The following is a 202,484-nucleotide window of genomic DNA, read 5'->3' on the forward strand; positions in this document are numbered from 1 at the left end:
CTTATGTAAAGTAATACTCTGCGTATCTCATCAGATGAATCAATTCGCCCTAATCCTCCGGATCCGTCGGGGCGGGCTCACTCGCCCCGGGATTGCGCGGATTTTTGCACCTCTGCAACCCTGGCGGGCAGCTTCCCGGACGATCCAGACGGCTGCGTGTGGTTTTCTGTGACGGCGTGAGACGCGCCTCTGACCTGCGGTTTTGTCGTGATGATGCGTTTGATGAATCATTGATTCAAATTATGAACATGATTCAGGCGTGATTTGGAGGCGAAAATGGCGGTCGATGGGTCCGGGCGCGTGCTGCAACTGAGTGCTGTTCGGCTGCTGCATCCCGAGGAACAGACGCTCGAGGACATGCTTACGGGCTGGCGCAACCAGCAGCTCTCCAGGAACCTTCAATTCGACACGATTGATAAGGGCATCGGATGTGTCCGAAGGTTCGTGAACCATGTGAACGAGTTCCCCTGGAACTGGTCACCGGCCCATGTCGAGGAGTATTTCGGTGACCTGCGCTCGATCCATCAACTGAAGCACTCCACGATCCGCGGTTACCAGTCCGCCCTCCGCCGGTTCACGTCCTACGTATCCAATCCCGACTATGGCTGGGACCAGGTCTGTGAGCAGCGCTTTGGCACGCACCCGTCCCAGGTCTTCTTTGACTGGAACACCGCTGCGCACACGCAAGAGTACGAAGGGCGTCCTTCGAAGCGGCCATTCACCAAGGCTGAACTGCAGATGCTGTTCGACCATGCGGATGACCAGGTCGAACTCATCGCGGCCTCTGGCAAGAAAGGCTGGAAAGCAGCCTACCGCGACGCGGTCATGCTGAAAGTCACCTACTCGTACGGGCTCAGGTTCAACGAACTCCGGCACCTGCAGACCATCGATTTCGCGACCAATCCGCAGGCGCGAAGGTTCGGAAAAACAGGCGTCTGCAAGGTCCGCTTCGGCAAGTCACGCAAGGGCTCCCCGCACAAACCCCGCAGCGTCCTGACGGTCTTCGACTGGACCGCCGGGGTCATCGAGGACTGGCTCGCCAACGGGCGGGGAACGCTTGAAACACTGGACCTGTTCCCCAGCGAACGCGGTGGGCTGATCTGCGAATCCACCCTGCTGCGCCGGCTCCGGCGTTACCTGGACGAGCTGGGACTGCCGCTGGATGGCCTGGATCTGCACTCACTGCGACGCTCCTACGCAACACACCTCCTGGAGGACGGGTGGGATCCTAGCTTCGTGCAATATCAAATGGGCCACGAACACGCCTCCACCACCGGGATCTATCAATTCGTCAGCGATGACTTCCGCAACTCCACCCTCCGTGCGGCCCTGGACCGCACCATGGACGAAGTTCTGGGCGTGCAGATACGGGGCCAATGGTGAGACGCGAAGTCGAATACAAATGGCGGCTTTCCGAGCTTATGGCAGCACGGGGACTACACAACACCACCGACCTCATCCCCCTGCTGGCCGAGCGCGGCATCTCCTTGTCCCGGCCACAGGTCTACCGGCTCGTCAACCAGAAGCCCGAACGCGTCGCGCTCCAACTCATCGCCGCGATCTGTGACATCTTCTCCTGCGGCCCCGAAGACCTCATCACGGTGACAGCCGCCGACGCCCGCACCCGCAAGACCGGCACCAGCGCTCCCAATGTCGTAGACCTGAACCGAACCGTCCGCCCGCGGCGGGCCCGCATCATCGACGATGGACACTGAGGCTCCAGAGGGGCTGACTCCCCGCAACACCAGCCGCGGCCGGCCGCGCACCACCGGGACCGCCACTTGCGTCCGATGCGGCCGAAACGCCGGCCGAACACGCGCCACCTGGCCCGAAGGCAAAATCTGCGGACCCTGCTTCACCACCGCCACCCGCACCCACGGGACCTGCCCTGACTGTGGCCAGCACCGGCTGCTCCCCGGCCCGCCCGAGACCATCGGCGGGCCGCGATGCGCACCCTGCGCAGGCATCCCCCACGACTTCCACTGCGGCCGCTGCGGTGTTGAGGGCGAGTTCTACCGGCTGGGTATCTGCGCCCGCTGCGCCCTCCGGGACGACCTCAACGATCTACTGCTCACAGACCCTGCCGATTCAGGAATAGCCGTCAGAATCGTCGAGGTCCTCTGCAAGGCAGACCGGCCCGAGAGCATCATCACCTGGAAGCGCTCCCCCAAAGTCCAAGCCCTCCTGTCCTCACTCTCAAACGGGACAACACCTTTGACCCACGAAGGACTCAACGCCCAGGCCAAGTCAGCGGAACGAGAAACCAACCACCTGCGGGCACTGTTCGTCCACCACGGACTCCTCCCCTACCAAGACCCGCACCTGGCCCGGTTCGAGTCCTGGATCGAAGACAAGCTCCGCCCCTTGCCCGAACAGGTCGCAAGACCTGTCGAGCACTTTGCCACATGGCACCACCTACGGCGCATCCGGTCCACGACAACACCGGAAACAAGCGCCCGCGGCCCGGTGCACTCGGCCAAACAAGAGATCACCGAAACCATCAAATTCCTGGACTGGCTCTGGCAGACCCACCAAAGAACCGCAGCCACCTGCACCCAGCAAGACATCGAAACCTGGCTCGCCACCGGACCCACGACCAGAAAAGCCATCCGCACCTTCATCGTCTTCATCAACAACACCGGAACAAACACCCGCGTGGAAATGGGCCATTACACCGCCAAAAAACGCCCGGCAATCACCCAGGACCAACGCCTGGCCTGGCTGCGCGAACTGCTCACCGGCACCAGCGAATCCCTGCCCTACAGAGTCGCCGGGATCCTGCTGCTTCTCTACGCCCAACCGCTCGTGCGGGTAGCCAAACTCCGCGTCGAGGCCGTCGAGCCCAACGAAGGCAGCGCGAACATGAAGATCGCCTTCGGTACGCATCCGGTCCCCGTGCCCCAGCCCGTCGCGGAACTACTTCAAGAACACCTGCGAAACCGGCCGAACCTCAGAACCGGATCAGACACACAAAGCCCCTGGCTCTTCCCCGGAACCCGAGCCGGACAGCCACTTCACCCAAACACCATCATGGACAGGCTCCGCAGCCTCGGCATCGACCTGCGCGGCGCACGAAACACCGCCCTCGACGAACACCTGACCCTTTCCCCGCCACCACTGGTCGCGGACGCACTCGGCTACAGCCACCAGGTTGCGTTCCTCCACGCCGACAATGCCGGGGACTCCTGGTCACGCTACGTAGACCGACGAACATAACCGCTGCTGCGGGCTCAGTCCGGGAATCGGGGTTCTTCTCCCCAAATTGCGCTCTGAACGCGGTTCGCGGCGGCCAAACCAACTCGATTGGCGCTGGTCGATGGCCCCTTGATCCTCGCACTGTGTGTGCTTCGATACACAACCCTGTCGCCGACTATTGTCCCCGCATAGCGGCCGCTCGGGTCGTAGACGCGATCGTCATACACCTTGCCAACGTAGATGCCGGAGCGGGAGTAGAGCCGATCTCCCTGCAATCGGAGAGGACGGCCGTTCTTGGTATAGAGATTACTCATGCTCCAATTCAGCCATGACAGTCTGACAATTCCGACTGGCTACCTGCCTCGGTGAACCCGAAGACGTCCATTAGTTACCGTGCAGGCAAGTCGTGACCGCGACGGCTGAGTTCCTCCCGCACCCGGACGAAAGCGTACTGCGGCTTAGCAGAAAGCAAAGGAACCAGGTCGACAAAAGAGGGCGTGCTATCCATAAAGTTCGCGACCGGGATAATAACAACTTCAGTGAGTTGCTCGACGAAGGCATCTTCCGGGAACCGGCCGCTCATTTCGGCGTCGAGCAGGATGGTTCCCGGAAGGTCGCGAGCTACCAAGCCGTCGTGTCGCACAAAGTCAATCGACGGGATCACATCCGTTTGTTCGGCTCGAAGACTCAGAAGGCAGAGGTTTTCTGACCGAAACTCCCCCCTAGGGACCGACGGGTCCCACGCCAGGTTGAGGTAGTAGTCTCCGCTTCCCCATGGGGACTTCTGAAGGTTCACCACCTGATATTCACCGGCCAATGTCGTGCGGAACCAGTTACGACCCCGCTTACGGAACCCGCGGGACTTGAGAACGCCGGCGAATGCTGACTCGACTAGTTTCGTTCTTTCCACACGGGCAATTCTCCAGCATGATCCGTCTGCGGCCGATGAATACGCCCACATTCGATCCGCAGGGATGCCAGTAAATTGCTTTAAGGTTCAACTATTGACCCTTCTTCCCCCAATGTCCTGTGTCCGGTCTCAACATAGTTGTCAGTTCTCTCATCCAATGTGTCAGCCTTCGGGATCCGGCCCGCTGTCTCATCTGACGTGTCAGTGTCGCTGAGGGCAGACTGTGGCCGCACCGGCGAACGCTGCCGGCTCAGTACGTGTCCGTGCGTAGGCTTGCAAAGTGATCGTGCACGAGAATCAACTCAGTCTGAGCCGATCTGACGTCGTGGGCCTCGTGCGGGGGCTCCTTCCTTCGATCGCGAAGAAAAGATCACTGCGGCCGAGAGCGCCGGGACGGTTAGTTACCTCTACCGGGTGGGAACGCGGTACGCCGCCAGTTCCCGATGTAAAGACAGGACGCTGCCAAGATTCGCGCATCGCTGGTTGCGGAACACGCTGCCACGCGAGTTCGCGACAGTCAGCACCGTGTCGTCTCCCGTGCCGGTCGCGATTGGGAAGCCTACGAACAGTACCCTTTGCTCTGGTTTGTCCAGACTTGGATCGAGGGCGAGATCGCGACCACGAAGTCCGTAGCGTCGTCGACGGCCTTCGCGGAGGACCTCGCAGCTCTCATCGCGAGCCTTCGAGCGGCAGGCGCACGCGGACGGGGTCGCCGTTGTCCGGGTATGTTGTGTCCTGTCAGAACGGTGACCACGGGTAGGTTCCGAGGATGTTCGTTGCGATGCTGTTCAGGGTCTCCGGATCCTTGGAGAACGCGGTGTGCGAGGAGGCATCGCTCTTCCCGCCAAGCCCACCTGCCCCAGCCGTGGGGGTGAAAATGACATCGTTGAAACTGCCGGTGACCATGGGGTCAGCCCGATCAAAGTCCACCTTGAGACCCAGGAGTTCGCGTTCGCGGGCCTTGCCGTATTCGAGGACGTCGCGGATGAAGTAGAGCAGCGACCCCCGGTACAGCCAGAAGACGGTGTCCTGCTCCTCGGCGTCCTGCTTCATGGTGAACATCCGGGTGTCGCGGATGTTCCAGCTGTTCGCCCGCATCTTCTTGACGAATTGGGAGTACTCTTCGATTCGGATCGCCGGCGCTAGGAACTGGAGGCTTTCGAGCCCGGTGATGCCGTTCTGGTACAGGAGCGGGATGAAGTCGGCGTGGAAGATGGCCCCGGCGCTGTGCCCCACGGCGTGGAGCTCGACATGCTGCCCCAGGACGCTCCAGCGGGCCGCGAGGCGCTGCGCGAAAAGGTAGGCGCCGCCCTGACACGTTCCCACGATCGGGGCATTGGAGTTCGATGCTGCTTCCTTCATCTCCGTCCAGATGTCGGGAACATTGACGAGCCGGGCCCCGGCACCGAGCACCAGGTTCCGCCATGGCGGCTTACGAGGGAGAGGCTCCAGGATCTGGCCTGCAGGACTGGGCGTAAACCACTCCTTGATAGCATCCCACACGGTCGCCCCAGGGGCGGTGTCCCACAGGAAGTAGATCGGGTAGATCCCATTGGCAAGCCACTTGGGGGTGTAGTCGACGACTTCGCGGATCGCGTTACGGCGCAGGACGTTCCCTCCGTGGGACCAGAACATCACCGGGACAGGACGCCCCCCTGTATTTATCTTCTGCTCGGCTATGAACAGGGGGAGTTCCTCGGAAAGAATGGCGTCGATCTGGGCGACCGGATCTCGGGAGATCTTGTTGCTGAGGACACTGTCGTCCAGGAAGACGGCGTGCCGACGGAGCAGATCCTTTACTTCATAGCGCGGGAACATGGCAGAACCCTCCTCAGGGTGCCGTGCCCCCAGCAGCGCCGCCATGGCGCTCACACACACACCAAGGTAAGCCCAACCGCCCGCAGGGGCCACAGGCAACGCCGACAGATCCGAGCCCCGACGCAGATCTCCCTGCCTCCGTACACGGGGAGGACTGGCCGTCTTGCGCGCAAGACATGTGGGGGAGGCTTTTTTAACCGGTCGATCAGGAACTGTCAGGCCGACCGTATTCATGTAGTCGGGGACTGGTGCCCGGCGTCAGCATAGACGGCTGTCGGGAAAAGCCAATCAACTGCTTCCTGCCACGAATCCACCTGATCGTCGGAAACGAGAGACCAGTCGTCATGTTCGCCCTGCAAGAGAGCTCCTCGAAGGTCAGTCTGGTCGAGTGGGAGGTCTTGGGCTTCAACAAAAAATCGGCCCGCGCCCAAGACGTACTTGAGCGCCTGATTAAGTGCTTCGAATCGAAATTCCCACATTCGAAAGACTCCGAGATCGATCGGCGTGACCTTGTCTGCGTCTGCGATACTCGCAGTGAGCCACGACCACTCGACGTGGTAGTCCGGTGGCTCGCCTAACTCGAATTCAAGAGAAGCGTGAGCGAAGGTGTTCCGGTATTCGAAACAGCGCCGCACCCCTTCGATAAGCGGTGCACGATGCTGCCACGTCGGCAGCAAGCTCGCAATCGCTTTGCGCTTCTCGACCGCGCGATTCATCTTGACCCAGCGGCCTCGCTGCGCATTTGCGTCCGCTGGATCAGAAAGCCATGATCCAAGCTGGATGAGTCGCCCGTCGATCAGGTTCGCTTGGCTAAGGATTAGCCCAACGTGATGGAAGATTGCCGCTCTGTCCTCGGGAATGCCCAAATCGGGGCGCGGATCTCTCATGCATTAAAGGATCCCCCACCGGCCAGACCAGGCAATGACCTACGCTGTCAGTTTCGAAGTCACCTTCGCGGGACAGATTCGCCACAGCGTGGGGTTGTCCCGCATGAGGATCCCCTAACGGAATACTCCCTAGCGGCCCCCGGGTCTCGGCCCGGCGGCGGATCCATACGGAACTGACACGTTTGATGAGACTGCTAAGGCCATTTGTTGTCTCATTCAACCTGTCAGTTGCCAGGTCGGAACTGGCAACTATGTTGAGATCGGACACCGGCGGAAACATCCAACACCGGCAGATATGTCGCATGGATCACATTTCGTCTATGGTTGTCCGGGGCGCCACAGCGTTGTGGCACCCAACTGAGAGCGGAGAAATTTTCGTGACGACAGACAAGCTTCGGGTGCTGGTCCGCGTGGACCTCGACTGCGCAAAGGCCCTGGTTGCCACCCAGGGCCGCGTGACGTCCAAAAGCATCCATGGCCTGTATGACGTGATGAAGCGTGCCAACTCGCTCACCGCGGGCATGACGCTGGAGCTCGACATGACACGGGCTTGGATCGAGCCCGACGCGCTGGAAGAACTCCGGACTTGCTCGCGGTCCCACCATCTGCCTGCCCACGTCGATCCGCTCCAGTCCGAATACCGGTTGAGCATCCTAGCCCCCGATTACGCTGCGCTCCTGGGACCATTAGCTACCCAGGCGGCCTGACCCGCGACAGCAATCCCCAACATCGGGGTGGAAATCCACCAACGAGTCTCCGTATGATTCGGCGAACCGGTCACCGCCGGGTTCCTCACTCCCGTATTTTCAGGGGATTCTGTCAATGCCGATAGTACCGATGTCTCCATTCAGCGTTGCTTGAGAGTATGGACTCCATGGATAAGTTTGCAGCCAGGAACATAGATGGATCGGACGCTGTCCTGGAGGTTCGTGTGGAGCTCGTCGGCAGCGTGCCTACAATTTGGCGTCAGTTTGAGATCCGGGGCTCCATGGCCCTGAAGCAGGTACACAAGGTCCTGCAGGCAGTCTTTGGCTGGGAGGACGTGCACCTGCACAGGTTCACAACAGATGATCCCTTCGCCCCGCTGCGGCCGGTAAACGGCGAGATTCCGGAAGTCCTGCAGTGGCTACCAAGGCAGGAATGCGAAGAACCGGGAGACAGGCCTGAAGAGGAGTGCTCCCTGGACCAGCTGCTCGACCTGAGTTCAGGCGCAGCCTTCTACGAGTACGACTTCGGCGACAGCTGGCTGCACCGGATCGAACTGACGTCCCGCTGGCCCGCAAACGACGACACTCCACCAGCTCTGCTGATTGACGGCGGCCGGCGCGGCCCGCTGGAATCCGGAGGATTTCCCGGCTACGAGGAGATCATGGACGCCCTCGCCGACCCGTCCCATCCTGGCCACGCCGAACATTCCGCCTGGGTGGCCGACATGACCGGCTCCGATAAGCCTTTCGACCCTGCATTCCTGGACATCGCGGCCGTGAACCTGGCGCTGGCCGAGGGGCTCTAACCCCCCGGATTTTGGGGTGAAAAAGGCCTAGTCCTTAACGCCAGGGACAGCGCCTTCCACGCACGCTCCCCCAACCGCTTCTCGCCGCGTAATAATAGGCTGTTGGCTATTCGAACGGGGCGGCCAGCACTGGACCACCGAGAACATAGATCTACAAAGTATCCGTTTTTAGCCAAAGATGCGGCTAGCTATTAGCCATACTTCCGGCTCACATTTCACTATGAAACGGCCCCGCTCAGCGAGGCGAAGGACAAGCTGTCCGCCCTCGTGGTCGGACCAGGTGCATCGAAGGTAGCGTAGGACACGTCGAGATCCTTCGGGCGGCCAGTCCAGTAGATTCCATCATCGGAAACTTCGACCTCCACCGGGCACCGACACACCCACCCCACCACGGTGAAATGCGAAGAGCCACTTTTAGGAGAAAGCGTTGCCGCTTCCCATTGACATATCAGTTCCAGGCGCGATCGTTCCGATTGAGTTTCGAGCAGGCCTATCTACAGTTATCGTTGGCGCCAACGGGTCCGGAAAAACAAAATTGGCGGTTGAGTGCGAACGGCAGCTCGGGGTCATCGCACATCGTATTTCGGCGCAGCGGATGCTAGCCATTGATCCCTCAATCGAGAAAATCAGTGAGGAGGCTGCCCGAGCTCAGCTCCGTTACGGAAATGCAAAACCCAACCAATGGGGTAGTGAACTTGCAGCGCGTGACATCGTACGCTGGGGCCAAGCTCAGCCTCGCTTCATACTTGACGACGCAGGCGCTCTACTTCAGGTGCTATTCGGCGAGCAAGCGAATACGGCCGTAAGCGCCTACAATGCCGCTGCGGACGGCGTTCCGATCGAACGCCGCGATACGCTCATGCAGAAGTTGAAAGCGATTTTTCATCGGGTGTTGCCTACCCGCGACCTAACCATCACGGCAGACGACATCAAAGTTTCTCCCGTTATAGACGAGACAGTCGGCGAACATTACAGCGTCACTGAAATGAGCGACGGCGAAAAAGCGGTTCTCTATATGATTGGCCAAACGCTGGTCGCCGACCACGGCTCAGTCTTTATCATGGACGAACCAGAGATTCACGTACACCGCTCGATCCTCAGCCGCCTTTGGGACGAATTGGAAGCCGCGCGTCCAGACTGCGCCTTTCTTCTGATCACGCACGATCTAGAGTTCGCAGCATCGCGCGCCGGCAATAAACACGTAGTGCGGAGCTACGCACCCACTACCGGATGGGTCATCGAAAACGTGCCCGAGGCCGCAGGCTTCAGCGAGGATCTCGTCACACTGATTCTTGGCAGCCGCAAGCCGATCCTTTTCGTCGAAGGCGAACAGGGCAGCCTCGACCTTGCCTTGTATCGCGCCTGTTATCCCGCCTGAACAGTCGTGCCTCGCGGCGGTTGCGAAGGCGTGATTCACTCGGTCGTCACGATGCGGCGCAATGCAGCGCTCACCCGGATCCAGTGTGCTGGATTGGTCGACGCGGACGGGCACGACGAACGAGACCGTGCGAATCTCGCTGCCAACGGCATCCAAATACTGCCGGTGTCGGAAATCGAGAACCTTCTCCTACTCCCTGCTGTCTCGCGCGCGATCCTCGAGATGAACGACCTCGAAGGGAATGAGCTAGAAACGAAACTCGCGGGGCTGAAGGCAGCAATCTTCGCCGATGCAATGAGCGAGAAAAACGTTAGTGAGGTTGTCCTGGGCTATTGCCGTCGACGTATCGACAGAATGCTCAAGCAGATTGACTTCTCGGCAGACAAGTCGATCGCAGACCTCACTACCAGTTACGCCGCCCGGACGGGCGAACTCGACGTCTCCGAGCTCGCCTCAGATATAGAAACGAAGATAGCTGCCGCTGTTGGCGCCGGCGATCTCGCCGCTCTGCTGGCGGTCTACGACCGCAAGAAGCCCCTCTTGGCGCTGGCATCGTCCCACCTCCGCAACTGGAAGGTCGAGGTGTTCAGTGCTTGGACTACGCGTGCCATTCAGAGCACGCGTGACGACCGACTTCGCCGAGCCATTAGTTGCGTGCTTCCGGAGGTCACTGCCTCTTGAAAGCGATCGCCCCGCATCCAGGTGCAGACGGACCAACACCGGCATGTCAGGTTCCATATAGCCATTGTCATGCGACAGAAAAGCGCCCTATCGCTCCACCGGGCCGTTGACGGCGTGGCCCAAGCCATCAAATGGCACTCTGGTGGCCTAGTATTCGAACCTGTGGCGGTCGTTGATTAGCCCTTGGGTTGACCGATAAAGCATAAGACTCAAATGTCTGTCACTACCGGAGGGACAAGCGGGCGCGCCGGAAGGGCCTAGGTGTTCGCGCGAGGGAAGGCCCCGTCCTGCGTCATGGACCAGACGGTTTCAGGGTGGGGCCTTGGCCTACCCGCAGCGCCTACGGATTGCACCAAGGGTCTCTTCGTATAGATCAGTCATTCGACGGAAATCCGCCCTTACAAAATTTCGACACCTCGCATTAGGGGTTTAAGACTGAGCGATCACGACGATCAACTTCTTCGATCACCTTTTCGATGGCGTGCCGATGATGGCATGTTGTCAATCCGTCGTGGCCAGTCCCTCAGGAGCTCGAAGGCTCCTGTCAATGCACCACCTGCCAAGAGCGCCGATAGATAGAGTGCACCGCTACCCCATCGTTGCGTGTCCGCAGTCGAGATTGAGTACGCGGGATTGATCTGAGGGAAAGATTGTCCGGGTTGACCAGAACGCGTTTCGTCGATCCAGCGGAGTCTATCTGGACCCGACGTACTCGTCGCAAATGGTTGGGCGGGACTTATTTGATCTCGGAAACTGACAGAATAACTCGGGTTCACCACCGCAGTGATGATCTGGTGTTTAGGCGACCGATACTCGCTAGCTTTGGTGCAAGCCGTAGCCGTTTCCCAAGCCCCGTTCAATACCGGTGGTTCCACCATGTTCTGGTCGCCGCTTGTCGATATCCAATTGAACGGGCCACTGACGTCGATCCATGCGGTCGCTGAGCCTCCCCCATCGGTTTCGACTGATGTCGTCGCCAGGTAACCGTCTCGGCGCTGATCCTCCGGCAAGACCATCCCGCAGACAGCGGAGTTTATGGAGTTGTCAAAAGGTCCGACGTTCCATCGTCCGCCATGATCTTTCGATGGTTCCATCTTTGGCTTGTCCTCGCCAAAGTATCCAACTGCGACTTGCACAGGCGTGCCAGGAGGAGCCTGCACGGTTAGCAGCAGTGACAGTCCTCCCGAGAGCGCAGCTGCCGACCGCGCACTCGCGGGATCACCGAGATACGCGTCGGCCCTAAGATCGACGGCGCCACTCGTAGCAATGCTTATGACCGCCCTGGACGTGGTTGCTGAACGAGAAATAGGCGCACCTACACCGAAGGCCACTGCACCTAGGAGCGTGCAAGAAATCACGAAAGCTAACGTCGTAGCTGATCGTCGTAGGTCCGCCCCTTCCCGACCGGCCAGTAGCCGGTTGAGGAGCACAACCGTTGCGAAGGAAGCAACCCCGCCGAAGATCGCACAGATTCCAGTCAGCCAAGGGTCGAAACTAAAATTAGCGGGATTCAAACCCCACAAAGCGGATCCGAACCTCAACTCCACAATGGCATTGGCGACCGTCAGAGCTGAAAGTTGGCCGATGGCAAGGACGACCATCTGCAGCCCCCTCGTCATTGACTTCGATGGCATCCTTGCGCGTCTAACTGGAAGCGTCCCGAGCAGGGCCGCCGCTATCGCGGATAGCCATAGCAACTGAACGTTATTCACAGACGCAAAGCTACCGTGTCGACACCGGTCAAGATGGAAATTGCGCGAACAGGAACGGCCTGGTGAACTTATCGTTCAATCCCAGAGCTTTTGGGTCGTCGCATTTACCTGCGCTCTGGTTAACCACATACGGCAGCGAGCCGATCCGGCAGTTCCCAGGCGTTCAGTGCCGTGACCGTCTTCAGTGGCCCCAAGCGACTCATCGTGCACAATGATGCCCATAAATCCAGCCGCCAGGCAAGTAACATCGCCCGTGAACTGTCGCACGGCTTACTCCAGCACTCCCCAAACCTGCCCTAGATCTCATGGGTTGCCGTGATTGGGATCAGGTCTTTGAGGATGAGGCCAAGTGGCTGGCGGGCGCCCTCCTGATAACCGAAGCAGTATGGTCTGTACGCAATGGCCTGGACCTCCCGCAAATAGCCCAACGATTTGGGGTGAGCGTAGACATGGCCAGGTGGCGTATCAACATGACCGGCGCTAGAAAGAGAGTCGGCCGAAGATCGGCTTGATCCGCCAAAGGCCGACTGTCGGCCAAGCCCGACGATCATTTGGGCTGGCGTTTGATGAAGGCTGCCATTCCCGGGACGGTGAATGCGATCACGCCGTGTTCGGGTGCGTAGACCAGACCTTTTGCGATCAGGTTCGCCCGGATCGGGCCGAAACTGGCCGGCCCCCGGCCCAGGCGGGCTGCGATTTCACCTGAGGAGCTTCCCGTATCGCCGTCTTCGGCCATTGCCCTGAGGTAGTTCTGTTCGGCCCTGGTTGCACGGTCCCAGCGGGCCCGGAAGAATCCGCTGTCCAGGGCTGCACGGCCGTTGGCTGCGCCGACACGGGCATCGTTGTAGGTGATTTTCGAACCCGTTGCTGCGTTCCAGGTGTCCTGCCCGAATTGCTGGAGGAAGTACGGGTAGCCGGCGCTCTCCTCGACGATCAGCGCTGCGGCCGGTTCTTCCCACTCGACTCCGTCGTCGGTAGCTGGTTTCGTCAGTGCTTCTGAAGCGGCCGTTCCGCGGAGTTCCTCGATCTTTTCGTAGTTGAACCGTTCAGCGTAGGACTTTGCTTCAGCCAGAACCCTGGGCAGGCTCGGCAGGCCGGCAAACGCGAAAAGCACACGCCAGTCATCCTGCGCGGCCGCATGCGCGATCGCGCAGAGCGCCACGAGTTCGGCCTGATCGAGATCCTGGGCTTCGTCAATCAGGATCGCCAAGCCGACGCTCTCCTCCTCGGCGGCCGATGCCAGGTCGTGGACGAGCTTGCGAAGATCGGTTTCGAGGACGCCGGTGTCCGCCCCCCCGCCGGAGGTGCCGGCCAGATCCAGGCCGAAGTTCCACGTCCCGTCTTGGTCATAGGACGCCTTGAAGCTCACGGCGGTCTTGAGTGCCTTAAGCAATCGCCGCCCGGCCGAAGGGCGCGCGAGATCAGCGAGGGGTGCATGAAGAGCTTCCCCCAAGGCCTCACGCAATGACTTACCGGCGCCTGCCTCGACCTGGGCAACAAGCCAGTCACGGTCCGTCGCGGACCGCCGGAAATCGGACAACAGGACGGTCTTCCCCACTCCCCTGAGCCCGTAGAGGACAAAGGGCTGAGCAGTCCGGCCGGCCTCGACCCGATCTATCGCAATCTGCCAGTCCGCACGTGGCCGGTCGCGGCCGACGAGGGCCGCAGGTTTCCGGCCAGCGCCGGGCGAATACGGATTCGATACCGGGTCCATGAAGCCTCATTCTCTACGAAGATCTACTGAAATATATGCAAGTCTAGCAAAAACTTAGATATTCATAGAAATGGGTAGAGATGATTCATCCGTGCAACCCGCGAACCCTGCGCCACAGTTTGTGGCGCAATTGAGAGCTTTGACTCGATTGTCGACCGACAGCTCCTGCGGATGGGACACGTCCCCGGGGTGGGGGCGATCTAGGACGCGTCGGTTCTTCTCATCGATGAACTGTTCCACGACGGTTTCGCCTTGTACGGCAAGCAAACCATCACGGACAACGATATCGGCCGAAGACTGGGACAACTGTGATGCCCAGCAACTGGCGTGCGCTTCCTCATGGGGAGGATCGAAGTCACTGCAGACACCTACGACCTGGTCCTGGACCCTCACCGGAAACCGGCGCGCCGTCATCGACGAAACCGCGGAGGTCCGCGATCCTAAATAACACTTCCAAGTGGTCCCATACTCGAGGTACACAGTTGTCCCATTTCGCTGGCAAGCGACAAGGGTCTTGACCCATTCGCGGCGGACTTTCGTCGCGGATTCCATGGCCTTATTGAACTGGAATTATTCGACAGGCTCATGAGGCCGAGTGACTGCTCGATCCCCGGGGCTCCAACCGCTGCATGCGGAGAGGCAGCAGACAGAGAACAGAGAAAAGAAGGACCCTCGAAAGGGCCCTTCGATTCGTTGCCTCAAGGAAAGGGGCGGGCTGCCACGCATGTCTTCTGGAAGTACTGGCAGCTGGGTTTCGCCGTGACGCAAGAATTGCCGCGGAACTGGATGGGTTCTTCGAGGACGAGACGAAGACAAACTACCGCACCCCGTGTTGCCGCCCGCGGAATTAGTCGTAATAGCCCGCCCGCACCTCTCCGACTTCTACGTTAAGGCGCCTGAGAAGATACTGGAACTGCTCGGCGAGGTCCCACTGTCTGCGCCCGCCGAATCTGGCGACCATGTCGACCAACCAAGCATTTCCATTTGCAATGATTTCATCTCTCCTCGCAGGATTCGCTTCGCAGGCCTCCAGAAGTTTCGTCATCAGTTCATCACCCAAGCTCCGAGCCTTCATAGGATCTTCAGTAATTTCGAACTGAAGCTCCTGGGCCCGTTCCAACTTGATCATCATGGTCATCTCATGAAGTTCCATTTGTTTCACCTCACAGTTGCAAGTGGCTATTCGTCAGTTCTGTCTGGGCGGATCGACCGGATTAGGCAGGTGAGGCTTGCATATCAAGACACAAACCGGTTTTATTCCCGGCCTGATCCCCCGCAAATGTTGCACTTTCCGCCACCCTTGCAGGTGAGGCAGCTAGAGAACTCCACATCACTACCGATTTTGTATTTACGCCCGCTGCCATCGCAGACATAACAGAGACCCGTTCCTGAACAATCTGAGCACTTCGCCATTTTCCCTCGCTTCACGACGCCCTTCGCCAGGGCCACTTTTTAAACAGAAAGTAGCCGCAGCCTAGCCGAAAATCCCTGGGTGAATCTACCCCTTCCAACAGGATTGCTGACGCCCGCTGCCCCCGAATCGTCTGTGGAAATGCGCCTGCCAGGATTTCTTAACAGTGCTGAGGTTCGACCGCAAGTGATGTCAGGAAACCTTGACAACAGATTGGAGTCTCTGTGTGGGATCTTCGCCGAACGGTTCATCAGTGCGTTCCGGGACCAGCCGTACTCGACGGGCGCGGAAGCGTACCACTCGTGCTCCTCGGTCGTTCCGGTCTTGTCCGAAATCGTCCTAATATGGCCCGCGGTAAAAGTACCGAAACCAGACTGTGGCGCAATTGAAAGTCGATTCTCGATTGCCGCTCGGTTGACCCCAATGCCGCCCATCACGTGCCAGGCACGCCAGGTTCAACAGTGCAGGCTTTACGGCATCTGTGTTCACCCCCATCGGCAGATCCACTCCCGTCCGGGCATCCTTCGAGCTGATGCTATGCATGTGGCAAGGTCGATTTGCCCCAAGGGCTTCGGTCTTTCGCGGGCGGTTTTCCAGAGCACCTGCATGGTGGCAGGCATCGAGACTCATGTCTTCTGCAGGAGCTTATTGCTGGTTTCTAGGCTGGCTGAGTGCGGACGTCAGGGAACCAGCCTTCCGGGGCTTTTTTCGGTTCGAGGTGTTCGGGGTCCCGGTGTTTTTGCATATCGCATTTGTAGAACGGGCCGCGGGGGTCCAGGAGGACGTTCATGTGGTGGTCTGCGTGGTCTTTGAACCAGACGCTGATGCCGGTGGCTCCGTCGAGTCTGAGGTGTTCCCAGGCCCGCCACAGTGCTTCCACTCGGGAGAGGGCTTCGGGGTGGAAGTACCATTCGATGCACCATTTGGCTGCGCGGCCGTCGACGTCGCGGACGTAGGTCGGCAGGAGCTGCTCGTGCAGGAACTCTTCGGCTGAGCCGTAGACCAATTCCGGTGGCTTCTGCTCTCCCGTCGGTCTCTCGGCAGATGCCTCCGTCTCGCCGGGAGTAGGAGCTGCGCTGAATCGTCCGATATTGCTGTCCATCACAGAGCCTCCTACGTCGTGACCGAGGGGTTAGCGACCGGCCCGGCAACTGCCGGTGCGGCCGGTTCCTCGGGTCGGGGGCTGTGGGTCTTGATGGACGCTTCGACGGCGTCCTTGTGGGTTCCGGTGTACCAGGGCATTGTGCGGATGAGGGTGGCGGGTGCGCCGGAGGCGAGGACCACGGCGCGGCCGCGGTCGAGTTCGGCGAGGTTGGAGACGTCGAAGATGCGTTCCTTGCTTTCCTGCCGGGAGCGGCTGGACCCTGTTTTGCCGGTGGAGATGGAGATGTTGGTGTAGCTGTAGTCCCCGATGAGGTCCGAGAGCGCCCGGAGGAAGCCTTCTTCGGCGACGCCGCCGCCGTAGACCTTGACGTTGGCGGCGGACCAGATTTTCCGCATGTTCGCCTCCCCCCACAGTTCAACGCCCTGGGACCAGGACTGCAGGATCGCCATGACGATCAGGCCCTTGGAACCGTAGTGGCTGAACTGGTCCGGCAGCCCGGCCCAGCGGACAACGTTGGCCAGCTCATCCAGGGCGAACAGCGCAGGTTTGGGCAGGCGCCCGCCACTGCGCTCGGCCCGTTCCTCCATGGCCTCGGCAATGGCCACAGTCAGGGCCGTGGTGAGCGGCGCGGCGGAGCCGGCACCTTCCTTCGAGAGGATGTAGATCGTCTCCCGTGAGGCGGCGAAGTCGTGCGGGTTGAACCGGCGGCGGGGATCCGTGGCCACGGAGGCGCAGCGTGCCGGGGCGACCCAGCGCAGCGTGTTCCTGCTCTTGAGGCACTGGATCATCTTTTCGGCGGTGCCGAAGATGCCGTCGCGCTGCTTGTCGGCCAGCTTCAGGGTGGACTCCAGGCCCTTGTACTGCAGCTCGTAGTCGTGCTCTTTGAGGATTTCGATGGGTTCCTGACTGACCTGTTCCGTCACCCACAGATACACCCGGGTGATGGGCAGCCCCCCCAGGGCGGCCGCGAGGAAGTATGAGGAGAGGATGTCTTCGGCCTTCGGGTCGAAGTAGGCATCCGGTTTGGACCCCGGGAGCCGCGAGCCGACGGCGAAGTGCTGGGTGAGTTTATAGGCCTTCTCTTCGTCCGTGACGTAGGAGAGCGGGTTCCACCACCAGTCCGGTTCTTCCTGGGCGATCTTCTGCGGATCGAACACCCACACCGGAGCGGTCAGGACCCGGACGCCGCGGGTGCCGTCGAGGACGTCGCGCTTGTTCGAGGTCGAGACCACGGCACCGGGTGCGTCCAGGATCGCGGGCATGACCCGTGAGGTCGACTTACCTGTCCGGGGCCCCCAGATGTCGATGCTGAGGTCTTCCCAGGACTGGACGAACTTCTGCCCGGTGGCGACCACCTTGCCCACGACGATGCCCGGGTTGCCTTTCACGCCCAGGCGCTCGGCCGTGGCTTGCGCGCCCTTCTCGGAGAACGCGGCCAGGGATTTCCCGCGCCCCAGGTACCGGGCGGCCTTATCGACCCGGGCACGCCTGGACGCGCCCTTCTTCCAAGCCAGCAGCACGACGATGGCCAGGACCAGGACCATGCCGGCCATGAGGGCGGCGGCGACGGTGGACTGGACGGGCCAGGGCACCCGGCCCTTGATGAGCCCGGCGATCAGATCAATGGGCTGCGCGGGGGGTGCGGGGATGCCGGCCATCCACGAGCCCAGGTGCACGGCGGCGTAGGTTCCGCCGCCGAAGACGACGATGAAGCCGATGGCCAACCAGACCAGCAGGGCATCTCCGAGGCCCATTCCTTTGCGGTTCGGTGCACTCACGGTGTCCCTCCTTCCAGGGGCAGCTGCGGAGCTGGCGGTTCCATGAGCGTTTCGGCGGGTTTGTTCCAGCGGGTATTCGTGTCGTTGAGGCCTTCGGAGCCTTGTTCGATGGAGGTGAGCCCGATCTGGACGGGGATTCCCGGGCGGCCGCCGACCTTGATGAGGAACTTTCCCCGCCCCGGGGGTTCGACGTCGACCCCGCGTGAGTCCCAGGCAGGCGGGTCCTGCCAGGAGATGAGTTTCTGCTGCTCCTGCCGGGACAACGGGATGGCCGAGGTCAGCAGCGGCATCTCCGAAGCGGGCAGGCCGCCGCAGATCACCATGCCGGAGCGTTCCACGAATCCGCGGGCCTTCATCCTGTCCTCTTCCGCCGGCAGTGCCAGCAGGTCGGACATGGTGTGGGAAATCATGATCTGCCCGACACCGACCGAGCGGTTCAGCCGAGTCAGGGCGTCCACCCGGTCCACCATGCCCTTGCCCGCGCGCAGCGCCCGCCACAGCTCATCCAGGACCACGAAGTAGTTCCGGCGCGGCTCCAGACCGGCGTCTGCCAAAGCGTTGGCGACATTCACGGTTCCGAAGCCGTAGGACCAGCACGCGAGTAGCACGGCGGCCTGCAGGTCCGTCTCGGTCTCGTCGATGCTGGAGACGTCGAAGACCACGGCGCGGTCACGTTTCATGGGGTTGGTGGTCTGGGCGGAGAAGATTTCTCCCAGCTTCCCTCCCCCGGTCAGGCCCAGCAGGGTGGCCTCCAGGGCCCGGGTTTCCTGCAGGTAGACGGCCATGTCGCCGCGGTCCAGTGCGACCTGGCGCAGCTCGTCCGGGGCGGACACGATCACGTCCAGGAGGTCCTTCAGGACCGGGATGCCGTCGAACGTGTCATCGAGGACCCGCAGGGCCCGGTCCAGGATTGTCTGTTCCTGGTCCGTGGGCGGGTTGTTCCGGCTGATCGTGATGAGGGAGACGACCATGTTCAGGCGGCGGCCGTGGGCGTCGGCCCGGACCCGGGTGGCGGCTTCGTGGTGGCCGTTGGCCTCAAGGAGCTGGGCGACTTCGACGGCCTGGCCGGGATCAAGGATGTTCAGGTACCCCACGCCGCGGCCCAGGGAAATGACCTGGCCGCCGAGAGCCTTGACCGCCTTGATGTGCTCGCCCTTCAGGTCTCCCAGGACCAGGGGGTGGACGCCCTGGGCGGAGAGCCCCAGGAACATGCGCCGGACCAGGGTGGACTTCCCCAGACCGGGCTTGCCCAGGATGAACGCGGAGGGGTTGGAAATCAGACGTGCCCGCTGGAACCAGCTGATCGGATCACAGCAGACCGTGGCCTGGGTTTCCTCGTGGCGTCCGAGCGGGACGCCGATCATCGGCGAGGACGCCCCCGAGGAGAACGGCCACAGCCCGCAGACCTGGACCGTCGTTCCCCGGTATTCCGTCACGGACGGGACGAGCGCGGCCATGCCCCCGCCGCGCCCTGCCCAGCCGCGGGAACCCGGCCCGGCTGCCCGTGGTTGCCGCCCAGAGTTTGCCGGTGCCACCGTTGCCGCTGCCGGCTCAGGTGCTTTCCTGGACGGGCGGGTGAAGAGTCTCATGCGGGCCATTAGAGGGCGTCCTTGATTTCGGAGGGCAGCATGCTGTGCCTGGGCAGGACCAGCCCCAGCGGCAGGGAGGCCGCGAACGCGGTGTCCTGCGCACCGTAGGCGCGGCGCAGCAGCACCCGGGCGGTCCCGGAGGTCTGTTCAATGGCCGCGACGGCATCGGGCAGGCGCTCCCTGTCGGTCACGGTGGCCGTGACGACCATCCCGAAGTTCACCAGCCCGGCGCCCTGGGCTTCCTCCTGGGCTGTCTGCACGGCGGAGCGGGCGTCTACCAGGGCACGGGCGGAGGGCCGGGTCCCGGAGGTGATGCGGACGTTGGCGTTGTTCTGGTCCCGCTCGACCACGGCTGCTGCACGGGCCGAATCCATCGGACGGTACAACAGCGATATCCGCTTCCGGTCAATATCGCCGTGAGGGGCCAGCAACCGGGACAGGACCGAGGAGTTCACCGACCCCCGCGGTGCGCCGGTCATGGTCCAGGAGGCCGAGAAGGCGCTGTCGTGCCGGTAGGTATCCCAGCTTGCCTGTGTCGCGGTCGGGCCGACCTCGCCCCAGGCCAGCGACACCGGCGACCCGGCGGCGTGGGCTTCATCGATGATCAGGGCTGCGGGCGGGTCATAGGCGATCCGGACGACTTCGCAGAGTTCCTGCGCCGACATGGGACGGGCGATGCCGGCGCCGGTGGACTGCAGCCGGCCCGAGAGGCCAGGGATCCGGGAGGCTAGGTCCCGGGCGACGTCTTCGGGTGTGCGCTTCTTCGACCCTGCCCGGAGGGAGGCGTTGAACGTCAGGGACACCCAGGCCCGGACCGTGGCCGATCCTTCCGGGTACGTGTCAACGACCTCGCGCAGAATCGCCTGGGCAAAGGCCGGCGCGTCCGGGTCGATGTTCATTTCCACTTCGTTCCGCAGCCGGTACCCGGAATCCGGTGCGGTCTCCACGGTCACGGCCGCGGCGTCCAGGCCGGCCTCGTCCGCCAGCCCGGCGAGCCAGCCGCCCCAGTTCGCCACCCACGCATCAACCTGCTCAGGGTCCACCAATGAGGCCCCGTCGGGTTCGGTGGAGAAAATCACCGTGAAATGGCTGGTGGCCGGCACATGCAGCAGCGCGAACGGGCGCTTGTAGGAGTCCGTGAACTCGTACAGGGTCGACGTCGCCGCAAGCCCAGGCAGCTGGTACATGCCCCAGTCCGTCACGCCAAGGGGGCCGGAACGGTAGAGATTCGTCCCGGAGGACCTGGAGATCCGGAAGCTCATCCGTGTGGCGAAGCGGTCCACAGCGGACTGGCCGTGCTTGTCCTTGACGGTCAGCAGGAGGGCGCTGGCCCCGGCCACGGCCAGGACGGCCAGGCCCGGGAACAGACCCCAGATGGCGAAGCTGATGATCCCGGCCAACAACCCGGCCATGACAATCCCGGTGCCGATAGCGCCGAGGTTGCCCAGCCCGGCGGAGCGCGGTACCCGCCAGTTGCCGTAGGACGGTTCCTTGTACTCGGTATTAATTGCTGCCACTGGGGCCCTCCCCGGTTGAATCCTGCGCGGTCTGCTGTGCGGCCTGCGAAACCTGACCAGCTAGCTGTGTTCCTGCAAGGACGGCGACTCCTACAGGGCCAGCAGCTGCACCCTTGCCCGCTCCCGTGGCCGCCCCTGCGGTGCCCGCGGTTGTGGTGGCTCCACCAGGGCCACCTGGACTTGTCGAGGCTGGCGTCGGCTGGCCGCCGTTTCCCTTCGGGCCAGGTGTTCCGTTACTGCCCTTCGGGGGCGTGCCTGGCTGGTTGGGTTGCGTGCTCGCCGGCGTCGGCGCGGCATTGCCCCTGCCGCTGCCGCCCCGGCCCAGGGAAACGGCACCCGTGGCCATGGCACCTACTGCTGCGCCTGCCCCGGCTCCCCCGCCGGAGGCGACGGCCCCGACCATTGGGGTCACGAACCGCATGAGTGCCGGCAACGCGAACAAGGCAACGATCATCAGCGTGAAGCCCGTGATGGATCCGGTCAAGGCGTCCTTCCCGGTGTTGTTTCCCATGAGGAGGAATGCGACCGAGTAGACAATGGCCGCAGCGGGTTTGTAGAGGAGGAAGGCAATGGTCCAGCCGACGGCTTTCTGGAACCACTGCTTGCCCATCTCCGTGTTCGTGAAAGCGGCCGTGGTGGGCAGGATGCCCGCAAGGATCACCAGCATGCCGCTGCGCACGACCATGAGGACGATCTGCACGAGGGAAGCAAGCAACCCGATCAGGCCCAGGACGATGAGGATGAACACACCGACCCCCGTCTGGCCGGTCAGAACCAGGAGCTTCATCGACTCAGCGAAACCCTTCCCGTCCGTGGAACGCTGGATGATGGCAGCCGAGAAAGCATCTGCCGCGATCACCAGAATCGAGATGACACCCAGACCCAAACCCGTGACCAGGGCGAGCGTGACCAGGGAACGAAGCAGGTCCTTCAGCGGTGCTCCGCGCTGTTCCCAGATCATCCGGATACCACCGAGAATGACGGCCAAGACCGCCAGCGTCAGAGTCCAGACCATCAACTCGCTGTTCACCATGGACACGACCGGGCCCGGCGTCGTTCCGTCCTCACTGGCCAGGTTCACCGCGGGCATCGACACCCAGAACGTGGACAGTGTCGTCACCATCTGGCTCATGCCCTCCATGATCGACTTCGCCAGATTCGCGATGGCGTCGTTAACCGCTCCCGCGGCGATGTTCCCCGCGACGCACGTTAGCTCCCCCCACTTGCACTCAGCCATCTCAGACGCCTGACCAGAGAATGAAACCGCTTAGATCACTGAGCTGGGAGACGCCGCTGAAAGTCACTCCGTCGTCAGCCGGCTTCACTTTCCAGTCGCCGTCCATCCAACGCATCGACAGGATCGTATGGACCAGGACTCCTTTGTCTGTCTCAAAAGCCAGGTCCACGTTGGCCTCCGAGGCAGTGTAAGACTTGAGGGAAAAGCCCTTTACCTGAATGGTGGTGGCGGATCCGCTGGAGGCAGTCGAGCTCGCGGCTTCGTTCATAGCAGTGTCGCGTCCTTTGCCCGGAACGAGGAGCTTGTCCGCCAGCTTCACCTCAAGCGGCGGCGAACCCGCCGAACCCAGTGCGCCAATGTTCATGGCGGAATAGAGCGCCCCGGTCGGTGAATGCGCAAAGCAAGACCGGAATCCGTCGGAGTCGGTCAGTCCAGGGCCCGAAGTCTTGGGATCGGTGGGAACAGCCATTTTTCCAACGAGTTCCCATTTGGACTTCGGTGCTGTTCCCAGGGCCGTCTCCGTGCTTGAGGGAAGACCGCAGATGCTCTTTGCAGCCGCGGCTGCTGACGTCGTAGGTGCTGCGGAGGTGGCGTCCGGCGATGGGGAGGGGGCGGCTTGGGTGTTGTCCTGTCCTTTGGGGAGCAGGAAGATGACGAGGGTGGCTGCGATCAGCGCGACCACCAGCGCGGCAGCAAGGATGAAACCGGGTTTGGTGAACGGATTGCTTTCGGTGGTGCTCTCTGTTGACTGGCTCATGGTGAACCTCCCGTTGCTGGTGCTGGTTTAGACGAAGGCGCGGACGATACCGGCGGAGCTGGTGATGATGATGCAGCCAAGGAGGACCCAGCCGAGCTTGGCGATGGCTTGGGCGCCCTCGCCGCGCTGGAGCTGGATGACCATGCCGATGCCGACGATGATGACGCCCAGGACGCCCAGGACCAGGCCGATGCCGGAGGCCCAGTTCAGGATGGTGAGGAGTCCGCCGGCCTCGGTCGGGACGACCGGGGTGGGGTTGGGGATGACGCTGCCGTCAAATGCGACGAAGGGGTTCATGGTGAGACCTTTCGGTTGGTGGTGGGTGGTGGGGTGTCGGTAGCCAGGGCGGCCAGGTCGGTGATGAATCGGTGGTACTCACGGGCCGGCGGTGATGTGGCGGAGTCTCCGTGCCGCCAGGCCTCTACCCAGGGCAGGGTCCAGAGCCGGGGCGCTCCCCCGCCGACGATGGCGGCGAAGTCCCGGAGGGATTTGGGAGTCTTTCCCGGCGCGTCTGCAAGGACGGCGAGGCCGAGCAGATCCAGTGTCGGTGCCGCCCCTGATGCCCATTGGGTCAGGGCGTTCCTGGCGGTTGTCAGGCCGCGCATGTCTGCCCGGCAGACCAGTAGCACCCGTGGCGTGCTTCCGTCCGGCAGGACGGGCCAGCAGTGATCGGTGACGCATGCCCCGTCGAGGAGCTCGGCGATCCGGCTTTCACCGGCTCCCCCGTGGGCGCCGGTGATCCACAGCGCTGCGGAACCGGGCATGGTGCGGCGGCCCAGGCGGTCTGCCGCCTCCGGTTCGACCATTCCCTTCAGGGGCGCAGTGATCACCGCCTCCGGCGGCAGGTGCGTGCCCGGCGCTTCCTGGTCCGCACTGCCGGCGGCGTCTCTGGTGATCCAGGGGTTCAGGGACTGTTGCATGGGTCCTCCTTCCACGGTCCGTTTGAGGGGTGTCTTAGAAGCCGGCGGCGACGGCGGCTGCTGCGGCCAGCCATGCCCGCCGGGTGGCGGGCTGGAGGGCTTCGTAGCGGATCGGGCCGTTGACCAGGGCCGGGTCGTAGGGAATCCGGACGACGGCCCGGACGAACGGCTCAAAGCCGTCCGCGATCCGCTGCGCCTCGTCCTTGGCCCGCTTGAGGGCTTCGCCGGTCATGCTGCGCTTGGCGTCGGTGGATTCGGAGACGATGACGACGGCGTTGCGGGCCAGTTCCGCGTCGCGGCCGCCACGGGATTCCAGGGTCTGCAGTGTCAGCCGGGCGGCTTCGGCGCGGTCTTCGATGGCCGTCACGGGGACGACGAGCTGGTTGGTGTGATCGATCATCCGGCGCCAGTTCGCTGCCCGGGCGGTGTTGCCCGAATCCATGACCACCAGCCGGTAGTAGCGGGTGAGGACCTGGTGGGCGATATCGACTTCCTCGGCGGTGACTTCGTGGTCGCCTTCTTCGTTCTCGTCCGAGCGCAGGACATCGAACTTGTCGGCGGTCTGGTGATGGACGAACTTGGCGATTTCCGCGGCGTTCGTTGCCGGTGAGAGAAGCCCGGTCGATGAATCGATCAGGTCCAGGACGCTCCGGTCATGGGAACCCTTTTCGGTGCGCCAGCCCAGGGTGCCTTGGGATTCGTTGTTGTCCCAGGCGACGGTGGCGGCCCCGCTGTAGCGGGCAAGGATCGCCGAGAGCATCACGACGGTGGGGGTCTTGTTCGCCCCGCCTTTGCGGTTGACCACGGCGATGGTGCGGGGACCGGGCCAGTGCTGGGAGACGGTGCGGATATCCTCGCGCTCGGAGAGTTCTTCCGCTGAGGGGTCCATCCGGAATCCCAGGCGTGTGAGTGTCCCCCGCCAGCCCCGGGTGGCCGGTTCCAGTACCGGGGCGCTGACCAGGAACGAGGTCTCCTTCAGGGTCCGCCGGGTCGGAGGCACTTCCCCGCCGAGAGCAGCCGCCTGCGGTTCCACAGGGTTGGTAGGTGCCGGCGTGGCACCGGATTCGACGGGGACGGGCCGCGTGGGCTGCCAGTCCGCCGTCGCCGCAGCAGCGGGGACTTCTGCGGGCTCGGTCGGGGTGGCTGCCGGCCGGGGCGCACGAGCCGGGGCGGTATCGGTCACGGCCGAGGCGAGCGTCCCGGGCGTGGTTCCGGGAGCTTCTGCCCGGCGGCGGGCGGGGCGGGGCTCATAGGAGACGGATTCGATTTTGTTGTCCGGGTGCACGATCAGTTCACCGTGCCCTTCGGGATCCTCGATCTGGACTCTGACGGGGCGCTGGAGTGTTTGCGCCTCGCCCACGACCAGGGCCAGGGCGTTGTTGCGCAGTTCCTGCAGGGACTCCCCGGCCGGAACGATCCGGGAGTTCCCGGCGACGATGACCTCGGCGGTCCGGTTTTCGCGGACGATGGCGCTGATCTTTGGAAAGGCCAGGACCTCGGTTGGTGCAGTACCCATGAACTTCTTCCTTTACGTGTGTGCGGTGGCAGAGGTGCGGCGTTAGGGCGTTGGCGGTGTGAGCCGGTTGACCTTCCACGGGGCGTCCTTGCCCGTGCGGAGCAGCTGGACGGTGTAGGTCCCGGCGTTGGTGGGTACGGCGGCTGTGACGCCGTAGCCGTTGGCGTCATCAACGGACAAGGTGGCGGCCCCGGTGACGCGGTCGGCCGGGATGTTGGCCGGGTCCACCGCCGAGTAGTCGGCGGTGGCCTGTGGTGTCATCCAGCGGGCCAGGTCGTTGGCCCATTGCTTTTCCTCCACGGCGGGGCGGGCGAAGTCGGCCATTGCGTTCCGGGCGGTTTCCACCGCTTTGTCTTTGCTTACCTGGTCCCAGGTGATGCCGGTGGCGGCCGGGGCTGTTCCTCCGGGCGCCTGGGGTCCGCTGCCGGCGCTCAGCGAGACGGGCGCGGACGCCGCGGTGGTGGTGCCGGCTGATTTTGCCGGTGCCGTGTCCGCTGCCGGTGCGCAGGAGACGCAGAGCAGGGCCACGGCAGGCAAGGCGGCGGTGAGCAGGGGCACTGTCAGCAGGGTCGGCGGCTTCTTCACTTGTTCTCCTCTTGGGCGGGCAGGTACAGGAAGGCTGAGGGGACAGTGTTGGTGACTGTCCGGGTGTAGTAGCTGTGGTCGTTCGGGGGCGGGTTGCCGTTGTATCCCTCTTCGACGTAGGTCCCGTTGCCCTTGACCTCTTTGACGACCGCGACGTGGCCGAATGTCGGGTCCGCTCCCCCGGTTCCGGGCGCGTACCAGACGACCGCACCGGCCCGGGGTGTGCTGCCGGTGGGCCAGCCCTTGGCGTCCCAGCCGGCCTTCCACGTCACCGCGGAACCCAGCCGTTGTCCGTCCGGGCGGAAGGTGGAGTTGAGGAACTTGAACGGTGCACTGGTGGAGCCCATCTGCTGGTTCACCCGCCACAGGGCGAAGTCCACGCACTCGCGGTAGTACATGTCCAGCGGCGAGGTGCTGGCCTTGTTCGCGCCGGCCTGCATCCAGGTCGGGGAGTTTTTCCAGGGGTAGTCATCCCCGGTACCGGACTGTCCCGAAATGGCGCAACCGCTGCCTCCCGGGGTGAACTTTTGGTCCGAAAGTGCCTGGACGAGTTTGACCGCCCCGGGCCAGTACTTCTGGTAGTGGTCCGGATCGGCGTTGCGCTGGACCTTGTTGGCGGCGATGGTCGGCTCAAGGAGTTCCCAGCCGGGAACGGCCTGCAGGGCCTTGATGAAGTTCCTCGCGCTGGTGGCGGGGTTCATTCGGTCCGCGTAGGAGCCCCACGCGCCGTTGTCGCGTTGCTGGAACAACCCCCGTGAGTCCGGGCCGAGTCCGTCGCCGTGGTCCAGCACCCGCAGGCCTGACTCCCCCAGGGCGACCATGACGCTGATCATCTGACCCTTGACGGACAGGTCAAGCGGCTTTCCCGCACCCATGATCGCCGCGGCGTTCTTCAGCTGTTCCGGGGTGTACCCCTCAACCTTGGTGTTGGCGTCGATGACGACGGAAACAGCTGGGCCACAGCTGGCCACCGCCGGCTTCGCAGGGGCCAGCAAGAGCAACATCGTGAAGATCAGACCAAGGAACAGCCCGGGGATGACAAGGAGTGCCACCAGGCCAAGCGACTTACGCTGCATCAGAACAGTCCCCGGCCTCGATCCGGACACAGGACTCCGTGAGCCGCGAGGGGTCGGCGGCTACGACGGTCAGGACAACACCACGACCTCGGACCCGCAGCACCACCCGCGGGCGGCCATCCTTGAAGGCCCCGGCCTCCCCGTGGGAGGTCACCAGGCCCGCGCCCTTTGGAGCAGGGAGGCCATTCCGGACGGCGTCCCCCAGACCTGTGCAGCGGGCGGGCCCAACCGGTGTTGCCGACCACCGCACCGCAGAATGCACCAAACCACCCATGTCCAACACCTCCCCCTTTGCTCCGCACGGTCCCATTTCCCACCAGCCCTCCCCGACAAAAATCCATCGATTGGAGCCTGGCAAATCCTCCCGCAAACCAGCGGTATGTTCTTGTCACATCCGCCGAAGAGACGGATCTCACCTCCTGGGTGACGGACATCCGTCACAAAACAGGTCAATCGGTATGATGTCTGCGATTAGAGCGTAGCGCATAGTTTAACTATGCGCTACGCTTCTGCGTATGACCAAGTTCAAAAGGTTGGGGCAAGATATAACTCATGCCCCGCTATGTCCGACCGAAAGCGCCAGCCTCCTTGGAGGCGGCAATTGACGCGTTCGGCGGCAATCACGCGAAGGTTGCCGTCCTTGGCTTCCTTACAGAAAAGGGCCCCGCAACGGCGGCCGAGGTCGCCGACGGCACAGGACTGGGTCGTCCGACAGTCAAAGCCCACCTGTATCAGCTCGCGGACGCCGGGGTGGTCGTTGCCGACCCGGCGCGAGTGCTTCCCGTGGAAGACCGCACCGGGCGGCGGGTCAAATATTCCGTGGTCGCGGATGAGCTCCGCCGCCATTACGAGGCCCTGGGCAGGTCCTTCGGGCTGGTCGATTAGCCGGGGTTCCCCGCATGATTTGAATCGCGTAGTTGAGCTCTCGGATTAGATGGGGTCCGAAATCAGATGGGCGGCACCGAGCTGTCCAGCCAACCTCAGCTGCCCCGACAGCCGGTACACACGACCACACCATCATCGGCCGTCGGCGCGGTCAGGCGGGGACGGAGTCGGAGTGACCGAACGAGGCTAGCTCGCCACCGGAGGAGACGTGAGGGACTTGGTACGGCTGATGTCGATTTCGGCAAGTGTTTCTGTTTCAACACGCCGAAAGCTGTTTCAGTTTCAATCCCGGGATAGATCACTCCCCGGTGATAGTTTCGGTTTCAGAGATGCCGAATTACCCAGCTCTTCGACTCTCAGGGCCACTAAGACATTCGGCCCGACCAATCTATTGAAGCAACGGCGGCTTTCAACTGCCGAGTTCAAAGGACAGGGATGATGGCACCTATAACCCGCACAGGCAGGCGCTCCAAAGGCGACCGCAAATTCGTCGGATTCCGCATCGCTACGCCGAAGGCAGACGCAATGGACCTCATTGCCAAAGCGGAGGGGTACCAGTACGTAAGCGACTGGCTGTCCGACTTGGTCGACCAACGCTTGGCCAACACTAACCTTCACGCAATAGTTCAGCAGGAGGAGTTGCCCCTTAGGCGCTTAGCCTCATAAAGAAGAAGGCCCGCATTAAGCGGGCCTTCGACGAAGATTGAGACTTACTTTCTGGATTGCTGGCCGGCGAGACAGTAAGTAAGTCGAGTGGTTGACCCTCACAGGCCCACCTTTTTGCTGCTATAAAACCAGTCTGGCAGGACTGGCCCTTTGTCATTCCGTTCGACAGGAACAAAGTTATCGTACCCCAGCACGCGCTCGTGCTGCCAGCTGCCCTCGGCGTTGGCGTGTCGCGCGATTCAAATAACCCCGCACACGTGTGGTCTGCACTTGCATCCATGCTTGCAGGCCAGCCGCGCATGCGGCTCTCCAAAGACGCCGGAAAGACCTACCCGCAAAAGCACGAACGGAACCTCACCGAAGCTCTGCCGACGTTTCCCGCAGCGGTCCGGATCTTCGGTAAAGACGGCACCTGCGCCGCGATCTTCCTTGACTTCGATTCCTCGGTCGCCGGCATTGACTGGGTGCTGGCTGACGTCCGCGCCGTCCAGACCTGGCTGCACAACTGCGGTGCCCGCTGGATTGAGGACTACTCCCCCAGCGGCGGCCGCCACGTTTACATCCCGCTGGCTGAACGGGTGACCTTCTCGGAAGCACGCGACCTGGTCGAGGCACTGGGCACGCGATACCGGACCCTGGACAAGACCCCGCACCAGAACATACTTCACGGTTGCATGCGTACCCCAGGGTCGCCGCACAAACGCGGCGGCCACCAAGAACTCGCCATGTCACTATCGATGGCGTACGACATTGCCCGCCGGCCTAACCCGACCTCCGTCTGGTCGGCCATGACCGACGACCTTGCCCGCGAGATTGCCGCAGTACGAGCCCTACGCCTTGAACAGACGTTCACCCCCGCGGCCGTCGATACACCCAGGGTCCATCACCCCGCCGGCCGGATGTCCCGCGCCATGCAGCAGATGGCCCTCACCGGGCTTTATGACGCGAACCGGTACGCCTCCGATTCGGAGGCCAGGCAGGCAATTCTCACCGGAGCCGCAGCGGCCGGTATGGAGCTGGTAGATGTCGAGCGCCGGATCCTTCAAGGGATCTGGCCCGGGCTCGCTTCGTTCTATTCCCGTTATGGCTCCCGGCATCGCCTCCCCTCGTTGCGTCGCGACTGGGTGAAGGCCGTCAACTATCTGAGCAAAAACAAAGACTCCGGACCCGGAAAGAACAATGCCCGTATATCCCCCACAAGCCAGCCAAATACACAGCCCCCTGGGATTCAAGGCATTTCGATTTCGTCCAGCCCCGATGCTGAGCATCGGTTCATCAGAACCTGGCGCAACGCCCTCAGTCTGAGAGAACCCCTCTACACGGATTCCAGGACCGGACTTGCTCGACGGATGGTTCTGCGCGCCTTGGGGGAGGCAGCCCATAAGACAGCCTCCAGATTTGTTGAATTCGGCGTTCGATCAATTGCGGTGGCCACGGGTCTGGATCACACAACTGTCGGATCACACCTAAGGGCATTGCGCAGCGAAAAGGATCCCCTGGTCACGTTGGTCGAAGAAGGCCGTGGAACCAAGGGGGACCTCTATATGTTGACGGTCCCCGAAGGAGTGAAGGCCGCGTCTGAAGACCTGAGCTGGAAGAAGGGGAAAATCCATGCCCTCCGTCCTGTCTTCAGGGAGTTAGGCATGCCGGCAGCCTTTGTCTACGAAACCCTTGAACACTCCCCCGGCCTGTCGACGGCGGAACTCGTCCGGATCACCCGCCTATCCCGTACCGCTATCAGCGAGGCGCTAGAGGTGATGGCTGCATGGAACATGATCGCCCGGGACGGACACAAAGCCTGGTCGGTGGTGTCGACTACATCGCTGAAAGACCTCGCCGAGCACTTTGGCGTGCTGGAGGCGGTCGCCGTCCAATTGCAGAAGTATCGGAACGAAAGGATCCTCTGGCGGGAATGGCTGTCCAAGAACGTCAACACCGTCGCCGAGCTGCTCTCCCCTGGCGAAGACTATCCCTGGGAGTCCTTTGAGGGCCCCCCGGATGATTTGACGCTGTCACATATGGCGTTCACGAGTGCCGCATGATGACCTCGGGATTGAACATGGCAGCGCCTCTCACTCACCTGCCCGGAGGTTTTAACACTGATGGGCCACAATCCGACACGCCGACACGCCGGTTCAAAAAATGATTTTCAGACCCCTCGACTACATCCTCTTTGGTGCCGACAGTCGACTCGTCCCTCGGCCGCCACGGTTCGCTGCGACGAAACGCGAAAATGGTTCCATTATCGGAAATGGAACCATTCCACTATTTGGACTTGAAATGCCATTTCCACGACCCAGAAGGGCCCGAGAACCAATGGTTCCATTTGCGCTAAGACCGATATTGGTACCAAGAAAAACAGTGTCCGATCAGTTGACCAGGCAGCCCTACTCCCCCGGCATTCCGGGGGTCCAGGCCGTATGGCTGCAAACTTTTTCAGCCTCCGGGAACTCGGCTTTACCCGGTGGTAAGTTCAGATGAACCGGAAAAAGTTACAGGCAATCGTCAAAGCGGCGGCTTGGAGCTTGGACCACCAGGTCCTCTCCGGTGACAAAGTTCCAGAACATCGCATTAGCATCTGGCCAGCCTGCTAAACCCGTCGTGGAAGCCCCAGGCACCAGGCACGAGATTCGAAGGACGTTGGATCACATGGCTACCTCAGGAAACCGTGGAGGCGGACAGCGAAGCAAAGGCGACCGCCGCTTCGTTGGAAGTCGCGTACCCGTGGACGTTTACGATCGGCTGGCCCAGACAGCTAAAGCAGAAAATCTGACGGTCAGCGAGTTCGTGGCTGCCCTCATCGGCGAGAAATTGGGCCCCGAAGGCCCCAATTCCCTACGACTGCAAGGAGAGCTGCCTATCGGCCGCATCGCCTAAGACAAGAAGGCCCGCACAAGGCGGGCCTTCCGATGAAATCAATACTCTGCACCTGACTGCTTCCCGGCTACCCAGGCGCTGAGCGCGGAATGGCTCTTTTTGAGGGCTATTCCATAACAGACACCCCCGAAAGGGTCCCTTTGTTATGCCTGTAAGTCTACACGGGCAGCTGGACTCTTCAATGCGTGGAATTCGGCGCGTCGCACCCTGCGCGACTGATGAGTCACGCCCTGAGGACCTCCGCCATGCCGTAAAACAAGCCATCATCCGACACCACCGCGTCCAGGCTTTCCGCGGCGGCCCGACCAAGCATTCCGCTTACCCGAACCGTGGCGAAGAGATGAGCTCTTTCGAGTTCATCCAGATCAACCCCGCGGACTACCTGAACTTCCTCGTCGTCGACGTCGACCAGGATGACGCCCTCATCCGACTTTTGCACCCTGCCGTGCCCGAGCCGCACTGGATCATCGAGAACCCCGCCAACGGGCACGCACAAGCCGGCTGGATGATCGAACCAGTCCTTCGCGGACCCGGGGCGCGTCCCCACCCGATCCGGTACGCCCAGGAAGTCCAGCGTGCCCTGGACCTGCTGACTGGCAACGACGCGGCCTTTACGCGCTTTCTTGTCCGAAACCCGGCAGCCCACTCCCCCGCCGGCGACGTCCGGTTCGGCCGGCGCCCCCATCCGTACTCCCTCGGCGAGCTCCGACGGCACATGCAGGACTATAGCGACCCGTTCGACAGTGAGTTCTCGGCCTGGCCCTCCTCAGCGGCCCTGGAGGCTCCTCAGAAGCCCGCAGCGCCGGACACGATAACCGGGAGGAACAATGCCATCTTCTACCGCACCAGAAGCGAATTGTGGCGCCGTTATCAGGACACCGGGCAGCTGCCGGCGCTGGCAGAGTCCCTGGACTACGCAATTTCCCTCAACAATGACCTTCCCACTCCCCTCCCCTGCCGTGAGATCCGGGATCTAGCTGCATCGGCGGTCCGCCAGGTCGCCAACGGCAAGGGCCGGCCGCTCCGTGGCACGTCCAATCCCTGGTTCGCCGAAAAAGGCAGGAAGGGCGGGAAGTCAACGACCCGTTCCAAGCGCGCAGCGGCCGTCCAGAACGCCCGCAAAGGCACCCAGACTCGCACGAGCCAAGCGAAGACCAGCGCGGACGTTGCAGGAGCTCTGAGAGCCTTGGGACGGACTCTTGCTGAGATCGCCCGGGAGCTCGGCAAGAGCATCAGAACAGTCCAGCGGTACCTCTCACAGGCCTTCGTAAGGGACGACATTACCCAAGCATCAGGTAGTAGTCCTGATGTCCCCTCTCAATCCTCCTCACCTGTTGCAAAGCTTCGCCGCCACTCCCCTGCCACTGGTAGCGGCCCCTCTGAGACTTCCCCCACTGCTCCGGTATCACTCGGCCCGGCCTATTCCCCCACCCAGGAGATGAGACGCGTCTGCGGCGAGCAGGGAAAGCTACCGGGTCCTGGTTCCACGTCCACCCTCATGTTGCTCCTCGAGACGCAAATGCCACCATTGAACCCTTACCGCAAATGCCACCATTTCCTCTTCATTGACTACAGCTCTTGTCCGCCCCTCCCCCACTGCGGGTCTGACTGCACGGTAGGGCCAGGGGCATCTGACGCAAAAGGTTCTATTTGCGCGGAAAGGAATGGTTCCATATGCGCCGATTGATCCAAGGTTCCATTCGCTTGAGCACGCCAGGATCCGATTGCTCAAATGGAACCATTTGACCTGAGCCGTGGGTAGCCATGACAACAAGGGAAAGGGTGTGGATTCGAAGTCACCTGCTAGCGGGTCGACCAGCTGAGCTGCTACCTAGCCAGACCAGGCGGGCGCCATAGGCACGTTTCGATGCAAACCGCTTCTGATCCACCAACCGGATCCACAACCCAATCAGGAGTTTCGCCAGGCTACCTTGCAGCCGCTGCGGTAGCCATCGCGATGGGTTGGCCGGCCGAAAAGGGGGCAAGTGAGGACCGGATCGAAACAGAATGGCACCATATGCGCAATGGGTGCCGTTTGCTCTCGAGGTGGGATGTACGCATATGCCACCTTTTGCGGAATCAGTACCTATCACTCAAATGGTGACATAAGAGAGATTCCCACCATATGCGCAAACAGAACGATCTGAACCATATGGGGGCACTTGCGCAAATAGAACCATTTGAGTTTGTGCCACCAATCCCACCTCAAGCGCAAATCCCACCTTTTGCGCCCACCTTGGCCAACCTATGATCTGGCTCTTATGCCACCATTTGCGTAACACCTAGCTAGTCGAACCAGGATGCGCACGGGGTTCCTTTAGCGCATATGCCACCATATGCGACGTCCCGTACCTTCGAGATCTAGCACGAGCGTGCCAAGAAACAATGGAACCTTTTGCGCACCCCAAGGATGACGTAGAGAGGCGTGGTACAGGCGCACAGCGGTAGCCAGGGGCAAGACTCAAAGTCGCAAAAGGAACCATTTTCGCAAGGTCGGCGGTAGCTGCCCACGACACCCGCAGGATCGGAGATTCTTCGCAAATGGAACCATATGCGCAGAGTTGTGGAGCGTCCACCCCCTTGGGGGCTGAGTGCGCAAATCCCACCAATGGAACCATTTGAGAAAATGACTCCTGAGCTCTCAGGGTGCGCAAAAGGTGCACTAAGCGCATATGGAACCTTAGGAACCTTAGGGTCAAATGGTGGCACGGGTACTCTTCGCGCAAATGTCGCAAATGGAGGCATATGCGCACAAGGGGGCATTGCCTCCAATGGAACCATTTGCGAATCGAGGCACTCCGGGCGTGGCGTGCAACCAACCGGCAGGGCGCCCGTTAGGGTTAACCCATCGGTGCCGGCCCGATGCTTCCCGCCACACGTGGGCCTTCCGCACCGTTCTCTGTCTTTGAGTAGTGCAACGGAAGGTACCCCAGTCATGTCGGCAAAGATCATCGCCGTTTGCAACCAAAAGGGTGGCGTCGGTAAGACGACCCTGGTCACCGGTCTGGCAGAGGTGTTTTCTCGGGTCCTCGGCTTGAAGGTCCTCGTCATTGATGCGGACCCTCAGTACAACGTGACGTCGGCCTTCGGAATCAACAGCCCGGAATTTACCCTCAACGACGTACTTTACGGTGACGAATCGAACAACCAGAAGATACTGCCTGGTGTGGCCGCGGACGCCATCATGGCGGCAGGGGAGGCCTGGCAAGCCAAGTCCGAGAAGAAGGAAAACTTCCCGCAGCTCGATTTGATTGCCGCCGAGCGCAACCTGGCCTCACGTGAACGCGATTCCATGATGGCCCGGGAGCATCGTCTTCGTATCTCGCTGAAGGGCGTAACGGACGATTACGACATCATCCTCATCGACTGCCCTCCGTCGCTGGGACTCCTGACGGTCAACGCGCTGACTGCGGCAACACATGCACTACTGGTGACCGAACCTCGGGTCGCCTCGGTTGAAGGACTTTCCGAGATTGTTACCACCATTTCGGAAGTCCAGGAGAACCTGAACGAAGACATCGAACTTCTCGGCGTCGTTATCAACAAGACCAAGAAGAACCGCCCGGACCAGTTGCATTGGATTGAGAAGGTAAACGCGAACTTCGGTGACCTCGTGCTTGAACCTATGATCCGTGACGCGGAGGTCTTTGCGAAGGCGCAAGCCGCTGCACTGCCCATGCGGGCGTATGGATCCGAAGGCTCTGATCACCGGGCTGACCTCATTCAGCTGGCCACGGTGGTCTGGAAGGGCGCGAACGCAGCATGAACCGCCCAGGACCGGCACCCGAACGGGGAGGCACCCCCGACGCACTTGCGAACATCCGCAGGGGCGGCCTGAAAAAGGCGCGTGCCACTAGCGTCATTGCCGAAATGACGTCTTCGGACACGAGCAGGGCAGAGGAGCAATTTCAAGAGCGCCTCTACTCAGTACCGGCGCCAGAACCGGAGGCACCAGCGTCGCACGTTCCGGCCCCCGCTGCACAGCATGAAGCGCCCGCCCAGACCGAGCCTCAGGCGCCCGCACCAGTTGAGCAACAGCCTGCTGCTTACACTCAGCCCGTTCAAGCTGCCGTGCAACAGCCGCAGTCTGCTCCCCAGCAGCAACAGCCTGCTGCTTACACTCAGCCCGCCCAGGCTCCCCAGCAGCCACAGGCCACGCCTCTGCAGCAGCACGTCGCCTACGCCCAGCCCGTGCAGTACGCCCCGCAAACCATGCAGACGCCAGCGCCTGCGCAGCCCGAACCCGAGCCTGCACCGGTGAAGAAGGCGTATCGGAAGACCAGCTTCTTCCAGTCGAAGGAGTCCGGTTCACGGATGCGCGCCGCTTATATGGCGACCAGGCATCTGACCGGTTCCCGAACGCTGTCGGAGTTCATCCTCTCGGCCGTTGAGCGGGAAGTTGAAGCGCTGGAACGGGCCCACAACAGTGGTAACGAATTCGCAGTCGACCCTGGCGGAGTGCCCCGCGGAAGGCCTCTGGAAAGCTAGCGGCGGGGCCCTGTGCGCAGGCATAGGGCTTCGTTCGCAGTGTTCCCGAAGCCGTTCATGCGGCACCGGCGGAACGGTTTGCACTCACTTCCTCAAGAACTCAAGTGCGTTTTTTCTCATCAAGAAAAGGTCGGTCTGCAGTACGCGCCGAATCATTCGGCGGCCACGGGGGAGAGGCGAAGCAGCTGCACCAGATATACCGCGTAGGCAGGCATTACGTTGGCACTCGGTGAACTTACGGGTTATCGACGCTTGGCTTCTTTCCGACCAGGACGGATGAGTAACCGCTGGAGAGGACAGCGGGGCGCTTGAGTCCATCATCTTCCACACCATGTTGGAAGCTCCGGCTGGTACAGGTGTCGTCGGTAGTCATTGTAGAAGGGTCTTGTGGAACGTCCATGAAGTTAGCGCCCTGCGAGTTAGCAGTACCACCGGAAGGGTTCCAAGGAGTAGCGCCGCCCGCGTTGTAATAAGGCTGCGGGGTACGCTAACTTTGCTACCTGCAGAGGGCAAGTGGAAAGGCTAGAGCACGCTCGCTACATACCTGACCATCGCTTCTGGTTCTAAGTTTTTGGCTCGGTTTCGAAGTAGCTAGGTTTCGTCTGCCCGCAGAAATAGGCTCCGGTCTCCAAATCGAGCAGGCCCCTATATTCGTAAGCTCCCTCGACGCGTTCTTCCAGGACCCATGAACCGTCGGGGGGCTGCACACTCCTTGGCCCGCCATTGGCGACGCTGCTGGTCGGTTATCAGTCTGGTGACTTTCTGAGGGACGTCCATTTCCACTTCAACTCCTTGTTGCTGATAGTCATGATGGTCCGCCACATGAGCCGGAACGGCTTACCGCGACACGCCCACGCCACGGGGAGCTGTCCCCGGCAGCGGGGGGTGTCGCTAGCGCAACGGCTACACACTGGGTGCCCGATTGGGGTATACCCCAACCGGACGTCAGGATGGGGTCAGCACTCATGTCAGGTGTGGACTTGTCCGATAGATGGCGGCGTTCTGTTTTCGCTCTGTGTCGCTAGTTCCCGATAACGAGGATGCTTGCTGCTGCTTCCACGACGTCGTCGGTGATGGTTTCGAGCTGGTTGATCTTGAGGACGCGGGTGATCTGGGGGAATAGCCGCTCGAGGAGACGGAAGTTGCCTCGGGTGATGCGTTCTACTGCGGCAATTGCCTGGGCATCGGTGAAGTCATCCGGGTCGAGGGTCCGGCCGAGCCGTTTCCAGTGTCGGTCCAGAACAAAGAGGAGCTCGTCTCTACCCAGGCAGCGGTACCGGTGGGAGAAACCGAGCCGGCTGTATAGCTGGGGGTAGTGCCGGAATCGTTGGTCGATGCCGGGCATGCCGATGAGGATCATCGGCAGGTGGGTGCGGTCGTGGTTGTCACGGAGGAGTTCAAGGGCTGTCGCATTAAGCCGTTCGGCTTCGTCGATGATGAGCAGCTCCACGAGTGTGGTGACTCTGTTCATTGAGCGTGGTGCGGCATCGAGTTTGTGCAGGTGTTCGTCAATGCACGAGCCGATTCTCACTTGGTAGCGGTGTATGTCCTCCATGAGTGTTTTGGGGCGGCAGAGAACGTCCGGGGTGTAGAAGACGGTCCGGGAGCGGTTGGCGAGTGTGTAGTGCTTTTCGTCCTGGTCGCCGCGTGGTCCCCATTCGTTGATGTAGGGCTCCAGGTCATCCCAGTTTGCGTAGCGGCGCGCGGAGAGTGTTTTACCCACCCCGGCATCTCCGTGGCAGATCCCTATTGTTCGTTCTTTTCGGACTGCGTTGGCGAACTCGTTGAAGCGTCGGTGTTCTTTGGTGACGATGAAGGTGGTGTTCATCATTCGTCCTCTTCGTAGGTGCGAAGTCGGCGCCGGCGCCGTACCGGTTCAGTGATGTGCGGTTCTTCACGGCTGGTGATTGTTGGAATGCGGTCGTTAATTGTGCGGCGCAGTTCTTTCCGGCGCGCTCTCCGTGCGGCCTCGATGTCCCGCAGACTCATACGAAGGTTGGGGTGGTCTTCATCGACCGCGACACAAACGAAGGTGTCGTGGTCATAGACGCGAATTTCGGAGATGTCCCGGGGGTCGTAGCGGATGGTGACGGTTTGCCCCACGAAGGGCGCCAGCGTGGGCGAGAGGTAGCGCTGGCCTTGAAAGTGGATGCCGTCGCGTTGCACGGTCCGGTTCTTTGGAACAGTCAGGAGGAGTCCGTCGAGGTCCTCCAGGGATTCGGGCATCCGGGGAAGCCAACCGTCCGCGACCCAAGCATCCCGTGGTGAGATACCAAGTTCGCTGTGGGGCCGGTCGTTGTAGGCGGAGACGAAGCTTCCGATAGCACGATCCAGTCCCGGGAGGTCGAGCGTGGGGCGTGGTTTCCTGTTCCCGGGCCCCAGGTGTCCGGGGAGGGTGGAGAGAACTTCGGTGTTGATGGTCCCGAAGAACCGTTCGATCTTTCCTCTGCCTTGGGGACGGCCGATGGTCGAGTGGATGATGCGGATGTGCAACTCGGTGGCGGTGCGTTCTAGGTGGTGGCTGGTGAAGTCGGAGCCGTGGTCCACGTGCAGGATGTCGGGCAGTCCGCACATTGCCCAGCTGGGGTCGCTCTTGCGCCAGATGGCCTGCCGAAGGGCAAGAGCCGTGTTGAGCGCTGAGGGCGCACCGGTGAAGACCATGTAACCGCAAAGCGCCCGGGAGTAATCGTCCATCACTGTCGTCAGCCAGGGCCGATCGGGTTTGCCGTTGGCGCCGTTGATGAGGAGGTCGAGTTGGGTGTGGTCGGCTTGCCAGATATGGTTTGGGCGGTCGGCGCGGCGGCGAAGGACAAGTTCATGCCGGTCCCGGTAGGATCCGGGACCGGCGAGTGCCAGGGTCACCAGGGCCGGGTCTAGTGCCTGGACGATCTTGCGGACGACGGAGTAACTCGGTGCCTGGGCGCCTCGTCTGCCCGCTTCGGCCGCCGTAAGTCGGTGCAACGTTGCGATACTCGGGCGCGGTCTGGTCAGCGCGAGTCCCTCGATAAACCTCACGATTCCTGGGTCTGTGCGACGTATGCCGGCGTCGGCGCGTGGATGCAGGTCAAGAGCGCTCCCGCCACCAGTTCGGTAGAGCCGGAGCCAGCGTTGAAGAGTGCGGGTGCTGATTCCGGTTTCGCGGGCGAGGGCGGCAAGCGGGATCTGGTCCTCGACGTAGAGTCGAAGGACTTTCCAGCGCTCATCGCCGTTCAGGATTGCCTACGTTCTGGTGCTCTCGCGGGCGGCGAGGGCTTGCTGGTGGCGGTAGAGAGTGGCACGGCTCCAGCCAACGAGACGGGCGGCGTCTTCCGCGGTGCGTCCCTTCGCCCGGGCGTCCTGCGCGATCGCCAGTTTGTCCGCAATGACAACTGGATCCGTCAGTGGGCGGCCAAAGCGCGTTCCGTTCTGTCTGGCGGCGGCGATGCCGGCATTGACCCGCTCGACGATCAGCTCGCGCTCATATTCGGCCAAGGTGGCGAGCATGTTCAGCATCAATCGACCCGTCGAGGTCGCCGGGTCGATACCGTCTGAGATGGATCGGACCTGGACGCCGCGTTCGCGCAACAGGTTCACGGTGTTCAGCACGTCGATCAATGACCGGCCCAACCGATCGACCCGCCACACAACGACGGTGTCGCCCTCCTCGGCGTACTCGAGGAGCCTCTTCATCCCGGGCCGTTCGATCGCCGTCTTGCTTCCCGAGGTCACGTCGGCGAAGACGTCGCGCTTTTGCACCCCGACGGAGAGCAGAGCGTCGAGCTGCAGCTGGGCATCCTGGTTCGAAGTACTCACCCGTGTGTAGCCCAATTGCCTCATCAGTCCATTCTGACTCAAAAAGTCCGTCACGAGGCTATGCTGAGACGATTCACGGTGAGACGTGTTTCCGGGACATCGGCTAGCCCGGTTTTCTCAGTCCACAGCTGGGCTCCTCCCGACGCCCCGAACAGTGTCTCGAAAAGCTTTGGCTTCTTGAGACACCTGACCGGACCGGCACTAAGTCTCATCCGTGTCTAAGCCTGTTTGTGCCGTGTTCATGGCTGGAACGTTGGTGGGGTGTCGGGGTGATCGCGAGGGTTTGGGGGGTCAATTGCTGTGAGTGGTGTGGGTTTGAAGCCTTTGACGATCAGATAGATGCCGAGGGACAGTTCGAACACGGCGACGGGTAGTGCGGCTAGAACGGCGAGGGGGGATACGGCGCCATAGGCGCCGAAGTAGATCGCGATGTCGGACGCCAGGAGCAGCGGGGCGCCGATGAAGGCGATGATCGGGAGGATCCGGGGCACCAAGGCTGAGCGGTAGAGCACGTAGCCAAGGAGCAGGTCGCAGGCCACGGGCATCAGGCTTTGGGAAAGCAGGAATGTCCAGTTGTAGGTGGCCATAAGGCTATGGCTCATCGTGACCAGCGAGGCGGAGTCGGTCCCGGGGGTACCGGCAACGTCGTTCCGCAGCGTCATGATCGTCAGCAAGCTGACGACGCTGACGAATATGAGGCAGGTCTCCACGAGTCGGGCGGCCATGAACCCGAGGGCTGCGGTTTGGCTGACCCGCTTGGCCAGCGGATAGAGCACCACGGCGGTGCTGATGCCGGCCAGGCCGACAATGATCTCGGAGAGGGCGCCCCACTGGACCCCGGTGGTGCTGCCGGCGCCGAGGACAAAAGCACCTGCGTCGTCCTTCACCGCCTTGTAGAGCGCGAGGGTGGGGATAGAGACAAAGGTAAGCACATAGAGGATGCCGGCGGTCAGCGAGATTCGCCTCATTGGCTGCATTCCGCGCTGCTGGGCGGGTCCTCGGACCGGCGGATTGATATTGATGTTGGTCGTCATGACGTACTCCTTTGAAGTTGGCTTGCTCCCCGGCGGTGGTGAAGCGGGCGGCCCGGCGTCGGGGTGTGACGGGAGAGAACGATGGGCGTGGGGCACCGTTCATTCAGGTTCGAGTGGCCGGGGACCGGATCGCTCCTGGGCGGTCGGTGGCCGCAGGGTCGACGATGGTTGGACGGTTTAGGTCGTCGGCAGCGGATTCGGCCCGATCATGATGGGGACGCCTGCGCTGGGTGGTGGTTCGCTGCCGCCCATATCGAGCCGGAGCGGCGGGTATTGGTCGGTCATCAGCGCTGCGTAGGCGGTGACGCGGAACACCCACCGGTTCATGCCCATGAGGAGGTCGAACACGCCGCGGGGGTAGCGGCCGGCAAAGAGCAGGACGAGACCGGCGATGAAGACCAGCAGGCCAATCAGGCCGCTACCGTAGGCCCACGCGTTGCCATCACGCACCTGGTTATAGCCAGCGAAGGCGGCTCCGGTGAACACGCCGATGATCAGGTAGTGCGGGATCGCGAGCAGCCACCATTTCACCAGCACCAGCCCGCGTGAAAGTGACTGCGGGTATTCAACGGACAGTCGCGCCGGATAGCCCGGATCGTCGGCCAGCGAGAACCGCGGATAGTCGTCGGTGCCCAGTGCACTGTAGGAGTAGAAGCTGACCCGCCAGGTCCAGCGCAGTACGCCGACATTGAACTCAAAAATTGCCCGTGGGTAGCGGCCGGTGAACAAGATCGCGAAGAACGCCACCACCGACAACACCAGGAAAACGATCCACAGGAAGAAGAGCACGATGATGTGGGGGATGATCAGCAACCATTTGACGAGCCACAGCCAACGGCTCAGGTGCGGGGAACGTTCGCCGTCAAGGACGAGCGGGTATGAAGCTAGTTGCGCCATGAGAAGTCCTTCCCTTGGGCTGTAAACCGCCCCCAACAGGGGCCGCGGCATCACAGCGGCGGGCGGGGTCTCTCAAGTTCGGCCAGGTCCGCGACTCTGTCGACGGTAAGGCAATCTTGCGCCGATACGGCAACGTTATGCCGACACATGAAACAGGTCAATAGGGACATGTCTTATATGACACTTATTATGGGGGTATGGCTGAATGGGGCTTTCTAACGAATCACATGCATGCGCTCTATTGTGTGGCGCGCCATCCTGGGATCCGAATCCGGGAGATCGCGGATAGTGTGGGGGTCCAGGAGCGGGCCGCGCACCGTCTGGTTGCGGATTTGGTCGAGGGCGGTTACTTGACCCGCAGTCGGGTCGGGAGTCGCAACGTCTATGAGCTCCATCCGAACCAGCCGATCCGCCGGGAAGGGCTGGACGAGGTCGCGGTTGGTGAGATTCTTGACGTCCTCCTGGGGGCGGAGGAAAAGCGTCGCATAAGCGCGGGCGCCGATGTGCGGCCGGCCGACTCACTTGTGCACGGAGCGCGCGGCCACGGGCGGCCCGCTCAGCTCGACGAAACATCGAGGTGATGTCACAGCTTCCGGCCCCTTGCGCACCTTAGGGCTCGTAATCGGGGGCTGCATTTCCCTCGACCAACACAGCCGGCGTCTATTTCGCCGGGGCGGTCAACGTATTGCGGCGGGTGTTTCCTGCTCGGTGGGGATCCACCGCGCGAGGGCGTCGAGGATAACGGTGAGCCCGATCTGGAATTCGTCTCCGAAGTCGTAGCCGGGTTTCAATACGTGTTCGCGGGCAATTTCAAGCAGGTGGGGGTATTGCCCCGCGGAGAACAGTTCGGTGAGGGGAACAGCGACATCCGAGGCTGTATCGCGCCCTTTGAAGGGCAGTGCTGCCTCTTGGAGGGCAAAGCCGTAAGTGTAGCTGTCAAGCAGTGCGTAGGCGTGTGCGGTCAATGCCACGGAAAAACCGGCATGCCGCAGCACCCCCAAGGTTGCGTCGTGGTGGCGAAGGGTTGCAGGGCCGGGGGAAGTCCTGGACTCCAGCAATCCGATCGCCCACGGGTGCCGGCGCAGTGCCCTGCGGAGGGAATCTGCGCGGCTGCGCATTTCCGACCGCCACTCGCCGGCTGTTGAGGGTAGCTCCACCTCAAGGAAGACCAGGTCAATGATGGCGTCCAGGATTTCTCCCTTGTTAGCCACGTAGTAATACAGCGACATCGGCTTTACGCCCAGCGTCTGGGCGAGCGATCTCATGGTCAGGGCGGCTATCCCCGACTCGTCGGCGATCGTTACAGCACTTTGCACCACCAACTCCCGGCTGAGTGGAGCGCGTTCAAGGGAACTTTGATCAATTTCCTCGGCTGTCATGCCCCCAGCCTATCGCATTACCTTACTTAGTAAGATACTCTAGCTTACTAAGTAAGGTACAGCTGGGTGATGACATCGATTCGACGAGGAGCGGTCATGGCAAACAGGGTTGAACGCGATGAAGAGCTCGTGGGCGCAGTGGATCCCGCGGACGATGGCATGATGCGGGCCGTCGTGCAGAAACGCTATGGAGATGCGGATGTCCTCCACCTCGCCCGCATCTCCCGCCCAGGGATCAAGGTGGATGAAGTTCTCGTGCGGGTCCACGCAGCAGGTTTGGACCGGGGAACTTGGCATCTGATGACCGGCCGGCCGTACGTGATGCGTTTGGTGCTTGGACTCCGTCGACCGAAGAATCCCGTGTCCGGTCTGGATCTTGCCGGGACGGTCGTGGCGGTCGGCTCGGGGGTGACCCGGTTCCAAGTGGGGGAGGAAGTCTTCGGCTTCGGGAAGGGCTCTTTCGCCGAGTACGCCGCCGCCAAGGAGAACAAACTGGCAAGGAAACCGGCCAACATCTCCTTTGAGCAGGCTGCCGTGGTCCCTGTTTCGGCAGTCACCGCATTGCAGGGGCTGCGCGACGCCGGACACATCCAGCCGGGCCAGAAGGTATTGATAACTGGGGCCTCGGGCGGCGTCGGCAGCTACGCCGTGCAACTGGCCAAGGCATTCGACGCCGAAGTCACGGGAGTGTGCAGCACCGCTAAAACGGACGTCGTCCGCTCCTTCGGGGCCGACCACGTCATTGACTACACCCGGGAAGACTTCGCCAAGGGAACCCAGCACTATGACCTGATTCTCGACTGCGCAGGGAATCCGACTCTGCCGAGGCTACGCCAGGCACTCACAACAACCGGCACCGCTGTCATCGCCGGAGGAGAGCATGGTGGAAATATCACAGGCATGAGCCGTCAGCTTCGGGCACTAGCACTCTCGCCGTTCGTGCACCAACGACTGACAATGTTCGCCTCCACCCAGCGCGGCACGGACCTCGAACAGCTCGCTGACCTTATTGAGTCAGGCAAGGTCATGCCCTACCTGGATAAGACCTTCCCGCTGGAGCGGGTGGCGGAGGCAATGCGCTACCTGGAAGCTGGAAAGGCGCGGGGAAAAGTCGGCATCACATTGTGAGTGCCGGAGCGTGTGAGCTGTGATTTCACGAAAAGTTTGGCCGCGCCAAGGAATGATCTGATGAAAATCAAAGAACTAGGTCCTAACATCGTCCCTGCCGGGATTTCGGGACCCCCTCTCGCAGTGAGGAGTTCCGTGGCTAGCCGCACGACCAGCCAGCTCACGGCGCATCGTCCTGCTATGTCTGGCAGGCTTTCTCATCTACGGGACTGGCTTCGCGCTGATCTCGTCCGTGATCAGTGCTCCAGACTTCCTCTCAACAATCTTCGTCAACCAGACGCCACTAATCCTTGGTGGCTAGCTCGAGGTGACGCCGGGACTCTGGCTCATCATCAAGGGCTTCTCACCTGCCGCCTACGGCCGAATCTCGTAAATCCGCCCAATCACCTCGACTGAATTACGTGGGGGCCATTTGACCGACCGGTCGGGCGGAGGGAAGCCAAAACTCGACCCCGCTATCAAACAGTACTGAGAACACCTGAGGGTCACGATATGAATGAGACAGGCAGCCGGCTGATGGCCGGAAAGACGGTCCTTATCACGGGCGGGGCCGGCGGAATCGGCAGGGCTACCGCCATCAGCCTGGCCAAAATGGGCGCCCACGTCGCCATCACGGGGCGGGATCCTGTCCGGCTCCAAAACGCAGCCCGTGAGATCCGGGCTGCAGGGGGAGGCCAAGTGGATTCATTCGTCGCGGATATGACTTCACAGGCAGAAATAAGGCACCTGGCCGGGGAAATCCGCCAAAACATTCCCCGGCTCGACGTGCTGGTCAACAACGTGGGAGGCTATTGGAACACCCGCCACCTGAGCGCTGACGGGCTGGAGCGCACGTTCGCACTGAACTATCTTGCTCCGTTCCTTCTCACCAACCTGCTTTTGGACCGGCTGAAGTCGAGCGCCCCTGCACGCGTCGTCACTGTGGCATCCAATGTCCAATCCGGGGGGCGAATCGACTTCGATGACCTTCAGGGCGAACGGCACTACTCCGGTGCACGCGCCTACAGCCAATCTAAAATTGCGGACGTCCTTTTCAGTTACGAACTGGCGAGAAAACTTCTTGGCAGCGGTGTCACCGCCAACGCGTTACATCCAGGAGTGGTGAGCACTTCCTTTGGGGCAGAAGACCCCGGTACGGTCCAACGACTGTTTCTACCCCTCATGCGTCCGTTCATGAAGACGCCGCAAAAGGGCGCAGCCACGTCGATCTATGTGGCCACGGCGCCGGAACTGGAGAAGGTGACCGGCTGCTACTTCTCGAACAGCAAAGCCAGGAAATCTTCCCAACAAAGCTACGACAACGCCGCCGCCAGACTGCTTTGGCAGCTGAGCGCGAAACTCGTCGGGTTGGAGTCACTTCAGTGAATGACTACCAGAACATGCACCGGGGCAAACGCGGCAGGCTGTCCCCCCGGCCTGCTCGCTGCTCTCCTGTCGGCGATGCGCTTTCGACCTCGTCCCGCCCCCGGGCAGACACTTCTGCTCGTCCCTCGACTGGTCTTCGGGCCGGACCCGTCATTGCCGCGTACACCCTCCTGGGATTTGTCGTGGGACGGCGGGAACTACCTCCGGCACCGCTCCTGGCTCACCTGCTCATCCGGAGCGTCGCCCGGACGCCTCGCCTGACCGCTGCAGGGCTCCCATCACAGCCGGCCGGATTCACCGCAATGAACGGAGCTCTGCTCAACCGGCTCGCGTACGCTGCGGCGGCCGATCACGTCACCGCGCGGCCCCCGCAACGGTCCGCTTCTCGGCTCCGCCATGAACTTCCCCTCCGACGGGACCTCACCGTGCGCCCCGCGGCGGCGCGCCCCTGGTCTGCTGAACAACCAACATAAGGAAATGACGTCATGTCACGAAGAAGGATCGCAGTCATCGTAGGCACTCTGTTTATCGTTCAAATGCTCACTGCCATTATCGGGAATGTGCTAATCCAAAGCGTCGTCAGTGCAGGCACCGCAACGGAAACGCCTATGACAGGCGTGCTGTTCACGCTGTGCTCGGCCCTCGCCGTCCTCGGCATCGGCCTGCTGATGTACCCCATCCTGAGAAAGGTCAACCAAGAACTGGCCATTTGGTACCCGATACTGCGGATTGTCGAATTCGCGATCTCTACCGGGTGCGGTGTCTATCTCCTGACCCAGCTTCACGTTGTCCCGAACTACATGCTGTGGGTCTACCTGCCCACAGGTCTCGGCGGCCTGGTCCTGACCTACCTGCTCTACGTCGCCCGGCTGGTCCCGCGACCGATCGCCGCAATTGGCCTGCTGGGGTACCTCCTCCTCACCTTCGGAGTTCCGCTTGACCTCCTCGGCGTTCTCGACATGAACAGCGGAGCCGGCCAGCTGTTGCTGATCCCGGGCGGACTATTCGAGGTCGCACTCTTGCCGATCTGGCTATTGACCAAGGGATTCAACTCACCCTTTGCTCAAAGGCAGATCACACCATTCGCCCCGGCGACATGACGCCACGAGCGAATGCGGATTCGGGATGCTCGGGATTATGAGCAGCGTTCCCGGCGTACCCGCCTAGGTACCACCGCTCAGTCAACAGGAGAATCTTCTTGTGCTGCTAACGCACCATTTCCGGTCGTCAAAGGGAGCCAGACTCATTGGCGCCAGCATTGAGGGCTTGAATCGACTGCTTCTGGCTACTGCTGATGTCAAGCGGTAACGATTACCCGAAACCTAAGCCGTCCACGCCACCCCCCTAATAGATGGAATCGAGCCCACCGTGGCCACCACTCCCAGAACGCCCCCACACAATGTGGGCCCCCTAGCCAGCGGCCCACAACATGTTCGCGGCCAGGGCCGCGGAGCGAAATGGCAGATCGGTTGGGTCGTGGCCGGCTCATTGGCTGCCGGGTTGATCGCTGCTGCGCTCCTCGTGGCTGCCCCCTTCATCAGGCCGGGGGAGAGTGAGATTATGGGCGCAATGCTCTGCGGTTTCGCGGTGGGCTGGGGGTTGATGGCCCTCCTATCAGTACGGTTCACCGAGCAGCCGCAGCCGTGGGCTGCAGCTCCTGCGCTCTTTATGGGAACCTCGGGCGTGCTGCTGGTGTTGTTTGGGACCCCGGTGGATGAGGTGCTGAGCTGGGTGTGGCCGCCCGCCCTGCTGGTATTAGTGATCTGGATATTTTTCCGCGCACGCAAGCAACTTCGAAGCCGGAGCAGAGGCTGGCTGGTCTACCCCCTGCTCGCGCTGCTGGCCCTCACCTCGATCGGCGGCGCCTACCAGACCCTGGGCGCAGCGGCTGATGCGAGAGCCTTCCCCATGCCCGGTCAGCTGGTCGACGTTGGCGGCTACCGGCTGCATCTCAACTGCACGGGCAAGGGAGACCCGACCGTGGTTCTGGAGCCAGGAGCTGGTGAAATGTCCTCGAACCATGCCTTGCTTTCCCAAGCGCTTTCCTCCGATACACGGACATGCGTCTATGACCGGGCCGGCAGGGGCTGGAGCGAGCCCGCCGACACCGCCCAGGATGCCAGGCAGATAGCCACCGATCTGCACACCTTGCTGCACAACGCAAACATCCCGGGACCATATGTGATGGCTGGTCATTCCTTCGGCGGTCTCTACGTTCAGGCCTTCGCCGCCAACTACCCTGATGAGGTAGCGGGCATGGTGCTGATTGATGCAACCAACCGGGCAGCGGCGCCAGTAACGCCAACAGGTTCTGCACGCGGTGGTTACAACGTTCTCAGCCGGATCGCGACCCTCATCTCGACGATCGGCCGCGCCGGTGCTGCTCGTTCGTACGCCTCTTTCGAGGATGTCGACAGTCTGCCGCCGCGGGCACGGGACGAAGTCCATGCCGCTATCGCCGACCCGGGCAACCTCCGCAGCACACTCGACGAGTACATACAAGCAAACACGTCAATGGAAGAAGCTACGGCGTTGCGGAATCTTTCAAACAAGCCACTTGTCGTCCTGACGGCGGGAATAGGCAACGACAGCAAACATGACGCGGCGCAGAACGAACTAGCGAACCTCTCCACCAACAGCGTCCACAAAACTATCGGCTCTGCCTCACATGAGGCACTCATCACTAACCATGACGCCGCAGCAATCACCACCCAAGCCATTCTCGACGTCGTCACCTCGGTGCGGACCGGAGCAACCTTGTCCCACTGAACAAATAAAGAAAACGCTGACCCCCTTCGATCCCACTAACGACTCCGGCGCTTGCGGTTCCTGACTGCACGACGGGCCAGAACTGGGAATCAATGGGCAGGCAACATGCGGGAGCGGAAGCGACAGCCGGCACTTGAAGACGGACTCTGCGCCCTGCTGCGACATATAGCCCCGCGAAAGTGCCGCCACGTATCTCCGCAATTCACACATGTCAGGCTAGGGTGGGTGGTACTATTTATTGACACTTGCAGTCGGGGGTCTTAGGGTTCAACCTGACACTCTTCGTTAGGAATGCATCATGGCCGGGCAGCGCATCGGATATATCAGGGTCAGCAGCCTGGACCAGAACACTCAGCGCCAGCTCGAGGGCATTCAGCTGGACAGGATCTTCACTGACAGGGCCTCGGGCAAGGACACGAAACGCCCCCAGCTCGATGAGCTCCTGTCGTTCATCCGTGACGGCGACACCTTGGTCGTGCACAGCATGGACCGTCTTGCCCGGAACCTGGACGACCTGCGTTCGCTGGTGCAAAAACTCACCAAGAAGGGTGTGCGGATCGAGTTCCTCAAGGAGCACCTGGTCTTCACCGGCGAAGAATCCCCCATGGCGAACCTGATGCTCTCCGTCATGGGTGCCTTCGCCGAATTCGAGCGGGCCCTGATCGGAGAACGCCAGCGCGAAGGGATCACTCTGGCCAAAGTACGCGGAGCATACCGCGGACGCAGGAAAGCACTCTCGCCCGAGCAGGCAAGCGAGCTTCGGAAGCGGGCCGGCAACGGTGAACAGAAGACCAGCCTCGCCCGCGACTTCGGCATCAGCCGCGAAACCCTCTACCAGTACCTAAGGACAGGGAGTTAAGTTCCCGTTACATCATCATCCGGCGTGCAGCCATCGTTGGACATTTCGTGCATTCGTCTTCGGAAAAACGGCTTGAATCAGACCTGCGGGGTGCCAGCGGGCTTTGGCGCCCGCGAAAGGCGAACGTGCTAATTGCGGCTGGTGACAGCACCGTTACCAACACCCCGACATGTGCCGGCAGATGGTGAGACTGCGAGCCGGCCAGGAGCTGGTCCAGCTGCGGGATCCTCGCCAACTTCAGCCTCTGCCATGTGCAGAGGCTGAAAGCCGCTATCGGCTCAGGGCCGCCCGCTCGGCGTTCCGCATACGCGACACCGAAGCCGCCATTCCCAACTGTGAATTAACCGCCATTCCCAACAAAAAGTCACACCGCAGAGCTCATACAGCTTAGGGTTTCGAGAACCTTGGTCTGCCTTCCTGGCGCTCTAATATCCTGCCTCTCGGCGAACACACCATGAGGGCCCGCGGCGACGTAGCATCAGGATAGGCGGCAGCCAGGAGTGTGGCGAAATGTTTGAGCGATATACGGACCGTGCCCGTCGAGTAGTTGTGCTTGCCCAGGAAGAGGCACGCATGCTGAACCACGGCTACATCGGTACTGAACACATCCTCTTGGGTCTGATCCATGAGGGTGAGGGCGTTGCCGCCAAAGCTCTTGAGTCCCTGGGCATTTCGCTCGACGGCGTGCGTGAGCAGGTGCAGGAGATTATCGGCCCGGGCCAGCAGGCCCCGTCCGGCCACATCCCCTTCACGCCGCGCGCGAAGAAGGTGCTGGAGCTCGCACTCCGGGAAGCCCTGCAACTGGGCCACCACTACATCGGCACCGAGCACATCCTGCTCGGCCTCGTCCATGAGGGCGAGGGCGTTGCCGCGCAGGTGCTCGTCAAGCTCGGGGCCGACCTCACCCGGGTCCGCCAGCAGGTCATCCAGCTCCTCGCCGGCTACCAGGGCAAGGAAACCACCGGCGTGGGTGAGGGCCCGGGCCAGGCGGAAGGCACCCCTGCCGGTTCCGTGGTCCTGGACCAGTTCGGCCGCAACCTGACCCAGGCTGCGCGAGAGAACAAGCTTGACCCGGTGATCGGCCGCGGGCTGGAGATCGAACGCGTCATGCAGGTCCTCTCCCGCCGCACCAAGAACAACCCTGTCCTGATCGGTGAGCCCGGCGTCGGCAAGACCGCCGTCGTCGAAGGCCTCGCCCAGGCGATTGTCCGCGGCGACGTCCCGGGGACCCTCAAGGACAAGCAGATCTACACCCTGGACCTGGGCTCCGTGGTGGCCGGCTCCCGGTACCGCGGTGACTTCGAAGAGCGCCTGAAGAAGGTCGTCAAGGAGATCCGCACCCGCGGGGACATCATCCTGTTCATTGACGAGATCCACACTCTCGTGGGTGCCGGCGCCGCCGAAGGTGCGATCGACGCGGCGTCGATCCTGAAGCCGATGCTAGCCCGCGGCGAGCTCCAGACCATCGGTGCCACCACGCTGGATGACTACCGCCAGCACATTGAAAAGGACGCCGCGCTGGAGCGCCGCTTCCAGCCGATCCAGGTCCAGGAACCCTCCGTGGCTCACACCATCGAGATTCTCAAGGGCCTGCGTGACCGCTACGAGGCGCACCACCGGGTTTCCATCACCGACGGGGCGCTGATCGCCGCCGCGAATCTCTCCGAGCGCTACATTTCGGACCGCTTCCTGCCGGACAAGGCAATCGACCTGATCGATGAGGCCGGCGCCCGCCTGCGTATCCGGCGCATGAGCGCCCCGCCGGAGCTCAAGGCGATGGACGAGCGCATCGCTGCGCTGAAAATGAAGAAGGAGTCCGCGTTGGATGCGGAGGACTACGAGGGTGCTGCAGCGCTGCGCGACCAGGAGCAGAAGCTCATCGTGCAGCGTAGAGAGAAGGAACGCCACTGGAGGACCGGCGGCATGGACGGCATTTCCGAAGTTGATGAGGAACTGATCGCGGAGGTGCTGGCGAACGCCACCGGCATTCCGGTCTTGAAGCTGACCGAGGAAGAATCCAGCCGTCTGCTGAAGATGGAAGAGGAGCTGCACCAGCGCGTCGTCGGCCAGGATGAGGCGATTAGCTCGGTGTCGCGGGCGATCCGCCGCACCCGTGCAGGCCTGAAGGACCCCAGACGTCCGGGTGGCTCGTTCATTTTCGCCGGCCCCACCGGCGTCGGCAAGACCGAGCTCGCCAAGGCCCTCGCCGAGTTCCTGTTCGGTGACGAAGACACACTGATCACCCTGGACATGTCCGAGTACTCCGAGAAGCACACGGTTTCGCGTCTCTTCGGTGCCCCTCCGGGCTACGTCGGTTACGACGAAGGCGGGCAGCTGACCGAGAAGGTCCGCCGCCGTCCGTTCTCCGTGGTCCTGTTCGACGAAGTGGAAAAAGCCCATGCGGACCTCTTCAACTCACTCCTGCAGATCCTGGAAGACGGCCGCCTGACCGATAGCCATGGCCGGGTGGTGGACTTCAAGAACACGGTGATCATCATGACCACCAACCTGGGCACCCGGGACATCTCCAAGAGCGTGGCCACCGGCTTCCAGTCCGGCACGGACACGCAGACCGGCTACAACCGGATGCGCGCCCGGGTCACCGAGGAGCTCAAGCAGCACTTCCGCCCCGAGTTCCTCAACCGCGTAGACGACGTCATCGTCTTCCCCCAGCTGAGCCAGGACGAGATCATCCAGATCGTGAACCTTATGATCGGCCGTCTGGAGCAGCGACTGGCGGACAAGGACATGGGCATCGAACTTACCACCGCGGCCAAGGTACTCCTGGCCACCCGCGGCTACGATCCCGCCATGGGTGCCCGGCCGCTGCGCCGCACCATCCAGCGCGAAATCGAGAACCAGCTGTCCGAGAAGATCCTCTTCGGCGAAATCCAGCCCGGCCAGATCATCGCGGTCGACGTTGCCGGCGAGGGCGATGACGCGCAGTTCACCTTCGCGGGAAACACGAAACCTCGGATCCCGGACGCACTGCCGACAGCGAGCCAACCGGGAAACCACGGCTGACCACCGTCGAGGCGGGCTGAAGTCCGGCGTGTCTCACCTCACTGGAGTCCATGACGCCTGGGGATCCAGCCGGGGTGCTGTCTCTTTTCCCTTGCCGGGAAGTTTCCCGGCAGCGTTATGGATCTTCTTACCCAAACCCATGGTGGGTCTCCTTAGTTGGACGCTCCGTCGACGTGAATGCCATAAGAGGCCGAACTGGACCCATCCGCCATCTGAGGTGCCGCTGTGCCACCGGCAATGGCGGGTTTGGATCCAGGCCGGGGTGCCGGGTGCGGTCCCGGTCGCAGCCCGGGAGATCGGTGGTCTTCGCCGCCTTTGTGAGTGACTTCTAGGGCGCCAGCCGGTGGTAGGCAGAAGCAAAATGTATGAGCGGGTCCGGTACTTCCGCCGCTGGAGCGTCACTACCCATCGCGAGTACCTCTCCGACGATGAGCAGATGCGTTGCCGCCGGATGGATGGCAACCGTTCGCAGCTCGAAGTACGCGATCGATCCGTCGAGGATCACCGATCCGGTGGCGGGGCCACGGCGGTAGGGAACCTGGGCCAGCAGGCCCTCAACGGGGGTCCCTGGACTGGCCAGCCAATCCGCCGAGCCTTGGTGTTTGCTGCGCAGCAGACTCAACTCCCACGTACCCGACGTGGCAATTGCTTCGCCAATGCCTGAGCCCGCGTAGAGACTGACAAGCATCGTCGGCGGATCATAGGAGACGGAGAGAAAAGCAGTCACTGTTGCTGCGTAGTCGCGCTTGTGCAGCGATGTGGAAACCACGGCGACGCCGGCTGAGATGTCCGCGCTGAGCACGCGGTACAGATCGATGTCCGCTTCGGAGGGCTGTTCGTCACCAAGGCGATGCGCGTCCAATGTCCCTGGAGTCTCCATAAGCACATCGTTTCACGCGGTGAACTCATCAGGGCCGATCGTGACGAGGCCTTGGTGGTCGTTGTGGCTGGAATGGACGGCCGACGCCTGATGCTGACGCGTAGCTTCGGCCGGGACGAAACCGGATGGCCCGTTCCGCCATTCTCAGTTAACCGTCACAAATTTTGAGTAGCGCTTGCGCCGCTGAACGACCGGCTTGTCCGACCCGCTAGGCTTCAAATCATGACGCCAGAAGTCCCCCTAGCATTCTGCACGGTCCTCGGTGTCCTTGCCGTATTCCAGTTGCTGCTCGTCATCGGGCTTCCCTTTGGCCGTTTCGCCTGGGGAGGCCAAAACCCGGTGCTTCCGGCGCGGCTCCGTGTCGGAAGTGCAGTCTCAGTCGTGGTCTACGCGATCTTTGCAATATTTGCTCTGGATCGCGCCGCCTTGATTTCGATCCTCCCGGTGCCCTTTGTTGCCGTGGTCGCGATGTGGGTGATCGCGACCTACCTGTTACTCAGCGTGCTGCCCAACCTTGCGTCAAAGAGCAAGTACGAAAGGCGCGTTATGGCCCCGGTGTCGCTTGTGCTGGCTGGCCTCGCGTTCCTTGTCGCACTGAGTTGAGCTGACGGCGAACTGCCTGCGGATTTCCGCGGCCAAGCCTTGGAGGCCCAATCCGTTCCCAGCTGGTGGCGTCGCGGTCAACGTTCCCCAAACGGGACACTTAGTCAACGCCGGACCGTATCGAAAATCGGGCCCGCACACGGGAATGAGACGCGACTTTTGGAATAGCTTTTGGGACGTCCAGGTTACGTGGGATCCAGACCGTTCAGCTGGCGGGGGAGGGCCAGCGGCAGACCGTCCCAGTTCCAAGGAAGTGAGACGGTTCGGAAGAGATATCCAAGTCGATGGGCGGGTTCGCTCGGACTGGTGTCGCTGCTAGCCACTAAGGTGGATTTCGAAACGTTGGGGCTCATATTGGAGGACACTTGTCATCAAACGAGGTTGCGCTCGTCAATACCGCATTCAGTGAGTGGATGGATGCAAACGGCGAGAACCTTCAGCGCTCCGAGTCTTTCGAGCTTTTTGCCGCAGAAAAGGTCTTGCACTCCTTGGAGCTTTCATCTGAAGAGATCGAGGCCGGCAGGATCGGCGGTGCCCTGGATGGTGGTATAGACGCCGTTTATACGGTGCTCGGTGAACAAGTAATTGATGAAGACGATGAGTTGCTTTCCGAAGACACCAAGCCGGGTGACTTTCCACGGGATCAATCCCTGACGTTGTACATCGTGCAGGCGAAGGAAGAATCATCGTTCGCGGAGACCGCTATCGACAAGCTTGCCTCATCGCTGGACCGGCTACTCAAACTCGATCCCGATTTGGCGTTGCTGGAGACTCTCTACGCCCCGGAATTGCTTGCTCGTTTCGATATATTCCGTCGGGCCTGGAAGAAGCTAGTTACGCGCCGGGTCAAACTGAAGGCCGTCGTCGTCTACGCGACGTTGGGTGACGTCACCCAGGTGAATCCGCGAGTTGACCGCAAGGGGATTGAACTTTGCGGTCTTATGACGCGGCATCTTGTAGGCGCGGCCGTGACCTTTGACTTTTTTGGCGCCAAGGAACTATGGGCTGCACACGAAACCGTTCCCTCGTATGCGCTCAGGCTTCGCTTTGAGAAGCACGAAAATGATGGTGACAGTCATCTGGCTTTGGTAAGAGTAGCCGACTACTTCAAATTCATCAGCGATGAATCCGATGGCAGCCTTCTCCGACACATTTTCGACTGGAACGTTCGTGACTATCAGAAGGGTGTGAAGGTGAACCGGGAAATCGCCCAATCGCTCGGGGACCGCGATGCCCCTGACTTCTGGTGGCTGAACAATGGCGTGACCATACTTTGCTCGGGTCAGGTCACAACCGCAGGTAATGAGTTCATCCTTGATGATGTCCAGATTGTCAATGGCCTTCAAACGTCTCACACCATCCATCATGAAATGCAAAAGACTGCAGTCTCAGAAATCTCGGCAGGAAGAAAGCTGCTTGTACGAATTCTGTCCACGGATGATCCGGAGGTCCGCGATCAAGTCATCAGGGCAACCAACAGCCAGACCCAGGTCTCCGACGCATCGCTTCGTGCTACAGATAAGATTCAACGGCAGCTTGAGAGTTATTTTCTGGCCCATGGCTGGTACTACGACCGGAGAAAGAACTTTTACAAGAACTCGGGCAAGAACGTTGAGCGGATTGTCAGCATTGCCTACCTTGCACAGTCAGTCATGGCAATCGGCTTTTCACAGCCACATAATTCCCGAGCTCGACCGTCTACTCTGATTCGCAAGAACGAGGACTACCAGACGATTTTCTCGGAGAACTTTGACCTCAGCACATACTTATGGTTGGCCCGAACACAGAAGTCCGTGGACGCCTACTTGAAGCAGCGTGATGACGTTTCAACGAGCGAACGCAGCAACGCGCGCTTTTATGTCTCGATGGTAGCGATCGCAAGGACGCACCGAAGTAGGATCTACAGTCCCTCGATGATTCAGTACCTAGCGCAAAAAGACTTCATGTTGGAGGGACCTACGCTGAACGATGCCCTGTCATATGTACGCGAATGCGTCAATCGGGTTCGTGAGCAGCAGGGCATTTCTGAGGACAGAGCTGCCAAGAGCGTCGAATTGACGGAAGCCGTGGTTTCCATGCTTATTCCAGTTGCAGCAACGGCCGTGGCCGGAGACAACTGAGCCGCGTGAAGGGTGTCTAACCACCACGAGGCCCGGAATGGTCATCTCCAAAGCAGCGGATGGCTCGGAGTCCTGTGATTGGGTCCCGTTGGCAATCTGCGTTCCATGCCATTGCCAACGGAGGCCCGACCACATCGTCAGAGCAGTGACGGCTGGCGTCGTAGTGAGTCTTCGTAGGACCGGAGCAGAGTTCGTTGTCGTTCCTCTTCGGAGGCATGGCTCGCCATGCCGAAGCACGCATACACTGCGTCGTCAAGCGCCTGATGGGCTTCCCTGAGCCCTGGCGGCATTCGCGCAGGATCGTAGAGTGCTTCAAGAGTGGAACTGCTGTACCGTGCCCTGACGGAAATGACGTTCTCACCTGCGGCGATTGTTGCACTGCGAAAGGACTCGTCCGGAAATGCCATCGGAAATGTGTTCCACACCAGAGTGTTCGAGAAGTTCGTGTCGGCCCGGGTGTGACCGCCGACGAGACGTTGCCATGTCGTGAACATCCGCGATGACACGATCGAGAATATGTACCCGTCAGGGTCGGCGGCGGTAAATAGCGTGTTGTTCACGATCATTTCCCGTGAGCCATGAGCAGCCGGGACGTATTCGCGGTTATGACCGGTGACTTTAGGTATGGCGAGGAAAGAGGCGACAGGTTGGCGGATACTCGTGAAAAGGTGTGGAGTCGCTGCCTTTGCATTGGCTTCCTTGTCAGAGCTGCCTAGACGAGCTTTACGAACAAGTTCAAGACGGTCCCTCAAGACAGGGCTCTCAGACCTCTCGGCTTCGCTGGAGTCGACCAGCCACAAGACCCATCTCTTGGAACCTTTGAGAAGTGTAGTGTTCGACAAAAATGGCCTCAGATATTCCTTCGCGATTGGATCAGACTCGACCTCGGCGAGCTCCTGAGGCCCAACAACCAGATGCCCAAAGTCCCAAAGCATGCTCCCAACTGTCATCGATGGGGTCATCTTGGAGACGGGCTTACTGGAAGATCGCACAACTATGTTGGGTAGTTCGAGAAGGTACGGATTGATCTGAGAAACTGATAGCTCCTCCGCCTCTCCCTTGCCGGACGCCGGGTAGTCGAAGAGCCGAGGCTCCCTGATATTGCTCCGCTTGCTTAGACCGACAATGACGACGTGGACTCCGGCTTTTCCCGATGCCTCAGACACCCAGTTGAAGGGTCGATGGGCGAACGCTATACCCCACCCAGCATCCAAGAGCGGTTGCCATGTCGCCGCTACGGGCTGCCCTTGGCAGATCGAGCTTGTCGACACAAAAGCGAAAGACGAGTTTGTGTGCCGAAGGAAGTCAGACGCTTTCTTATACCAAGCAGTTACATAGTCCATGTAACCGTGGTGGAGCGACCCCCAGACTGACTTCATGTCCAGAACCTTATTCCGGTCCTTGCCGACCTCTTTTTGACCTGCAAAAGGGGGATTGCCGACCACTATTGTGCTGTCATCTGCGGTAGCGATGTCCTCCCAATCAATGCGAAGAGCGTTGGCTACCGTGATTTTTGCAGCCTCCGATATAGGAAGACGCTCCGGAGCTTGACCAAACTTCTCAATCAACCGCAAATTGCATTGGCGATCCATGAGATGTAAGGCGGTTTCCGCGATTCTTGCCGGCCACTCATCGATTTCGATTCCGAAGATCTGAGTCATGGATACCCTGAGGTCGATGGTTGCATCCAACGAACGTTGTCCATCATCTCCCCGGTATTCCTGGAGGGCTTCCATTATCTGAAGTTCGAGCTCGCGTAGCTCGCGGTACGCAACGATGAGGAAGTTGCCGCATCCACATGCCGGGTCGAGAACTTTCAGTTGACCGAGCCTTTCACGGAGCGCCTTCAGCGGCCGGGTCGGATCCTTGAGTTTCTTGGCACGCTCGAACTCCTCGTGTAGTTCGTCCAGGAACAACGGCTTCAGGGTTTTGAGGATGTCCTTTTCGCTGGTGTAGTGTGCGCCGAGTTCGCGGCGGAGATCCCTTGACTTGACTGCCTGGAACATGGATCCGAAGATTGCCGGCGATATGTTCCCCCAATCGAAGCGACTGGCTTCGAGCAAGAGCTCTCTCATCTTCGAACCGAGATCCGGAAGCTTGACTTCTTCGGAGAAGATTCCACCATTAACGTATTTGAAGCGGGCCAAGTAACCCGAAACATCGGTGCGTTTCTTTTCCTCCGTATTGAGTACTTCGAACAACTGCTCCAGACTTGCGGTAAGGTCAGAACCGTCTCTGGCCGTCTCGAACGCGACAAAGTTCTGGAATAAATTCTCTTCCTCCCACATCATTGTGTCGTCGGCAAAGACGAGGAAGAGGATCCTAGCCAAGGTCACGGATATCTTGTGCAAGTTCCCAGATGCTTCGGCGCCGTCCTGAGGCAGATGAGACTCAAGCTCGTAGTAGAGCTTCGCCATGACTTTCGCGGCTTTGGAGGACTCCTCGGATTCCTCCACATCGAAGGCAGTCCGCATTTTTTCGAGCAGCTGCACCAAAGTGATTTCGTGATCAATGTCCAGAGCGATCTTCTCAAGGCGCTGCTCAAGGGCTGAATGCTGGCTCCCGATTGTGTGCTCGTGGACGAGGAGCTTGGACATGTTCGTGCCACGGTTCTTGTTGTACCGGGGCCAGCGCCACTCCTGTTTGCTCCCGTCGTGGAAGATGATCAGCCGTTCCGTGGACGTTGCCGACACTTCGCGGTCTATCTGAGCTTGAGTGGTCCGATCAGGGAGGCTGCCGCATGCCCATACGTGGAGTCCGTGGAAGCCCGCTACGGGAACCACGTCAAAGGAACCGTCGGGCATTTCAACGGTTATCGGTTTGGCCGTTGGCTGGTCCCAACCGAGTTCCTCGATAAAGAGGTTCTTGAAGTCCCCATTGTCAACGTAGGTCATGAATTTGGACGTCACTGGGCTACTCCCATGCTGCAGACGATACGGATGGCATCTGATTGTTCCTGGGTACTGAGGACGAGGCGGCCCTCTCTGTGCAGGAGGACGAGGAGATCGCTGAATTCCGCATCGGAATACTTCTCCGAGAATGCCCGCGTGAAGCGGCGCTCGGCTTCTTTCGTCAGCGGGCTCCTGTGGACGGCGGTGAGGGCTTTGCCTGCGTCGTCATTGGCTTCAATGAATGTGTTGGCGAGCCTGGCCCAAAGACGCTTGCGTACCCCCCGGAGACGCCCTTCCTGGACGGTCTGCAGAGCCATGGGGCCATGGATAAGTGCTTCCTGAAGGTCCAAGTGATCTGGGCGTTCAGGGGCCGTCGGGGTGTCAATGTCGGATCGGAAGACTCTGAGCGCCTCGTGGCCAGTGAGCATTCTGAGAGATTCGAGGTCCGAGCCGAAGCCGAAAGTGTCCATTGAGTCGCCCACGCGTACAAAGCACGCGACCCCTCCGGCGATGTCTTCATCGGTGAGCGGGCGGGTTGAACTGACCAGATCTGGCATCGCAATCACACGTTCCGCCAGTTCAGGGTGATCCGTTAAAGCCTTGTTCCAAATTTCGAAGGCGAGGGAGGACGAATCGACGTCGTCGTCGGACTCTTCCACGTCCGATTTGCCGGAGAGAACTTCATCCAGATCCCTGATCTCATCTGCCGATCCGAAGAACTGTTCGTCGGACCCGAAAGCCTGGGCGCTGGCGGCCAGGCGACTGGAAATCCGGGAACGCAGCTTGAGGACATTTTCCACATTCTCATGGAAGAACGAGTAGATGCTGACGGTGTCCGATTCCTGGCCGACGCGGTCGACACGTCCGGCACGCTGGATCAGGCGGATGATGGCCCAGGGAAGGTCGTAGTTGATGACAATGTGGGCGTCCTGCAGGTTTTGTCCTTCTGACAGGACGTCGGTGGCGACGAGAACACGGAGCTCGCCCGTGGCCGTCTCAGCTGCTTCCTGGCCAGGTAGTTTGTTGGAGTGGGGTGAGAACCGTTTCGCCAGAGCGGTTGGATCGTCCGTGTCGCCCGAAGCGACTCCGACGTTCTGCACGCCAGCTGCACTGAGGACCTTGCCAACGTACTCTGCGGTGTCCTTATATTCCGTGAAGATGAGGACTTTCTCGTCGGCGTGAACGTCTGTCACAAGGGCGAGGATTTCTTTCATTTTGGAGTCGCTCTCGGGCGTCCAGGCTCCGAAGGAGGACAGGAGGTCTCGCAGGTCTTCGTTATCTCTTTCCAGCGCGGCCACGAGTGTGTTTGAGAAAAGCCGTGAGGCCACCCATTCAATGGATGCCGGCGCTTTCACCCTGAGGTACTTGTACATTGCGCCCGTGTCGGCCGTTTCCTCGACGTCGATGTCCTCGTCTTTATCGGAGATGAGCATATTTTCCAGGAGCGTGCCGACGGGTATGTCGAGGTTGTTGGTCACTGCGTAGGCGTAGAGCTCGTTGCGTGCGACGATGCGCTTCAGGGACAAGATGAAAGCGTGTCCGCAGGAAGACAACCGCTTGTAGAGGCTCGTCCGGATGAAGCCGGCTACATGGCCGCGACCCCGCTCCAGTCGATCAACGAAGTCTTTCTCGTCCTCTGTGTAGGCAAGGCCTTTCTTCAGATAGTCGGACAACCGGTAGCGGGGGAGTATCAGATTCTGAAGGGTATCCAGAGTGTCATCTGATTCCATGATGAACGCAGGATCTTTCGGTCCGAACGTGTGGTTGACCGGGATGGCTTTCCGCTCGGGGAAGTAGAACTTGTGCCCGTTGGAAAAGGTGAGGAATTCGCGCTCTACGGGTCCAGTTCCATCTGAGGCGTCCTTGAGCTCGGTCTGTGCGTAGTTCTTGCGAATGAAGGACCTTGTCCGGCGGACCAGATGCTCACTCATCAGTCGTTTCCAGTCATCAGCCTCTTCGGACCGGCGGAAAGCGGCCAAGGTGCGGATCTTCCCATCAACTTTGTCGTACATCTTGTCGTCGATGGCCAGCGCTGCGGTCGGTTCGATGCCCAGGTCCTGGTCGTCACCGATATAGAGGCCGAGCTGGTTCGCAACGTCTTCAAAGCGCAGGTTGTAGGGGGTTGCCGTCAGAAGTAGGACTTTGGAGGAGGCGTCTTCGATGTACTTCCTGATGGCCTGATAGTCGCGTCTCGTGTCATTGCGAAGGGTGTGCGATTCGTCGCAGATGACGAATCGGTACGGCCGAGTCTCCGGCAGGTCCTTGTGAGCCTGGGTGTAGGAAATGACCCGCCCGGGAATCTCATAGGCGTCAAGGTAGCTCTCCCACATCTTCACCAGGTTCTTGGGGCATAGAACCAAAGGTGTGTAGCCCTGGTCGAGATACAGCATGAGCGCGGTGGCAATGGCCGTGATGGTTTTGCCGAGGCCGACGACGTCGCCAAGCATTGAGCCGCCACGCGTCTCAATGCGCCGGGCAAGCGTCTGAACAGCGCTTGCCTGGTAGGCCAGGAGCTCGTCCCGAACGGATGGCGGGAGACTGTACTCTGCGAGCCCTTCGCGGACATCTCTTGAGAGGTGGTAGCAGACCTTGAGGAAGACTTCATAGGGCGTCCTTTGGTCGGATGCCCAGGATTCCTCAAGTAGTTCAATGAGGTCCGAGGTCAGCTTCAGTGAAAATTTGTCGTTCCATCGGTCCTCGAACCACTGTGCGAGATCCGCCGCGGCTGTGTAGTCCAGGACGTCGACGTTGAGCTCATAGTTACGATTCAGGCCGGCCGATGTGAGATTTGATGAACCGACATATCCGGTGATCGGGTTTGTGTTGTCCTGCCTGTGGAAAATGTATGTCTTACCGTGAAGAGGACGTCGGGTGTGGACCTTGATTTCTACGGCGCCGCTGTCCAGCTGGCGCTTGAGTGCCTGGAGCGTTTCCCGATCCGAGGCTTTGGGAATGCCCCTGACCAGTTGCTCGCGCAGGCTTCGAATGACTTCATCGCGGCGGGCCCGGGCCTTCGAATTATCGACCTCGGTATTGACGGCTGCAGGGGCCATGTCCGACTGGAGTGCATCCAACAGCTGCCGGTCGGCGCCCGCTAGAACCATGCCGACCAAAATCCGGGTCACTGGCTTGGTGTGCTGTTCGGACTTCGCATCGACGATTTCCTGAAACGTTCTCCAGCCCCGAAGATCAAAGTATCCAACGGCAACATCCAAGCGCTCCATTGACTCAAACGACTTAGCCAGCTCGGGACCGATCGCCCGGCCCTCCGCGATGTTGTCAAATATCCGAGTCAACGCACATTCCTTCCCCACACCCAGCAGCCGATCCTTTGGCAGCCGGCTAGGTAAACATATCCTGACCTTGATCTCAGCCGTGCGTACTGACGGTGTTGCGGCTCTACTGAACACTTTTGACCCGCGAATTGTTCCACTCAGGCGGATCGTTACCTAGGTGCACACGGGTCGGTGGCATCAGCTTGAGTCGGCCGACCATATCCAAGGAGGTGAGACACCAGTACGCGGCGCTGGATAATGCCTTCATGAAGGATCAGGATGACGAACCGGCCGACGGCGACCACATGGAACAAGACCCGCCCCCTGTCACATCAGATTCCGGATTGGTGGAACCTCCGAGGGAAGCCGGTGAGGAGCGGGAGCAGCTGCTGAGGAATGCCGGTGGGTTTTCAGACTTGGCGGAGGCAGCGAAGCGGTTTCAGGAGGAGCGGGAGCAGCTGCTGAGGAATGCCGGTGGGTTTTCAGACTTGGCGGAGGCAGCGAAGCGGTTTCAGGAGGAGCGGGAGCAGCTGCTGAGGAATGCCGGTGGGTTTTCAGACTTGGCGGAGGCAGCGAAGCGGTTTCAGGAGGAGCGGGAGCAGCTGCTGAGGAATGCCGGTGGGTTTTCAGACTTGGCGGAGGCAGCGAAGCGGTTTCAGGAGGAGCGGGAGCAGCTGCTGAGGAATGCCGGTGGGTTTTCAGACTTGGCGGAGGCAGCGAAGCGGTTTCAGGAGGAGCGGGAGCAGCTGCTGAGGAATTTCCCTGAGTTCTCCGGTGCATCGGAGCAGACTTTCGCGAGAACCTACGAGCGTCTTCGGGCAGGCTTCTCCAACCTTTCGGCTGCTCGTTCACTGCACTACCGCCCGTTGAAAAGTGTGGGCGCTCTGAGGACAACGGCATACTCAACTGAAATGACGACGTCCTCGACCTACTTCGAACAATGGGAAACGACGGTCGATAGCTTCGAGGAATTTCAGTCGGAGTCCGCGAAACTAATGGATAACAACCCAGATTTCAGTTTCCTGTGGCGTGGCCAAAGAGACGCTGACTGGCCGTTGCACAGCTCGCTGTTCCGCGAGCTGTGCAAGGTAAGAGGTGTCCGAGCCCCACATCAGGAACATCGAACAGAAGAGCCATTCCCAACCGAAGCGGACATGGTGAGAGCAGAGATGGTCATTCTTGGGCACATCAGGGAAAACTGGCGGTTTGACGACTCCAGCGCCATGTCCACCTTTGCCAGGCTTCAGCACTTCGGAGCGCCGACACGACTAATCGACGTTTCCAGGAATCCACTCATCGCAGCATGGTTCGCTACGGAAGCGAACGGCGAGACGGACGAAAAGGACTGCCGTATTTTCGCCCTGGCAACGTCGACTCTCCCGGAAGACAACGAGGAACGGTCGAAACAGAAGCAGAGCAGCAGGATTAGCCAGGCTGACGCCAGCTATGCGGTCCCGTTCTGGCACGTTATGGAGAGCGATGAAAAAAGGGGCGAGAGTCTATGGGGAACCGGAAGACTGCGCCGGTTCTGGATACCCCCGCTTTATGAAAGCCGGATATCGGCGCAGAACGCGGGTTTCATCCTGGACGGCGTGCCTCTGGACTCTCCGGATCTGGACAAGTACTTTCTGAAGCCAGGAGGCAAAGAACCATGGAAAATCGCGGATCGCTTGGCCGGCGGATCGATAAGCATCAGGTTCTCGCATGTCGGCAAACCAGTGGGTAGAAACCTAGCAAAACAGCTCCCGCCTACCTTCACGATCCGCATCACGGCGAAAGGCAAACGCGAAATACGGCGGATCCTGAACGACCGGTATTCATACAGCCACGCAACCATTTACCCCGACATCCAAGGAGCTGCGGAGGGCATAAGGTACGGATTGAAAGACCTCATAGCCGGAAACGGCTAAACTGCCCCGCCAGGATTCGGCCGTCATTTTCGACCGATTTCCAGTCGGATGATGTCGGTGGCTTTAGGGGAAGCACCCCGGATAGCCGCTCCTGATGCTCGCGAGGTCCGCGCTCGTAAGTGTTCCGCCTGGTTGGAATGGTATCTCCGCATAAGCGCAGGAAGTGTGGCTCCCATCGGTGGTGCTGCCTTGGCTGCTCGAGACGCACAGGTCCGCGAAGAAGCCACCATCTCGTACCTGTCCGCCGAGCGCGGCCGCGCAGGCTTTCTGTTCGGTCGCCAGAAGTGCTGCCTGGTCCTGGACCGCCTGCGCTGACGCCTGGGCCTCCGCAGCGGCCTGGGAAGCCTTTGCTTTGGCAGAAGCTTCGGCCGATGCCTGGGCAGCCTCCTGCTTGGACAAGTTCGCATCACACTGTTGGATCTGTTGATCTGCAACGGCCCGGGCCTGTGGCAGACTGACGCCGACATACTTGGACAGCAGGACATCAAGCTGCGGGTCCCCACCATTGTCCCCGCTAGCCAGGTAGTGCAAGACCTTGTTTCCTACGTCACAACGCGCATGCACCGGCGTGACAAGGCCGCTGCCCGCGTCCGGGGCTTGAGGCGTAGGAGCAGAGGGACCAATGACCGGACCCGTGGACGGCGAGCCGGGAGCGGACGTAGGTGCCATAGAGCAAGACGTCATCACCGCGATCACCAGCACTGCGGAGGCAAGGAATCGGGGAGTCTTGGCTCCAAAGCGGGTTGAAACGCCCATGTCATTGCCTCCGTGTGAAAATTCATCGCCAGCTTAGCTGGACGACATCGCATTCGGCCCGACTGTGCTCTGCGCAGACACCCCTAGTAGTTGTCCGTTCGGATAACTATCGTTTTGCTGCCCTCCGGAACAAGCTTCCGAGCTTCAGCAAGAGCCTGTTCGTAAGTATCGGCGGTGCCGCTGACTTTACTTCTCGCGCCGTCGCTAGCTTCCACGGTCAAGGTAACTTCCACTCAAGCATCCTATTCAGGCTGGGCCGGGCCATTTTTGGCCAACCGGTTGGCATGCATTCCCAACGCTAGCGTCCAGGACGAGGCTCAGGCCTTACCTCGCTGGGGTGCGGCTGTTAGCGCGTGGCAAAATGGCCCGGGCGTAGAGGCGACAACCACCACTGACCGACAGATACTCGAACTGAGGCGTCAGGCCGGTGATTCCTTGTCCTTCCTTCAAACTGTCGGTGGCGACACGTAGTGTCGAACGCATATTCTATTAATAGTTTTTCTGTTAGAAGGTGTGTTCTAGTGCTGGATGTTGATGAGCGTGTGGTAGTGCGGACCACTCCGGACGGCTGCCCTCTGGGTTTTGAGTGGCGGGACCGGCAGTACCGGAGCACGGAGACGCCTCTGCGGTTCTATACCCGGCGGCCGTGGTGGGTCGAGCAGTCCCGCGTTCAGAAGGGCATCGGTCCGCAGGTGCTCGAGACGGAGACCTGGCGGATCACCGCTGCCGGCCGCGGGCGCTCGGCGGAGCGGGTGTTCGAGCTGGTCCGCGACGACGCTGATTGGGTGCTGGCGCGCATCCTCGGATAGATCATGTTTGCTCATTTGCATGTTGCGTCGGCGTTTTCCGCCCACTACGGAGTGGACTGGCCGGACACCCTGGCGGCCGCGGCGAAGGCCGGGGGAGCGGACGCCCTGGCCGTGACCGACCGTGACGGGCTCTACGGGATCCCCAAACACATCGGTGCCTGCGTCGCGGCCGGGATCGATCCGATCCTCGGCGTCGAGCTCGCCGTCCTCGACGAGGACAGGACCGTGGGCGGGCGGGTCGTGGTCCTGGCCCACGGGCACAACCGGGGCGCCGGATATGCGGCGCTGTGCCGGCTGGTCTCGGCCGCCCACGCCCGCAAGACCGTCGCGGTGACCAGGGCGGAGATCGCGGCGCACCTTCTCACCGATGCCGGACCGGTGGGGACCGTGCTTCTCGGGCCGCTGTCCGACGTCGGACTCAAGGTCGGGGCCCGCGGTGACGGCATGGCACTGATGGAACAATGGTTCGCACACCTGCCCAGGGAAGCGTTGCGGGTCGAGGTCGTCTCCCACCTGTCCGCACCGGGGCTGCCGTTCAGCCACACCCACGCCACACGGATGCTCCGCCTCGCCGGCAGGGCCAACGTTGCCGCGGTGCTGAGCAACGCGGTCCGCTACGTTCTCCCGGACGGGGCGATCACCGCCGACATCCTGGATGCCGCCCGGGCCCTGCGGCGCCTGGACGAGACCGGGGTCCAGCCCACGGCCCAGGCCTGGCTCAAACCCGCCTCGATGATGAACGCCCTCGCCGCGGAGATCGCCGCAATCGGCCAGGCCGGTGCCGGAGCCGCGAAAGCGCTGTTGTCCGAGACTGAGGTGTTGGCGGACCGGTGCCGGATCGACCCGGTCGGCGATGCGGGCTGGGGTGTGCCGGTCATGCCCGAAGCCTCCATCATCGGCATCAGCGGCGACCCTCTCACCGTGTTGTGGGAACGGGCCCGGGCCGGGGTCAACACTCTTTACACGGGCGCTGATCACGCTGCTTTGGAGGTGGTGGAGTCGCGATTGCGGTTGGAGATGGACACCATCGCCGATCTGGGGTTCGCATCGTATTTCCTGACCGTGGCAGAGGTCGCCCGGCTCATCCGGGACATGGGGATCCGCTCCGCGGCCCGCGGATCCGGTGCCGGGTCCCTGGTCAACTACGCCCTGGGCATTTCGTTTGTGGATCCGATCCGCCACGACCTGCTCTTCGAACGGTTCCTGAGCACCCGGCGCCGGACCCTGCCCGACGTGGACATCGACGTCGAGTCCGCACGACGGCACGACATCTACCATGAGATCTTCCGGCGTTTCGGCCCGGAACGGGTCACCCTGATGTCGATGCAGTCCGGCTACCGGGCCCGCGGCGCGGCCCGGGACGCCGGCATGGTCCTGGGCATGGACCCCGACGACATCGACGGGATCGCCAAGAACCTCTGGCGCTTCTCCGCCTCCCACTTCCGCGAAGCCATGGCCGAGAAACCCGAACTCCGGGATCTGGCCGAACGCGTGGAGGGAAGCCGGCAGCTGGACCTGCTGGTGGACATCACCGAGCGCCTGGACCGGCTCCCGCGGCATATCTCCATGCACCCCTGCGGGGTCATCCTCTCCGACACCTCGCTGCTGGACCGCACCCCTGTGCAGCCGTCCGGGATGGGCCTGCCCATGTCCCAGTACGACAAACACGACATGGACCCGATGGGCATGATCAAACTCGACGTCCTCGGCGTCAGGATGCAGTCGGCCATGGCCTACGCCGTCGCCGAAATCCAGCGCACCACCGGGGAGACCGTCGACCTTGAAGCCGTGTCCCTGGATGATGAACCGACCTTCGAGCTGATCAGGTCCACCCACACGCTGGGGTGCTTCCAGATCGAGTCCCCGGGCCAGCGCGAACTCATCGGCAAACTCCAGCCTGCCGTGTTCGATGACCTGATCACCGACATCAGCCTCTTCCGCCCCGGCCCCATGCAGGCCGACATGGTCAAACCCTTCCTGAACCGCCGCGGCGGCTGGGAAACCGTCGAACAGCTCCACCCGGACCTGGAACCCTTCCTAAGGAACACCTACGGCATCGTGGTCTTCCACGAACAACTCATTCGCATCATCGACACCTTCACCGGCTGCGGACTCGCCTACGCCGACGTACTCCGGCGCTTCCTGTCCGACGAGACCCGCCTCCCCGGCGTCGAAAAGTACTTCCACGAGAAAGCCGCCGAACGCGGCTACACGCCCGAGGTGGTCGGGAAGGTCTGGGGCGTCGTGAAAGGCTTCGGGTCCTTCGGTTTCTGCCGCGCCCACGGCGCAGCCTTCGCCAAACCCACCTTCCAGTCGGCCTGGCTGAAAACCCACTACCCGGTCCAGTTCATGGCCGGGCTCTGGACCCACGACCCCGGCATGTACCCCAAACGCCTGCTCGTCGCCGAAGCCCGCCGCCTCGGGATCCCCATCCTGCCCCTGGACATCAACCGCTCCACCGACGAATACGTCACCGAACACGCCCCGGACGGGCGGCTCGGGATCCGCATGTCCCTGGCCGACGTGAAAGGCATCCAGGCCAGGGAAATCCACCGGATCCTCACCGAACGCCCCTTCGACTCCATGGCGGACCTGAAGGAACGCGCACGGCTACGCGCCTCCACGGTGCAGAGCCTCGCCCTCGTCGGCGCCCTGGACACCCTCTACACCGGGCGGAGCAAACGGACGCGCCCGGCGATGGCCGCCCGCAACCAGGCGACCCGGACCGCGAAACGGCTGCAGGTCATCCCCGGCCAGCTCGCACTCCCTCTCCCGGCGGTCGACGCACCCACGATACCGGCCGACGTGCCTGAGCTGAGCGACATGGAGATCACCCGCGAGGAGCTGGACATCCTGGCCCTGGATGTCACCCACCACCTCATCGACTCTTACCAGCCGCTCCTGGACCGGCTCGGCGTCACCAAAGCCAAAGACCTCCTGAACCTGCGCAACGGCTCCAGGGTCCTCGTCGCGGGGATCCGGGTCGCCACCCAGACCCCGCCCATGCGCGGCGGCAAACGCGTTGTCTTCATCAGCGTGGACGACGGCACCGGGTGCGTGGACGCCACCTTCTTCAGCGACGCCCAGGAAAAAGTCGACCCGCCGATCCTGTTCTCCACGAACCTGCTGCTCATCGAAGGCACCACCCGCCGCACCGGCCCCCGGGGCATGTCACTCCAAGCCGGCAACGCCTGGGACCTCGCGGCCCTCACCCTGCCAGGGGCGGCAGCAGCATCATGAGCAACGGGACCCGGTCAGGAGCCCCAAAGAGTCCCGGCACCAGTCCCGGGCCGGGTCCACCAATTCTGGCGTTCCGTACCGAGAACGCGGTCGCTGACGATCCGGGGTATGAGAACCGGCCCGGGGATGGCGTCAAGCCTGCTGGCCGGAAGGGACGGCCCGGCGCCAATAAGCCGCCTCCGCGTTCGTGAGTATCTCGTAGATCCGTTCGGCGGTGAACTTCCCCAGGTAGGGGCGTTCCTCGATGGTCAGGTCTCCCAGGGACTCGAGCGCTGCCGCGAGGAGGACGTCATCCTCGATCGAAGGCTCCACCCATTCCCGGACGCCGTCGGCGGCCAGGTCTTCCCAGGTCCAGGGGGAGGTGGCGATGGCCTCCCGGACGGCGGCGAGGCGTTCCCGGGGGTCTGTGCTGCGGGACTTGGTGTAGAGGCGTGTCTGGTATTCGTCGGAGGTCACGGACACCAGCGGTACTCGCCCGGTTGGTGGATGCGCGGCGGTGTGGGTGACCTGGTAGCGGGTCAGGGTGTGGTGGCGGTGGTGGTGTTGTTGGCGGATTTCCCTGATGCGGTGGCCGAGGCGTGGTGTGGTTGCAGCGGGGGTGCGGTCGCCCTGGTTGCTGTCTTCGATATCGTTGCGTGGTGCCATGATGGGTGTCCCGAGCGTGGGCCGTGTATGCGCCTTTCCCCCATGGTATTCCCGGTGCCGGCCGTGTTTGTAGGGGCTTGGGATGACATGCCCGACGGGCGATCCACGCGGCTTGCAGGTGGCCTTAGACGACGGGGTTTTCCACCGTTTCCAGGCGCTGCCGCCCGTCCTCGTCTTTGACGAGCTCGACGGGCCGGAGGGCCCAGTCCGCGGCGACGTCGTACGCCTCACCGCGCACCAGGTCCAGCAGGCCAAGACCGTCCTTGTCCCTCGGATCCAGCCAGGCGTCGATCGTGCCGGCAGCCAAGGGGATCGGCAGCCGGTCATGCAACGCTCCCAGCCGTGCGAGGGCAGGATGGCCGGAGCCCAGCGGGGGAGCGGGCATGGTCAGGATCGTGCAGGACAACAGCCAGGCATCCCGGTGCGACTCGTCCTCCACGGCGGCGTTGCGCCAGGGCGCGTACAGGCCGGCGAACGCGATGGTCCCGCCGTCCTCCGGCGCGATCTCATAGCGCTGCTTCGGGTCCGTCCTCTTTGGCCCGGACTTCTTCCACTCCGCATAACTGGCCGCCGGGATCGCGGCCCGCCACCGCGGAACAGAGTTCCTGAATGTCGGCTTGTCGCTAACGTCCTCGCTGCGGGCGTTGAAGGTAGCGAATTTGGATTCAAAAGCCTTGGCGAAGGTGGGGATCATGCCCCAGCGGCCAACGGACAGCTCCCGTCGCACAACCCCGTCGTCGCCAAGCCGGCCCTGCAGAAAGGGAACCGGCGTCGTCGGGCGCACGTCCAGATTCGGCGCCGGCTCACCGACCCCGGCGCGCAACTGCGCGCCGAACTCCAGGCCCAGCTGGTTCAAATCCTTGACGTTTGAGTAGCGACCGCACATGCAGATCCTCCTAGAGGGACTTCGTTGCACCGATCCTTTGGCAGCGGAACACCTCCAAGGGAACGAAAGGTCCCGCCTGATTGGGGGACCAGGCGGGACCTTCCAACGATAACAAGGCACGCCGAGGATGTGCAGGGGCGTCCTGTCATCGGCTTGACGTCAGGGGTAATCTGGACGGAATTCATTCAGGAAAGGCCAGACAGGAAGGCGGTATCCACCAGCATGAGCATCAAAGACGAGTGGGACCGGCTCGATTCCGGGACCCGGACATGGCTTCTGGAAAATCCGGCATGTCTGCTCCTGCCCCCGCCATGTCGGCCAAGTTCAGCAAGGACGCACGCGGGGACATTGCGTGTGACCCGCACGGGCAGGTTGTGCTCTCCCGGGAGGACCGCGACTTCATCCGGGAGAAAGCGGAGGCCGCCGGAACAATCCGTGTTCCCGCGGGGGAATACCGATTCTTCGATACAGCACCTTTGCCCGTCATCGGGACAGCGCCGCCTGGAAGGCGCGCCGCCGCTTCGCCGGATGAGGCCCAGTAGGACCACTCTGCCGAGTGCCATGACGACGAACACCTGATCATAAGCGCGTCCGCCGGCGCGGAACACCCGCCACCCAGCTGGTCAATGTCCGATCAGTTGCCACAGATCCAGACCCATCCGAGCCGCTGTCAGCAGCAGCGCTGCGGCTGCGATCCAGACGCCCGCGATCTGCCAGACGCTGGCCTGCGGCCGCCGTTGATCCTCCATTTTCTCCTTCTCCCTCGCCCTACGTCGGGGATCCATCCTAGAAGCCAGGAGCGACAGCCATGGGGCCCGCATCTTCGAGGCCGGGGTGCTTGTGCACGGGTTGCCCACAGCCTCTCGCGCCCGGCCGCCCGCCGCTGTGGACAGCCGGCGCCAGGCCATCCACAGAAAAAACCCGGCGTGTCGCCATCTCCCGGGCGAGCCGTCATCCAGGTTTTCCAAGGTCCGGTCCCCGAGTGAGTTGGAAACAACCGGAGACCGGGGCGGCGGCACCGACCTGCGGGTCCACCGACCGAGGTCCCCTCGGTGCTGCCCCGTCTGCGCGGTAGTAGCCGGCCTTTAACCGCCCAGATGGCCCGGGAGCTGGACGTCACCGGGATCCAGCTCCGGGCGCGCTCCTGGTGGAGTCCGTTATTCCGAACCGTAGATATTCTCGGCCTACAAGCCCCGCAGTTCGCCCGCATCGACGGGGCCGGGCGTCCCGTGCTCGGTGAACCGCACGTGCACAACATCGACAGCGACTCACTTCAGGAGGGCGGGGAGTTCTACCGTTCCTGCCGCTTGACGCACCCCTCACGACACACATCTTGCATCTCGAAGACGCCGCGACAGCGTCGTTCTGGGCCGCCTCCGGAGGGTCGGGGGGACCAACGCCGGCCGGGGCGGGCGGTATTCCTCAACCGTGTCATCACATGACGGTGTGGCGGAGACGGCGTGCGGAAGTGGCCGTGATTCAACGGGTCGATGCAATGATGCATGAGCAGGGGGAGACAACAGCATGGCAGGCACGTTTGAAGTCATCGGAGACGGAGAGGGAGTATTCCTCTTCGGGCTGACGGCAGGCTTGCCCGCAACGGTCCCGCAGGCGCCGGCCCGCGGCCGGCTGGTTATGCGGGACGTGCGGCGTGGGACGGGTCAGGCCGCCAGACCCACCTTTACCGTGGTGGTGCAGGCATCCCCGGGTGCCAGGATGCTGAGCCTGCAGTCGGCCTGGAACGGATCGATGTGCGCGGGCAGGTGATGGGACTGCGAGCAGGCGCGCAGCTGCTCCAGAGCGTCTGGCTCGACCCTGGCGCGTGTCACGTCGATTTCCAGGGCCAGACCTTCCATCAGGGCGTTGGCGCGTTTCACGACCACATAGAGGGCCTGGAGGCTTTGCGTCGTCACGCGGCCTTGGGCCGCGATCTTGGCGCGGGCGCAATCGATGTCCACACGGACCAGGACGTTGAGCTTGTCTGTCATGGTGCTCCTGCCGTTCGTGGACGGTCGCGACGCTGCGACCGCCCACGCAAGCCTAGGCATGAACTGTGACGCGCGCAACACCCCTGAGGCCTATTGGGTCAGGTGCTCAGGGAACTCCACATCGGCAGGAAGCAACTCCGGACGTATTCGGAGAAAGTGCAGCGCGTGGCGGAAGGAGCGGCCGGACCATGCGGCGTCGGCTGAGACCTCGACAACGATTGGTTCCACGAGTGTGAGTGCGACCGGAGATGCATCGCGGTTGAATCGGTCAAGGGTAGTTCCCTTGACCGTGGCTGGCCATGGGTGGGGGACGATAGGCGGCCGGAGCCATCCTGCCAAGGCTCTGCTGTCGGCGGCACGCAGAGGTGATCGGCCCACGATCCGGAGTTCGCCGTTGATGGGGAGTCCTGCCACGATTTCCGTGGGCCTGTCGGTCGGCCCTATGACGGCGCCGCACACCACATCCAGCTCCGAGACATGCTTTGCCTTAAGCCAGATCCTCTTCCCACCGGAATACGGTTGGATGCTGCTCTTCACCACGATCCCTTCCACCCCCGCCCCGGCCAGGCCCTCAAACCACTGCAGTGCGAGATCCCGGTCAGTTGTTTGGGGGGACACCGAGAGGGGAGGAGCCCAGACGGTAGCCAGCTCTTCCAGAAGTGCCCGTCGATCCACCAGGGTCAGGCCTCTGGCGTCCTGTCCCGCAACGCCTAGGACATCGAAGCCGACGAAACTCGCGGGCAGCTCACGGACCATCAACCGCAGTCCTTCCCGGCCGACTGAAAGCCTCTGCTGCAGGGCTTCGAAGTTCAGCCTGCCCTTCGACCACACCACCGCCTCGCCATCGACCACGCAACCTGCAGGAATCATCGCGGCCGCGGCGGCCTCCAGGTCCGGGAAGTACCGGGTCAGGTCCTTGCCTTGACGCGACCACAGGCTCGCCCGCCCCTCCTCACGGAAAATCAGGACCCGATATCCGTCAAACTTGGGCTCAAAACACATCGTTCCGGGCAACGCGGCAGCCGGCGGAATGCCCTTGACGGCTTTCGCCAGTGCGACTTCCAGCGGAGGACGAAGCACAGCCGGGACCACCTCATCTGGCGGGGACATGTCATCAGAATAGGCGCGTCAAGGGAAGACTGTCGTTGTCGAACCGCCCGGGTGGGTTGACTTTTTCCAGTGAATGTAACCGTCCCTGGGTTCAAAGCACGCTGCCCCGTCCTCCACTGCCCGGAGGCAGTGGAGGACGGGGCAGCGAACGTCGACCGGGCCGGTGGCCGTCTTTAGTTCGTCGGTTGTTCGCGGCGTTCGTGTGTCTGCCCGTAGGGGACATCGCGGCTGACCGCGACGGTGTAGCTGGTGTAGCCGTGCTGGGTGACGAGGATGCCGTGGCGGCGGTCCTGCATGGCGTGTTCGCGGGCGATGTCGACGGCGGTGTTCAGGTCGTTTTCGATGGTGTCCGGGTCGTGTGCGGTGATTTCCAGGACGACGTCCGAGTGGCGTTTGATCATCGTGGTCTCTTTCTCGGCGGGATGTGCCGGGACTCTTCGTGGGCACAGGTTTCCGGGGCCGGGCGCACCCGGGGAGGCGGAAAGCGGGTGGTTCGAGAGGGGTTGCCCGGCATTCTGTGATGGGGCGGTGGCTGGCCGTAGTCTCCGGCGGGCTGGATCGGCGGAAGCATTTTCCTGCGGATCTGTAGTCAGTGTGGATGATCGGTGGCTCGGACACAAGGCGACTTGCAAAAAAGGCGGCCGTGTCGGCGAAATGCGGCGGTCGTAACATCCGGGGATGGGCCTGGCGATTAGCGGGGAACGGTCCCGTCCAGGGCCGTTGTCGGACAAAATGGGACGGTGACAGCCCACCGCCCGCAGCTGGCCCGCGCTGACCACGCTGCACCGCCGCGCACTTTGATTCGGATTCTCCAGGAGACCGCAGAACGGTTCCCTGACTCGTCCGCGCTCGACGACGGGCGCGTCTCGCTCAGTTACGCGGAGCTGCTCCGCGAGGTGAAGGGGTACGGCCGGCGCCTGCACTTGGCCGGGATCGGGGCCGGTGACAAGGTCGGCGTCCGGATCCCGTCCGGGACCAACGAGCTCTACATCGCGATCCTGGCCACCCTGTATGTGGGTGCCGCCTACGTGCCGGTGGACGCCGATGACCCGGACGAGAGGGCACGCCTGGTGTTCGAGGAGGCCGGCGTCGACGGGATTCTGCGCGCCGGTGAGATCATCACCTCCCCGGAGCGGGTCCGCCCCTTCCCGGCACCCCGGCAGGCAACACCGGAGGACGATGCCTGGGTGATCTTCACCTCCGGGTCCACGGGCACGCCCAAAGGGGTGGCGGTCACCCACCGCTCCGCCGCGGCATTCGTGGACGCCGAAGCGCGCCTTTTTCTGCCGACGGAGCCGGTGGGCACCTCGGACCGGGTCCTGGCCGGCCTGTCGGTGGCGTTCGACGCTTCCTGCGAGGAGATGTGGCTGGCCTGGCGCAACGGAGCATGCCTCGTACCGGCCCCGCGGTCCCTGGTCCGGACCGGAATGGATCTGGGTCCCTGGCTGATCAGCAACGGCATCACCGTCGTCTCCACGGTCCCCACCCTCGCCGGGCTCTGGCCGGCGGAGTCGCTGGAGGCGGTCCGGCTGCTCATCTTCGGAGGCGAGGCCTGCCCGCCCGAACTCGCCGCCCGGCTCGCAGTGGAGGAACGCGAGGTTTGGAACACCTACGGTCCTACCGAAGCCACCGTGGTGGCCTGCGCCGCGCGGATGGACGGGACGGGCCCGGTGCGGATCGGGCTGCCCTTGGACGGCTGGGACCTGGTCGTCGTGGACGCCGTCGGCGTCCCCGTGGCCGAAGGTGAGATCGGGGAACTGATCATCGGCGGAGTGGGCTTGGCCCGCTACCTGGACCCTGCCAAGGACGCCGAAAAGTACGCGCCCATGGAAACCCTGGGCTGGGACCGGGCCTACCGCAGCGGTGACCTGGTCCGCTACGAGTCCGAAGGCCTGATCTTTGTCGGGCGCGCCGATGAGCAGGTCAAGCTCGGGGGCCGGCGGATCGAACTCGGCGAAATCGACGCGGCCCTCCAATCCCTGCCCGGCATCCACGGGGCCGCCTCCGCGGTGCAGACCACGGCCGCCGGCAACCAGATCCTGGTCGGCTACCTGGTTCCCGCGCCGGACACCGCACCGGATCTGTCCGCTGCTCGGGAACTGCTGGTCGCCCGGCTCCCGGCCGCGCTGATTCCGATGCTGACCGTCCTTGATTCCCTTCCGGTCAAAACCAGCGGCAAGGTCGACCGTAATGCGCTGCCCTGGCCGCTGGAGTCGGCCCCCGCCGGGGAACAAACGGCGGCCATGGACCTGGATCAGCGGTCCGGGTGGATCGTGGAGCAATGGGCCGATGTCCTGGGGGCGTCCCCGGAGAGCCTGGATGCTGACTTCTTTGCCCACGGCGGCGGGAGCCTGGCCGCGGCCCGGCTGGTCTCGGCACTGCGCGTCCGGTATCCCACGATTACGGTGGCGGACATTTACGCGCGCCCCCGGCTCGGGGCGTTGGTGGAACTGACGAGGTTGTCCTCGCCCGAGGGCGGCAGTGAAGCGGCCGCTGCCGTGGAACGCACGGTGAATCCGACCGCCCGGAAATCCCGGGTCTTCCAGCTCGTCGCCGGGATCCCGTTGCAGCTGCTGGTCTCCATGCGCTGGCTGACGTATCTGATGGCCCTGAACAACGTCCTCGCCTCCGCGGGGGTCCTTCGGCTGGCCCCGACGGTGTCCTGGTGGTGGGTGCTTGCCTCCTGGCTGGTCTTCGTCAGCCCCTGGGGACGGATGGCCGTCTCCGCGGCCGCTGCCCGGATCCTGCTCCGCGGCGTCACTCCGGGAAGTTACCCCCGTTCCGGGAAGGTGCACCTGCGGCTCTGGCTCGCCGAACAGATCGCGGACCTGTCCGGGGCGGTCAGTCTCGCCGGCGCACCCTGGGTCCCGTACTACGCCCGGGCGCTCGGCGCGAAGATCGGCAAGGATGTGGACCTGCACTCCATACCGCCCGTCACGGGCATGCTGAGTCTGGGGGCGGGCTGCTCGATCGAACCCGAGGTGGACCTCTCAGGCTGGTGGATCGACGGGGACCTGGTGCACATCGGCCCGGTCCGGGTCGGTCCGGGGGCCACTGTCGGCTCCCGCAGTACCCTCATGCCCGGAACCAGGATCGGTGCCGGGGCCGAAATCGCGCCCGGCTCGGCGGTCCTGGGCAAGGTCAGGGCCGGCCAGCGTTTCGCCGGCTCGCCGGCGGAACGGCTCGGCAAGGCGCAGCGTGACTGGCCCGCACCGCCGCCAGTCCGGGCATCGGCAAAGATCTGGTTCCCCGCCTACGCCCTGGCCTCTGCCCTGCTGGCGACCATCCCGTACGTCTCCGCGAGTGCGGGGGCAGTTGTTGTCATAGCGGCCGTCCGCGGCCAGGACACACTCTCCTCCGCCTGGCCGGTCCTGCTGTGGGCGGTTCCGGTAGCGGCTCTCATCTGGTTCCTCTCCAACATGATCCTGATCGCCGTCATCGTCCGCCTGCTCGGCCGAGGCCTGGCCGCAGGCCACTACCGGGTCCGCAGCCTCACCGGATGGCGGGTCTGGGCGACCGAACGCGTCCTGGACATCGCCCGGGACCTGCTGTTCCCGCTCTACGCCAGTCTGTTCACACCCGTCTGGCTGCGGCTGCTCGGTGCCACCGTCGGCCGGAACGTTGAAGCGTCCACGGTGCTGCTGCTGCCCTCGATGACCACAGTCGGGGACGGGGCGTTCCTGGCCGATGACACCATGATCGCCTCCTACGAACTCGGCGGCGGATGGATGAAGATCGGACCGGCCAAGATCGGCAAACGGGCGTTTTTGGGCAATTCCGGGATGACCGGGGCAGGGCGCAGCGTCCCGAAGAACTCCCTCGTCGCGGTCCTGTCCGCGACACCGGCCAAAGCCAAATCCGGGACGTCCTGGCTGGGCAGCCCGCCGGTCCGGCTCCGCCGGGCTCGGATGGACATGGACCAGGCCTTGACCTTCAACCCGTCACTGAGGCTGAAGGTCTACCGGTCCTGCTGGGAACTGGGCCGCGGGGCTCCGGTGATCCTGACCGCGGCCATCGCCGCCGGCATCCTGGCAGTCCTTGATCTTCTCGCCGTCCATGCCGGATACCTTGCCGCGGCGCTGCTTGGAACCGTGGTGGTCCTAGCCGCCGGTGCCGTGGCCGCGGGCAGCTCCGTCGCGGCCAAATGGCTGCTCGTTGGCCGCATCCGTCCCGGCGAACATCCGCTCTGGAGTTCCTTCATCTGGCGCAACGAGGTCGTGGACAGCTTCATTGAGATGGTCAGTGCCCCCTGGTTCGCCAGGGCCGCCGCCGGAACGCCCGCCCTGGTCTGGTGGTTGCGGGCCCTCGGCGCCCGGATCGGATCCGGGGCCTGGTGCGAAAGTTATTGGCTCCCCGAGGCGGATCTGGTGACCCTCGGGGAGAACTCCACGGTCAACCGGGGGTGCGTGGTCCAGACCCACCTCTTCCATGACAGGGTGATGAGCATCGACACCGTCACCCTCGAGCCGGGCGCCACCATGGGCCCCCACGGCGTCATCCTTCCCGCAGCACGGATAGGCGCCGGCGGAACCGTCGGGCCCGCGTCCCTGGTCATGCGCGGGGAAACCGTCCCCGCGGGCAGCTACTGGATCGGCAACCCCGTCACCCCCTGGGAGAACCCGCCACGGGGGCCCGCTGCCAACAACCCGCAGGACCGGTAACCGCCGGCGAAGCAGGCTTCGCTTGCCACCGTTATACCGGCGCTGGATGTCTAGCTATGCGCAAGCGCCGTGCATCAGGCGCGGATCCGGAAACCGACGGCCGTCAGCACCTGCAGAGTCTGGCCGGACTCGTTGTTCGTCTGCCCGCGTTCGAGGGCAACAACAAATTCGCGTGAAACTCCTGCGTTCTCAGCCAGTTGGGCGCGGGTCAGGTGCAGTGCCTTCCGGCGTTCACGCACGAATGTCACAGCCTCATCCAGTGTGTCGAACTCAACGTCGCTCATGGTCCCTCGCCTTTAGGTGGAGGCCCATCTTGTCACATTTTGGCACCGGTTGATTGAGTGAGCGGGCCTTGGCCGCGTGCTCAACGGGACAAACGGGCCCTGGCTGCGTGCTCAACGAGAACGGGGACATAGTCACGTATCCGGCCTCCGGCCAAAGCCTGGTGTTCCTCCCGGACGGTCTCTTCAACGCTCAGGCGTGGAACATGCGGGAATCGTTCGGCGAGGCGGTCGACCACAGAGTCGATGGCTTTCAATTCGTCCTCGATATTCACTTGCCAAGTTTCCGCCCACCGCGTTACCCGGTCAAGAAGCGATGGCTCGTATGACTCCGGATGCTGGGGAATCAGCTGGGCGTGCCCGCGCAGCAGGTGCGTTCGAATGGGGGCATCGCCGTGCCGGCGGATCCGGCAAGAGCAAAAACCGTCGGAGTATCTACTTCCTGTGCAGGGGTTTGGGCCGGAACTGTGCCCAGGCGAGAAGGAACTGTGCTTGGGAGTCGGATCCGCGCTGTTCTTCGATGGCGTGCAGACGCCCGTAGCTGAATCCGTTCGCCCCTTCAGAATGCGCCCTCTCGCCCAGGTCTCGGAGCAGTTCACGGGTGACCAGGCTGTTGTTCGCTAGAGCCAAAGAGACCGGCGGAACCAACCCGGCCGGCAAACCCTCAAACACAGCGCCTCTCGCGCCAGCGGCAAAACCGCGGCTCCTCGGGCCACAAACATCTCCGCGGCCTCACGGCCACAGCCTCGCCCTCCCGCCGGGGCAAGGGCAGCAGAAGAACCGGGACTACCCCATGGACCAAGACTCGATCTCCGGACGCGCGACGAACGGATGTATGAGTGCATTGGGCCGGGACAACACACACCCAGACGGCAGGGCCGACACACGCGGGAGGCTCGCCCGGAATTAGGCACGGATCTTCAAGCGCAGGGGGATTCCCAGCGGGCTACTTCGCGTTTTCCCCCAAGAGTCCTGGACACCTGTTCACGGGTCCCGAAACTGCGGACGCCACCCCCGAAAGCCTCACGAAATGTTGATCGAAATCCGCGTAAAATAAGGGTAAAACTGCTTGTTTTTCATATGAAAATTGGTAAAATTGAGATAGAAAGTCACCCAGACGAACGCAACCAGAACCCACACGAAACCCAGGACTGACAATGACTTCAACCCCAGCCGAGTACACCATCTACACGAAGCCGGCCTGCCCGAACTGCGACAAGACAAAGGCCTATTTCGAGTCCAAGGGCATCACCTACCAGGCCGTGGACATCACCGAAGTGCCCGCAGCGCTGGAATACATCACCCAGGAACTCGGCTACTCCCAGGCGCCCGTCGTTATCTGAGGAAAAGTGACGCCCGGCTTTTCCTGCCGTTGTTGAAGTGTCTTTGACGTAATCCATGTATTGAATTTCTTGGGACGGCTGTCCGAACGAATGCTTCTTTATCCGCTGTGCCGGACGTTTGTTGTGGTCAGTTGAAAGCCAGTGTTCTGATCATTTGGTTAGTCGCCCGGGGTCCCACGGAGTTTGCGGAGGCTTCCGCAAGATAGCCCAAAGAGGCCAGATCATAATTCCGAGGATAAGCAGCGTCCCCCAGCCCAAGCCGACAGCGGACGTGTAGTTGACGAGCAGGCCGGTCAAGAGGATCAGCACGTACCAGGCTGTGTAGAAGGCACCTCGTGCTCTCCGCTTCCACCATGTAAAGCCTCCGGCGACATCGGAGGGAACCTTTCGGTCGGCCGTGGCGAACTGGGGCACCACGAAGCCTATGATCAGCGGCCCCACGAGATAGTACGGCAGGAGTCCCAGAGCCAAACAGACAGCCGCCGCGAGGACGGCGGCGAACACGAATGCGCGCACGGCGCGGCGAACTGCTGGGCGGACTCTGATCTCATCCGGTTCCTCGTTCACAGCAACAGCATCCCGACAGGCTGGGGCGTCATGCACGAATAGTACTGCTGAACATGCAAAGGCACGTCAGGGGTAACCTTGGCACGGAATTTGAGGAGGACCGGCCACGGAGGAAATCTAGTACGACGCTCGACGTTCGGCGATGAGTTCGTCGGTTAGGTCGCTAATGCGGTGGCCTTGTGTCTCGAGTTGTTGGCGCAGCAGTCGGTTTTCTTCGGTGAGCTGCCGTGTTTCCGCGTCCTGGGCGGCAGCTGCCACGCTTCGTTCGGTCCGTGACGATGCGTGGAGCTGTTCGCCGAGGCAGTGCTCGTGCCTTTTGTTGAGGTCGGTGAGCTCTTGCCGGAGTCGTTTGATGCTTCCGTGCGCCATTGACAGCTCGGTCAGCAGGGCCGCGCGTCCGGGTGCTCCGTTCGTGGGCCGCCTTTGCCTCGGGGTTTCGCCGAGGTCTGCTTGGGTTTGCCTCCCGGCTTCGATCTGGTGCAGCAGGCTTTCGTGGGAGTAGATGAAATTGCGGCTGACGCCTGCGGCTTCGGCGACGGCGCTGATGCTGACGAGAGTACCTTCCAGCAGGAAAGTGATGATAGTCGACGCTGTCTTGGCCTGTTTTTGAACGCTTTCCTTTCGGCGGGCGGAGACCATCGCGCTCGTCGAAGGCCTCTTCCGGGCTTTCACTGCGGGTCTTTCACGGACAGGGGTAGATGCTGGCCGGGTTTCGCGATCAGCCGGGCGGAGCGCAGAACGGCAGAGGCCGTTCTGATGGCTGTCTGCTGGGATTCTGGCAACAGGGCCAGGTCTGCCCGCATGCGGTCGACGATTCGCTGGAAGTCTTCCACCTGCCCTTCGAAGTTCGCGATCGCATACGGCGGCGCGTGGAGGCGCCTTGCCTGGGCGGCGTTCGTTTTAAGCTCGACGAGGTGGCGTTCGATATCGGGAAGGTAGGAGGGATCCGGCCGGTAGAACGTGCAGCCGGAGCATTGGAAACGGATGGGGCATGATGTTCCGCCGGCCTTGACGTTGGAGGGTTCTGTGCAGCCTCCGTACGGGACGGCAACCGAGGCCATGGCCCGCCGGCCGGCGGCCATTCCGATTCGTTCGCCTGCCCGGTCATAGGTCAACGGTGCCAGCAGGTCGGCCGCGGCCCGTTTGCGCCTGTCGTTGACCTGGTAGTAGCCCATGGTGGTGCGGACGTCGTCGTGGTCGAGCAGGTCGCGGAGTTCGTCGGGCGCGGTGCCGTTATCAACGTGACGCTGGGCGTAGGAGTGGCGGAAATCATGGGGGCGGAGGCCGGCGAAAGTGAAGTCGACCGGAGTTCCGTGGAGATCTTTGACTGGTCCCTGAAGCGGCTGTACGTCACGGATGAGGCGGCGCAGGGCACCGTGGAGCAGCCCGTAGCTTGCGGGGTGATCCGTCCTGGCCTTCATGGGGCTTGGAAAGAGCCACCGGGATTTTGACGCCCGGGCGGCGGTGGGCGTGGCAAGCCAGCCGGTGATGGCGTTGGCCGTTTCCTGCTGGATGGGTAGTCTTCGTTGCGGCCGGCCGGCTTTGTGGTTGTCGTAGAGGAGGATCCAGTCTCCGTGGCGGTCGCGTTGAAGGCAGTCTCTGCGCAGGCTGGCCACTTCGCTTGGCCTGCGGCCGGTATCGATAAGGACGGCCAGTATGGCGATCGCCATATCCCTGTTCGCGTACATCGTCAGGGCGTGGAGATTATTGCGCAGGTGAGCGACCGCTGCAGCCGGGATTGCGCGGCCCGTTGTGCCGGTCTCGCGGAAAGTGCTTGGGTGGGTCGGCGGTTTGTGGATGCGGGGGTTGTAGCTGAACCCGCGCGGGACCTCGTTCCAGATCGTGGTCCGATGCCCGGTATCGAGGATATGGCGCCAGATGCGGAAAGCGCCCTTGGCGCCGCCGTAGCGTGGCCATTGCCGGTTCATTGCGTTGATGATCGCGCTCATGTGCGCGGGACCCAGGGCCCGCGGATCGTTACCTCGATCGGGGCCCTTACCCAGGACCTGGGCGGCGAGGACAGTGATGCGGTAGCCGGTCTGAGCGTCGCCACGTCGGGGCAGGGCTGTCAGCAGCCAGTTGCGGTAACCCTCACGGAGCCAGGGCTGGGTGATCCGGCGAAGGTCCAGGGGAGGCTTTTGAAATGTTTCCCTCCGGGCCGAGGCTGTGATGCGAAGGTTCAGGTCGCCCAGATAGATCAGGTCCTCGCTGTGCGGGTCGCTGCCGGCGTGGCGGCGTTCTTCCCGGTCGAGTATTTTCGTGATGAAGTGGTGGACGGAGCGGCTGTTTGATCTGGGTCTGTTGCCGGGGTGCGCGATGGTCGCGGCCAGCGACGTCGTGTTCCACATGATGGCTTTGTTGATCAGGTCCCGGTATGCCGACACCTGCAAAGGGCTGCGGCCGAGGCTGAGATGGGCTTGGATGACGTAGCGCAGTTCGGCCTGCAGGCGCGGGCCCAGTCTGCCGATCCGCAGGATGACCCGGGGCTCGGTGGGATCGGCCAGCCATTCCAGGGATCCTTGCTCATCGACGATGTCGCCGCGTCCTTGTTTGGCCCGCAGCCGGTAGCTGTGATTGGTGCACAGGAGCAGCGGGACGCGGGGATTTTCGGCGCTGACGGGGCAGCCTCTCGCCGCGCATGGCAGGTATGCCTTTGGCTTGGAGGTGGTCGAGGCGAGCCAGCTTTTCACGTCGTTGTGGGTCTTGCTGGCCCGGTAGAGCGTGTAGTGGGATCGGCAGAGCCCGTGGCTGAGTTGGTTCCGGCCGCACCGGATCCCTTCCTTGGTCAGGACGCAGTCCAGGCGGACGTAGGGGCCGGACGTCGCTCGTGGCATCCCGTCGGCGGGTCTGACGTCATTGGCGCCGCTTTGGTCCGACTGGATGCAGCGTTCACAGGTCTTGCGTTGTTCAATGACGGCATTACAGCCCGCGCGTGCGCACGTGACGACGCCGAACCTGCCGGTATCCGGCAGGGGAGTGAGGTTGCCTGTCCGGGGATCCCATTCACCGGGGAGCCAGTCAGGTGGCAGCTGCTCTTCGAGGAAGCCGGTCCAGTCCCTCCTGTCCGGAACCGTACGCGGCCGCAGGGGCGTGATCCGCGCACCCGCGGCCACTGGGGCGTTCACCTGGATTGGCCCGCGGCGCCTTCGAGTGACGCGTTGCCGATGGCGGCGCGCAGGTCCTCAGCACGTGAATGGGCATAGATACTGGTCGCTTCCAGGGAAGCGTGTCCGAGCAGCACCCGGACCGTGTCCAGATCCAGTCGCGGGGTGTCGATTCCGCGCAGCCACATGGTGGCACGGGTATGGCGAAGCATATGAGGGCGCACGCGCGTCGACATGGCTGCGGAGATACGATCGAAAAGATCCCTGACACCTGCGTAGGTCATGGCCGTCCCGGAATTCCCGCGGTACAGATTGACGAGAACGTGCGGACTGCCGTCGATGCCTGCCAATTGATGCCGTTCCAACAGATAGTCCTCATACGAGAACACCACCCGGTCAGGCACGGGAACCCAGCGTGGACCGCTTTTCGCCCGGGCGCCATTGAGAACCTGGTTTGAACGGACATGGACATGCGGTCCCCTGACCTGGCAGCCCAGAGCCGAACTGTCCGGCAGAAAATGCAGGTCCTGGCGAAAAAGCGCCAATGCTTCGCCGACACGCAGTCCCGAGAAGAACAGCAAATCGACCAGGAATCTGTCCCGGGCGGCCAGGGCAAGGTCCAACAAGGCCGCGCGGTCGGTCGGGGATTCGATCCACTCCAGCGCTTCCGGATCCTCGAGCCGCTTGACCTGCAGTTCGGGGACCCTGACTTGCCGGATGCGGCCCTGTTCCCCGCCGTACAGTCCGGCGGCGATGTACCGGGGTTCGTAGACCAATCCGGAGATCGGCTGCTCGATCACACCGGAGGCTTCAGCCCACTTGTAGAACTCGACCACCGCCGTCATCCAGGCATTCACCGTCCCCGTCTTCCGAGGCCGAGGCCCGCTGCCGCCGGCGTGGCCAAGCACCACGGTTTTCCACTCGACAAGCCCCGAGAGACCGGCCTTGCGCCAGTTTCTCCCTGAAGCTGCCGACCAGGTCAAGTACGAAGCGAGCCGAAGTCCGTAAGCCCGGATGGTGTTCGGCGATTTGCCGGCGCCCGCAAGGAAGCCCAACCAGTTCGTGGCCTCATCATGCAGGCTCCCGTCAGAGCACTCCATGACCGCCACCACCGCTCCACTGGACGGCAGCACGGCATTGCTCAAACGGAATGATCGCGAAGAAGGAAGCACACTCAACGAGTAGTCCCGGACGGTGAAAAATGCAGGTTCCCTCGCTTAAGTCGAAGCGAGCGGAAGATGAACCAACGGCTGGACATGGGCATGTGTGCCTCGGCCAGTTTCGGCTCCTGGACGGGCATACTTTGGAGATGCAGCTGCCGTCTACGGATCCAATCTGGTTTATCAAGGCACCCTTCGAGCGAGTCGTCACCGAAACGACTGAATGGCTCACTGGACTGGGAGGCAGAAGCTTCACCCGTCTCCGCGAACCGCTCCCGTCCATGCTTCACCACCTCGAACCATGGGCCATGCCTTCGTGGAAGCAGCTCGTGGTGTCGACCTCCTCCGACGAATGGACCGCCGTGTTTACCCAGGGCAGCGATATAGGGACGGCGAATGTTGTCGGCGTACGACTCGACTGCCTCAACATTCGTACGTCCCACCGACCCCACATCACCCGTGATCGGAAGATCGTCAGCTACGGCAGCACTGCGCTCTGGATCCATTCGGGAGCGCGGCACATCCGTTCCATCCAGGCCAGCTATCAGTCCCGTTGGCTATGGACTCTCTTCGGCGATCCGCAACCCTTCGAGAACCTCGATAACTACACAGCAAAGAAGATCCCCGACCGGTTCACGCTTGAGTCCCTGAACGAGTACTGCCGCGCCCTGTCGGTGACGGTCGAAAAGTGAGCCATTGTGACGGTTGAAAACTGAGCCACCTGTTCCAAACGATTGGGTGGGTGATCACAGTGGAGGATTGGGCGCTTATTCGGCGGTTGCATCTTGCCGAGGGTGAATCGATGAGGTCGATAGCGGCGCGGCTGGGTATTTCCCGGAACACCGTAGCGAAAGCGGTCAGTGCCGACGGTCCGCCAACATATGTGCGTGCGCCGCAGGACTCCGGGATCAAGGCCGTGGAACCGGCCATCCGTGCGCTGTTGCGGGAGAACCCGCGGATGCCGGCTACGGTGTTGGCGGAGCGTGTGGGCTGGTCCGGGTCCCCGGCGTGGTTCCGGGAGAACGTGGCCCGGATCCGGCCCGAGTATGCTCCACCGGATCCCGCTGATCGGATCAGTTACGAACCCGGAGACCAGGCCCAGTGCGACTTGTGGTTCCCGGAGGTGCGGATACCCGTCGGGAGCGGGAAGCTTCGGGTTCTGCCGGTATTGGTCATGGTGTGCTCGCATTCGCGGTTCATCATGGCCCGAATGATCCCGTCCCGGATGACCGGGGACCTGCTGGCCGGGATGTGGGCGCTGATCGGGTCCCTGGGTGCGGTTCCGCGCCGGCTGATCTGGGACAACGAAACCGGCATCGGCAGACGGAACAGCTACGCCGCCGGGGTCGCGGCGTTTGCCGGGGTCCTCGCGACCAGGATCGTGCAGGTCAAGCCCTACGATCCGGAGAGCAAGGGCGTGGTGGAGCGGGCCAACCAGTTCCTGGAGACCTCGTTCCTTCCGGGCCGGACCTTCGCCTCGCCGGAGGACTTCAACGCCCAACTTGGCCAGTGGCTGCCCATCGCCAACGCCCGTCTGGTCCGGCGGACCGGTGCCCGGCCCACGGAGCTTCTTGGCCGGGACAAGGCGGGGATGCTGGGACTGCCGCCGGTTCCGCCCGTGACCGGATTCACCGCCAGGGTCCGGCTCCCGCGGGACTACTACGTCCGGATGGGATCCAACGACTACTCCGTCCACCCGCAGGCGATCGGCAGGTTCGTCGATGTCACCGCGGACCTGGAAACAGTCACCATCACCTTGGACGGCCGGGGCGTCGGGAACCACGCAAGATCCTGGGGCGCCGGCCTGACGATCACCGATCCGGACCATGTCGAGGCCGCCCGGACGCTACGGAAAGCCTTCCAAAACCCGGTCCCCGCCGCAGACACGGCCGGGTTGCGGGATTTGGCCGACTACGACCGGGCCTTCAATGTCGTCCTCGATGACGGGCAGGTCGCCTGATGACCGAAGCGAAGGAAACCGCCGGCCAGATCGAGTACTACTCCCGGGCCATGAAGGCACCACGGATCCGCGAAGCAGCAGCCAGGCTCGCGGACCAGGCCCGTGAGAACGGCTGGACCCACGAGGAATACCTCGCCGCGGTCCTCTCACGGGAAGTCGCCGCCCGCGAAGCCTCCGGCGCCGACTCCCGTGCCCGGGCAGCCGGGTTCCCAGCCCGCAAGTCGCTCGAGGACTTCAGCTTCGACCACCAGCCCGGCCTCAAACGCGACACCATCGCGCACCTGGCGACCGGTGCGTTCCTCACAGAGGCCTCCAACATCGTCCTGCTCGGACCGCCCGGGACCGGCAAGACCCACCTCGCAACCGGGCTGGGACTGCGTGCCACCCAGCTGGGCCACCGGGTCCTGTTCGCGACCGCCATCGACTGGGTCGCCCGGCTCCAGTCCGCCCACCAGAGCGGGAGGCTGCCCCAGGAACTGGTCCGGCTGCGCCGCTACGGGCTGATCATCGTCGATGAGGTCGGCTACATCCCGTTTGAACAGGACGCCGCAAATCTGTTTTTCCAGCTCGTCTCCTCACGCTACGAGCACGCCTCCCTGATCCTGACCTCGAACCTGCCGTTCGCCCGCTGGGGAGACGTGTTCGGAGACCAGGTCGTCGCCTCAGCCATGATCGACCGCATCGTCCACCACGCCGAAGTCCTCACACTCAAAGGCTCCAGCTACCGGCTCAGACACACACGGACAGACTCACTGCCCTCGACAAGACCGGAAAATACGGCAGAATAACCAACGTCAACGTGGCTCACTTTTCCACCCACGAAACGGCTCACTTTTCGACCATCACTGACAGCGCCCTCGGCATCGAGCGTGACAACTCAGGTTTCTACGGCCCCGAGGGGTTGCTGGTCGAAGAGGACACTAGTAGCTGGACTCGCAAGCCCAGCCAGGTGAGTAGCACCGAACGGTTGCGCGACACCATCTAAGCCGGTGCACACTGGAGGATCCCTCAGCGGACTTGCCAGTCTAGGCGGGATCAGGGGAGATCCTGAAAGTACTGTGCCACATCGTAGTTGCCGATCAATCTGGCCAGTCCCACGGGGGTCTGCCCTGTCATGTTCGCGTGCAGCGGATCGGCGCCGCGTGAACGCAGCAGATCGATCATCCCGGGCCGCCCGCGAGAGTTGAAGACCGCGACGAAAAGCGGTGTATTGCTGTAGGAATTCATTGGGTCGACCATCGCCCCACCGCTGAGCAGCGCGGCCGCGGCGGCCAGGGCGTATTCCTGCGACGCAAGGTGAAGCGGGGTGAACCCCTGCCTGTCGGACGAATCGGGTGACTCGCCCGCGGCAATCAGTCGGGTCACCTCCACGGCATCATTGATGAGTGCTGCGTAGTGGAGCGGCGAACGACCGGCGGGATCCATGGATACCTCATTTTCGGGATGCTAGGCGGTGGGGGCTGCAATCAGCGTGCTGATCTCCGGGAGCCAGCCTGCACGACAATATCGATTGGCAGTGTTCAAGCTCTCGATGGCTCGCCGGACACCAACGTCGCGAAGCAGCTCTTCGACTTCGCGCGGGGTGGGTGCCGGAGTGGCATGGGCCAGCCCAAGAATCCGGGTCTGGCTTCTGCCTCAGATTTCCCGGCCCTCGTGGATGACCACATTCACGGAGCCTTCTCCAAGGCGAGTCCACGGGAGGCGAGCAAACTCATCCATGCGGTCGTTCGCGTCCTGCAGCGACGACTGGAGTTCATCGCCTTTCCCGTCAATGGCGACAACGAACGGGATTGCCCCCCCAGTGCGCCAGCGATCGGTGATGTTCGGAAGGATTGAAACGAATGAGTCCCCGACGGCCGATGGATTGGTCAGCCCGCGGGCAATCACGAGATACCCGTTGGTGTTTCCGAACCATTCAAGATCAGAGATGAGTGAAACTGCGGCGTCAAGTCCCGCTGTCTTGAAGGGATACATGAACTCCTGAGCGAGGTAGTCCGCAAGAGCTGACCTATCTGGCAGGCCTGTCAGGTCAAGTCGAAAGATCATCATTCCACGCAAGAGGGCGTCATCCTCGAAACGCTCGAACAGGGGCTCGTCAACGCCGAGATGAATGGTGAACGGCTGCGAGAGGTCTATCGCGCTCATGGTCCGATCCGAACAGGTGGGTTGACGTGGTCCCAGCAGTATATGGCGTTCGGGCTGGCTGGATTCTCCTCGATAATTGCCCCAGGGAGGGCCCGTTTGGCGTCCGGTCGGGCGAGCTCCGCTCTTCGTGCTCGCCAGGTCGAAGCAGACCTAACCGTCTTTAAGGGTGACACTTAGCGCTGCGAAAAAGCCGTCACTTATCGCTGCGATCCACACACTTTGGACATCTTGTGCAGACGACTTCGGAAAATGAATACGACAGTTCCTCAGCGACTGCTTAAAGCAAAATATGCATACAAAATTCGAGCAAAAACCCCTAAAAATAGGCGCAAAATAGCTATTTATTCATATGAATAAATGATAGATTTAAGGAGTAGGTCAAGCAGGCGAACCAAACCAAAGTGATACGAAACAAAGGACTGAAATGACCCCCATCTTCTCGTTGCCGCAAACCCCTTCCCGAGCTATTGCCCCAGCCTGCACGGTCACGTGGATGACAAACAGTCGGCACCCTCAGATAACCGTCGTCGTGAACAACACCGATGACCAAGACCACTGGGCAGGCCTGCGCCGCGACAAGCTGGTCCAGGCTGCCATGCACCACAAGGCGGCCTGATGGACACCGAGCGGTTTGCTCTCAGCCCCCGCCGGTTCGACCCTGACCGGGACTGGTTCGGAGAAGAAGCCAACCCTTCCAGAACCATCAACGTCCCCATCATCGACCCCTACCTGGTGGAGCCGGATCCCGCGGCCCCCTGGTACGACACCGAGCACGACAGCCCCGAAACCGAAGACACCACCCTCAGTCCCATCCTCAGGAAGGTCCACATCATGGCCGGCGAAACCATCATCACCGTTATAGGCAACCTCACCACCGACCCAGAACTGCGGTTCACCCCGTCAGGCTCGGCCGTCGCGAACTTCACCGTCGCGTCAACACCGCGCACCTTCGACCGGCAGTCCAATGAATGGAAGGACGGGGAGACCCTGTTCCTCCGCGCATCGGTCTGGCGTGAAGCGGCCGAAAACGTCGCCGAATCCCTCACCAAAGGCATGCGCGTCATCGTCTCAGGCCGGCTGAAGTCCCGTTCGTACGAGACCAAGGAAGGCGAGAAGCGCACCGTTATTGAGCTCGAGGTAGAGGAGGTCGGCCCCAGCCTTCGTTATGCCAAGGCGAAAATCGACCGCACCCAACGCGCTGCCGGCCCCGGCGGTCCCGGAGGCAACGGTTTCGGCGGCCAGGGCGGCACCACCCAGCCCGGCGGCACAAGCCAGTCCCTCCCGCAGGATGACCCGTGGGCCGCGCAGTCCGGCAGCAATGCCGGAGGCTGGGGGAGCGGCCCCGACTCCGAACCGCCGTTCTAACCTTCAAAATCAGTAGTAGGAGTAGTATCGTTACTACTCCTACTACTATTAAGAATTGAAGAGGTGCTTTGATGACGTCGAGCGTGAAGGACCGCGTCTACGCCGCGGCCGAACAGATCAGTGCCGACCGCCGGCCCACCGTGTCCACGGTCCGCGCGGCCGCTGGCGTGAGCAACGCCGACGCCACCCGGTACCTGAAGGAATGGACCGAGGAAAAACAGGCCGCCGGCGGCCAGGTCGCCGCCACCCCCGCGGCCCTGCTGGAACAGGCAGCCCGCCTTGCCGGCGCCTGCTGGGCCGAAGCATCCGCCTTGGCCGCTGAACGCCACGCCGCCGTGGAAGCCCTCTGGGCACAGGAACGCAAAGACAAAGACCAGGAGATCGCCGAGCTCGTCGCCGACCTGGACCAGGCAGCCGCCGACAAAGTCGCCACCGCAGCCGCCCACGCCGACGAGATCACCCGGCTGGAGGCCCAACGGGGCGCATTGGAGCGCCAGCTCGCAGTGATCGGCAAGCAGCTCGAGGATTCCCGGGAAGCCGAGCGGGCCGCCGCCAAGGAAGCAGCGGACGCAGCACGCCGACTGGCAACAGCCGAAGTCCGCGCCACCACCCTTGAACAGGTCCACAACGCCCTGCTGCAGCGCGTCTCCCCGGAGACAAAGGGCGCGGGGGAGTGAGCAAGGCCAAACCCGAGAGCTTTTCCCCGTACTTCGCGACCGTCGACGCCGGCCAGGTCCGGGCGGCCTTCGCGGCCGCCGGCCACCTCGAGGGGTACGCATCCATCTCGGAACTGATCGAGGCCGCCACACTCAAGGAAGTCCGCCGGCTCCAGCGCCGCCACAACAACGGCAAACCCTGGGAACCGCTGCCGCCGGGAAGCGCCCGCACCGGGCGCCGCTCCAAGGAGGAAGAAGCCCGCCACCGGCAGTAACGCCCGCGGCTAAGCCTTTTCCAGGTGTGGCCAAAAACGACCGATATCTCTGTCCCTCGCGTTCAATGCCTAGATGCCGGGGCATTTGCGTTCTGGATAATATCCAGGACGGGGACTGACCACGCCCCGGTTTGCCTCAGGAGAGAGTGTGAAGATCGATGCTTTTAGATGCAGCAATGGCCGGAAACCGGTCTCTGGGAGACCTGTTCGGAATCAGGCGCCCACGAATTTTGAGAAAGAAGAACCGATGAGCCGTATTGAAACTGTGTATGTGGTGAGCGAGCCACAGCCCACGGTCGAGGAATCCGTCAAGCAGCTCGCGCAGCGACTCGACAAGAACCTCAAGGATCTCGTGACTGTGTTCCGGGAAGCAGGGGATCAGCTGTGGACCGCCGAACCTGCCTCGCACACGGTCACTCCGGTTCCCGTCATGGAACGGCGACCGTCCGGGATCATCGGCCATAAGAACGTCCAGGTCACGCGTTACATCGCGTCTGCCCTGGTCATGGTTTCGTTCCAGAAACGAATCGACTGACCGGCCATGAACGCGGCCGAACGGTTTTGGTCCAAGGTGGCCAAGGGGCCAACCCAAGGTGATTGCTGGCTCTGGACCGCCGCAGTCGGAGATGACGGGTACGGCAGGTTCACCCTCAACGCAGATGGCCGTACCATTGCCGTTCGTCCCCACCGCTTCGCCTTCCACTTGCTGCACGGCAGCAACCTGAACGCATTCGGCCCGCTCATGCACACCTGTGATGTGCCGATCTGCGTCCACGCGACTGCTGACGCTTTTACTCACTTGGTGGAAGGAACCAGCCGCAGCAACATGCTCGACAGATTGGCCAAAGGCCGTGACGCGAACGGAAGTTCCTTCCGCTGGCGCGGCCTGGCCCGGGCACAGTTCGCTGCGCGGTCCGTGGCCCTCAGGGACGAAGTCCGCGCCCATGGCTGGGACAGGCCGCAGCGCGTGGCTGCGCTCCTGGCCGGCGTCGATCCCGACGCGCCAACCTTGTTCTGAGGCTGCCGGCCTACGGGGCCGGGTCGCCGTCCGTGGATGCAGCTTCGTCTGCGCGCGGGAGGCCCCTGATCAGGGCCGCCATGCCGCGCACCGCCTCGGGGTCGTCCTCCCAAGAGCTCCCGTCACGCGTGCAGGCACGGAACGTTTTCACGCCAGCATCTTCGGCCGCCTGGTTGAGCTCGACCCAGGCCTTTCCCAAATCCGCAAGCTGTGCGGGTGTCAGCGGCTCGCGCTCCTTGGGCGCGGCAACGGCGGGGGAGGACCCGGCTTCAGTTCGGCGCCGGCCCAGGAAGTCCCGAATTCGCAATTGCTCTCCTTCTGACAAGTCTCAGGACAAAAGCATGCTCGCAGGGCTCGCACCCCTTTCGGGCGTCCACTCCGCAAGCTCCGTGGCCGGCTGTTGGGTGCTGACGGTCCGTCGCAGAGCTCCTGCCCGTCATCACCTGTTTGTCTACGACGATTTCTGGTTGCTGTCCTTATGTTGTTACCGGGAACAGTTCCTCGGCCGTTGTAGGGTCGTGGCTACCCAGGGGAGGAGGGTATGGCTTTGGTTGCTGTGCCGGACATTTTGTGTGACGGCTTCGAAGGATTGGCCGCCCGCCACCCCGCGATGACCCGACCGCTGATTGAGAGACGCGACATGATCGCCGGATAAGGACACGACGGCGCGGTTATCTGCTGGGCCCTAACCCATCCAACAGACTGGAGGCTGTTTTGGCGAAATTGTGGGCCGGAATCGACGCCGGCAAAGCCCATCATCACTGCGTCGTGATCGACGCCGACGGAAACCGGCTGCTCTCCCAACGAGTCCCCAACGACGAACCCGCCCTGCTTCAACTCCTCGCCGGCGTGCTCGAGCTCGCAGACGGAGGCGAGGTGGTGTGGGCGACCGATCTAAACCATGGCGGATCGGCGCTATTGATCGCCCTGCTCGTCGGTCACGGCCAGAACATCCTCTACATCCCGGGCCGGACAGTGCACCACGCCTCCAAAATTTACCGCGGCGAAGGCAAGACAGATGCCAAAGACGCTGCCGTTATCGCCGATCAGGCCCGGATGCGAACTGACCTGCAACCATTACGCGCAGGGGATGAGATCAGCACCGGGCTGCGGCTCCTGACCGCCCGGCGTGCCGATAAGTCCGCGGACCGGGTCAGGGCGATCAACCGTCTCCAGGCCCAACTGCTGGAATACTTCCCCGCACTGGAACGCGCCTTCGACTACAGCCGTTCCAAAGCCGCACTGTTGTTGCTGAGCAAACACCGGACTCCGGACGGGATCCGCCGCGCCGGCCAAGCCAGAATCCACGCCTGGCTGAAGAAGCACGGCGCCCGTTCCTCCGCAGCTGTTGCCGCAGCCGCCGTAGAGGCTGCAAAATCCCAGCACACCATCGTTCCCGCCCAGCACATAGGGGAGGAGATCGTCGCAGCACTCGCGTGGGAAATCCTCACCCTGAACGACGAACTCGCCAAACTCGACGCGCTGATCAGCGAGAAAGTCACCGAACACCAGCACACCGAGGTGCTGTTGAGCATGCCAGGGTTCGGTCCAGTTCTGGCCGCCGAGTTCCTTGGCGCCACCGGCGGTGACCTCACCGTCTTCCAGTCCGCCGACCGGTTCGCCGGCATCGTCGGACTGGCGCCGGCCCCCAGAGACTCAGGGAAAATCAGCGGTAATCACCACAGGCCCAGACGCTATGACCGACGGCTCCTCCGCGTCTTCTACCTCTCCGGGCTCTCCGCTCTGAAGTCCTGTCCCTCCTCGCGCGGCTATTACGACCGCAAACGTGCGGAAGGGAAATCCCACATCCAAGCAATGCTGTCCCTTGCACGACGGCGGCTCAATGTCCTCTGGGCCATGCTCCGCGACGGCACTACCTACAAGCCCGCCTCCGCAGCCACAACAACTACGGCCGCCTGACGTCCGGCGGACTGCGGGCATCGAGAGTTTGGCTATATGGCCGGTGAAGGAAGCCTCCATCTACGGGACGTGGCAAGCACAGAGCCGTTTGGTTCTGCCACCGGGCCGCTCGGTCCGGATCTGCGCTATCGGGGTGACGTCGTGCCCTCTCTCGTGCCGGCTTCGGCAGAGAGGGCACGTCCGTCCTTTCCCGTCGCCCCGATGATCCCGATCTTCGTGCTTTCCCCATGTCAGAGTCCTCATCCGACATCAGGGAGTGCACTGGTCGGGCTAGGACCAGATGTATTCTTCGACGATCGCGCCGTTGAGCCACTTGGCGACGGTTACCATCCGGCCTCCGCCTTCGAACTCTCCGATGACACAGGTCCAATCCCCGGAGCCGAACGCGATCGGGTGGGAGGTGATCTGGGGCGGCGTTCCGCCTGCGGAATCGACATAAGCCTTCATGGCGTCGATATGCTCCTGAATCCCGTGCGTTGGTGGCTGGCCTTTCCAGTCCACGAGCACATCGTCGGTGTGGTGGTGGGCGAACACGCCGTTCCAGTCGGCGTTGTTCCAGCCGGTAAAGTCAAGGTCGTCCATGCCCTTGAGGTTGTTGTTGACCTGGTCATCTTGCATGAGTAGCTTCTTTCCTTGTTGGACCAACAGTTCCCCACCCGGCGGCCGGGTAAGACTTATAGGGGCCGGATCGCCTCAGCGTCGATGTCGATCGCGATGTCCTTGCCCACGAGCAGCCCTCCGGCTTCTTTGAGGAGTTCGAAGGTGAGCCCGAAATCGCGTCGGGTGATCGAGGCATGGGCGTGGAATGCGATCCGGACGTTACCGGAGGCATCGGTCACGGCGCCTCCGAAACGGACGGTGAGTTCGACCGGGCGCGTCACGCCGTGCAACGTCAAGTCTCCCGTTACTTGCCATACCCCTGCGGTCGACTCGAAGGCCGCCGTGCTGCGGAAGGTCATGGTCGGATAATGCCGAACGTCCAGATAATTTTCCGAACGCAGATCGTCGTCGCGCACCGGGTTCAGCGTCGTGAGCGACGAGGTCTCGATGCTGACCTCGACGCTCGACTCCGTCAGGTCATCGGCAACAACGATGGTGCCCTGCACCGCCTCGAACCGGCCCCGCACAGTCCCGACCACGAGGTGCTGGGCGCTGAAAGCGACGAATGTGTGCACCGGGTCGATGTCGAATGTGCCCACCGGAGGGGCGAGAACGTGATTGACAATGCGGCTGTGGTCCCCGCCTGGCCGGTCATTCATGTGCAACTCCCAGAAATGCTCGTCTATCAGCAGTGACCTGGACAAGCTCGTCAGGCAAGACGCTACCCCCGCCCATGCGCAGGCGAAAGAGGGCGCCGGCAGAATGCCCCGTGGAGCGGTCACTCCTGGGGACGCCGGACGAACCCGCCGGGCGAACCGATTCGCCTTTCGCTACGGTCGTCGCGATCTCGTCGACGGAGGGCATTGCCCCTTTCGCTCCATGCCCTGCGCGTGGTACGACATCCATATGTCCCAACATGATGTGTTCACCGGGTTCCCGATTGAAGTCGAGGACGGGAAATCTCGCCGGTGGGGTGCGATATTGGTCAAGGTTGTCTTTGCGATCTTGGTGGTCGGCGCTGTCCTGTCGGCGATTCTCTGGGCGGCCATCAGTAGCGACATGGGCGCATTGATCTTGTCCGCCACGTTTGCGGCCTGCGCTGGCCTGATGGTCATTCGGCAGGCACTTCTGGCAGAGCGAGGGTAGTCCATGCTTGAGCAGGGCATTACCTACAACACGACCATGGCGATGGTCGCAGGTGCCATCATGCTGTTGGTGCTCGTCTTCCTGCGAGTGGTCCAGCAACCTGGTCGCAAAACGATCGACGGATGGGCCTGGATGTTTGCTGCCCTAGGTCTGTTTTTGGCCGTCACCGGCACTCACATGACCCTCACGTGGCCGCTGAAACAGATTCCCGTTCCCGGCGTCCCTTGCTGCGCGGTCGACAACCTCACCTTCGGTGAACCCGCCATGTTCTATGGCTTTCTGGTGTTCTTCGGGGCCATAGCGTTGATGCGTGCCGAGAGAACCGCCGTCGACCGCGGGGCGCAGCTCGAGCTCGTAGCAACCGTCCGGCCGTTCCTGTACGCGGGTGCCTTCGGCGGCATCGGGCTCATCATGATCGCCGTCGCCGGACTCGAGTTCGGAATGTGGCATCCACCTAAGGAGGAACCCATTGCTGGGATGCTGGCGGGCTCCATCCTGGAAGCTCTCTACATGGCGTTCGCCTACACCATCACCGGCGTGGCCGCGATCACGGCCCCGTTCGCTCCAGAGAACCGCCTGGTCGCCAAGGTCTTCGCCGTGTCGTTGTTCATCGCAGGAATGATGTGGCTGTTCCTCAGCATCACCGTCTTCTACGGACACGTCGGTTTTTTCCCACACTAAACGTTGATCTAACAGCAACTAGATTCCCACACAGTCCGCCCACTTGGATGCCTCGGAAAACAACAGTTTTTTGAGACACCGCTCCAGAGCCCGGAGGAGCCGGTCCACTATGCGGGAGAGCAGGGCTCCCTGCGTCTCGAAAACGCGTCTCACCACAAACCGTCTCGACTGTGGCACATCGAGTACATTTCGAGTCAAAATGGCATGGTGAGGCAGCTTGGTTATATGTCATTTTCCGAAGTCGTCTGCACGGAATGTCCAAAGTCGCCTGCACGGCCTCCAAGCCCGTAAGGGGAAGGCTAGGCGGGTGTCGGTTTCCGAAGTCGTCTGCGAGGAAGGTCAGGACTCACCTGCACTCGATACTTCAGTTGTCGTGCGCGTGGTGGAAGGGGTCTTCCACGAAATCAAGGAGGGTTTAGCACAAGGGCCGTTCCGCGGCCAGAGCCGGGTATGGCAGTGTCCGGGGGCGATCCCGGATGGCGGGCGCCGCTCAGTCCTCGAGGTAGGCCGGTGTGAACAGCAGGGTCAGGCCCTCGGCCATGGTGGGGTGGGTGATGATGGCGTCGCGCACGGCGGTGTATTCGGCTCCCGCGAGCATCGCCATCTGGACCACGGCGATGGTTTCGCTGGCTTCGGTGCCCAGCAGCGCCGCACCAAGAATCCGGTTGGTGTCCCGGTCGATCACCGCCTTCCAGATCCCGTCGAGATGTCCCACGGTCCGGGCCCGGGGAATGGCCATGACGGGCATTTTCGCGAGGCGCACGCTGTACCCGGCATCCCGGGCCTGCCGCTCGCTCAGGCCCACGCGGCCCAGCTCAGGGGTGGTGAAGACACAGTAGGGGATGAGCCGCCCGGCGGTGCTGCGCGGCTGCCCGGTGCCGTCCTGCGCCGCCAGGTTGGTCTGCAGCACGCGGTAGTCGTCGTAGGACGCGTGGGTGAACTGGGCGGTGCCGGCGGCGTCCCCGGCGGCCCACACGCCGTCGGCGGTGGTCTGAAGGTATTCGTCGACCCTGATGAAGCCCCGGTCGTCAAGTTCCACGCCGGCAGCTTCGAGGTTCAGGCCCTCGGTCATGGGCCGGCGGCCCGCCGCGACCAGGATGTCAGCGGCATACACGGTCTCCCCCGAAGAGAGCTTGAGCGTCACGGTACCGTCCGGGGCCCGCGTGACCGCTTGTGCCCTGGCCCCCAGCCGCAGGGTGATGCCGGCGTCCGTGAAGTTCTGCGCGACGGCGGCGGCGATGTCCGTGTCCTCGCGGGCCAGCAGTTGGGCGCCGCCCTGGACGATGGTGACTTTTACGCCGATGGTATTGAGCAGGTCCGCGAATTCGCAGCCGACGTATCCGCCGCCGAGGATGATGATGCTCTCCGGCAGGGATTCCAGCTCCAGCAGGGTGTTGCTGGTCTGCACGCCCGACTCCGCCAGGCCGTCGATCGGCGGCAGCAGCGGTTCGGTGCCCAGGTTCAGTACGACGTCGGTGCCGCGCAGGGCGCGCACGCCGCCGTCGTTCAGGGTCACCTCCACCGTCCGGGGCCCGGTGAACTTCGCCTCACCGAGGATGAAGTCCATGCCCGAACCGGTGAAGGCGGCGAACTGGCCCTTCACCATGGTCTCCACGACGTCCTCCTTGCGGTGGCGCAGCAGTTTGAGGTCCATCCGCGGATCTTTGGCCCCGGAAATGCCGAATTCTCCGGCCCGGCGGACCGAGTTCAGGACCCGGCCGCTGTTGATGAGGGTCTTGGTGGGGATGCACGCCACGTTGATGCAGGTCCCGCCGATCATCGAGCGTTCCACCATCGCGACTTTCCGGCCGGATCTGGCCAGGTCCATCGCCAGGGTTTTCCCGGCCTTCCCGCCGCCGACGACGAGCAGGTCAACATCCTCTATCTCCATGCGTTCCTCCTGTAGACGGTGCCCGGACCTGGCGGCCGGGGTCGTGCCTGATTCCCCTTGGCCACGACCGCAATAAGGCCGTCGGATTCAGGGTACCGCCGAGGGTGCGGACCCGGTCCCGCATGGCCGGACCGCCGGCGGCTCCCACTCCCGGTGCCCGGGGTCCGGGCTATCTGGCCGCCGGGGCCACGGCGGCCAGGTGATCGGGCTGTACCGGCGTCGTGTGCTGCCGGAGTGCTGCGGCCTCACCGGTAGAGAGCATTCAGAACCAGCACCCCGCTGGCCGGGCGCAACGTGAAGCGGGACACATTTAGTTGACGCTTCAAGCAACTTTGATAAAATAAATGCATATGCATATAGATGCGTAAATTCGGGAACACCGACGAGCGAGCATCCGCCCACCCGCCCCTGTCCCTCCCCTGAAACACATGGAGAAGACAATGTCACAACGCGTCCTCATCACAGCCGGAGCCAACGGCATCGGCCTGGCCACCGCCAAGGCCTTTGCAGCGGCCGGCGCCCGGGTCCACATCGCCGACATCAACGCCGACGCGGTCGCCGCGGTCACGGCCGGCAACCCGAACATCACCGGCTCCGTCACGGACGTCAGCAACCCCGACGCCGTCGCAGCCCTCTTCGTGGACGTCAAGGCTCAGCTCGGCGGACTGGATGTCCTGATCAACAACGCCGGCATCGCCGGCCCCACCGCCCCGGTGGAGCAGTACGACGCTGCCGCGTTCGCTGCCGTCGTCGGCGTGAACCTGCAGGGCACCTTCAACGTCACCCAGCAGGCGATCTCGCTCCTGAAGGAATCCGACGCAGCTTCCATCGTCACGATGTCCTCCCTGGCCGGCCGCTTCGGCTACCCCAACCGCGTGGCCTACTCCACCACCAAATGGGGCCTCGTGGGCTTCGCCAAGACCCTCGCCATGGAACTGGGCCCGTTCGGCATCACCTCGAACACCATCCACCCGGGCGCGGTGGACGGCCCCCGCATCATGAGCGTCTTCGAAGGCCGTGCCTCCGTCTCCGGCCGCACCGTCCAGGAAGAAATCGACTCCGCCATGGCCAACCAGTCCGTGAAGAAGTTCATCAACCCGGACGACATCGCCGCCCTGATCCTGTTCCTCGCCGGCCCGCACGCCCGCACCATCTCCGGCCAGATGTTCCCCATCGACGCCGACTCGAAAGCTGCAGTCTAATGAGCCCCCGATACCTTGCCGCACAGGCTCCTGCCGTCGCCAGCCCCGCCGGGACAAACGTACCCGCCGCTCCCGTCGCTCCGCCGGCGGGGAGCCTCTGGCGCGGCCGCGTGGTGCTCATTGTGGGCATCGTGCTCCTGGCCATCACCTTGCGCCACGCCGTCACCGGACTGTCCCCGCTGCTGCCGGTGGTCCGGAAAGAAATGGGCCTGGACATCGCCGCCGCCAGCTTCCTGGGCATGCTCCCCACCCTGAGCTTCGGCGTCGCCGGTTTCCTGGCACCCGTACTGATCCGCAGGAGCGGAGCCGAGCTCACGGCGGCCCTGGCCATGGTGCTGGCCGCCGTCGGCACGTTCAGCCGCGCCTTCACGGACAGCGTCCCGCTGTTTTTCGTCCTCAGCGTTGTTGCCCTGTTCGGCATGGGCTTCGGCAACGTCGTGGGCGCCCCGCTGGTCAAGAAATACTTCCCGGACCGCCAGGCGCCCATGCTCACCGTCTTTGCCCTGCTGATGCAGGCAGGCGCCACGTTACCGGCCATGACCGCCGTGCCGCTGGCCAACGCCGGCGGGTGGCAGCTGTCCCTCGCGTCCTGGTCGGTACTGTCCCTGGCCGCGGCTCTGCCCTGGGTGATCCAGCTGGTCCGCATGCGCCGGGCAACGGCTGCCGCCAACAGCACCACTACCGCAACTGTGGCGACGCCGGCCAAGAAACTCGGCGTCGCCCAGCTCATCACCAGCCGCATCGCAGTGGGCACCGCCCTCTTCTACGCCATTGCCTCGTTCAACACCTACGGCATGCTCGCCTGGCTGCCCACCATCCTCAAAGACAGCGGCCTGGCCCTCGGTGACGCCGCCCTCGCATTCTCCGCCTTCACGTTCATGACGCTGCCCATGGCCTTCATCACCCCGATCCTGGCCACCCGGCTCAAAAGGGTCTTCCCGCTTGCCGTGGTTCTGAGCCTGGTGGCCCCCGTGGGTTACCTCGGCCTGATCCTCGTCCCCGGCAAGGCCCTGGTCTGGGCCGTCATCATGGGCCTTGGCGGCGGCGCCTTCCCGCTGGCCATCACCATGTTCAACAAGCGCACCCGCACCGCGGCAGGATCTGCGGCCATCGCCGGGTTCGCCATGGGAATGGGCTACCTCGTCGGAACCCTCGGACCGCTCACCGGCGGTGCACTGTTCTCCGCAACCGGCAGCTGGGTGCCGGCCCTGATCGTCTTCGCCCTCACCGGCGTGCTGATGCTCACCGGCGGCTGGATGATGACACCCAAGGACCGTTACCTCGAAGACAAATTCACCCCTCGTGATGCAAAGGAAGAAAACTAGCATGGCTGAGCTCCGATCAAACCAAAAGATCGCCGTCGTCGGCACCGGTGTCATTGGTGCCAGCTGGGCGGCCTATTTCCTGGCCCAGGGTTTCACCGTTGCGGCATCCGATCCTGCTGAAGGTGCCGAGGGCCGGCTGCGCGAATGGGTTGCCGGCTTCTGGCCCGCCTTGGAGACGCTCGGGCTCGCCGAGGGAGCATCCCGGGATAACTTGAGCTTCAGCAGCGATGTAGCCGATGCCGTAGCAGGCGCTGTGTTCATCCAGGAAAACGGACCCGAGCGGCTTGAGATCAAGCGGGCCATCCTCGCCGGAATCGAGGCTGCGGCCCAGGCCGATGCCATCATCGCGACGTCCTCGTCAGGGCTGCTGATCAGCGAGGCGCAGGCCGGCGCCAAGCACCCCGAGCGGATCGTCCTCGGCCACCCGTTCAACCCGCCGCACCTGATCCCGCTGGTCGAGGTACTGGGAGGCGCCCGGACGAGCGAAGAGAACGTGCAGAAGGCGCTCGACTTCTACACCCGTGTTGGCAAGCGCCCCATCCGGATCAACAAGGAAGTCAAGGGCCACGTGGCCAACCGCCTGCAGGTGGCCCTCTGGCGCGAGGCTTTCTCGCTCGTCGAAAACGGGGTCGTATCGGTCGCCGACATCGACACCGCGATCTCGCAGGGACCGGGACTCCGGTGGGCCTTGCTGGGTCCGTTCCTGAACCTGCACGCTTCCGGAGGCGAGGGCGGCATCACGCACGTGCTGGAACACATCGGGCCCGCCCAGCGCGAATGGGCCCGCGACCTGGGCGAGTACCCGGAAACCGACGACTACATCGGGCTCATGGCCGCCGGTGTGGACGAGGAACTGCAGGGATACGACTTCGCCGAGACCCTCCGCACCCGTGACCGGCTCCTCATCGAGCTGATCGGAGCCAAGAAGCAGGCGCCCCAGCTGCCATAGCCAACCAAGCCCGGTGGCCGGCCTTCGCCGGCCGCCCTGGCTTGTACCTATCCTGCTGACGGGCACGGCACAGAGGACTTTGAACGTCTCGTGCAGACAACGTCGGAAAGCGACAGCCCCCTTGTCGGATTCCTACAATGTCCCAAGGCCTGCCCACATCCTAGGAAGTGGAACGCCCAAGCATGCCCCTTCGAAAAATAGCGACACACCCCGATTTTTCGTTCCACAACTATCTTCTTTCAGACGTCCCGCGATGAGCGTGCAGGATAAGTATCGGTGGGTACAGTGGGTCCAATGGATATTGGGTACGCCCGCGTCTCGACCGCGAAACAGGACCTTGACCGGCAGATCGACGCACTGCGCGGCGAGAGGATCCCCGCCAAACATATCTATGTGGACAAGAAATCCGGATCCACGACCAACCGGCCCGGACTGCATGAAACCCTCGACCAGGCACGCGATGGAGACGTTATCGTGGTGCACACCCTGGACCGGTTGGGCCGTACCGTCCGGGACACCCTGAACCTCATCCACGACCTGGGAGCCCGCGGTGTCGGGGTCAGGAACCTGGCCGACCCGATCCGGGTTGATTCAGCCAATCCAGAAGATCCCATGTCGCAGCTGGCAGTTGTGATGCTCGCGCTCTTCGGCCAGATGGAACGAACCTACGCGATCGAACGCGCAGCCCACGCGCGTGCCGTCGCTGTTGCCAAAGGCAAAAGGATCGGCCGGCCCAGCGTGATCGATCCAGCGAAGCTTGCCGATGCCGCCCACCTTCGCGACCAGGAAAATCAGTCCATCTCCGAGATCGTCGAAGCCACGGGTATCACCCGCTCCAGCCTCTACCGTTACCTGCCGCCCCGTCCGCCGGAGACGCTGACCGCCGAGACCCAGCCGAACGCCTAAAGTCCCGAACGTCCGTGGCGGTTCGTGCAGGCGACTTCAGACAGAATGACGGTTGGTGCAGACGACTTCGAACGCTTCCGTGTCAGGAGTCGTCTGCATAAGCCCCGTACTTCCGCGGGATCCAGTGCAGACGACTTCTGCAACTGACAGTTACACGCGAGTGAGTACTTCGAGCCAGGATGCCGAACTGCAGCTGGACGCGCTTGTCGCCGCCGGTGTGCAGAAGCGCGACGTCTTCGCCGACGTGACCTCCGGGAACAAGACGGCGGGCGCATGATGCTGAACATGCTCGCCACCCTCGCCGAGTATGAGCGCGAGCTGACCGTCGAGCGGGTCACCCCCGGCATCGCCGCCGCGAGGCAGAATGGCACACGCTTCGGCCGGCCGGTGTCCGACCCAGCCGTCATCGCCGACAAGCTGGCGATCGCCCAGGACGCCCGCGCGAAGGGACGCACCGCAGAAGACGCCGCCCGCCTCGTCGGCTGGAGCCGCGCAACGCTCCACCACCACCAGCAAGCCCTCGCTGCACGCGAGCGCACCACAATATAGGTGCTCCTGAACGGCGGGTGACGGACGCCCTCGTTTCCCGGCTCCGCCCAGGTAGCGCCCGAGTCAGGCCCTCGGACCTCGCTGCGCTCGGGCTGTAGAAGCTCTCTTTTCTTTTTTGCTGCTGTCCTGCGGATCGTACGTGCCCGCTCCACCGGCTCAACCGTCCTGCGGACGGCAGCCCAGCGGATGCCTTGTGTCGGCGCTTCGCTTATTTCCTCCCGCAATCCATCCGCTGCTTGCCCTTCGGGTTGTCCCGGCTTCGTCGGGCACAGCTACGCGTTGCTCCGCCAGCAGCCAAAAAACAAACGGGGGAGAAGGGGCGCTGGCCGGTCACCTGAGCCGCCCCCGCCCACCGAATCCTCAGCAAAGGACAAAAGAAGCCATGAACACCGAAGACCGCACCGCACGTGCCGCCCTGACCCGCCTGTTCGAACCCGGCGACATCGTGGGCCGGGCGTTGGTGGCTAAACACGGCGCGCACGCAGCGCTGAGGATTGCCATCGGCGCCCGTCCCGCCCAGCCGTTCTGGGAGGTCACGGCCGAGGAGCTGGCCGAAGCGCTGAGCCGCTGGGCACCGCGCATCCACGACCTTGACCCGGAGAAAGACCTTATCGCCATCGAACGCCTGGGCGGCGGTTTCCTTGTCCCCGGCGACGAGCACTGGCCGACAGGTCTGGATGACCTTCCCGACGCCCCGTGGGGCCTCTGGTACCGGGGCAACCTCAGCACCGGGATCCCGGCGCCGTCCCGGTGCGCCGCGGTGACGGGCTCACGTGACAGCACCAGCTACGGCGCATTCGTCACCGGAGAGATCGCCTATGGGCTGGCGCAGCGCGGAATCTGCGTCATCGCCGGCCTTGCCTACGGCATCGACGCCCACGCCCACCGCGCCGCGCTGGCCGGAAGCCAGGGCGACGGACCGGCGACCATCGCGGTGCTCGGAGGGGGCCTTGATCGGGACTACCCGTCCGGGAACGCGGACCTCGCGGCCGCGATCCGTGCCAACGGCCTGACGCTCTCCGAGCTGCCGCCCGGAACAGCACCGACCCGGCGCAGGTTCCTGCAAAGGAACCGCATCATCGCCGCCCTCGCAGGGGTCACCTGCGTGGTCGAGGCCCGCTGGCGTTCCGGTGCCCTGAACACCGCGCACCACGCCGAAACCATCGCCCGGCATGTCGCCGCCGTTCCGGGCAGCGTCCACAGCGCCAACTCGGCCGGATGCCACCGGCTCCTGAAAGAAGGCGGCGCGGTGCTGGTGACCGACGCGGCCGAACTCACCGAACTGCTCGCCAGCTAAGCCCGGGAGAGGTGGCCGGTCTCTTGTCTAGGCCGGTCACCGCTGGCGGTCCGCCGCCCGGGGCCGGTCTTGCCGGGTGGTTGCCGGCGGCGGACCGCCGTTCGGCGCGAAGGGACCCGCGCGGCTCACCTGCTGCCGGCGGCAAGCCCTGGGCGCGGACCCCCGGGCGACCGGTCGGGCCAGGGGAAGTGCATGCTCGCAGGGCTCGCACCGATAGCGGGCGTCCGCTGCCGCGGCCGGCTGTTGGGCCCGGCCCCGGCGTCGCAGAGCTCCGCCGTCCCCGGACCTGTATGTCTACGACGTCTTTTGGCTGCTGTCCTGACGGATTGTACGTGTCCGCTCCGGCCCGTCTAGCCCCTCCTTCGTCGGGGCCTGCGGCCCGCAGAATCGGCTCCGGCGCTCCTTCGTCGCTGACTTCCTCCGCAGATTCCACGGTCCTTGCCTGCGGTAGACAGGCCTCCGTCGGCCACAGCTCGCAAGCTTCGCCAGCAGCCAAAAAACAACGGGGGAGAAGGGGAGCTGGCCGGTCACCTGAGCCGCCCCACCCACCGGAATCCTCAGCAAAGGACTTACAACCATGAACGACGCAATCCGCATTTCCAGCCCCGCCGACATCCTCGGCTTCATCCCGCACACGCTCGGGTTCGCTCCCCGGGAGTCCTTCGTATTCCTGACCCTGCAAGGGAACACCCTCGGCGCCACACTGCGCGTCGACGCACCCCAGTCCGGCGATCCCGTCGGGTTCGCACGGTCCATGGTGGACTACCTCGCAGTGGACGCGCAGGCCACCTCGGTCCTGCTGGCCGTCTACACGGACGGCGCACCGGCCGCCGCGGCGCCCCGCCCGTTCCACGACCACGTCGAGGCCGTGATTCAGGAACTGGAGATCGCAGGAACTCCGCTGAAAGACGCGTGGCTGGTCACCTCCGAGCACTGGCAGAACCTGCTGTGTGACAGGGACGCCGGGTGCTGCCTGCCCGAACCGCTGGAATCCATCACCGACGGGCAACTCAACGCAGAACTGATCTTCCGGGGGAGCAGCTACCAAAAGGAACCCGGCACCACCTACGCGCCGTTTACCGGTCCGACGGACACCGCCGAGCAGATCCGCGAAGCCCTGCCCGGAGTATTCGCCGGAGAGCTGAACACCGGCCGGACACTGTGGGCCGATGCCCTCACCGGGGACGGCTGGACCGACCCGGCAACCGCGGTGGAGCTGCTGGCATGCTTTCAGCGCCCGGATCTGCGCGACGTGATGTTCTGCAACGTCATCGATCCGGAACAGCCCGACGCGGAGGGGAGCGGGGACCTGCTGATCGGGCAGGGAATCACGCCGGACTGGAACCGGGTCAACCGGGCACAGGATGCGGCACGGCTCCTGATCGACGCGGCGCCGGAAGGCTACCGTGCACCGCTGCTGACCCTGATCGGCTGGCTGGCATACCTCAAAGGCCGGTCATCGGTGGCCGGAGACCATTTCACCCTCGCGATCGCAGACACCCCCGGCTACCGGCTCGCTGAGCTGATGGAACAGCTGGTAAACCGGGGAACCATCGCCCCGGTCGCGCAGGACGCAGCCACCGCCTATAAGAGGAACCGCTAGGACAAAGGGGGCCGGACCGGCAACGGTTCCGGCCCCCTGCGCGGTGGCGGCCTCCCCCGCTGGCGCTCCTCCGGCCGCCGATCAACGCTGACGCGGGCGAAGCAACATGAGCGAGGCAAAGGACTGCCGCCGGGATACAGTGAGAAGGCAACGGACCCCACTCACGCCACGGAGCAGAACCTTGAGCCACGACTTCATCCTCACGGACGACGACGCCGCACCCGCCGGCGCCACCCACGCCCAGGACGTGCTCGAGCTGTCCCTGCTGACCATGGCTCAGGGTCCCTCCGCCGTTGACATTTCCTGGGAAGAATCCCCGCTGGACTAATTACTCCGCAGCGACGACGCTGCCCCACAAGTTTCCTTTTGCTGAGGGAAAAACAGAGGCCGGCCCTAAAAGGGCCGGCCTCACCCTTTTAATAACACTGCCTCACCTGTTAATAACACTGCCTCACCTGTCATGGCCCTGCCGGCCATGATGCAGCGGGCGCACCGAGAGGAAAGGTCCTCGCTGCGCTCGGGCTGTAGAAGCGTTTTTTCTGTTTTTTGCTGCTGTCCTGCGGATCGTACGTGCCCGCTCCACCGGCTCAACCGTCCTGCGGACGGCAGCGCACCGGATGGACTGTGTCGGCGCTGCGCTTATTTCCTCCCACAACCCATCCACTGCTTGCCCTTCGGGTTGCCCCGGCTCCGTCGGGCACAGCTACGCGATGCTCCGCCAGCAGCCAAAAACATGGTGGGGGAGAGGTGACAACCGGTGCGTCCGGCGCCCGCCCCGCCCGAGCGAAACGGAGCATCACCTTATGAGCACAGAAACCATGACCGACACGACGACCTGCGATACCGTCGAACCGGTCGCCGCCCCGGTCCTGCCCGCCGACGACCGGTCAGGGGACCGACTGGATGGACACCCTCAACGGCACCCTCTGGTCGGTGCTGCCGAAGTGGGGCAGCGAAGGGTGGGACGCCGGATCCTGGCCCTACATCGTCTTCGCCGTCGCCCGCACCCGCGATCGGAACGGGGAACTGTTCGGCTACGGAACCGACGTCGAAGGCGACACCACAAACCACTGGTTCCGCTCCCAAGACGCCTGCTTCGAAGCCATCACCGCCGAGGTGTTCTACCACTGGACCTCGGGCCAGTTCGAAGGCCCGGACAACCTCCCCGACACCGCGGACCGCTTGCCCGCGCTGAGGACCGGAAGCCCTGCCCCGACTGGACTATATAGGGGCCTAACCAACACAGCGCTCCTTTACTCATCCTCGAGTAAAGGAGCGCCTCCCGGACTGAACGTACATCCCCGACGCCGTGAAAGACATAGATCGCCCGGCGCGCAGGCCGCTGTTGATATTTTCCGGGCTCCGCGAGCCTCTCCCAGATAGGGGAGCGGAGATTCCATCCGGCAGAACCTCAATGGGAGACTGCAACGCCGCCGGAAGTGACCGTTGACAACATCATTGAGATTCCTTCGGATTCTAGGCGTCCGCTCCACCCCGTCTAGCCCCTCCTTCGTCGGGGCCTGCAGGGCAGGAATTTCCCTCCGGCGCTCCTTCGTCGCTGATTTCCTTGAGGGAATTTCCCGCCCCTTGCCCTGCGGGTAGACAGGGCTCCGTCGGCCGCCGAGCAAGCGAGCTTGCCAGCAACCAAAAAACAACGGGGGGAGAGGGGAAGCTGGCAGGTCACCTCAGCCGCCCCACCCACCGGAATCCTCTGCACAAGGAGCAACACCATGATTGAAAAACTGAACCTGACCGGTCCCGCTGACCTGTTGGCAACCATCCCGCATCTGCTGGGAGTGAAGCCCTCCGAGTCGTTCGTGGTCCTCACAGCCCGTGCCGGTGCCCTCGGCGCCACCTTGCGGGTGGACGCACCCGAACACGCCGAGCCACTGGACTACGCGCAGACCCTGACCAGCCACGCAAGCAATGACGCGCAGGCAACGGCGTCCTACATCGTCGTTTACACCGACGAGGACCCCGACGGCTGCCCGTACGCCGCGCACGTCGCCGCGCTGGCGAACGAGCTGGCCGCAGCCCGGATGCCCGTGCGGAACGTGTGGCTCGTGACGTCCTGCCACTGGGCAGATTTCGGCACGGACGAACAATACCCGTTGGAGCAGATCACCGACAGCCAAGCCAACGCGTCACTGACCTACTTCGGCAGCGCCACGGACGTGGACGTCTACAACCCCGAACTCCTTGGCACCTGGGCCATGCGTGTGGAAGCACCTGCAGGCAGCGAACAAGACATCGAGGACGCATGCTCCGCGTGGGCCGCCGTGCTGGAGGGCACCGAGACCCCCGACCCCGAGACGGCCCGGAACCTCGCGGCGGCCTTCCAGCACAAACTGGTCAGGGACTTCCTGTTCCGCGAGACCATCACCACCCACAACGGCGACTTCGCCGACGTCATGCTCGGGAAGTTCACAGGACGACCGGACTGGGACCGGGTGGACCGCGCCGAAGCCACTGCCTTCGACCTGATGAAAGCAGTTCCCGCGGGCCAGCGCGCACCGATGCTGACCCTGATGGGGTGGCTGGAATGGCTCAAAGGCAACGGCACCCAAGCACACCGCTACCTGAAGCACGCGGCCACGGACATACCCGGGTTCCGGCTGGCAGTCCTGCTGCGGGAACTGATCAACCGCGGCTCGGTCGCAGATGTCGCCCGCGACCCTGAAACCTCCTAAAAGCGCCGCATCATCTAAACGGTATGGGCCGGGTCCGGATCACCACGATCCAGTCCCGGCCCTTCCCGGTGGCGGGGCGGCCTCCCCCGCTTCGCTCCTCCGGCCGCCTGACGCTCGCGCGGGCGAAGCCAGGAAACCCGGCAAGCGTGTAGAAACCGCGGCTACAGTGAACCAACGAACACTGCACCGACCAAGGGAGCGCGAGCATGGGAACCGAATACATCCTGACCGACGACGACAAGCCGGACACCGACCCCAGCCTGGCCGAAGACGTCATCGAAATTCGTCTGCTCACCGCCGGCGAACCAACGGGGCCAGCTGATTTCGGCTGGGCCCAGGAACACCACAACTTCTAAGCATCATGCAGCGGGACGCTGCACACCAGACTTCCTTTGCAGAGGGAAGCGACGAAGGGCCGGCCACTGAAGTGCCGACCCTTCCTGGTTACTGGTCTAAGGTTGGTTCCTCAGTCTGCGAGGAACCGAGTCAGCGTATGGGCAGTGTCCACAGCGAGAAGTGCATGGGATGATGCCAAACCAGCTGGGTGCTCAGCTTTGCCGTGGCCCGACCCTACCCTGTTCCGAAGTTCACCCAAATTCTGTACCAATGCCACCTGGCTGCTGATGAGTTTGATGAGCGCTCCGTCTGTCGAACCAAGAGCCTTGTCGATGCTTTGGTCAGCGAGAAGCGGGCGTAGGACCTTCCACCAGTCGCTCAAATCCGGGGTAGTTTTCGTGGGGGCCACGCCGTGCTTCACTGAGAGTGCCTTGAAGGTCGCCTCAACGATTTCCTTCGAAGCCCCTATTGCGCTCGAGATCTCCGACCGTGTCCGGCGCGTACGCATTTGTCGCAGGTGACCGTCGATGATCGAGTCTGCAACCAACCCGCGCAGATGGGGCCAACCGCCCGGGGCATCGCGTATCGCGGGCGCAACATCTTCATTTTCCCCAAGATCGCGAAGCGAACCCGTGAGCTCGAGGACTCGCGCTCGGATGTCTGCGGTGAGTTTGATCAGACTCTGCTCGACTGATCCGGGGTCGGCGTTGCTTGCCGCTAGAGGTGGCGGGTCACCGAGGGCTTGGTAACTCCTGAAACGATCCTGGGTGAATATTCGCATCGCCGCATCATTTACGTCAGCGACCCACCTGTGGATCTTGTCGAAGGCGCGGTTTTTTCGTTGGTCAATAAACATTCCTAGGGCGATGTCGTGGTCACGACGCGCCTCTGGGCTGAAGAGTGTTCGAAATGACGTCAGAGATGGCGAACTCTGGTTCCCTGCCAGCAGCTCTTCGTTGCGATCTTCTGAAGTCTGCGCTTGGCGGAGGTAGTAAGGAACAGCCTCATGCAGGAAGACGAGGTGTTGCACGCCCAAGCGGACGAGCGCGCGTATCCGTTTGATTCGATCCTCTAGCAGCCAGTCATCATCAATGGTCACGAGCCGTTCCTTCACCAACCACCGAAGCCGGCGCCATCGGTACATTCGTCTTGCTCTGCAATAGATCTCTTCCTCACCGCTGTGGCGTTCGACTTACGCCTCCTAAGGGGCGTCCCCTGCACAGCATGCCATGTACCCGCATATCGGTCATCCGCCGGTCACGGCGTCGGTGCAGGGGAAGTCGGGATGAAAAGTAGAACGTGGGCCGCAGTCCACTTCCCCCAGAGCCCGCCCCCGTGAAGGTCCTCATCGTTATCGGTCATAAACGACCCTTTGTGCCTGTAGGGACTGGGATGCCCGACCGCCCTCTCGAAAAGCGCTTTTGGCGATGCTACTCTGTTTCACAACTCGACTACGAAATCTATGAAGGTGCTGTTAGTCAAAACTTCGTGAACGACGGTTTTGAATGAAGGGTGGGGGCTGATGTGGCTACGTTGATGGGTTATGCCCGGGTGAGCACGACGGAGCAGTCGGTGGACTTGCAGCTGGATGCTTTGAACGCTGCCGGGTGCTTCCGGATCTGGACGGATTTCGCGTCGGGTGCGACGACTGAGCGGCCGCAGTGGCAGGACTGCCTGGATCACCTGCAGCCGGGGAACATCCTGGTGGTCAACGATTTGTCCCGGCTCGGGAGGAACACGGCGGACCTTGCCGGCATCGTGAAGACGCTGGCAGACCGGCATGTCGGGCTCCGGTCGTTGACCGAGACGTGGCTGGACACGACCACCTCCCAGGGAGTGCTGATGTTTCATTTCTTCTCTGCGATCGCAGAGTACGAGCGGAACAGGTTGCGTGAGCGGACCATGGCCGGGCTTGCCGCTGCCAAGGCGAAGGGAAGGGTGGGTGGCCGGCCGACCAAGATGACGCCGGACAAGGCGGCCACGGCGCATCGGATGCGCGGCGAAAAGCGGACGATCCGGGACATCGCCAAGACCATCGCCGTCAGTGAGGCCACGGTGGTCCGCGAGCTCGCTCGGCAGCGGAAGAGCCTCCAGGCCCCGCAGGAATAAGCGAGTGACTGTGAGTCCTCGGGGGCCTTCGCTAGCGTGGAGGCAAACGGAGGGGGAGCGGCGCACATGGCATCGAGGAAATCTAATAACCACATTGAGGGTCAGCTGAGTCTGGAGTCCTTGTGGGCCGAACCGGGAGAGGTAGTCAATGAACGAGCACGGCAGACACGCCATGGAAACCATGAAGAAGCACGATCCGGAGGCCTTCGCGCAGATCGCGGATCCCGAGACGCACTTTTCGATGTTGGGGGAGGAGATTCAGCAGGCGATCTGGGACCTGAGCGAGGAACTGACGCCAACCAGGGGTTCGGAGCCGCCGCTGGAGTACATCGGGCTGGTGAACATGGCCAAGCTGCGGGCACGGGAGATGGTGTACCAGGAGATGATCTACGCCGGCCTTCCACCGGAACCGGAGGACATGGAGCCAGGCTCCGCGACCCGGGAGGACGGGCAGGACTAGCACCCGAACCGCACCACCAGGAAACCCGTGGGCCGGAGACGGCCGGACGTTTCCGTCCCGAATCCCAGGCCGACCTTGCCCCAACGGGTCAGAAAGCCCGGTTCGTAGCGAACCTGGAAGCAATACGCATCGTGCGGGAGCTGGAGGAGCAGCACCGCCCGGCCACCGGGGCCGAGCAGCGTTCCCTGGCGCAGTGGTCCAGCTGGGGAGCGGTGCCCCAGCTGTTCGACAAGGATGACTGGGCGGCCGAGCGTGCCCAGCTGGCCGGGATCCTGAGCGAGCGTGAGTACGCGGCCGCGTCGCGGACCACGACCAACGCCTACTACACCGACGCTGCCATAGTGAAGGAGATCTGGTCCGCCGTGGAGGGGCTCGGTTTCAGCGGGGGAGAGGTGCTGGAACCGGGGTCCGGGGCCGGGACGTTCATCGGCTTCGCCCCGGAAGGCGCCCGGATGACCGGTGTCGAGCTGGATCCGCTGACTGCCTCCATTTCCCGGGGGCTTTATCCGCACGCGAGCATCCGTGCCGAATCCTTCGCGGACACCCCGATCACATCCAGTTCCTTTGACCTTGCCGTCGGCAACGTCCCGTTCAGCAAGAACGCGCTCTACGACAAGACCCACAACCCCGACTCCCGGCACTCCATGCACAACCACTTCATCCTCAAAAGCCTGGCCGCCGTGAAGCCCGGCGGTTACGTCGCCGTGCTGACCTCCAGCTTCACCCTGGACGCCGCCAACCCGGCGTCGAGGCGGGAGATGTCCGCCATGGCGGACCTGGTGGGCGCCGTACGCCTGCCCACCGGCGCCCACCGCCGCGCCGCTGGCACCGAAGCGCTCACCGACCTGCTGCTGCTGCGCAAACGCGAGCCGGGCCGGGACCCGGCCAACACGGACTGGGAAACCGTCGGGTCCGTCATCATCGACGGGCACAACGTGAAGATCAACAACTACTTTGACCTGAACCCGCAGAACGTCCTGGGACAGATCACCGTTGGACACGGCATGTACGGGGAGGACACCGTCTCCGTGAAAGCCGAGGACCTTACCGCCGTCCCGCAGCTGCTCGCACGGCGGCTGGAGGTCATCGTGACGGACGCCCTGGAGGCCGGCCTGGGCCACACACCGGCCGAGCCGGCCCCGGGGAAGACCCCCGCGGCGCTGCTGCCGGCCACCGGGCAGGAATGGGACGGCACCATCACCGCCGGGCCCGACGGAACCTTCACCGTCGCCCGGTCAGGGGAACACGTCCCCTTCCCGGTCCCCAAAGCACACACGGTGGAGCTGCGTGATCTGTTGGGGCTGCGGGACGGGGCACGGTCCCTGCTGGAGATGGAGGCCTCCGACAGCGAAGACACCCCGGAACTGTCGGCCCGACGCACTGCCCTGGCTGAGAAATACACCGCCTACGCCTCCAAATACGGGCCGTTGAACCGCTTCACGGAGACGGTCCGTACGGACAAGGAAACGGGCGAGGACATCATCACCCGCCGGGCGGCACCGGCCGTGCGGATCCTGCGCCAGACGGACCCCTTCGGTGCCCTGCCCCCGGCGCTGGAGAGCTTCAACGAGGAAACCCGGACGGCGACCCCGGCGGCACTGCTCCGGCACCGCCAGGTGGTGGCCCGCAAACCGCTGATGGGCGCGGACACCGTTGACGAAGCCCTGGCCATCGCCCTGGACACCTACGGTGCCCCGGAACTGGAGAAAATCGCGGAGCTGCTGGGCGTGACGGAGGACGAAGCCCGCGACCAGCTGGGCACGCTCGTCTTCGATGACCCGGAAACCGGCAGGCTCGTCACGGCACCGGAATACCTTTCCGGGAACGTGCGGACCAAGCTCGACGCCGCCCGGGCAGCCGCGGCGGCAGGGGACGAGCGCTGGGCCGTCAACGTCACCGCCCTGGAAGAAGTCCAACCGCCGAAGGTCGGCATGGAAGACGTCGAGGCCCGCCTGGGCGCGGTCTGGATTTCCCCCGAGGAGCACCAGCAATTCGTGAAGGACATTCTGGCCGATCCGAACGCGAGCGTGAGCAGCGTCGGCGCCGGCATCTGGCGGGTCAAAGCCAACCGGGGCACGGTGCGTTCGACGAATGAGTGGGGGACGGGCCGCAGGCCGGCCCCGGACCTGCTGCAAAGCATCCTGGAACAAAAGAGCATCCAGGTCGAGGGCAAGGACGAGGACGGCAAGTCCGTCGCCAACCTCGAAGAAACCGAGGCGGCCCAGGAAAAGGCCGAGGCCCTGCAGGAGCGCTTCGCCGAGTGGGTCTGGGAAGACCCCGAACGGGCCGGCCGGCTCCTTGATGAGTACAACCGCCGCTTCAACTCCCTGGCCCTGCGCGACTACACGAAGGAAGGGCACCGGCTGAGCCTGCCGGGGTTGGCGAAATCATTCACCCCGCACCCGCACCAGCGCACCGCCGTGGCGCGGATCATTTCCGAACCGGCCGTGGGCCTCTTCCACGAGGTCGGGGCGGGCAAGACCGCCGAGATGGTTATGGGCGCGATGGAGCTCAAACGCCTGGGCATGGCCTCCAAACCCATGGTCGTTGTCCCGAACCACATGCTGGAGCAGTTCACCCGCGAATGGCTGGAACTGTACCCGCAGGCGCGGCTGCTTTCGGCAGGCTCGGATGACATCAAGACCAGGAGCGGGGATGTGGCCGCGCGCCGCCAGTTTGTCGCCCGTGCGGCGGCGAATGACTGGGACGGGATCATCATGACCCAGCAGGCGTTCAAGAGTATCGGCGTGAAGGCCGGGACGATTGAGGCGTATCAGGAATCTCTTATCGCCGACGTCCGGCAGACGATCGTCAACGCCCAGGAACAGGGCGAGGACCGGACCACGGTGAAGAAGCTGGAGACCAAGCTTCAGGCCGAAGAAGAGCGCATGAAAAGGCTCATGGATACGGCCCCGGATCCGGGGCTGACGTTCGAGGACACGGGGGTGGATTATCTGTTCGTGGACGAAGCCCACGACTATAAGAACCTGCGCACGGTCACGAACATCAAGGGCGCCGAAATCGCCGGGTCCATCCGGGCCACGGACATGCACCTGAAGCTTGAATATCTGCGTGCCACGCACGGGGAACGTGTCGTCACGATGGCCACCGGCACGCCGATCGCGAACTCCATTACCGAGGCGCACGTGATGCAGCGCTACCTGCGCCCGGACCTGCTCCAGGCCGCGGGGGTGGAGAACTTCGATGTCTGGGGTGCGACGTTCGGGGAAACCGTGACTGCCATTGAGATGGATGCCGGTGGCCGGTTGAAGAACAAGCCGCGCTTCGCGAAGTTCAAGAACGTCCCCGAGATGTTGCGGTCCTTCCATGTCTTTGCGGATGTGAAGCTGTCCGAGGACCTGAACCTGAAGACGCCGGACCTTGTCCGCCGGTCCGGGGACGGGGAGCGGCAGCCGGAGCTGGTGTTGATTGCGCAGCCGCCGGAGCTGGCCGCGTACATGAAGGGACTGGCTGACCGGCTGGACTCCTTGTCCGGGTGGGCGGAGAAGGGCGCGGACAACGCCCTGAGCGTCTACAACGACGGCCGCAAGGCCGCCTTGGACCTCCGGATGGTCGGCATCGAACCGGAGTCCGGGACGAAGCTGGATGCGGTTGTCGCCCAGACCCTGAGGGTATGGGAAGAGAACCGGGAGAACGAGTACGACACGAGCTTCCACTCCGGCATCCCCTCGCTGAACAGGGGTGCGCTGCAGATCATTTTCTGTGACCTGAGCACGCCGTCGAAGAACACCGGTCCCGACGGGAAGCCGGTCTGGACGGCCTACCAGCAGCTCAAGGACCAGCTCGTTGCCGGCGGGATCCAGGCGGAGCAGATCCGGTTCATCCAGGACTCGCCCAAGCCCGAGCAGAAAGCCCAGCTCTTCGCCCAATGCCGCTCCGGGGAAGTGGCCGTTCTGATCGGCTCCACCGCCATGATGGGGACCGGGACGAACGTCCAGCTCCGTGCGAAGGCGATCCACCATGTCACCTGCCCGTGGCGGCCGGCTGACCTGACCCAGCGCGACGGGCGCATCATCCGGCAGGGCAATGCCAACGCCGAGGTCCGCAACTTCCAGTACGCAACCGTCGGCAGTTACGACAGTGCCGCCTGGGACGGGATCCAGCGCAAGGCCACCATGATCCAGCAGGTCCTTCGCGGGCGCCTGGATATCCGCGAGATCGAGGACGTCGGAGATCTGGCCCTGAACGCGGCACAGATCAAAGCCGCGACTTCCGGGAACCCGCTGGTGATGGAGAAGATCGAGGCCGACGCCGCACGGACCAAACTCGAACGCCTCAAACGCGCCCACGAGAAGGGACAGAGCACCCTGGCCTGGACCAGGGTCGCCGCCGAAACGAGCATCACCAAAGCCGAAAGCAGGCTGCCCGCGGTGCAGGCCGCGCTGCCGCGCATCACCCCGACGGCGGGGGAGGCCTTCACCGCGAGCATCGATGGCGCGAGCTATACCAAACGCGCGGAGGCCGTGGCTGCCATCTCGGAATGGGTGCGCACGCACACGCCTGAATACGGGAACTACTACCGCCAGAAACAGGATTACGGCACCATGGTTTGTCTTGGCGGTCACGAGCTGCAGGTCCGCAACGCGGCCGAGGACTCCCGGCTCGGCTCCTACCAGGATCTTGCGATCACCCTGAAGGATGTGCCGGCGCCTGCGCTGGTTTTGACCCGCATGGAGCTGCTGGAAGGAAGCGCCGGCATCATCACCCGGTTGGAAAACAAAGTCTCCGGGCTCCCCGACTATGAGGCCCAGCTGTGCCAGACCATTGCCGAAAAGCAGGCGGTGCTGGCCGACGTCGAGAGCCAGGCCGGCAAGCCGTTCAAATACGAGGACAAACTCATCGCCGCGCGCGCGAAGTGCACGGAGCTGGAGGAGAAACTCCAGGCATCCATCGACCCGCCCAAACCACCACCAGCGGCAGAGGTTCCAGCGACGGAGGCGGAGGTGGACCCGGCCCTTGCCCGGCTGCGCAGACTGCAGGCCGCCAGCTTCCCCACGGCTCCGAAAAACACCCACCCGCCGCACAACCACCCGACACCGCAAGGACGCACCGGAGCCGCCCACGATAAATCCCGTGAGGGTGGGTTCGAGCGCTAACCCGGTCCCGCACCTTGCCGGTCCGGGCCCCGGTTGTTTGTCCCGCGGGTAGTGATTCAGGAACTGGTTCCTGATGAGGTGAGGATCATCCTCGGAGGTTGTGCATGATCGCCGGTCCCGGTGGTGCCGTGCCGGCTACTGGTGCCCTGGCGGTTGTGTGCAAGCGGTCAGGTGGGTCCCGTCGTCCACAGGTGTGCGGGAAAAGCCCGAAGGAGATAGCTCTTGCCGTGCCCCTGTGGGCGAGGGGCTGCTACTGCGAACTGCCGGTCACGGGAGCCGGTTCCTGGGCGGTCTTCCGGGTGCGGGGGCGGCCGCCGGTTTTCTTGGCCGGGGCGTCCAGGCCGAAGCTGCGCAGGTCGGAGTCGGTCCAGTCGGCGCGGAGGGCTGCCTGGTAGTCCTTGGCGTACTTTTGTTCGGCGGCGGCCAGCAGCGCCGCTGTTTCGGCGAGTTCGACGCCGCTCGCGGCTGCGGTTTTCACTGCGTTGACTTTGACGTCGCGGGCGGCGTCGATTTTTGCGGCGGCTTTGGCGGCGATGTCGTTGATGTCCATGCACCGACTCTAACCGTTCCGCTACCCACAGACCGGGAGGGGTTTTCCGGTGGGTCGCACCAGGGGCCCGAAAACCATCGAAGGCAACCGATTCAGAGCAAGCTATACACTTACACGGGTGTAAGTGGCTTGTCGCGCTCGACACCTGGGGTCGGGTGCGGCACACTGGTCAGTGTGGTCCCCGGTTCCGGGGTCGCTGCGCTGGGCTGTTTGAGTGATTGGGGGAACGGGTGACTGAGGAGAATGCTGCTCGTTCCCGGCTCTCCCGGCGGCGCCGTGAAAACACCCCCGCGGGGACGAAGAAGCGCCGTGACGTGTGGGTCACCGTGGAGGAAGAAGCCGCGCTGGTTGCCAGGGCGGAGCGGGAGAAGGTGACGGTCCCGAACCTGCTGATTTCCTCGGCTTTGTCGGTGCATTCTGATTCGCCGACGGAACGCCGTGCGATCGCTGCGGAACTGATGTCATTGCACAATTTGCTGGCGCGTTCTTCGAACAACATCAACCAGCTCGCACGGCAGGCGAACGCCACGGGCGAGTTCCCGGCCGAGGCCCGCGAAGCGCTGAAGCACATCCGGTCCGTCGCGATGCGGATCGATGACGCAATTGACGGGCTGATGTAGCCGATGATTCCGAACATCACCCGCGGTTCGCGCATGGGCGGGCTCATGGTTTACCTCGCCTCGACAGATGCGAACAAGACGAAGAACGCCCACCAGGATCCGCACGTGGTTGCCGGGGATGCGGCCATCATGGCGTGGTACGACGACGGTGTTCTGGACCGGGATGATGCATTGGCGATCGCGAAGCATCTGGACCGGCCGCGGAAGATGTTCGGGGTCTCGGTTCAGATCAGAGACATGGTCTGGGACGCGGCGAAGAAGGAACGCGCGCATGTCGGGTACAAGGACGCGAGCGTGTGGCATTGCTCGTTGAGCCTGCGCGCTGAAGAGGGCGCACTGACGGACCAGCAGTGGGGCGATATCGCCAACGACTTCGTGGACGCCATGGGCTTCACCGAGAGCAGCGGCAAGGCACCGTGCCGGTGGGCCGCGGTGAACCACGGAACCTCCGAGAACGGCAACCACCACATCCACCTGGCCGTCTCCCTCGTCCGGGAGGACGGCACGAAAGCCTCCACCCATGGTGACTACAAGCGTGCACAGGAAACCTGCCGGGAGCTGGAGGTCAAGTACGGGCTGGAACAGCTCTCCACGGTGCACGCCACCCGCGGATACGACCGTGCAGAGAAGGCCACTGCCGTCCGGGACGACCGCGAAATGCACCGGGCATCCCTTGCACGGAAAGTGCGGGCCAGCGCCAGCGCCTCCGCGACCGAGGCGGAGTTCGTCCGCCGGGCCCGGGACACCGGGCTGCTGGTGCGGCCCCGCTACGCGAAGAACACCACCGACGTCATTGTCGGCTACTCCGTGGCCGAACGCCCGGGCGTGGGGGAGCGGCCTATCTGGTTCGGCGGCGGGACCCTGGCCTCTGACCTGAAACTCGGTGCCCTCCGGGAAGAATGGCCCGATGCCCCGCACCTGGCCACCGAAGCCGCAGCGGAATGGAACGCCGCGGCCCGGAACAAGCGCACCGTCTCGCGGACGGGCCCCGAGAACGCCGCCCCGCCGGCGGAAGCGTGGGTGGAATACACCCGCAACGCAGCCGCCCTGGCGGACCAGCTGCGCACGGTTCCGCGGGATGACCATGCGACGTGGGCGAAGGTCGCACGGGAAGTCTCGGGAGCGTTCGCGGCATGGTCCTACCGGCTTGAACCGACCCCCGGGCCGCTGGCGGCCACCGCGGCCGAGCTGTCCCGCACCGCCCAGTTGCGCGCACCACGCCAGCACGGCAAACCGGTAGCCCTGCCGTCGATTGCGGGAACCGCCATGTTGTTCATGGCCGCGTCGAGCAAAAACAAGACAGCCGCGCAGGCTGCTCTGATGGTGCAGCTGATCAACACCGCCTTCGCCGTGTATGAAATGCATGCCCAGTCCGGGCGGACCCGGGAGGCCTGGCGCATCCGGTCCGTGGTCGAGGAGCAGCTGGCCTCGTTCACCGCGACCATGCCCAAGCCGGTTCCGGTGGGTGCGGAACAGCAGCCGGCCACCGACGCGGCCGTGGCGCCCAGGGCGATCGATATCGCCCGCCGCGGCATGGTTCCTATCCGCCCGGGATCAGCAGTACCAACGACGCCCACGCCGGCGACACCGGCGAAGACCTCCCAGCCCGCCCGGCGCGACTCCGGACCGGGCCTCGACCGATAACCACCACCACTAACACCAACTGCAAGGGGAACAGCATGAGTGAATCAGATGGAATGGATGACGTCCTGGACGGCGGTCTGCGGCAGTCGCTGATGATCGCCTCACGCATTGCCGAGACACTGGCACGCCGACGCCAGGAGAGCCAGCGACAACAGGAACACCAGGACACCCAGACAGTCCACGAAGCCCGGGCACGCCTCGCCGCCGAACGCAGTACCGCGCACGCGGCCCTCGCACCCGTCGAGAAGGACCAATGGTGGGACAAGGCACAGCCGAACGACATCGCCACCGCCCACGCCGTCGCCGAAGGCTGGAAGGACCACGACCCGGGCGCCCTCGCAGCCTCGGAGACGATCCGCAGGCAAGTCCTCATCCGCTACGGCATCGACACCCACGACGTCGGCGCGGACGCCGCCTACGTGGAATCAGGGATCCAGGCCATCACCACCCAGAAGGCCCGGCAGGACGAGCTAGCCCGCAGCCACGACGAGACGCGCAAGGCGGCCGCCGAACACGAGAAAGCCATGGGCCTGCTCGCGGCGGCCCGCGCCGAGGAACTCCGCGCCCAGGCGGCGACACTGGCACCGGAAATGGAACGCCACCAGGTCCCTGTCGAGTACCTGGCAAACCCCGAACTGGCCCGAGCACTGCAGACCGCTCACAGAGCAAAGACCCCCAAAGCCGTCGCAGCCGCCGACGTCGATATCAAGGAACGTCTGTTCCTCATCGGCAAGGACGGGATCAACGGACCCGACCTTGATCAGCTGCGGAAGGAAACCACCGCGAACGTCAACGGCGCCGGCGACTCGCACTTCGAGGATCCCGCGTTCGTGAAAGCGGCCAAGGACATGCACGAGGCCAGACTCCTGGCGGAGGGCGGATTCCAAGGCTCCCAATGGATGACCGTGGAACAGCGGTACGAACGTGCCGAGAAGGAACTCTTTGCCCGCATGGAAGGCGTCGGGCGCGAGATCGAGAACCGCGTCACCGGCAACGACAGCACCCGTCTCAAGAACCAGGGCCTCAAAGCGGAGGGCACCTCGGCCGCCGGATACGGCTCGGCCGAACACCACGAGAAGTTCGCGGAGTCCCTGGCAAACACCGGCGCGAATGAAACCCAGATACGCGGACGCCTCGCCGCCGCACGCAGCGAAGGCACCCACCCCAGCGCCGCCGTCACGATGGGTAAGGGTGCCGCGAAGGCCAGAAAGTCCCGCACAGGGGCAGCAGCGGGCTCGGAGAGAGGTAAGAACGGCCTGACCCGCTAGAACACTTACCCACACAAAAGAGGGGAACTGCCAACAAGGGTCCGCGCGCAGCATGGTCCATCCGGTTCGGAGGAATTCGGACACGGGAACAGGCGGCCTCGCCGCAACCGGCCCAGCGGAGCCTTCTGCAGGAGGGCATCAACTCATGAGAAAAGCAGAAACGGCCCGCGCCGCTTGCAGGCAGTAAGTCAAGTGAAACGCAGAAATGATGTTGAGGTCCTTGTTCCGGGGCAGCTGGGCTCGCCCAGGATCGATCACGCCGCCGACTGGGACAGCACAGCCCGGATCATCTGGTGTGTGAGCCGCAGAGTTATTTGGCACGGTTTTCGCAGCTCTATATGGCGCTCATCTGCGAAGGGCCTGGAAACGATCATGGCCGCCCCGCTGCGGGCCGACGGCCTGCGGATAGCCGTGGACGACGCGGGCGCGGGTTTCGCCTCCATGCGCCACATACTGAAAATCAGACCCGAAATCATCAAGCTGGACCGGAGCCTCATCTCAGGCATTCACAACGACTCCGGACAACGCGCCCTCGCGGCAACGATGGTCGAATTCGCCGCCCAGATCGGTGCCGCCATCATCGCCGAGGGCATCGAACACCACGCCGAACTCGACGCCGTGGCCGGACTTGGCATCGCCGCCGCCCAAGGCTACGCACTCGGGCCACCAACCACTGACCAAGACACTTGGGTCTCCTGGCACCGACAATTTCCCGCAGTGAATGGAATCCGTGGTCCCAGGGTGCGCCCTGCCGGCCAACCATCAAGTCAGGGATTAGCCCCATAGCACCGGCGAAACACGGAGGCATCTCCGCAACCTCGTTCGCGTAGCCGCTCACCCTATGAGGGAGCAGTACCGGAAAGAACCGAATTCGGGAGTCTTCCGGGTAGGACATCGAGAATTATTTGACATTGCGTCGTACCGCGTGTTGGTTGATGACCGGTCCGGCGGGTCCCGTCCGGTCCCCAGGTTCCGCTTCCCCCGCAAGATGTCCAGTCGGTTCCAGCGCCGGCATGGTTGGCCAATGCTGTGTAGAGGCTGTTGTCCATGGCTCGTGAGCCGAGGTGCAGATCGAGCCGGCGTTCTTGCCCGTGGGTGTAGAGTGCGGCCAGGGCGTACACGTGCGCGTTCGTGGCGGCCGCTTCAGCGGCATGGGTGGGGTGGGCGGCGTCCAGGCAGATGGCGAGTGCAACTGTCCAGTCGTTCACTCCGATCAGTAGGGCGCCGTTTCCGGCGGTGAAATATTCGTGTTCCTTGTCATGGAGGTGGGTCTTGAATGCGTGCCGGTCACGGCTGCTGCCCGGATCCAGGACGATCGAGGCGAGCCGCCCCGTGCCGTCGCGATCCCGCAGGGCGCCTCCGACGACGATGACGGCGCCGGTTAGTCTGGCGGCCGATCGCAGTGGTTCAAGCCTGTCATCCGTTTGTGTCACCCAGCTTTCGGGTTCGTCCAGAAGTTGCAGGTCGTATCCGGTGAGAGAGAGCTCGGGAAACAGGATCAGCCGGGCGCCTTGCCGCCCAGCCTCAGTCGCCAGCTCCGCGTGGCTGGCTACGTTGGCTACCACTCCTCCGGGTACGGCCTGATACTGCACAATTGCGATGGGAAGCTCGCTGCATGGTAATTGAGGACGGTCTGCGGGTATGGGCATGAGTTGGGGAATCCTTCGGAGAGCCAGTGGTTAAGGGTAGCGCGCAGGTTCACCCGGAATTACGTCGAAGCGTCAATTTGCGGCAGGTATGACGGTGGCGCGCGGTCATGATTGTTAGTCGACCGAACACGCTTGCTGCGGTTTGCTTGTTGTTGCGGGTGTTGGCTGGTGCTCGGCGAGGGGAGAGGGAAAGCCGGCTGGGAGGCGCGTCTGTTCTAGGGGGTTGTGGGTGCGTGGGTGTCGAGGTCGTGAGGGTTCGCGGACGGTTTGGATGCACGGGGGCCTTTTTTGGCGAGCTGGTAGGTGACGATCCAGGCGAGGAGAACGGTCATGAGGATGACTGTGGGCAGGATGTAGGGGCTGGTGCCCATGGCCTGGGCGCTGCCTTCGCCGGCGAGCATCATGGGTAGATTGGTGAGGTTGAGGACGACGAGGCCGGTGAGCAGTTTCCAGGTGCCTTTGTAGTAGGCCCAGCAGGCGATGCAGAGGGCGGTTTCAACGGCGAAATCGAGCCAGGGGTTTGCTGCGAGGTTCAGTCCCAAGGTGGGGTTGTCCAGCCAGGGCACGAGGCGGATGTTGGGTTCGTGCTGGATGATGTCCAGGATGATGTGGCTGGCTGTGGTGAGGCCGAAGACGGTGGCGAGGGCGGGTTTGTGGAAGCCCCAGCGCAGGAGTGCCCAGAGCAGGACGCCCAGGCCCAGGCCGATGAGAACGGAGTGGGAGTACGGCAGGTATTCAAGATGCAGGGTGCCGGAAGCGTCGACTTCGGAATGCTCGATGCCGGCGTAGCTGAGGCCTATCCAAAGGAGTTCGGTGGCTTGGGCGGAGACCATGAGCCCAAGCAGCGAGGCTGCCGGGACCCGGCGTTTGCCCGCGAGGGCGATGGCGGTGTGTGCTGCTGCGTACATGGTAAATCCTTTGACGGGTCGGGGAACGGTTGCTTTGTGGCCCCCAACGGCCTGGATGGGGGGCCTTCGTCCTTTCGGGGACGGGGCCGTTGAGGACCACGTAATGAGTTTTCCAAGGTTGGCGCTGCCTCGCATCGGCTCTTTGCCCTGCCTCTTGGTGGCGGTTGCGACGAGGGATCACCGGCGGAATGACGTATGTCGCGGCCTGCCTCGGTGCCGGATCCGTGGATCGTGCGTCATTCGGCAGAGTGAGGACCGGCTGATCCTCCGATGTGGGCCGTCTGTGGATAGCGTGTAGTGGATGGCATGTAGTGGATATAGGGGCTTGCCGGGAACCGATTCCCGGGGTTTTGGCCTTCTGAGATGAAAGGACATCCCGTCATGCTTTTCGCTTTTCTTGCCGGTACTTTCGCAGCTGCCTTGATTGGCCTGCCCGTGGACTGGGTCCGCCGCAGGAGCCCCGGCGCCACCGCTTTCGGCGCGGGCGTGATCAACGCCATCGTCCTCGTTGCCGTGGTTGCCGGCATCGGCGCTTCCGGTTTGTTGTCCGACTGGATGGCCGTGCCGGCCCTGGTCTTCGGGCTCATATTGGGGAACGTGGGAGCGGATGCAGTCGCGACCCGGTTGTGGGGACCCGCCCCCGTGCGTCCATAGCCCAATGCGACACGCACATACACGCAATCAGCACGTCCCGGCTGACGAGCGTTCTGTACGCCCTAATCCTTTGTGGGAGGAGTGGCTCGAGAACGCCTCCCCGGGATTGACCGGCAACATAGTCCTCTTTGCCGGGGCCGGGCAGGACGCGGCCGTCCTGGCGAAGGTGCCGGCGGGGGAGGGCAGGTCGGACAGGTACCAGGCGCGAGGCATGTCGGCCCCGCTTCTCACGGCAGGGGTTGTTCCCTATCCCTGCGGCAAGCAAGTGGTCCTGGGTAGGGATGCGCTAAGGGCGTTGGCGGACACCGTGGCCCCGGGGGGCCTTCTGCTGGTCATCGCCCCTCAACCTGGCAACACCGGCATAGTGGAGGACAGCATCGTTTCGCAGGATCTGCAGGATCTGCAGGATCTCAATCGGATGGGATTTACCCCTGTCAGCTATGAGGATCTCGACAGTCCCGGAGGACGCGGAACCGGTCCCCGTTGGATGAGGGTGCTCTACCGGCGGGACCCCGGAGAGGACGCCCAATGAGTCCGTCGGAATCAATGTCTGCCAACCCACCCCTGCCGCATAATAAAGTCATGACTGACCGTCGCGGGAATCCGGGGCTGGATCCCTCTATCGCCCTCGCCGTTCTGGAAAACGCGGCCGACGGGGTAGTGGTCTGCGATGACCAGATGCGCTACATCTGTGCACCGAATCTGGTGACTTCGTCCTGAGTCTCTCCAGGATGCTGGACTCGTCGTTGCCCTTACCCGCCAGGCAGCAGCCCTATCCGCCCGTAGCGGGATCCGCATCAATGTCAACGGTCCCGGCGAACGGCTGCCGCTGGACTCATTCGCCGAAGAAAACGCTTATCGGGCCGTCATGGAAGCGCTCAACAATGCGGTCAAGCACTCGCAAGCCCAAGCCATTGATATCACGGTGACCGACCTGCAGGACACGGTTGTCATCACCGTCGCGGACAACGGAAGGGGCTTTGACCCCTCGGTGCTGCGCCCCGGTCATCTGGGCATGGAAACCATGCACGAGAGGGCCGATGTAATCGAGGCGTACTTCGAACTCCATACCGCTGCCGGGGAAGGCACCACAATTCAGCTAAGCATCCCCGCCAGCATAGGCATCCCGAAGCAGAAAAAAATGAACAAGGAGGCCGGGGTTATCAAGGTATTCATCGTCGATGACCACGCTGTCGTGCGACGCGGGCTGGCCGCGTACCTGTCAGGTGAGGACGGCATCGACGTAATTGGCCAAGCCGAGAACGGCCGGCGAACACTAGGCAAGTTGGTTGCTTCCTTTAAAAAGAATTCCGTTGTCGTGCTGAACCTCGTTCAAGGAGTGACCAAGATATCCGTGGCGGACATCGATGACCCCGCAGCCTAAGCCGAGTTGCGGGGGCCTAATTGGCACCCCCACAATCTGGTGGGGGCGCCCGGTACCGGAGACGCCAGCCGTGGGCCTGGTTGGCCGCCACCGTCCTACAGCGTGGAGTGGATCCCTGAAATGACCGAACGAAATTCCAGCGACAAGGCCCTGCACGAAGCACTCGCGCTGGTCACGGCGACTCTCGAGTCCACCGCCGACGGGATCCTGGTGGTGACCGCTGACGGAAGGATCACCGGATCCAACGAACGGTTCGCGACCATGTGGGGCATCCCGGCGGATCTGCTGGCCTCCGGTGATGACGGGAAAGTCGTGGGCTTCGTCCTGGACCAGCTCACGGACCCGGAAGCGTTCGTGGCAAAAGTCCAAGACCTTTACGCTGATCCAGGGGCCGCGAGCCTGGATCTGTTGCATTTCCGCGACGGCCGGACGTTTGAACGGTACTCCAGGCCCCAGCGGGTCGCCGAGACCATTGTCGGGCGGGTGTGGAGCTTCCGAGACATCACCGCCCGGATGCAGGCCCTGGCGGATCTGGCCCGTCATGCCGAAGAGCTTAAGCGTCTTGCTTTCCGGGATCACCTTACGGGGCTCGCCAACCGTGCCTTGTTCCGTGACCGGCTTGAAGACGCTTTGACTACCGTGGACCGGGCGGGGATCCATGTGCTGCTCTTGGACCTGGATGATTTCAAGGAAGTCAATGACATTCTGGGCCATCAGGCCGGGGACGAAATGCTCATCGAGGTCGGTCGTCGGCTGCGCAGGTGCGTGGGGCCGGCCGATACCGTAGCCCGGCTCGGCGGGGACGAATTCGTCATCCTCCTGACCCACACGGCCGACCCCGCCGCCGTGGCCGCCGGTGTCGTGGCCGCATTGAATGTCCCGTTCACCCTGCTTGATCGTGAACTCCACCCCGGGGTCAGCCTCGGCCTTACCAGCACCGACGCCGTGCTGGATGCCACCGACCTACTGCGGCGGGCCGACATTGCCATGTATGCGGCGAAGTCGGCCGGAAAGAACCGTTACCTTCAATTTGTCCCGGAGATGATGAGTGCCCTGCTGGCCCGCAATGATTTGGAAACCGGTCTCCGGACCGCGGTCAAACGGGGAGAGATCGCCGTGCATTACCAGCCCGTCGTCAGTGCGGCCAGGGCCACGGTCACCCAAATCGAGGCGCTCGTCCGCTGGGAACGGCCCGGCGGGCTCGTCCCGCCATCGGACTTCATCCCGGCTGCGGAGAGCACCGGGCTGATAAACGCGATCGGCCAGGAAGTCCTGACCCGGTCCTGCACACAGCTGCGGTCGTGGCTCAAGCAAGACCCGGAACACTGCGTCGCCGTGAACGTCTCGGCGGTGCAGCTGCGGGAGCCAGGCTACGCCCGCACCGTCTTGGAAACCCTGACCGCCTCAGGAATCAGAGGGGACCAGCTGATCCTGGAAGTCACCGAAAGCGTTTTTCTGGACCCGGTATCGCACGTCACCGCGCAACTTTCGCTGCTGCGCGACCGTGGCATCCGGGTCGCATTGGATGACTTCGGGACCGGTTACTCCTCCCTCGGCCGCCTCCAGGACCTTCCCGTGGACATCCTCAAAATCGACCGGTCCTTCGTCTCGGGCATCATCACAGGGGAGGAGACCCTGCCCATCCTCGCCTCCATTACCACCATGGCCCACAACCTGGGACTCCTCATCACCGGGGAAGGCGTGGAAACCCCCGAACAGGCCCTCCACCTGCTCCGCCTCGGCTGCGACTCCCTCCAGGGCTACTTCTTCTCACCGCCCGTGGCTGCCGAAGGACTTCCTGCCGCCGAGCACCACGCCGAACAACGCATCAAAGAATTCGCTCGGGACACTCCGGGAGTGTCTGAATAACTGCGGATTCGCGGCTGAACTGTCACGCCGGGCTAAGCCGGGCGGTCAGAACCGCTCATGAGACACTGCCCATCTGGCCCAGGCCAAGGGGCGGGGGGATCTAGCTCGTTAGCTCGGACCCGCTGTTGAACCGGTTCTGACGAAGAACGTTCTGGAGACCACACTGGAAGCAGAGATGGACGAGCCCCTGGATCGGGAAAACATGATGTAGCCGGACCCGGAACGGCACCCAGATGAAAACTATCCTGTCCGAGACCGGATCGGCCGGGATCGACGTTCCGCGAGAGTCGGGCTCGTCCGTTCAACGCCGAGATCGCATAGAAACGGCCGCAAATGGCCGTCAGATCGCAGCTTCGTTTTGGCGGTTTCAAGCCCCTGGCCAGGTCCGAAAGTGGAGCGGCTCGTTCACTGTCGCCGGAATCACATCGACCACAATGCCAAAGTCACCGACATGAAATGTTCGGCTTTTGGTAATCCCTGACTGGACAGCGGTGTCCGTCAGGGATTACCAAAGTTTGGCGCGGCTTCCTTGGCTAGATGAGTGAATTTTTACCGAAACCTTGCCAAGATCCCCGCATTACTGGTCGACAAAGTTATATGGGTCTGCCTGCTGGAATTTTCCTCATTCGCTCCTTTCCGTCTGAAGTGATTTGTTGAAATCGGACACCTCCCCCGGTTCCGGTTCGGAGACTTCGGCGTGAGTTCCATCCCCCATGGTTCCCCCGATACCTTGGTAGACGTGGGGTCTCCGAGCCTTGAGGATAAACGCGGTCACGATGCCGGCGATCAGGACGGTGGGGACAATACCGACCAGGATGGCGTTGACTTCTCCTGTCGTATTGGTCAGATTTCCGAGGTTCACAATCAGGGTTGTCAGAGCGACCGAAAGCAGCACAGTGGAGATCACGCCGAAGACAGCCGGAATGAGGGATCCGGGGGCCCGCTTCCGACGGACGAAAAAGGACACAACCGCGGCCGACATGAGTAGCTGAAGGAGGATGATACCGATGCCCCCAGGAGTATTGACCCAAACAAGAAACTGAAAGTAAGGATCCGCTCCTGCAACGGCGAATGCGACGATGAAGAAGATTGCCAGGATGCTTTGGAGCGAACCGGCCGCCGCGGGGGAGGAAAATTTCGGGTGAGCGGTTCCCAACCTCTTGGGGAGAAGGCTGTCGTTTGCGAGTGTGTAGGTGTATCGGTTGATGGCATTGTGGAACGCGATCTGGGAAGCGAATGCACTTGTGATAACGAGGACGTACATCACAGTTCCGGCCCAAGGCCCGACGTACATATCAATGGCCTGGAAAAAGAGCCCGGCAACATCTTTGCTTGCTTCCTGTTGCGCCGCCGCTTCTCCAAACGCCTGTATCGCAGCCCAAACGATGAAGCAGTAGAAGACAGCCATGAAGCCTACCGCCCAGTAGGTCGCGCGAGGAATGGTCCGATTTGGATTGCGGGCTTCACTGCGATACAGAGCCGTGGATTCAAAGCCCGCGAATGCACCAAGACCGATTGCGAGAACGGCACCCATCCCCGGAGAGAATACTGCGCCGGGGGAGAAGGATCCGGCGTGGAGACCGCTTGCGCCTCCCTGCGCCACTACCGCTATTGCCAAGAGGAGCAGGATTGCCGTTTCGGCGATGAGAAGTACTCCCAGCAGATTTGCTCCCAGTTCGATCCCGCGCCGTCCAATGAGCCACACAAGAAGGGCGGAGGCAACGCCAATAACAGGCCATGGGATATTGACACCAGTGAAGTTGATTATCGCAGCCTGGATTTGAGTGGCAAGTAGCCCATAGAAGCCGATCTGCAGTCCGTTGTAGGCCAGCAAGGCCAAGAATCCGGAGGCAAGACCGATCTTGCGGCCAAGACCGAGGGTGATGTAGGAGTAGAAAGCGCCTCCGCCACCTGTCTGCTTCACCATGGCGACAAAACCGACTGCAAAAACGGCGAAGACAATTCCGGCACCGAGATAGGCCACGGGTGCGCCGATTCCCCCAATAGCGATTGACAAGGGCGCGACTCCGGCCATGACCGTGAGTGGAGCAGCTGCTGCAATGACGAGGAAAGCAATACTTGTTGCACCTAGAGCCCCTTGTTTGAGGCCGACGGCAGATTGCCGGGTCTCGGGAAAGGCGGTTTTTTCGGTGGACATGGGCCACCCCTTTCAAAGGTCAACTTTCAATGGAATGGATCGATTACAGAAAAAGGACGATCGCGCGACTGGTGCAGAATCGATTCCGCACGGTCTAGAAGCTATGAGATGCGTCACATTCTGTCAAGCGTTCTGGCTGATAAATATGCGGTTCACGGGGCCAAACAGCACGAGAAGGTACCCAACGGTTCACTCTGTGCGAGTGATAGCCTCACCACATGGACAAACCGCGCGTACGCCTGATTGACGTCGCGGCACGTGCCGGTGTCTCCCGCACGGTCGCGTCCGTGGCCCTTCGGGGAAAAGGGCGTGTCTCAGATCAAACACGAGCAAAAGTGCAGCGGGTCGCTGCCGAATTGGGTTACATCGCCAACCCTGTTGCGCAAAATCTCCGCAGGCGGCAAACCGGAGCGATCGGCCTCTATCTGCCAGTGGAAGTTACTGGTCATGCCTACTACATGGATTTTGCGTTTGGAGTTGTTGACGCGGCGCAACGACGCGGAATCTCCGTGCTGCTCGTAACGCCAAAACGTAACAAGGAGCTTTACGGGAGCGACAGCGTCGATGGATATGTAATTATCGACGCCGTGGACGACGACCCTTTTGTCGAGGAATTACTCAAGGGTTCCACACCCGTCGTGAGCGGAGAACTATCCCCGTCATCCATGCCCCCGCCGGCTGGAGTGGTTGCTGTGGACCATATCGCGGCAACTATTGAGCTATTGGATCACCTCGTCGCTCAAGGATCGAAACGACCGGCCCTAATAGTGCCTCCACCAACCTCAGCCTGGGCCCGTCAGGTAAGAACGGCTTACGACGCTTGGTGCCGACAGCACGGGGTTGAACCGGACATCACCAACGCTCCCTTTGTAAGCACGGCCGATACAATCAAGGACGCAGCAGAGAGGGTCCTTTCGTCGGCAAATTATCCTGATGCCATAATTTGTGCGCCCGACGGAGCCTGCCTCGGTGTGCTCGCCATAGTGGTTCAGCACGGCCTAGTACCTGGCGAAGGGATCCTTATCGCCTCTTATGTCGATAGCGCTCCGATGAAGATGTTCACACCATCGATAACGGCCATTGATCTTCATCCGCGAGATCATGGAAGTAAGTGTGCCGAAATCCTCCTGTCAATTCTTGGTGGGGAAGGGCAAACGGCATTTGAACCACCGGTGGCCAGTTTCCAGGAAACGAATCTGCGCATCCGGGAGTCAACCACAGGCCGGTTACCCGTTGATACAAGAACGCGTCGCCCCATCTGAATACCCCGCGCTCAAGTCTGGTTGCAGGCCGGTTCCGGACTGTTGGTTGACGCGGAAAGCCTTCACCGGCGCGGAGCCCGAGGGAAGTGTTTCATGTGCAACTCAGCCCCAAGGTGCGCCCACGCTATGCTTCCAGGTCACCCGTTTGGTTCCGCACAGCCGATTGCTAAGGTTTCGGCGAGGTAGGCTGTGTTGCCGCCGACGACTGTTCGTATCACGCGGGTGGTGAGAAGGGATTCCGTGCCGTTTGTGAATGGGTTCGTATCGAGGACTGTGAAGTCGGCCAGGAGGCCGGTTTCCAGTCGTCCGAGATCGTTTTCCGCGCCGCAAGACCACGCGGCGTCGCGTGTTGCATGGGTGAGTGCGTCGTTGAGAGAGACCGCCAGTGCTGGAACGTTAGGGGGAAGAGATGAATCCAGGGCCGAGCGGCGGGTAGTGGCAACGTACATGTTAGCTAGGGCGGAGTATGGCGCGGTTGGCGCATCGGTGCCGAACGCCAACCGGGCTCCAGCCTCGGCGAACTCGGCCCAGGGATAGCCGCGCTCCACACGGTCGTCGCCCAGCATTGCGCGCCAGTTGTCTTGGATGGCGGGGTCGGAGTGAACGGGCTGCATCGAGGCAATGATGCCAAGCTGGGCTAGGCGCTGGACATTGTCGTTGCTGATGGTTTCGAGGTGTTCGATGCGGTGGCGGCGCGGACGCGCCCCGTTGCTCCGGTAGGCGTGCTCGAGCGCGGCCAGCGCGATGTCGGAGGCTTCGTCGCCGATGGCGTGAAGGGCGATCTGGAGTCCGGCGGCATCTGCCGCCGTCACGACGGGGATGAGGGCTTCAAGGTCCCACATTGGTTCCGCTGTCGAGCCATCGGCGTAGGGCTTCGCCATCGTGGCCGTGCAGTCGTCGATGACACCGTCAATGACGATCTTGATGCCAGCGATACGCAGCCATGGTGAGCATACGGACCTGCTAAGTTGTTCGGCGTCCTGTACCTGGCGCAGGTTTTCTTCAACGGAGTCGGTGCGATTCACGAACCAGTGCCCGACGACGCGAATCGGCAGAGTGTCCCCGCCCGCTACATATGCGCGCTGGAGCGCCTGCAGCTCGAGTTCGTCCACCGCAAGGTCTATGCCTCCGGTCACGCCGGAGGCCAGATACGAAGTGAAGGTTCGCTGCAGGGCCTCGTCCCGCTCGGCATCCGTGGTCACGCCGGCCAGGGTGTCGCGCGCGAAGCGGTCCGCCGCGGTCTCATGGAGCATGCCATTCGGCTCGCCCGTTCCAGTGTCTCTGCCGATCCTGCCCCCCATCGGATCGGGGGTCTCCTTCGTGATGCCCAATTCAGTAAGTGCCGCCGAGTTGACCCACATGGAGTGAAAGTCGTTGGCGTCAAGGTATACGGGGATGTCGGCGACAACCTTGTCGATCATCTCGCACGTCGGGGAACCTCCCGGTATCTGGTCATAGAGCCAGCCGCGCCCGAAAATTCGCTCCGCGTGTGGTGCTTGTTCTCGCTCCGATAAGATCCGCTGCTGAATTCCGGCCAGGTCCACGCAGTCGAGGAGATCTATTTTCTGAAGACCCTGACCCATCAACAGTAAGTGGGTATGGGCATCAATGAAACCCGGAAGTACAAAAGCGCCGCCCAAGTCGATCACCTCGGCATCCGTTCCGGCCATCCGTTCGGCTGTGGCCGCGTCGCCAACCCATGCAAGACGATCACCCTCTACGACTAAGGCCTCGGCGGTTCCTGTCTCTGAAGCGGTGAAGATGGTGGCATTGCGATAGAGGGTGCGAATATCGGCAGTGTTCTGGTTCTTGGTCATGTCATTCTCCTGTTACAGATCGGGCTTCAAAGGGGTCAGGGGGGTGAAAAGAACAGGGGTCCGGGAAGGAGCGATCCGGAACCGAGGGGCAAGTCTTGATCGTCAGCGGAATCGATTCTGCAGTTCGCAAGAGGTTAGCTGAGGCCATCAAGTATGTCTAGGGCCGTCCCAGCCGTGTACCGATAATCTGCATACGAATGGTTGTTTGCGCCGATTTATCCCAAAATATTGACAGATTAGCCCACTCTTGGCAGGATCTGTGCTTGTCGCGTTCTAGGGCGTCGACGTGGCCTCTCATCTTCCCCGCAGTGCATAGGAGACGAACTTGCTCAATCCCGCGAAGCGCTACACCGGGTATACCGCTTACGCTTACCTTGAAGCCGGTAAGGATTACCGCGCGTTTAAGTACGCGAAGCAAATAAATCGTGTGCCGGCTTATGGTGGGCTAGATCTCAGCACCTCGCAGTCCGAACGTACGAAGAGGCTGCTCGAAGAGGAAACGGTGATCTCGCTCCACGATCATGTTCAGGTCTTTCCGGACGACATGACGGAATTGCCCGGCTACATCCGTCAGGGTCGCGAGGCAACTGCCTACGCTGGCCTGTCCCGTTCAGGGTTGACCGCAGTTTTCGACAACGGGATGGACGGGGCCTGTTGTATCAGCAGCGAGGCCGGCTGGAAATACCAGGACGTGCTTTTCGACCTGGGTGTTCGTATGGCGGACTTGGCGCATCAGGATTTCGTCATCAAGGCCGAGTCTATAAAGGACATCGAGTACGCCGCATTGACTGGCCGTTTGGCTCACATCTTCGCACTCGAAGCTGCCACGATGATCGAGAATGAGGTGGATCGCCTGGATGTGCTCTATGGATTTGGAGTGCGACAGATGGGTATCGCTTACTCCGAGGCCAACATGCTCGGCGGTGGCTTAAAGGAACGCGGAGACGGAGGCCTCACCTATTTTGGGGAACGTGCGGTTGATCGTATGAACAAGCTCGGCATTGCGATCGACATCTCACACAGTGGAGACCGGACATCGCTGGACGTCATCAGGGCTTCAAAAGTTCCTGTCTTTATCACACACGCGGGAGCCCGTTCGGTCTGGCCGACCAAGCGTATGAAGACGGACGAGACGATTGTGGAATGCGCAACGCGAGGTGGTGTAATCGGAATCGAGGCGGCTCCGCACACCACGCTATCGCGAACACACCCGTGGCATTCGCTCGAGTCCGTTATGGATCACTTTACATATTGTGTAGATCTGGTCGGAATCGAACACGTCAGCTTCGGGCCAGACACCTTGTTTGGCGACCACGTGAGTCTGCACGACACCTTGTCATCAAATCTTTCGCTTGTGCAGACCAACGGCGATATAGACCACGACAAAATGGCCTACGTCGACGGTCTCGAAAATCCGGCCGAGGCTTTTTATAACATCATTGGTTGGCTTGTAAAATATGATTACTCGGATGACGAAATCCGGGCTGTCGTTGGCGGGAACACTCTCCGAGTGTTGAAGGAAGTTTGGGAATAATGACAATACATAGAGTCTTCGCCGCTGCCCCGGCTCAGTCCAGGCGTTCGGGAGAAAACGCCCCGAGATGACTCCTAATTCGAACGTCGCCAAACTTAGGCAGCCCAGGCCTCCGATGGGAATCGAGAATGAGGATCCCCGGTCAGCGACGGACAGAGGATCCAACCGGGAAATTCTCGGGAATTCTGACTGGCTCGGGGATCACGGATGAAGGCCCTCGACGAACTTGACGAGCTTGACCGTCGCATAATCGTCGCATTGCAACGCGACGGTCGAGCCAGTTGGACGGCCATCGCGGAGACCGTGAAGAGTTCCGTCGCCACAGTGGCACGTCGGGGACAGCAACTAATTGCCGACGGTATCGTTCGGGTTGCCATAGTGCCGGCTCAGGGCAGCACCGGACAGGCGGATTCCTTCCTGATTCGCATCCACTGCAAACCTGGGACTCAACTGACGGTATTACAGGCATTAGTTGCCCACGAAGACGTGCGCTTTGTAACTCTGGTTACGGGACCTTTCGACATTTTGGCCGAGCTGGTTGTTCGCGGTGGAGCAACTCACTACCCTCAGCTCATTCAACAGCTGCAGTCAATCGAGGGAATCGAACGATGGCGAGGCGATCTGGTCCTCCACGTCTACAAGGTCAGTCATGACTGGGGCCGCCAAGTCTTCGCCGATATGCGGGAACTACCGGAGCAGCAGCCCGACCCCCTTCTTCAAATTGACTCCGAACCTTGCAATCCGCAGCACTTCGATAGGGCAGATTGGGAGATTCTGACTGCTCTCCAGGATGACGGTCGGAGCACGTTCCAGACCGTGGCTGACAGTCTCGGAATGAATGAGAGCAGCGTACGTCGACGATTCGAGAAGCTGCGGACCAGTGGCTGCATCGAGATCTTCACTCTTGTGCCTGCTCCAGCACTCGGTTTGTGCGCAGAAACACTGCTTATTGTGAAAGTCGAACCTATACGTCTAAAGGCGGTCGCGCGCGAACTCTCCCAGTACCCGGCCGTGCGGTATGTGGCAGCGACGCTTGATGAAAATTCCTTGGTGTGCGAAGTCATTTCAGCGTCGACAGCAGATCTCTACGATTTCATCACCTCCACCCTGTCCGTGTTGGACGGCGTCCAATCGTGGAGTGCTGCAATGGAGCTGTTGTCCTCGAAACGGGGTTTCGTCGAGACGCCTTGGTGGCGAGCCCAGGTGGCCCTAAACGCGTAGGAAGCGGTGCAACCGGATCCCCTCAACCGGAACCGCTGAGTTGTGCTACGGCATGTTGGATTGCCGCTCCGAGGCCCTTGCGGAGTTCCGCCCCCGTGGTAGACGACCGTTGTAATGCGGAGGATCCGCTCACACCACGGCCGAGTCTGTTCGGAAGCGACCTTCGCAGCCGTCACCGGGGCAAGCCCCATTCCGGCAAGTTCGGGCAACACGAACAGGCACAGGCTCAACTGATACGAAGACCGGCAACTCAACCGCGGACTCGATGTCGTCGCCCAGACCGAAGCAATTCTAGACACTCTGGCAGAGTCATCTGCGACCGACTGGCGTTCTGCGCGCAGACGAACAACACCATTGGGTACATTGGAGGCGACCGGTCCTTGGACTTGGCCGCGGCGCGTTGAGATGGCGAACGCCGTCCCCGACCACACCCTCCCAGGCTCGGTCACCACGCGCCGTCCGTACTCTGTGTGGGCCAAGTCGCTGTCCTAAGCGGTGGTGCTAGTTCCGGGACAGTTGAATAGCCCGGCCGCAACCGATTAGGGGTCGTGGGCGTGGCGGCCGTCGGGCGCCTCGGCGACGACGGTTTGGGCGAGGGCCACGCGGGAGCGGCGGATGAAGCGGCCAGCTCGCCACGCGCCGTAGGAGGCCGGGGCGAGGACCGGGAGCCCGATGCTGAGAAGGAGCCAGGGGGCATAAAAAACATGAGAGGTCGCTGGCGCGGCACCCGCTTCGGAACTTAGTTGAACTTCTGCCTCCGCGTTCATGGCCAGGGATGTCTTGGGCGCGGTGGCGTGCAGGTCGACGCTGCTCCCGGGCAGCAGGCTCTCCGGGTGTCGAACTACACGGTAGTGTCCGTGATCGGCCAGCCGGTGAGATTCAAATCGGCGGTCGGGTGCAGGATGGTATTTCCCTTATTGTGCAGAGGCAGAGTGAATACAAGAGAGTCCTCTTTCTGCTCCCATGCCAGGTCCCCGTGGGCGAGGTTTTTGACGGCGGTCCCGGCAACGTTTAGGTAGATGCGGACGCCTTGGCGTTGGACCACGTCAATGCGGACCGCGGTGTCGCCGTTGTCGGTGGATGTCTTTCTCTGCACGGGCGGGCTTTGGATGATCAAGCCGTCGGCGTAATCCCCGGGCTGGGTGCCGGGCGGCATAGTGAGGCGGAAGGCAACTATGGTCTCCGAGTTGGCCGGGATGGTGAGGCGGTCGGCGTTCAGGTGCACCCAGGCGCCGATCCCTTTCTGCTCGTCGGTCCGGGAGGCGAGGGCGAAGCCGCCCTGGGGCGTGGTCTGACCGTCCACCGGATAGTTCAGGAGAGTCACCGGAGTCGGGCTGTGGTTGGCAACAACCGCTTCGGCGTCGACGGCAGCCCCCGGGTACAGGGAAATATGGAAGAAGTCTGATTCATGCGCCGGACGGATACCGACGGTGCCGTCGTCGACCGCGAAGGCCTGCCCTGAGGCCGCGAATATGGCCAGAAGCAGCAGGACCAGGGCGAGGATCATGCGTACGGGCTGGCGGCCGCGGGTAAGGAAAGATTGCACGGACAAGACAGGAATCCTTCAACCAAACGGCCTAGGCAGCAAAGCCCAGGACCGGGGGGCGGTTACGGCGGGGGGTGTCGCCGCGCCCCTGACCTGATCTTCCCGGAAACGGGCGCAGGACACGGGCACAGCAACGGTTGAGCGTTTGTCAGGCGATGGTGTAGGTGAGGGTGGAGATGTAGGCGTTCAGGGCGCCGCTGGAGCCGGTGGTGTAGTTGGAGCGGTAGGCGTTCGCCGGGATCGCCAGGCTGAAGGACGGCGTCACGTTGTACGTTCCTTTGTGCGGACCGGCAGAGAGATCAACGCCTGGGAGGACGTGTACATGACCAGAGGGTCCGCGGTGATGCCGGTGACTACGTCGGCGCCCGCGGCGGCGGTGACCGCACCGGGAGTGATGGTCAGGTTCGGGGCGCTGATCGTGCGGACAACGGTTTCGGTGGTGCCGGCGGCGCTGGTGAAGTCCGCGGCGCTGGCCGAAACGGTCCAGGCCGCGCCGGTGCCGCGGGCAGTGCCCGTGGACGTCTGCGTGCTGGTGCCGTTCAAGGTCACTGCGGACAATGTCGGAGCCGCGGTGGTCGCCGTCAGGCTCGCACCGGAAACCGTGGAGTTGAAAGTATCTGCCGAGGCCGGGCTAAGACCGGCCGCGAGGGAAATGCCGACAACGGCCGTGCACGAGCGGCGCGGCCGGCGGCGGTTTGAGTCTCCCGGATGGCCTTCGGGTCCTGACCGGTGTCTTCCAGGACCGGGTGCCGGTGATCCATGCTTGTACCCTGTCCTTAGGGAAATGTGTTCGATGGGGCCAGGAACGCTGCCGCGTCGCGGCTTCGGAAAGGACAAGCTGCAAGCACTGGTCGTTACGGCCGACCGTTGATAGCGGTACGAGGGCTCATCGACTTTTAGCGTGGTGTCCTTCAGACGAAGGGCTCGCGGCCCTGCGAGCCGGTATGGGCCACGCCTTGGGTAACGCCACAGCGGGCGTGATCTGATCGGCGCGTATTGAACGAGGACAGCGGCGGTTGCCGCGAGCAACCCCAACATCACCAGACCCCGGTGGAAGCCGCTGGCCTTTACGGAAAACGGCCGCGACCCGGGTTCCGCGGATACGGTGCGCGAAAAAACCTCTAGTGTCGGATATTTCACTTGATCGCAGCCCATCCGTGGAAGGCTTGTCTCGGCCCGTTACGATACCTCCGGTCCTGCTAGATAGGATGTTTCTCCACCAACGACCGTGCGGAGTACTCGTGCCGTAAGAAGGGATTCCGGTCCATCTTTGAACGGATTCGTATCAAGCACGGTAAAGTCCGCTAGTAAGCCGATTTCCAGGCGTCCGAGATCCTTTTCGGCGCCGCAGGACCATGCCGCACCGCTCGTTGCGAATGTAAGAGCCTCTTCAAGGGACAACGCAAGTGCCGGCACATTCGGGGCAAGGTATGGAGCGAGAGCAGATCTGCGCGTCGACGCGACATATAAGTTAGCCAAAGCGGAGAACGGCGCGGTAGGTGCATCAGTGCCAAAAGCCAGCTGTGCTCCCGCTTCGGCGAACTCGGACCACGGGTAGCCGCGTTCGACTCGATCATCGCCGAGCATGGCGCGCCAATTGTCTTGGATTGCGGGATCCGAGTGCACTGGTTGCATGGACGCAACTATGCCGAGACGGGCTAAGCGTGCCACGTTTTGACGGCTGACCGTTTCCAGGTGTTCGATCCGGTGGCGGCGGGGGCGAGCCCCATTCGCGCGATAGGCATGTTCCAACGCGGTGAGTGCAATTTCGGAAGCTTCGTCGCCGATGGCATGCATTGCGATTTGGAGGCCAGCGGAGTCAGCCGCGGTCACAACAGGAATCAGAGATTCAAGGTTCCAAATCGGTTTGGCGTTCGATCCGTCCGCGTACGGTTCTTTCATCGTCGCCGTGCACGCATCGATTACGCCGTCAATGACAATCTTTATGCCCGCGATCCGCAGCCATGGCGAACATACAGATTGGCTCAATCGGGCGGCTTCCTCCACTTGGCGCATGTTCTCAGCAACAGAGTTGCAGTTGCTTACGCGCCAATGCCCGACTACCCGAATAGGGAGTTTCCCGTTGCTGGCCAAGAGAGCCCGCTGCAGCGCCTGAAGCTCATGGTCGCTGACAGCCATGTCTACGGCACCGGTAACACCCGCGCTCAGATAGCAATCGAAGGCACGCTGCAGGGCCTCGTCTCGTTCGGTGTCCGTGACGAGTCCGGCCAGGACCGGGCGAACAAAATGTGCAGCTGCGGCCTCGTAGATCATGCCATTTGGTTCGCCGGTTTGGGGATCTCGGCCGATCCGGCCGCCCAACGGGTCAGGAGTGTCCCGTGTGATACCAAGCTCAGCGATTGCTGCCGAGTTTACCCAAACGGAGTGGAAGTCATTTGCGTACAGGTAGACCGGGATATCAACAATGACCTCATCGATCATCCGGTGCGTGGGAGCGCCATCTGGTATTTGGCTGAACAACCAACTACGCCCGAGAATCCGCTTCGCCTGTGGCTTCTCCCTGCGTCCCAAGAGGAGTCGTTGCTGAATCTCGGCCAAATTTGCGGCATCGAGGAGATCTATCTTCTGAAGAGCCTGACCAAGCATCAGGAGATGAGTATGGGCGTCGATAAGGCCAGGCGACACGAAAGCGCCATCCAGATCGATCACGAGGGCGTCGGGTCCTGCCATCCGCTCGGCCGTGGCAGTGTCACCGACCCATGCAAGCCGATCGCCCTCAACGACGACGGATTCAGCGAGGCCGACGTCCGTAGCGGTAAAGACCGTGGCGTTGCGATAGTGTGTGCGGAAGGGGCGATGATCGGGGTCCATGCTCATGTCTCTCTCTGACTGCGGGCGGGCGGGGAATGTTGAATGGCAGTGTTCTGGTTTTTCTGCAGCAATTGGCCCGTCTGAATCATGAACTCTTGCGGTGTCACGGTCCAAGACTGAGTGTTCGATCGCCCCTCAGCGTTTGACTCCCTGCGCACCGTCGGAAGATTCCGGCGCGCGGGGCACTTTGCACGAGCCGATCGCGGTTTGCAGAATCAATTTCACAACATGAAATGATGTTATATCCGGTCAATTGGAATGTCGACCCCTTGATCCGCGATCGCCGGTTCCTCACTTTGCAGATCACTGGCGAGCCCCGCCACGGCCTCGCTGCGGCAGTGGACGCGTAAGCCGCCGCCTTGTGGGATTTCCCGAGCTTCTTGACGTCGATGTGAAGCAGTTCCCCGACCGTTCTCGGTGGCGCTGCTGGCGCAGGTGCGTTCGCTGCTGATCGATCTCAGTCCTCGCAAGCGCGACACCCTGGAGATGGTCCGGGAAATCGTGCAGGTCGAGACCCGGCGGCGCTCGGACGGTCGTACCGGGCAATCATGGTGCTCCACGCTCGCTGCGACGATCGGGTCAGGATGGAAGAAGGATCATCCCGCCCCAACCGTGCTCCGCGTAGCGTTTTAACCATCGGCGGGCGCGCTGGAAACCATTCTTCTTGGCCACAGGGGCCAGCGGATGACCCTCCAGGAACCGCTAGACAAGGATCTCTCCACCCACATCGGCCCGACGGACAAGCATGAATATTTCTCAGTCGTTAGCGTGAGTGGTAACCACTAATCTAAAACACCTTCACTACGGTGTATGGACGCCCCCTTCCCGGTGGGAGGGGCGTCAGCAAGGGCCCAATCGGTACAGATTGAGTCCTTCGGGAATCAGATGTTCTGGTCTTCCTGCCGGTCGACGGTGCTCCACAGGATGGCTACGGGATGCCCGTCAGGTGTGGCGCGTGCTGCGAACTCATCGAGAAGTGCGTCCGCTCTGGCATCAAGTTCGGCTCGCGCTCGCTCATCCAGGCGCAGGACGGCCCGCCGTGTGTGCTGTTGGGCCAAGGGATCGGTCTCCTGGATCTCAGCCACATGGGCCTCAATAATCGCACGTTCGACCCCAGCACTTAGATAGCGGTCGCCTTGAGGGTTGATCTCAAGTCGCCATGTGTGTCCGGTCGCTCGATAAGGCCGCTCCCACGCGCCTTGCGCACCCTGCCTTGGCGGTTCTGAAATAAGAAACCCGGCGTCATTGAGTGCCCGAACTCTTCGCAACAACGTGGCCGGTGCGACGCCCAGCCGTTCGGCAAGCTGCTGGTTGGTCCATGCCTCATCCAGGCACAGTCGCAGAATCCGCCAGCTCAAGGGGTGCGTAAGGGCGCGCAAATCTTCTGGCGTCGTTGGCTGACGTTGCGTTGGCTTATCCATTGACAACATTGTAGCCGATTTGCATAATTGATATCGATATCAATATTTGAAATCAATTGGAGCGTCATGGATGTGATCAGAAACTATGTCGACCAGCATCGGCGGCGGCATGAGCAGGAACTGGCGGAGTGGATCGCCGTGCCCAGCGTCAGCGCGACGGGGGAGGGCATGTCGGCAGCGGCTGAGCATGCCGAAATCCTGCTGCTCAGGAGTGGGCTGACGACCCGAGTTGTGGATACCGGTGGCATTCCTCTGGTTACCGGCCACAAGTCCGGTCCGGACGGGAGTCCGCACGTGGTGATCTACGGCCATTACGACGTGCAACCGCCTGGACCTCTCGAGGACTGGCAAAGTCCACCGTTTGAAGCCGCTATACGGGATGGGCGGATGTTCGGACGCGGGACAGGTGACAACAAGGGACAACATTTTGCCCAAGTGCTTGCGCTTCGCGCACTGCAGGATTGTTATGGTGAGCTGCCATGTTCCGTGACGGTCGTGCTCGACGGCGAAGAGGAGATTGGGAGCCCAAACCTCGCCAAGACACTTGCCTCGATGCGGAACGATCTCAATGCCGACGTTGTCGTTTGGAGCGACGGGCCAGTTCACGATAGCTACGAGCCGACTGTGACTCTTGGGGTGCGTGGCGCGGTGAGCTTCGAGATTACCGTCCGCGGTGCGGACGCTGCGTTGCACTCCGGCAACTGGGGCAACATTGCTCCGAATCCTGCATGGCAGTTGGTGTGGTTGCTTTCAACGATGCGCGCGCCAGACGGAAGAATCCTCATAGACGGCTACGATTCGGGTGTCAAGCCCTTAACCGCGGGGGAGCGCGATGCGTTAGCGGCGTTGCCTGTGGATGTGCCAGCCGTCCTTGCAAGCGTGGGTCTCCAGCAGATCGATGTTTCTCCAACAGGCGATCCCAACGAAGTTGGCTTCAACGAGCGCCTCGCCCTGCCGACATTCACTATCAACTCATTGTCATGCTCGGATGGTGACGACCACCGATCGGTGATCCCGTCGGTTGCTGTTGCCCGTTGCGACATGCGGTTGGCGTGCGGGCAACAGGTCGATACCGTCCTTGAGGCGGTTCGCAAGCACGTTGACAAGCATCTGCCACATGCTCAGCTCCAGTTCAAAGCCACGATGGCTCCTTCGCGTACACTGCCGGACGCGCCTTTCGCCGACGCGGTTGTCCGCGGGGTCAGCTCTGCCGCCGGGAAACCAGCACTGCTCGTGCCGGCGCTAGGCGGAAGCCTGCCCATTGCAGCATTGTCGGACGGCCTCGGTCTACCGTGCTACGGGATTCCACTAGCGAACGTCGACGAACACAATCACGGACCCAACGAGAACTTTGAGCTTTATCGCTTTCATGAGGGCATCGTGACTGCAGCGAGCACTCTGCTGAGTCTGGGCCGGCGGTAAGTTCACCAATAAGGGTCATCGCTCTTGTGCCGGTCGGCCACGCATATTCGCGCCGGCCGGTGCTGATCGCTCCTCCGTGGCGTGATTTCCGACAACGGACGGTCTCCTTTCGGATAGTTGAGACACGTTTCGAGCACGCCCTCTGTCTGTGTGGGTGGCTCCTGAGCAGACCCGGCGCGCTGACTCGGGCGCGGAGCTTTATATCCAGTCAGACTCAATGCAGCATGCAATTGCCCGGATTGTTGCGGCAACCAAACATGTTGTATCAGGCACTATCCACCAAGCCAGCCAAGGTACATCGATGCCCTGGCCAGACCATACGGAACTACGCCAAATGACTCTCTGTCTTATTGACACGGATACAGTCCATGTCAAAGCCCGCGAGGCGGCCAGCCTTCAAACCGACTTGGACGACGCTGTGGAGATCCTAATATCGCAAGCTTTAGGCAAGAAGTGCGGAATACTCGTCACCCGTCATGACCATTGCTTTTACAGCGTTGCTCTTAGCGTCGAGGTTCCCCACGGACAAACGTTTGAAGCTTCGCTCTAATTCGAGCGGACCCTGAATCTGCCAGGACTCTCCTAGCCGGGATCCCGCTGGCACCCCCAGTGCTGGGTTGCATGGACGTAGTCGCATGTGCTGCCGCACTAATACTTTGTTCTACAGCTGGAAGCGGGGTACCGGACGAGCCGGGCTTCTGAATTAATCGAAATCCCGCCAAGCCCCACCGCCCGGCGCCTTCTGGCGAAACCCCCGCCGATGCGGCACGGCTGCCGCATGATCGGCGGCACCCGGCCCACCACCGCGACCGGCCCGGTCAAAATCTGGGCCCGAATTCCGAGGTTCAATTTCCATGGTGCCCTACATCCTTCGGCGGCTTATCACCGCTGCACTTATTCTTCTTGGCGCGTCCTATCTGGTCTATCTCCTGACAGCGGCGTCCGGGGACCCCCTCGAGCAATACCGCGCCAGCAACGCTCCCAACAAACGGCAGCTGATGGACGCCAGGACGGAGCTGCTGCAGCTTAACATCCCAGCCCCACTGCGCTACTTCAAATGGCTGGGTGGAGCGGCGCAATGCCTCGTTCCCTTTGCCAACTCCTGCGACCTCGGCAAGAACATTGCCGGCCAGCCGGTCACCGATGCCTTGGGGCACGCGCTCATCCAGACCCTGATGCTGGTCACCGGCGCCACCGTGCTCGCCATCCTGGTCGGCATCACGCTGGGAATCGTCACCGCCCTGCGCCAGTACAGCACACTCGACTACGGTGTGACCTTCATGGCATTCCTGTTCTTCTCCCTTCCGATTTTCTGGGTAGCCGTGCTCCTGAAAGAATTCGGCGCCATCGGGTTCAACAACTTCCTCCGGGACCCCAACATTCCCTTGCCGATGGCCCTGGCGATCGGCGCGGGCCTTGGCGTGGTGACCGCGGTCGCCGCAGGAGGCGGGATGAAGCGGAGGCTTCTCGCCGGCGGAGTGGCCATGACTTTTGTAACCGCCGTACTTGTCTACTTCTCGGCCATTGAGTGGTTCAAGACGCCGGGGCTGGGGCCGGTGGTCATCGCCATCGCGGGCGCCGGAATCGCCTTCGCCGTCACGCTGCTCTCAGCCGGGCTGCAGAACAGGAAGGCTTTGCAATCGGCGCTGATCGCAGTCGGTGTGGGCCTGGTTTTCTACTTCGTCATCCAGCCGGTGCTGGACGGGGCCACCTTCCTTATGATCCTGCTCTTGGCTATCGCAGCGGTACTCGTCGGGATGGGCATCGGATATCTCATGGGAGGCTACGACCGTGGGCAGTCGATGCGCGCAGCGGCGATCACCTCATTCCTCGTCGGATTCCTCATTGTGCTGGACCGCTACATGCAGGCGTGGCCCAGCTACTTCAACAACAGCTTGGTCAGAGGCCGTCCCATCGCCACCATCGGGGCTAGCACTCCGAATATTGAAGGCAATTTCTGGGTCCTGAGCATCGATTCGTTCACGCACCTGATCCTCCCCACACTGGCCCTGATCCTCATTTCGCTGGCGGGATACACCCGCTTCACGCGTGCTTCCATGCTCGAAATCATGAATATGGACTACATTCGGACCGCCCGTGCCAAGGGCCTGCCCGAGCGGACAGTGGTGATGCGCCATGCCTTCCGCAACGCCCTGATCCCGATCGCCACGATTGTGGCCTTCGACATCGGCGGTCTGATCGGCGGCGCCGTCATCACGGAGTCGGTCTTCTCGGTCCGGGGAATGGGTTTCCTGTTTCTTGACGGCATCCAGCATGTCGACCCCAACCCGGTCATGGGCGTGTTCGTCTGTGTGGCCATTACGGCCATGGGTTTCAACCTCATTGCGGACCTTGCGTACTCCGCACTTGATCCACGCGTAAGGGTAAAAGCATGAGCCAGACAAGTCAGCAGGACGAAATAATCGCCGAAGAGGCGAGCCTGCCGCAAGCTGCGGCTGGCATTGAACCCATCTTCGAAGCCAAGGGCCTCAGCCAGGGACAGATCGTCCGCAAACGCTTCCTCGGCCACTCGGGCGCGATTATCGGTCTCGTGGTCTTCGCGATCATTTTCATCACTGCATTCACCTCTGTCGGCTATGCCGGCATCCCCGGCTGGTGGAAACACAGCCACGAAGATGTTTCGCCGCTCGTCAACGGCGGCGCGCCGACGGCTTCGCTCTGGCCGCCGGCCTGGGGCGAACACCCCTTCGGCCAGGATCGGATCGGGCGGGATCTCTTCGCGATGACGATGCGAGGGGCCCAGCAGTCGATCACGGTCATGATCGTGATGGGTCTCATCGCCGGTCTGATCGGGGTGGTAGTGGGGGCCCTTTCCGGCTACTTCAGGGGCTGGATGGAGGCCGTCCTCATGCGCCTTACCGATGTCATCATCATTGTCCCGACCCTGCTCCTGGCGGCCGTGATGGCACAGCTGGCCGGCCGACGAGACGAAGGAAGCTGGTTCGCCTCATTCGCCAGCAACAACGGCGTCCTCGTCCTGGGGATCTTTCTCGGCCTGATCAGCTGGGTAGGGCTGGCCCGTCTAGTGCGGGGAGAGTTCCTTTCGCTGCGCGAACGGGAGTTCGTCGATGCGGCGCGGATCTCCGGGGCAAGTAACATCCGGATTATCTTCAAACACATTCTGCCGAATGCGGTGGGCGTGGTGATCGTGAACGTCACCCTCACGATGTCGGCCGCGATTCTCACCGAGACAGCGCTGAGCTATCTCGGCGTCGGAGTCAAGGCTCCGGACACCTCTTTGGGACTGCTTATCTCACAGAACCAGGCCGCTTTTGCCACACGCCCCTGGCTCTTCTGGTTTCCGGGCCTGTTCATCGTGCTGATCTGCTTGAGCATTAACTTCATCGGCGATGGACTGCGCGACGCCTTTGACCCGCGCCAGAAGAAATTCGATGCCAGGAAGGCCAAGGGATCAGCGCGCTTTTCTCCGGAAACCACCGCTGCCTCCTCTCTTGACGTAACCAAGGGTGAGTAGATGTCCTCTCATTTCAGGTACGCCCCACTGGGCGATGATGGCCCAGTAGCTAATCGCCGAGCAAAGCACGATGGCGCTGGCCGCTGCTCAGCGGAAAGCCACCTTCACCCCGCCCGCTGTACTGGCGGCGACCTGGCCGCTTTCCACCAGGTCATGCCATCTGGTGCGCACGATCCGCCGCGCGTGGCCCCCATTACGGCCGCCCTAAATCCCGGGAGCCGGAGCGGATCAGGGAAGCGTGGCTCTTCTCTACCGTGTTCAGTGTCAGCGCAAAGCGCGTATCGACATATACCAGCGTTGACCAGGAGACCACGATGGACCCGAACGGGTTCTCCAAGGTGACTCCGCCGTCACGCACGAGCGTCCGGAAGATCTGCCAGCCCAGAAAGGCGATCAACTCAAACAGGGTAGTGACAATCGACGCTCCGGGCACCATCACGACCGTGACCGCGAAGCCGAAAGCGTTCACCGCCCAGGACAGTAGTGCGAACCAGAGGTTCGTTCGGGCCTTGAAGGCATCAACGTTTCCGGCGTGCGACGCAGAACTCATTCCCCTAATAGATCAGTATTCCCAGCCGCGGCACCAAACCCAAATGCTCCGGCGGCCCGGCGGAAGGAAAGCCCCATAATGACTGACTTCGTCACTCTCGATCCACCTGTGTCACCGGCGCCCGGCAAAGGTGAAACCGTGCTGGAGGTCCGGGACCTGAACGTCGACTTCGGGGTGGACAAGAAATGGATACCGGCTGCTACTGGCCTGAACTACGAGGTGCGCGCCGGTGAAGTGCTTGCCATCGTGGGAGAGTCAGGCTCGGGCAAAAGCGCTAGCTCCATGGCACTCCTTGGCCTGCTTCCGAGCAACAGCCGCGTGACCGGTAGCGTCAAACTCGCAGGCAGGGAGCTGCTGGGGGCCAATGAGGCGAATATCAGGGCGGTCCGCGGCAAGGACGTTGCCGTAATTTTCCAGGAGCCCATGACGGCGCTGAACCCCGTCTATACCGTCGGCGCGCAGATCGTGGAGACGATCCGCTTGCACAATGAAGTCTCTCCCGATGAAGCCTGGATGCGGGCCCTGCGAATGCTGGAGCTGGTGGAACTGCCGGACCCCGAGAAAGCGTTCCGCTCCTATCCGCACCAGCTCTCCGGCGGCCAGCGTCAGCGCGCCATGATTGCGCAGTCCCTTTCCTGCAACCCCAAGCTCCTAATTGCCGACGAACCCACCACAGCACTGGACGTGACGGTCCAGGCTGAAATCTTGGATCTGATGCGGAACCTGCGGAACAAGCTAGATAGCGCGATTGTGCTGATCACCCACGACATGGGCGTCGTGGCGGACCTCGCCGACCGGATCGCCGTCATGCGCAAGGGACTGATTGTGGAAACCGGCACGGCCAGACAGATTTTCCATAACCCGCAGCACGAATACACCCAAGCACTGCTGGCCGCGGTGCCGCACCTCGGGCAGGGAGGCTCGGATTCCGCGGACAACGACGAGGTGGCTGCCGCCCTTGTCGTCGCTACGAAGGCCGGAATCCCGGTCGAGGAGCTGCTGATCCGTGAGCGCGGGAACTCCGCAGCACACGCGTCGGCTAGCGCTGCCAGGCCCATTGGCGGTCCCGTGCTGGAGCTGATCGACGTCGCGATCGAATACCCGAAGCAGGGTCGTGTGGGTGCCTTCAGGGCGGTGGAGGGCGCCAACCTGCTGATCTATCCCGGGCAAGTGGTGGGCCTGGTAGGGGAGTCCGGGTCCGGAAAGACGACTATCGGTAGGGCCGCGGTCGGCCTGCTGCCGGTGGCCGCCGGCACGATGAGGGTCGTGGGCCAGGACATTTCATTCGCCAAGAAGAACGGCAGGCAGCTTCGTGACACGCGCCGGGATGTCGGCATGGTGTTCCAGGACCCGTCATCGTCTCTAAACCCCAGGCTGCCCATTGGTGAAAGCATCGGAGAGCCGATGTACCTTGCCGGAGTGGGCAAGGGCGCCGAGTTGCAGAAAAGGATTGAGGCACTCCTGGACCAGGTCGAGCTCCCGCGCGACTACCGCAACCGGTACCCTCACGAACTCTCCGGCGGCCAGAAGCAGCGCGTCGGAATCGCCCGGGCATTGTCACTCCAGCCGAAACTGATGGTCGCTGACGAGCCGACCTCGGCGTTGGACGTGTCCGTACAGGCCAAGGTTCTCAACCTCTTCCAGAACCTGCAGAGGGAACTGGGCTTTGCCTGCCTGTTCGTCACACACGACCTCGCCGTCGTGGACGTGCTCGCCGACCATATCTGCGTGATGCAGCGTGGCCGGATCGTGGAGCAGGGGCCCCGGGAACAGATCCTGCGGAGCCCACGGGATCTCTACACCCGGCGGCTACTGGCATCAGTTCCGCTGCCGGATCCGGACAAGCAACGTGAGCGCCGTGAATTGCGCTCGCAACTGCTTGCAGCAGGCCCCAGTTAACCGCGGTGAACCGGGACCGTCAAAGAATCATACAAAGGTAGCCGGATTTCCACGAGGTTCTGGCGGAAGGGAGGCCGGGCATATCTGATAAATCTCAAACTAGATGAAAAATAATTCGTTATCACGGTACATTTTCGGCTGTCTTTAATCTCGGTCAACTTCCTGGACGGAGCTAATCCCGACCGATCTCGATGCCATCAAAATAACCATTCCCCCGATCGAAGGAGACGTACCGACCCCCCAGGGCGACACGGCAGCGCAAGCTTGGTGTCATCCACAACGACCTTCCGGCAATGCTCCATCAAGGCCAAGACCCATCTTCTTCGAGGATTGATCGAAGCGAGATCCATGGCCGACGGCGACGTTGTTGGAGTACCACCTCAACGAATAATGTCGCGGCATTCCACCAACCAATTGAGCCAACTAAGTATCAACGCTAGAAATCCCGATTCTCCGAATCGGAAATTCTCTGTTGTGCAGCACTTTCATTTTGGAGTACTCAAGCATCAATATTTTTTGCTAAATATTGCCTTTGGAATTTGAATAAATGTTGCAGTTCGATAAAAAGCTTTATGGTTAGGGAAATTTCCGCAAATGCTTTTCTATTTTGGATTTACGATTTTATCCACGTGAGACGCGCCCTACTTCCACTAGGGAAGTGGCTTATCTTTCCGGCGCCTACGGCACCGGTCTCACCCAACCCACAGAAACAAGGAGGCGGAATGCGCTTGAGTCGTATTTCCACAGCATTGGGCGTGGCCGCAGCAGCTGCTATCGTCCTCAGTGCCTGCGCGGGCGGCAGCGGCGGGTCAACCCCGACGGCTGCAGCAGCAGGCAAAACAGGCGGATCGGTGACGGTTGTGGAGGTGAACGCATTGAACACGTTCAATCCCAACACGGCCGATGGTAACACTGATATCAACGAGAAGATCAGCTATGCTACGCATTCTGGCTTTTACTATATCGACAACAGACTTAACGTCGTCCACAACGATAAGTTCGGCAAGATGGAAAAGGTCTCGGACAACCCGCTGACCGTCAAATACACGATCAATGATGGTGTCAAATGGTCCGATGGCACGCCCGTTACGGCCGCAGACCTGCTCCTGCAGTGGGCGGCGTTCTCCGGCTACTACGACGACGCCGACCCAACAGCGAAGACCGGAACGTCGTACTTTTCCTATACCGGCGACTCGACCGGCCTCGCCTTGACCGACTTCCCGGAGCTTGGAACTGATGGTCGCTCCATGACCGTGAAGTACTCGAAGCCGTTCGCCGATTGGGAAATCGCGCTCGGCGGACCCACCATCGACGTCCCCGCCCACGTCTTGGCCAAGAAGGCGGGCCTGAGCGACACCCAGGCCTTGATTGACTTCTTCAAGAGCAAGCCGCGCGGAGATTCCAAGGCACCCCTGCCTGCGGACCCGAAGTTGAAGGCAATGTCGGACATGTGGAATACCGGCTTCGATACGAAGACGCTTCCCGCGGACCCGACCCTGTTCCTCTCGAACGGTCCTTACATCGTCAAGAGCATGAACCAGGACCAGTCCCTCACCATGGTCCGCAACAAGGATTACAACTGGGGCCCGACGGCCAACCTGGACGAAATCACTGTCCGGTACATCGGCGACTCCGCCGCCCAGGTGCAGGCCTTGAAGAATGGTGAGGCCGACATCGTTGCCCCCCAGGCATCGACCGATACCGTGGACCAGCTCAAGGCCCTCGAAAGCCAGGGCATTACGGTTGATCAGGGCAACCAGCTGGCCTACGACCACCTGGATCTGAACTTCTCTGGCCCGCTGGCCGACAAAAACGTCCGCGAGGCGCTCATGAAGACTGTGCCCCGCAAGGACATCGTCAGCAAGATTGTCGGGAAGCTTGACCCGAACGCGGAACCGCTTGACTCGCAGATCTTCGTGCCCCAGCAGGCTGCTTACGCGGATTCCGCCAAGAACAATGGCTCCTCGGCCTACCAGGACGTCGACATCGATGGTGCCAAGAAGCTTCTCAACGGTGCCACTCCGGAAATCCGCATCATGTACAACAAGGACAACCCGAACCGTGTTGACACTTTCTCGCTGATCCGCGAATCCGCCAGCAAGGCCGGCTTCAAGATCGTCGACGGCGGTCTGGGCAAGTCCGACTGGGGCAAGGCTCTGGGCAAGGGCGGTTACGATGCCACCATCTTCGGCTGGAGCAACCCGGGGGTCGGCGTGTCGGGCATTCCGCAGATCTTCAAGTCTGACAATGGGTCCAACTTCAACATGTTCAGCGATTCGGGTGCGGACAAGTTGATGGCGGATCTCATCGTCACCACCGACCGCAGCAAGCAGGATGATCTTTCCAAGCAGATCGACAACAAGATCTGGGATTCCGCTTACGGCCTCCCGCTGTTCCAAGGTGTGGGTGTCGACGCCTATAGCGACCGCATCACCGGCGTCAAGTACATGCCGACCCAGACAGGTGTCTGGTGGAACTTCTGGGAGTGGGCTCAGAAGTAGCCAACCCCGGTAATTAGCACTTGCCGGGAAGGCGTCGGGACCAGAGCACCACGGTCCCGACGCCTTCTCTTCAGACCCTCTGACGATGCCCGGGCGTTGCCGTATCATCCGCGGGCCAAAGCCGGGCTCTGGGATCGGCCCGGTCAAGAACATGGCCCGAATTCCGAGGTTCTATTTCTGTGGCGGCCTCCACGCCCGGCGGAGGGGCATGTGAACGAGTAGGCGGCTCTGAAATTTTTCTACTGGTAGTCACTGGTGAAGGCCCTGCCATATCAGTGACTCGGCGGTCAGGTCGTGTTGCTGGGAACGCTCTCTGCTTGAACGGGCCCTGAAGCTCTAGGTGGAGTCGAGCACGATCTGCTGCCTAGGCTTCAGCCGTCGGCAAGGGGCGAGGCGGCGTCCAATCAGTCATTGAGTTGCGCATTGAAGCAGCGCTAGCACTCCCAAAGCATGCCGAGGGCCAGCTGGTCCTATGCTTGCCGGATCGTGCCGGGGGCCGTGCTGCCTGCCATCGTGTGGAGCGGCTCGGACTTCTTCGGGACGAGACAGCAGCTCGGCGGTGAGGTTGTACCGGTCCCTCGCAGTTTTGAGGTGTACTTCGAGATTGCTTGGGGTCTGCGCAGAATGCCTCTTCTACCCCTGTCCCATTCAAACGTCTCGACTTGCATCTGGTATCCCTGTAGGGCGACTTTCGACGTTTGTCGCCTCGACTACAAGCGTTATCTTCCCTTCCCCGCGCCGTCAGCCTTCAGGCAAGAAGGACACACCTGGGGGAGACGCAGGGCCGGCGGACAGCTGCTTCAGCCCAGCGACCTCGCGGCATGTTGGAACGCACCAAGGACGTGCACAAACCGATCGTTGGTCATGGGATCAGCAAGGGAGATGCGGACTCCGTCGCCGACATACGACCGGACAAGGACATCGGCGTCGGCGAAGGCTCGGATGAGTTTCTCTCGCGTTGGTTCAACGGTGCGCAGCCATATGAAGTTTGCCTGGCTCTTAGGGACGTCCAGCCCGAAGGAGCGGACATTCTCAATGATCCGCCGACGTTCGGCCACGACGAACTCGACACGGTCCCGGATTTCGCTTTGGGCGTCCAAGGACGCTATTGCCGCGCCTTGCGCAAGGGCGGTGACGCCGAAGGGTATCGCGACACGTCGTAGACCTTCGGCAAGGTGGGGTCGTACGATTGCGAATCCAACGCGAAGCCCGGCGAGACCATAGGCCTTGGAGAATGTCCTCAATATGCACACATTTGGAAAACGGCGATAGAGATCCGTGGCTGCAAAGCTGTCAGCTGCGGAGACGTATTCTACGTATGCTTCGTCAATCACAACGAGAACGTGCGCAGGCACTTGGACAAGGAATCTCTCAAGAGCTTCGTGGTTGATAGCGACGCCGGTCGGGTTGTTTGGCGTGCACAGGATCACAATTTTGGTTCGCGCTGTGATCGCAACCAACATCGCGTCGAGGTCATGGCTCTCGTCAGGAGCCAGAGGTACGGGAACCGGCACTGCTCCAGCGAGTCGCACAAGGATCGGGTACGCCTCGAAGGAGCGCCACGCGAAAACTATCTCGTCCCCCTGATCACAAAGGGCTTGGATTATTTGTTGCAAGACGCCGACGCTGCCGGGACCCACTGCAACCTCGTCAAGCGCCACCGAATTGTAGTCGGCGATTCGTTCCCGGAGTGCGGTTGCACTCATATCGGGATATCGGTTCATCCGCCCTGCAACGGACTGCACGATCCGGAGCACCGACGGTAGAGGATCATAGTGACTCTCATTCGCTGCTAGTGCAGCTGTCAGAGCGGTTTCTGCGGGGCGCCCCGGGACATAGCCAGGCAAATCCGATACTGCAGCTCGGAGTACCGGCGTTGTTGATCTATCAGACACTTATTCCTCCACTTGTTTCATTTGGCCCGTGCCCATGGGGCTATCCCCAGTGGTGGTCTTCTTTGGGGTTAACCACGCAGGGTGTCATGGGCTTCGGTTTTCTCAATCAGTAGCGATCAAAGAATCGGCCCTACTCGGGCCATACTTCACTGCCGTCGTTCATGGCTGTTTCAACAAGCCATGGTCCGAGATTCTGGTTGCCCATCGCACGTCGATGATGTGGCCTGAGTCTCTCCCCGCCATAGTGGCGGACGGAGCTTCTTCGCATTTGCATTCCTTACACGAGGGGGGCGATGCGTCCAATCTGTTCTCTTCTTGCGGCCAGCGTGATGCTTGCCATGCCAGCCGTAAACAAAGGCAGCCGAAAGATCAAGGCAGCCCGTGCTGGTGACAGTGGGTCGCGTTCCCGGCCGGGTTGAGCACTGGAATCGCTGGGCCGAGGGAGCATTGCAACCGCGGGGACTACCCAGACCCATCTAGAGACGGGCATAGACGGTCGGCCACGGTTCATTCGAGAAGGAGTGTAAAGACTGAATAAGCTATGTAACCGTATTATGCAGAACTATTCCTGTTCGTATCCATAGAATTACGAAAACCTGGAAAAATGCTCAAGAATCGGCTGATTTCCAAGACGATTTGTCATATGGCATCGCCACGAGCTCGAGAGGAAGGCAGAATGTCCCAGGTCGGCCAAGAGAACCCCACCCGCTGGAGTCCCTCTATGGTTTTCGTCAAGCGACTTTGGGCAGGACGGTGGTTCAGAAATGGAACAACCGGGACCGTGTCCAGCCGGCAACCGAGGCCCGCGCGCGCTTCGCGGCCGTCTGCGACACTCCGGGCAACAGCCCGTCTAAGACCAGCCACCCAGTAGCAGGCTCGACTTGAACGTGGTCCTGAACCGGGAGTGAAGACGCATATAGGAAGCTGACTTCGGTGCGGCACACGACGCAGCTCAAGTCCATGAAGCCGACCAAACGTCCTTCCATCATTTCGCCGTCCATAATCTCCAAGACCTCGACCTCTCGGCGCGAATCGTCCAAGAGCTGTCAACTCACGCTTGAACGAACCGGCGGTTCTCGGCGGCTACGCCTGGAAACGCTGGCGTCGGCTGAACCGCATTTGCCTTTGCCTGCTCGCAATTCAGCCGTCCAGATTCTCATGCTCCCCACGGACATCACGTTTCACGGCTAGCAGGGGCCCGTACGACCTTCAATACCAATCACAAAGTCTGGGTCGGGCACGTCTAGCGCCAGTTCCGCACCGATAATTCCTTCTCCACATATTGGCCTCGCCGCCGTGGCGAGGGCCTGAAAGACGCATCCCCCAGCCATCCGTCCACGCCCCCTCCTCAACTCGTCTCAAATTTGACAATACGTCTACGATTTATGCGGCTTTTCTGCTGATTATCCACTCTTTGTTTTACTTCTGGATACGAATAGCTCGCCCATTGATACTTGAACGACGTAGTGATTAAGACAAGGACGGACCAATGGCGATCTTCGCAGACCACATGGGCACGGCGGCGCCAACCCGAGATAAGCCCGGCGACAGAAGGAGCGACGAGCGAAGGCGGCTTCCATGGAGCCCTGAACTTTGCCCCCGTGTTTCTGCCCTGGTGGGATCCACCAAAGAAGGCCAGTTCCACTAGATCTTCCCCAAGCAGGCAGCATCAGACGCTTTTCTGGCACCGGAACGCCTTCTGGTGATGCTTGGTGGGGAACATTTTCCAAGGAGTAACTCCCATGAACAGTTTCACCGAAGACTTCAGGATCAACGACATCACGCTGACCGGACAGCCCATCCACCGGCAGAACGAGGTCCTCACTCCGGACGCGCTGCAATTCATCGCCCTGCTCCACAAAGCCACCGCCGACCGCCGGCTGGAACTAATGCAGGCCCGAACGGAACGCCGCGCCCAGATCTCCAAGGGCCAGGATCCGCGGTTCCTTCCGGAGACGGCGGACATCCGGAACGATCCGAACTGGCGCGTCGCTCCCCCGGCACCCGGCCTGGAGGACCGCCGCGTGGAGATCACCGGGCCGGTTGACCGGAAGATGACCATCAACGCGCTGAACTCCGGCGCCAAGGTGTGGCTGGCCGACATGGAAGATTCCTCCACCCCCACCTGGCGCAACGTCATCCAGGGCCAGCTGAATCTCACCGATGCGCTGGAACGCCGGATCGACTTCACGTCACCGGAAGGCAAGGAATACAAGCTCCGTGCCGCCGAGGAGCTGCCCACCATCGTGGTGCGTCCGCGCGGCTGGCACCTGCCGGAAAAGCACATGCTCATCGACGGGAAGCCCGTTGCCGGTGGCGTGGTCGACTTCGGGCTGTTCTTCTTCCACAACGCCCGCCGCCTGCTCGCACAGGGCAAGGGCCCGTACTTCTACCTGCCCAAGATCGAGAACCGCCTCGAGGCCCGCCTCTGGAACGACATCTTCATCCAGGCCCAGGACCTCCTCGGCATCCCGCAGGGCACCATCCGCGCCACGGTGCTGATCGAGACCATCACCGCGGCATTCGAAATGGAGGAGATCCTCTATGAGCTGCGCGATCACGCTTCGGGCCTGAACGCCGGCCGCTGGGACTACATCTTCTCCGTGATCAAGAACTTCCGCACCCGCGGCCCCCGCTTCGTGTTGCCGGACCGCGCCCAGGTCTCCATGACCCAGCCATTCATGCGCTCCTACACCGAGCAACTCGTCCGGGCGTGCCACCGCCGCGGCGCCATGGCGATCGGCGGCATGGCCGCTGCCGTCCCGAACCGCAAGGACGAGGCCGCCAACACGGCAGCGTTCGAGAAGGTCCGCGCTGACAAGACCCGCGAAGCCGGCGACGGTTTCGACGGTTCCTGGGTCGCGCACCCCGATCTGGTTCCGGTGTGCCGCGAAGTGTTCGACGGCGTACTCGGCGACCGTCCGAACCAACTGGACCGCTCACGCGAGGATGTCACCCCGGACGACCGTGCGCTGATCGACGTCGCCTCCACCGAGGGAACAATCACCGAGACCGGCATCCGGAACAACATCGAAGTGGGCATACGCTATATCGAGTCCTGGCTGCGCGGCAACGGCGCCGTGGCCATCCACAACCTCATGGAAGACGCGGCAACGGCGGAGATCTCCCGTTCACAGCTGTGGCAGTGGATCTACTCCCACGCCATCACCGACACCGGCGAGCTCATCACCCGTGAATGGGTCAACGACCTCCTGGACGAAGAGTTCGCCCGCCTGGAACGCTTCGACGACGACCGCTTCAATGACGCCCGGGACGTCTTCGAGGAGGTCACGCTCAGCATCGAGTTCCCGGCATTCCTGACACTGCCCGCCTACGACCGCTACCTGCACGAAGCCAGGGAATCCGCGCCAGCGGCGGTGTGGGTCCGGGGAGTGCCCATTGAAGGGTGACTCCACCGTGTGCGAAGGCTTTGATGCATGCCGACCGTTGCACTCGAAAGCTGCGACCGCCTGAACCAACCCTCAAAACGACACTGGACTTCAGGAGCGGTTGGTTTTCTCCGGGCGGGCCGACCCTGAGTTGGCTCAGTGGAAGCGCCACAATCTACTGAAGCGCTTTGATCCTGACCAGATCGGTCCGCATCCGGACCATATCGCACCTTCCGCTGCACCTCGACCTGCAAATACGCTCGAGTCATGAAAAAAGCACTGATCGTAATTGATGTCCAGGAATCCTTCCGTCAGCAACCCATTTGGGAGGCGGCTTCAAATCCCGACATCGTCGACCGCACCAATCGGCTCGTGTCGGCGTGCCGGGCCCAAGGCCACCTTGTGGTCTGGATACTTGACGGAGAGCCCGGAAGCGGCGGGCTCTTCGACCCCGACCGCGGATTCGTGCGGCTGATGGCTGGCCTTGAACCACTACCGGGGGAGCCCATCATCACGAAGACCTCGCATAACGCTTTTACCACTACCAATCTGCAGCAATTGCTCACGCAACGCGGTATAACCGACCTGCTCATCAGCGGCATCCGAACCGAGCAGTGCTGTGAAACGACAACGAGAGTCGGAGCCGACCTTGGTTATAAAATGACCTACGTCGTGGACGCCACGGCGACCACCCCCATCGAGCACCGAGACGCCCCTCCGGGTCGTAGCGTCGCGGAAATCCTCGCAGACCCTCTCACGTTGACAACAGAGGAGATAGTCCGCCGCACCGAATACGCATTGGCCGGGAGGTTCGCAACGATCTGCACGATCAACGAAGTGGCCGCCCAACCCGCTTCGATCAACTAGACATCCGCCAGCACCATGGCTGTCGTCACCTTCCTTCTAGTTCCGGATGTGCACCTGCTGGACCTGGCCGGTCCTGCGCAGGTATTTTCGACCGCGGCGGATCTCGGGTTTGATTACAAACTCGCCTATGTGGCCGAACAGGCGGAAGTCGTAACAGCCCAGGGACTTCCCCTGCGGGCAGCGACTTCATTCCCGGAGCTGACAACCGATGACTTGCTCGTTGTTCCTGGCTGGCGGGCCCCCACACTCGGTTTCCGCGGGCGGCTTGGAACTGCGATGCTCGAGGGCCTAAGAATTCATCATCAACGTGGTGGAACCGTAGTGAGCATATGCGCCGGAGTGGACGCTCTTGGATGGGCGGGGCTGCTGGACGGCAGGCGATGCACGACCCATCACGAACTGCAGGCTGAACTTGCGGTGCGTTACCCGAAAGCTTCGGTGATTCGAGATGTACTCTATGTCCACGACGGGGGGATCCTCACGTCCGCCGGAATTGCGAGTGGCATCGACCTGGCGCTGCATCTCATAGCAGTCAGGCATGGACCCGCCGCGGCCGCACGCATCGCCCGCCACATGGTCATCTATGCCAGGAGGAACGGACACGAGCAACAGGAGAGCGTGATGCTGCGCCACCGGGGTCACCTTGATGACGTCGTTCATCGGGTACAGGATCGCATCGATTCGGATTTTACAAAGCAACTTCAGCTTCGTGAATTAAGTCGGGTTGCCAAAGTAAGCGAGAGAACGCTGACGCGTACTTTCAAGATCGCGACCGGGCTAACACCCCTGCGGTACCAGCAGAGCCTGCGTCTTGAGCATGCCGAGCATCTGCTCAGCCATGGCACAACAATGGAGAACGCAGCCCGGGCCGTCGGTTTCGAGGACGCTCGCGCTCTACGTCGGCTCCGCTCCGTCCGGAATTGAACCGACTCCCGCCCAGTGGATAAATCTTCGCCCGGAACCATCTGGTCCCCCCCCGGCCAGGTTCCATTCTTGTTTCGGAGATTCTACCTCCGGGACGAATGAGGTCTTGACACGGATTTTTTGCTGACCACGATTGCCGTTTTGGCTATTAACGCGTTCCGCATGCCGGATTTCCTGCGATTTCCAGGCTGCCAAACGCATCTTGATCAAGCCCGCTACCCATTGCAGAGTGCGGGCCTGGGTCGTGCTGAGACCTGTCCTGAAGGATGCTCGGATCTCGTGATCGGATCTCTACGACCATCACTGAAAGCAGGGCACCCGGCCCGCCCCTGTTCATCCGCGAGTGCCCCTTAAGTAGACCCCCGCCGGCGGCGGCGCCTGTTCCCGCCCTATGCGCCAAGGTGACCTGGCTTCGCGACTCCGGCGCTCCCGCCATGCGGGTGGTCTTGATTTAGACCGGGCCTGAATCAGGTCGACTTCCTCAAGGCCATGACCTCTTCGAGGACGTCGGCCGTGAACTTGGAATTCACCTCAGGCGAGATTTCGGTGCCGATAGTCGATTCGAGAGACTTCGCGGCGCGACCAACGCCCGTTCAAGGATTTTTGGCGACGGATATCAGTTTGCCCGGATGGGCGTGGTCGACTCTGTTCTCAAAAAATCGCCCACTAGCCGTGTGCGACCGAGAGAAGACCAAGTCCAGCTTGGAGGTCGAGCCCGAAATGTACCGCAACAAGATATGGCATTAGCGAAGGCCGCCTCTTGAGCGCCCACGAGAGGAGCACGGCGAAGGGTAGGAACATGAGGCCGCGCCAGAGCAGGTAGGTGTTATCAAGGACCAACGGAAGGGCAACGTGCTGCAGGGCATGAAAGGATGCGGGAACAAAGGTCACGAGCCATGCGTGCCTCGTGACCATCGCGAGTTGCGGCTGGCTGTAACCGTAGTAAACGGGCAGCTCGGTGAGTGCCTGGCTGAGCGGGAAGACGAGCAACGCGGCCACCGCCGCCCATAACGGGAGAGGGCGGACGAGGATGCTGTAGCCGCCTTGTGCGCTTCCGTACAACCAGAGCGATAGTGTGATGCTCGTCGCGGCGGCGAGTGCGGCGCCGCCAAGAGCAACCGGCGCGGTGCATGCCAGGTCTCTTTTCCACGATTCGCGGACGGGCCGATAGAAGCCACGAAGGCCAGTGCCGAAGCGTACGGTCCTGCTGCGAAGTAGAACGAAGCTGACGGCGTTTGCTGCAGTGGCGGTGAGCGGCCACCACGCGGCTGAGCTGGTCCACGACTGGCGGTCACCGGCGAGGTAAAGCAGAATCGCCACAACGGACTGGAAGCCAGCAAAGAGCAGGACCCGCGACATGAGCATCGCGTAGATGCCCAACCGTCGGTCGGCCGAAATGTTCACCCGCTTTGGGGCGCGAGGAGACGTGGAAACGAGATCGCGTTGCATGGTTCTGCCTTCTTTTCCGAATCAATCAATACGCTGGCCCTGCACACACCCGGGGCGTCAGTGGCTGAGGGGTCCCGCGATCGGCCGTCGTCGCCATGACACGACGAGCACCCATGCGATGAGCAAAATCAACGACACGGCAGCTTCCTGCATCACCTCCGGAATGAGGGCAATGAACCCGATGCCTGTGGCCAGGAGCGATAGTGCCGCTAAGGCGCCGATTGCGATCGTTGCCCGGCCGCTGCGGAACCGCACTGCCGCGACCGTGACGACAAGTATCGTCAGGCCCAAGAGGGCCATCTTGAGTCCGTCCATCCGATCGAGAACCGGGACTTGCCCAGTCAGATCTGAAGCAGCCCACCTGTCGATGGTTAGCATCGTGACAAGGTAGTGCGCACACTGGGCCAGCGAGACAGCTACAGCGGCCCCACCGATCGTGCCGAGGGCCACCCGGGTGCGAAAGTTGCCGGGTTTGAGGCGCCGATAGAGCGCTGCGAAGACAAACAGCAGTGCCACTCCGGCGGCACCGTGGATAAGTAGTTCCTGGAGCATCCAGACAAGGGTGTCGGAAGGTGAGAGCCTCGGTGCAGCGTGCGCTCCCAAAGATCCAAGGTCCGGTACTGGCAGGAGGAGGCCGATAAGCCAGGAAAGGGCGAAGGTGGTTCCGGCAACGGCCGCGGTCCGTCCGCGCAGGAATCCGGTGGCGGTTCCCTTCAATTTCGGCGATGTCTCGTCCGTCGGCTGGGCTGCCGGGCTGATCGATGGAGTGTTCATTGCGGTTGTCTTTCTGTCGGGGCGCGGGTTCGGCCCGAGGGGGAGGATCATCTAACGCCTGTAAATATACACATGTTTATTTACCGTGTACAGTGATCTTATGAAAGAGCCTGGAATCAGAAGAAGAAATCCCCGGGGGGCGGGCGCCAACCTTCGAGCTGAGATCGTCAACGCAGCTAACGCACTGTTGGAGGAAACGGGCAGCGAGGACGCTGTCACCTTGCGCGCGATCGCACGCAAGGCACGGATCACCGCGCCGTCGATATACGCCCACTTTGCCGACCGGGAAGCAATTCTCTTGGAAGTGATCCGAGAGGCCTTCGATGAGCTGACCGCCAGTCTCGTCGAAGGGATGAACGCCCACACCAATGCGCTTGATCGCTTGCGCGCCCTGTGCTCCAGTTACGTGGACTTCGCGCTGCAGCACCCCCAGCGCTACCGCGTGCTATTCGAGCGCAACGGAACACGAAGGACCGCGACTATGACCCAAACACGGCCGGTCGACCAACTGAAAGGCGCTGAGGCTTTTCATCAACTCACGACCGCGTTGAATTCCTGCGTCCGGGAGGGCTACTCAACTAGCGCCGAGCCCGACAAGGATGCTGTCGCACTCTGGGCAGGTATCCACGGCTACGTAGCCCTGCAAGCCAGCCTCCCGGCGTTCCCTTGGCCGAAGGAACTCCTGCCGGCGATTGTTGATCGACTCGCTCAGCTCAAGCCGGCACCGTCGAACCCCGACGAACGGCAAAGTGGCAGCTCGCTTCGCCCACGGAAATCCCTTTCGAGCTGCGCGACCACGCCTCGGGCCTGAACGCCGGTCGCGGGTCCGCCATCTTCCACACCACTTGACGGGATCTGACCGAATCAACCGGAAGGCATCTGGACGTGATGCCGGCGCCTCGTTGCGAATCCGCGCCAGGTGCCGGCGGATAGATGCTCGATCTTGACTAGTGATCCCGATAGGGAGGAATTCGGCCGTTCGCAGATTTAGGGAGTCGACAGTTGAGTTGCCCGGGTATAGCATCATTTCATGTTGTGAAATTGATTTTGCAAACCGATATCGCCCCTTTCAGAGCGCCCTGCGTGCCGGAAACTTCGACGGTCGCGGTGAGCCGGGCTGGTCAACGATCGAACATTCGATCGTTGATCGTGCGTCCACGAGAGTTCACGATCCAGACGGCTAATTGCTGCAAAGAAATGCGAAGACTGCCATTCAACGTTCACCGCCCACCTCGAAGGACCCCGAGAGAACACATGGACATGACGAGCCTGTCCGACATCCTGAGGAAGGAGCGGACACTGCTGGAGGCACTCACTCTTCAACTGGCGGTTGAGCGGATGTGTCTCTGGGCCGAAAACGCGTCGGCGGCGGCGTCCGTGACGGCTGACATCGGGCAGCTTCTTCAACAGTTGCGGATCAACGGTCTTGAACGCGACATGGAACTGTCAGCCCTGGACGGATCAGCTGCAGTTGACAGGCAAGAGGATCTGGTCACCGACGCTCAGGACCCGGACTTCATCGTGTTCTTCGTTGAACACGCAGCAGAAATGAGGGAACGGGTCCTTGGGATCGAAAATCTCTTGGATTCCAGTGACCTCCCGGACCGTAGACTCCGGGTGCCCCTGATCGGCTTTCTGGGCCGGACGCAAGTTCGCCTTCCTCCTTCGCGGTCTTCAACCGAATTGAAGACCGCGACGGCTCATGTCGACCACATCTGGAACGGCCGGTACAGGCCACGACGGCAGTCCGGACCCGGACGCCCGCCTCGGGGGAACGGCACGGATGGGCCGACCCTGCGGGAGACCCCGATCGTAGCGAATACTGCTGGGGGAGGCTCCCACTGATGGCTAAATGGGATACGGTCACGCACCCTGCGCCGGTCAACACCGGAACCCGATCCGCAACGGCCGCCCGGAGCGGGCCGGCGGACTGGTGGGCCCTTCTTTGCGCGTCCGGAAGCGTTGCGCTGTTCTGGGCGTTTGCGGCGCAGACCGTCCTCATTGTCGCCTTGGTAATCGCGACGCCGGTGTGGGGGCTCACCCCACCGGTCTATGCAGGGCTGCAAGCCTTCGTGGCGCTCACGGCTGTCGTGACATTGATCGTAGGCCTTCGTGGCTTAGGGCGGGCAGCCCGGCAACGGTGCAATGAACAAGCCGATGCACGCAAAACCGCCCAATTAATGGACACGGTCCTAGCAACTAGCCATGAGTGGTTGTGGGCAGTGGACGCCGCTGGCCGGTTCACTTATTCAAACAACGTCAGCGCGACATTGTTTGGGTATGAGCCCGGTGAGCTGGTTGGCCAACCCTGTGGTCTGGTCATGGATACCCGTTCCCTTGTGGACGCCCGGCGCACGCTGAGTGCGGACCGTGGCCCGGGGCGAATCCAGACGGGCTTGGTCGTGCGCTGCCGGCACCGCAACGGGGATCCTGTGTGGATGGAGGTTTCCGGGAGAGTCAGGGAAAATTCTGACGTCCGGGGCGCGGGCTATGAGGGAACGAGCCGGCGTCTCGGACCTCACGACCTTTGGCGTCTGGACCGGGATCGGAGGAGGAAACGCATTGAGTCCATCCTGGCCTCCGATTCCTTGATGACTGCCCTCCAGCCTATTCACCTGACCACTGGTGGGGCACTCATCGGGGTGGAGGCTCTGGCCCGATTCCCCGACAACCTCGGGGGCCCGGCGGCTGTGTTCGGCGACGCCGATGCAATCGGTCTGGGCGTGGAGCTCGAACTAGCCGCGCTCCACTCGGCCCTCAATGCAGTTCGGACAGTGCCTGGCCATCTGTACATATCTGTCAATCTCTCTCCCGTCACGTGCGTGGACCCGCGTGCCGTGGAACTGTTTCGGAGATCCCCCGTTCCTCTTAGGCGGCTCGTTCTGGAACTGACCGAACAAACCGCAGTGTCCGAATACGAACCCTTGATCACAGCACTGGCCCCGCTGCGGGCCGACGGCCTGCGGATAGCCGTGGACGACGCGGGCGCGGGTTTCGCTTCCATGCGCCACATACTGAAATCAGACCCGAAATCATCAAGCTGGACCGGAGCCTCATCTCAGGCATTCACAACGACTCCGGACAACGCGCCCTCGCGGCAACGATGGTCGAATTCGCCGCCCAGATCGGTGCCGCCATCATCGCCGAGGGCATCGAACACCAGGCCGAACTCGACGCCGTGGCCGGACTTGGCATCGCCGCCGCCCAAGGCTACGCACTCGGGCCACCAACCACTGACCAAGACACTTGGGTCTCCTGGCACCGACAATTTCCCGCAGTGAATGGAATCCGTGGTCCCAGGGTGCGCCCTGCCGGCCAACCATCAAGTCAGGGATTAGCCCCATAGCACCGGCGAAACACGGAGGCATCTACGCGGCCTCGCTCGCGTAGATGCTCACACTATGAGGCCCCTATTCGCCATAAGCTCGATGATTTCGACTGCTAGCACGGCCCCTTCTCGATGCAGCGAATTTGGAGCTTAGGATCTTTGTCGCCGAACCCTGCCAGCGGAATCCAGACCACCGCTTAGCACAACCGGCGGGTTGGTATCAGTGGTCAGTCGTGGAGACCGTACGCGGGATACTGCTCGCTTCGCTGATGAACAGCCGGGCGAAGAGTCTGACGAGGAGCGCTGAACACCGGAGAGGTAGTTGACCCGGTCCAGTGAGACTTAACCGGCATTACTCGAGATTGGAAAGATATTGATGGCATTTGATGCGGTTTGCTCCATCGGAGTCGGCAGCGGCGGGACCGGTCTTGGCCGGCATCCCGAACACGGCTGTGGGCCCAAGTCCGAACGGCAGCCCGTATGAAGACTGAACAGCCCGGCCTAGGGGCCCCCGCCCTGACCGGGGCGCAAAAAGTTGCCGTTGTTATCATGCAGATGAATCCGGCCAGCGGCGCCTCGGTGATGGCACAGTTCACCGAGGCCGAGGCCGAGGAGATCGCGGCGGAGATTGTGCGGCTTCGCAAGGTCTCCTCCTCAGTGGCGGATAAAGTAATCATCGAATTCCATGAATACGTCGCGAGCGGCCGACGCACCGCCCGGGGCGGTCGGGACATCGCCGCCGGACTTTTGGAAGCCTCTTTCGGTGCGGACAAAGCCGCCGGCTTAATGGATCGGCTGGCTTCCACTATGGCGGGGAAGTCTTTCGAGTTCCTGGAACTGATGGCTCCGGACCAACTACGGGAGCTGATCGACGGCGAGCTGCCTCAAACCGTTGCGCTGATTCTCACGCATCTGCGGCCCGGCAAGGCCTCCGCCGTCATGGCCGCTCTCGATGACGAACTGGCGTGCGAAGTAGCCCGCTGCATCGGCACGATGGGTCCCGTAGCCCCCGAGGTCGTGGGCATCGTAGCTGAGGTCCTGAAGCAGCGTTCCGGCACTGTAATCTCGCAGGGTAAGTCCACGGATAATGTAGGCGGCATCCAGCCGCTCGTGGACATCATCACCCGGGCAGACGCCAGGACCGAACGCACGGTATTGGACGGGCTGGAAACCCTGGAACCGGAACTGGCGGGCGAAGTCCGCGCCAGGATGCTGACCTTCATGGACATCGTGAAACTGGAACGGCGGGACATTCAGCAGACCCTGCGCCGTGTTAGCCCGGAGTTGCTGGCCATCGCGATGAAAGGGGCGCCTGCCGTCATTCTCGACGCGGTCCGCAGTAACATATCCGCCCGCAACCAGGAAATGCTGGAATTTGAGATGGCCCACTCCGGTCCCGTGCGGGCCTCCCAGGTGGAGGAAGCCCGATCGGAAATCGTGCGTTCCATCCGCGAAGGCACGGCCAACGGCACCATGGTCGTACGACGCGCGCATGAAGACGACTATGTTAACTGACTGTGTGTTTGCTGACGCCGGCTGAGGGCTGCCGGGAGCTGCAGTGGACCTCGTTGGGGTAGCGGCATCCAGCACCGAGTGCCAAAGAGCTCCAGGTCGCCGAGGCGACCTGGTACCGGTGGCTGAACCAGTACGGGACCGAGAAGAACGCCGTGGCGTCCATACGGACCAGCCCACGGTGAGTCGGCGTCTGCGCCGCCCGGTGAGCGGCCAGTACGTTCCTGTAAAAGTTTGCTATCCCGGCCTGAATTGCCGGCTGGATGTAAAATTTGTTAGATCGTGGCGGGGTTAGCCCCAGGTTCCGCCCCCTGGCATACAATCCCGCAGTATGCGGCCGATGTAGTGGAGGACCAGTTGATGAATAAGGCGACGAGAGCTGAAAAGTCTGCCCTGGGAACAGGAGCGGGGCGCTCCTTGGGGGTATCTGTGGCGGAGCTGACGCGGTCTCAATTTGGCAACTTCAGCCCAAGTGAAACCAAGGTCGCGAGGGCCCTTTTGGCGGCTTATCCGGCGGCAGGTTTGGAGACTGTGTCCGACCTCGCGTCGCGAGCCAAGGTTAGCGCACCCACTGTCTTGCGTTTTACGTCCGCTCTGGGTTTTGAGGGCTATGCGGCCTTCCAGAAGGCGCTGGTGCGTGAGGTCCATGAAGAAATGGGATCGCCACTGCGCCGGCTTGATGATCCTGGTTCGGGCACTCGCGCGCCGCGGATAAGTTCGGACTTCACGGCGGTTTTTGTGGACGGTTTGGTTAGGACGTTTGAGGCATTGCCTGAGGCGGAGTTGAAGACTGCGGTGAACCTTCTAGGAGACATGCGTCTGCGGGTTCGTCTCATGGGGGGACGGTTCAGCCGCGTGCTGGCCGCGTACCTCAACACCCATCTTGTGCTGATGCGCCCTGATGTTCAGCTCATCCCCTCCGGTGGCCACGAGAGGATGTCAGCGTTACTGGATCTGGGGCGGCGGGACGTTCTGGTGGTCTTTGACTTTCGGCGCTACGACCGGGAGGTCATCGAATTTGCCAATATGGCCAGCGCTTCCGGGTCCCACGTTGTCCTGTTCACCGATCCATGGATGTCGCCGGCCGCGGACGTTGCCGAAGCTGTCATTACTGCACGAGTGGAAGCTCCGAGTCCTTTCGATTCGTACGTTCCGGCCTTGGCTGTAGTCGAGCAGCTTGTGGCCGCCCTTGCCGATCATATTGGAACTCCGGCGCGTAACCGTCTGACGGAAATCGAATCCATGCAGACTGGTCACCATCGCGCATGAGCTCACGGGCCAGACATCACCCAACAGCTTGCCGACGTTGGCACCTCGAGACAGTTCAACCATTGACAGTCCGCCGGGTTTGCGGATCACTCACTGTGCCGGCCTGGTCCGGTGGGCCTCGCTTGATGCCTTTCCCGACGCGGGCTTCGGGGCAGCTTGGGCTACGAAGGCCTTACCTGCCCAGTTCAATCGCACCTCGCGCATGACGTTATTGTTACAAATTGTGCCTTGACTCTCTTCCTGTAATGAATTTTACTAAATATAGATAAGGCGACGTGATCCAAGCCACTACGCGTCAGCCCCATTAGATCAATTGCCGGGAGCTTCTCATGACGTATCCAGAAATCTTCGTTGCCACCTGTGACCTTTCAGGAAAGGTAAGGGGCCGGGGAGCGCCGTCGGAAGCCTACGACTCTGTGCTGCGTTCGGGCCTGGGCTGGGTGCCAGCTAATCTGGGCATCACCGCCTTTGGTGACATCGCCCCCAAGAGTGCCTTTGGTTCAACCGGTGATCTGCGTTTGAAAGCTGACAAGTTCTCCGAAATTACCGTTCCGGCCGATGGCGAGACCCCCGGTATGAAGCTGTTCCTCGCCGACCTGGCCAACCCCGATGGCAGCGACTGGGCATGCTGCCCGCGTACCTTTCTGCGGAAGGCCCTGAGCGATTTTACCGAAGCAACTGGACTGCGGATTATCGCCAGCTTTGAGCATGAATTCGTCCTCAACGGACTGCCGAACTCGGATTCCTTCTCGCTGCGTCGGCACCGTGACGCTGAACCCTTTGGCTCCGATCTCATTCGCATGCTCACCGACTGCGGCCTGGCACCGGAGAACTGGTTGCCCGAGTACGGGCCCGGCCAGTTCGAAATCACTCTGGAGCCGAGTGAAGCCCTTATCGCTGCGGATCGGGCCGTTCTGCTTCGCGAATTGGTTCGGGACCTAGCCATTCGCCGCGGCCTAGAAGCGTCCTTCGCCCCCCTCCAGGACCCTGACGGGACGGGAACCGGAGTCCACGTCCACATCAGCCTTGTCGATGACCAAGGCAGGCCGGTGCTGTTTGACGAATCACGGCCAGGAAGGCTCTCCGAAATCGGAGCCAAGTTCAGCAGCGGAGTCCTGCGCCACGCGCACGCACTGACAGCATGGACCGCACCGAGCCCCGTTTCGTTCCAACGGTTGGCTCCGCACAGGTGGAGCGCCGGCGGGGTCTTCCTCGCGGAACGAAACCGGGAGGCATTGCTGCGGATTTGCCCGACCAGTTCCATGGGAGGCTCCGCTCCGGAGCGCCAGTTCAACCTCGAGTACCGTGCCGCCGATGCGACAGCGAACCCCTGGTTGACTCTCGGGGTCCTGATTCGAGCAGGACTTGCGGGAATCAACGGGGGGAGCGACTATCCTCTGCCCGAAGTGTTCAGCGAGGAATCTACCGAAGCGGACCTGGCCGACGTTCCTGAACTTCCCGGCTCGTTGGAACAGGCCCTGGTTTACCTGGAACAGGATCATGTGGTGGCGTCCTGGTTCGATCAGGACCTCCTGGCAACGCACCTGGCCGTCAAGCGCCGCGAAGCCGAGCTGACAGCTTCACTGACTGATCTAGAAAAAGTCCGGAAGGTTGCCGGTGTCTACTAACCACGAAACATTACTAAGCCGTTCCATCCGTGACGTACTGCTCGTTGATCACCACGTTCACGGCGCCCTGAAGAACGATGTTTCCCAGGGCGAGTTTGAGACGCTGATCACCGAATCGGATCGGGAAATCCCAGCCTGGATGTCGCAGTTCGATTCACAGGTCGGCTTTGCCATCCGCCGCTGGTGCGCTCCAGTGCTGGACCTGCCCGAATACGCCACCGCTCGGGAGTACATGCAGAAACGTCTGACTCTGGGCACGGTGGAGGTGAACCGTCGTTTACTGTCGGGTTCAGGCATCGGACATTTCCTGGTGGAGACCGGATACCGGGGAGACGAAATCCTCAACCCTGAAGAGATGGGGCGCAGCGCTGGCAGGCTGGCAAGTGAAGTTGTCCGTCTGGAAGCGGTCGCAGAATCTCTGGCGGCTTCTGGGGGCAATGCGAAGGACTTTCCCGATCAATACGTTCAGGCTCTGGCCCGGTCAACAGAACACGCCGTCGGCGTCAAGAGCATCATTGCTTACCGATGGGGATTCGACTTCGAACCGGCCAGGCCAGCCAATGACGAGGTCGTCAAAGCGGCTGGACAATGGCTCGAAGGAGTCGCCGCCGGAGGCCCACTCAAGGTGGAAGACCCCGTTCTTCTTCGCTTCTTCCTGTGGGCCGGCGTGGACCGCGGATTGCCCATCCAGCTACATACGGGCTACGGCGACCCCGACCTGCGCTTGGACCGATGCGACCCATTGCTGCTGACTCCCTGGATCAAACTCATCGAACCCAGCGCTGTCGACATCATGCTCCTGCACTGCTACCCCTACCATCGGCAAGCAGGCTACCTAGCCCAGGTCTTCCCTCACGTCTATTTCGACGTCGGACTCGGTGTGAACTACGCAGGCGTGCAGTCCGAACAAATCATCGCTGAATCACTCGAATTGACGCCGTTCTCCAAGCTCCTCTTCTCATCTGACGCTTGGGGCCCTGTCGAACTGCACTACCTCGGAGCCACGTTGTGGCGCAAGGGTATGACCAAGGTGCTGCAACGCTGGGTCGAAGCGGGAGACTGGTCAGAAAACGACGCCGTACGCGTCGTGAACATGGTTGCTTCCGAAAACGCAACAAGGGTCTACCACCTTAATAGGAGACACGGATGAACGAGCTTCTGGAGGATCTCCGGACCCGCGTCGACCAAGAGCTTGAGGATGCCTACCGGCTCCGGGAAGATCTCCACCGGTTCCCCCACATTTCCGGCGCTGAGGGACAGACATGCCAAAGGATCATTGACGCATTGCCCATCGACGCCGTGGTTGTTCCCACAGCCGGGACAGGGGCCTTGGTACGGGTCGGCGGCCCAGGACCGGCCGTGGCACTCAGGGCCGAGCTCGATGCCCTGCCAACGGCGGAGACCACCGGGCTGGCGTGGGCCTCTGTAAACCCAGGCGTGATGCATGCCTGTGGTCACGACGTTCACATGGCCGCGGCGGTGGCTCTCGCGCGCGCAGTTTCGGGAACCCCCGGCGCGGTCCCCCTATTGCTTGTCCTGCAACCTCGGGAGGAAACATACCCATCCGGCGCGAAGGACATCTGCGTGGACAAAAACCTGGACAACGAAGAAGTAATCGCGGTAATCGGAGCGCACCTTCAACCGCTCCTTCCGCGAGCCACCGTGGCCTGCACCGTAGGTTCAGTGAACGCCTCATCCGATGAGTTCACAATCACCCTCAACGGCCAGGGCGGCCACGCCGCCTATCCGCACCTGACCGTAGACCCCGTCCTCACCTTGTCCCACGTCGTGGTGGCCCTCCAAAGCATCATCAGCAGGACCACTGACCCCATGGAATCAGCTGTACTGTCCGTCACGACACTAAGCGCCGGCTCTGCCCCCAACGTTGTCCCGGGAACCGCAACAGCGCGTGGAACAGTCAGGGCCATGAGCGTGCACGTGCGGCAACACATTTTGCTCAGGCTGCAGGAGGTCGCAGAAAACGTCGCTGCCGCTCATGGCTGCAGCGCACAAGTGCAAATCACCCGCGGAGAGCCAGTACTGGAGAACGATGAGAAGATCGCTCTCCCCGCCCGGCCCCTTCTGGAATCCCTGGGGCTTAGGATCAACAGCACTCTCAGGTCGGCGGGCTCTGATGATTTCGCATACTTCTGCGAGAAGTACCCCTCGCTGATGATGTTCGTCGGTACGGACGATCAAAATGAAAGGCTCCATTCAAGCAGTTTTGCCCCGGACAGCACCCATGTCCGCGACGTCGCCTACGCAATGCTCAGCGGCTATGCTGCCGCAGCTGCCCTCAGTGCGACACAGCCACTCACACACAGGGGAAACGGTGTAGTCATCCGGGCTTAGCCCAGACCGGTATCCAAACTCGGATGCCTTCAGTGCTCAGGCAAGAAAACTGAATCGCTTCCCAGTTCAGACCATCCCACCTATAGGGATGGTCGCATACCGGCCGAGCCCGTTCGGTGGTCCAGGATCTCCGGTACCTCCCAACCCATCCACACTCTGTTAGCCAGTCCTATCGCCTGCGGGAGCTCAGCACCTGCTGCCGCAAACATTTCGGGCACCTACGTTCGTGGGCCAGCCTGGCCAACTTGCCAATCAACCAGGAGTAATCAATGCGGGACTCTTCGAATCAGACACCAAATAGAACAAAACCCAAGCTTCCACTTTGGGCCGCCTTGGCTTTATCGCTGGCAACAGTTGGACCCACGCTCGCGATGTCCGGAAACGGGCAAGGGCTTATCGGCGTCGTAGGTAAATCCGTACCCCTTGTGTTCGTTATCGGCCTGGTCGCAGTGTTCCTCGTCGCTTACGGCTTCGTGCGCCTGACACGCCACCTGAATCACGCCGGTTCCGCGTATGCGCTGGTGGGCGGAACCGTCGGACCGCGCGCTGGGTTCTTCGCAGGCTTTGCCATGCTGGGGGCCTATCTGGGGTTCTCTATCGGCACGCTTTCACTGACTGCAGCGTTCGTGAATTCCCTTCTGGCCCAATTGCAGGGCGCTACCAGGGACCCCTTTCAGATTCCGTGGCCCGTACTCCTCATCGTGGGTGCTGTGCTCTCCTTCGGACTCGCCGGCCGCGAAGCTGCTCTGATCGCCAAGATTCTTCTGATTATTGAAGGCGTGGGAATCGTAGCGATGGTCATCCTCGTTGCAGTGATTTTTGCCAAGGGCGGAGCACCGACGACAGGAATGGATTTCTCGGTCCTGAGCTTCGACGGCGTGAAAGCCGACCAAGTGATGGCTGGCGTAGTGGCCGCGTTCCTGTCCTGGGCAGGGTTTGAAGCCAGCGCCTCCCTTGGCGAAGAAACGGACAACCCCAAGCACAACATACCTCGCGCTCTCGCTGGAACGCTCATCATCACCGGCGTGCTGTTTGTCGTTGTCATGCTGGCCCAAACCATCGGTTTTGGAACTGACGAAGCCGGCCTCACCCGGATGCAGACCTCAAGTAACACCCTGGGTGACCTCGGGCACGACTACATCGGCACCGTGTTCAGCCTAATCATCATTTTCACCGGAATCTGCGCTGCCTTCGGATGCCACGTGGCCACCTCGGCCACGGCCGGGCGCATGATCTACGCCTTCGCACGGGATGGATTTGGTCCTGCTGCGCTCAGCGTACTGGATCAGAAGAATCAGGTACCTCGCCGTGCGACAATCCTCGTCGTCGTCCTCGCCTTGGTTGCAGGCCTTATCAGCAGCTTCACGGGGTGGCCGGTCATGGGCACAAACAACCCTCCCATCGACATGTACTTCCTCTTCGCTGTTGCTGGTGCCGTATGCCTGATGGTCGCCTACTTCATGGTCGAGATCTCTGCGATGTGGTTCACCGGGAACCGACGCTTCGACGTGATCCACGGAGGCCGGGGCAGGTTCCTGGGAGTGGCCCTTCCGGCAGCAGGCGCTGTCGTGATCGCTGTCGTGCTGTGGTTCAATGTCAAGGACGCGGATGCGCCAGACGCTGCCCCCCTTCTCGGCCTGTATTGGTGTGCCATTGGCCTTGTCCTGGCATTCGCAGCTTCCCGGATCGCCGTGAAAGTCGGCATCGCCCTGACGAAGGAGCTGAATCTCGCTCCGGCACAGCAAATCGAGCGCCAGGACATGGACCAGGTCTTGCAATGACAAGCCTGTACGAGAGAGACGAACGCACCATCGCCGGCATTGAAAGACTGTGCTTCTTTCCGGTCGAAGTCGTCGAAGGACGCGGATCCAGCCTTTTTTGAACCCTCCGGCTGGGAACTGCTTGACCTATCAGCATCCGGATGAAGGCACGGTCACCGCACACCCCCACGCAGTCGGTCTGGCCGAGAATTTCCGGGCACTGGTTCTAGGCACGGGAGACCGACGCGTCTATCTCGGAAACTCAGGGTCGGACGCCCGCGACGTTGCCCTGCGGGCAGGCCGACGCAAAGTATTGGCCTGCGAGGGCAGCTACCACGGGGGCATCGGGACCGCGATGGCGGTATCAGCTATCCGCGTCGCCTCCGGCCAGCAGAAGGATGACGGTGTGGTCTTTCTTCCGTACCGATTCCACTACGGCTGATAACGGGGACATCGCCTCCGCGGTGGAATTGATCATCGGTCAAGTGAGAAGCCACCTCGAGACCGGCAGCATCGTCTGCCTCATCTTGGAGCCCATTCTGTCGGATGGTGGGCTTGTCATCCCAGCGTCCGGCTTCCTTTCAAACCTGCATGCTCTTTGCCGTGAGTTTGCCGTCTCTCTCATCTGCGCGAAGTCAAAGTCGGTCTCGCCCACCACGGTGCCCTCCATGCCTTCGCCTTGGGAGGATGTTGGGCAACAGATCTGAACGCGGGCGCCGCCGGGCTGGAGAATGGAATATTTGAAAACCGTGCGGACAAGGCGCGGGTTGAAGAGCTGGTCGGCGAAGCGCGGAAATTCCGCGCCACCCTGACCTAACGACATATATGACTATGCAGGTTCCAGGTGAGGAAAAGCACCGGTGTCACCTTCCGCGGAGAGCTGGTGTTGGCAGAGAGCAATATCGCGTACGGGGATCTACTGAGCACCGCCCCGGCAGCGGCGGCGGCCGGCGCGAAGGTTCTCTCAGACATGGCCCGGGACCGGTTCGCCATGGTCGTCAAGGGGAACTCGGCGACCTTGTGACGGACGTTGATGTCGCCGCCGAGAGAGCTATCCGCGAAGTGATCTCGGCGGCGCGCCCTCTCGACGCGATTCACGGGGAGCTCGGAGCTACCTGCCCCGCCATCAGAGACGACGGTGTGCGCTGGTCGGTTGATCCGTTGGATGGCACAACAAACTACACGAGAAGGATCCCCTATTACTGCACTTCTGTGGCCGCCTTTTCATAGGTCACCGACGAATGGGTTGTCGGCGTGATCGTTGCTCAGGTGGTTTGGCCCCCGTTAGCAGTCAAGCTGTTCCGGGTCCGGGGACCTAACCACCGGCCCTGCGTAAAACGTACTTCGCCGCCAGGCGGCGGATCCTGGATGCGCTGCGATGGGGCATCAGACGTTTGAAACCGTCCCCGCCGAAGAACATCAGACTACTCGGGACCGGCTTCGCTTATTCGAGCCGGATCCGGGACCAACAGTACGCTGAGCTGCCCTCAATGATGTTCGGGCTACACAGATCTTCGGCGGTTTGGCTCCGCAGCCCTTGAAATGTGCAGTGTCGCACAGGGGGCCATCGATGTATTTTTCGAATCAGATCTCAGCGAGCACGACTGGGCGGCTGCAGGACTCATTGCTGAAGAAGCAGGGCTATCGGTCGTGCGACCCCAGAAAGTTGGCGGAGTAGTCGCAGTCTCCCATCCGGCCTGGTAAACCATAGACTTCAACGCTCGCCGGTAGACAGCCGGCGAACGGTCTGACTATGAGCGCTGCAAGAAGTGGACCATTTATCGTTAAGAGGTCACACGTTCGGTTTTTGTTGGCCACGCCAGTCCCATGTGTCTTTGTGGCTGTGGCTTGGATTTGCATTTCAAGTCAACGGAGCATGGGGCTGTATTCGCTGACCTCCCAGCTGGCGAGGACCTTTGTGGTCAACCGTGCTCCCATCCGCCGGTAGAAGCGTTGCGCTGCTTCGTTGTCCAGGCGAACTCCCCAAGTAATGGTCAGTCCCTCGCGCTCAGCGACTGCTGCAATTCCTTTCATGAGCAGTTCCCCCGCTCCTTGCCCTCGTGCATCCGCCCGAACGTAGAGATCATCCAGCGCGAGGACATCCTGTCCGCTCCACAGGTGCGGACGCCGCACTACGGAGACGTAACCGGCAACCCCCTCTGCACGTTCTGCCAGTAAGACTAGAACATCTTCTCTAGCGAGAAGTGTCTTCCATTGTTCCGTCGTCACCTTCACGTATTCCAATGAGTGTTCGAGAGAGGCCAGTTCCTGTAGGAGCGTCTGGACTATCCGGGCGTCATCCGGACACGCGGGGCGCAACCGGAAGGACTCGTTTTTCATATGGGTACCTCCATGTCGTTTGGTTTCTGAGGTGTGTTTGTCTCGCCGCCTACAGCCCGGTCGGCGGATGGCGGTGAGACGCCACGCTGGTGATTCGGGACCACAGGCCGCCCCTCGGGCGTGAGATTCTGACGCCGGTCCGGGGAATGAGGTGAGGTTTGTCCAGGGGATGACATGCGCCCCACCGAATTCGGGAGTCTTCCGGGTAGGACATCGAGAATTATTTGAGAACGCGTCGTACCGCGTGTTGGTTGATGACCGGTCCGGCGGGTCCCGTCCGGTCCCCAGGTTCCGCTTCCCCCGCAAGATGTCCAGTCGGTTCCAGCGCCGGCATGGTTGGCCAATGCTGTGTAGAGGCTGTTGTCCATGGCTCGTGAGCCGAGGTGCAGATCGAGCCGGCGTTCTTGCCCGTGGGTGTAGAGTGCGGCCAGGGCGTACACGTGCGCGTTCGTGGCGGCCGCTTCAGCGGCATGGGTGGGGTGGGCGGCGTCCAGGCAGATGGCGAGTGCAACTGTCCAGTCGTTCACTCCGATCAGTAGGGCGCCGTTTCCGGCGGTGAAATATTCGTGTTCCTTGTCATGGAGGTGGGTCTTGAATGCGTGCCGGTCACGGCTGCTGCCCGGATCCAGGACGATCGAGGCGAGCCGCCCCGTGCCGTCGCGATCCCGCAGGGCGCCTCCGACGACGATGACGGCGCCGGTTAGTCTGGCGGCCGATCGCAGTGGTTCAAGCCTGTCATCCGTTTGTGTCACCCAGCTTTCGGGTTCGTCCAGAAGTTGCAGGTCGTATCCGGTGAGAGAGAGCTCGGGAAACAGGATCAGCCGGGCGCCTTGCCGCCCAGCCTCAGTCGCCAGCTCCGCGTGGCTGGCTACGTTGGCTACCACTCCTCCGGGTACGGCCTGATACTGCACAATTGCGATGGGAAGCTCGCTGCATGGTAATTGAGGACGGTCTGCGGGTATGGGCATGAGTTGGGGAATCCTTCGGAGAGCCAGTGGTTAAGGGTAGCGCGCAGGTTCACCCGGAATTACGTCGAAGCGTCAATTTGCGGCAGGTATGACGGTGGCGCGCGGTCATGATTGTTAGTCGACCGAACACGCTTGCTGCGGTTTGCTTGTTGTTGCGGGTGTTGGCTGGTGCTCGGCGAGGGGAGAGGGAAAGCCGGCTGGGAGGCGCGTCTGTTCTAGGGGGTTGTGGGTGCGTGGGTGTCGAGGTCGTGAGGGTTCGCGGACGGTTTGGATGCACGGGGGCCTTTTTTGGCGAGCTGGTAGGTGACGATCCAGGCGAGGAGAACGGTCATGAGGATGACTGTGGGCAGGATGTAGGGGCTGGTGCCCATGGCCTGGGCGCTGCCTTCGCCGGCGAGCATCATGGGTAGATTGGTGAGGTTGAGGACGACGAGGCCGGTGAGCAGTTTCCAGGTGCCTTTGTAGTAGGCCCAGCAGGCGATGCAGAGGGCGGTTTCAACGGCGAAATCGAGCCAGGGGTTTGCTGCGAGGTTCAGTCCCAAGGTGGGGTTGTCCAGCCAGGGCACGAGGCGGATGTTGGGTTCGTGCTGGATGATGTCCAGGATGATGTGGCTGGCTGTGGTGAGGCCGAAGACGGTGGCGAGGGCGGGTTTGTGGAAGCCCCAGCGCAGGAGTGCCCAGAGCAGGACGCCCAGGCCCAGGCCGATGAGAACGGAGTGGGAGTACGGCAGGTATTCAAGATGCAGGGTGCCGGAAGCGTCGACTTCGGAATGCTCGATGCCGGCGTAGCTGAGGCCTATCCAAAGGAGTTCGGTGGCTTGGGCGGAGACCATGAGCCCAAGCAGCGAGGCTGCCGGGACCCGGCGTTTGCCCGCGAGGGCGATGGCGGTGTGTGCTGCTGCGTACATGGTAAATCCTTTGACGGGTCGGGGAACGGTTGCTTTGTGGCCCCCAACGGCCTGGATGGGGGGCCTTCGTCCTTTCGGGGACGGGGCCGTTGAGGACCACGTAATGAGTTTTCCAAGGTTGGCGCTGCCTCGCATCGGCTCTTTGCCCTGCCTCTTGGTGGCGGTTGCGACGAGGGATCACCGGCGGAATGACGTATGTCGCGGCCTGCCTCGGTGCCGGATCCGTGGATCGTGCGTCATTCGGCAGAGTGAGGACCGGCTGATCCTCCGATGTGGGCCGTCTGTGGATAGCGTGTAGTGGATGGCATGTAGTGGATGGCATGTAGTGGATATAGGGGCTTGCCGGGAACCGATTCCCGGGGTTTTGGCCTTCTGAGATGAAAGGACATCCCGTCATGCTTTTCGCTTTTCTTGCCGGTACTTTCGCAGCTGCCTTGATTGGCCTGCCCGTGGACTGGGTCCGCCGCAGGAGCCCCGGCGCCACCGCTTTCGGCGCGGGCGTGATCAACGCCATCGTCCTCGTTGCCGTGGTTGCCGGCATCGGCGCTTCCGGTTTGTTGTCCGACTGGATGGCCGTGCCGGCCCTGGTCTTCGGGCTCATATTGGGGAACGTGGGAGCGGATGCAGTCGCGACCCGGTTGTGGGGACCCGCCCCCGTGCGTCCATAGCCCAATGCGACACGCACATACACGCAATCAGCACGTCCCGGCTGACGAGCGTTCTGTACGCCCTAATCCTTTGTGGGAGGAGTGGCTCGAGAACGCCTCCCCGGGATTGACCGGCAACATAGTCCTCTTTGCCGGGGCCGGGCAGGACGCGGCCGTCCTGGCGAAGGTGCCGGCGGGGGAGGGCAGGTCGGACAGGTACCAGGCGCGAGGCATGTCGGCCCCGCTTCTCACGGCAGGGGTTGTTCCCTATCCCTGCGGCAAGCAAGTGGTCCTGGGTAGGGATGCGCTAAGGGCGTTGGCGGACACCGTGGCCCCGGGGGGCCTTCTGCTGGTCATCGCCCCTCAACCTGGCAACACCGGCATAGTGGAGGACAGCATCGTTTCGCAGGATCTGCAGGATCTCAATCGGATGGGATTTACCCCTGTCAGCTATGAGGATCTCGACAGTCCCGGAGGACGCGGAACCGGTCCCCGTTGGATGAGGGTGCTCTACCGGCGGGACCCCGGAGAGGACGCCCAATGAGTCCGTCGGAATCAATGTCTGCCAACCCACCCCTGCCGCATAATAAAGTCATGACTGACCGTCGCGGGAATCCGGGGCTGGATCCCTCTATCGCCCTCGCCGTTCTGGAAAACGCGGCCGACGGGGTAGTGGTCTGCGATGACCAGATGCGCTACGTCTGGGTCAATCCCATCGGTTGCCGCATCATGGGTTACGCCCTTCAGGAACTCCAGGGCCAAGATTTTCTGATGACTTTCCCTGAGCGCATGCATGCGGTCATGGTTGAGTCTTACCGCGCCCAACTGAAAGGAAGTATGGGCACCTATACCGGGACCCTGCTGACCAGGGCGGGGGCGGAAGTGGAAATGTCGTGGACGAACATGACCTTCAAGCACGGCCACAGGCGATACGGAGCAGCGGTATTCCGGCCCATCATCCGGAACGCACCGAACCCGCGGGCGATATGGGCCTCCCACCCCATGTTGGGGAACACACATGCGCCTGATCTGGTGGAACGCCTGGGAATGCTGGCAGAGATGGGGAAAACCCGTACCCGGGCTCTGATGGTCGGGATCGGTCTTGTGGACGATGACCTTGTGATCCGTACCGGAGGACGTTCGGGGGCCCCTGAAGGATACGGGAAAGCCGAGCGTGAAGTCTCCAGCGCCGGCGGTCGGATCCCGTTTTTCGATGTCTGGCTTACCGGGCGCCCCGTTGTCGTTGCCGATGCCAGGACTCGCCTGCGCCAAGATCCCGCCTTTGCCCCTCTGTGTGACTGCTTGGATGTCTCTTTTGATTGGAAAACCGCTGTCTACATTTCCATTGGCTACGGCGGGCGCCCGCTCGGAGGATTAGCTGCCTATTTTCCGGCAGACGTTCCGGCACCCACAGCCGAGGAACTGGAGGTCCTGACCTCTCTCGCAGACGAAGCGTCGCTGGCTGCCGAACACTCCCACCTCCGCCACATCAGCCAGCGGACCGCCACCCTAGAGGAACGTGCCCGCCTCGCCCGCGAATTGCATGACTCTGTCAGCCAGGCTCTCTTCGCCATGACGCTCCACACACGGGGCGCGATGAAGAAGCTGGACCGGTGGCACAGCGAAGATGCTGCGGCGCTGAGGACGACGCTACTGCCTGATCTGTCGGCGCTTGCCGAACTCACAGGGACCGCCCTGGCAGAAATGCGGGCCCTAATTTTCGAGCTTCGTCCTGAGTCTCTCCAGGATGCTGGACTCGTCGTTGCCCTTACACGCCAGGCAGCAGCCCTATCCGCTCGTAGCGGGATCCGGATCAATGTCAACGGACCCGGCGAACGGCTCCCGCTGGACTCATTCGCCGAAGAAAACGCTTATCGGGCCGTCATGGAAGCGCTCAACAATGCGGTCAAGCACTCGCTGGCCCAAGCCATTGATATCGCAGTCACTGACCTGCAGGACACCGTTGTCATAACCGTTGCGGACAACGGAAGGGGCTTTGACCCCTCGGTGCTGCGCCCCGGTCATCTGGGCATGGAAACCATGCACGAGCGGGCCGATGTAATCGAGGCGTACTTCGAACTCCATACTGCGCCCGGAGAAGGCACCACAATTCAGCTAAGCATCCCTACCAGCGCAGGCACTCCGAAAGCGGAAAATAATGAACAATGAGGCCCCGATTATCAGGGTATTCATCGTCGATGACCACGCCGTCGTGCGACGCGGGCTTGCCTCCTACCTGTCGGGTGAGGACGGCATCGACGTAATTGGCCAAGCCGAGAACGGCCGGCAAGCACTAGACGAGTTGGCCATTCTCGTCCACGCCGGCACACCGCCGTCAGTCGTGCTCATGGACCTGCTCATGCCCGAGATGGACGGAATCGAAACCACCAAAGCAGTCACTGACCGTTGGCCGGAACTCCGCGTTATAGCCGTAACAAGTTTCCTCGAGGAAGAAAAGATCAGCGCCGCACTGGATGCCGGTGCATCCGGATACCTCCTCAAGGATGCCGACGCCGACGACGTGCTGGCGGCAATCCGGAATGTCGCTGCAGGAAAAATGGTGCTTCAGCCCGAAGTAGCCACGACAATGATCGCGGCCTCCCGGCGGCCCAACCCTGCAGCCGACCTGACCGGCCGGGAACGTGACGTCATCGTACTCGTGGCAAAGGGCTACACCAACCAGCAAATTGCCACACGCCTGTCCGTCACGGAGCGCACTGCGCGCACGCATGTGTCGAATATCCTGGCAAAGCTTGGCCTCACGTCCCGGACCCAGGCGGCCATGTGGGCTGTTCAGCACCGACTCCTTTCCCCGGCTGGATCCGAACCAAATGATAACGCAAGCCCTTGATTTCGCAGCGCGATACCCGCATGAGCCATAGGTACCGACAGCTATCAGGACAAGCAGAATTGTCGCTGCTGTTGCGCAGCCCCGCGGACTCCGCTACCAGATGGCTAACTCAACCGCCCGGTGGGCCGGCCCAGCCCTAGCCCGCGCGGGCCATCGATCGTTCGTCTATCGACGGCCGTAAAACCAACTAGAAAGAAAGACGAAATGATGCTCAACCAACCTGAGATTGATCTCGCAACACGCATCCAGCGACGTCGCGACTTCGCAGCCCACGTGACCGGATTTGCGGTGGGGGCAGCCATCTCCGTTGGAGCCCACAAAGCTGGGTTGAGAGGTATCCGGCAACTAATACTGACGCTCGGGGCCTGGGGACTTGCCCTGTCATTTCAGCATTTTCGACACGTTATCTTAGGCCCGGTCAGCATCAGTGACGTGTCACTTGAAGCTGTGCGATTACAGACAGGTAGCGGGCGTCCTACCTGATTACACTTTCAGATATCGTTTCGTGGTGCGAGAGAGTCTTACTGTTCAGCCAATGCAGTTGATCCTGCCCGAACGGTCCGTCGACGAATGTGGAGAGCACACTTAGGGGACTGCCCCCGGTTTTGTTGACTCCTTGACCTAGCGAGCTGGTGCTCGTGGAAGGATGCTGACCATCCCTACGGCTTATGGGGCGGAGTTCCGCCACGATGTCATTGATGTGGCCCCCGGGGCGAGGCGCCGCTGGCGCAGATTGCGAAGGATTCCGGGCCTTCGGTCACGACCTTGAAGCGCTGGATTGCCATCGCCGAACGTAAGGAGACCAAGGCCGGCCCGGCAGCGGCGGAATCGGCCGAGATGCGGGAGTTGAAGAAGCGCAACCGCTTGTTGGAGCAGGAGAATGAAATTCTCCGTCGGGCTGCTTCCTATCTGGAAAGGGACATCAACCCATTACAGATCTACCCGCTGGTCCCGGATCTGGCCGCCGAGGGATGAATGTGTCAACTTGAACGGAGCCCACTAGGACGGCCCGAACGGTACCCACCTGAGCGACACACCGGGTGCCCCAGCAACGAGTCTGGCTGAGTGCAAGGCGTTGAATTTCTGCGCCAGAGGTTAGAGAGTATGGTGCGAACGGGTGAATCCGGTGTCCTCCGCTGCCAGTCGGTGCGAAGTTGCAGCCGGGGCCGCTATTGTCCTGGCCCGCGTTTGAGTTCTTGGATCGGCCTGTCTGCTGGGACGGCCGGCCGTGTTGGCCGGCATTCCCGCGGCTCGAGATGTTTCTATGACCAGGCCGAAGGTGAAAATTCGGTGTTAGCCCTCAGGGGCATGCAGGCCCTTCCTGGGGCGCTCTGCTTCACGCTTCAGATCTTCAGCGCTCCTGATCTGGCGTTGAAAGGTCCAGGCGCACAGAAGGTTCCACGTCCGGAGCCTGCCTCCGGAGGTTTGGTCGTGGAAGCCCTCTTTAGGGATGCGGAAAGCCCGGGTGATGAGCCTGTGCGCGTTCCGGTCGAAGTCCAATCCGGTGGCGGTGGCATGGGCCGATGGGACATCTCCTACTGGTTCAAAGTGCCCGATCCGGTGCCTGCAGAGGTTGCTTTGGGCGTTACGTGGCCGGATGCCCGGGATCCAGCCCACGGTTCTTAGATTCGCCCCGAGACGATATTCTCAGGGCGACTCCCGAAGAGCTCCGCTTCCCCCGCTAGCCACGTCTGGAAGATAAAAAGGCCGGAAGCTCTCTCGGCTGGGGAATGCTCATAGCTGCGGGGGTGCCGAGGATGCCCGAACGACAAGCGATGGGGTGAAGACTTCGACCATTGGTTCCGACGCTGGATCTTTGGATCGGAGTACGGCTATTTCCGCGGCTCGTCGGCCGAGGTCGACGGGATGCAGATCGATCGTCGTGAGATCGATGCCGGGCAGGTTGGTCGCGGACGTATTGTCGTAGCCTACGACTGTGATGTCCTTGGGTACCCGCAGGCCTCGGGAGTGGACAGAATCGAGGACCCCGAGGGCGGTCTGGTCGTTGTGCGTGAAAATTGCTGTCGGTCGGTCCGCGCTGTCCAGGAGCGGGCCCACGAGCTCGAAAGCTGCGCTTCGTGAATAGCCGCAGGTGATCACATGGGGAGTGAGCCCGGCATTCTTCATGGCGCGGGCGTAGCCCTCCCGCCGGCCGAGGTAGCCGTCCGTTGGAGGAGAGGCAAGGTGGACGATGTGTCGGTGGCCGAGGGAGAGCAGGTGCTCCACGGCCAGGCTGGCACCAAGTACGTTGTCCGAGGCGACGGCGTCGAAACCGGGGACGATCCGCGCGACGCTGACGAGGGGGAGCCGTCCGGAGTAGGCCGCAAGCTCGGAGTCTGACAATAGAAGGCCTGCTGCGATCGTGACGTCCACGCGGGCTCTGACGAGTGAGTCCAGGGCCGGGCGGTCCAAGCCCCCGCTGACGGACCCGACTGCCAGAACGAGCTCACGTCCCGTCAGTTGTGCCGCTTCGCGCATTCCGTCGAACATGTCTGCGAAAACCTCATTGTGGAGGTCTAGTAAGAACACGCCCAAAGTATCGTCAGTCTTGCTGGCGAGGCGCGAGGCAACGCGGTTTGGCTGGTACCCCATTTTTGCGGCTGTTGCGAGAATATGATCGCGGGAGCTCTTGCTGACGCCGTAAGCATCCCTGAAGGCAAGCGAGACGAGCGCGGGAGAAACTCCTGCGGCGCGGGCGACGTCCGACATTGTTACATTCACTGGGCCTGGCCTCCGTACTCTCATCAGGACTAGACGAGCCAACAATTTTCCCTTGACATCTATTCTAGAGCGCTTTAGGTTTTAAGCACTATCGCATCTAGTGCGCTCTAGATTTAGGAGCCTTGCCCGCCGGTAAGGTTCGGAGGTGCCGAACTCGAAGCCCTCCGGTACGAACGCCACAGAACAGCCGTTGCCGCCAGAAAGAGAAAAACCCATGACTACCACCATCCGTATCGGCATCATCGGCGCCGGTATGGCCGGCCAGGCCCATGCCTTCGGCTACCGCAACGCTTCCATGGCCCGTGATCTTGGCGACATCGATGTCCAGCTGCACACGATCGCCGACCCCAACCTCGAACTGGCCCAGTCCGTCGCCCACCGCTACGGCTTTGCCAACGCGGTCGCCGACATCGAGGCGTTCCTTGCAAATCCTGAGATCGACGCCGTGAGCGTCGCCCTACCGAACCACCTCCACGCCGAGGTCCTGCCCAAGGTCATCGCGTCCGGCAAGCACCTGTTCGCGGAAAAGCCCATCGGACGCACCCGCGAAGAAGCCGGTCGGCTGGCCGACCTTGCCGAAGCATGCACTGCCGTGACCGGCGTCGGGTTCTCCTTCCGCCGCCTGCCCGGCCTCGCAGCCCTCGCCCAGGCCGTACAGAACGGGGCTGTCGGCAAGGTCCACACAGTGCGGGCATGGTACAACGCTGACTACGCCGTCGATCCGTCCGGCGCACTGTCCTGGCGCTATTCTCAGGAACAGTCCGGTGGTGGTGCGCTCCTGGACATCGGCGCCCACGCGATCGACGCCGCGCAGTTTGTCGTCGGTCCGGTCAGCCGCGTCCTGAACTCCACGCTGCGTACCGTCATCACCGAACGTCCCAAGCCTGCTGCCGGGGCGATTGGTCACGGCGGAGCGACGACTGAGGAGCGCGGTCCGGTCACCAACGATGACGTCGCGTTGCTGACAGTGGAGTTCGATGGCGGTGCCGTGGGCCAGATTACGCTGAGCCGGATCGCCAGCGGCGTCCCGAACTCGCTTGGCGTCGAGGCCTTTGGCTCCAACGGACACGCCGTCTTCGACTCGATCAGCGCCGGTGAATTCCACCTCTTTGAGAGCGGGGTGGCCTCGGCTGCCTTCAACGGCCCGCGCCGGATCTTCACCGGCCCCGAACACCCCTACTTCAACGATGTCGCCGCCATGCCCGGTGCCGGAGTGGGTACCGGCTACGCGGAGGCGTTCGTCGCCGAAATCCAGGAATTCCTGCGCTGCGTCCGTGACGGCAGCCCCATGGACACCAACTTCAAGACAGCCGTCTCGATGATGAGCGTCGTCGGAGCGGCCTTGGAGGCCGCTGAATCCAACACCCCGGTCGACGTCGACTCGCGTCAGCACGCCTGATCCATACGAACCTCGGAAGGAGAAACAGATGGCCTCGATCCGCGTAGGAACAGCCCCCGATTCATGGGGAGTCTGGTTCCCAAACGATGCCAACCAAGTCCCTTACACCCGCTTCCTCGACGAAGTCGTCGCCGCGGGCTATGAATGGATCGAACTTGGACCCTACGGCTACCTGCCCACCAACCCCATCCTGCTTCAGGACGAACTCGAAGCACGCGGCCTCCGCCTCTCAGCCGGAACGGTTTCGGAGCGGCTGCATCAGTCGGATTCCTGGAATGCTGTCTGGGACCAGGTCACCGAGGTCGCGGCCCTGACCGCGGCACTCGGCGGACAGCACGTCGTCGTCCTCCCGGAAATGTGGCGGGACCTCTACACCGGCGCCGAACTCGAGCCCGGCGAACTGACAACCGACCAGTGGAAAGCGAAAACCGCCGGCGTGGATCGCCTCGGCAAGGCGATGTTCGAACAATACGGAGTCCACCTTCAGTACCACCCGCACGCCGACAGCCACGTGGCCACCGAGCAGGAGATTACCCGGTTTCTCGAGGGCACCGATCCCGATTACGTGAACCTGTGTCTGGATACCGGCCATGTGTCCTATTGTGGAGGTGACAATCTCGCCATTATCAACCGCCATCCCGAACGCATCGGCTACCTGCACCTCAAGCAGGTAAACCCGGAGATCGTCGCCAGGGTCCACGCCGAGAACCTGCCCTTCAGCGAAGCTGTGACGCTCGGCGCCATGACCGAACCGCCCCTCGGCGTCCCGGAGTTCCCGCCGCTCCTGGAAGCAGTCGAACGCACCGGCGCGGACATCTTCGCCATCGTCGAACAGGACATGTACCCGTGCCCGCCCGACGCTCCACTGTCCATCGCCCGGCGAACCCGCACCCACCTTGGAGGCTGCGGAGTCCGCAGCCTCCAGTTTGCAGCCGAGGTCCGACGAACCCCCCACGATGCGCACTGACAAAGGCAAAGCCGCCTCAGGCGCCCTCATCGAGACGGCGCCTGGGGCGGCCCCCGCGCCATACTCCCAGGTGTTGCACTTGAAGCGCTGCGGCCCGGAACCTCTCTACTATCAGCTGGCACAAAGTGTGGAGAAGGCCGTGGAATCAGGAACAATCAGCCACGGAACCAGGCTGCTCCCGGAGAAGGACATGGCCCGCGAACTGAACGTCGCCGTCGCGACGGTACGCAACGCATGGGCCTACCTCGACGGCAAGGGCGTCCTCACGCGCCACCGACCTGCAGGCACAATCGTCCAGTAGCTGCGAGGAACACCCAATTTCCGCGGTTGGCGGACAGGTTACGCTTTCGGCGCCCCGAAACCGCTGTACATCCGGGAAATGGACGCATCGCTCGGAAGCATGTCTGCCAACACGGACCACTTGAGTTCCAGCGGCACAGGGGAGCCGCGATCCTGCCGCCATCCAAGCATCAGCACCCGTATCCGGAACCACAGCACGGCGGCGCTGAGCCTCGTCATTGATGTGGAAGCATTTCCATGATGCAGATGGTGCTGGATAACGGAGGACTGGCTTTCTACCAACCAAATAAGCCCAGCGCTGATTAAGGAGAATTCCATGACTGATACTGCTGTCCACGGCCAGGGCGGGGAGTTTATGGACTCGGAGCTCTCCAGGCAGTCTGATGTCTGGCTGCGGGCCATCGCGGTATGAGGACAATATTGACTCCCACGGTCATCACGGTCACGCCGAGCCCGGCCGTTGATGCCACGTATGCCGTTGCGGGGCTGCGACCGGGCGACTCGCACCGCGTCCCGGCCCCGGTGTATCGTGCCGGAGGCAAAGGGATTAACGTAGCGCGGGTGGCCCACCAGTTGGGCTTCCCCACCTTGGCGATTGCGACGGCCGGGGGCCCTGCCGGTGAACAATTTGCCCGCGACCTGGAGTCCCCGGGCATGCCGCATCGTCTGGTCAATGTCGGGTCGCAGACCCGCCGGACCGTCACGATCGTTGATACGGTCCGCGACGAGACAAGCATATTCAACGAAGAGGGTCCGGCGCTGACGCCCGAGGAATGGCTGAGCCTGGACGGTGCCGTCGGCGAGAGCCTGAACGGCCGGTGGCTTCAAGAAGGCTCTCAGGCGGGTGTGCTGGTCGGTGCGGGCTCCCTTCCATTCGGCGCCCCTGAGACTTTTTACCCCTCACTGGTGGATCGGGCCCACCGAACCGGCGTGCCAGTCATCATTGATACATCGGGGCAGGGAATCCTTTCAGCCGCCCGGGCCGGTGCAGATCTGCTGAAGCCCAACAACCACGAGCTGATCGAGGCGACGGGCGAAACGGATCTGGCCTCAGCGGCATGGCAGCTGATTGGTCTGGGGGCCAGGAGGGTCCTGCTCAGCGCTGGTGCGGACGGCATGGCCATATTCGACGCCGACGCCCCCGGCAGCTACCTGAGGGCAGCCCTTCCGGCACCACTGCGCGGCAACCCGACCGGAGCCGGCGACGCGGCCGTCGCCGCGGCCGCCGTTGCATTCTCGCAAGGCCTCACAGGGGCCGAAGACATCTTGCGGCGCGCCACGGCTTGGAGCGCCGCAGCCGTGCTGATGCCCGTTGCCGGGGAGATTTCTCCCCGGCACCTCGAGCTGGCCGAAGAACTGGTCGTCAGCCGTCACTGATCCCGGCAACTGCCGCGACACCCCTGCACAACCCGGTGCGGAACCTCCACGTAAAGGAATGCAATGGTCCTGACCCCTACCCGCGAACTGATGGAGCGGGCCGCAGAAGCCGGCACCGGACAGGGAGCGTTCAACGTCATCCACCTGGAGACCGCCGAAGGGCTCGTCGCGGGGGCCGAGTTCGCGGGTCTTCCGGTGGTACTTCAGATTTCGCAGAACTGCGCCGAATATCACGGCGGACTGGAACCGTTGGCCCTGGCGACCCTGGCCATTGCGCGCCGCGCCTCCGTGCCCGTGGCCGTGCACCTGGACCACGCCGAAGACGAGCAACTGGCCTACCAGGCCGTGGACCTGGGTTTCGGTTCCATCATGTATGACGGGGCCCACCTGGACTACAGCGAAAACGTCACCGTCACCAGGAGGGTGGCTGACTATGCCCGCGCCCGGGGAGTGTACGTTGAGGCCGAACTGGGAAAGGTCGGCGGCAAAGACGGAGCCCACGCTCCAGGAGTGCTGACGGACCCCGCCGAAGCGGCCGCCTTTGTCGCCGCAACCGGCGTGGATGCACTCGCCGTGGCCGTCGGATCCTCACATGCTATGACCGAACGCCGGGCCTCCTTGGACCTGATCCGGATCGGCCAGCTCAAAACGGCGTTGGCGGTACCACTGGTACTCCATGGCTCTTCGGGCGTGGCGGATGAGAACATAGTCGCAGCCATCGCGGCGGGCATGACCAAAATCAACGTCTCCACCCACTTGAACGGATTCTTCACCCGCGCAGTGCGAGAATACCTCGATGAGAATCTCTCCGTAGTGGATTCAAGGAAGTACCTGCGCGCCGGCCGTGAGGCTCTCACCCCCGAAGTTTCCCGGCTTCTAAACCTGTTTTCCCGGCCACCCTTCCAGGGAACGCCATGAACCGTACGGAACGGTTGAGTGCCATCCTTGATCTGCTGGCAGAATCCGGGCAGGTGGCAGTGGATGACCTAGCCCCCAGACTGGGGGTCTCTCCGGCCACGGCGCGACGGGACCTGGATGCCCTGGCCACTGGACGGCTGGTCAGCAGGACCAGAGGGGGTGCCACCCATGGCTCGGTCGCCTATGACCTCCCAGGCCGGTACAACCGCGATGATCACTCCCTGCAGAAGCAGCAAATCGCACGTGCGGCGAGCGAACTGATTCCCAAGGGTGCCGTCATCGGTCTCTGCGGGGGAACCACAACCACCGCCCTGGCGCAGGTGCTTTCGACCAGGGCCGACCTGATGGAAGCCTCCAACGGGCCCACGCTGACAGTGGTGACCAATGCCATCAATATCGCCGCTCAGCTGGCGGTGCGTCCCCAGTTCAAGATCATGGTCTCCGGCGGGATCCTGAACCCACGCTCCTACGAGCTTGTAGGTCCGTACACGGACACCATTTTGCAAAACGTCGCGCTTGATTTCACTTTCGTCGGCGTTCACGGCATCGATCCTGTCATTGGCCCGACCATCAACGATGAAAGTGAAGCCGCCGCCAACTCCCTGATGGCCCTGCGGGCAACCGAAGCCTATGTGCTCGCCGACTCCTCCAAGGTCGGCCGACGGTCATGTGCCACGATGGAGGGGTATCACTTTAACAAAGTGATCACAGACTCAGCGGTGACCAGCGAGCAGCTGAGCGCGTTCAAGGAAAACGGTATCCACGTTATCATCGCCCCGGACCTTACCGACACCGATATCTAGCCGCCGCGCACCTGTCGCTCAGCGGGCCGGGACCGAGGTGTTTTCAGCCGGCATCACGAGCAGCCCGCTGCAGCCGGCCACAGTCCAATCCGCTCAGCGGAGACGTTCACCATGTCATCCGGCTTCTCCGCGCTGCCTCTGACACAACTCTCTTGACCTCGACGCCGGGTCGGCGGGTCTGCTCGACTGTGACAACCTCTCTAACAACAGCGATGTGGTTGCAAGGATCTGATGCGAAGGTGCCCAGCCAAGGACCGTCCTATTCCCGGCGTTTCCTGCAAGTTCTATCAGTCGGCTCAGTCGACTGTGAAGGTGTGGGACAGGGTGCACACCTTTCCCGCGGGATCGGTGACACCCCGGGCTCCGGACCGGGGCGTCACCTGTTGCCCTGATAGTTCCTAACGGGGTCCAGCGTGAATTCCGCGAGCCGCCCCCTGCGGAGACGCCGTCGAACAGCGGCGATCTTGATCGCAGCTGGACTTCGACGGATACGAGCCGTCATCAATCTATGTATTTTTCCGGCTTCGATTTGTGGCGCGGCTGGGTTGGCCTGCGTTGAAGTACTCAAGGAGTTCCGGCGCGAGTGAGGGGATTTCGCGGGCCGAGCCGTCGCTGCGCAGCGACTCTGTTGCGAGGATCCCGGCGGCGACGGCTTCCCGGGCAGCGATCGGGTTCGTTTGGGTCGCTCCGCCGCTGCGCGCGAAGGATAGGAATTCCGCGATCAGGAGCGGGTCGGCCCCGCCGTGGCCGCCGTCGCCTTCAAGTATTTCAATTTTCGCATCAGGCTCGCTGAGTCCTGTTTCGGTGCGGGTGGTCCAGACGTGGATGGAACCTCCCGGCCCGTCGCCGAAGTTTTCGATCCGGCCGCGGGTACCGATCACTGTGTAGTTCCGCCAGTAATCCGGGGTGAACATGCACTGCTGGTAGGATGCCAGCACCCCATTGTCCAGGATCATCTGCATCATCGAGATGTCCTCCACATCGATCGCCGGGTTCAGATCCGTCTGGTCGGTGGGCGGCCAGTTCTCTAGGCTGAACCAGTCCTCCATCCGGCGGTCGCTGTTGTCCCGGCGGCTGGCGACGTCCCCGTAGACGGCCAGGGCGCCGATGGCAGAGACCCGCTTGGTGTAGCCGCCGGCCAGCCAGTGGATCACGTCGATGTCATGGGCCCCCTTCTGCAGGAGAAGGCCGGTGGTGTTGGCCCGTTCGGCGTGCCAGTCCTTGAAGTAGTAGTCTCCGCCGTTGCCGACGAAGTGCCTGCACCAGATGGCCTTGACCTCTCCGATCGTGCCCTCTTCAATCAGCCGACGCATTTGCACCACCACGGGCATGTGTCGCATGTTGTGGCCGACATACAGGCGGGTGCCGGTCTCGTACGCGGTCTGCAGGATCAGGTCCGCGGCGGACAGGCTCACGTCCAGGGGTTTTTCGCAGAAGGTGGGGATGCCCGCCTTAAGCGTTTCCACCGCCACCGAGGCATGTTGGTTGTCCGGGGTGAGTACCAGGACCGCGTCGATGCCGGAGTTCAGCAGAACCGTCAGATCCGCGGTAACGGTTGCCGTCGGAATTTTGGCCGCGGCGTCCGCCCGGCCGCGCTCGCTCCGGTCACAAATCACGGTCACCTCGGAGCCTTCCCCGGGCTTGTGGGCGTGCTTCCAGAGGCTCGCCCGCAGCCCAAATCCGACGATTCCAACCTTGAGATCCATAAGTCTTTCCTTAGGTACATATGTTCGAGCAGTGGTTTGGTTGTGGCGAACGCGTGCACGGGCCCGTTCCATCGAATCCGTTGGCACCGGGGACCGTTCTGCCATCGTTCTTATTTGAGCCCGGTTCGGCCGACCCCGGCCATTACCTTCTTCTGCATCGAGATGAACAGGATCAGGATGGGCGCCATGGCCATTAGCGATGCCGCCATCAGTATCGGATAGTTGTTTCCGTGCTGGCCCTGCAGATTGGCCAGTCCCACGCTCAGGGGTGCACTCTCTTGAGTCGAGGCGACCACCAGAGGCCAGAGCAGCTCGTTCCAGGACCACAAAATGGTGATTATCGCCAAGGCCCAAAGACCGTTCCGGGCCAACGGCAACATGACCATCCAAAAGATCTGGAACGGGTTTGCGCCGTCAAGACGGGCGGCGTCCTCCAGTTCGTCCGGCAGGCCCATGAAGAACTGACGCATCAGGAATACGCCGAAAGCGCTGAAGATGCCCGGGGCCACGATGCCGGCGATGCTGTTCAGCCAGCCGAGGTTCTGGATGATCTGGTACTGCGGGATCAGGAACAGTTGTGAGGGCACCATGAGAATGGAGAGTATGACGCCCAGAATGAGCCCGCGGAAGCGGAAATGCATGCGGGCGAAGGCATACCCGGCCAGGGAGCAAAGCACCATCTGCCCGGCGACCCGGATCGCCGTGATGGCTATTGATACCCACAGCGCGGAACCGAAATTCATCTGGCTGAAGACGTCGGCAAAGTTGTGCCATTGGATCTCTGAGGGCCACAGGGTCGGCGGCGTGCTTTGCACCTCCGAATTCGTCGAGAGTGACATGATGACCTGATAAAGCAGGGGCGCCACCATCAGCAGGCCGCCCAGCCCCAACACGAGGTGGGCTCCCACGTTGCTGCCGGCCTTGCCGTTGGGCCTATTGGCGACCTTGCCGCCGGGTCGGCGGACTGTGGTCTGCCGCCTGACTGCGGTATCAGACATAGTTGACCCACCTCTTTTGCACACGGAATTGGATAGCAGTCAGGATTGCGATGATGGCCAGGATCAGGATGCCGATTGAGGCGGCATAGCCCTTGTTGTTCTGCAAGAAGCCCTGGTTGTAGAAGATGTAGACCAGGCTTTGGGTCTGCGGCATGGCCAGATTGCTGGTGCCCAGCATCACATAGAGCAGGTCGAACAGTTGGAAACCGCTGATCACACTGACGATGCTGACAAAGAAAATACTGGGCGTGAGCAACGGGACCGTGATACTGAAGAACTGGCGGAGCCGGGTGGCCCCATCCATCTCCGCCGCCTCATAGAGTTCGCGCGGAATCTCGCGTAGGCCCGCACTGATGATGATCAGGTTGAACCCCAGCGACATCCACAACCCGACTATGGCGACGGCCACCAGGGCGAAACCAGGGGTCGAGGTCCAGTAGGGGCCTTTGATGCCGAACAGGCCCAGGAACCAGTTGATCGGGCCGAAGTCACCGTTGTAAATGAGCCGCCAGACGATACCGACGGCAGCCGGCATGGTGATGTACGGGACGAAGTACAGGGTCCGGTAGAACGCGGCGAACTTCAGTCCGGGCCGCTCGATCAGGGATGACAGAGCGACGGCGATCGGTATGCCGAGCAGCACAATCACCGTGTAGACGGCGGTATTCAGAATGGACTGCGGAATCGTGGAGTCCGTCAGCAACTGCGCGTAGTTGCCCAGGCCGATGAACTTGGCCCCGCCGAAGACGCCCGATCGGGTGAAACTAAAGTAGAAGGTCTGCAAGATCGGCCACAGATAGAACACGCCGATGCCGAATACGGTCGGGATGATGAACAGCCACGGCCACGGCCCGTCAACGTGGAGGGGTGGCTTACTGCGTGCCGGCTCGGTGGTTCCGGCCTGCAGGGGTGCTGCCGCTGCCGGTTTGCTCATGATTCTTTGGACAATGCGTCATTCATTTTGGCAGCCAGATCCTTGGCCACGTCGGGAACCGGCCTGGTGCCGGCGAAGGCTGCCGGGATCAGGTCCTTTTCAAACTGATTCCAGGCGCTGGTGTTCCTGGAAGCTGGGAAAGGGGAGGCCTTCGAGGCCAGGTCCAGGAAAATGTTCAGATCAACGGAGGGCACGGATTTGACCCAGGCGTCCTGGGTGCCGTTGAACGCCGGAATGACGGTGCCGGTCTCAGCCTGGATCTGGGCCGCTTCCTTGGTTCCCAGGAACGCCACAAAGGCCTGCGCCGCGGCAGGGTTCTTCGCATTGGCCGGAACCACGTTGGCCAATCCGTGGATCACGCACTGGTTGCTCACCGGACCCTTGGGCAGGGTGACGAGGCCAAGGTCCGAGCCCAGGGCTTTGGCGTGCGGACCGGCGTTCCAAGACCCATCGAATGTCATGGCGACCTTCTTGGAGGTGAACATATCGATGGCCGAGGTGTCGGTGAGCTGCTGCATGGAGGGGGAAATGCCGGCGGTGATTAGATCCCGCCAGAACTGCAGGCCTGCGATGGAAGCCGTCGAGTCGTAGCCGGACTTCTTGCCGTCGGGAGAGATGACGGTGCCGCCGGCGGCCAGAATGGTGTTGTAGTAGCTGGTCTGGCCGCTGGTCAGGTCTCCGGCGAAGCCGTAGACACCCTTGCCGTCGTTGGCCTTGGAGATGGCAGCGGCGGCCTTCTTCAGGTCATCCCAGGTCCAGGAGCCGGTCGGCTCGGCCACACCGGCCTGCTTGAAAAGGGCCTTGTTGTAGAACAGGCCGATCGTGTCGAAGTCCTTGGGAACACCGTAAAAGGTGCCGTTGGTTGAGTAGAGGTCAACCAACGCCTTGGGGTAGTTGGAGGTGTCCACGGCCTTCGAGGACTTCAAGCCCTCGAGGGAGAGCAGCTGGTTGTTCTCCGCGTAGAGCTTGATATGCGGGCCGTTCATCCAGAACACATCCGGAAGCGAGTTGCTGGAAGCCTCGGTCTGGATCTTGGTCCAATAGGCGGCGTACGGCGTGATGTCGATATTGACCTTGATGTTCGGGTATTGCTTGTTGAAAGAATCAATGATCTTCTGCATGCCCGGCTTCTGAGCCTCGTCCCAAATTGCGTAGGTGAGGGTCGCACTGGTGTCCGTGGCCGGGGCGGTGTAGGCGCCCCCCGCAGCGGTTCCGCCGCCGGTACTGCCGCCACCGCAGGCGGCCAGGGACACGGTTGCTGCACCGAGAGCCGTGAGGGAGAGAAACGAACGTCGATCAAGGGGCTTGTTCATGGCAGGTCTTTCTGGATAGGCAACGGTCCAAACGGAGATTGGACCACGGATTGGTCGGTTTAACTCGGCGTGGAAAAAGGCTGCCCGAACCACCCACGTGATGATAATCACATCATGGCAACCTGGAAAACATTAGGAGCGAAACTGCTTGATATGTTTCATTTACAATCGGGTTCCATCACATTCTGCCGTCGCGGGGAGTACTGATCCGTCGGTGCCGCGGCCGCCACACAGCCCGGGGACGATGGCAAACGCGGAGTACCCCATCTGGTGGTCACGCGCTCCACGTTGACACCTTTGCCGCCTGCGCGGCTTGACGGTCGCCCGGTCCCGTGGCTTTCGGCCAACCGGATGCCGTGGACTTGATAGGTGAGATCCACGGCTGGGTTGGGAGTCACAGTGACAATCCGGCACTGCGTCGTTTCTGCTGTGTTCATTGTGCTAGCTTCCTCTCGCAGGAAACACCGTGACCTTCGAGGGAGGTCTGTCTCTCATTGTTCGGATACCGGGGTCTGGTCGGGTGGGTATCAGTGGGCGGCAAGTATCACTGAACGGCTGAGATTGCGGGGCTGATCCGGGTCCAGTCCGCGGGCTCTCGCGCGGGCCAGTGCCACCCGTTGGGCGCGGATCAGCTCAGCGAGTGCATCTGCGTCCGTGTGAATGTAGCGGGCGCCGGTCCTTGTCACGTCGGCGGCGAGGCCGCGGGGTTCGTCGCCGAACATCCACGTGACCCTGCCGGGTCCGGCAATGGCAATCGGCCCGTGCCGGTATTCCATGGCGGGATACGATTCGGTCCAGCTCTGGGATGCTTCCCTCATTTTGAGTGCCGCTTCGTGGGCCAGTCCGACGGTCCAGCCGCGGCCGATGAAAGTGAACTGGTCCGCATCGATCAGGTTCTGGTCAATCTGTTCGGTGATCGCGTGGCGGGCGTCCTGGATCGCCTGCTCCATGCTGTAGCCGAGGGAGGATTTCATATATGCCAGTGCCGTGGTGGCGAACCGGGTCTGGACTACGGATTGCTCATCGGCATAGTGAAGGTCGATGATCCGGTCCGCCAAATTGGTGGCGGGGGTTTCGGTGTCCCCGATGATGGCGACAGTGGGCACTTTCCCCTTCAGGTGGTCGAGGACTTCGAGTATTTCGGTGGTCGTCCCGGACCGGGAGATGGCGAGAACTGCGTCATATCCTCGGTCAACGAAGGCCTCGGAGGCCGCGAACGCGTCGGTGATGCCTTTGCCGGCTTGTTCGCGCAAAACGGCGTAGGAATTCGCCATGAACCAGGAGGTTCCGCATCCGATGACGGCGATCCTCTGGCCATCGGCGGGAAGCAGGGCTTCGTGCCGGCTTTGTTCGGTGGCACGCGTCCACATTTCCGGCTGGGAAATGAGCTCGGCTTCCATGTGAGCGCCGGCGGGGGAAGGATTCTGTTCAGTCATAGTCGAAGACTCCTGGTTTATAGACCCCGCGGTTGTGGGGACACCGGTCGAATGTGGATGGTTGGAGGGAGAAGGACGGTAGGGGTGGCCGTTCATTTGACGCTGCCGGCGAGAAGGCCGCTGACGATGTAGCGGTTGAGGGCAAGCGCAATTACGGCCGGGATCACGATGACGAGTATCCCGGCGGCGTCGAGCAGGGTCAGCGGCACCGTGTGCTGGCCCTGTAATCCGGCGACGATCACCGTCATGGGCTGGGTCGTGATGTCACTGGCCAGTACCAGCGGAAACAGGAACTGTGACCAGGCGGACAGGAACGTGATGATGCTCGCCGAGATGATCCCGGGCCATGCCAGGGGTCCGATGATCCGGAACAGGACCTGCATCCGGGTGGCGCCGTCCACCAGGCCGGCCTCTTCCAGGCTGACCGGCAGGCTTCCCAGGTAGTTGTAGAGAATCCAGGTGGCCAGCGGCAGGAAACCGGAGGCGTAGACCAGGATGATGCCGACGTAGGTGTTGACCAGTCCGAATGCGGTCATGATTTGGTAGAGCGGGATCAGGGTCGTGTAAGCGGGGAACGCCATCGTGGCCAGCACCGCGTAGAACAGCAGGTTTTTGCCCCGGAACTGCATCCTGGCGAAGGAATATGCGGCCAGTGTGGCGATCACCATCGTGAGTACTGTCGAGACCCCGCACTCGATCATCGAGTTTACGGCCGAGGGCCAGAGCTGGCCCGAGGTTGCCGAGTTGCCGCTGAACAATGCCGAATAGTTGTTCAACGTCGGATGCGCCGGAAAGAAGTTCGGTGGTTTGGATCTGGCGTCTGCCTCGGTCTGCAGGCTTCCGTTGAGGGCCCAATAGATCGGTAGAAGCGACCAGACGATGACGAATGCGATGCCGACCCACCGGCCCACTGATGCACGGCTTCTCATTAAAATTCAACTTTCCGGTAGACGGTCCGCACGACGAGGAGGGAAATCGCCATCGTGACGATCGTGATCAGCAGCGACAGGGCGTAGCCCTGGCCGAAGTTCAGGTTCTGGAAACTGATGAAGTACGCCTGCATCATGATCGAAGCCCCGTTGCTCGCCGCCCCGTTGAGGACGTAGGGCTGGTCGAACACGTTCAGCGTGGCGACCGAAGCCTGCACCATGGCAATGGCAATGCCTGCTCTGGCCAGCGGCAGGGTAATGCGGCAGAACGCCTTCCACGTGGAGCAACCGTCAATGCGCGCAGCTTCGTACAGCTCGGACGGAATCACCTGCAGCACCGCCAGGATCAGCAGGGCCGACAACGGCGTCATCTGCCATACCTGTACCAGCTCGATCAGGATGATCGTGAGCAGATGGTCCTGCCCGACAAAGACCTGGTAGTGGTCGATCAGGTGCAGGGACGAGAGCACACTGTTGAGCAGGCCCGAGTTGGGGTCGTAAATTCCCCCCCAGACGAGTCCTTCCACAACCCCGGGCAGCGCCCACGGAAGGATCATGACCGCGATGACAATGGACCGTCCCCGGAAGTTGCGGTGAAGAATCACCGCCATGAAAATCCCGAGGACGGTCGAGACCAGCACACCCACGACGAGGTAGATGACCGTGTTGGAAGCACTCGACAGGATCGTCGCGTCGTTCAGCAGGCTCGTGAAGTTGTCCAGGCCCGAGAACCGGGTGGGCGGGTCCATGGGATTGACCGTGAAGAACGACTGAATCACCGTAAACCCGGCCGGGACAAGCGCGAGACCCACAATAAAGATCATCAGGGGGGTGATCAGGGCGTAGGGGAGGATCTGGATCCGCCGCCGGCGGCGGCGCGGCTGGGGCTCCGGTTTGTGTTGCTTTTCAGTTTCGACGCTTGCGACGCGCTGACTCATTTGTCGTCCGTCCCTCTCCGCTGCGACGCGGTTGTTCACGAGCCGTTCTTGTGCTGATCAGCGACGGCGGCGATGGCTTTCATGGCGGAATCAACGGTTTCGTCGCCGGTGGCAGCATTGTGCAGGTGCGTGTAGACGGCGTTGGAGAACGCCGTGTACCAGGTCGGGGCCCCTCCCGGGAAGACGGGACGGCTGCTCTTCAGCAGGTCAGCCAGCTGCTTTCCGTCAGCCAGCGCGCCCTTGTCGGCGAGCTGCTGCACCGCGGCGAGGGAGGAGGGGATTGAGTAGCCGGAGAGCGCCTTGGCGTCCCCGTTGAGCCCGGCGAAATCCGCTTCCGTCTGTGCAGAAGTCAACCACTGGATGAACTTCGCCGCTGCCGCCGGGTACTTGGCCGTGCTCGGAATACCAACCCCGTCCGGGTTGCTCAAGTTCGCACCCGGGCCGCTCTCACCCGGGGTCGGGAGATACTTGACACCGTCACCGGTGACCGACGACGAGGCTGCGACGTTATACAGGCTGCCCACGTTGCCGGCGTAGTCGGAGAAGGTGCTGGCGACCTGGCCCTTGGCCATCAGATCCTGCTGGCCCTGACCGTCATTGGCGTTGATGCTGCCCGCGGGTACGAGACCGGATTTCAGGGCGTCCACCATCCAGTTCGCAGCCTTGTACCCGGCGCTCTGGGGGTCGGTAAACTGGGGGGCGCCGTTCTTGTCCAGTACATCGCCGCCGAAAGCGGCCGTCGTCTGGTACCAGTACGTGGACAGGCCCTCGGCCGCGGCGAACGGGATGTTCAGCGGGTGCTCGGAGACGCCCGCTGTTTGGATTTTTTTCAGGGCTGCCGTGTAGTCACTGATCGTTTTCGGCGCGGGATCGGCACCGGCTTTTTTGAACATGGCCGAATTGACGGTCGTGACCATGAAAGACGCATCGTTCGGGATTCCGATGACCTTGCCGTCAACAGTGAATGAGCTTAGCTGGGGCATATCCGCGGCGATGGCTTTGGTGTCCAGGAACTGATCCAGCGGGTGGAACCACTGCAGTTTCGCCAGCTGCCCGGCCCTGGACCAGTCAACATCGGTCACGTCGGCGAAATAGGTTTTCGACGTCGCGGACGTCGAGATCTTCGTCTGGAGGCTGTCCCAGTCCAGTGTCGTCCAGTTCACCGTGATGCCGGTGTCCTTTGTGAACTGGTCAAGGCTCGCCTTGGCCGGAGCACTCCCGGGCAGCGTCACGTTGATCGTCACGCCCGTTGTCGGCCCCGCGCTGGCGGTTGCCGCGTTCGGGCCGGAAGCGGGTTGGCCGGCGGAACAACCGGTGACGGAAGCGGCCAATATTGCCGCCAGACTGGCGGCGGCGAGCTGACTAACTTTGCCAATGCTCATGAGTAAATACCTTTCGGGGAACAGCAACATTGCTGTGGATCTGGTGGGACGGGGCGCTGTGAATGAAGCGGGCTGAATCGGCGCTTCTTGACGGAAAGAAACAGGAGATCCGCTGCTTCCGGCAGCGGGTGGCCTGACCGAAAGAAGACAGGGTCAGAATGACGAGGGCTGGATCTGCTCCCGAAGGGGTTCGGACAGCAGGTTCCCGTGGGCCGCGACCAGATCGTTGCACAACTCCCAGATCCGCTCCGGGGTAAGAGTTGAACTGGTGTTCGGATCCATCAGAAGTGCCTGACGGATCAACAGCGGGTTGCCCGTTCTTGCGGCTTCGACCGTGAGTTCAGCGACCGAGACATACGGACGGTTCAGTGCCGCGCATTGCACCGGCAGCGAGCCGGCGCCATGTGGTTTCAGACCTGCGGCGTTAACTGTCGCCGGCACCTCCACCACGGCTCCGGCCGGAAGATTGTCGATGAGCCCGTCATTGACCACGTTCGCGTACAAAACCCGCTCTGTGTCGGTCACCATCGAATGGATGAGCTGGGGTGCGTATTCGGTGGCGCTGGAGGAGAGTTCCAAAGGCCTGCCCGCGGCAAGACTGTGCTTTATCTGCTCGAATTCAAGGACGTTGCCCTTACTGATGGCGACATATTCCTGGGGGCGGAGCCGGTAACGCTCAATCTGCTCGTTTGAGCGGAGAAACCAGGGCAGGTATTCGGAGGAGTGCTCGCTGGTCTCGGTCGGGTAAAATCCGATCCTGCGGAAGATCTCTACACGGACGCGGCGCTCAAGTTCAGGGTCGGCGGCGATCTTCTCCCGTAGCAGCGGGTAGAGGTCGCGGCCTTGGTGTTCCCACTCCAGCAGCCATGCCTGATGGTTCACCCCCGCCGAACGGTAGCGGGTCTCTTCCATCGGCACCCCGACAAGCTCACACAACCCGTGAACCGTCCAGTACACGCTGTGGCAGAGCCCGACAGTCTTGATCTGGGGGGCCACTACAGAGGCCCACCAGACGTTCATGGCCATCGGGTTCGTGTAGTTCAAAAGCCACGCATCAGGACAGACTTCACTGATGTCGCCGGTGAGGCCGGTCAGAAACGGAAACGTCCGAAGTGCCCGGAAAACTCCGCCAGCACCGGTCGTGTCGCCGATGGTTTGCTTCAGACCGTATCGGGGCGGGATCTCGAGATCTTTCTTCGTGGCCTCGATGCCGCCAATCTGAACCATGTTAATCACGAAATCGGCACCCTCAAGGGCCTCGCGCCGGTCCAGGGTCGCGACTATGTTCGCCCGCGCCCCCAGCCGGTCACTCACCTGGCGGGCAATACCCTCTGCCACAGTCAGACGCTCGTTGTTGACGTCGTGCAACGCAAGGGTCACGTCCATCAACTCTTTGAAACCCAGGATGTCCGCGATCAGCTGCCGGGTAAAAACGACACTGCCGGCGCCGATGAAAGTGATGTGAGTCATGTTGTAGATATTCCCCCAAACTGAGCGAAATGTGCAATAGACTGTTCAAAAGTCCGCACAAGTGATCATTCCAAAATGAGCGAAGTGAGTGCTAACAACAGGGAGGACGAGCATGCAATGGATCAATACGGGAGGCCCGCTTCCGCAGATGGCCTCCAAACGCTCCGCGCGGATGGTTTCGGTGCTCTCGTTGCTCAATGAGCGCGAGAGTGTCTCCCTGGGTGAGTTGTCGGAGATCTTTGGCGTATCTTTGGCGACAATCCGGCGTGACATCTCCGATCTCGCCGATCAGCGGCTGCTCCTCAGGACCCATGGCGGGGCCAGGAGATTCGAATCGGATGCGGAGCTGCCCGTTGGGCTTAAAGACGCCCAGCACCGCGAATCAAAGCAAGCAATCGCAAGAAAAGTTGCAACACTCCTGCCAACCGGACGTTATGCGATCGCACTCAGCGGAGGAACCACCACGGCCGAAGTGGCGAAGGCCCTGGCATCCAGGTCTGAACTTACGATCGTCACAAACTCGTTGACAACCGTCATGGAAATCGCCAACCGACCCAACCTCAGTCTGATCGTCACCGGAGGTCTGGTGCGCTCGAACTCGTTCGAACTTGTGGGTTCCCTTGCCGAGAATATTTTCCGCTCGATCAATGTCGGCACCGCGATCCTCGGGGTGGACGGGATCAGCGCCGAGGGAGGCGTGACGACCCACGATGAAACGGAAGCGCGCACAAATAGCGCGATGGTGACCCACGCTCAGCGCGTGATCGTCGTCGCAGACGGAACAAAAATAGGCCGCATCACCCTGGCCCCGGTTGCCGACCTGTCTCAAATAGATGACCTCGTGACAGACTCTTCGGCGGACCCGGCGCACCTGGAACGCATCGCGCACGCCGGAGTAACCGTTCACGTCGTCGATGCGGCCGTACCGGCCCGGAAGACGCCTGTGAGGGATCGGGCCGCAACCAAAAACCCCCTGTGACCTGCCGCACCAGGCAACTTAGGGCTTTAGAACGCCCGTCCTGGTCATCCCGGACAGCACTGAGAAGAGAGATATCCGCCATGCCCCAAACAAACACTGCCCCGCCGCCCGTGCCTGGAAGTGCAGAGGGGCCCGGCAATGCTCCGGCACCCTCAGCCGGCGCATCAGGACTGGGGCACGGACACGCTGTGCTGGCTTTCGATGTCGGCGGAACAGATATGAAAGCCGCCCTCATGGACGAAGACGGAGGCCTGCGGAAAATCATCCGGGTGCCGACGCCCCATACCGGCGAGCACACCGCAGAAGCCGTCCTCGCCGAGATCGTCAGACTCTCCGAATCCCTCCGATCTTCCCACCCCGACGTTGTGCCCCAAGCCGCAGGTCTGCTCGTTCCCGGCTATGTCAATGAAGAAACGGGAGTCGGCATATTTGCCGAAAACCTCGGCTGGCGCGACGTCCCATTCCGCATCCGGGCCCAGGAGATACTCAACCTACCTGTCTTCTTCGGCCACGACGTCCGGGGCGCCGCACAAGCAGAATACGCTCTCGGGCCGGCCCGCGAATATGCCGACGTCGTCATCATGGTGATCGGGACTGGGATTTCCGGTGCGATCTTTATTGACGGGCAGCTCCACTCCGGTGGCGGAATGGCGGGGGAAATGGGGCACTCCAGAGTGGCCGACGAACCCGAATGCGTATGCGGCGGTCGTGGTTGTCTTGAAGCCATTGCATCCGCCGGGGCCATCCAGCGCCGCTACAACCGGTTGACCGGCAACATGGTCCCCGGCGCCAAGGAAGTGCTCGAACGCGCCGAAGCCGGCGACGCACAGGCCGCCACAATCTGGGCCGCAGCCCTGGACGCGCTGGCACTTGACCTCTCCCACACGGTAGCGCTGCTGGCCCCCGAAGCCATCGTAATCGGGGGAGGCCTCGCCCAAGCCGGAGCCGCACTCTTCGGGCCGCTCACGGAGCGACTGGCCCGGCTCCTCACCTATCACCGCATGCCGAGCCTCCTCCCTGCCGGGATCGGCGAAAACGCCGGACTTGTCGGTGCAGCGCTCGGGGCGCGAAAAATCAGAAATGCGGGGAACCGCGCAAAGCATGCCAACAAAACCGGTGTAGCCAATACCCACAAGCGCAGCAGCGATGGGGCTCATGAACCTTGCGAACCGACGAAGTCGGGCTGACGCCCGGAGAAGCCGAATAGCGAAGCCCCCGTCGCCTCCAACTCCTTCAGGGCTGATCCGGCGACGTTTCGTCAGCCTGAGCTGGGGAGAGGCTGCCCAATGGCACATCTTTCCTCGAGGAGTTCGGCTAACGCGGCTTGTAGACGTCGGACTTGTAGACGTCGGAGCGGTGTTGGATGCGGTGGACGTACAGGATGTGCGCTTCGATGTCGAGGGTGAACAGCACCCTGTAGTCGCCGCGCCGTGCGGTGCGGAGTCCGAGCAGTCCGTTCGTGACGGGTTTGCTCAGCCGGTGGGGGTTGTCAGCCAGTGCGCCGGTGACGAATCCGACGATCGCGGTTGCTGCTTTCTCCGGCAGCCGCCGGAAACCCTTCAGTGCCGGGCCGGTGACCTCGACGTTCCATGGGGCGGAACCGGTGGATTCTGCGTCGGTCACCGCGGCGGCAGCCCGAATTCACGGCGGAGGTCTGCGCCGCTGGTCGTGTTGCCCTCGACGATGTCGCGTTTGGCCTGGTCCAGGTCTTCGCGGATGCCCGGCTGCGAGAGCCAGTGGATGGTTTCCTGCAGGGATTCCAGGTCATCGGCGGACATCAGCACCGCCGACGGGTGCCCGTGCCGGGTGATCTGGATGATCTCGTGCGTCGTGTCTGCTTCCTCCACGAGGGCGGACAGCTTGTCCTTGGCTTCGCTGAGCGGTACGGTTCTCATGCCGGGAATTATAGCCTGACATCAGGCCATCAACTAGCCTGACTTTTAGCCGATAACCTGCC

The 202,484-nt window shown here is 62.1% G+C and carries 172 protein-coding genes and 5 pseudogenes; 102 read left to right on the plus strand and 75 right to left on the minus strand.

What is annotated here, in order from left to right; translation table 11 throughout:
* Window positions 1-276: 276 nt before the first annotated feature.
* The 3 genes from ACSVHC_RS00005 to ACSVHC_RS00015 are packed head-to-tail and all read left to right on the plus strand — an operon-like array spanning window position 277 to window position 3,216.
* Window positions 277-1,383 carry a tyrosine-type recombinase/integrase gene (locus tag ACSVHC_RS00005; protein ID WP_439180210.1) on the plus strand — a complete coding sequence of 369 codons (1,107 nt, stop codon included), beginning with the start codon at window positions 277-279 and terminating at the stop codon, window positions 1,381-1,383.
* Window positions 1,377-1,715, plus strand: a complete 339-nt coding sequence (locus ACSVHC_RS00010) for a helix-turn-helix domain-containing protein (protein WP_231497281.1) — start codon at window positions 1,377-1,379, stop codon at window positions 1,713-1,715. Before ACSVHC_RS00005 ends, ACSVHC_RS00010 begins: the two co-directional genes overlap by 7 nt.
* Window positions 1,705-3,216 (plus strand): recombinase XerD, encoded by a 1,512-nt coding sequence (locus ACSVHC_RS00015; protein WP_437770013.1) that lies wholly within the window; start codon window positions 1,705-1,707, stop codon window positions 3,214-3,216. The genes ACSVHC_RS00010 and ACSVHC_RS00015 overlap by 11 nt, the downstream gene beginning before the upstream one ends.
* Window positions 3,217-3,583: 367 nt before the next feature.
* Here the strand turns inward: ACSVHC_RS00015 and ACSVHC_RS00020 are convergent, their stop codons facing one another.
* From ACSVHC_RS00020 to ACSVHC_RS00030, 3 genes are all read right to left on the minus strand, one after another.
* Window positions 3,584-4,105: a DUF4304 domain-containing protein gene (locus ACSVHC_RS00020; protein ID WP_437770014.1), complete on the minus strand. Its 522-nt coding sequence runs from the start codon at window positions 4,103-4,105 to the stop codon at window positions 3,584-3,586.
* A 738-nt stretch (window positions 4,106-4,843) separates the two neighbouring features.
* Window positions 4,844-5,977, minus strand: a complete 1,134-nt coding sequence (locus tag ACSVHC_RS00025) for a hypothetical protein (RefSeq protein ID WP_439180211.1) — start codon at window positions 5,975-5,977, stop codon at window positions 4,844-4,846.
* A 176-nt stretch (window positions 5,978-6,153) separates the two neighbouring features.
* Complete coding sequence (locus tag ACSVHC_RS00030) at window positions 6,154-6,810, minus strand: hypothetical protein (RefSeq protein WP_439180212.1); 657 nt, start codon at window positions 6,808-6,810, stop codon at window positions 6,154-6,156.
* Between the two features lie 377 nt (window positions 6,811-7,187).
* Here ACSVHC_RS00030 and ACSVHC_RS00035 point away from each other — a divergent pair, with 377 nt between their 5' ends.
* The 4 genes from ACSVHC_RS00035 (at window position 7,188) to ACSVHC_RS00050 (ending at window position 10,382) form a co-directional block, all read left to right on the plus strand.
* Window positions 7,188-7,517 (plus strand): hypothetical protein, encoded by a 330-nt coding sequence (locus ACSVHC_RS00035; RefSeq protein WP_439180213.1) that lies wholly within the window; start codon window positions 7,188-7,190, stop codon window positions 7,515-7,517.
* 167 nt (window positions 7,518-7,684) lie between these two features.
* On the plus strand, window positions 7,685-8,323 hold the full coding sequence (locus ACSVHC_RS00040) for a plasmid pRiA4b ORF-3 family protein (protein WP_439180214.1): 639 nt from the start codon (window positions 7,685-7,687) through the stop codon (window positions 8,321-8,323).
* Between the two features lie 427 nt (window positions 8,324-8,750).
* The gene (locus tag ACSVHC_RS00045) at window positions 8,751-9,701 is read left to right on the plus strand and encodes an AAA family ATPase (protein WP_439180215.1); all 951 of its coding nucleotides are present in this window, start codon (window positions 8,751-8,753) and stop codon (window positions 9,699-9,701) included.
* 93 nt (window positions 9,702-9,794) lie between these two features.
* The gene (locus ACSVHC_RS00050; RefSeq protein ID WP_439180216.1) at window positions 9,795-10,382 is read left to right on the plus strand and encodes a hypothetical protein; all 588 of its coding nucleotides are present in this window, start codon (window positions 9,795-9,797) and stop codon (window positions 10,380-10,382) included.
* Window positions 10,383-12,641: 2,259 nt separating this feature from the next.
* Here the strand turns inward: ACSVHC_RS00050 and ACSVHC_RS00055 are convergent.
* From ACSVHC_RS00055 to ACSVHC_RS00115, 13 genes are all read right to left on the minus strand, one after another.
* The gene (locus tag ACSVHC_RS00055; RefSeq protein WP_439180217.1) at window positions 12,642-13,808 is read right to left on the minus strand and encodes an ATP-binding protein; all 1,167 of its coding nucleotides are present in this window, start codon (window positions 13,806-13,808) and stop codon (window positions 12,642-12,644) included.
* A gap of 847 nt (window positions 13,809-14,655) precedes the next feature.
* Window positions 14,656-14,961, minus strand: coding sequence for a hypothetical protein (locus tag ACSVHC_RS00060; protein ID WP_439180218.1), 306 nt, complete (start codon window positions 14,959-14,961; stop codon window positions 14,656-14,658).
* Window positions 14,962-15,877: 916 nt separating this feature from the next.
* Entirely contained in the window at window positions 15,878-16,321 is a 444-nt protein-coding gene (locus ACSVHC_RS00065; protein ID WP_439180219.1) for a DUF4913 domain-containing protein, read from the minus strand.
* An 11-nt stretch (window positions 16,322-16,332) separates the two neighbouring features.
* Window positions 16,333-18,102, minus strand: a complete 1,770-nt coding sequence (locus ACSVHC_RS00070; protein ID WP_439180221.1) for a type IV secretory system conjugative DNA transfer family protein — start codon at window positions 18,100-18,102, stop codon at window positions 16,333-16,335.
* Window positions 18,099-19,700 (minus strand): helicase HerA domain-containing protein, encoded by a 1,602-nt coding sequence (locus ACSVHC_RS00075; RefSeq protein WP_439180222.1) that lies wholly within the window; start codon window positions 19,698-19,700, stop codon window positions 18,099-18,101. The genes ACSVHC_RS00070 and ACSVHC_RS00075 overlap by 4 nt, the downstream gene beginning before the upstream one ends.
* Window positions 19,700-21,208, minus strand: a complete 1,509-nt coding sequence (locus ACSVHC_RS00080; protein ID WP_439180223.1) for an SCO6880 family protein — start codon at window positions 21,206-21,208, stop codon at window positions 19,700-19,702. Before ACSVHC_RS00080 ends, ACSVHC_RS00075 begins: the two co-directional genes overlap by 1 nt.
* Window positions 21,195-22,445 carry a hypothetical protein gene (locus ACSVHC_RS00085; protein ID WP_439180224.1) on the minus strand — a complete coding sequence of 417 codons (1,251 nt, stop codon included), beginning with the start codon at window positions 22,443-22,445 and terminating at the stop codon, window positions 21,195-21,197. Before ACSVHC_RS00085 ends, ACSVHC_RS00080 begins: the two co-directional genes overlap by 14 nt.
* A gap of 1 nt (window position 22,446) precedes the next feature.
* Window positions 22,447-23,202, minus strand: coding sequence for a hypothetical protein (locus tag ACSVHC_RS00090; RefSeq protein ID WP_439180225.1), 756 nt, complete (start codon window positions 23,200-23,202; stop codon window positions 22,447-22,449).
* Window positions 23,203-23,229: 27 nt separating this feature from the next.
* A complete protein-coding gene (locus tag ACSVHC_RS00095) occupies window positions 23,230-23,499 on the minus strand; it encodes a hypothetical protein (RefSeq protein ID WP_059389797.1) in 270 nt (89 codons plus the stop codon).
* Window positions 23,496-24,122, minus strand: coding sequence for a DUF6668 family protein (locus ACSVHC_RS00100; protein ID WP_439180226.1), 627 nt, complete (start codon window positions 24,120-24,122; stop codon window positions 23,496-23,498). The genes ACSVHC_RS00095 and ACSVHC_RS00100 overlap by 4 nt, the downstream gene beginning before the upstream one ends.
* Before the next feature lie 34 nt (window positions 24,123-24,156).
* A complete protein-coding gene (locus ACSVHC_RS00105; protein WP_439180228.1) occupies window positions 24,157-25,638 on the minus strand; it encodes a MinD/ParA family ATP-binding protein in 1,482 nt (493 codons plus the stop codon).
* Window positions 25,639-25,680: 42 nt separating this feature from the next.
* Window positions 25,681-26,223, minus strand: coding sequence for a hypothetical protein (locus ACSVHC_RS00110; RefSeq protein ID WP_439180229.1), 543 nt, complete (start codon window positions 26,221-26,223; stop codon window positions 25,681-25,683).
* Window positions 26,220-27,299 (minus strand): CHAP domain-containing protein, encoded by a 1,080-nt coding sequence (locus tag ACSVHC_RS00115; RefSeq protein WP_439180231.1) that lies wholly within the window; start codon window positions 27,297-27,299, stop codon window positions 26,220-26,222. Before ACSVHC_RS00115 ends, ACSVHC_RS00110 begins: the two co-directional genes overlap by 4 nt.
* 552 nt (window positions 27,300-27,851) lie before the next feature.
* Between ACSVHC_RS00115 and ACSVHC_RS00120 the strand changes: the two genes are divergently transcribed.
* The 6 genes from ACSVHC_RS00120 (at window position 27,852) to ACSVHC_RS00145 (ending at window position 36,215) form a co-directional block, all read left to right on the plus strand.
* Window positions 27,852-28,184: a helix-turn-helix domain-containing protein gene (locus ACSVHC_RS00120; protein ID WP_084784647.1), complete on the plus strand. Its 333-nt coding sequence runs from the start codon at window positions 27,852-27,854 to the stop codon at window positions 28,182-28,184.
* Between the two features lie 944 nt (window positions 28,185-29,128).
* On the plus strand, window positions 29,129-30,892 hold the full coding sequence (locus ACSVHC_RS00125) for a MarR family transcriptional regulator (RefSeq protein ID WP_439180384.1): 1,764 nt from the start codon (window positions 29,129-29,131) through the stop codon (window positions 30,890-30,892).
* Between the two features lie 607 nt (window positions 30,893-31,499).
* Window positions 31,500-31,727: a ribbon-helix-helix domain-containing protein gene (locus ACSVHC_RS00130; RefSeq protein ID WP_172465678.1), complete on the plus strand. Its 228-nt coding sequence runs from the start codon at window positions 31,500-31,502 to the stop codon at window positions 31,725-31,727.
* Between the two features lie 340 nt (window positions 31,728-32,067).
* On the plus strand, window positions 32,068-33,414 hold the full coding sequence (locus tag ACSVHC_RS00135) for a replication initiation protein (RefSeq protein ID WP_439180232.1): 1,347 nt from the start codon (window positions 32,068-32,070) through the stop codon (window positions 33,412-33,414).
* 1,248 nt (window positions 33,415-34,662) lie between these two features.
* Window positions 34,663-35,493 (plus strand): ParA family protein, encoded by an 831-nt coding sequence (locus ACSVHC_RS00140; protein WP_059389789.1) that lies wholly within the window; start codon window positions 34,663-34,665, stop codon window positions 35,491-35,493.
* Window positions 35,490-36,215 (plus strand): ParB family protein, encoded by a 726-nt coding sequence (locus ACSVHC_RS00145; RefSeq protein ID WP_439180233.1) that lies wholly within the window; start codon window positions 35,490-35,492, stop codon window positions 36,213-36,215. Before ACSVHC_RS00140 ends, ACSVHC_RS00145 begins: the two co-directional genes overlap by 4 nt.
* A gap of 1,021 nt (window positions 36,216-37,236) precedes the next feature.
* Here the strand turns inward: ACSVHC_RS00145 and ACSVHC_RS00150 are convergent.
* From ACSVHC_RS00150 to ACSVHC_RS00170, 5 genes are all read right to left on the minus strand, one after another.
* Window positions 37,237-38,043 carry an AAA family ATPase gene (locus ACSVHC_RS00150; protein ID WP_439180385.1) on the minus strand — a complete coding sequence of 269 codons (807 nt, stop codon included), beginning with the start codon at window positions 38,041-38,043 and terminating at the stop codon, window positions 37,237-37,239.
* Entirely contained in the window at window positions 38,043-39,431 is a 1,389-nt protein-coding gene (locus ACSVHC_RS00155; RefSeq protein WP_439180386.1) for a Mu transposase C-terminal domain-containing protein, read from the minus strand. Before ACSVHC_RS00155 ends, ACSVHC_RS00150 begins: the two co-directional genes overlap by 1 nt.
* Before the next feature lie 3 nt (window positions 39,432-39,434).
* Window positions 39,435-40,031, minus strand: coding sequence for a recombinase family protein (locus ACSVHC_RS00160; RefSeq protein WP_152275377.1), 597 nt, complete (start codon window positions 40,029-40,031; stop codon window positions 39,435-39,437).
* 215 nt (window positions 40,032-40,246) lie between these two features.
* Window positions 40,247-41,041: a DUF4386 domain-containing protein gene (locus ACSVHC_RS00165; protein ID WP_439180234.1), complete on the minus strand. Its 795-nt coding sequence runs from the start codon at window positions 41,039-41,041 to the stop codon at window positions 40,247-40,249.
* Window positions 41,042-41,218: 177 nt separating this feature from the next.
* Window positions 41,219-41,938, minus strand: coding sequence for a DUF4389 domain-containing protein (locus ACSVHC_RS00170; protein WP_439180236.1), 720 nt, complete (start codon window positions 41,936-41,938; stop codon window positions 41,219-41,221).
* 197 nt (window positions 41,939-42,135) lie between these two features.
* On the opposite strand from ACSVHC_RS00170, the gene ACSVHC_RS00175 reads away from it, so the two are divergent.
* Window positions 42,136-42,519, plus strand: coding sequence for a helix-turn-helix transcriptional regulator (locus ACSVHC_RS00175; RefSeq protein ID WP_439180237.1), 384 nt, complete (start codon window positions 42,136-42,138; stop codon window positions 42,517-42,519).
* 96 nt (window positions 42,520-42,615) lie between these two features.
* On the opposite strand, the gene ACSVHC_RS00180 is transcribed toward ACSVHC_RS00175, so the two are convergent.
* A complete protein-coding gene (locus ACSVHC_RS00180; RefSeq protein WP_439180239.1) occupies window positions 42,616-43,317 on the minus strand; it encodes a TetR/AcrR family transcriptional regulator in 702 nt (233 codons plus the stop codon).
* A 96-nt stretch (window positions 43,318-43,413) separates the two neighbouring features.
* Between ACSVHC_RS00180 and ACSVHC_RS00185 the strand changes: the two genes are divergently transcribed.
* The 6 genes from ACSVHC_RS00185 (at window position 43,414) to ACSVHC_RS00210 (ending at window position 52,462) form a co-directional block, all read left to right on the plus strand.
* On the plus strand, window positions 43,414-44,445 hold the full coding sequence (locus ACSVHC_RS00185; RefSeq protein ID WP_439180240.1) for an NAD(P)-dependent alcohol dehydrogenase: 1,032 nt from the start codon (window positions 43,414-43,416) through the stop codon (window positions 44,443-44,445).
* A gap of 492 nt (window positions 44,446-44,937) precedes the next feature.
* Window positions 44,938-45,810 (plus strand): SDR family oxidoreductase, encoded by an 873-nt coding sequence (locus ACSVHC_RS00190; RefSeq protein WP_439180241.1) that lies wholly within the window; start codon window positions 44,938-44,940, stop codon window positions 45,808-45,810.
* Window positions 45,811-46,295: 485 nt separating this feature from the next.
* The gene (locus tag ACSVHC_RS00195) at window positions 46,296-46,910 is read left to right on the plus strand and encodes a DUF4386 domain-containing protein (protein ID WP_439180242.1); all 615 of its coding nucleotides are present in this window, start codon (window positions 46,296-46,298) and stop codon (window positions 46,908-46,910) included.
* 376 nt (window positions 46,911-47,286) lie between these two features.
* On the plus strand, window positions 47,287-48,579 hold the full coding sequence (locus ACSVHC_RS00200; protein WP_439180244.1) for an alpha/beta fold hydrolase: 1,293 nt from the start codon (window positions 47,287-47,289) through the stop codon (window positions 48,577-48,579).
* Between the two features lie 298 nt (window positions 48,580-48,877).
* Window positions 48,878-49,438, plus strand: a complete 561-nt coding sequence (locus ACSVHC_RS00205) for a recombinase family protein (RefSeq protein ID WP_439180246.1) — start codon at window positions 48,878-48,880, stop codon at window positions 49,436-49,438.
* Window positions 49,439-49,948: 510 nt separating this feature from the next.
* Window positions 49,949-52,462 carry an ATP-dependent Clp protease ATP-binding subunit gene (locus tag ACSVHC_RS00210; RefSeq protein ID WP_439180247.1) on the plus strand — a complete coding sequence of 838 codons (2,514 nt, stop codon included), beginning with the start codon at window positions 49,949-49,951 and terminating at the stop codon, window positions 52,460-52,462.
* A 328-nt stretch (window positions 52,463-52,790) separates the two neighbouring features.
* On the opposite strand, the gene ACSVHC_RS00215 is transcribed toward ACSVHC_RS00210, so the two are convergent.
* A complete protein-coding gene (locus tag ACSVHC_RS00215; RefSeq protein ID WP_439180248.1) occupies window positions 52,791-53,342 on the minus strand; it encodes a flavin reductase family protein in 552 nt (183 codons plus the stop codon).
* 222 nt (window positions 53,343-53,564) lie between these two features.
* Here ACSVHC_RS00215 and ACSVHC_RS00220 point away from each other — a divergent pair, with 222 nt between their 5' ends.
* Together ACSVHC_RS00220 and ACSVHC_RS00225 are read left to right on the plus strand one after the other, a co-directional pair.
* Window positions 53,565-53,945, plus strand: coding sequence for a hypothetical protein (locus ACSVHC_RS00220; RefSeq protein WP_439180249.1), 381 nt, complete (start codon window positions 53,565-53,567; stop codon window positions 53,943-53,945).
* A gap of 365 nt (window positions 53,946-54,310) precedes the next feature.
* A complete protein-coding gene (locus ACSVHC_RS00225; protein WP_439180250.1) occupies window positions 54,311-56,065 on the plus strand; it encodes an AIPR family protein in 1,755 nt (584 codons plus the stop codon).
* A gap of 137 nt (window positions 56,066-56,202) precedes the next feature.
* Here the strand turns inward: ACSVHC_RS00225 and ACSVHC_RS00230 are convergent, their stop codons facing one another.
* Both ACSVHC_RS00230 and ACSVHC_RS00235 read right to left on the minus strand, forming a co-directional pair.
* Window positions 56,203-58,974 (minus strand): class I SAM-dependent DNA methyltransferase, encoded by a 2,772-nt coding sequence (locus ACSVHC_RS00230; protein ID WP_439180251.1) that lies wholly within the window; start codon window positions 58,972-58,974, stop codon window positions 56,203-56,205.
* Window positions 58,971-62,252, minus strand: coding sequence for a helicase-related protein (locus tag ACSVHC_RS00235; protein ID WP_439180252.1), 3,282 nt, complete (start codon window positions 62,250-62,252; stop codon window positions 58,971-58,973). The genes ACSVHC_RS00230 and ACSVHC_RS00235 overlap by 4 nt, the downstream gene beginning before the upstream one ends.
* Before the next feature lie 245 nt (window positions 62,253-62,497).
* On the opposite strand from ACSVHC_RS00235, the gene ACSVHC_RS00240 reads away from it, so the two are divergent.
* A complete protein-coding gene (locus ACSVHC_RS00240; protein WP_439180253.1) occupies window positions 62,498-64,141 on the plus strand; it encodes an FRG domain-containing protein in 1,644 nt (547 codons plus the stop codon).
* Window positions 64,142-64,204: 63 nt separating this feature from the next.
* Here the strand turns inward: ACSVHC_RS00240 and ACSVHC_RS00245 are convergent, their stop codons facing one another.
* Complete coding sequence (locus tag ACSVHC_RS00245) at window positions 64,205-64,897, minus strand: hypothetical protein (protein WP_439180254.1); 693 nt, start codon at window positions 64,895-64,897, stop codon at window positions 64,205-64,207.
* A gap of 521 nt (window positions 64,898-65,418) precedes the next feature.
* On the opposite strand from ACSVHC_RS00245, the gene ACSVHC_RS00250 reads away from it, so the two are divergent.
* Window positions 65,419-65,706 carry a DUF6504 family protein gene (locus ACSVHC_RS00250; RefSeq protein WP_439180255.1) on the plus strand — a complete coding sequence of 96 codons (288 nt, stop codon included), beginning with the start codon at window positions 65,419-65,421 and terminating at the stop codon, window positions 65,704-65,706.
* Window positions 65,707-65,709: 3 nt separating this feature from the next.
* Window positions 65,710-68,946: a DNA polymerase III subunit alpha gene (locus ACSVHC_RS00255; RefSeq protein WP_439180256.1), complete on the plus strand. Its 3,237-nt coding sequence runs from the start codon at window positions 65,710-65,712 to the stop codon at window positions 68,944-68,946.
* Window positions 68,947-69,078: 132 nt separating this feature from the next.
* Here the strand turns inward: ACSVHC_RS00255 and ACSVHC_RS00260 are convergent, their stop codons facing one another.
* Window positions 69,079-69,591, minus strand: coding sequence for a hypothetical protein (locus ACSVHC_RS00260; RefSeq protein WP_439180258.1), 513 nt, complete (start codon window positions 69,589-69,591; stop codon window positions 69,079-69,081).
* Between the two features lie 124 nt (window positions 69,592-69,715).
* The gene (locus ACSVHC_RS00265) at window positions 69,716-70,477 is read right to left on the minus strand and encodes an SOS response-associated peptidase (protein ID WP_439180259.1); all 762 of its coding nucleotides are present in this window, start codon (window positions 70,475-70,477) and stop codon (window positions 69,716-69,718) included.
* Window positions 70,478-70,746: 269 nt separating this feature from the next.
* Between ACSVHC_RS00265 and ACSVHC_RS00270 the strand changes: the two genes are divergently transcribed.
* Entirely contained in the window at window positions 70,747-71,019 is a 273-nt protein-coding gene (locus ACSVHC_RS00270; RefSeq protein WP_439180260.1) for a hypothetical protein, read from the plus strand.
* Between the two features lie 81 nt (window positions 71,020-71,100).
* On the opposite strand, the gene ACSVHC_RS00275 is transcribed toward ACSVHC_RS00270, so the two are convergent.
* The 4 genes from ACSVHC_RS00275 to ACSVHC_RS00290 all read right to left on the minus strand — a co-directional run bounded on the left by ACSVHC_RS00275 (window position 71,101) and on the right by ACSVHC_RS00290 (window position 73,976).
* Window positions 71,101-71,226, minus strand: a complete 126-nt coding sequence (locus tag ACSVHC_RS00275) for a hypothetical protein (RefSeq protein ID WP_439180261.1) — start codon at window positions 71,224-71,226, stop codon at window positions 71,101-71,103.
* A gap of 912 nt (window positions 71,227-72,138) precedes the next feature.
* Window positions 72,139-72,465, minus strand: a complete 327-nt coding sequence (locus tag ACSVHC_RS00280) for a hypothetical protein (RefSeq protein ID WP_439180262.1) — start codon at window positions 72,463-72,465, stop codon at window positions 72,139-72,141.
* Window positions 72,466-72,555: 90 nt separating this feature from the next.
* Window positions 72,556-73,575, minus strand: coding sequence for an ATP-dependent DNA ligase (locus ACSVHC_RS00285; RefSeq protein ID WP_439180263.1), 1,020 nt, complete (start codon window positions 73,573-73,575; stop codon window positions 72,556-72,558).
* A 173-nt stretch (window positions 73,576-73,748) separates the two neighbouring features.
* Window positions 73,749-73,976 (minus strand): hypothetical protein, encoded by a 228-nt coding sequence (locus ACSVHC_RS00290; RefSeq protein WP_439180264.1) that lies wholly within the window; start codon window positions 73,974-73,976, stop codon window positions 73,749-73,751.
* A 339-nt stretch (window positions 73,977-74,315) separates the two neighbouring features.
* Here ACSVHC_RS00290 and ACSVHC_RS00295 point away from each other — a divergent pair, with 339 nt between their 5' ends.
* Window positions 74,316-78,236, plus strand: coding sequence for a Pls/PosA family non-ribosomal peptide synthetase (locus tag ACSVHC_RS00295; protein ID WP_439180265.1), 3,921 nt, complete (start codon window positions 74,316-74,318; stop codon window positions 78,234-78,236).
* Window positions 78,237-78,310: 74 nt separating this feature from the next.
* Here ACSVHC_RS00295 and ACSVHC_RS00300 read toward each other — a convergent pair whose 3' ends face one another.
* A complete protein-coding gene (locus tag ACSVHC_RS00300; protein ID WP_439180266.1) occupies window positions 78,311-78,520 on the minus strand; it encodes a helix-turn-helix domain-containing protein in 210 nt (69 codons plus the stop codon).
* A gap of 80 nt (window positions 78,521-78,600) precedes the next feature.
* Window positions 78,601-78,792 carry a three-helix bundle dimerization domain-containing protein gene (locus ACSVHC_RS00305; RefSeq protein ID WP_439180267.1) on the minus strand — a complete coding sequence of 64 codons (192 nt, stop codon included), beginning with the start codon at window positions 78,790-78,792 and terminating at the stop codon, window positions 78,601-78,603.
* A 217-nt stretch (window positions 78,793-79,009) separates the two neighbouring features.
* On the opposite strand from ACSVHC_RS00305, the gene ACSVHC_RS00310 reads away from it, so the two are divergent.
* Window positions 79,010-79,141 (plus strand): hypothetical protein, encoded by a 132-nt coding sequence (locus tag ACSVHC_RS00310; RefSeq protein ID WP_439180268.1) that lies wholly within the window; start codon window positions 79,010-79,012, stop codon window positions 79,139-79,141.
* 533 nt (window positions 79,142-79,674) lie between these two features.
* Window positions 79,675-79,857: pseudogene (locus ACSVHC_RS00315) on the plus strand (glutaredoxin family protein); the annotation flags it as partial.
* A 153-nt stretch (window positions 79,858-80,010) separates the two neighbouring features.
* Here ACSVHC_RS00315 and ACSVHC_RS00320 read toward each other — a convergent pair.
* The 4 genes from ACSVHC_RS00320 to ACSVHC_RS00335 form a co-directional block, all read right to left on the minus strand.
* On the minus strand, window positions 80,011-80,427 hold the full coding sequence (locus ACSVHC_RS00320) for a hypothetical protein (protein ID WP_439180269.1): 417 nt from the start codon (window positions 80,425-80,427) through the stop codon (window positions 80,011-80,013).
* Window positions 80,428-80,544: 117 nt separating this feature from the next.
* Window positions 80,545-81,099, minus strand: a complete 555-nt coding sequence (locus tag ACSVHC_RS00325) for a DUF6262 family protein (protein WP_439180270.1) — start codon at window positions 81,097-81,099, stop codon at window positions 80,545-80,547.
* Entirely contained in the window at window positions 81,096-83,552 is a 2,457-nt protein-coding gene (locus ACSVHC_RS00330) for a tyrosine-type recombinase/integrase (protein WP_439180271.1), read from the minus strand. The genes ACSVHC_RS00325 and ACSVHC_RS00330 overlap by 4 nt, the downstream gene beginning before the upstream one ends.
* Complete coding sequence (locus ACSVHC_RS00335) at window positions 83,549-84,676, minus strand: tyrosine-type recombinase/integrase (protein ID WP_439180272.1); 1,128 nt, start codon at window positions 84,674-84,676, stop codon at window positions 83,549-83,551. The genes ACSVHC_RS00330 and ACSVHC_RS00335 overlap by 4 nt, the downstream gene beginning before the upstream one ends.
* A gap of 164 nt (window positions 84,677-84,840) precedes the next feature.
* Here ACSVHC_RS00335 and ACSVHC_RS00340 point away from each other — a divergent pair, with 164 nt between their 5' ends.
* From ACSVHC_RS00340 to istB, 3 genes are read left to right on the plus strand one after another with little or no spacing between them, the layout of a single operon-like run.
* Complete coding sequence (locus ACSVHC_RS00340) at window positions 84,841-85,383, plus strand: hypothetical protein (protein WP_439180273.1); 543 nt, start codon at window positions 84,841-84,843, stop codon at window positions 85,381-85,383.
* A gap of 50 nt (window positions 85,384-85,433) precedes the next feature.
* Window positions 85,434-86,651 (plus strand): IS21 family transposase, encoded by a 1,218-nt coding sequence (gene istA / locus ACSVHC_RS00345; RefSeq protein WP_439180275.1) that lies wholly within the window; start codon window positions 85,434-85,436, stop codon window positions 86,649-86,651.
* The gene (istB, locus tag ACSVHC_RS00350) at window positions 86,651-87,439 is read left to right on the plus strand and encodes an IS21-like element helper ATPase IstB (RefSeq protein ID WP_439180277.1); all 789 of its coding nucleotides are present in this window, start codon (window positions 86,651-86,653) and stop codon (window positions 87,437-87,439) included. Before istA ends, istB begins: the two co-directional genes overlap by 1 nt.
* Before the next feature lie 247 nt (window positions 87,440-87,686).
* Here istB and ACSVHC_RS00355 read toward each other — a convergent pair whose 3' ends face one another.
* Both ACSVHC_RS00355 and ACSVHC_RS00360 read right to left on the minus strand, forming a co-directional pair.
* Window positions 87,687-88,076 carry an ankyrin repeat domain-containing protein gene (locus ACSVHC_RS00355; RefSeq protein WP_439180278.1) on the minus strand — a complete coding sequence of 130 codons (390 nt, stop codon included), beginning with the start codon at window positions 88,074-88,076 and terminating at the stop codon, window positions 87,687-87,689.
* Window positions 88,077-88,286: 210 nt separating this feature from the next.
* Window positions 88,287-88,796: a hypothetical protein gene (locus ACSVHC_RS00360; RefSeq protein ID WP_439180280.1), complete on the minus strand. Its 510-nt coding sequence runs from the start codon at window positions 88,794-88,796 to the stop codon at window positions 88,287-88,289.
* Between the two features lie 493 nt (window positions 88,797-89,289).
* Between ACSVHC_RS00360 and ACSVHC_RS00365 the strand changes: the two genes are divergently transcribed.
* From ACSVHC_RS00365 to ACSVHC_RS00390, 6 genes are all read left to right on the plus strand, one after another.
* Entirely contained in the window at window positions 89,290-89,412 is a 123-nt protein-coding gene (locus tag ACSVHC_RS00365) for a hypothetical protein (protein WP_439180281.1), read from the plus strand.
* Between the two features lie 215 nt (window positions 89,413-89,627).
* Window positions 89,628-90,161 (plus strand): single-stranded DNA-binding protein, encoded by a 534-nt coding sequence (locus ACSVHC_RS00370; protein ID WP_439180387.1) that lies wholly within the window; start codon window positions 89,628-89,630, stop codon window positions 90,159-90,161.
* Window positions 90,162-90,232: 71 nt separating this feature from the next.
* Window positions 90,233-90,838, plus strand: a complete 606-nt coding sequence (locus ACSVHC_RS00375) for a DNA-binding protein (protein ID WP_439180282.1) — start codon at window positions 90,233-90,235, stop codon at window positions 90,836-90,838.
* Window positions 90,835-91,092 (plus strand): ParB family protein, encoded by a 258-nt coding sequence (locus tag ACSVHC_RS00380; RefSeq protein WP_439180283.1) that lies wholly within the window; start codon window positions 90,835-90,837, stop codon window positions 91,090-91,092. The genes ACSVHC_RS00375 and ACSVHC_RS00380 overlap by 4 nt, the downstream gene beginning before the upstream one ends.
* A gap of 247 nt (window positions 91,093-91,339) precedes the next feature.
* Window positions 91,340-91,627 (plus strand): hypothetical protein, encoded by a 288-nt coding sequence (locus ACSVHC_RS00385; RefSeq protein ID WP_439180285.1) that lies wholly within the window; start codon window positions 91,340-91,342, stop codon window positions 91,625-91,627.
* 6 nt (window positions 91,628-91,633) lie between these two features.
* A complete protein-coding gene (locus ACSVHC_RS00390; RefSeq protein ID WP_439180286.1) occupies window positions 91,634-92,110 on the plus strand; it encodes a hypothetical protein in 477 nt (158 codons plus the stop codon).
* 10 nt (window positions 92,111-92,120) lie between these two features.
* Here ACSVHC_RS00390 and ACSVHC_RS00395 read toward each other — a convergent pair whose 3' ends face one another.
* Complete coding sequence (locus ACSVHC_RS00395) at window positions 92,121-92,417, minus strand: hypothetical protein (protein WP_439180287.1); 297 nt, start codon at window positions 92,415-92,417, stop codon at window positions 92,121-92,123.
* Window positions 92,418-92,824: 407 nt separating this feature from the next.
* Between ACSVHC_RS00395 and ACSVHC_RS00400 the strand changes: the two genes are divergently transcribed.
* Window positions 92,825-94,030, plus strand: a complete 1,206-nt coding sequence (locus ACSVHC_RS00400; protein ID WP_439180288.1) for an IS110 family RNA-guided transposase — start codon at window positions 92,825-92,827, stop codon at window positions 94,028-94,030.
* A gap of 270 nt (window positions 94,031-94,300) precedes the next feature.
* Here the strand turns inward: ACSVHC_RS00400 and ACSVHC_RS00405 are convergent, their stop codons facing one another.
* Together ACSVHC_RS00405 and ACSVHC_RS00410 are read right to left on the minus strand one after the other, a co-directional pair.
* Window positions 94,301-94,648: a nuclear transport factor 2 family protein gene (locus ACSVHC_RS00405; protein ID WP_439180289.1), complete on the minus strand. Its 348-nt coding sequence runs from the start codon at window positions 94,646-94,648 to the stop codon at window positions 94,301-94,303.
* A 56-nt stretch (window positions 94,649-94,704) separates the two neighbouring features.
* Complete coding sequence (locus ACSVHC_RS00410; RefSeq protein WP_439180290.1) at window positions 94,705-95,289, minus strand: YceI family protein; 585 nt, start codon at window positions 95,287-95,289, stop codon at window positions 94,705-94,707.
* Between the two features lie 247 nt (window positions 95,290-95,536).
* Here ACSVHC_RS00410 and ACSVHC_RS00415 point away from each other — a divergent pair, with 247 nt between their 5' ends.
* Both ACSVHC_RS00415 and ACSVHC_RS00420 read left to right on the plus strand, forming a co-directional pair.
* Window positions 95,537-95,776, plus strand: coding sequence for a hypothetical protein (locus tag ACSVHC_RS00415; RefSeq protein ID WP_439180291.1), 240 nt, complete (start codon window positions 95,537-95,539; stop codon window positions 95,774-95,776).
* A 3-nt stretch (window positions 95,777-95,779) separates the two neighbouring features.
* Window positions 95,780-96,457: a DUF981 family protein gene (locus tag ACSVHC_RS00420; RefSeq protein WP_439180292.1), complete on the plus strand. Its 678-nt coding sequence runs from the start codon at window positions 95,780-95,782 to the stop codon at window positions 96,455-96,457.
* Window positions 96,458-96,947: 490 nt separating this feature from the next.
* Here the strand turns inward: ACSVHC_RS00420 and ACSVHC_RS00425 are convergent, their stop codons facing one another.
* Window positions 96,948-98,348 carry a dihydrolipoyl dehydrogenase family protein gene (locus ACSVHC_RS00425; protein WP_439180293.1) on the minus strand — a complete coding sequence of 467 codons (1,401 nt, stop codon included), beginning with the start codon at window positions 98,346-98,348 and terminating at the stop codon, window positions 96,948-96,950.
* A 440-nt stretch (window positions 98,349-98,788) separates the two neighbouring features.
* On the opposite strand from ACSVHC_RS00425, the gene ACSVHC_RS00430 reads away from it, so the two are divergent.
* The 11 genes and pseudogenes from ACSVHC_RS00430 (at window position 98,789) to ACSVHC_RS00480 (ending at window position 109,225) form a co-directional block, all read left to right on the plus strand.
* Window positions 98,789-99,550, plus strand: a complete 762-nt coding sequence (locus ACSVHC_RS00430; protein ID WP_439180294.1) for an SDR family oxidoreductase — start codon at window positions 98,789-98,791, stop codon at window positions 99,548-99,550.
* A complete protein-coding gene (locus ACSVHC_RS00435) occupies window positions 99,550-100,875 on the plus strand; it encodes an MFS transporter (RefSeq protein ID WP_439180295.1) in 1,326 nt (441 codons plus the stop codon). Before ACSVHC_RS00430 ends, ACSVHC_RS00435 begins: the two co-directional genes overlap by 1 nt.
* 1 nt (window position 100,876) lies before the next feature.
* Window positions 100,877-101,824, plus strand: coding sequence for a 3-hydroxyacyl-CoA dehydrogenase NAD-binding domain-containing protein (locus ACSVHC_RS00440; protein ID WP_439180296.1), 948 nt, complete (start codon window positions 100,877-100,879; stop codon window positions 101,822-101,824).
* Between the two features lie 294 nt (window positions 101,825-102,118).
* A complete protein-coding gene (locus ACSVHC_RS00445) occupies window positions 102,119-102,730 on the plus strand; it encodes a recombinase family protein (protein ID WP_439180297.1) in 612 nt (203 codons plus the stop codon).
* A 124-nt stretch (window positions 102,731-102,854) separates the two neighbouring features.
* Window positions 102,855-103,279: pseudogene (locus ACSVHC_RS00450) on the plus strand (recombinase family protein).
* 382 nt (window positions 103,280-103,661) lie between these two features.
* Window positions 103,662-104,576 (plus strand): DNA-processing protein DprA, encoded by a 915-nt coding sequence (gene dprA, locus ACSVHC_RS00455; RefSeq protein WP_439180298.1) that lies wholly within the window; start codon window positions 103,662-103,664, stop codon window positions 104,574-104,576.
* A 577-nt stretch (window positions 104,577-105,153) separates the two neighbouring features.
* Window positions 105,154-106,179, plus strand: a complete 1,026-nt coding sequence (locus ACSVHC_RS00460) for a DUF4192 domain-containing protein (protein WP_439180299.1) — start codon at window positions 105,154-105,156, stop codon at window positions 106,177-106,179.
* 181 nt (window positions 106,180-106,360) lie between these two features.
* Window positions 106,361-106,507, plus strand: coding sequence for a hypothetical protein (locus ACSVHC_RS00465; protein ID WP_439180300.1), 147 nt, complete (start codon window positions 106,361-106,363; stop codon window positions 106,505-106,507).
* 575 nt (window positions 106,508-107,082) lie between these two features.
* On the plus strand, window positions 107,083-107,562 hold the full coding sequence (locus tag ACSVHC_RS00470) for a hypothetical protein (RefSeq protein WP_439180301.1): 480 nt from the start codon (window positions 107,083-107,085) through the stop codon (window positions 107,560-107,562).
* Between the two features lie 347 nt (window positions 107,563-107,909).
* Window positions 107,910-108,869 (plus strand): DUF4192 family protein, encoded by a 960-nt coding sequence (locus ACSVHC_RS00475; RefSeq protein WP_439180302.1) that lies wholly within the window; start codon window positions 107,910-107,912, stop codon window positions 108,867-108,869.
* Window positions 108,870-109,075: 206 nt separating this feature from the next.
* Complete coding sequence (locus tag ACSVHC_RS00480; RefSeq protein WP_439180304.1) at window positions 109,076-109,225, plus strand: hypothetical protein; 150 nt, start codon at window positions 109,076-109,078, stop codon at window positions 109,223-109,225.
* Between the two features lie 110 nt (window positions 109,226-109,335).
* Here the strand turns inward: ACSVHC_RS00480 and ACSVHC_RS00485 are convergent, their stop codons facing one another.
* Window positions 109,336-110,304 carry an abortive infection family protein gene (locus ACSVHC_RS00485; RefSeq protein ID WP_439180305.1) on the minus strand — a complete coding sequence of 323 codons (969 nt, stop codon included), beginning with the start codon at window positions 110,302-110,304 and terminating at the stop codon, window positions 109,336-109,338.
* 425 nt (window positions 110,305-110,729) lie between these two features.
* Here ACSVHC_RS00485 and ACSVHC_RS00490 point away from each other — a divergent pair, with 425 nt between their 5' ends.
* From ACSVHC_RS00490 to ACSVHC_RS00500, 3 genes are all read left to right on the plus strand, one after another.
* A complete protein-coding gene (locus tag ACSVHC_RS00490; protein WP_439180306.1) occupies window positions 110,730-111,314 on the plus strand; it encodes a recombinase family protein in 585 nt (194 codons plus the stop codon).
* 148 nt (window positions 111,315-111,462) lie between these two features.
* A complete protein-coding gene (locus ACSVHC_RS00495; protein WP_439180307.1) occupies window positions 111,463-111,774 on the plus strand; it encodes a hypothetical protein in 312 nt (103 codons plus the stop codon).
* A 131-nt stretch (window positions 111,775-111,905) separates the two neighbouring features.
* The gene (locus ACSVHC_RS00500; protein WP_439180308.1) at window positions 111,906-116,891 is read left to right on the plus strand and encodes a helicase-related protein; all 4,986 of its coding nucleotides are present in this window, start codon (window positions 111,906-111,908) and stop codon (window positions 116,889-116,891) included.
* 250 nt (window positions 116,892-117,141) lie between these two features.
* Here ACSVHC_RS00500 and ACSVHC_RS00505 read toward each other — a convergent pair whose 3' ends face one another.
* Window positions 117,142-117,441 (minus strand): hypothetical protein, encoded by a 300-nt coding sequence (locus ACSVHC_RS00505; RefSeq protein ID WP_439180309.1) that lies wholly within the window; start codon window positions 117,439-117,441, stop codon window positions 117,142-117,144.
* A 230-nt stretch (window positions 117,442-117,671) separates the two neighbouring features.
* Between ACSVHC_RS00505 and mobC the strand changes: the two genes are divergently transcribed.
* The 4 genes from mobC to ACSVHC_RS00525 all read left to right on the plus strand — a co-directional run bounded on the left by mobC (window position 117,672) and on the right by ACSVHC_RS00525 (window position 121,759).
* Window positions 117,672-118,061 carry a plasmid mobilization relaxosome protein MobC gene (gene mobC, locus ACSVHC_RS00510; RefSeq protein WP_439180310.1) on the plus strand — a complete coding sequence of 130 codons (390 nt, stop codon included), beginning with the start codon at window positions 117,672-117,674 and terminating at the stop codon, window positions 118,059-118,061.
* A 3-nt stretch (window positions 118,062-118,064) separates the two neighbouring features.
* A complete protein-coding gene (locus ACSVHC_RS00515; RefSeq protein ID WP_439180311.1) occupies window positions 118,065-119,705 on the plus strand; it encodes a relaxase/mobilization nuclease domain-containing protein in 1,641 nt (546 codons plus the stop codon).
* Window positions 119,706-119,740: 35 nt separating this feature from the next.
* A complete protein-coding gene (locus tag ACSVHC_RS00520) occupies window positions 119,741-120,973 on the plus strand; it encodes a hypothetical protein (RefSeq protein ID WP_439180312.1) in 1,233 nt (410 codons plus the stop codon).
* Window positions 120,974-121,345: 372 nt separating this feature from the next.
* Window positions 121,346-121,759, plus strand: a complete 414-nt coding sequence (locus ACSVHC_RS00525) for an EAL domain-containing protein (protein ID WP_439180313.1) — start codon at window positions 121,346-121,348, stop codon at window positions 121,757-121,759.
* A 53-nt stretch (window positions 121,760-121,812) separates the two neighbouring features.
* On the opposite strand, the gene ACSVHC_RS00530 is transcribed toward ACSVHC_RS00525, so the two are convergent.
* Entirely contained in the window at window positions 121,813-122,622 is an 810-nt protein-coding gene (locus ACSVHC_RS00530) for a carbon-nitrogen hydrolase family protein (RefSeq protein WP_439180314.1), read from the minus strand.
* A gap of 215 nt (window positions 122,623-122,837) precedes the next feature.
* Complete coding sequence (locus tag ACSVHC_RS00535) at window positions 122,838-123,530, minus strand: hypothetical protein (RefSeq protein ID WP_439180315.1); 693 nt, start codon at window positions 123,528-123,530, stop codon at window positions 122,838-122,840.
* A 381-nt stretch (window positions 123,531-123,911) separates the two neighbouring features.
* Between ACSVHC_RS00535 and ACSVHC_RS00540 the strand changes: the two genes are divergently transcribed.
* From ACSVHC_RS00540 to ACSVHC_RS00560, 5 genes are all read left to right on the plus strand, one after another.
* Entirely contained in the window at window positions 123,912-124,184 is a 273-nt protein-coding gene (locus tag ACSVHC_RS00540) for a hypothetical protein (RefSeq protein ID WP_439180316.1), read from the plus strand.
* A 106-nt stretch (window positions 124,185-124,290) separates the two neighbouring features.
* The gene (locus ACSVHC_RS00545; RefSeq protein ID WP_439180317.1) at window positions 124,291-124,716 is read left to right on the plus strand and encodes a hypothetical protein; all 426 of its coding nucleotides are present in this window, start codon (window positions 124,291-124,293) and stop codon (window positions 124,714-124,716) included.
* A gap of 50 nt (window positions 124,717-124,766) precedes the next feature.
* Window positions 124,767-124,904: a hypothetical protein gene (locus ACSVHC_RS00550; RefSeq protein WP_439180318.1), complete on the plus strand. Its 138-nt coding sequence runs from the start codon at window positions 124,767-124,769 to the stop codon at window positions 124,902-124,904.
* A 109-nt stretch (window positions 124,905-125,013) separates the two neighbouring features.
* Window positions 125,014-125,568 carry a helix-turn-helix transcriptional regulator gene (locus ACSVHC_RS00555; RefSeq protein WP_439180388.1) on the plus strand — a complete coding sequence of 185 codons (555 nt, stop codon included), beginning with the start codon at window positions 125,014-125,016 and terminating at the stop codon, window positions 125,566-125,568.
* A gap of 120 nt (window positions 125,569-125,688) precedes the next feature.
* The gene (locus ACSVHC_RS00560; protein WP_439180319.1) at window positions 125,689-127,437 is read left to right on the plus strand and encodes a putative bifunctional diguanylate cyclase/phosphodiesterase; all 1,749 of its coding nucleotides are present in this window, start codon (window positions 125,689-125,691) and stop codon (window positions 127,435-127,437) included.
* Window positions 127,438-128,059: 622 nt separating this feature from the next.
* Here the strand turns inward: ACSVHC_RS00560 and ACSVHC_RS00565 are convergent.
* Window positions 128,060-129,595, minus strand: a complete 1,536-nt coding sequence (locus ACSVHC_RS00565) for an APC family permease (RefSeq protein WP_439180321.1) — start codon at window positions 129,593-129,595, stop codon at window positions 128,060-128,062.
* Between the two features lie 218 nt (window positions 129,596-129,813).
* Between ACSVHC_RS00565 and ACSVHC_RS00570 the strand changes: the two genes are divergently transcribed.
* Window positions 129,814-130,857, plus strand: coding sequence for a LacI family DNA-binding transcriptional regulator (locus ACSVHC_RS00570; protein ID WP_439180322.1), 1,044 nt, complete (start codon window positions 129,814-129,816; stop codon window positions 130,855-130,857).
* A gap of 137 nt (window positions 130,858-130,994) precedes the next feature.
* Here the strand turns inward: ACSVHC_RS00570 and ACSVHC_RS00575 are convergent, their stop codons facing one another.
* The gene (locus ACSVHC_RS00575; RefSeq protein WP_439180323.1) at window positions 130,995-132,674 is read right to left on the minus strand and encodes an amidohydrolase; all 1,680 of its coding nucleotides are present in this window, start codon (window positions 132,672-132,674) and stop codon (window positions 130,995-130,997) included.
* Between the two features lie 325 nt (window positions 132,675-132,999).
* Here ACSVHC_RS00575 and ACSVHC_RS00580 point away from each other — a divergent pair, with 325 nt between their 5' ends.
* Window positions 133,000-134,208, plus strand: a complete 1,209-nt coding sequence (locus ACSVHC_RS00580) for a dipeptidase (RefSeq protein ID WP_439180324.1) — start codon at window positions 133,000-133,002, stop codon at window positions 134,206-134,208.
* Between the two features lie 207 nt (window positions 134,209-134,415).
* Window positions 134,416-135,429, plus strand: a complete 1,014-nt coding sequence (locus ACSVHC_RS00585; protein WP_439180325.1) for an Lrp/AsnC family transcriptional regulator — start codon at window positions 134,416-134,418, stop codon at window positions 135,427-135,429.
* Between the two features lie 539 nt (window positions 135,430-135,968).
* On the opposite strand, the gene ACSVHC_RS00590 is transcribed toward ACSVHC_RS00585, so the two are convergent.
* From ACSVHC_RS00590 to ACSVHC_RS00610, 5 genes are all read right to left on the minus strand, one after another.
* Window positions 135,969-136,196 (minus strand): hypothetical protein, encoded by a 228-nt coding sequence (locus ACSVHC_RS00590; RefSeq protein WP_439180326.1) that lies wholly within the window; start codon window positions 136,194-136,196, stop codon window positions 135,969-135,971.
* 74 nt (window positions 136,197-136,270) lie between these two features.
* Window positions 136,271-136,981, minus strand: a complete 711-nt coding sequence (locus ACSVHC_RS00595; protein WP_439180327.1) for a hypothetical protein — start codon at window positions 136,979-136,981, stop codon at window positions 136,271-136,273.
* A gap of 255 nt (window positions 136,982-137,236) precedes the next feature.
* Window positions 137,237-137,524, minus strand: coding sequence for a hypothetical protein (locus ACSVHC_RS00600; RefSeq protein ID WP_439180328.1), 288 nt, complete (start codon window positions 137,522-137,524; stop codon window positions 137,237-137,239).
* Window positions 137,525-138,154: 630 nt separating this feature from the next.
* Window positions 138,155-139,921, minus strand: coding sequence for an amidohydrolase (locus ACSVHC_RS00605; RefSeq protein ID WP_439180329.1), 1,767 nt, complete (start codon window positions 139,919-139,921; stop codon window positions 138,155-138,157).
* 767 nt (window positions 139,922-140,688) lie between these two features.
* Window positions 140,689-141,228: a helix-turn-helix domain-containing protein gene (locus ACSVHC_RS00610; protein ID WP_439180330.1), complete on the minus strand. Its 540-nt coding sequence runs from the start codon at window positions 141,226-141,228 to the stop codon at window positions 140,689-140,691.
* A 66-nt stretch (window positions 141,229-141,294) separates the two neighbouring features.
* Here ACSVHC_RS00610 and ACSVHC_RS00615 point away from each other — a divergent pair, with 66 nt between their 5' ends.
* The 3 genes from ACSVHC_RS00615 to ACSVHC_RS00625 all read left to right on the plus strand — a co-directional run bounded on the left by ACSVHC_RS00615 (window position 141,295) and on the right by ACSVHC_RS00625 (window position 146,146).
* Window positions 141,295-142,650, plus strand: coding sequence for a M20/M25/M40 family metallo-hydrolase (locus tag ACSVHC_RS00615; RefSeq protein ID WP_439180331.1), 1,356 nt, complete (start codon window positions 141,295-141,297; stop codon window positions 142,648-142,650).
* Between the two features lie 854 nt (window positions 142,651-143,504).
* On the plus strand, window positions 143,505-145,046 hold the full coding sequence (locus tag ACSVHC_RS00620; protein WP_439180332.1) for an ABC transporter permease: 1,542 nt from the start codon (window positions 143,505-143,507) through the stop codon (window positions 145,044-145,046).
* Window positions 145,043-146,146: an ABC transporter permease gene (locus tag ACSVHC_RS00625; RefSeq protein WP_439180333.1), complete on the plus strand. Its 1,104-nt coding sequence runs from the start codon at window positions 145,043-145,045 to the stop codon at window positions 146,144-146,146. The genes ACSVHC_RS00620 and ACSVHC_RS00625 overlap by 4 nt, the downstream gene beginning before the upstream one ends.
* 193 nt (window positions 146,147-146,339) lie before the next feature.
* Here the strand turns inward: ACSVHC_RS00625 and ACSVHC_RS00630 are convergent, their stop codons facing one another.
* Window positions 146,340-146,696: a hypothetical protein gene (locus ACSVHC_RS00630; protein WP_439180334.1), complete on the minus strand. Its 357-nt coding sequence runs from the start codon at window positions 146,694-146,696 to the stop codon at window positions 146,340-146,342.
* Window positions 146,697-146,774: 78 nt separating this feature from the next.
* Here ACSVHC_RS00630 and ACSVHC_RS00635 point away from each other — a divergent pair, with 78 nt between their 5' ends.
* Window positions 146,775-148,595: an ABC transporter ATP-binding protein gene (locus ACSVHC_RS00635; protein ID WP_439180335.1), complete on the plus strand. Its 1,821-nt coding sequence runs from the start codon at window positions 146,775-146,777 to the stop codon at window positions 148,593-148,595.
* Between the two features lie 722 nt (window positions 148,596-149,317).
* The gene (locus ACSVHC_RS00640) at window positions 149,318-151,096 is read left to right on the plus strand and encodes an ABC transporter family substrate-binding protein (RefSeq protein ID WP_439180336.1); all 1,779 of its coding nucleotides are present in this window, start codon (window positions 149,318-149,320) and stop codon (window positions 151,094-151,096) included.
* Between the two features lie 800 nt (window positions 151,097-151,896).
* Here the strand turns inward: ACSVHC_RS00640 and hisC are convergent.
* The gene (hisC, locus tag ACSVHC_RS00645; protein ID WP_439180337.1) at window positions 151,897-152,991 is read right to left on the minus strand and encodes a histidinol-phosphate transaminase; all 1,095 of its coding nucleotides are present in this window, start codon (window positions 152,989-152,991) and stop codon (window positions 151,897-151,899) included.
* Window positions 152,992-154,733: 1,742 nt separating this feature from the next.
* Between hisC and aceB the strand changes: the two genes are divergently transcribed.
* The 3 genes from aceB to ACSVHC_RS00660 all read left to right on the plus strand — a co-directional run bounded on the left by aceB (window position 154,734) and on the right by ACSVHC_RS00660 (window position 158,171).
* Window positions 154,734-156,401 carry a malate synthase A gene (gene aceB, locus ACSVHC_RS00650; protein ID WP_439180338.1) on the plus strand — a complete coding sequence of 556 codons (1,668 nt, stop codon included), beginning with the start codon at window positions 154,734-154,736 and terminating at the stop codon, window positions 156,399-156,401.
* A 246-nt stretch (window positions 156,402-156,647) separates the two neighbouring features.
* Window positions 156,648-157,247 (plus strand): cysteine hydrolase family protein, encoded by a 600-nt coding sequence (locus ACSVHC_RS00655; protein ID WP_439180339.1) that lies wholly within the window; start codon window positions 156,648-156,650, stop codon window positions 157,245-157,247.
* 15 nt (window positions 157,248-157,262) lie between these two features.
* Window positions 157,263-158,171, plus strand: a complete 909-nt coding sequence (locus ACSVHC_RS00660; RefSeq protein ID WP_439180340.1) for a GlxA family transcriptional regulator — start codon at window positions 157,263-157,265, stop codon at window positions 158,169-158,171.
* Window positions 158,172-158,837: 666 nt separating this feature from the next.
* On the opposite strand, the gene ACSVHC_RS00665 is transcribed toward ACSVHC_RS00660, so the two are convergent.
* Both ACSVHC_RS00665 and ACSVHC_RS00670 read right to left on the minus strand, forming a co-directional pair.
* The gene (locus tag ACSVHC_RS00665) at window positions 158,838-159,620 is read right to left on the minus strand and encodes a hypothetical protein (RefSeq protein WP_439180341.1); all 783 of its coding nucleotides are present in this window, start codon (window positions 159,618-159,620) and stop codon (window positions 158,838-158,840) included.
* A 57-nt stretch (window positions 159,621-159,677) separates the two neighbouring features.
* Entirely contained in the window at window positions 159,678-160,394 is a 717-nt protein-coding gene (locus tag ACSVHC_RS00670; RefSeq protein WP_439180342.1) for a hypothetical protein, read from the minus strand.
* Window positions 160,395-160,494: 100 nt separating this feature from the next.
* On the opposite strand from ACSVHC_RS00670, the gene ACSVHC_RS00675 reads away from it, so the two are divergent.
* The 13 genes and pseudogenes from ACSVHC_RS00675 to ACSVHC_RS00735 all read left to right on the plus strand — a co-directional run.
* The gene (locus tag ACSVHC_RS00675) at window positions 160,495-161,205 is read left to right on the plus strand and encodes a TetR/AcrR family transcriptional regulator (protein ID WP_439180344.1); all 711 of its coding nucleotides are present in this window, start codon (window positions 160,495-160,497) and stop codon (window positions 161,203-161,205) included.
* Between the two features lie 443 nt (window positions 161,206-161,648).
* Window positions 161,649-162,239: a hypothetical protein gene (locus tag ACSVHC_RS00680; RefSeq protein WP_439180345.1), complete on the plus strand. Its 591-nt coding sequence runs from the start codon at window positions 161,649-161,651 to the stop codon at window positions 162,237-162,239.
* Window positions 162,240-162,574: 335 nt separating this feature from the next.
* A pseudogene (locus ACSVHC_RS00685) lies at window positions 162,575-163,740 on the plus strand (sensor domain-containing phosphodiesterase).
* A 462-nt stretch (window positions 163,741-164,202) separates the two neighbouring features.
* The gene (gene fliG, locus ACSVHC_RS00690; protein WP_439180346.1) at window positions 164,203-165,237 is read left to right on the plus strand and encodes a flagellar motor switch protein FliG; all 1,035 of its coding nucleotides are present in this window, start codon (window positions 164,203-164,205) and stop codon (window positions 165,235-165,237) included.
* 426 nt (window positions 165,238-165,663) lie between these two features.
* Window positions 165,664-166,503, plus strand: a complete 840-nt coding sequence (locus ACSVHC_RS00695; RefSeq protein WP_439180347.1) for a MurR/RpiR family transcriptional regulator — start codon at window positions 165,664-165,666, stop codon at window positions 166,501-166,503.
* A 329-nt stretch (window positions 166,504-166,832) separates the two neighbouring features.
* Entirely contained in the window at window positions 166,833-168,131 is a 1,299-nt protein-coding gene (locus ACSVHC_RS00700; protein WP_439180348.1) for a type I glutamate--ammonia ligase, read from the plus strand.
* Window positions 168,121-169,281: an amidohydrolase family protein gene (locus tag ACSVHC_RS00705; RefSeq protein WP_439180349.1), complete on the plus strand. Its 1,161-nt coding sequence runs from the start codon at window positions 168,121-168,123 to the stop codon at window positions 169,279-169,281. Before ACSVHC_RS00700 ends, ACSVHC_RS00705 begins: the two co-directional genes overlap by 11 nt.
* Complete coding sequence (locus ACSVHC_RS00710) at window positions 169,278-170,483, plus strand: M20 metallopeptidase family protein (RefSeq protein WP_439180350.1); 1,206 nt, start codon at window positions 169,278-169,280, stop codon at window positions 170,481-170,483. The genes ACSVHC_RS00705 and ACSVHC_RS00710 overlap by 4 nt, the downstream gene beginning before the upstream one ends.
* Window positions 170,484-170,752: 269 nt before the next feature.
* Window positions 170,753-172,264 (plus strand): APC family permease, encoded by a 1,512-nt coding sequence (locus ACSVHC_RS00715; protein ID WP_439180351.1) that lies wholly within the window; start codon window positions 170,753-170,755, stop codon window positions 172,262-172,264.
* 121 nt (window positions 172,265-172,385) lie between these two features.
* Window positions 172,386-172,685, plus strand: coding sequence for a hypothetical protein (locus ACSVHC_RS00720; protein ID WP_439180352.1), 300 nt, complete (start codon window positions 172,386-172,388; stop codon window positions 172,683-172,685).
* Window positions 172,686-173,087: 402 nt separating this feature from the next.
* On the plus strand, window positions 173,088-173,267 hold the full coding sequence (locus ACSVHC_RS00725; protein ID WP_439180353.1) for a hypothetical protein: 180 nt from the start codon (window positions 173,088-173,090) through the stop codon (window positions 173,265-173,267).
* Between the two features lie 38 nt (window positions 173,268-173,305).
* The gene (locus ACSVHC_RS00730) at window positions 173,306-173,473 is read left to right on the plus strand and encodes an inositol monophosphatase family protein (RefSeq protein WP_439180389.1); all 168 of its coding nucleotides are present in this window, start codon (window positions 173,306-173,308) and stop codon (window positions 173,471-173,473) included.
* Window positions 173,474-173,764: 291 nt separating this feature from the next.
* Window positions 173,765-173,947 (plus strand): annotated as a pseudogene (locus tag ACSVHC_RS00735) (inositol monophosphatase family protein); the annotation flags it as partial.
* Between the two features lie 162 nt (window positions 173,948-174,109).
* On the opposite strand, the gene ACSVHC_RS00740 reads toward ACSVHC_RS00735, so the two are convergent.
* From ACSVHC_RS00740 to ACSVHC_RS00750, 3 genes are all read right to left on the minus strand, one after another.
* Window positions 174,110-174,583 carry a GNAT family N-acetyltransferase gene (locus tag ACSVHC_RS00740; RefSeq protein ID WP_439180355.1) on the minus strand — a complete coding sequence of 158 codons (474 nt, stop codon included), beginning with the start codon at window positions 174,581-174,583 and terminating at the stop codon, window positions 174,110-174,112.
* Window positions 174,580-175,551 (minus strand): carbon-nitrogen hydrolase family protein, encoded by a 972-nt coding sequence (locus ACSVHC_RS00745; RefSeq protein WP_439180356.1) that lies wholly within the window; start codon window positions 175,549-175,551, stop codon window positions 174,580-174,582. Before ACSVHC_RS00745 ends, ACSVHC_RS00740 begins: the two co-directional genes overlap by 4 nt.
* Window positions 175,552-175,766: 215 nt before the next feature.
* Window positions 175,767-176,459: a hypothetical protein gene (locus tag ACSVHC_RS00750; protein WP_439180315.1), complete on the minus strand. Its 693-nt coding sequence runs from the start codon at window positions 176,457-176,459 to the stop codon at window positions 175,767-175,769.
* Between the two features lie 395 nt (window positions 176,460-176,854).
* Between ACSVHC_RS00750 and ACSVHC_RS00755 the strand changes: the two genes are divergently transcribed.
* From ACSVHC_RS00755 to ACSVHC_RS00780, 6 genes and pseudogenes are all read left to right on the plus strand, one after another.
* Complete coding sequence (locus ACSVHC_RS00755) at window positions 176,855-177,127, plus strand: hypothetical protein (protein ID WP_439180316.1); 273 nt, start codon at window positions 176,855-176,857, stop codon at window positions 177,125-177,127.
* 106 nt (window positions 177,128-177,233) lie between these two features.
* Window positions 177,234-177,650, plus strand: coding sequence for a hypothetical protein (locus ACSVHC_RS00760; protein ID WP_439180357.1), 417 nt, complete (start codon window positions 177,234-177,236; stop codon window positions 177,648-177,650).
* Window positions 177,651-177,700: 50 nt separating this feature from the next.
* Window positions 177,701-179,275 (plus strand): histidine kinase, encoded by a 1,575-nt coding sequence (locus tag ACSVHC_RS00765; RefSeq protein WP_439180358.1) that lies wholly within the window; start codon window positions 177,701-177,703, stop codon window positions 179,273-179,275.
* Window positions 179,265-179,957: a response regulator gene (locus ACSVHC_RS00770; RefSeq protein ID WP_439180359.1), complete on the plus strand. Its 693-nt coding sequence runs from the start codon at window positions 179,265-179,267 to the stop codon at window positions 179,955-179,957. The genes ACSVHC_RS00765 and ACSVHC_RS00770 overlap by 11 nt, the downstream gene beginning before the upstream one ends.
* 655 nt (window positions 179,958-180,612) lie before the next feature.
* Window positions 180,613-180,929, plus strand: a pseudogene (locus ACSVHC_RS00775) (transposase); the annotation flags it as partial.
* Window positions 180,930-181,388: 459 nt separating this feature from the next.
* Window positions 181,389-181,583, plus strand: a complete 195-nt coding sequence (locus tag ACSVHC_RS00780; RefSeq protein WP_439180360.1) for a hypothetical protein — start codon at window positions 181,389-181,391, stop codon at window positions 181,581-181,583.
* A gap of 108 nt (window positions 181,584-181,691) precedes the next feature.
* Here ACSVHC_RS00780 and ACSVHC_RS00785 read toward each other — a convergent pair whose 3' ends face one another.
* Window positions 181,692-182,666, minus strand: coding sequence for a LacI family DNA-binding transcriptional regulator (locus ACSVHC_RS00785; protein WP_439180361.1), 975 nt, complete (start codon window positions 182,664-182,666; stop codon window positions 181,692-181,694).
* A 226-nt stretch (window positions 182,667-182,892) separates the two neighbouring features.
* Between ACSVHC_RS00785 and ACSVHC_RS00790 the strand changes: the two genes are divergently transcribed.
* Genes ACSVHC_RS00790 through ACSVHC_RS00800 form a run of 3 tightly spaced genes read left to right on the plus strand, consistent with a single transcriptional unit; the run spans window position 182,893 to window position 185,345 of the window.
* On the plus strand, window positions 182,893-184,077 hold the full coding sequence (locus ACSVHC_RS00790; protein ID WP_439180362.1) for a Gfo/Idh/MocA family protein: 1,185 nt from the start codon (window positions 182,893-182,895) through the stop codon (window positions 184,075-184,077).
* Between the two features lie 28 nt (window positions 184,078-184,105).
* The gene (locus ACSVHC_RS00795) at window positions 184,106-185,044 is read left to right on the plus strand and encodes a sugar phosphate isomerase/epimerase family protein (RefSeq protein WP_439180363.1); all 939 of its coding nucleotides are present in this window, start codon (window positions 184,106-184,108) and stop codon (window positions 185,042-185,044) included.
* Window positions 185,034-185,345 carry a GntR family transcriptional regulator gene (locus ACSVHC_RS00800; RefSeq protein WP_439180364.1) on the plus strand — a complete coding sequence of 104 codons (312 nt, stop codon included), beginning with the start codon at window positions 185,034-185,036 and terminating at the stop codon, window positions 185,343-185,345. Before ACSVHC_RS00795 ends, ACSVHC_RS00800 begins: the two co-directional genes overlap by 11 nt.
* A gap of 38 nt (window positions 185,346-185,383) precedes the next feature.
* Here the strand turns inward: ACSVHC_RS00800 and ACSVHC_RS00805 are convergent, their stop codons facing one another.
* Window positions 185,384-185,563: a hypothetical protein gene (locus tag ACSVHC_RS00805; protein WP_439180366.1), complete on the minus strand. Its 180-nt coding sequence runs from the start codon at window positions 185,561-185,563 to the stop codon at window positions 185,384-185,386.
* A gap of 201 nt (window positions 185,564-185,764) precedes the next feature.
* Here ACSVHC_RS00805 and ACSVHC_RS00810 point away from each other — a divergent pair, with 201 nt between their 5' ends.
* The 3 genes from ACSVHC_RS00810 (at window position 185,765) to ACSVHC_RS00820 (ending at window position 188,442) form a co-directional block, all read left to right on the plus strand.
* Window positions 185,765-186,721 carry a 1-phosphofructokinase family hexose kinase gene (locus ACSVHC_RS00810; protein ID WP_439180367.1) on the plus strand — a complete coding sequence of 319 codons (957 nt, stop codon included), beginning with the start codon at window positions 185,765-185,767 and terminating at the stop codon, window positions 186,719-186,721.
* 63 nt (window positions 186,722-186,784) lie between these two features.
* Window positions 186,785-187,639, plus strand: coding sequence for a class II fructose-bisphosphate aldolase (locus ACSVHC_RS00815; RefSeq protein WP_439180368.1), 855 nt, complete (start codon window positions 186,785-186,787; stop codon window positions 187,637-187,639).
* Complete coding sequence (locus tag ACSVHC_RS00820; protein ID WP_439180369.1) at window positions 187,636-188,442, plus strand: DeoR/GlpR family DNA-binding transcription regulator; 807 nt, start codon at window positions 187,636-187,638, stop codon at window positions 188,440-188,442. Before ACSVHC_RS00815 ends, ACSVHC_RS00820 begins: the two co-directional genes overlap by 4 nt.
* Before the next feature lie 506 nt (window positions 188,443-188,948).
* Here ACSVHC_RS00820 and ACSVHC_RS00825 read toward each other — a convergent pair.
* The 9 genes from ACSVHC_RS00825 to melA form a co-directional block, all read right to left on the minus strand.
* Complete coding sequence (locus tag ACSVHC_RS00825; RefSeq protein ID WP_439180370.1) at window positions 188,949-190,148, minus strand: Gfo/Idh/MocA family protein; 1,200 nt, start codon at window positions 190,146-190,148, stop codon at window positions 188,949-188,951.
* 110 nt (window positions 190,149-190,258) lie between these two features.
* The gene (locus ACSVHC_RS00830) at window positions 190,259-191,146 is read right to left on the minus strand and encodes a carbohydrate ABC transporter permease (protein WP_439180371.1); all 888 of its coding nucleotides are present in this window, start codon (window positions 191,144-191,146) and stop codon (window positions 190,259-190,261) included.
* A complete protein-coding gene (locus ACSVHC_RS00835; RefSeq protein WP_439180372.1) occupies window positions 191,139-192,080 on the minus strand; it encodes a carbohydrate ABC transporter permease in 942 nt (313 codons plus the stop codon). Before ACSVHC_RS00835 ends, ACSVHC_RS00830 begins: the two co-directional genes overlap by 8 nt.
* A complete protein-coding gene (locus ACSVHC_RS00840) occupies window positions 192,077-193,393 on the minus strand; it encodes an ABC transporter substrate-binding protein (protein ID WP_439180373.1) in 1,317 nt (438 codons plus the stop codon). Before ACSVHC_RS00840 ends, ACSVHC_RS00835 begins: the two co-directional genes overlap by 4 nt.
* A gap of 527 nt (window positions 193,394-193,920) precedes the next feature.
* Window positions 193,921-194,829 carry an SIS domain-containing protein gene (locus ACSVHC_RS00845; protein ID WP_439180374.1) on the minus strand — a complete coding sequence of 303 codons (909 nt, stop codon included), beginning with the start codon at window positions 194,827-194,829 and terminating at the stop codon, window positions 193,921-193,923.
* 92 nt (window positions 194,830-194,921) lie between these two features.
* The gene (locus tag ACSVHC_RS00850) at window positions 194,922-195,758 is read right to left on the minus strand and encodes a carbohydrate ABC transporter permease (protein WP_439180375.1); all 837 of its coding nucleotides are present in this window, start codon (window positions 195,756-195,758) and stop codon (window positions 194,922-194,924) included.
* On the minus strand, window positions 195,758-196,696 hold the full coding sequence (locus ACSVHC_RS00855) for a carbohydrate ABC transporter permease (protein ID WP_439180376.1): 939 nt from the start codon (window positions 196,694-196,696) through the stop codon (window positions 195,758-195,760). Before ACSVHC_RS00855 ends, ACSVHC_RS00850 begins: the two co-directional genes overlap by 1 nt.
* Window positions 196,697-196,731: 35 nt before the next feature.
* Entirely contained in the window at window positions 196,732-198,078 is a 1,347-nt protein-coding gene (locus ACSVHC_RS00860) for an ABC transporter substrate-binding protein (protein ID WP_439180377.1), read from the minus strand.
* Window positions 198,079-198,231: 153 nt separating this feature from the next.
* The gene (gene melA, locus ACSVHC_RS00865) at window positions 198,232-199,548 is read right to left on the minus strand and encodes an alpha-glucosidase/alpha-galactosidase (RefSeq protein ID WP_439180378.1); all 1,317 of its coding nucleotides are present in this window, start codon (window positions 199,546-199,548) and stop codon (window positions 198,232-198,234) included.
* Between the two features lie 112 nt (window positions 199,549-199,660).
* On the opposite strand from melA, the gene ACSVHC_RS00870 reads away from it, so the two are divergent.
* Both ACSVHC_RS00870 and ACSVHC_RS00875 read left to right on the plus strand, forming a co-directional pair.
* Window positions 199,661-200,527, plus strand: coding sequence for a DeoR/GlpR family DNA-binding transcription regulator (locus ACSVHC_RS00870; protein WP_439180380.1), 867 nt, complete (start codon window positions 199,661-199,663; stop codon window positions 200,525-200,527).
* A gap of 80 nt (window positions 200,528-200,607) precedes the next feature.
* Window positions 200,608-201,714, plus strand: coding sequence for an ROK family protein (locus ACSVHC_RS00875; RefSeq protein ID WP_439180381.1), 1,107 nt, complete (start codon window positions 200,608-200,610; stop codon window positions 201,712-201,714).
* Between the two features lie 127 nt (window positions 201,715-201,841).
* On the opposite strand, the gene ACSVHC_RS00880 is transcribed toward ACSVHC_RS00875, so the two are convergent.
* On the minus strand, window positions 201,842-202,150 hold the full coding sequence (locus ACSVHC_RS00880; protein WP_439180382.1) for a type II toxin-antitoxin system RelE family toxin: 309 nt from the start codon (window positions 202,148-202,150) through the stop codon (window positions 201,842-201,844).
* The gene (locus ACSVHC_RS00885) at window positions 202,147-202,422 is read right to left on the minus strand and encodes a type II toxin-antitoxin system Phd/YefM family antitoxin (RefSeq protein ID WP_439180383.1); all 276 of its coding nucleotides are present in this window, start codon (window positions 202,420-202,422) and stop codon (window positions 202,147-202,149) included. The genes ACSVHC_RS00880 and ACSVHC_RS00885 overlap by 4 nt, the downstream gene beginning before the upstream one ends.
* Between the last annotated feature and the right edge of the window lie 62 nt (window positions 202,423-202,484).

Source organism: Arthrobacter sp. KNU-44 (assembly GCF_051843155.1).
Taxonomy (GTDB): domain Bacteria; phylum Actinomycetota; class Actinomycetes; order Actinomycetales; family Micrococcaceae; genus Arthrobacter.

What these genes read in the sequence shown, in the direction of transcription:
- ACSVHC_RS00005 (WP_439180210.1), top strand. Translation starts at nt 277, where the DNA reads ATGGCGGTCGATGGGTCCGGGCGCGTGCTGCAACTGAGTGCTGTTCGG.
- ACSVHC_RS00010 (WP_231497281.1), top strand. Translation starts at nt 1,377, where the DNA reads ATGGTGAGACGCGAAGTCGAATACAAATGGCGGCTTTCCGAGCTTATG.
- ACSVHC_RS00015 (WP_437770013.1), top strand. Translation starts at nt 1,705, where the DNA reads ATGGACACTGAGGCTCCAGAGGGGCTGACTCCCCGCAACACCAGCCGC.
- ACSVHC_RS00030 (WP_439180212.1), bottom strand. Translation starts at nt 6,810, where the DNA reads ATGAGAGATCCGCGCCCCGATTTGGGCATTCCCGAGGACAGAGCGGCA.
- ACSVHC_RS00040 (WP_439180214.1), top strand. Translation starts at nt 7,685, where the DNA reads ATGGATAAGTTTGCAGCCAGGAACATAGATGGATCGGACGCTGTCCTG.
- ACSVHC_RS00055 (WP_439180217.1), bottom strand. Translation starts at nt 13,808, where the DNA reads ATGGACCCGGTATCGAATCCGTATTCGCCCGGCGCTGGCCGGAAACCT.
- ACSVHC_RS00060 (WP_439180218.1), bottom strand. Translation starts at nt 14,961, where the DNA reads ATGGAACTTCATGAGATGACCATGATGATCAAGTTGGAACGGGCCCAG.
- ACSVHC_RS00065 (WP_439180219.1), bottom strand. Translation starts at nt 16,321, where the DNA reads ATGGACAGCAATATCGGACGATTCAGCGCAGCTCCTACTCCCGGCGAG.
- ACSVHC_RS00075 (WP_439180222.1), bottom strand. Translation starts at nt 19,700, where the DNA reads ATGGCCCGCATGAGACTCTTCACCCGCCCGTCCAGGAAAGCACCTGAG.
- ACSVHC_RS00085 (WP_439180224.1), bottom strand. Translation starts at nt 22,445, where the DNA reads ATGGCTGAGTGCAAGTGGGGGGAGCTAACGTGCGTCGCGGGGAACATC.
- ACSVHC_RS00090 (WP_439180225.1), bottom strand. Translation starts at nt 23,202, where the DNA reads ATGAGCCAGTCAACAGAGAGCACCACCGAAAGCAATCCGTTCACCAAA.
- ACSVHC_RS00095 (WP_059389797.1), bottom strand. Translation starts at nt 23,499, where the DNA reads ATGAACCCCTTCGTCGCATTTGACGGCAGCGTCATCCCCAACCCCACC.
- ACSVHC_RS00100 (WP_439180226.1), bottom strand. Translation starts at nt 24,122, where the DNA reads ATGCAACAGTCCCTGAACCCCTGGATCACCAGAGACGCCGCCGGCAGT.
- ACSVHC_RS00105 (WP_439180228.1), bottom strand. Translation starts at nt 25,638, where the DNA reads ATGGGTACTGCACCAACCGAGGTCCTGGCCTTTCCAAAGATCAGCGCC.
- ACSVHC_RS00115 (WP_439180231.1), bottom strand. Translation starts at nt 27,299, where the DNA reads ATGCAGCGTAAGTCGCTTGGCCTGGTGGCACTCCTTGTCATCCCCGGG.
- ACSVHC_RS00120 (WP_084784647.1), top strand. Translation starts at nt 27,852, where the DNA reads ATGCCCCGCTATGTCCGACCGAAAGCGCCAGCCTCCTTGGAGGCGGCA.
- ACSVHC_RS00125 (WP_439180384.1), top strand. Translation starts at nt 29,129, where the DNA reads ATGCTTGCAGGCCAGCCGCGCATGCGGCTCTCCAAAGACGCCGGAAAG.
- ACSVHC_RS00130 (WP_172465678.1), top strand. Translation starts at nt 31,500, where the DNA reads ATGGCTACCTCAGGAAACCGTGGAGGCGGACAGCGAAGCAAAGGCGAC.
- ACSVHC_RS00135 (WP_439180232.1), top strand. Translation starts at nt 32,068, where the DNA reads ATGAGCTCTTTCGAGTTCATCCAGATCAACCCCGCGGACTACCTGAAC.
- ACSVHC_RS00140 (WP_059389789.1), top strand. Translation starts at nt 34,663, where the DNA reads ATGTCGGCAAAGATCATCGCCGTTTGCAACCAAAAGGGTGGCGTCGGT.
- ACSVHC_RS00145 (WP_439180233.1), top strand. Translation starts at nt 35,490, where the DNA reads ATGAACCGCCCAGGACCGGCACCCGAACGGGGAGGCACCCCCGACGCA.
- ACSVHC_RS00150 (WP_439180385.1), bottom strand. Translation starts at nt 38,043, where the DNA reads ATGAACACCACCTTCATCGTCACCAAAGAACACCGACGCTTCAACGAG.
- ACSVHC_RS00160 (WP_152275377.1), bottom strand. Translation starts at nt 40,031, where the DNA reads ATGAGGCAATTGGGCTACACACGGGTGAGTACTTCGAACCAGGATGCC.
- ACSVHC_RS00165 (WP_439180234.1), bottom strand. Translation starts at nt 41,041, where the DNA reads ATGACGACCAACATCAATATCAATCCGCCGGTCCGAGGACCCGCCCAG.
- ACSVHC_RS00170 (WP_439180236.1), bottom strand. Translation starts at nt 41,938, where the DNA reads ATGGCGCAACTAGCTTCATACCCGCTCGTCCTTGACGGCGAACGTTCC.
- ACSVHC_RS00175 (WP_439180237.1), top strand. Translation starts at nt 42,136, where the DNA reads ATGGCTGAATGGGGCTTTCTAACGAATCACATGCATGCGCTCTATTGT.
- ACSVHC_RS00180 (WP_439180239.1), bottom strand. Translation starts at nt 43,317, where the DNA reads ATGACAGCCGAGGAAATTGATCAAAGTTCCCTTGAACGCGCTCCACTC.
- ACSVHC_RS00185 (WP_439180240.1), top strand. Translation starts at nt 43,414, where the DNA reads ATGGCAAACAGGGTTGAACGCGATGAAGAGCTCGTGGGCGCAGTGGAT.
- ACSVHC_RS00190 (WP_439180241.1), top strand. Translation starts at nt 44,938, where the DNA reads ATGAATGAGACAGGCAGCCGGCTGATGGCCGGAAAGACGGTCCTTATC.
- ACSVHC_RS00195 (WP_439180242.1), top strand. Translation starts at nt 46,296, where the DNA reads ATGTCACGAAGAAGGATCGCAGTCATCGTAGGCACTCTGTTTATCGTT.
- ACSVHC_RS00205 (WP_439180246.1), top strand. Translation starts at nt 48,878, where the DNA reads ATGGCCGGGCAGCGCATCGGATATATCAGGGTCAGCAGCCTGGACCAG.
- ACSVHC_RS00210 (WP_439180247.1), top strand. Translation starts at nt 49,949, where the DNA reads ATGTTTGAGCGATATACGGACCGTGCCCGTCGAGTAGTTGTGCTTGCC.
- ACSVHC_RS00215 (WP_439180248.1), bottom strand. Translation starts at nt 53,342, where the DNA reads ATGGAGACTCCAGGGACATTGGACGCGCATCGCCTTGGTGACGAACAG.
- ACSVHC_RS00220 (WP_439180249.1), top strand. Translation starts at nt 53,565, where the DNA reads ATGACGCCAGAAGTCCCCCTAGCATTCTGCACGGTCCTCGGTGTCCTT.
- ACSVHC_RS00240 (WP_439180253.1), top strand. Translation starts at nt 62,498, where the DNA reads ATGAAGGATCAGGATGACGAACCGGCCGACGGCGACCACATGGAACAA.
- ACSVHC_RS00245 (WP_439180254.1), bottom strand. Translation starts at nt 64,897, where the DNA reads ATGGGCGTTTCAACCCGCTTTGGAGCCAAGACTCCCCGATTCCTTGCC.
- ACSVHC_RS00255 (WP_439180256.1), top strand. Translation starts at nt 65,710, where the DNA reads ATGTTTGCTCATTTGCATGTTGCGTCGGCGTTTTCCGCCCACTACGGA.
- ACSVHC_RS00260 (WP_439180258.1), bottom strand. Translation starts at nt 69,591, where the DNA reads ATGGCACCACGCAACGATATCGAAGACAGCAACCAGGGCGACCGCACC.
- ACSVHC_RS00265 (WP_439180259.1), bottom strand. Translation starts at nt 70,477, where the DNA reads ATGTGCGGTCGCTACTCAAACGTCAAGGATTTGAACCAGCTGGGCCTG.
- ACSVHC_RS00270 (WP_439180260.1), top strand. Translation starts at nt 70,747, where the DNA reads ATGGCTTCTGGAAAATCCGGCATGTCTGCTCCTGCCCCCGCCATGTCG.
- ACSVHC_RS00275 (WP_439180261.1), bottom strand. Translation starts at nt 71,226, where the DNA reads ATGGAGGATCAACGGCGGCCGCAGGCCAGCGTCTGGCAGATCGCGGGC.
- ACSVHC_RS00280 (WP_439180262.1), bottom strand. Translation starts at nt 72,465, where the DNA reads ATGACAGACAAGCTCAACGTCCTGGTCCGTGTGGACATCGATTGCGCC.
- ACSVHC_RS00285 (WP_439180263.1), bottom strand. Translation starts at nt 73,575, where the DNA reads ATGTCCCCGCCAGATGAGGTGGTCCCGGCTGTGCTTCGTCCTCCGCTG.
- ACSVHC_RS00290 (WP_439180264.1), bottom strand. Translation starts at nt 73,976, where the DNA reads ATGATCAAACGCCACTCGGACGTCGTCCTGGAAATCACCGCACACGAC.
- ACSVHC_RS00300 (WP_439180266.1), bottom strand. Translation starts at nt 78,520, where the DNA reads ATGAGCGACGTTGAGTTCGACACACTGGATGAGGCTGTGACATTCGTG.
- ACSVHC_RS00340 (WP_439180273.1), top strand. Translation starts at nt 84,841, where the DNA reads ATGCAGCTGCCGTCTACGGATCCAATCTGGTTTATCAAGGCACCCTTC.
- istB (WP_439180277.1), top strand. Translation starts at nt 86,651, where the DNA reads ATGACCGAAGCGAAGGAAACCGCCGGCCAGATCGAGTACTACTCCCGG.
- ACSVHC_RS00355 (WP_439180278.1), bottom strand. Translation starts at nt 88,076, where the DNA reads ATGGATCCCGCCGGTCGTTCGCCGCTCCACTACGCAGCACTCATCAAT.
- ACSVHC_RS00360 (WP_439180280.1), bottom strand. Translation starts at nt 88,796, where the DNA reads ATGAGCGCGATAGACCTCTCGCAGCCGTTCACCATTCATCTCGGCGTT.
- ACSVHC_RS00365 (WP_439180281.1), top strand. Translation starts at nt 89,290, where the DNA reads ATGACAAACAGTCGGCACCCTCAGATAACCGTCGTCGTGAACAACACC.
- ACSVHC_RS00370 (WP_439180387.1), top strand. Translation starts at nt 89,628, where the DNA reads ATGGCCGGCGAAACCATCATCACCGTTATAGGCAACCTCACCACCGAC.
- ACSVHC_RS00375 (WP_439180282.1), top strand. Translation starts at nt 90,233, where the DNA reads ATGACGTCGAGCGTGAAGGACCGCGTCTACGCCGCGGCCGAACAGATC.
- ACSVHC_RS00385 (WP_439180285.1), top strand. Translation starts at nt 91,340, where the DNA reads ATGAGCCGTATTGAAACTGTGTATGTGGTGAGCGAGCCACAGCCCACG.
- ACSVHC_RS00390 (WP_439180286.1), top strand. Translation starts at nt 91,634, where the DNA reads ATGAACGCGGCCGAACGGTTTTGGTCCAAGGTGGCCAAGGGGCCAACC.
- ACSVHC_RS00405 (WP_439180289.1), bottom strand. Translation starts at nt 94,648, where the DNA reads ATGCAAGATGACCAGGTCAACAACAACCTCAAGGGCATGGACGACCTT.
- ACSVHC_RS00410 (WP_439180290.1), bottom strand. Translation starts at nt 95,289, where the DNA reads ATGAATGACCGGCCAGGCGGGGACCACAGCCGCATTGTCAATCACGTT.
- ACSVHC_RS00415 (WP_439180291.1), top strand. Translation starts at nt 95,537, where the DNA reads ATGTCCCAACATGATGTGTTCACCGGGTTCCCGATTGAAGTCGAGGAC.
- ACSVHC_RS00420 (WP_439180292.1), top strand. Translation starts at nt 95,780, where the DNA reads ATGCTTGAGCAGGGCATTACCTACAACACGACCATGGCGATGGTCGCA.
- ACSVHC_RS00425 (WP_439180293.1), bottom strand. Translation starts at nt 98,348, where the DNA reads ATGGAGATAGAGGATGTTGACCTGCTCGTCGTCGGCGGCGGGAAGGCC.
- ACSVHC_RS00430 (WP_439180294.1), top strand. Translation starts at nt 98,789, where the DNA reads ATGTCACAACGCGTCCTCATCACAGCCGGAGCCAACGGCATCGGCCTG.
- ACSVHC_RS00435 (WP_439180295.1), top strand. Translation starts at nt 99,550, where the DNA reads ATGAGCCCCCGATACCTTGCCGCACAGGCTCCTGCCGTCGCCAGCCCC.
- ACSVHC_RS00440 (WP_439180296.1), top strand. Translation starts at nt 100,877, where the DNA reads ATGGCTGAGCTCCGATCAAACCAAAAGATCGCCGTCGTCGGCACCGGT.
- ACSVHC_RS00445 (WP_439180297.1), top strand. Translation starts at nt 102,119, where the DNA reads ATGGATATTGGGTACGCCCGCGTCTCGACCGCGAAACAGGACCTTGAC.
- dprA (WP_439180298.1), top strand. Translation starts at nt 103,662, where the DNA reads ATGAACACCGAAGACCGCACCGCACGTGCCGCCCTGACCCGCCTGTTC.
- ACSVHC_RS00460 (WP_439180299.1), top strand. Translation starts at nt 105,154, where the DNA reads ATGAACGACGCAATCCGCATTTCCAGCCCCGCCGACATCCTCGGCTTC.
- ACSVHC_RS00470 (WP_439180301.1), top strand. Translation starts at nt 107,083, where the DNA reads ATGGACACCCTCAACGGCACCCTCTGGTCGGTGCTGCCGAAGTGGGGC.
- ACSVHC_RS00475 (WP_439180302.1), top strand. Translation starts at nt 107,910, where the DNA reads ATGATTGAAAAACTGAACCTGACCGGTCCCGCTGACCTGTTGGCAACC.
- ACSVHC_RS00480 (WP_439180304.1), top strand. Translation starts at nt 109,076, where the DNA reads ATGGGAACCGAATACATCCTGACCGACGACGACAAGCCGGACACCGAC.
- ACSVHC_RS00495 (WP_439180307.1), top strand. Translation starts at nt 111,463, where the DNA reads ATGAACGAGCACGGCAGACACGCCATGGAAACCATGAAGAAGCACGAT.
- ACSVHC_RS00505 (WP_439180309.1), bottom strand. Translation starts at nt 117,441, where the DNA reads ATGGACATCAACGACATCGCCGCCAAAGCCGCCGCAAAAATCGACGCC.
- ACSVHC_RS00515 (WP_439180311.1), top strand. Translation starts at nt 118,065, where the DNA reads ATGATTCCGAACATCACCCGCGGTTCGCGCATGGGCGGGCTCATGGTT.
- ACSVHC_RS00520 (WP_439180312.1), top strand. Translation starts at nt 119,741, where the DNA reads ATGAGTGAATCAGATGGAATGGATGACGTCCTGGACGGCGGTCTGCGG.
- ACSVHC_RS00525 (WP_439180313.1), top strand. Translation starts at nt 121,346, where the DNA reads ATGGCCGCCCCGCTGCGGGCCGACGGCCTGCGGATAGCCGTGGACGAC.
- ACSVHC_RS00530 (WP_439180314.1), bottom strand. Translation starts at nt 122,622, where the DNA reads ATGCCCATACCCGCAGACCGTCCTCAATTACCATGCAGCGAGCTTCCC.
- ACSVHC_RS00535 (WP_439180315.1), bottom strand. Translation starts at nt 123,530, where the DNA reads ATGTACGCAGCAGCACACACCGCCATCGCCCTCGCGGGCAAACGCCGG.
- ACSVHC_RS00540 (WP_439180316.1), top strand. Translation starts at nt 123,912, where the DNA reads ATGCTTTTCGCTTTTCTTGCCGGTACTTTCGCAGCTGCCTTGATTGGC.
- ACSVHC_RS00550 (WP_439180318.1), top strand. Translation starts at nt 124,767, where the DNA reads ATGACTGACCGTCGCGGGAATCCGGGGCTGGATCCCTCTATCGCCCTC.
- ACSVHC_RS00560 (WP_439180319.1), top strand. Translation starts at nt 125,689, where the DNA reads ATGACCGAACGAAATTCCAGCGACAAGGCCCTGCACGAAGCACTCGCG.
- ACSVHC_RS00565 (WP_439180321.1), bottom strand. Translation starts at nt 129,595, where the DNA reads ATGTCCACCGAAAAAACCGCCTTTCCCGAGACCCGGCAATCTGCCGTC.
- ACSVHC_RS00570 (WP_439180322.1), top strand. Translation starts at nt 129,814, where the DNA reads ATGGACAAACCGCGCGTACGCCTGATTGACGTCGCGGCACGTGCCGGT.
- ACSVHC_RS00575 (WP_439180323.1), bottom strand. Translation starts at nt 132,674, where the DNA reads ATGACCAAGAACCAGAACACTGCCGATATTCGCACCCTCTATCGCAAT.
- ACSVHC_RS00585 (WP_439180325.1), top strand. Translation starts at nt 134,416, where the DNA reads ATGAAGGCCCTCGACGAACTTGACGAGCTTGACCGTCGCATAATCGTC.
- ACSVHC_RS00590 (WP_439180326.1), bottom strand. Translation starts at nt 136,196, where the DNA reads ATGAACGCGGAGGCAGAAGTTCAACTAAGTTCCGAAGCGGGTGCCGCG.
- ACSVHC_RS00610 (WP_439180330.1), bottom strand. Translation starts at nt 141,228, where the DNA reads ATGGATAAGCCAACGCAACGTCAGCCAACGACGCCAGAAGATTTGCGC.
- ACSVHC_RS00615 (WP_439180331.1), top strand. Translation starts at nt 141,295, where the DNA reads ATGGATGTGATCAGAAACTATGTCGACCAGCATCGGCGGCGGCATGAG.
- ACSVHC_RS00620 (WP_439180332.1), top strand. Translation starts at nt 143,505, where the DNA reads ATGGTGCCCTACATCCTTCGGCGGCTTATCACCGCTGCACTTATTCTT.
- ACSVHC_RS00625 (WP_439180333.1), top strand. Translation starts at nt 145,043, where the DNA reads ATGAGCCAGACAAGTCAGCAGGACGAAATAATCGCCGAAGAGGCGAGC.
- ACSVHC_RS00630 (WP_439180334.1), bottom strand. Translation starts at nt 146,696, where the DNA reads ATGAGTTCTGCGTCGCACGCCGGAAACGTTGATGCCTTCAAGGCCCGA.
- ACSVHC_RS00635 (WP_439180335.1), top strand. Translation starts at nt 146,775, where the DNA reads ATGACTGACTTCGTCACTCTCGATCCACCTGTGTCACCGGCGCCCGGC.
- ACSVHC_RS00640 (WP_439180336.1), top strand. Translation starts at nt 149,318, where the DNA reads ATGCGCTTGAGTCGTATTTCCACAGCATTGGGCGTGGCCGCAGCAGCT.
- aceB (WP_439180338.1), top strand. Translation starts at nt 154,734, where the DNA reads ATGAACAGTTTCACCGAAGACTTCAGGATCAACGACATCACGCTGACC.
- ACSVHC_RS00655 (WP_439180339.1), top strand. Translation starts at nt 156,648, where the DNA reads ATGAAAAAAGCACTGATCGTAATTGATGTCCAGGAATCCTTCCGTCAG.
- ACSVHC_RS00660 (WP_439180340.1), top strand. Translation starts at nt 157,263, where the DNA reads ATGGCTGTCGTCACCTTCCTTCTAGTTCCGGATGTGCACCTGCTGGAC.
- ACSVHC_RS00665 (WP_439180341.1), bottom strand. Translation starts at nt 159,620, where the DNA reads ATGCAACGCGATCTCGTTTCCACGTCTCCTCGCGCCCCAAAGCGGGTG.
- ACSVHC_RS00670 (WP_439180342.1), bottom strand. Translation starts at nt 160,394, where the DNA reads ATGAACACTCCATCGATCAGCCCGGCAGCCCAGCCGACGGACGAGACA.
- ACSVHC_RS00675 (WP_439180344.1), top strand. Translation starts at nt 160,495, where the DNA reads ATGAAAGAGCCTGGAATCAGAAGAAGAAATCCCCGGGGGGCGGGCGCC.
- ACSVHC_RS00680 (WP_439180345.1), top strand. Translation starts at nt 161,649, where the DNA reads ATGGACATGACGAGCCTGTCCGACATCCTGAGGAAGGAGCGGACACTG.
- fliG (WP_439180346.1), top strand. Translation starts at nt 164,203, where the DNA reads ATGAAGACTGAACAGCCCGGCCTAGGGGCCCCCGCCCTGACCGGGGCG.
- ACSVHC_RS00700 (WP_439180348.1), top strand. Translation starts at nt 166,833, where the DNA reads ATGACGTATCCAGAAATCTTCGTTGCCACCTGTGACCTTTCAGGAAAG.
- ACSVHC_RS00710 (WP_439180350.1), top strand. Translation starts at nt 169,278, where the DNA reads ATGAACGAGCTTCTGGAGGATCTCCGGACCCGCGTCGACCAAGAGCTT.
- ACSVHC_RS00715 (WP_439180351.1), top strand. Translation starts at nt 170,753, where the DNA reads ATGCGGGACTCTTCGAATCAGACACCAAATAGAACAAAACCCAAGCTT.
- ACSVHC_RS00740 (WP_439180355.1), bottom strand. Translation starts at nt 174,583, where the DNA reads ATGAAAAACGAGTCCTTCCGGTTGCGCCCCGCGTGTCCGGATGACGCC.
- ACSVHC_RS00745 (WP_439180356.1), bottom strand. Translation starts at nt 175,551, where the DNA reads ATGCCCATACCCGCAGACCGTCCTCAATTACCATGCAGCGAGCTTCCC.
- ACSVHC_RS00750 (WP_439180315.1), bottom strand. Translation starts at nt 176,459, where the DNA reads ATGTACGCAGCAGCACACACCGCCATCGCCCTCGCGGGCAAACGCCGG.
- ACSVHC_RS00755 (WP_439180316.1), top strand. Translation starts at nt 176,855, where the DNA reads ATGCTTTTCGCTTTTCTTGCCGGTACTTTCGCAGCTGCCTTGATTGGC.
- ACSVHC_RS00765 (WP_439180358.1), top strand. Translation starts at nt 177,701, where the DNA reads ATGACTGACCGTCGCGGGAATCCGGGGCTGGATCCCTCTATCGCCCTC.
- ACSVHC_RS00770 (WP_439180359.1), top strand. Translation starts at nt 179,265, where the DNA reads ATGAACAATGAGGCCCCGATTATCAGGGTATTCATCGTCGATGACCAC.
- ACSVHC_RS00785 (WP_439180361.1), bottom strand. Translation starts at nt 182,666, where the DNA reads ATGTCGGACGTCGCCCGCGCCGCAGGAGTTTCTCCCGCGCTCGTCTCG.
- ACSVHC_RS00790 (WP_439180362.1), top strand. Translation starts at nt 182,893, where the DNA reads ATGACTACCACCATCCGTATCGGCATCATCGGCGCCGGTATGGCCGGC.
- ACSVHC_RS00795 (WP_439180363.1), top strand. Translation starts at nt 184,106, where the DNA reads ATGGCCTCGATCCGCGTAGGAACAGCCCCCGATTCATGGGGAGTCTGG.
- ACSVHC_RS00800 (WP_439180364.1), top strand. Translation starts at nt 185,034, where the DNA reads ATGCGCACTGACAAAGGCAAAGCCGCCTCAGGCGCCCTCATCGAGACG.
- ACSVHC_RS00805 (WP_439180366.1), bottom strand. Translation starts at nt 185,563, where the DNA reads ATGACGAGGCTCAGCGCCGCCGTGCTGTGGTTCCGGATACGGGTGCTG.
- ACSVHC_RS00815 (WP_439180368.1), top strand. Translation starts at nt 186,785, where the DNA reads ATGGTCCTGACCCCTACCCGCGAACTGATGGAGCGGGCCGCAGAAGCC.
- ACSVHC_RS00820 (WP_439180369.1), top strand. Translation starts at nt 187,636, where the DNA reads ATGAACCGTACGGAACGGTTGAGTGCCATCCTTGATCTGCTGGCAGAA.
- ACSVHC_RS00825 (WP_439180370.1), bottom strand. Translation starts at nt 190,148, where the DNA reads ATGGATCTCAAGGTTGGAATCGTCGGATTTGGGCTGCGGGCGAGCCTC.
- ACSVHC_RS00830 (WP_439180371.1), bottom strand. Translation starts at nt 191,146, where the DNA reads ATGTCTGATACCGCAGTCAGGCGGCAGACCACAGTCCGCCGACCCGGC.
- ACSVHC_RS00835 (WP_439180372.1), bottom strand. Translation starts at nt 192,080, where the DNA reads ATGAGCAAACCGGCAGCGGCAGCACCCCTGCAGGCCGGAACCACCGAG.
- ACSVHC_RS00840 (WP_439180373.1), bottom strand. Translation starts at nt 193,393, where the DNA reads ATGAACAAGCCCCTTGATCGACGTTCGTTTCTCTCCCTCACGGCTCTC.
- ACSVHC_RS00845 (WP_439180374.1), bottom strand. Translation starts at nt 194,829, where the DNA reads ATGACTGAACAGAATCCTTCCCCCGCCGGCGCTCACATGGAAGCCGAG.
- ACSVHC_RS00850 (WP_439180375.1), bottom strand. Translation starts at nt 195,758, where the DNA reads ATGAGAAGCCGTGCATCAGTGGGCCGGTGGGTCGGCATCGCATTCGTC.
- ACSVHC_RS00855 (WP_439180376.1), bottom strand. Translation starts at nt 196,696, where the DNA reads ATGAGTCAGCGCGTCGCAAGCGTCGAAACTGAAAAGCAACACAAACCG.
- ACSVHC_RS00860 (WP_439180377.1), bottom strand. Translation starts at nt 198,078, where the DNA reads ATGAGCATTGGCAAAGTTAGTCAGCTCGCCGCCGCCAGTCTGGCGGCA.
- melA (WP_439180378.1), bottom strand. Translation starts at nt 199,548, where the DNA reads ATGACTCACATCACTTTCATCGGCGCCGGCAGTGTCGTTTTTACCCGG.
- ACSVHC_RS00870 (WP_439180380.1), top strand. Translation starts at nt 199,661, where the DNA reads ATGCAATGGATCAATACGGGAGGCCCGCTTCCGCAGATGGCCTCCAAA.
- ACSVHC_RS00875 (WP_439180381.1), top strand. Translation starts at nt 200,608, where the DNA reads ATGCCCCAAACAAACACTGCCCCGCCGCCCGTGCCTGGAAGTGCAGAG.
- ACSVHC_RS00885 (WP_439180383.1), bottom strand. Translation starts at nt 202,422, where the DNA reads ATGAGAACCGTACCGCTCAGCGAAGCCAAGGACAAGCTGTCCGCCCTC.